General features: G+C 45.7%; 206 protein-coding genes, 3 tRNA genes, 1 other RNA gene, 4 pseudogenes and 2 other annotated features (2 of these 216 cut by a window edge). Of the genes and pseudogenes, 172 read left to right on the top strand and 42 right to left on the bottom strand.

The genetic code is table 11. The features are described from left to right. The 31 genes from addA to rnpB all read left to right on the top strand — a co-directional run. Window positions 1-1,461, top strand: the final stretch of a protein-coding gene (gene addA, locus NSS94_RS16265; protein ID WP_341039659.1) for a helicase-exonuclease AddAB subunit AddA. 2,559 nt of this gene lie to the left of the window's left edge; only the last 1,461 of its 4,020 coding nucleotides appear in the window; its start codon lies beyond the left edge, outside the window; its stop codon occupies window positions 1,459-1,461. A gap of 28 nt (window positions 1,462-1,489) precedes the next feature. Beyond that, window positions 1,490-2,674, top strand: coding sequence for an exonuclease SbcCD subunit D (locus NSS94_RS16260; RefSeq protein WP_341039658.1), 1,185 nt, complete (start codon window positions 1,490-1,492; stop codon window positions 2,672-2,674). After that, window positions 2,671-6,066, top strand: coding sequence for an SMC family ATPase (locus NSS94_RS16255; RefSeq protein WP_341039657.1), 3,396 nt, complete (start codon window positions 2,671-2,673; stop codon window positions 6,064-6,066). The genes NSS94_RS16260 and NSS94_RS16255 overlap by 4 nt, the downstream gene beginning before the upstream one ends. Window positions 6,067-6,326: 260 nt before the next feature. Then, the gene (locus NSS94_RS16250; protein ID WP_029517802.1) at window positions 6,327-6,731 is read left to right on the top strand and encodes a hypothetical protein; all 405 of its coding nucleotides are present in this window, start codon (window positions 6,327-6,329) and stop codon (window positions 6,729-6,731) included. Window positions 6,732-7,059: 328 nt separating this feature from the next. Then, window positions 7,060-8,403: an aminotransferase-like domain-containing protein gene (locus NSS94_RS16245; protein WP_069010259.1), complete on the top strand. Its 1,344-nt coding sequence runs from the start codon at window positions 7,060-7,062 to the stop codon at window positions 8,401-8,403. A 162-nt stretch (window positions 8,404-8,565) separates the two neighbouring features. Continuing rightward, the gene (locus tag NSS94_RS16240) at window positions 8,566-8,925 is read left to right on the top strand and encodes a histidine triad nucleotide-binding protein (protein WP_025722131.1); all 360 of its coding nucleotides are present in this window, start codon (window positions 8,566-8,568) and stop codon (window positions 8,923-8,925) included. Between the two features lie 171 nt (window positions 8,926-9,096). Then, window positions 9,097-9,270, top strand: a complete 174-nt coding sequence (gene rpsU, locus NSS94_RS16235; protein WP_005547957.1) for a 30S ribosomal protein S21 — start codon at window positions 9,097-9,099, stop codon at window positions 9,268-9,270. A gap of 16 nt (window positions 9,271-9,286) precedes the next feature. Next, the gene (locus NSS94_RS16230; RefSeq protein WP_013311146.1) at window positions 9,287-9,730 is read left to right on the top strand and encodes a GatB/YqeY domain-containing protein; all 444 of its coding nucleotides are present in this window, start codon (window positions 9,287-9,289) and stop codon (window positions 9,728-9,730) included. A 279-nt stretch (window positions 9,731-10,009) separates the two neighbouring features. Next, window positions 10,010-11,377, top strand: a complete 1,368-nt coding sequence (locus tag NSS94_RS16225; RefSeq protein WP_029517800.1) for an NfeD family protein — start codon at window positions 10,010-10,012, stop codon at window positions 11,375-11,377. 43 nt (window positions 11,378-11,420) lie between these two features. Then, window positions 11,421-12,422 (top strand): flotillin-like protein FloA, encoded by a 1,002-nt coding sequence (gene floA / locus NSS94_RS16220; RefSeq protein WP_029517799.1) that lies wholly within the window; start codon window positions 11,421-11,423, stop codon window positions 12,420-12,422. A 44-nt stretch (window positions 12,423-12,466) separates the two neighbouring features. Beyond that, a complete protein-coding gene (locus tag NSS94_RS16215) occupies window positions 12,467-13,045 on the top strand; it encodes a hypothetical protein (RefSeq protein WP_069010261.1) in 579 nt (192 codons plus the stop codon). A 421-nt stretch (window positions 13,046-13,466) separates the two neighbouring features. Then, window positions 13,467-14,876 (top strand): amino acid permease, encoded by a 1,410-nt coding sequence (locus NSS94_RS16210; RefSeq protein WP_165149027.1) that lies wholly within the window; start codon window positions 13,467-13,469, stop codon window positions 14,874-14,876. A 381-nt stretch (window positions 14,877-15,257) separates the two neighbouring features. Next, window positions 15,258-15,551: a sporulation protein YqfC gene (yqfC, locus tag NSS94_RS16205; protein ID WP_029517796.1), complete on the top strand. Its 294-nt coding sequence runs from the start codon at window positions 15,258-15,260 to the stop codon at window positions 15,549-15,551. Beyond that, window positions 15,548-16,741, top strand: coding sequence for a sporulation protein YqfD (gene yqfD / locus NSS94_RS16200; RefSeq protein WP_029517795.1), 1,194 nt, complete (start codon window positions 15,548-15,550; stop codon window positions 16,739-16,741). Before yqfC ends, yqfD begins: the two co-directional genes overlap by 4 nt. Window positions 16,742-16,747: 6 nt before the next feature. Then, a complete protein-coding gene (locus tag NSS94_RS16195; RefSeq protein WP_029517794.1) occupies window positions 16,748-17,719 on the top strand; it encodes a PhoH family protein in 972 nt (323 codons plus the stop codon). 95 nt (window positions 17,720-17,814) lie between these two features. After that, on the top strand, window positions 17,815-20,061 hold the full coding sequence (locus NSS94_RS16190) for an HD family phosphohydrolase (RefSeq protein WP_069010263.1): 2,247 nt from the start codon (window positions 17,815-17,817) through the stop codon (window positions 20,059-20,061). Between the two features lie 55 nt (window positions 20,062-20,116). Beyond that, the gene (gene ybeY, locus NSS94_RS16185) at window positions 20,117-20,614 is read left to right on the top strand and encodes an rRNA maturation RNase YbeY (protein ID WP_029517792.1); all 498 of its coding nucleotides are present in this window, start codon (window positions 20,117-20,119) and stop codon (window positions 20,612-20,614) included. Continuing rightward, window positions 20,614-20,988: a diacylglycerol kinase family protein gene (locus tag NSS94_RS16180; protein WP_025722122.1), complete on the top strand. Its 375-nt coding sequence runs from the start codon at window positions 20,614-20,616 to the stop codon at window positions 20,986-20,988. Before ybeY ends, NSS94_RS16180 begins: the two co-directional genes overlap by 1 nt. A 49-nt stretch (window positions 20,989-21,037) precedes the next feature. Next, a complete protein-coding gene (era, locus tag NSS94_RS16175) occupies window positions 21,038-21,940 on the top strand; it encodes a GTPase Era (protein WP_029517791.1) in 903 nt (300 codons plus the stop codon). A 509-nt stretch (window positions 21,941-22,449) separates the two neighbouring features. Next, on the top strand, window positions 22,450-22,587 hold the full coding sequence (locus tag NSS94_RS16170; protein ID WP_080658633.1) for a YqzL family protein: 138 nt from the start codon (window positions 22,450-22,452) through the stop codon (window positions 22,585-22,587). A 42-nt stretch (window positions 22,588-22,629) separates the two neighbouring features. Beyond that, window positions 22,630-23,382: a DNA repair protein RecO gene (gene recO / locus NSS94_RS16165; RefSeq protein WP_013311133.1), complete on the top strand. Its 753-nt coding sequence runs from the start codon at window positions 22,630-22,632 to the stop codon at window positions 23,380-23,382. Window positions 23,383-23,786: 404 nt separating this feature from the next. Further along, a complete protein-coding gene (gene glyQ / locus NSS94_RS16160; RefSeq protein ID WP_023989480.1) occupies window positions 23,787-24,674 on the top strand; it encodes a glycine--tRNA ligase subunit alpha in 888 nt (295 codons plus the stop codon). Further along, window positions 24,667-26,742: a glycine--tRNA ligase subunit beta gene (gene glyS / locus NSS94_RS16155; protein WP_341039655.1), complete on the top strand. Its 2,076-nt coding sequence runs from the start codon at window positions 24,667-24,669 to the stop codon at window positions 26,740-26,742. Before glyQ ends, glyS begins: the two co-directional genes overlap by 8 nt. A 115-nt stretch (window positions 26,743-26,857) precedes the next feature. Next, window positions 26,858-27,334, top strand: a complete 477-nt coding sequence (locus NSS94_RS16150; RefSeq protein ID WP_029517787.1) for a YaiI/YqxD family protein — start codon at window positions 26,858-26,860, stop codon at window positions 27,332-27,334. Further along, entirely contained in the window at window positions 27,327-29,201 is a 1,875-nt protein-coding gene (gene dnaG / locus NSS94_RS16145; RefSeq protein WP_341039653.1) for a DNA primase, read from the top strand. Before NSS94_RS16150 ends, dnaG begins: the two co-directional genes overlap by 8 nt. Before the next feature lie 43 nt (window positions 29,202-29,244). Beyond that, window positions 29,245-30,378, top strand: coding sequence for an RNA polymerase sigma factor RpoD (rpoD, locus tag NSS94_RS16140; protein WP_007431230.1), 1,134 nt, complete (start codon window positions 29,245-29,247; stop codon window positions 30,376-30,378). An 87-nt stretch (window positions 30,379-30,465) separates the two neighbouring features. Continuing rightward, a complete protein-coding gene (locus NSS94_RS16135) occupies window positions 30,466-31,305 on the top strand; it encodes a hypothetical protein (RefSeq protein WP_029517785.1) in 840 nt (279 codons plus the stop codon). Beyond that, a complete protein-coding gene (locus tag NSS94_RS16130; RefSeq protein WP_069010267.1) occupies window positions 31,302-32,063 on the top strand; it encodes a tRNA (adenine(22)-N(1))-methyltransferase in 762 nt (253 codons plus the stop codon). Before NSS94_RS16135 ends, NSS94_RS16130 begins: the two co-directional genes overlap by 4 nt. Next, the gene (locus tag NSS94_RS16125) at window positions 32,039-33,154 is read left to right on the top strand and encodes a Nif3-like dinuclear metal center hexameric protein (protein WP_341039651.1); all 1,116 of its coding nucleotides are present in this window, start codon (window positions 32,039-32,041) and stop codon (window positions 33,152-33,154) included. Before NSS94_RS16130 ends, NSS94_RS16125 begins: the two co-directional genes overlap by 25 nt. A gap of 61 nt (window positions 33,155-33,215) precedes the next feature. Continuing rightward, complete coding sequence (locus NSS94_RS16120) at window positions 33,216-33,782, top strand: flavin reductase family protein (RefSeq protein WP_029517782.1); 567 nt, start codon at window positions 33,216-33,218, stop codon at window positions 33,780-33,782. Between the two features lie 79 nt (window positions 33,783-33,861). Further along, window positions 33,862-34,260, top strand: an RNA gene (gene rnpB, locus NSS94_RS16115) — RNase P RNA component class A. A 415-nt stretch (window positions 34,261-34,675) separates the two neighbouring features. Here rnpB and NSS94_RS16110 read toward each other — a convergent pair. Continuing rightward, window positions 34,676-35,896, bottom strand: a complete 1,221-nt coding sequence (locus NSS94_RS16110) for an aminotransferase-like domain-containing protein (protein WP_318627855.1) — start codon at window positions 35,894-35,896, stop codon at window positions 34,676-34,678. Between the two features lie 116 nt (window positions 35,897-36,012). Here NSS94_RS16110 and pdxR point away from each other — a divergent pair, with 116 nt between their 5' ends. Together pdxR and NSS94_RS16100 are read left to right on the top strand one after the other, a co-directional pair. Next, window positions 36,013-37,488 carry a MocR-like pyridoxine biosynthesis transcription factor PdxR gene (pdxR, locus tag NSS94_RS16105; protein WP_341039649.1) on the top strand — a complete coding sequence of 492 codons (1,476 nt, stop codon included), beginning with the start codon at window positions 36,013-36,015 and terminating at the stop codon, window positions 37,486-37,488. Between the two features lie 88 nt (window positions 37,489-37,576). Continuing rightward, window positions 37,577-37,807: a hypothetical protein gene (locus NSS94_RS16100; RefSeq protein WP_080658632.1), complete on the top strand. Its 231-nt coding sequence runs from the start codon at window positions 37,577-37,579 to the stop codon at window positions 37,805-37,807. Between the two features lie 57 nt (window positions 37,808-37,864). Here NSS94_RS16100 and NSS94_RS16095 read toward each other — a convergent pair whose 3' ends face one another. Beyond that, window positions 37,865-39,745, bottom strand: coding sequence for a S8 family peptidase (locus tag NSS94_RS16095; protein WP_341039648.1), 1,881 nt, complete (start codon window positions 39,743-39,745; stop codon window positions 37,865-37,867). Between the two features lie 186 nt (window positions 39,746-39,931). On the opposite strand from NSS94_RS16095, the gene NSS94_RS16090 reads away from it, so the two are divergent. From NSS94_RS16090 to thiI, 6 genes are all read left to right on the top strand, one after another. Continuing rightward, window positions 39,932-40,438: a YpuI family protein gene (locus NSS94_RS16090; protein WP_029517778.1), complete on the top strand. Its 507-nt coding sequence runs from the start codon at window positions 39,932-39,934 to the stop codon at window positions 40,436-40,438. A gap of 187 nt (window positions 40,439-40,625) precedes the next feature. After that, the gene (locus tag NSS94_RS16085) at window positions 40,626-40,853 is read left to right on the top strand and encodes a DUF1540 domain-containing protein (RefSeq protein ID WP_029517777.1); all 228 of its coding nucleotides are present in this window, start codon (window positions 40,626-40,628) and stop codon (window positions 40,851-40,853) included. 44 nt (window positions 40,854-40,897) lie between these two features. After that, window positions 40,898-41,290: a hypothetical protein gene (locus NSS94_RS16080; protein ID WP_322251723.1), complete on the top strand. Its 393-nt coding sequence runs from the start codon at window positions 40,898-40,900 to the stop codon at window positions 41,288-41,290. 222 nt (window positions 41,291-41,512) lie between these two features. Next, window positions 41,513-42,205: a lytic transglycosylase domain-containing protein gene (locus NSS94_RS16075; protein WP_318627858.1), complete on the top strand. Its 693-nt coding sequence runs from the start codon at window positions 41,513-41,515 to the stop codon at window positions 42,203-42,205. A 158-nt stretch (window positions 42,206-42,363) separates the two neighbouring features. Beyond that, window positions 42,364-43,512 carry a cysteine desulfurase family protein gene (locus NSS94_RS16070; RefSeq protein WP_165149077.1) on the top strand — a complete coding sequence of 383 codons (1,149 nt, stop codon included), beginning with the start codon at window positions 42,364-42,366 and terminating at the stop codon, window positions 43,510-43,512. 1 nt (window position 43,513) lies between these two features. After that, on the top strand, window positions 43,514-44,740 hold the full coding sequence (gene thiI / locus NSS94_RS16065) for a tRNA uracil 4-sulfurtransferase ThiI (protein WP_209949506.1): 1,227 nt from the start codon (window positions 43,514-43,516) through the stop codon (window positions 44,738-44,740). A 73-nt stretch (window positions 44,741-44,813) separates the two neighbouring features. Here thiI and NSS94_RS16060 read toward each other — a convergent pair whose 3' ends face one another. Beyond that, entirely contained in the window at window positions 44,814-45,509 is a 696-nt protein-coding gene (locus NSS94_RS16060; protein ID WP_341039647.1) for a TerC family protein, read from the bottom strand. A gap of 216 nt (window positions 45,510-45,725) precedes the next feature. Here NSS94_RS16060 and NSS94_RS16055 point away from each other — a divergent pair, with 216 nt between their 5' ends. The 5 genes from NSS94_RS16055 to NSS94_RS16035 all read left to right on the top strand — a co-directional run bounded on the left by NSS94_RS16055 (window position 45,726) and on the right by NSS94_RS16035 (window position 51,925). Beyond that, the gene (locus NSS94_RS16055) at window positions 45,726-46,385 is read left to right on the top strand and encodes a TerC family protein (protein ID WP_029517771.1); all 660 of its coding nucleotides are present in this window, start codon (window positions 45,726-45,728) and stop codon (window positions 46,383-46,385) included. 94 nt (window positions 46,386-46,479) lie between these two features. Next, entirely contained in the window at window positions 46,480-46,971 is a 492-nt protein-coding gene (locus NSS94_RS16050; RefSeq protein ID WP_029517770.1) for a LiaF transmembrane domain-containing protein, read from the top strand. Window positions 46,972-47,262: 291 nt separating this feature from the next. Continuing rightward, entirely contained in the window at window positions 47,263-49,104 is a 1,842-nt protein-coding gene (typA, locus tag NSS94_RS16045) for a translational GTPase TypA (RefSeq protein WP_029517769.1), read from the top strand. Window positions 49,105-49,229: 125 nt separating this feature from the next. Then, entirely contained in the window at window positions 49,230-50,291 is a 1,062-nt protein-coding gene (locus NSS94_RS16040) for an LCP family protein (RefSeq protein ID WP_029517768.1), read from the top strand. 302 nt (window positions 50,292-50,593) lie between these two features. Continuing rightward, window positions 50,594-51,925: a PhoH family protein gene (locus NSS94_RS16035; protein WP_029517767.1), complete on the top strand. Its 1,332-nt coding sequence runs from the start codon at window positions 50,594-50,596 to the stop codon at window positions 51,923-51,925. Between the two features lie 101 nt (window positions 51,926-52,026). Here the strand turns inward: NSS94_RS16035 and NSS94_RS16030 are convergent, their stop codons facing one another. Next, window positions 52,027-53,112 carry a coiled-coil domain-containing protein gene (locus NSS94_RS16030; RefSeq protein ID WP_341039646.1) on the bottom strand — a complete coding sequence of 362 codons (1,086 nt, stop codon included), beginning with the start codon at window positions 53,110-53,112 and terminating at the stop codon, window positions 52,027-52,029. Window positions 53,113-53,409: 297 nt separating this feature from the next. Here NSS94_RS16030 and NSS94_RS16025 point away from each other — a divergent pair, with 297 nt between their 5' ends. From NSS94_RS16025 to NSS94_RS15845, 37 genes are all read left to right on the top strand, one after another. Continuing rightward, window positions 53,410-54,060, top strand: a complete 651-nt coding sequence (locus NSS94_RS16025; RefSeq protein WP_039272257.1) for an RsfA family transcriptional regulator — start codon at window positions 53,410-53,412, stop codon at window positions 54,058-54,060. Window positions 54,061-54,186: 126 nt separating this feature from the next. Beyond that, complete coding sequence (locus tag NSS94_RS16020) at window positions 54,187-55,146, top strand: ketopantoate reductase family protein (protein WP_341039645.1); 960 nt, start codon at window positions 54,187-54,189, stop codon at window positions 55,144-55,146. Window positions 55,147-55,150: 4 nt separating this feature from the next. After that, window positions 55,151-55,540, top strand: coding sequence for a DUF3397 domain-containing protein (locus NSS94_RS16015; protein ID WP_013311106.1), 390 nt, complete (start codon window positions 55,151-55,153; stop codon window positions 55,538-55,540). A 152-nt stretch (window positions 55,541-55,692) separates the two neighbouring features. Next, window positions 55,693-57,396 (top strand): peptide ABC transporter substrate-binding protein, encoded by a 1,704-nt coding sequence (locus tag NSS94_RS16010; RefSeq protein WP_341039643.1) that lies wholly within the window; start codon window positions 55,693-55,695, stop codon window positions 57,394-57,396. A gap of 202 nt (window positions 57,397-57,598) precedes the next feature. Then, window positions 57,599-58,531: an ABC transporter permease gene (locus tag NSS94_RS16005; protein ID WP_029517763.1), complete on the top strand. Its 933-nt coding sequence runs from the start codon at window positions 57,599-57,601 to the stop codon at window positions 58,529-58,531. 4 nt (window positions 58,532-58,535) lie between these two features. Then, window positions 58,536-59,486, top strand: coding sequence for an ABC transporter permease (locus NSS94_RS16000; RefSeq protein WP_029517762.1), 951 nt, complete (start codon window positions 58,536-58,538; stop codon window positions 59,484-59,486). A gap of 11 nt (window positions 59,487-59,497) precedes the next feature. Beyond that, window positions 59,498-60,436 (top strand): ABC transporter ATP-binding protein, encoded by a 939-nt coding sequence (locus tag NSS94_RS15995; protein WP_341039642.1) that lies wholly within the window; start codon window positions 59,498-59,500, stop codon window positions 60,434-60,436. Between the two features lie 122 nt (window positions 60,437-60,558). After that, window positions 60,559-62,190, top strand: coding sequence for a bacillithiol biosynthesis cysteine-adding enzyme BshC (gene bshC, locus NSS94_RS15990; protein ID WP_340932660.1), 1,632 nt, complete (start codon window positions 60,559-60,561; stop codon window positions 62,188-62,190). 65 nt (window positions 62,191-62,255) lie between these two features. Next, window positions 62,256-63,521, top strand: a complete 1,266-nt coding sequence (locus NSS94_RS15985) for an adenosylhomocysteinase (RefSeq protein WP_341039640.1) — start codon at window positions 62,256-62,258, stop codon at window positions 63,519-63,521. A gap of 332 nt (window positions 63,522-63,853) precedes the next feature. Beyond that, window positions 63,854-64,291, top strand: a complete 438-nt coding sequence (mraZ, locus tag NSS94_RS15980) for a division/cell wall cluster transcriptional repressor MraZ (protein ID WP_013311099.1) — start codon at window positions 63,854-63,856, stop codon at window positions 64,289-64,291. A 17-nt stretch (window positions 64,292-64,308) separates the two neighbouring features. Then, window positions 64,309-65,259 carry a 16S rRNA (cytosine(1402)-N(4))-methyltransferase RsmH gene (gene rsmH / locus NSS94_RS15975; protein WP_023989455.1) on the top strand — a complete coding sequence of 317 codons (951 nt, stop codon included), beginning with the start codon at window positions 64,309-64,311 and terminating at the stop codon, window positions 65,257-65,259. Between the two features lie 24 nt (window positions 65,260-65,283). Then, complete coding sequence (locus tag NSS94_RS15970; RefSeq protein ID WP_029517759.1) at window positions 65,284-65,664, top strand: hypothetical protein; 381 nt, start codon at window positions 65,284-65,286, stop codon at window positions 65,662-65,664. 60 nt (window positions 65,665-65,724) lie between these two features. After that, window positions 65,725-68,079: a penicillin-binding transpeptidase domain-containing protein gene (locus NSS94_RS15965; protein WP_341039639.1), complete on the top strand. Its 2,355-nt coding sequence runs from the start codon at window positions 65,725-65,727 to the stop codon at window positions 68,077-68,079. Between the two features lie 82 nt (window positions 68,080-68,161). Beyond that, on the top strand, window positions 68,162-70,078 hold the full coding sequence (locus tag NSS94_RS15960) for a stage V sporulation protein D (protein WP_025721601.1): 1,917 nt from the start codon (window positions 68,162-68,164) through the stop codon (window positions 70,076-70,078). 55 nt (window positions 70,079-70,133) lie between these two features. Then, on the top strand, window positions 70,134-71,621 hold the full coding sequence (locus NSS94_RS15955) for a UDP-N-acetylmuramoyl-L-alanyl-D-glutamate--2,6-diaminopimelate ligase (RefSeq protein WP_341039637.1): 1,488 nt from the start codon (window positions 70,134-70,136) through the stop codon (window positions 71,619-71,621). After that, window positions 71,621-73,024 (top strand): UDP-N-acetylmuramoyl-tripeptide--D-alanyl-D-alanine ligase, encoded by a 1,404-nt coding sequence (locus NSS94_RS15950; RefSeq protein WP_341040416.1) that lies wholly within the window; start codon window positions 71,621-71,623, stop codon window positions 73,022-73,024. Before NSS94_RS15955 ends, NSS94_RS15950 begins: the two co-directional genes overlap by 1 nt. Window positions 73,025-73,046: 22 nt before the next feature. Further along, window positions 73,047-74,015: a phospho-N-acetylmuramoyl-pentapeptide-transferase gene (mraY, locus tag NSS94_RS15945; protein WP_013311092.1), complete on the top strand. Its 969-nt coding sequence runs from the start codon at window positions 73,047-73,049 to the stop codon at window positions 74,013-74,015. A 4-nt stretch (window positions 74,016-74,019) separates the two neighbouring features. Next, a complete protein-coding gene (gene murD / locus NSS94_RS15940; RefSeq protein ID WP_341039636.1) occupies window positions 74,020-75,441 on the top strand; it encodes a UDP-N-acetylmuramoyl-L-alanine--D-glutamate ligase in 1,422 nt (473 codons plus the stop codon). Between the two features lie 49 nt (window positions 75,442-75,490). Beyond that, window positions 75,491-76,588, top strand: a complete 1,098-nt coding sequence (gene spoVE, locus NSS94_RS15935) for a stage V sporulation protein E (RefSeq protein WP_318627865.1) — start codon at window positions 75,491-75,493, stop codon at window positions 76,586-76,588. Between the two features lie 6 nt (window positions 76,589-76,594). After that, complete coding sequence (murG, locus tag NSS94_RS15930) at window positions 76,595-77,704, top strand: undecaprenyldiphospho-muramoylpentapeptide beta-N-acetylglucosaminyltransferase (protein WP_039272248.1); 1,110 nt, start codon at window positions 76,595-76,597, stop codon at window positions 77,702-77,704. A 146-nt stretch (window positions 77,705-77,850) separates the two neighbouring features. Then, window positions 77,851-78,756, top strand: coding sequence for a UDP-N-acetylmuramate dehydrogenase (gene murB / locus NSS94_RS15925; RefSeq protein ID WP_029517752.1), 906 nt, complete (start codon window positions 77,851-77,853; stop codon window positions 78,754-78,756). Continuing rightward, the gene (gene murA, locus NSS94_RS15920) at window positions 78,746-80,056 is read left to right on the top strand and encodes a UDP-N-acetylglucosamine 1-carboxyvinyltransferase (RefSeq protein ID WP_176715673.1); all 1,311 of its coding nucleotides are present in this window, start codon (window positions 78,746-78,748) and stop codon (window positions 80,054-80,056) included. The genes murB and murA overlap by 11 nt, the downstream gene beginning before the upstream one ends. 56 nt (window positions 80,057-80,112) lie before the next feature. Beyond that, entirely contained in the window at window positions 80,113-80,877 is a 765-nt protein-coding gene (locus tag NSS94_RS15915; protein WP_039272247.1) for a cell division protein FtsQ/DivIB, read from the top strand. Between the two features lie 199 nt (window positions 80,878-81,076). Then, entirely contained in the window at window positions 81,077-82,348 is a 1,272-nt protein-coding gene (ftsA, locus tag NSS94_RS15910; protein WP_039272246.1) for a cell division protein FtsA, read from the top strand. Between the two features lie 67 nt (window positions 82,349-82,415). Further along, window positions 82,416-83,540, top strand: a complete 1,125-nt coding sequence (gene ftsZ, locus NSS94_RS15905; protein WP_013311084.1) for a cell division protein FtsZ — start codon at window positions 82,416-82,418, stop codon at window positions 83,538-83,540. A 188-nt stretch (window positions 83,541-83,728) separates the two neighbouring features. Further along, the gene (gene spoIIGA, locus NSS94_RS15900; RefSeq protein ID WP_318627867.1) at window positions 83,729-84,715 is read left to right on the top strand and encodes a sigma-E processing peptidase SpoIIGA; all 987 of its coding nucleotides are present in this window, start codon (window positions 83,729-83,731) and stop codon (window positions 84,713-84,715) included. A gap of 105 nt (window positions 84,716-84,820) precedes the next feature. Continuing rightward, window positions 84,821-85,561 (top strand): RNA polymerase sporulation sigma factor SigE, encoded by a 741-nt coding sequence (gene sigE / locus NSS94_RS15895; protein ID WP_209949512.1) that lies wholly within the window; start codon window positions 84,821-84,823, stop codon window positions 85,559-85,561. Window positions 85,562-85,657: 96 nt separating this feature from the next. Next, the gene (sigG, locus tag NSS94_RS15890; protein WP_007431182.1) at window positions 85,658-86,440 is read left to right on the top strand and encodes an RNA polymerase sporulation sigma factor SigG; all 783 of its coding nucleotides are present in this window, start codon (window positions 85,658-85,660) and stop codon (window positions 86,438-86,440) included. Between the two features lie 112 nt (window positions 86,441-86,552). Beyond that, window positions 86,553-86,897: a YlmC/YmxH family sporulation protein gene (locus NSS94_RS15885; RefSeq protein WP_196245358.1), complete on the top strand. Its 345-nt coding sequence runs from the start codon at window positions 86,553-86,555 to the stop codon at window positions 86,895-86,897. An 82-nt stretch (window positions 86,898-86,979) separates the two neighbouring features. Then, on the top strand, window positions 86,980-87,864 hold the full coding sequence (gene pgeF, locus NSS94_RS15880; protein WP_340932649.1) for a peptidoglycan editing factor PgeF: 885 nt from the start codon (window positions 86,980-86,982) through the stop codon (window positions 87,862-87,864). Between the two features lie 8 nt (window positions 87,865-87,872). After that, window positions 87,873-88,574 (top strand): YggS family pyridoxal phosphate-dependent enzyme, encoded by a 702-nt coding sequence (locus NSS94_RS15875; protein ID WP_029517744.1) that lies wholly within the window; start codon window positions 87,873-87,875, stop codon window positions 88,572-88,574. Further along, window positions 88,565-89,017 carry a cell division protein SepF gene (locus NSS94_RS15870; RefSeq protein ID WP_069010286.1) on the top strand — a complete coding sequence of 151 codons (453 nt, stop codon included), beginning with the start codon at window positions 88,565-88,567 and terminating at the stop codon, window positions 89,015-89,017. The genes NSS94_RS15875 and NSS94_RS15870 overlap by 10 nt, the downstream gene beginning before the upstream one ends. Window positions 89,018-89,024: 7 nt before the next feature. After that, a complete protein-coding gene (locus tag NSS94_RS15865; protein ID WP_029517743.1) occupies window positions 89,025-89,282 on the top strand; it encodes a YggT family protein in 258 nt (85 codons plus the stop codon). 8 nt (window positions 89,283-89,290) lie between these two features. Then, a complete protein-coding gene (locus NSS94_RS15860) occupies window positions 89,291-90,073 on the top strand; it encodes a YlmH family RNA-binding protein (protein ID WP_039272241.1) in 783 nt (260 codons plus the stop codon). Between the two features lie 172 nt (window positions 90,074-90,245). Then, window positions 90,246-90,755, top strand: a complete 510-nt coding sequence (locus tag NSS94_RS15855) for a DivIVA domain-containing protein (RefSeq protein ID WP_023989434.1) — start codon at window positions 90,246-90,248, stop codon at window positions 90,753-90,755. A gap of 167 nt (window positions 90,756-90,922) precedes the next feature. After that, window positions 90,923-91,204, top strand: a binding site (T-box leader). Window positions 91,205-91,283: 79 nt separating this feature from the next. Further along, window positions 91,284-94,373, top strand: coding sequence for an isoleucine--tRNA ligase (gene ileS, locus NSS94_RS15850; RefSeq protein ID WP_341039634.1), 3,090 nt, complete (start codon window positions 91,284-91,286; stop codon window positions 94,371-94,373). Window positions 94,374-94,558: 185 nt separating this feature from the next. Next, the gene (locus NSS94_RS15845) at window positions 94,559-94,906 is read left to right on the top strand and encodes a DUF5665 domain-containing protein (protein ID WP_029517740.1); all 348 of its coding nucleotides are present in this window, start codon (window positions 94,559-94,561) and stop codon (window positions 94,904-94,906) included. A gap of 22 nt (window positions 94,907-94,928) precedes the next feature. Here the strand turns inward: NSS94_RS15845 and NSS94_RS15840 are convergent, their stop codons facing one another. Continuing rightward, the gene (locus tag NSS94_RS15840; protein WP_029517739.1) at window positions 94,929-95,663 is read right to left on the bottom strand and encodes a TraR/DksA C4-type zinc finger protein; all 735 of its coding nucleotides are present in this window, start codon (window positions 95,661-95,663) and stop codon (window positions 94,929-94,931) included. A 235-nt stretch (window positions 95,664-95,898) separates the two neighbouring features. Here NSS94_RS15840 and lspA point away from each other — a divergent pair, with 235 nt between their 5' ends. The 12 genes from lspA to NSS94_RS15780 all read left to right on the top strand — a co-directional run bounded on the left by lspA (window position 95,899) and on the right by NSS94_RS15780 (window position 107,915). Continuing rightward, complete coding sequence (lspA, locus tag NSS94_RS15835) at window positions 95,899-96,390, top strand: signal peptidase II (RefSeq protein WP_023989430.1); 492 nt, start codon at window positions 95,899-95,901, stop codon at window positions 96,388-96,390. A 1-nt stretch (window position 96,391) separates the two neighbouring features. After that, window positions 96,392-97,363, top strand: a complete 972-nt coding sequence (locus NSS94_RS15830; protein ID WP_039272237.1) for an RluA family pseudouridine synthase — start codon at window positions 96,392-96,394, stop codon at window positions 97,361-97,363. A 504-nt stretch (window positions 97,364-97,867) separates the two neighbouring features. Further along, window positions 97,868-98,434 carry a bifunctional pyr operon transcriptional regulator/uracil phosphoribosyltransferase PyrR gene (pyrR, locus tag NSS94_RS15825; RefSeq protein WP_029517736.1) on the top strand — a complete coding sequence of 189 codons (567 nt, stop codon included), beginning with the start codon at window positions 97,868-97,870 and terminating at the stop codon, window positions 98,432-98,434. Continuing rightward, entirely contained in the window at window positions 98,431-99,345 is a 915-nt protein-coding gene (locus NSS94_RS15820) for an aspartate carbamoyltransferase catalytic subunit (RefSeq protein WP_023989427.1), read from the top strand. The genes pyrR and NSS94_RS15820 overlap by 4 nt, the downstream gene beginning before the upstream one ends. A gap of 59 nt (window positions 99,346-99,404) precedes the next feature. Beyond that, window positions 99,405-100,727 (top strand): dihydroorotase, encoded by a 1,323-nt coding sequence (locus tag NSS94_RS15815; RefSeq protein WP_029517735.1) that lies wholly within the window; start codon window positions 99,405-99,407, stop codon window positions 100,725-100,727. 61 nt (window positions 100,728-100,788) lie between these two features. Next, the gene (gene carA / locus NSS94_RS15810; RefSeq protein WP_069010289.1) at window positions 100,789-101,925 is read left to right on the top strand and encodes a glutamine-hydrolyzing carbamoyl-phosphate synthase small subunit; all 1,137 of its coding nucleotides are present in this window, start codon (window positions 100,789-100,791) and stop codon (window positions 101,923-101,925) included. Window position 101,926: 1 nt separating this feature from the next. Continuing rightward, window positions 101,927-105,142: a carbamoyl-phosphate synthase large subunit gene (gene carB, locus NSS94_RS15805; protein WP_341039632.1), complete on the top strand. Its 3,216-nt coding sequence runs from the start codon at window positions 101,927-101,929 to the stop codon at window positions 105,140-105,142. Window positions 105,143-105,209: 67 nt separating this feature from the next. Next, complete coding sequence (gene pyrF, locus NSS94_RS15800) at window positions 105,210-106,004, top strand: orotidine-5'-phosphate decarboxylase (protein WP_080658631.1); 795 nt, start codon at window positions 105,210-105,212, stop codon at window positions 106,002-106,004. Then, complete coding sequence (gene pyrE, locus NSS94_RS15795; RefSeq protein ID WP_013311063.1) at window positions 106,001-106,642, top strand: orotate phosphoribosyltransferase; 642 nt, start codon at window positions 106,001-106,003, stop codon at window positions 106,640-106,642. The genes pyrF and pyrE overlap by 4 nt, the downstream gene beginning before the upstream one ends. 147 nt (window positions 106,643-106,789) lie before the next feature. Further along, entirely contained in the window at window positions 106,790-106,954 is a 165-nt protein-coding gene (locus NSS94_RS15790) for a hypothetical protein (protein ID WP_014282411.1), read from the top strand. 124 nt (window positions 106,955-107,078) lie between these two features. Further along, a tRNA-Ile gene (locus NSS94_RS15785) sits at window positions 107,079-107,152 on the top strand. A gap of 196 nt (window positions 107,153-107,348) precedes the next feature. Beyond that, on the top strand, window positions 107,349-107,915 hold the full coding sequence (locus tag NSS94_RS15780) for a GNAT family N-acetyltransferase (protein ID WP_341039631.1): 567 nt from the start codon (window positions 107,349-107,351) through the stop codon (window positions 107,913-107,915). Window positions 107,916-108,170: 255 nt separating this feature from the next. Here NSS94_RS15780 and NSS94_RS15775 read toward each other — a convergent pair whose 3' ends face one another. Next, window positions 108,171-108,503, bottom strand: a complete 333-nt coding sequence (locus NSS94_RS15775; RefSeq protein ID WP_069010293.1) for a hypothetical protein — start codon at window positions 108,501-108,503, stop codon at window positions 108,171-108,173. 291 nt (window positions 108,504-108,794) lie between these two features. Then, window positions 108,795-110,291 carry a GDSL-type esterase/lipase family protein gene (locus NSS94_RS15770; protein ID WP_341039630.1) on the bottom strand — a complete coding sequence of 499 codons (1,497 nt, stop codon included), beginning with the start codon at window positions 110,289-110,291 and terminating at the stop codon, window positions 108,795-108,797. A 168-nt stretch (window positions 110,292-110,459) separates the two neighbouring features. Here NSS94_RS15770 and NSS94_RS15765 point away from each other — a divergent pair, with 168 nt between their 5' ends. Beyond that, the gene (locus NSS94_RS15765; protein WP_341039629.1) at window positions 110,460-112,721 is read left to right on the top strand and encodes a helix-turn-helix domain-containing protein; all 2,262 of its coding nucleotides are present in this window, start codon (window positions 110,460-110,462) and stop codon (window positions 112,719-112,721) included. On the opposite strand, the gene NSS94_RS15760 is transcribed toward NSS94_RS15765, so the two are convergent. Continuing rightward, the gene (locus NSS94_RS15760) at window positions 112,718-113,617 is read right to left on the bottom strand and encodes a carbohydrate ABC transporter permease (protein ID WP_341039628.1); all 900 of its coding nucleotides are present in this window, start codon (window positions 113,615-113,617) and stop codon (window positions 112,718-112,720) included. The two genes, NSS94_RS15765 and NSS94_RS15760, sit on opposite strands and share 4 nt — an antisense overlap. 268 nt (window positions 113,618-113,885) lie before the next feature. Between NSS94_RS15760 and NSS94_RS15755 the strand changes: the two genes are divergently transcribed. The 7 genes from NSS94_RS15755 (at window position 113,886) to NSS94_RS15725 (ending at window position 122,056) form a co-directional block, all read left to right on the top strand. Further along, window positions 113,886-114,845, top strand: coding sequence for an ABC transporter permease (locus NSS94_RS15755; protein WP_023989418.1), 960 nt, complete (start codon window positions 113,886-113,888; stop codon window positions 114,843-114,845). 21 nt (window positions 114,846-114,866) lie between these two features. After that, window positions 114,867-115,490, top strand: a complete 624-nt coding sequence (locus NSS94_RS15750) for a YesL family protein (RefSeq protein ID WP_340885891.1) — start codon at window positions 114,867-114,869, stop codon at window positions 115,488-115,490. A 28-nt stretch (window positions 115,491-115,518) separates the two neighbouring features. Next, entirely contained in the window at window positions 115,519-117,039 is a 1,521-nt protein-coding gene (locus NSS94_RS15745) for an extracellular solute-binding protein (RefSeq protein WP_340885889.1), read from the top strand. Between the two features lie 171 nt (window positions 117,040-117,210). Further along, the gene (locus NSS94_RS15740) at window positions 117,211-118,572 is read left to right on the top strand and encodes a glycoside hydrolase family 28 protein (RefSeq protein ID WP_069010296.1); all 1,362 of its coding nucleotides are present in this window, start codon (window positions 117,211-117,213) and stop codon (window positions 118,570-118,572) included. Between the two features lie 23 nt (window positions 118,573-118,595). Continuing rightward, a complete protein-coding gene (locus NSS94_RS15735; protein WP_029517724.1) occupies window positions 118,596-119,480 on the top strand; it encodes a dienelactone hydrolase family protein in 885 nt (294 codons plus the stop codon). 25 nt (window positions 119,481-119,505) lie between these two features. Next, window positions 119,506-120,513 carry a pectinesterase family protein gene (locus NSS94_RS15730; RefSeq protein ID WP_318627875.1) on the top strand — a complete coding sequence of 336 codons (1,008 nt, stop codon included), beginning with the start codon at window positions 119,506-119,508 and terminating at the stop codon, window positions 120,511-120,513. Beyond that, window positions 120,479-122,056, top strand: coding sequence for a glycoside hydrolase family 43 protein (locus NSS94_RS15725; RefSeq protein WP_318627876.1), 1,578 nt, complete (start codon window positions 120,479-120,481; stop codon window positions 122,054-122,056). Before NSS94_RS15730 ends, NSS94_RS15725 begins: the two co-directional genes overlap by 35 nt. A gap of 60 nt (window positions 122,057-122,116) precedes the next feature. Here the strand turns inward: NSS94_RS15725 and NSS94_RS15720 are convergent, their stop codons facing one another. Beyond that, complete coding sequence (locus NSS94_RS15720; RefSeq protein ID WP_039272221.1) at window positions 122,117-123,004, bottom strand: LysR family transcriptional regulator; 888 nt, start codon at window positions 123,002-123,004, stop codon at window positions 122,117-122,119. A 118-nt stretch (window positions 123,005-123,122) separates the two neighbouring features. Here NSS94_RS15720 and NSS94_RS15715 point away from each other — a divergent pair, with 118 nt between their 5' ends. Together NSS94_RS15715 and NSS94_RS15710 are read left to right on the top strand one after the other, a co-directional pair. Continuing rightward, on the top strand, window positions 123,123-124,148 hold the full coding sequence (locus NSS94_RS15715) for a YeiH family protein (protein WP_069010298.1): 1,026 nt from the start codon (window positions 123,123-123,125) through the stop codon (window positions 124,146-124,148). Window positions 124,149-124,387: 239 nt separating this feature from the next. Next, window positions 124,388-125,932, top strand: coding sequence for a GH25 family lysozyme (locus tag NSS94_RS15710; RefSeq protein WP_341039627.1), 1,545 nt, complete (start codon window positions 124,388-124,390; stop codon window positions 125,930-125,932). Window positions 125,933-126,003: 71 nt separating this feature from the next. Here the strand turns inward: NSS94_RS15710 and NSS94_RS15705 are convergent, their stop codons facing one another. Next, window positions 126,004-126,270 (bottom strand): DUF2642 domain-containing protein, encoded by a 267-nt coding sequence (locus tag NSS94_RS15705; RefSeq protein WP_025719729.1) that lies wholly within the window; start codon window positions 126,268-126,270, stop codon window positions 126,004-126,006. Between the two features lie 168 nt (window positions 126,271-126,438). Between NSS94_RS15705 and NSS94_RS15700 the strand changes: the two genes are divergently transcribed. Then, window positions 126,439-126,567 (top strand): hypothetical protein, encoded by a 129-nt coding sequence (locus tag NSS94_RS15700; protein WP_013371969.1) that lies wholly within the window; start codon window positions 126,439-126,441, stop codon window positions 126,565-126,567. Window positions 126,568-126,756: 189 nt separating this feature from the next. Here NSS94_RS15700 and NSS94_RS15695 read toward each other — a convergent pair whose 3' ends face one another. Together NSS94_RS15695 and NSS94_RS15690 are read right to left on the bottom strand one after the other, a co-directional pair. After that, a complete protein-coding gene (locus tag NSS94_RS15695; protein ID WP_029517718.1) occupies window positions 126,757-126,987 on the bottom strand; it encodes a hypothetical protein in 231 nt (76 codons plus the stop codon). Window positions 126,988-127,132: 145 nt separating this feature from the next. Further along, on the bottom strand, window positions 127,133-127,765 hold the full coding sequence (locus tag NSS94_RS15690; RefSeq protein WP_341039626.1) for a cupin domain-containing protein: 633 nt from the start codon (window positions 127,763-127,765) through the stop codon (window positions 127,133-127,135). A gap of 457 nt (window positions 127,766-128,222) precedes the next feature. Between NSS94_RS15690 and NSS94_RS15685 the strand changes: the two genes are divergently transcribed. From NSS94_RS15685 to NSS94_RS15660, 6 genes are all read left to right on the top strand, one after another. Continuing rightward, window positions 128,223-128,876, top strand: coding sequence for a cell wall hydrolase (locus NSS94_RS15685; protein WP_318627877.1), 654 nt, complete (start codon window positions 128,223-128,225; stop codon window positions 128,874-128,876). Between the two features lie 183 nt (window positions 128,877-129,059). Beyond that, a complete protein-coding gene (locus NSS94_RS15680) occupies window positions 129,060-129,410 on the top strand; it encodes a hypothetical protein (protein WP_029517714.1) in 351 nt (116 codons plus the stop codon). A gap of 31 nt (window positions 129,411-129,441) precedes the next feature. Further along, a complete protein-coding gene (locus NSS94_RS15675) occupies window positions 129,442-130,428 on the top strand; it encodes a ketoacyl-ACP synthase III (protein ID WP_341039625.1) in 987 nt (328 codons plus the stop codon). Window positions 130,429-130,629: 201 nt separating this feature from the next. Beyond that, a complete protein-coding gene (locus tag NSS94_RS15670; RefSeq protein WP_029517712.1) occupies window positions 130,630-131,178 on the top strand; it encodes a GNAT family N-acetyltransferase in 549 nt (182 codons plus the stop codon). Window positions 131,179-131,311: 133 nt separating this feature from the next. Next, on the top strand, window positions 131,312-132,415 hold the full coding sequence (locus NSS94_RS15665; RefSeq protein ID WP_029517711.1) for a glycerol dehydrogenase: 1,104 nt from the start codon (window positions 131,312-131,314) through the stop codon (window positions 132,413-132,415). 186 nt (window positions 132,416-132,601) lie between these two features. After that, a complete protein-coding gene (locus NSS94_RS15660; RefSeq protein ID WP_013311038.1) occupies window positions 132,602-132,817 on the top strand; it encodes a hypothetical protein in 216 nt (71 codons plus the stop codon). Between the two features lie 72 nt (window positions 132,818-132,889). Here the strand turns inward: NSS94_RS15660 and NSS94_RS15655 are convergent, their stop codons facing one another. Both NSS94_RS15655 and NSS94_RS15650 read right to left on the bottom strand, forming a co-directional pair. Beyond that, window positions 132,890-133,921, bottom strand: a complete 1,032-nt coding sequence (locus tag NSS94_RS15655) for a glycosyl hydrolase (RefSeq protein ID WP_341039624.1) — start codon at window positions 133,919-133,921, stop codon at window positions 132,890-132,892. Between the two features lie 30 nt (window positions 133,922-133,951). Next, the gene (locus NSS94_RS15650; RefSeq protein ID WP_029517709.1) at window positions 133,952-134,230 is read right to left on the bottom strand and encodes a hypothetical protein; all 279 of its coding nucleotides are present in this window, start codon (window positions 134,228-134,230) and stop codon (window positions 133,952-133,954) included. A 353-nt stretch (window positions 134,231-134,583) separates the two neighbouring features. Between NSS94_RS15650 and NSS94_RS15645 the strand changes: the two genes are divergently transcribed. The 3 genes from NSS94_RS15645 to NSS94_RS15635 all read left to right on the top strand — a co-directional run bounded on the left by NSS94_RS15645 (window position 134,584) and on the right by NSS94_RS15635 (window position 135,393). Then, window positions 134,584-134,766 carry a hypothetical protein gene (locus NSS94_RS15645; protein ID WP_029517708.1) on the top strand — a complete coding sequence of 61 codons (183 nt, stop codon included), beginning with the start codon at window positions 134,584-134,586 and terminating at the stop codon, window positions 134,764-134,766. 52 nt (window positions 134,767-134,818) lie between these two features. After that, window positions 134,819-135,145: a YnfA family protein gene (locus NSS94_RS15640; protein ID WP_023989398.1), complete on the top strand. Its 327-nt coding sequence runs from the start codon at window positions 134,819-134,821 to the stop codon at window positions 135,143-135,145. A 95-nt stretch (window positions 135,146-135,240) separates the two neighbouring features. After that, entirely contained in the window at window positions 135,241-135,393 is a 153-nt protein-coding gene (locus NSS94_RS15635; RefSeq protein ID WP_322251737.1) for a hypothetical protein, read from the top strand. A 75-nt stretch (window positions 135,394-135,468) separates the two neighbouring features. Here the strand turns inward: NSS94_RS15635 and NSS94_RS15630 are convergent, their stop codons facing one another. After that, window positions 135,469-135,657, bottom strand: coding sequence for a hypothetical protein (locus NSS94_RS15630; RefSeq protein WP_023989396.1), 189 nt, complete (start codon window positions 135,655-135,657; stop codon window positions 135,469-135,471). A 129-nt stretch (window positions 135,658-135,786) separates the two neighbouring features. Next, window positions 135,787-135,945 carry a hypothetical protein gene (locus NSS94_RS15625; protein WP_013311032.1) on the bottom strand — a complete coding sequence of 53 codons (159 nt, stop codon included), beginning with the start codon at window positions 135,943-135,945 and terminating at the stop codon, window positions 135,787-135,789. 237 nt (window positions 135,946-136,182) lie between these two features. Between NSS94_RS15625 and NSS94_RS15620 the strand changes: the two genes are divergently transcribed. Then, window positions 136,183-136,268, top strand: a tRNA-Leu gene (locus NSS94_RS15620). Between the two features lie 84 nt (window positions 136,269-136,352). Here the strand turns inward: NSS94_RS15620 and NSS94_RS15615 are convergent. Continuing rightward, the gene (locus tag NSS94_RS15615; RefSeq protein WP_341039622.1) at window positions 136,353-136,739 is read right to left on the bottom strand and encodes a tyrosine-type recombinase/integrase; all 387 of its coding nucleotides are present in this window, start codon (window positions 136,737-136,739) and stop codon (window positions 136,353-136,355) included. 287 nt (window positions 136,740-137,026) lie between these two features. On the opposite strand from NSS94_RS15615, the pseudogene NSS94_RS15610 reads away from it, so the two are divergent. After that, window positions 137,027-137,292, top strand: a pseudogene (locus NSS94_RS15610) (cupin domain-containing protein). Window positions 137,293-137,484: 192 nt separating this feature from the next. Here the strand turns inward: NSS94_RS15610 and NSS94_RS15605 are convergent. Next, window positions 137,485-137,813: pseudogene (locus NSS94_RS15605) on the bottom strand (response regulator transcription factor); the annotation flags it as partial. Between the two features lie 918 nt (window positions 137,814-138,731). Between NSS94_RS15605 and NSS94_RS15600 the strand changes: the two are divergent. The 8 genes from NSS94_RS15600 (at window position 138,732) to NSS94_RS15565 (ending at window position 145,278) form a co-directional block, all read left to right on the top strand. Continuing rightward, complete coding sequence (locus NSS94_RS15600) at window positions 138,732-139,313, top strand: YkoP family protein (RefSeq protein ID WP_341040415.1); 582 nt, start codon at window positions 138,732-138,734, stop codon at window positions 139,311-139,313. 201 nt (window positions 139,314-139,514) lie between these two features. After that, complete coding sequence (locus tag NSS94_RS15595) at window positions 139,515-140,141, top strand: YqaA family protein (RefSeq protein ID WP_049816997.1); 627 nt, start codon at window positions 139,515-139,517, stop codon at window positions 140,139-140,141. Further along, window positions 140,119-140,640 carry a phosphatase PAP2 family protein gene (locus tag NSS94_RS15590; protein WP_039272208.1) on the top strand — a complete coding sequence of 174 codons (522 nt, stop codon included), beginning with the start codon at window positions 140,119-140,121 and terminating at the stop codon, window positions 140,638-140,640. Before NSS94_RS15595 ends, NSS94_RS15590 begins: the two co-directional genes overlap by 23 nt. A gap of 24 nt (window positions 140,641-140,664) precedes the next feature. Then, window positions 140,665-141,831, top strand: a complete 1,167-nt coding sequence (locus NSS94_RS15585; RefSeq protein ID WP_341039621.1) for an MGDG synthase family glycosyltransferase — start codon at window positions 140,665-140,667, stop codon at window positions 141,829-141,831. Between the two features lie 30 nt (window positions 141,832-141,861). Beyond that, entirely contained in the window at window positions 141,862-142,563 is a 702-nt protein-coding gene (locus tag NSS94_RS15580; RefSeq protein WP_029517702.1) for a polysaccharide deacetylase family protein, read from the top strand. 22 nt (window positions 142,564-142,585) lie between these two features. Next, complete coding sequence (locus NSS94_RS15575) at window positions 142,586-143,719, top strand: MGDG synthase family glycosyltransferase (protein WP_445671541.1); 1,134 nt, start codon at window positions 142,586-142,588, stop codon at window positions 143,717-143,719. Beyond that, on the top strand, window positions 143,719-144,942 hold the full coding sequence (locus NSS94_RS15570) for an MFS transporter (RefSeq protein WP_341039619.1): 1,224 nt from the start codon (window positions 143,719-143,721) through the stop codon (window positions 144,940-144,942). Before NSS94_RS15575 ends, NSS94_RS15570 begins: the two co-directional genes overlap by 1 nt. Window positions 144,943-144,963: 21 nt before the next feature. After that, window positions 144,964-145,278, top strand: a complete 315-nt coding sequence (locus NSS94_RS15565; protein ID WP_029517699.1) for a hypothetical protein — start codon at window positions 144,964-144,966, stop codon at window positions 145,276-145,278. Between the two features lie 219 nt (window positions 145,279-145,497). Here the strand turns inward: NSS94_RS15565 and NSS94_RS26260 are convergent. Continuing rightward, a pseudogene (locus NSS94_RS26260) lies at window positions 145,498-145,968 on the bottom strand (IS30 family transposase); the annotation flags it as partial. 216 nt (window positions 145,969-146,184) lie between these two features. Between NSS94_RS26260 and NSS94_RS15555 the strand changes: the two are divergent. Then, window positions 146,185-146,469 (top strand): annotated as a pseudogene (locus NSS94_RS15555) (IS110 family transposase); the annotation flags it as partial. A gap of 37 nt (window positions 146,470-146,506) precedes the next feature. Here NSS94_RS15555 and NSS94_RS15550 read toward each other — a convergent pair. Beyond that, window positions 146,507-148,300: a response regulator gene (locus tag NSS94_RS15550; RefSeq protein ID WP_241081055.1), complete on the bottom strand. Its 1,794-nt coding sequence runs from the start codon at window positions 148,298-148,300 to the stop codon at window positions 146,507-146,509. A gap of 299 nt (window positions 148,301-148,599) precedes the next feature. Here NSS94_RS15550 and NSS94_RS15545 point away from each other — a divergent pair, with 299 nt between their 5' ends. The 3 genes from NSS94_RS15545 to NSS94_RS15535 all read left to right on the top strand — a co-directional run bounded on the left by NSS94_RS15545 (window position 148,600) and on the right by NSS94_RS15535 (window position 151,369). Beyond that, window positions 148,600-149,826 carry a serine hydrolase domain-containing protein gene (locus tag NSS94_RS15545; protein WP_341039617.1) on the top strand — a complete coding sequence of 409 codons (1,227 nt, stop codon included), beginning with the start codon at window positions 148,600-148,602 and terminating at the stop codon, window positions 149,824-149,826. An 862-nt stretch (window positions 149,827-150,688) separates the two neighbouring features. Continuing rightward, window positions 150,689-151,036, top strand: coding sequence for a YolD-like family protein (locus tag NSS94_RS15540; protein ID WP_341039616.1), 348 nt, complete (start codon window positions 150,689-150,691; stop codon window positions 151,034-151,036). 153 nt (window positions 151,037-151,189) lie between these two features. Beyond that, window positions 151,190-151,369 (top strand): hypothetical protein, encoded by a 180-nt coding sequence (locus NSS94_RS15535; RefSeq protein WP_341039615.1) that lies wholly within the window; start codon window positions 151,190-151,192, stop codon window positions 151,367-151,369. Window positions 151,370-151,474: 105 nt separating this feature from the next. Here NSS94_RS15535 and cysK read toward each other — a convergent pair whose 3' ends face one another. Further along, window positions 151,475-152,413 (bottom strand): cysteine synthase A, encoded by a 939-nt coding sequence (gene cysK, locus NSS94_RS15530; protein WP_029517693.1) that lies wholly within the window; start codon window positions 152,411-152,413, stop codon window positions 151,475-151,477. Window positions 152,414-152,730: 317 nt separating this feature from the next. Between cysK and NSS94_RS15525 the strand changes: the two genes are divergently transcribed. Further along, window positions 152,731-152,997 carry a hypothetical protein gene (locus NSS94_RS15525; protein WP_340932611.1) on the top strand — a complete coding sequence of 89 codons (267 nt, stop codon included), beginning with the start codon at window positions 152,731-152,733 and terminating at the stop codon, window positions 152,995-152,997. Between the two features lie 177 nt (window positions 152,998-153,174). Here NSS94_RS15525 and NSS94_RS15520 read toward each other — a convergent pair whose 3' ends face one another. Continuing rightward, a complete protein-coding gene (locus tag NSS94_RS15520) occupies window positions 153,175-155,118 on the bottom strand; it encodes a serine hydrolase domain-containing protein (protein ID WP_341039614.1) in 1,944 nt (647 codons plus the stop codon). Window positions 155,119-155,375: 257 nt separating this feature from the next. On the opposite strand from NSS94_RS15520, the gene NSS94_RS15515 reads away from it, so the two are divergent. The 5 genes from NSS94_RS15515 to NSS94_RS15495 all read left to right on the top strand — a co-directional run bounded on the left by NSS94_RS15515 (window position 155,376) and on the right by NSS94_RS15495 (window position 161,599). Continuing rightward, entirely contained in the window at window positions 155,376-157,436 is a 2,061-nt protein-coding gene (locus NSS94_RS15515; protein ID WP_341039613.1) for a glycosyl hydrolase 115 family protein, read from the top strand. 117 nt (window positions 157,437-157,553) lie between these two features. Next, window positions 157,554-158,216 (top strand): S-layer homology domain-containing protein, encoded by a 663-nt coding sequence (locus NSS94_RS15510; RefSeq protein WP_341039612.1) that lies wholly within the window; start codon window positions 157,554-157,556, stop codon window positions 158,214-158,216. 259 nt (window positions 158,217-158,475) lie between these two features. Next, complete coding sequence (locus NSS94_RS15505) at window positions 158,476-159,144, top strand: uracil-DNA glycosylase (RefSeq protein ID WP_029517689.1); 669 nt, start codon at window positions 158,476-158,478, stop codon at window positions 159,142-159,144. Between the two features lie 16 nt (window positions 159,145-159,160). Continuing rightward, window positions 159,161-159,583, top strand: coding sequence for a hypothetical protein (locus NSS94_RS15500; RefSeq protein ID WP_340885868.1), 423 nt, complete (start codon window positions 159,161-159,163; stop codon window positions 159,581-159,583). Between the two features lie 129 nt (window positions 159,584-159,712). Then, entirely contained in the window at window positions 159,713-161,599 is a 1,887-nt protein-coding gene (locus tag NSS94_RS15495; RefSeq protein WP_341040414.1) for a tenascin, read from the top strand. 68 nt (window positions 161,600-161,667) lie between these two features. On the opposite strand, the gene NSS94_RS15490 is transcribed toward NSS94_RS15495, so the two are convergent. Both NSS94_RS15490 and NSS94_RS15485 read right to left on the bottom strand, forming a co-directional pair. Beyond that, window positions 161,668-161,970, bottom strand: coding sequence for a hypothetical protein (locus tag NSS94_RS15490; protein ID WP_013310964.1), 303 nt, complete (start codon window positions 161,968-161,970; stop codon window positions 161,668-161,670). A gap of 385 nt (window positions 161,971-162,355) precedes the next feature. Beyond that, a complete protein-coding gene (locus NSS94_RS15485) occupies window positions 162,356-162,550 on the bottom strand; it encodes a hypothetical protein (RefSeq protein WP_029517686.1) in 195 nt (64 codons plus the stop codon). Between the two features lie 140 nt (window positions 162,551-162,690). Here NSS94_RS15485 and NSS94_RS15480 point away from each other — a divergent pair, with 140 nt between their 5' ends. Continuing rightward, window positions 162,691-163,131: a NucA/NucB deoxyribonuclease domain-containing protein gene (locus NSS94_RS15480; RefSeq protein WP_341039611.1), complete on the top strand. Its 441-nt coding sequence runs from the start codon at window positions 162,691-162,693 to the stop codon at window positions 163,129-163,131. On the opposite strand, the gene NSS94_RS15475 is transcribed toward NSS94_RS15480, so the two are convergent. Next, window positions 163,124-163,300 (bottom strand): hypothetical protein, encoded by a 177-nt coding sequence (locus NSS94_RS15475; RefSeq protein ID WP_176715684.1) that lies wholly within the window; start codon window positions 163,298-163,300, stop codon window positions 163,124-163,126. The genes NSS94_RS15480 and NSS94_RS15475 overlap by 8 nt on opposite strands. A gap of 114 nt (window positions 163,301-163,414) precedes the next feature. Here NSS94_RS15475 and NSS94_RS15470 point away from each other — a divergent pair, with 114 nt between their 5' ends. From NSS94_RS15470 to NSS94_RS15440, 7 genes are all read left to right on the top strand, one after another. Next, a complete protein-coding gene (locus NSS94_RS15470) occupies window positions 163,415-165,235 on the top strand; it encodes a sensor histidine kinase (protein ID WP_029517684.1) in 1,821 nt (606 codons plus the stop codon). Beyond that, window positions 165,210-166,835, top strand: a complete 1,626-nt coding sequence (locus NSS94_RS15465; protein WP_341039610.1) for a response regulator transcription factor — start codon at window positions 165,210-165,212, stop codon at window positions 166,833-166,835. Before NSS94_RS15470 ends, NSS94_RS15465 begins: the two co-directional genes overlap by 26 nt. A 136-nt stretch (window positions 166,836-166,971) precedes the next feature. After that, entirely contained in the window at window positions 166,972-168,654 is a 1,683-nt protein-coding gene (locus NSS94_RS15460) for a sugar ABC transporter (RefSeq protein ID WP_341039609.1), read from the top strand. 246 nt (window positions 168,655-168,900) lie between these two features. Beyond that, window positions 168,901-169,791, top strand: a complete 891-nt coding sequence (locus NSS94_RS15455) for an ABC transporter permease (protein ID WP_274481936.1) — start codon at window positions 168,901-168,903, stop codon at window positions 169,789-169,791. Between the two features lie 27 nt (window positions 169,792-169,818). Beyond that, window positions 169,819-170,697: a carbohydrate ABC transporter permease gene (locus tag NSS94_RS15450; protein ID WP_341039608.1), complete on the top strand. Its 879-nt coding sequence runs from the start codon at window positions 169,819-169,821 to the stop codon at window positions 170,695-170,697. A gap of 28 nt (window positions 170,698-170,725) precedes the next feature. Continuing rightward, window positions 170,726-172,843: a beta-galactosidase gene (locus NSS94_RS15445; protein ID WP_341039607.1), complete on the top strand. Its 2,118-nt coding sequence runs from the start codon at window positions 170,726-170,728 to the stop codon at window positions 172,841-172,843. Then, window positions 172,840-173,892 (top strand): glycoside hydrolase family 53 protein, encoded by a 1,053-nt coding sequence (locus tag NSS94_RS15440; protein ID WP_341039606.1) that lies wholly within the window; start codon window positions 172,840-172,842, stop codon window positions 173,890-173,892. Before NSS94_RS15445 ends, NSS94_RS15440 begins: the two co-directional genes overlap by 4 nt. 94 nt (window positions 173,893-173,986) lie before the next feature. On the opposite strand, the gene NSS94_RS15435 is transcribed toward NSS94_RS15440, so the two are convergent. From NSS94_RS15435 to NSS94_RS15420, 4 genes are all read right to left on the bottom strand, one after another. Beyond that, a complete protein-coding gene (locus NSS94_RS15435; RefSeq protein ID WP_341039605.1) occupies window positions 173,987-175,750 on the bottom strand; it encodes a methyl-accepting chemotaxis protein in 1,764 nt (587 codons plus the stop codon). Window positions 175,751-176,076: 326 nt separating this feature from the next. Further along, a complete protein-coding gene (locus NSS94_RS15430; RefSeq protein ID WP_341039604.1) occupies window positions 176,077-177,036 on the bottom strand; it encodes an AEC family transporter in 960 nt (319 codons plus the stop codon). Window positions 177,037-177,135: 99 nt separating this feature from the next. Continuing rightward, the gene (locus tag NSS94_RS15425; protein ID WP_318627887.1) at window positions 177,136-178,854 is read right to left on the bottom strand and encodes an NAD-dependent malic enzyme; all 1,719 of its coding nucleotides are present in this window, start codon (window positions 178,852-178,854) and stop codon (window positions 177,136-177,138) included. Between the two features lie 379 nt (window positions 178,855-179,233). Then, window positions 179,234-180,475 (bottom strand): nitrate/nitrite transporter, encoded by a 1,242-nt coding sequence (locus tag NSS94_RS15420; protein ID WP_029517674.1) that lies wholly within the window; start codon window positions 180,473-180,475, stop codon window positions 179,234-179,236. A gap of 419 nt (window positions 180,476-180,894) precedes the next feature. On the opposite strand from NSS94_RS15420, the gene nirB (NSS94_RS15415) reads away from it, so the two are divergent. After that, window positions 180,895-183,069 (top strand): nitrite reductase large subunit NirB, encoded by a 2,175-nt coding sequence (nirB, locus tag NSS94_RS15415; protein ID WP_341039603.1) that lies wholly within the window; start codon window positions 180,895-180,897, stop codon window positions 183,067-183,069. A gap of 81 nt (window positions 183,070-183,150) precedes the next feature. Next, on the top strand, window positions 183,151-185,331 hold the full coding sequence (gene nasC, locus NSS94_RS15410) for an assimilatory nitrate reductase catalytic subunit NasC (protein WP_341039601.1): 2,181 nt from the start codon (window positions 183,151-183,153) through the stop codon (window positions 185,329-185,331). Window positions 185,332-185,457: 126 nt separating this feature from the next. Here the strand turns inward: nasC and NSS94_RS15405 are convergent, their stop codons facing one another. Next, the gene (locus tag NSS94_RS15405; RefSeq protein WP_341039599.1) at window positions 185,458-186,531 is read right to left on the bottom strand and encodes an anthranilate phosphoribosyltransferase; all 1,074 of its coding nucleotides are present in this window, start codon (window positions 186,529-186,531) and stop codon (window positions 185,458-185,460) included. A 19-nt stretch (window positions 186,532-186,550) separates the two neighbouring features. After that, window positions 186,551-187,153, bottom strand: coding sequence for an ANTAR domain-containing response regulator (locus NSS94_RS15400; protein ID WP_025718435.1), 603 nt, complete (start codon window positions 187,151-187,153; stop codon window positions 186,551-186,553). A 445-nt stretch (window positions 187,154-187,598) separates the two neighbouring features. On the opposite strand from NSS94_RS15400, the gene nirB (NSS94_RS15395) reads away from it, so the two are divergent. Then, window positions 187,599-190,031 (top strand): nitrite reductase large subunit NirB, encoded by a 2,433-nt coding sequence (gene nirB / locus NSS94_RS15395; protein WP_341039597.1) that lies wholly within the window; start codon window positions 187,599-187,601, stop codon window positions 190,029-190,031. A gap of 12 nt (window positions 190,032-190,043) precedes the next feature. After that, window positions 190,044-190,373 (top strand): nitrite reductase small subunit NirD, encoded by a 330-nt coding sequence (nirD, locus tag NSS94_RS15390; protein WP_029517667.1) that lies wholly within the window; start codon window positions 190,044-190,046, stop codon window positions 190,371-190,373. Window positions 190,374-190,622: 249 nt separating this feature from the next. On the opposite strand, the gene NSS94_RS15385 is transcribed toward nirD, so the two are convergent. Beyond that, window positions 190,623-190,694, bottom strand: a tRNA-Val gene (locus tag NSS94_RS15385). 142 nt (window positions 190,695-190,836) lie between these two features. Between NSS94_RS15385 and NSS94_RS15380 the strand changes: the two genes are divergently transcribed. Beyond that, a complete protein-coding gene (locus NSS94_RS15380) occupies window positions 190,837-191,280 on the top strand; it encodes a GNAT family N-acetyltransferase (protein WP_029517666.1) in 444 nt (147 codons plus the stop codon). Window positions 191,281-191,367: 87 nt separating this feature from the next. Beyond that, window positions 191,368-191,604: a DUF3892 domain-containing protein gene (locus tag NSS94_RS15375; RefSeq protein WP_069010570.1), complete on the top strand. Its 237-nt coding sequence runs from the start codon at window positions 191,368-191,370 to the stop codon at window positions 191,602-191,604. A gap of 108 nt (window positions 191,605-191,712) precedes the next feature. Here NSS94_RS15375 and NSS94_RS15370 read toward each other — a convergent pair whose 3' ends face one another. Beyond that, on the bottom strand, window positions 191,713-192,471 hold the full coding sequence (locus NSS94_RS15370; protein ID WP_069010571.1) for an MBL fold metallo-hydrolase: 759 nt from the start codon (window positions 192,469-192,471) through the stop codon (window positions 191,713-191,715). A 201-nt stretch (window positions 192,472-192,672) separates the two neighbouring features. On the opposite strand from NSS94_RS15370, the gene NSS94_RS15365 reads away from it, so the two are divergent. Together NSS94_RS15365 and NSS94_RS15360 are read left to right on the top strand one after the other, a co-directional pair. Beyond that, on the top strand, window positions 192,673-193,230 hold the full coding sequence (locus NSS94_RS15365) for a hypothetical protein (RefSeq protein WP_013310940.1): 558 nt from the start codon (window positions 192,673-192,675) through the stop codon (window positions 193,228-193,230). A gap of 79 nt (window positions 193,231-193,309) precedes the next feature. After that, on the top strand, window positions 193,310-193,615 hold the full coding sequence (locus NSS94_RS15360) for a DUF1292 domain-containing protein (RefSeq protein WP_007431055.1): 306 nt from the start codon (window positions 193,310-193,312) through the stop codon (window positions 193,613-193,615). Between the two features lie 108 nt (window positions 193,616-193,723). On the opposite strand, the gene NSS94_RS15355 is transcribed toward NSS94_RS15360, so the two are convergent. After that, window positions 193,724-195,199 (bottom strand): aminotransferase class I/II-fold pyridoxal phosphate-dependent enzyme, encoded by a 1,476-nt coding sequence (locus NSS94_RS15355; protein WP_029517663.1) that lies wholly within the window; start codon window positions 195,197-195,199, stop codon window positions 193,724-193,726. A gap of 187 nt (window positions 195,200-195,386) precedes the next feature. Between NSS94_RS15355 and NSS94_RS15350 the strand changes: the two genes are divergently transcribed. Next, on the top strand, window positions 195,387-196,670 hold the full coding sequence (locus NSS94_RS15350; RefSeq protein WP_340932581.1) for an MFS transporter: 1,284 nt from the start codon (window positions 195,387-195,389) through the stop codon (window positions 196,668-196,670). A gap of 25 nt (window positions 196,671-196,695) precedes the next feature. Here the strand turns inward: NSS94_RS15350 and NSS94_RS15345 are convergent, their stop codons facing one another. Next, window positions 196,696-197,328, bottom strand: coding sequence for a YktB family protein (locus tag NSS94_RS15345; RefSeq protein ID WP_029517661.1), 633 nt, complete (start codon window positions 197,326-197,328; stop codon window positions 196,696-196,698). 279 nt (window positions 197,329-197,607) lie between these two features. On the opposite strand from NSS94_RS15345, the gene NSS94_RS15340 reads away from it, so the two are divergent. Together NSS94_RS15340 and gndA are read left to right on the top strand one after the other, a co-directional pair. Then, window positions 197,608-198,207 carry a hypothetical protein gene (locus NSS94_RS15340; protein WP_029517659.1) on the top strand — a complete coding sequence of 200 codons (600 nt, stop codon included), beginning with the start codon at window positions 197,608-197,610 and terminating at the stop codon, window positions 198,205-198,207. Window positions 198,208-198,380: 173 nt separating this feature from the next. Continuing rightward, the gene (gene gndA, locus NSS94_RS15335; protein ID WP_013310934.1) at window positions 198,381-199,787 is read left to right on the top strand and encodes an NADP-dependent phosphogluconate dehydrogenase; all 1,407 of its coding nucleotides are present in this window, start codon (window positions 198,381-198,383) and stop codon (window positions 199,785-199,787) included. 248 nt (window positions 199,788-200,035) lie between these two features. On the opposite strand, the gene NSS94_RS15330 is transcribed toward gndA, so the two are convergent. Beyond that, complete coding sequence (locus NSS94_RS15330) at window positions 200,036-200,341, bottom strand: rhodanese-like domain-containing protein (protein ID WP_010345522.1); 306 nt, start codon at window positions 200,339-200,341, stop codon at window positions 200,036-200,038. 269 nt (window positions 200,342-200,610) lie between these two features. Between NSS94_RS15330 and aroA the strand changes: the two genes are divergently transcribed. The 4 genes from aroA (at window position 200,611) to ptsP (ending at window position 206,300) form a co-directional block, all read left to right on the top strand. Beyond that, entirely contained in the window at window positions 200,611-201,903 is a 1,293-nt protein-coding gene (aroA, locus tag NSS94_RS15325; RefSeq protein WP_340955879.1) for a 3-phosphoshikimate 1-carboxyvinyltransferase, read from the top strand. 33 nt (window positions 201,904-201,936) lie between these two features. Further along, complete coding sequence (locus NSS94_RS15320; protein ID WP_029517656.1) at window positions 201,937-202,371, top strand: CoA-binding protein; 435 nt, start codon at window positions 201,937-201,939, stop codon at window positions 202,369-202,371. A 303-nt stretch (window positions 202,372-202,674) separates the two neighbouring features. After that, window positions 202,675-204,558 carry a glucose PTS transporter subunit IIA gene (locus NSS94_RS15315; protein WP_340885841.1) on the top strand — a complete coding sequence of 628 codons (1,884 nt, stop codon included), beginning with the start codon at window positions 202,675-202,677 and terminating at the stop codon, window positions 204,556-204,558. Further along, a complete protein-coding gene (ptsP, locus tag NSS94_RS15310; protein ID WP_341039595.1) occupies window positions 204,555-206,300 on the top strand; it encodes a phosphoenolpyruvate--protein phosphotransferase in 1,746 nt (581 codons plus the stop codon). Before NSS94_RS15315 ends, ptsP begins: the two co-directional genes overlap by 4 nt. A 193-nt stretch (window positions 206,301-206,493) precedes the next feature. Here the strand turns inward: ptsP and NSS94_RS15305 are convergent, their stop codons facing one another. Next, window positions 206,494-207,024: a type 1 glutamine amidotransferase domain-containing protein gene (locus NSS94_RS15305; RefSeq protein ID WP_029517654.1), complete on the bottom strand. Its 531-nt coding sequence runs from the start codon at window positions 207,022-207,024 to the stop codon at window positions 206,494-206,496. Between the two features lie 338 nt (window positions 207,025-207,362). Between NSS94_RS15305 and NSS94_RS15300 the strand changes: the two genes are divergently transcribed. The 4 genes from NSS94_RS15300 (at window position 207,363) to NSS94_RS15285 (ending at window position 210,180) form a co-directional block, all read left to right on the top strand. After that, a complete protein-coding gene (locus tag NSS94_RS15300; RefSeq protein ID WP_039270826.1) occupies window positions 207,363-207,809 on the top strand; it encodes a hypothetical protein in 447 nt (148 codons plus the stop codon). A gap of 101 nt (window positions 207,810-207,910) precedes the next feature. Continuing rightward, on the top strand, window positions 207,911-208,252 hold the full coding sequence (gene ytxJ / locus NSS94_RS15295; protein ID WP_069010576.1) for a bacillithiol system redox-active protein YtxJ: 342 nt from the start codon (window positions 207,911-207,913) through the stop codon (window positions 208,250-208,252). Between the two features lie 107 nt (window positions 208,253-208,359). Then, entirely contained in the window at window positions 208,360-209,367 is a 1,008-nt protein-coding gene (ccpA, locus tag NSS94_RS15290; RefSeq protein ID WP_029517652.1) for a catabolite control protein A, read from the top strand. A 114-nt stretch (window positions 209,368-209,481) separates the two neighbouring features. Further along, a complete protein-coding gene (locus tag NSS94_RS15285; protein WP_341039594.1) occupies window positions 209,482-210,180 on the top strand; it encodes a 5'-methylthioadenosine/adenosylhomocysteine nucleosidase in 699 nt (232 codons plus the stop codon). A 13-nt stretch (window positions 210,181-210,193) separates the two neighbouring features. On the opposite strand, the gene NSS94_RS15280 is transcribed toward NSS94_RS15285, so the two are convergent. Beyond that, entirely contained in the window at window positions 210,194-210,826 is a 633-nt protein-coding gene (locus NSS94_RS15280; RefSeq protein WP_069010578.1) for a GNAT family N-acetyltransferase, read from the bottom strand. Window positions 210,827-211,066: 240 nt separating this feature from the next. Here NSS94_RS15280 and acsA point away from each other — a divergent pair, with 240 nt between their 5' ends. After that, entirely contained in the window at window positions 211,067-212,782 is a 1,716-nt protein-coding gene (acsA, locus tag NSS94_RS15275; RefSeq protein ID WP_165150275.1) for an acetate--CoA ligase, read from the top strand. A gap of 88 nt (window positions 212,783-212,870) precedes the next feature. On the opposite strand, the gene NSS94_RS15270 is transcribed toward acsA, so the two are convergent. Continuing rightward, window positions 212,871-215,894, bottom strand: a complete 3,024-nt coding sequence (locus tag NSS94_RS15270) for a transglycosylase domain-containing protein (protein WP_341039592.1) — start codon at window positions 215,892-215,894, stop codon at window positions 212,871-212,873. Between the two features lie 135 nt (window positions 215,895-216,029). Continuing rightward, window positions 216,030-216,295 (top strand) — a binding site (T-box leader). A gap of 66 nt (window positions 216,296-216,361) precedes the next feature. Here NSS94_RS15270 and tyrS point away from each other — a divergent pair. Continuing rightward, a complete protein-coding gene (gene tyrS / locus NSS94_RS15265; protein WP_341039590.1) occupies window positions 216,362-217,615 on the top strand; it encodes a tyrosine--tRNA ligase in 1,254 nt (417 codons plus the stop codon). A gap of 201 nt (window positions 217,616-217,816) precedes the next feature. Next, the gene (locus tag NSS94_RS15260) at window positions 217,817-218,686 is read left to right on the top strand and encodes an AraC family transcriptional regulator (RefSeq protein WP_029517647.1); all 870 of its coding nucleotides are present in this window, start codon (window positions 217,817-217,819) and stop codon (window positions 218,684-218,686) included. A gap of 78 nt (window positions 218,687-218,764) precedes the next feature. On the opposite strand, the gene rpsD is transcribed toward NSS94_RS15260, so the two are convergent. Continuing rightward, window positions 218,765-219,364, bottom strand: a complete 600-nt coding sequence (gene rpsD / locus NSS94_RS15255) for a 30S ribosomal protein S4 (RefSeq protein ID WP_013310919.1) — start codon at window positions 219,362-219,364, stop codon at window positions 218,765-218,767. A gap of 436 nt (window positions 219,365-219,800) precedes the next feature. Here rpsD and NSS94_RS15250 point away from each other — a divergent pair, with 436 nt between their 5' ends. From NSS94_RS15250 to NSS94_RS15230, 5 genes are all read left to right on the top strand, one after another. Continuing rightward, entirely contained in the window at window positions 219,801-221,786 is a 1,986-nt protein-coding gene (locus NSS94_RS15250) for a sensor domain-containing diguanylate cyclase (protein ID WP_029517646.1), read from the top strand. Between the two features lie 194 nt (window positions 221,787-221,980). Further along, window positions 221,981-222,832, top strand: a complete 852-nt coding sequence (locus tag NSS94_RS15245; protein ID WP_141695450.1) for a hypothetical protein — start codon at window positions 221,981-221,983, stop codon at window positions 222,830-222,832. Between the two features lie 76 nt (window positions 222,833-222,908). Further along, window positions 222,909-224,024, top strand: coding sequence for an aminopeptidase (locus NSS94_RS15240; RefSeq protein WP_029517644.1), 1,116 nt, complete (start codon window positions 222,909-222,911; stop codon window positions 224,022-224,024). Between the two features lie 89 nt (window positions 224,025-224,113). Then, a complete protein-coding gene (locus NSS94_RS15235; protein ID WP_013310915.1) occupies window positions 224,114-224,356 on the top strand; it encodes an HPr family phosphocarrier protein in 243 nt (80 codons plus the stop codon). A gap of 141 nt (window positions 224,357-224,497) precedes the next feature. Continuing rightward, entirely contained in the window at window positions 224,498-224,788 is a 291-nt protein-coding gene (locus NSS94_RS15230; protein WP_007431028.1) for a YlaN family protein, read from the top strand. A 141-nt stretch (window positions 224,789-224,929) separates the two neighbouring features. On the opposite strand, the gene cax is transcribed toward NSS94_RS15230, so the two are convergent. After that, complete coding sequence (gene cax, locus NSS94_RS15225; protein ID WP_029517643.1) at window positions 224,930-226,000, bottom strand: calcium/proton exchanger; 1,071 nt, start codon at window positions 225,998-226,000, stop codon at window positions 224,930-224,932. Between the two features lie 192 nt (window positions 226,001-226,192). Here cax and NSS94_RS15220 point away from each other — a divergent pair, with 192 nt between their 5' ends. Beyond that, complete coding sequence (locus tag NSS94_RS15220; RefSeq protein WP_013310912.1) at window positions 226,193-226,558, top strand: Asp23/Gls24 family envelope stress response protein; 366 nt, start codon at window positions 226,193-226,195, stop codon at window positions 226,556-226,558. A 226-nt stretch (window positions 226,559-226,784) separates the two neighbouring features. Here the strand turns inward: NSS94_RS15220 and ftsW are convergent, their stop codons facing one another. After that, window positions 226,785-228,044 (bottom strand): putative lipid II flippase FtsW, encoded by a 1,260-nt coding sequence (gene ftsW / locus NSS94_RS15215; protein ID WP_029517642.1) that lies wholly within the window; start codon window positions 228,042-228,044, stop codon window positions 226,785-226,787. Window positions 228,045-228,293: 249 nt separating this feature from the next. On the opposite strand from ftsW, the gene NSS94_RS15210 reads away from it, so the two are divergent. The 3 genes from NSS94_RS15210 to NSS94_RS15200 form a co-directional block, all read left to right on the top strand. Beyond that, entirely contained in the window at window positions 228,294-229,499 is a 1,206-nt protein-coding gene (locus NSS94_RS15210) for a M20 metallopeptidase family protein (protein WP_341039588.1), read from the top strand. Window positions 229,500-229,583: 84 nt separating this feature from the next. After that, window positions 229,584-230,012: a CBS domain-containing protein gene (locus tag NSS94_RS15205; RefSeq protein ID WP_023989320.1), complete on the top strand. Its 429-nt coding sequence runs from the start codon at window positions 229,584-229,586 to the stop codon at window positions 230,010-230,012. A 177-nt stretch (window positions 230,013-230,189) separates the two neighbouring features. After that, window positions 230,190-230,686, top strand: the beginning of a protein-coding gene (locus NSS94_RS15200; protein ID WP_341039585.1) for a DNA repair helicase XPB. It continues 1,327 nt past the right edge of the window; 497 of the gene's 1,824 nt are visible here — the first part of the coding sequence; the start codon lies at window positions 230,190-230,192; its stop codon lies beyond the right edge, outside the window.

Genomic DNA, 230,686 nt, shown 5'->3' with positions numbered 1-230,686 from the left:
GAACCCGATCAAGCTGTCCGCATTATGACCATTCATAAAAGTAAAGGACTTGAATTCCCTATCGTGTTTATAGCCGGGACGGCAAAAATGTTCAATCAACAGGATCTCAATGCGCCGTTTCTTATGCACAAGGAGTTGGGGTTTGGTCCTAAATATGTGGAGGAACAAAATCGTGTCAGCTACCCTACGCTGCCCAATTTAGCGATCCGCCGACGCTCACAGCTGGAGCTATTGGCTGAGGAAATGCGGGTGTTATATGTGGCGCTTACACGGCCGCGTGAAAAGCTGATTATGACCGGAACCGTGAAGGATCTAGCTTCACGCGCAGCGGGTTGGGCACGTGCCAAAGAGCATACGGAAACGGTCTTACCAGACTATATGCTGGCGGCAGGCCGCAGCTATCTGGACTGGGTAGGTCCCGCTTTGATTCGGCATCCTTCTGCTACTTTGTTGAGGGAAGCGGCAGGTGATCAAGATGGGTACTATCACAAATTGGAACATATGCCGGGAACAGACTGGTTATTTAAAATTGTGGCCTCGGAAACATTTTCCGGCTCTCGTGTGAACTCAGATCATGAGGAAGAGGTGTCGGGCGAAGAGCGCCAAAAGAAGACAGAAGCACTGAGAAATGCGGAGCTAATCGACTTGAACGAAAAGAGTGAAACAGACATTGAAGCTGCTCTTTCCTGGACCTATCCGTATGAGCGGGCCGGCAAGACGGCAGCCAATACATCGGTTACTGAGATGAAAAGATGGCTGGAAATGCAGGAGATGGGATCGGACGACTGGTTGAATCTATCTACCTCCGTACTAGCAGAGTTACCGGAGGATCGGGAGGATTCTCACACTGGGGGCAGTCAATTACACTTGCGCAGACCTAAGTTTATGGGGAATCAGCGACTGACTCCAACGGAACGAGGAACGGTCTATCATACGTTGATGCTGCATTTGCCACTAGATGGGGGGATGAGCGCCGAAGTTATTGAGGAAACAAAGGCTCGTTTGCTCAATCAGCGTATGTTACTGAATGTCCATGCAAAGGCGCTAGATACGAATAAAATATTACGCTTTTTCACTAGTGAGCTGGGTAGCAGAATGTTGGGGGCATCGCATGTTCAAAGAGAGCTTCCGTTTACTTATACCATGCGGGCAAACGATTACTGGAACCACAGCTTACCATCGATGTCACCAGGACAAGAAACAGATTCGGAAGGTGGACAGGACGGAGATAAAGTGCTGATGAACGGCATTATTGACTGTCTATTTGAAACTCCCGAAGGACTCGTGCTGGTGGATTATAAAACAGATCGGATATCTGAGTATCGTACACTGTCCCATTTAACAGACCAATATCGTTTTCAATTGGAGCTGTATGCCCGTGTGATCGAAGAAATTACAGGCAAAAAGGTTGCTGAGAAGTGGCTGTATTTTTTAGAAGCTGGAGAGAGTGTACAGCTGTAGTTATATAGCTAGGGAGAGGAGGAATAACATGCGGATTTTGCATACAGGTGATTGGCATTTGGGTCGCACGTTGGAAGGACGCAGCCGTTTGAAGGAGCAGGAGGCGTTTTTGGAAGAACTAGCGAAAATGGCTGACGATCAGCAGGCCGATTTGATTATGATGGCTGGAGACGTATACGACTCAGTCAATCCTTCAGCCGCAGCCGAGCAATTGTTTTATGAAACGTCTGCCCGTCTTACGGCTGGAGGAAGACCACTAGTCGTCATTGCGGGCAATCATGATCAGCCGGAAAGGGTATCCTCGGTCACACCACTGGTGAGCGGGCGCGGAATTACATTGCTGGGACTGCCCCATGGGGAAGCGGTACGCGTTCGTACACCGCGAACGGGTGAACTGGCATGCATTGCAGCCTTGCCATATCCCTCCGAGTCTCGTCTGAACGAGCTATTGTCTGAAGACGGAGATGAAACAGTCTTGCGCGAGGCATACAGTCGCCGTGTGGGCTTGCTGATGTCACAGCTGGGTACAGCATTTCGGCCTGACACCGTCAATTTGTCAATGAGCCATATTTATGTGCTCGGCGGGCTGGAGTCGGACTCGGAACGCCCGATTCAGGTCGGGGGGGCGTATACCGTAGATCCGTCTGCTTTGAGCATTGGGGCACAGTATACGGCTCTAGGACATTTGCATCGTCCCCAATATGTGAAAGGAGACGGGCTGATGCGTTACAGTGGCTCGCCGCTGGCTTATAGCTTTTCCGAAGCCGGACAAGCCAAATCGGTTACGTTAATTGACGTGGTTGCTGGCAAGCCTGCTCAGGTCGAGGAACTGTATATTACCAGTGGACGCCCATTAGTGAGGTGGCGCGCACGGGGAGGTCTGGAGGAAGTATATCGCTGGCTGGACGAAGGACTAGATGCCGATGCCTTTATTGATCTGGAAATTACGCTGGATGAAGCAATGTCGATGGGAGATATTCAGCGGCTGCGCAAAAGCCGTGAAGGTATCATTCATATTCGCCCCATGTATCCAGAAATGGCTGCCGCACAGCTGGAGCACCAACGATCAGAACTGCCAGTGCATGAGCTGTTCCGGGCATTCTATCAGCGGCAGACAGGCGGAGCACAGCCAGATGACGGATTAGTGCAGTTGTTTCTGGAGCTGGTGGAACAGGATGATGCAAGAGATCACGCTGAGGAGGAGGACGCATGAAACCAATCCTTCTAAAACTGGCGGGGTTGCAAAGCTACCGGGAGTCGCAGGAAATTCGCTTTGACGATTTGACCGAAACTGGGTTGTTCGGAATTTTTGGCCCAACGGGTAGTGGAAAATCAACGCTGCTGGATGCCATTACGTTGGCTATGTACGGTAAAGTGGAGCGGGCAGTGAATGGTACACAAGGCATTATGAATCATGCCGAGGATACGTTGTCTGTTGCATTTACGTTTGAATTAATGTCAGCTCAAGGACCTCGTCGTTACCGTGTAGAACGACGTTTCAAACGTGCTGGAGGCGTATCGGTTAATAATACGCTTAGCCGTTTTATTGCGTTAACAGAGGATGGCGAGGAAGTGCTTGCCGATAAGGTGCAGGATGTGACGCGCTGTGTGGAGGAGTATATCGGCCTGAAAATGGACGATTTTACACGAGCTGTCGTATTGCCGCAGGGAAAGTTTGCGGAATTCTTGTCCTTAAAGGGCAGTGAACGCAGACAGATGCTACAGCGTTTGTTCCATCTGGAGAAGTACGGAGATCAACTTGCACAGAAGCTAAGCCGTCGTGTGAAAGATAACGATATCGCACTGAAAGCATTAGAGGCGGAGCAGCAAGGGCTGGGGGATGCGAGTGCTGAAGCACTTGAACATGTAGAGTTGCGTCTCAAAGAGGCGATTGCCAATGCAGAAGCTTCGCGTCGCGAGCTAGAGCGTGTCTCACGTGAATCGGAGGCGCTAAACAAAACCCGTGAGCTGGTCATCGAGCTCAGCCAAAGATTGAACGAGCTGGAGCAGTTGGCAGCACAGGAGCCGGGCATTGCTTTACTGGAGCGTAAGCTTCGACAAGCAACTTCAGCCGAGGCATTGCTGCCTGCACTGACGGATTGGAAGGAAGCCATTGCTGAAGCGGAAAAACGGCATAAGACTGCCGAAGAAGTGGCAGTCCTGGCCGCTACCGCGCAGAAGGCTGCGCTTGTCTCTGCGCAAGCAGATGAGCAGGCCCGGCAAGCACTCAGTGCCGAAGAACCAAAGCTATTGCTTCGGATCGACCAACTAGAACAGGCGCTTCAACTGGAGCGTGATACGGAAGCGTTGCGGACCGAACGGGACCGTCTGGCGGCCGAGCTTGGGCATAGCGAACAAATCCTTGCTGAACATGCAGAAGGACTCGCAAAGGAACAAGAGCTACAGACGCGAGGCTTGAAGCGACAGCAAGAGCTTCAACAAGAGCTAAAGCAAAATGAAGTGCGAGCAGATGAGCGGCGTATGCTGCAAGAGGCTGTGCAACGGTTGCAACAGCTGGAAATCGCGAATGAGCAATTGCGTGAAGCTGAACTGGAGTACGTGACTCAGGAGAAACGGCTTGCGCAAGCTGACGAACGTCTAAAGCTGACGGACCAGGAGACACAGGAGACGGAGGCACGGCGTTCTGCCCTTGCTGCACAGGCAGCTGATGGCATTGAGGCATTGCTGACGTTGGAGGCAGAAATCACCGCCGATATGTCGTCACTGGCTGCCGAGGAAGAACAGCTGCGTCACGAGCTCCGTGCCGAGGAGCTGGGGCGTCTCGCTCAGCATCTCGCTGCCGAGTTGCGCGAAGGCGAGCCGTGCGCAGTGTGCGGCTCGCTGCATCACCCCGCGCCTGCCGTCGTCGCGGCGCATAGCGCGGATGCCGCTGCGCCAGATGAGATGCACCGCCTGCGGCTTGGTTTGCAGGAGCTGCGCCTCACACTGCGCCAGCAGTTGCACGAGCAACGCAGCTTGCTGGCGCAGCCCGCCACCGCAAACAGTGGCGCTGCCGCCACGGGCGAGCCTTTCACGCCTGCGGCAGCGCCAGCAGAGCCGCGTGGTGCCGCAGCATGGGCGGAGCGCTGCGCGGCGCTGGAACGTGCTGCAGCCGAGCTAGCCGCACGTGCGCATGCGCTGCCTGCCGAGGCACTGGCGCTGCGCGAAGCAGACGCCGCTGGACAGCAGCGGCGTATCCGTGCCGCCGCCGAGCAGGAGGCAGCAGCTGTAGCGCTGACGCAGGCACAGAGCAAGCGCGAGGCATGCACCACGCGCAGCGAGGGGCTGCGCGCCGAATGGGCGGCGCAGCTAACGGATGTCGCTCCGGACGAAGCCGCGGAGCGTTACCGCGCCATGCAGGAGCGCGATGGGCGCGCGGAAGAGCTGCGGTCCCGGCTGGAGACGAGTGTGACCTTCCTCGAAGAAAAGGCGGCGCGTGTTCAACAGATACAGCAGAGTATCATCGAGGAAGACAAAATCATTATTGCCCGTCGTACAGGGCTCCAAAGCAAAGATGATTCGCTTCGCGAAAAGCTGGCCCAGCTCCGAAAGTGGGTTGGAGATGGCCAAGCGGCTTCATTGCTGGAAGAAGCGACCTCGCGACTGTTGGGGCTGAAAAACGGAGCCGAAGTCGCGGCACGACAACGTACTGAAGCGGAAGAACGCAAGCAGCAAGCCGTTCATGCTTCACTGATTGCCCGGCAGGCCTCCGACTCGGCAGAAGAAAGACGTCAGATGGCAGAGTCCCGTTGGGGCAGTCGTCTGGAAGCCTCCTCTTTTGCTACGGAAGCAGAGGTTATGGAATGCTGCCTGGGACCGGAAGAAGCCGCACGCTATGAGCGTGAAGTGAGTTTACATCGAGAACGGGAAAAGGAGATGTCTTCCCGCTTAAAGCATGTCGAAGAGCAGCTGAATGGAGCAACGGTAACAGAGGAACAGTGGGAAGCGGCCACTGCACAGCTACGTGATTGCCGTGCACGCGATGAAGAGGCGCTTCAAAATCGCGCCAAGGCTGAGCGTGATTTAGAGGACTTGCAGCGTCGGCACGTCCGCTGGATGGAGCTGGAGTCCAATCGTGTACATTTGCGTAGTGAAGCGGAAAAAATGTCCAAGCTCCAGACTGTTTTTCGCGGCAATGCCTTTGTTGAATATATTGCTGAGGAGCAGCTCATGCAGGTCAGTCAATCGGCTTCACGCCGCCTGCGTTTTCTGACCAAGCAGCGATACGCGCTAGAGGTAGATTCCAGCGGTGGTTTTGTCATTAGTGACGATGCCAACGGTGGGGTCAAACGTCCGGTATCGACCTTGTCCGGTGGCGAAACGTTCCTGACCTCCTTGTCGCTTGCGCTTGCGCTGTCGGCTCAAATTCAATTGCGGGGCCAGTACCCTCTGCAATTTTTCTTTCTGGATGAAGGCTTTGGAACGTTGGACCCTGAGCTGCTTGACACGGTGATCACCTCACTGGAAAAGCTGCACCACGATCAATTGTCTGTTGGTGTGATTAGTCATGTGCCTGAACTACGGGCCCGTCTTCCGCGCAAGTTGGTTGTTCTTCCAGCAGAGCAGGCTGGAGGCGGATCACGTGTGGTTATGGAAACTTTTTGAAGTAATGTGATACAGGTCACAGATACAGTTTCAAACTATTGTTATAATACAGCCAAGCCGACAAGTTAATCATACAGCACCCCGGCGGACGTATGCTGCGGAAGAAATCTTCCCATCATACGTCCGTTCAGAGGGGCTCTGCCAAGAGCTCCCGGGGTGCTTCTTTTTTTTGCAAGCCGGAATTCGCCCAATTTGATGTAGCAAATGGCCCGTTTTTGAATAACATACGGTATACATGCAGAGCCTAGGAGGAAACAACCATGGAAAAAAGCATGACAACCGAAAAAGTTACAGCACCGGAACAGACGGATGCTAAAACACTATGTCAAAAGCATATGCATCGTTATGTATGCGTATGGGTGAAGGACGGGACAATGTATGATGGCATTGTAGAGCATGTGGATGATGAAAAGATATACTTAGCCGTTCCTATGGGTGGAGACGAGATGGAGAATGTCAATGTTAATCTCCCGTATCCGCCTAACAATTGTGGCTGCGGTTCCCGTGCTTATGGTGGCTATGCATCTTATCCTCCGTATCCGTATCCGTACCCGTATCCAGTACCTGCTTATGCATATGGGTTCCCCTACGGACGCCGTCGCTTTAATCGTTTGATTCTGCCACTTGCAGCGTTGACAGCGATCAGCTTGCTGCCTTATTACTAATCCTAATTTCTTAGTCGCCAGATATAGTGAATTCTCTGCTCTCTCCCGCCTACAGCTCTTGTACAGTACAAGTGACTTTAAGGCGCATCCATACATCATCACCATGCAAGGCTGTTTCTTCCTTTATGAAGAAACAGCCTCTTTTTCACGTAAACCATCCCAAATATGATCCAATAATTGAAACTGTATCAGTACAGTTCAATGAAATAAGGTATCCTGTTTATCCATAAACCATGGTAACATCTAGCGTGAAAGAAACATAAGACGGAATAAGCATGTAATGAAATGAGCATTTAATGAGTATGTAAAGAGCAGGTGGGTGGATATTGTGAAAAAATATGTATCAATTTTATTGGATATAGAGCTTAAAATTCGCGAGGGACAATATAAATCAGGTTACAAGCTACCGTCGGTCCGTGAGGCTTCAGAATTATATAGATGCAGCAAAAGCACGATTCTGCGGGCATATTCTGAACTTGAAAAGAAACACGCCATCTATTCCATACCGCAAAGTGGATACTATGTAGTGGAAAATTCGGGCGATTTACACCATAGTCATATGCAAGACTCCGTTGATTTTGCTTCGGCCTCCCCGGATTTAAATGTATTCCCTTATCTGGATTTCCAACATTGTTTGAATCAGGCTATTGATACCTACAAATATCATCTATTCACTTATGGCGATTCGCAAGGACTGGAAACACTGCGTCATACGTTGGTTTCCCATTTGGCTAATACTCAGGTGTTTGCAAAAATGGATCGGATTATCGTTACTTCGGGTGTTCAGCAGGCATTGGAGATACTCGCTAAAATGCCGTTTCCCAATGGCAAAGAAAAGGTTTTGGTCGAGCAGCCAAGTTACGATATTTATTTGCGATTTCTGGAGGAAGAGAACATACCCGTCAGTACCATCGTCCGGACAGCGAAAGGTATGGATTTTCACGAATTGGAGAATCAATTTAAGAACGAGAGCATCAAGTTTTTTTATACCATGTCAAGATATCATAATCCATTAGGGATCTCATATAACACAGAGGAGCGAAAAGCGATAGCTGCCTTAGCCGCCAAATATGATGTGTACATCGTAGAAGATGACTATATGGCAGATTTGGGGGCCGATCATCTTTTTGATCCCATTTATGCATACGACCATTCGGACCATGTTATTTATTTGAAAAGCTTCTCGAAAATCATTTTCCCAGGCTTGCGATTAGGAGTTGCGGTATTGCCAGAAGTCCTATTAAAGACGTTTAACGCTTATAAAAGATATGTCGACACATCTATGTTGTCTCAGGCGGCGCTTGATATTTATATTAAAAATGGAATGTATGAACGCCACAAGCACACGATATGTAAACTGTATTCGGAGCGCATTCGTACTCTGAACAAGGCCGTGGAACGATACAATCAGGCCGGATACGTTCAGACTTCAGCTGTAACCTCAGGAGTTTATATGCAGTTTAAACTGCCTCGGACAGTGAATTTGGAACGCTTGGTACAGTGTCTTTCTGCGAGGAACATCCAGGTTGTAGCTGGCAAAGGTTTTTATTTATCAGGCTATAGGGAACAAGAGAAGTTTTTGCGCATAAGTATTTCGCGCGCGCAGCTGGATCAAATTGATGGAGGGGTGAAAGCCATTGTAGAGGAAGTTAGTAAGGGAAACTGGTATTAAGACCCTTTTTCCGTTATGATACATATAGAAACATAAGTATAACCAAACATGGCTGTATATGTTTCTATTCAGTGTGGGAAATACATAACTTTGAATGCCGAGAGCAAGGGGGGGTTGTGTCTATTTGCTTAGGATCGGCTCACTGCCAAAGGAGGGTTTTGAATGGACGATCTGTTTTTGAAAATTGTGGATGGAACCATCCCCAGCAAGAAGGTGTTGGAAACCGACAATGTGCTCGCATTTCATGACATCCAGCCTGCGGCGCCAGTACACGTGCTCATTATTCCCAAAAAATATATTCCTTCAATGAACGCTGTGACGGAGGAGGATCTTCCTCTTATCGCGGAGATTCATCGTGTTGCGGTTGAGGTTGCAAAAAAGTTAGGAATCGCCGAGTCTGGTTATCGGTTGATTAACAACTGTGGCCCGGATAGTGGACAAGCGGTGGGGCATCTGCATTATCACTTACTGGGCGGCGCCAAATTGGGTGCCCTGACAGGTATTTCGGACTCACATTCTTAAAAAATGACAGAGCTTGTCTTTTCAGTAATACGGATGTGAATGGAGAAAAGTGGCCCTTTATGTATTCATTTTTTCTTATAGGTTGACACCTGGTTTCCGTTTCACCTATAATAAAATTTGATGAACCGTGTTATTGCTCTTGGACGGTCTGGTCGGAGGGAGGGAAAACTGGTGTCTGAAACTAAAGTTCGCAAAAACGAGACAATTGATGCTGCACTTCGTCGCTTTAAACGTTCCATTGCTAAGGATGGCGTATTGGCTGAGGTGAAGAAACGCAAGCATTATGAAAAGCCAAGCGTAAAGCGCAAGAAAAAGTCCGAGGCTGCTCGTAAGAGAAAGTTCTAGGAGGATCTAAGCAATCATGAATTTGAGCGAACGATTGAACGAAGATATGAAGCAAGCAATGAAGAGTAAGGACAAGTTCAAACTCTCCACCATTCGAATGGTTCGTTCTACGATTAAAAATCTTGAAATAGATTTGAAACGGGATTTGGACGACAACGAAGTGCTTGATATTCTGAGTCGTGAGATCAAACAGCGAAAAGATGCCCTCCATGAATTTGAAAAAGCCGGTCGTGATGAACTTGCGACAAGCACTAAAGCAGAAATAGAGATCATCGCTCAGTACCTTCCCGAACAACTTTCTGAGGAAGAAATTAAAGTTATTGTACAGCAGACCATCCAGGAAACCGGTGCTTCTTCGAAAGCCGAGATGGGGAAAGTAATGACGGCCTTGATGCCTAAGGTAAAAGGCCGCGCTGACGGTAAGCTCGTGAACCAAGCGGTTCAGCAATTTCTGCAATAAACCTGCGACAAACAGGAAAACACAACACCCTCTGTTTACAGAGGGTGTTATTTCTATATATGTGTTGCCTACCATAGAATGTAATGATGAGAAGATTCTTATATGTAAGCGCTATTGTTAATTATGTGAAACGTGATGTTCATTGGGTGCGTAAAGTATTTGGCAGCCGTCAGGATTAGCAATATACCCAATAATTTCACATTAAATCCTGAAAACTGTATAGTTTGTCTAACAAAGTTTGGTATGCTGTAACATAGAGAGATCGAAAGGGGGAGAGAAATGCATAGAGAACATCACCACTCCAGTCGCAAATGGATCCTTTTAACGTTGTGGATTATGGTATCCGTTTTGCTGTTGCCCTTAGTTCATTCCGAATCAGCGGCGGCCCAAACTAAAGGTGGAGCTGTGTTTGTTATACCAGTCGATCAGGAAATTGAGCATGGCCTGGGCAAATTTATGGAACGTGGATTTGCAGAAGCAGCAGATTCCAAAGCAGGTCTGATTTTACTGGATATTAACACTCCCGGTGGACGGGTAGATACAGCGGAGAAGCTGGGCAAACTGATTAAAGACAGTCCAATTCCGACCGTAGCCTATATAAGGGGCGAAGCGGCCTCAGCGGGTAGCTATATTGCGTTGAGCGCAAACAAGATTGTTATGAAACCGGGGAGTATTATCGGAGCAGCAGCGTTAGTAGACGGCGGGGGGCAGGCTATCACAGATCCAAAAACGATAGCCTGGTGGAAGAGTAGCATGGCATCTGCCGCAGAAGCTGGCGGACGTAATCCGGATATTGCCAGAGGTATGGTTGACTCTAAAACGACCATATCTATTCCTGAGATGAACTTTAACAAGGAAAATGGTCAGATCATTTCTTTAACCAGTGAGGAAGCGCTGAAGTTGGGTTATGCGGATCACATCGCGTCTTCCGAACAAGAGGTTATTCAGTGGATGGGTTACAGCACGGATGATGTCATTCATGTGGAGCGAACATGGGCTGAAAAAGCAGCCGAGATATTGACCAACCCAATTGTACAGACGTTGCTTTTATTTATCGGTATCGCAGGTATTGTTATTGAGTTGATCGTACCCGGTTTTGGTGTACCGGGAATTTTGGGCATACTCGGATTTGGTTTGTATTTTTTCGGCAATTATATCGCTGGTTTTGCAGGTTCGGAGACGTGGTTGTTGTTTATTATCGGTCTGGCTCTGCTTATACTTGAAATGTTCATCCCGAGTTTTGGTATTTTGGGCATTCTGGGTTCCGTCAGCCTTGTCGCCGGAGTTGTTCGTGCAGCATACAACATGCAGCATGCGTTTATATCTTTGGGCATTGCCTTTGCAGCTGCGGTTGCCGTGGTGGCGATCATCGCGGTTGTATTCAAGGACCGAGGGATATGGAACCGTTTTATACTTAAAGAAAGTTTAACGGCTGAACAAGGTTTTTCTTCAGTTGTGAACCGGGAAATGCTATTAGGTCAAAGAGGTGTCAGTCTGACTCCACTTCGTCCAGCCGGAACGGTGCTGATCGCTGATGAGCGAGTCGATGTTGTAACGAACGGCGAGTTTATTGCTACAGATATGCCGATTATAGTATCCAAAGTAGAAGGCGGGCGAATTGTGGTCAAGGCAGACACTAGCGTCTAAACAAGCAAATAACAAAGAATTAGATTAATGGAGGATGATGCGAGTGTTCGAATCGGGTATTGTCAGCGTTTTGCTGATTGCCGTTGTAGTGATTATTGTATTGAGCGTATTTTTTAGTTTCTTCCCGGTGATGCTGTGGATTTCAGCATTGGCTTCGGGTGTGCGCATTGGCATCATTACGCTGGTAGCTATGCGTTTACGGCGCGTCACGCCAAGCCGAATTGTCAATCCACTCATTAAGGCAACCAAGGCGGGTCTGGGCTTGAACATCAACCAGCTGGAAAGCCACTTTCTCGCAGGAGGGAATGTAGACCGAGTGATCAATGCGTTGATTGCTGCGCAGCGTGCTAACATTCCGCTTGAGTTTGAACGTGCGGCAGCGATTGACCTTGCTGGACGGGATGTTCTGCAAGCGGTCCAAATGAGCGTTAATCCGCGTGTTATTGAGACACCTATTGTTGCTGCGGTCGCCAAGGATGGTATTGAAGTGAAGGTTAAAGCTCGTGTTACGGTGCGTGCCAACATTGATCGACTTGTTGGGGGTGCTGGAGAAGAAACGATTATTGCACGGGTCGGTGAAGGTATTGTTACGACCGTAGGTTCCAGTAACTCGCATAAGGACGTGCTGGAGAACCCGGATTCAATTTCAAGAACCGTATTGTCCAAAGGTTTGGATGCCGGGACAGCATTTGAAATCCTGTCCATTGATATTGCGGACGTTGATGTAGGTAAAAATATCGGTGCTTTTCTGCAAACAGAGCAGGCGGAAGCCGACAAACGTATTGCGCAGGCAAAAGCGGAAGAGCGGCGTGCGATGGCTGTAGCGCAGGAGCAGGAAATGAAGGCGCGTGTTGTAGAAATGAGAGCACGCGTGGTGGAATCCGAATCCGAAGTACCGCTGGCAATGGCTGAAGCGCTACGCGGCGGGAAGCTTGGTGTCATGGACTATATGAATTTGAAAAATATTGAGGCGGATACGCAAATGCGTGGCTCCTTAGGCAAACCGAATGAGAACTCGGGGAATGACAACAAGAACCGGGATTAATAACGGGACATAGCCGATGAATTACGGCAGCTAGGTGGTGAGTAATGAACTTTATCAGCTGGATCTTTGAACATTTGTATATCCTGATCGTGATTGGCTTTGCTTTGGTGTCTTTTTTGGGGAAAAGCATCCAAGGTACAGGGCGGAAATCACCGCCGCGAAAAGGTATGCCTACCTTTGGTGGTGATCATGGTTCTCGTGGACCCTCGACGTCATCCAGACCCTTCACAATGGAACATGGGCAAGAGCAACGTCAGCAGGATATTGCTGGAGAGTTGCAACGTCAATTTCCTAATGAACGACGGACGGTTATGGAAGCTCGTCGCATAGAAGAAATGGGCGATCGGTCGGAAACCGAAGAACGGATGGACCGGGATTTATTAGATAATGGTTCGACTCTAGAGGATCGGATCCGTGCTATGGAAGAAGAACGAAAAATGGTTTTAGCCCGTCTCGATCGTATATCCAATGCGAGGGAGTCAGGGGAAATTACAGATGCGCCAGAGATAGCTTCGCAAGACCGTAATACGGTGGATACGGCTGATCTGCGCAGAGGTGTGATTTGGGCAGAAATATTAGGTCCTCCACGTTCCAAGCGCTACATGGGTGGAGGAAGACGTTAAAATGATAGTGGATCCGTCACGGCTTTGGCTGTGGCGGATCTTTTTTTGTGATGCTTTAGGAATACATAACCATGCTCGGAATAAAAAGTGAATTAACGACAAATGCTCTAATTACCTGACAACGAATGTGATAATCCCTTGTGTGCTCTAGCTTTCTCACATTTGTTGTCATCTAAAATGGTGGCATTTTGTCTAATTTAGCGCCTCATTTATGAAAATATATTCCTGAAAAATGATCAAATGTAACAATATGAATGGAGCTTTCCGAAAGCAGTTTTCATTTTTTCTTTTTTATATATAATGTTCTCAATGATAGATACTTATGAAATTAACTCCAATTTTACCTAAAATTTTATTTATATCGAGGTGATACAACAAGGTTATAAAAATGGAAAAATTAATTTTTAGGAGGATGGGATCGATGGGAAATAGCTTGTTTAGAAAGAAAAGCATTGATCAGTTGATTGCCGCTACGCGAGGGGAAAAAGCACTCAAAAGGGAGCTGGGTGCGTTTGATTTAACGATGCTTGGAATTGGAGCCATTATCGGAACGGGAATTTTTGTGTTGACAGGTACAGGAGCAGTTACGGCTGGTCCAGGCTTGGTTCTTTCTTTTGTGATTGCGGGACTCGCGTGTTTATTCGCAGCATTGGCTTATGCGGAGTTTGCATCCACCGTTCCAGTATCCGGTTCTGTTTACACCTTTACATATGCTACGATGGGGGAGCTATTGGCCTTTATTATTGGATGGGATTTAATTTTGGAATACATGCTGGCAGCCAGCGCCGTTTCCGCAGGTTGGTCGGGTTACTTTGTATCATTTTTGAACGGAATTGGCCTTCACATTCCGCTTGAATTCACTGCCGCACCGGGGGCTTTGAAAGACCAAACTACTTATTTTAATCTCCCAGCTTTTTTAATTTTGATGGGTATCACGTTCTTGCTTTATTTAGGGATAAAAGAATCAAAACGGATAAACAACATCATGGTAATCATAAAAATTGTTGTTATTTTATTATTTATCATTGTTGCTTTTAGATATGTGAAGCCAGATAATTGGACACCGTTTATGCCGTTTGGGTTCAGTGGGGTGTTTGGAGCCGCAGCTCTTGTGTTTTTTTCTTTTATTGGTTTTGATGCTGTTTCATCAGCGGCTGAAGAAACTAAAAATCCCACTACTAATTTACCGCGAGGCATTATTTTCTCTCTCATTATTTGTACGTTTTTGTATGTCATTGTTAGCGCGATTATGACTGGTATAGTACCGTTTATGCAATTTGAAGGTATCTCTCACCCCGTGTCATTGGTATTGCAGGTTGCAGGCCAGAACTGGGTTGCAGGTATTGTAGATATAGGAGCCATCTTAGGGATGACAACGGTCATGCTGGTAATGCTCTATGGTCAAACTCGTATTATGTTTGCTATGTCACGTGACGGCTTAGTCCCCAAAGTATTATCCAAGGTTCATTCCAAATACAAAACGCCCTACATTAACACGTTGTTTTTCGGCACTTTATCTGCATTAATGGGTGGACTGATTCCGCTGGATGAGTTAGCAAGTTTGGTGAACATTGGAACCTTGTCAGCATTTATTCTGATTTCGGTCGCCGTTATCGTTATGAGAAAAACACAACCTGACTTGCCAAGGGCCTTCCGATGTCCTGGAGTTCCGTATATCCCGATCCTGGCTATCGTTTCATGTGGGGTGCTCATTCTTAATTTGAATGGCCAGACATTTATTCGCTTTATTATTTGGCTTGTCATTGGTATGGCTGTTTACTTCTTATACTCTAGAAAAAACTCTCTTTTAAATCGAGATAGCGAAAAATAACCGTGTCATTTAATGAAATTCAAAAGAAGACAACCTTTGTTTTCAATATGAAAATGAGGTTGTCTTTTTTGTTGTGAATTTTGAAAGGACACATCTTTTTCCTCTGCAATATAGTAGCTACTACGAATTGTAAGTTTAGCCTCATAAATGCCGCGACTGGATCATAAAATGTACAGTACAGATATCTGTGGCGCTGGTGTAATGGTGTTCACTGATAATAAGAATATAAGATGGAAAGCCAGCAGCGTAGCTGCCTTGAAACATCTATGGGTACCGGATGGCAATAACAGAAGATGAAAAAATAGCAGCGTGCTGTCATCAAAACAACTCTAAGCCGTTGGATAACAAATATTTTGATGACAGGAAGGGAGATTTCGCCGTATGAGCAGGATGAGCCGCAAACTGCGAAAGTGGGCCAGCGAGACGCTGGAGCTTCCGCAGGACATTCTATTTGACCTGCCGCGGTTAACCCTCATCGGCAGCCGTCAGCTTTATGTGGAGAATCACCGGGGCGTGGTGGATTTCACGCCGGATCAGCTCGTACTTGCACTTGCGCAAGGCAGGCTGAGGGTGTCCGGCCATGATCTAGTCATTACGTCTATTCTGCCAGAGCAGGTAAGTGTGGAGGGACATATAACGGATATCCAAATGGAAGGAACGGAGGAAGGCTCGTGAAACATCCTGCTTTAGCAAAGCTGCGTGGTACGGTTACCCTTGCTATCAAGGGCGAAAGTGTGGAAGCTTTCATTAATTTACTCACCGATCACCATATACCTGTGTGGAACGTGCGGCCGATGGGTACTAGACATGCAGAAATGAACCTTCTGCTGCCGCACGTCTTCCTCCTACGCCCGCTTTTGAGAAGGACAGGCTGTAAAATGCATGTTCTGAAGCGGCAAGGGCTTCCCTTTACTGCTGTACGACTTGCCAAACGTAAATTTTTCCTGGCTGGATTGGCTTTGTTCTGGATAGGTCTTCTGCTGATGTCTTCGCTTATCTGGGACATTGAAGTAAAGGGGAATGATAAGCTATCGACGGAATCTGTTCTCAAAGCCGCTCGACAGGAGGGCCTGTATCCATTTCAATGGAGCTTTCGTCTATCCAGTCAAGACAAGCTTTCACGTGCGCTCATGCAGAAGCTTCCAGAGGCATCCTGGATCGGTGTGGAAAAGCAGGGTACTTTGGTGACGATTCAGGTTGTTGAAGCTTCACAGCCTACCCCTGCGCCGCTCTACAGCCCTCGTCATATCATTAGTAAGGCAGATGCGGTAGTTACTGAAATTTTTGCCGAGCAGGGTCGTCCTGTCGTGCATAAAAATACGCGTGTCAAAAAAGGAGCCATCCTCATCTCTGGAACGCTTGGAGATGAGGAGAACCAACAGCAGGTCGTAGCCAAAGGAGAGGTTAAGGGTCTTGTATGGCATGAATACGAAATTAGCAGTCCCACGGTGCAACGCAGCAGCACGTATACAGGTATCAGTCATGACCGCTTGTATCTGGTCCTAGGCAACCGTGCGATACAATTGTGGGGATATGGGAAAATACCTTATTCTACACATAAAACAACAGTTGAACATGATCCGCTAACATGGCGTTCCTACAAACTTCCGATGGGTTGGATGACCGAAAGTGTGAGGGAGACAAAGATACAGGAGCAGAAGCTTACGGAAGCAGAAGCGAAAATGTCAGGTTTAGAAGGCGCGCGAGCTGATATTTTAGCTAAATACGGCAAAGGAACGAAAATAATGAGCCAAAAAATTTTGCATGAGAAGAGAGAGAATGGTAAAGTTTATATGAAAGTGCTTTTTGAAGTGGAGCAGGATATTGCGGAAGAACTTCCGTTAGTTCATAACCAAGGAGAATGAGGCTATTTGGCAGAACAACAACGCAGCATACAAATTGCATTGAACAATGCGGGAGAAGGACAGGCGTTATTTGGCCCGCAGGATTCCTTTTTGAAATTAATCGAAGCAGCTATTCCCGCAAAAATAGCATCTCGTGAGGCAGAAGTTAATGTTTTTGGTAATGCTCACGAGGTGGAAGTGCTCGAACAATTGTTCGACGTATTACTCCAGTTAATTCGCAATGGGTATATACTGACCGAAAGGGATGTCCATTATGCGATTGAACTGGCAAAAGATTTGCGCGCTGATCAGCTGCTCGATTTGTTCAAGGGTGAAATTACGACGACGTTCCGGGGTAAACCGATTCGCGTCAAAACGATTGGACAAAAGCACTATGTAACCACGATTAAGAAACGCGATATTGTATTTGGAATTGGCCCGGCGGGTACTGGTAAAACCTATCTGGCTGTAGTGCTGGCCGTAGCTGCCCTGAAGGAAGGTTCAGTCAAGCGCATTGTACTGACTCGTCCTGCGGTGGAAGCAGGTGAAAATTTAGGTTTTTTACCAGGGGATTTACAGGAAAAAGTTGATCCGTATTTACGCCCATTGTATGATGCCCTATACGATGTGATGGGCCCAGAGCAGACTGCAAAGGCACTGGAGCGCGGATTAATAGAAATTGCACCTTTGGCTTATATGCGGGGACGTACGCTGGATGACTCTTTTATTATTTTGGACGAAGCGCAAAACACTACACCCGAGCAAATGAAAATGTTTTTGACTCGACTTGGCTTTGGCTCCAAAATGGTCATTACCGGCGATGTTACGCAAATTGATTTGCCTCGTGGCAAAAAATCCGGTCTGATTGAAGCGAATGCGATTTTACAAGGGATTGAGGAAATAGGCTTTGTCCAGTTTGCAGAAGAGGATGTTGTCCGTCATTCCCTGGTACAGAAAATTATTGTTGCTTATGACCGAGTTGCCGAAAATCAAGGATAGTCATTCAATCACGAGTATGCCGTGTACGACCAGAAAAAGTATAAAATGAGCAGTGTAGCTGCCTTGAAAAAGATGATGGAGAGGGATTGTTTTAGATGACCTCGAAGGAATTATCTAAAGGGAAAACGTTCCAGCATAGAATGAATGGATGGAAGTATAGCGTGGCGACACGCTATCTTCTGTTTTTATTTTTGGTGGTTCTTTTTTATGTAGGCTTTGCGTCCAAGCTGCTTCCCGAGCGTTATGATATTCGGGTAAATCAACCGAGTGAAAAGGAAATTGTCGCCCCGATGCAGCTTCCTAACAGTAAGGCGACTTTGAAGGCTCAAGAGGAATCAGCTGAACGTGTGCAGCCCATGTATACCATTGTGCCCGTTCGCAACGATAACCTGATTACTGGTATTTTGGATCGAATTGAACGGCTCAATCAGGATGACCAGGTCTCCAGAGCAGATAAGATTTCGATTTATAAGGATGAGATTCCGCAACGTGCACGGGAATTTGTACAAAATTTTGTGAATAACAGCCGTAATGCGGATGCCTACCCAGATAAGTTGCTGGATGAAGTGCTGGAAAAAACGAAAGAGCAAACGTACCGAATTCCAGAGGAGACATTCATTAAAATTCCGCGCCTTACATCTGAGGATATTGCTGAAATGCGGCCTGTTGCCCGTGAGATTGTGACAGGGTTGATGAATGATCAAATTACGGATGCTCAGACAGCCCGAGCGAAAGTAGCTGAGCGGGTTAGTACAAGCTCGCTTACTAAGCGTACTTCACGGGAGGTTGTTCAGGAACTTGCAAGGCTTGTGATTACCGCCAACAAGTTTTATGATGATACAGCTACGAAGGACGCAAAGGTACAGGCTCGGGAAGATACACCGACGGTTTACATTAAACAGGGTGAAGTACTCGTCAAGAAGGGTGAGATTATTACCCAGGAAATCTATACACTGCTTGATGAAAATGAATTGCTCAAGGATAAAATCAATTATTGGCCACAATTTGGACTGCTGATGCTGTCTATGATGCTGGCATTGGGCCTGTTTATGTATATTCGTCAATTTCAATCACGAACACGAAACTTCAAGTATAATAATGCGCAGTTGCTCATGCTAGTATTAATCTTTGTGATAACAGTTGGAGCAATGATGTTAATTTCCATACTGCAGAACAATGAACGTTCCTATCTCGGCTATCTGGCGCCTATCGCGCTTGGAGCTATGCTTGTAACGCTGTTGCTTGATATGTCGTTGGCTTTCGTATGTGCCGTTATATTCAGTATATTGGCAAGTGTTATTTTGAATGTCCGTCAGGGACAAATTTTCGACTTTAATTTTGGATTTTTTGCTATTGTGGTCTGTCTGGCAGCGATTTTCTCTACTCATCGAGCCAGCCAGCGTTCAACACTGTTCAAAGGGGCGATTATGGTATGCCTGTTCGGTGCCCTGTCTGTTTTTTCTCTGGCACTGATTGACCAAGGGAATTGGACTCAAACGACGACGCTCTATGGGGTAGCTTTTGCTTTTGCAGGTGGTCTGATAACAGCAATACTTGTTATTGGGCTAATGCCATTTTTTGAGTCTACCTTTGGTATCTTGTCGGCACTGAAGCTTGTTGAGCTGTCAAATCCCAATCATCCATTGCTCCGCAAGCTGCTTACGGAGACACCGGGAACGTATCATCATAGTGTAATGGTGGGTAATCTGTCAGAGGCCGCAGCGGAGGCTATAGGGGCAAACGGCTTGTTGTGCCGGGTTGGTTCGTATTATCATGATATTGGTAAAACCAAGAGGCCTTCGTACTTCATTGAAAATCAAAATGGGTTGGAAAATCCACATGATACAATAGAGCCCAAGCTGAGCAAATCCATCATTATCGCCCATGCTCGTGACGGCGTGGAAATGCAATTGGATTACAAGCTACCCAAGCCCATTCGCGACATTGCCGAGCAGCACCACGGAACGACATTCTTACACTATTTTTATCACAAGGCGTTGCGCGAAGCTGAAGAGCGGGGGGTGGAGCCTGACTTCACGGAGGATGATTTCCGTTATCCGGGACCGAAGGCTCAGTCTAAAGAGTCTGCTGTGGTGGGAATTGCTGATAGCGTGGAGGCAGCAGTTCGTTCCTTACGGAAGCCGACAGTGGAACAAGTGGAATCCATGATTGAGAAAATTATTAAGAGCCGTCTTGATGATCACCAATTCAACGACTGCGAGCTGACCATGCGGGAGCTTGATATCGTGGCTCAAACCCTCAAGGAAACAGTAATGGGGATTTTTCATTCCCGTATTGAGTATCCGGAGGAAAGGCCCAAGTCTGAAAACGGAAAAGCTTAATATAACTTGTGCATGAAGTACGGTTAGAGCACTAGAATTAAAAGGAGCGGTTGGCATGGGCCTTCAATTAGCTTGGAATAATGAACAAAACGATATGGTAATTAACGAATCCTTGATTACGCTGCTGAACACCTTATTAGAGGAGGCAGGCAAAGTGGAAGGAGTCACTGACGGTGAGGTAGCCCTTACCTTCGTTAATGATGAGCAAATTCATGAGTTGAACAGGGACTATCGGGGAATTGATCGTCCCACCGATGTGTTGTCTTTTGCTATGAAGGAAACACTGGATGAAGAGCTTGAAATTATTTACGAACCGAATGATGAAAATTCATTGAATGATGTACCTGATGTTTTGGGGGATATTATAATCTCTGTACAAACAGCGCAAGCTCAGAGTGAAGAATACGGACATTCGATTGAGCGTGAAATCGGTTTTTTGTTTGTTCACGGCTTTCTTCATCTGTTAGGCTATGATCATCAGGATGATGTGAGTGAAGCTGAAATGATGGGCAAACAGGAAGCTGTACTGGCTCAAGCGGGGTTGACAAGGTAATGAGACGTCAGCCTTGGAGAATGACTTTTCGCTATGCGGCAGAAGGCGTGATGTACGCTCTGCGTACGCAAGTAAATATGCGGATACATGTGGCCGTGGCGCTCCTTGTCATTGTAGCAGGCTTAACTCTGCACATCTCCCGGCTCGACTGGTTATTCGTCTGCGTGGCTATCGCTATAGTCATTGTAGCCGAACTGTTCAACACCGCTGTTGAAGCAGCGGTGGATCTCATCTCACCTGATATTCATCCGCTGGCCAAAGCGGCTAAAGACACCGCCGCCGGAGCCGTGCTCCTGGCAGCGGTTTTTGCTGTAATTATTGGTATATTTGTGTTTTATAGGCCTATGTTGACGTTAATTAGTTCGCTGTTTTAATGGAAAAACCCAAATAAAATAGGTGCTTAATCGCGCTGGAGGAAATGAAATGGCTAAGAAACACTTTAAATCAGGCTTTGTCGCAATTGTTGGCAGACCTAATGTCGGAAAATCAACACTGATGAACCACGTCATTGGGCAGAAGATCGCCATTATGTCAGACAAGCCACAAACTACACGCAACAAAATTCACGGCGTATTTACTACAGAGGACACGCAAATTGTATTTTTGGATACACCCGGGATTCATAAGCGTCAGTCAAAATTAGGCGATTACATGAATCAGACTGCTTTTAATACGTTGGGTGAAGTAGAAGCGGTACTTTTTCTTATTGACGCTGCTGAAGGTCTAGGCGGTGGCGACCGTTTTATTGCGGAACAGCTTAAACAAGTAAAAACGCCAGTTATTTTGGTGCTGAATAAAATTGATCGTATTGAGCCAGAAGCATTGTTACCCCTGATTGAGCAGTATCGCAAGTTGTACGACTTTGCAGAAATCGTACCCATCTCGGCCAAAATGGGCAACAATGTAAACACCCTGCTGGAGCAGGTGCAAAAATACTTACCAGAAGGTCCGCAATATTATCCGGATGATCAAATTACCGATCATCCAGAACAGTTTGTCATTGCCGAGCTGGTGCGTGAAAAAATTCTGCATATGACACGTGAGGAAGTACCCCATTCTATTGCGGTTATGATTGAAGATATGAAAGTGCAGGATAATGGTGTAGTGCATATTATGGCTGTTATTTTTGTAGAACGTGACTCCCAGAAGGGGATTATTATCGGCAAACAGGGAGCCATGCTCAAAGAAGTGGGCAAACAGGCACGCCAGGATATCCAAAACCTGTTAGGCTCCAAGATTTTCCTGGAACTTTGGGTTAAGGTCAAAAAAGACTGGCGCAACCAGGAACGCGTCCTTCGTGACCTTGGCTTTCATCGCGACGCTTAAAAACAGAACTCGATTCTACGTCACTTTAGTTCAAGGGTTTATTGAGGTTAAAAATTGATATTAAATAAATATGTATAGTTGTAGTAAGCATCATAAAAAAGCCGTCCCGATCTCTTGGCTGAGATAGTAATAGTCTCCTGATCATTTAAAGCGCCGCGTATGTGCGGCGCTTAACTTCTTGCTCTTTTTATCCTTTTCTTCCAGCGATGAAATAGGTGTGCTTTAAAAAAGGCCTTGTATGCACGATGTAGCGGAGCGAAGGATTTGAATCTGAAGAAGCGATAGCGTTCGCCTTTACCCCCCGAATTTAACCCTTTGTATGTTTTACATTCAAATAAATTCGGGGGTAACAGCGATCGTAAGATCAAATCATTTGCGAAGCGTATTCCATTCTACATACAGCAGCCTTTTTTAACGCAATCCATTTATTTCATCGCATACTTCCCTTCTCTTCGCATCATCCTAATTTTGAGATGCAAACGTCATTTCCGAAGAGAGGATGAATACGATTGCGAGATTTTTCGTGGAAGTATTTTGCGATGACTGGAGATGTCGGTGCGTATCTGTTATACCGGGAGAGCGCCATGACAAGGGAGCAAGATACGGATGAAGGAGAGTCGGACGAGCATGAAGAAGCCCGTGAATAGTACAAGCCACTGGCTTCTTCGCGAATGTTTGGGGGAAGAGGCATGCTTTACAGGGTGGAAGGAATCGTCATCCGCAGCATGGATTACGGTGAGGGGAACAAAATTATTACGCTTTGCACCGAAAGCGGAGGTAAAGCAGGCGTGCTGGTCAGAGGTGCAAAAAAGTCCAAAAGCCGTCACGCTGCTTTAACGCAGCCGTTTACGTACGGTGAATTCGTTTTTTTTCGAAACACAGGCTTAGGCACGTTGAATGCCGGTGAAATCATCCAATCCCACCATACATTACGCGAGGATATTACTAAGGCTGCTTACGCTTCTTATGCTTGTGAATTACTCGATCGGGTGTTACAGGATGAGGAAACAGGTGCGTTCTGGTTTAAGCAGCTAAAAGCATGTTTGGAGGCGCTGGAGAGTGGCAAAGATCCGCTGATCGTCATGAGTATTTATGAATTTAAAATATTGCAGGCGGCCGGATATGCTCCTCAGCTTGATGCATGTATTTCAAGTGGTCAACAATGTGCTGATGAGGATATGTTCGTCAGTCCGAGGCTGGGCGGAGTTTTGTGTCGGAGCTACAAGCATTTTGATCCAGCTGCATTGAGCGTGACTCCACGTACACTGAAGTTGCTGCGCTTGTTCGCCAGAATGGATTTGAATCGGCTCGGCAACATTGACGTGAAGGACTCCACTAAGCTGGAGATCAAACATGTCATGCGTCAGTTCATGGATATGCAGTTGGAGGTCAAGCTAAAATCCCGCAATTTTTTGGATCAGCTCGACAAGTACGATATGTGAAACGCCCTATTCTCTTGACTGTATTGCTGAAACCGTGTAATATCCTACTATATATCTCCTTCGGGAGCAGATGCATTGAACGAGAAAGTAGCGGGATGTATTCTCTGTTATTAGCGAGTTGGGGACGGTGTAAGCCCAGCGGGAATTCTTCGTGAACAAGGCACTCGGGAGCGTCTGATTGGACACGGAAAAGAGGATTACGATCTGATTGGTGATATAGGATCGCAATCAAGTAGGGTGGAACCGCGGGAGTCAGCTCTCGTCCCTACGTCTGTACAGGCGTAGAGGCGGGGGCTTTTTGCTGTCTCTAACAAGGCTCTTGAGATAAAATAGCCCTGTACATACGAGCTTAAATGAGAAGAAATCACCAACATTTGAGGGAATTGGAAAGGGAGCGTGTACCAATGAATTTTCAGCAGATGATTTTAACGCTGCAACAGTTTTGGGCTGAACACAACTGTATTATTGTACAGCCGTATGACACGGAAAAAGGGGCAGGCACGATGAACCCGATGACGTATTTACGTTCGATCGGACCTGAGCCGTGGAATGTAGCTTATGTTGAGCCTTCTCGTCGTCCGTCAGACGGACGTTATGGTGAGAACCCAAATCGCCTGTATCAGCATCATCAGTTCCAAGTAGTTTTGAAGCCTTCGCCGGATAACATTCAGGAATTGTATTTGGAGAGTTTGAGCCGTTTAGGCATTAACCCTCTGGAGCATGATATTCGTTTCGTTGAAGACAACTGGGAAGCACCGACGTTGGGAGCGTGGGGCTTAGGTTGGGAAGTATGGCTGGACGGTATGGAAATTACTCAGTTTACCTATTTCCAGCAAGTGGGCGGTATTGATGCCAGTCCGGTTGCCGTAGAAATCACGTACGGTATGGAGCGTCTTGCTTCCTACATCCAGGACAAGGAGAATGTGTTCGATTTGGAGTGGGTCAACGGAATCACGTACGGTGATGTCTTCCACCAGCCTGAATTTGAGCATTCCAAGTATACGTTCGAAGTATCTGACGTCAAAATGCTCTTTACTCTTTTCAATATGTACGAAGAAGAGGCAAATAAAGCGATGGCGCAGCATCTTGTATTTCCAGCCTATGATTATGTGCTGAAATGTTCTCATGCGTTCAACTTGCTGGACGCTCGCGGAGCGATCAGTGTGACGGAACGGACTGGGTTTATTATACGAGTACGTAATTTGGCGCGTCAGGTGGCTGCGACCTATCTGGAGGAGCGCGAGAAGCTGGGCTTCCCGCTGTTGAAGAAAGGAGGTGCGGCAAATGTCTAAAGATTTATTGTTTGAGATCGGGTTGGAAGAAGTCCCTGCACGTTTTATCCCGAATGCGATTCAGCAGTTGAAGCAGCGTATGACGGCATGGCTTGACAGCTCGCGTATTGCTTATGGTGCTGTAGAGGCTTATGCTACACCTCGCCGTTTGGCGGTACTTGTGAAGGAAGTAGCGGAGAAGCAAGAAGATATTAACGAAGAGGTTAAAGGTCCTTCCCGCAAAATCGCACTAGACGAAGCTGGTAACTGGAGCAAGGCTGCACTGGGCTTTGCTCGCAGCCAAGGTGTTGATCCTGAACAGTTTACGTTCAAGGAGCTTGGAGGCGTGGAATATATTTACGCAACTAAGAGCAGCATAGGTGTTCCAACGGCGGATGTACTGTCCGAAGGTTTATTGCACATTTTACATGCCATGACATTCCCTAAATTTATGCGCTGGGCGAGTTATGACTTTAAATTTGTTCGTCCGATCCGCTGGTTGATTGCCTTGTTTGGTAACGATATTGTTAATTTGGAGATTGCCGGCGTGCAGTCAGGAAACGTGACAAGAGGGCATCGTTTCCTTGGACAGGATGCCGTAGTAGAAAGTCCAGCTGACTATGTTGAAGTGCTTCGCAAGCAGCATGTCATTGTGGACATTGAGGAACGTCAATCGCTTATCGTGAAGCAGATTGAAGCGCTGGCTGCCGAAAAAGATTGGACGATTGCGGTAAAAGATGATTTGCTGGAAGAAGTGCTGTATTTGGTGGAAACCCCAACAGTACTGTTCGGAGGTTTTGATCCTGCGTTCCTGAACATTCCGAAGGATGTACTCATTACTTCCATGCGTGAACATCAACGCTATTTCCCAGTGCTGGATCGCACAGGAGAGCTACTGCCATATTTTGTTACGGTACGTAACGGAGGAAGTCAATCGCTGGAAGTCATTGCTAAAGGGAATGAAAAAGTATTGCGTGCGCGGCTGTCTGATGCCAAATTCTTTTATGAAGAAGATCAGAAGCTGGAAATTAAGGATGCACTCTCCAAACTGGAAAGTATCGTTTTCCACGAAGAGCTGGGAACGGTTGGAGACAAAGTACGCCGGATTCGCCGCATTGCTGATGCTCTGGCAGAGAAGCTTCGCGTTTCTCCAGATACACAGGAATCGGTTAGTCGAGCAGCGGATATTTGTAAATTTGACCTGGTAACACAAATGGTATATGAGTTCCCGGAACTGCAAGGTGTAATGGGTGAGGATTATGCTCGTAAGGCTGGAGAGAAGGAAGAAGTGGCCAGAGCGGTGTTTGAGCATTACCAGCCGCGTTATGCAGGAGAAACGGTTCCTTCAACGAACGCTGGAGCGATTGTAAGTATCGCAGACAAGATAGATACTATTACAGGCTGCTTCTCCATCGGTATTATTCCAACAGGTTCACAGGACCCTTACGCGCTTCGTCGCCAGGCAGCAGGTATTGTGCAGATTTTGTTGGATCGTAAGCTTTCAGCTACGTTGTCTGATGTGTTCAATATCGCGCTCGATGTGCACGGCAACCTTGGAAATATGAAACGTTCCGCGGATGAAATACGTAAAGAATTACATGAGTTTTTTGGATTACGCGTGAAGAAACTATTGTCTGAGACACTTCGTTATGACGTTGTGGATGCTGTGCTTGCAGCTGGATATGACGATGTTGCTTCCGTTGTTAACCGCGGAGCTGCGTTAATGACTGCCATACAAACAGGTGAGGTATTCAAAGCAACAGTTGAGTCCTTTAATCGTGTAGGTAATCTGGCTGCTAAAGCAGTGCATAAGTCAGTTAATACGGGTGAGTTTACGGAACAAGGCGAAAAAACGCTTTACGAAGCATGGTATAGCGCTTATGAATCTTACAGCGTAGCTTTACAGGAAGGTGATGCGACACGTGCGTTAGCGCTAGCTTCATCCATTACCCCTGCGGTAACGGCGTTCTTTGATTCCGTTATGGTTATGGCTGAGGATGACGCTGTTCGTAATAATCGTTTGGCATTGCTGGCTGTTATTGACTCAGAACTGAAGCGTTTTGCCGATTTTTCCAAGCTTGTAGTTTAAACGTCAGTTGTGGTAGTATGAATAACTTGAAAAAATGGGTATAAATATACGGAACGGTGTAAGAGTAATCTTGCAGCCGTTCCGTATTTTACTCGAATGCGGATGGGGGATGCTTATGGGGGGAACCGGAACTTTACTGGGTGTGAGGATCGTTGTTGACGGAGACGCTTGTCCTGTTAAAAGTGAAATTGCGGAGATAGCTTCCCGTTTTCATATTGAGGTTATTATGGTATCTTCATATGATCATCTCATTCAGGGCAGCAAAGGTGTAAGCGTCGTTAAAGTAGACCGAAGCGACCAAAGTGCCGATCTCTATATTGCCAATCATATCCGCCGCGGAGATATTGTAACCACCAATGATTATGGTCTTGCTGCACTTGCCTTGGCAAAAGGTTGTGAAGTGATGTCTTTTCGCGGAGCTATGTATCGAAACGATTCGATAGATTTCATGCTTGACCGACGTCATACTTCTGCCAAAGAACGGAAAAAAGGACGTTATGGAAAAGGTCCTAAACCGTTTTCATTAGAGGATCGTGAAGTTTTTCAACATAAACTGACAAAACTTTTACTTCGCTTGCAGGAGAATGAGTAACGGTATCGAATTATATTTACGTGCTAAAGAGATGAAGGTGGTTAATATGAGTGCCGGACAAGGTAACATACCGGACGATATCATTGAGTCAGTTTTACAACATCATGATATTGTAGATACGGTAAGCAAGTACGTGCATTTGACCAAGCAAGGGAAATATATGAAAGGCCTCTGTCCTTTTCATTCCGAAAAAACCCCTTCATTCACCGTGACACCGGATCGTCAGATTTTTTACTGCTACGGCTGCGGCGCGGGAGGCAATGCCATCAAGTTTATGATGGAAATCGAAGGACTATCCTTTCCCGAAGCTGTCAGGACAATGGCAGAAGAAAGTCATATCCCGCTCGGCGAATGGCAGGGACGTGATTCATCGCATCAGCATCCTGAGTTGGACAGGCTGTTGCAAGCGTATGAGTTAACTTCTAAGATGTACCATTTTTTGCTTAAAAATACGGAGCACGGCAAACCAGCTATGGAATACTTGCGCTCACGAGGATTCAGTGACAAGATCATTGATCAATTTCAAATTGGCTATGCACCCAACCGATGGGATACGATCGTTCAGTTTCTGGATAAGCGTTCTTTTGATCCCGTGGAGATGGAAAAGGGAGGGCTTATTTCTCCCCGGCATGAGGGTGATGGATATGTGGATCGATTCAGAGATCGTATCATGTTTCCCATTTGGAATCGCAACGGAAAAGTTATTGCCTTTGCAGGCCGTATACTTGGTGAGGGACAGCCGAAGTATTTGAATTCACCGGAGACCAAGCTATTCAATAAGAGCCGAACGCTGTACAATCTCCATCATGCTAAAACCTCAATTCGCAAGCTTCGCCAAAGTGTTCTTTTTGAAGGCTACGGTGATGTCATCTCGGCATGGGAAGCTGGCGTACAAAATGGGGTGGCCGCCATGGGCACTGCTCTAACAGAGCACCATGCTACGATGTTAAAAGGACTGTGCGACGAGGTCATTATTTGTTATGATGGTGACCGGGCAGGACAAGCTGCTGCGCTTAAAAATTTTCCGCTGTTGGAAAATGCGGGGCTTCACGTGAAAGTAGCGCTGGTCAGTGACGGTATGGACCCGGATGATTTTATCCGGCAATACGGCGGCGAACGATTCCAGCGCCAAATTATCGAAAGTGCTGTTTCAACGGTGAAATTTAAGCTTATATATCTGAAAAAAAACCATATACTGCAAGAGGAAGAAGGAAGAATCGCGTATTCCCGCGAAGCATTAAATGTCATTGCACCTCTGTCATCCCCGACCGAGCGGGAAGTGTATCTGCGCGAAGTGTCAGCCGAAGTCAAGGTGGATTTTGAAACCTTGAAGCAAGAATGCAATTTACTGCGTCAATCCCTGCAAAAAAAACAGAACTTTGGGGATAATAACGAAAATGGGTGGAATAATGGTAGTCATAAAAAAGGGCAGGTCTCCACACCTAATCTGTTGCCGGCTTACCATGTGGCTGAACGCAGACTGCTTCACTGGATGATGCAGGATTTAGAAGCTGCAGAGTATGTAGAAAAGCATCTGGGCGACGCCTTTAATATTGAGGATCATGCAGCAATTGCTGCTTATCTATATGCCTATTACGCGCAAGGGAAGTTACCGGATACAAGCCGTTTTATTTCATCTTTGCAAGACGACCGACTGGAGAAGAACGTAAGTTCGATCATGATGATGGATGCTCCAGGCGTATGGGCACCGCACATTTTGGATGATTATATTCATCAAGTGCGAAAATTTCCATTGCAGGAGCAACTGGATTTGAAGAGGGAAGAAATGAGAGCCGCTGAGCGCTTAGGTGACTTTCTGCGCGCAGCACAAATTGCAAGTGAGATTATAGCCCTAGAGAGACAATGAACACACAGAGGTCGGATGTTTCTAGGGAGGAGGGAGTCGAAAGATGGCGAATGATCAGCATACTGAACTGGAGACGGAACTAACACTGGATCAGGTTAAAGATCAACTGATTGAGTTGGGTAAAAAAAGTTCTTCTCTGAACTACAAAGATATCATGGAAAAACTATCGCCGTTTGATCAGGACCCCGAGCAAATGGATGAGTTTTATGAGCAGCTGGGTGACTTGGGGATTGAGGTTGTGAATGACAACGACGAAGAAGTTACCAGATTGCGTCAAAATGACGACCCGGAAAACAATGATGGGGATGATTTTAATTTCGATGACGATCTGAGCCTGCCTCCCGGTATTAAAATTAATGACCCAGTCCGGATGTACTTGAAAGAAATCGGTCGTGTACCGTTGCTTTCTGCTGATGATGAGGTGGAGCTTGCCAAACGGATCAATAACGGCGATGAAGAAGCTAAGCGCCGGTTGGCAGAAGCGAACTTGCGTCTGGTTGTAAGTATTGCCAAACGTTATGTTGGTCGCGGAATGCTTTTCCTGGATCTGATTCAGGAAGGTAATATGGGTTTGATTAAGGCAGTAGAAAAATTTGATTACGAAAAAGGCTTTAAATTCAGTACGTATGCAACCTGGTGGATTCGTCAGGCCATTACGCGCGCAATAGCCGATCAGGCGAGAACGATTCGTATTCCGGTGCATATGGTGGAAACGATCAACAAGCTGATTCGCGTATCGCGTCAACTGTTGCAAGAGCTGGGGCGCGAACCTACGCCGGAGGAAGTGGCTGCCGAGATGGAGCTGAGCGTGGAAAAAGTACGGGAAATTATGAAAATTGCCCAAGAACCGGTTTCATTGGAAACACCAATTGGTGAAGAGGATGACTCACATCTGGGGGATTTCATTGAGGATCAAGAAGCGTTGGCGCCTGCAGATGCGGCTGCCTATGAACTTCTGAAGGAACAGCTCGAGGATGTACTGGATACGTTAACCGAACGGGAAGAGAATGTTTTGCGTCTCCGCTTTGGTTTGGACGACGGAAGAACCAGAACCCTTGAAGAAGTGGGTAAAGTGTTCGGTGTTACACGTGAACGTATTCGTCAGATTGAGGCCAAAGCGCTACGTAAGTTGCGCCATCCAAGCCGCAGTAAGCGACTGAAGGATTTCCTCGAATAGAAGCGTTACATTGCGGACCTTCTGCGGCTTGAAGCGCGCAGGAGGTCTTTTTTTATCTCATGGCAGCCTTGGTGGAGGGGAAGAAGCTTGGACCAGGAGAAAAAGCGGGCAATACTGTTACATGAAATTGAGCATTGGCGGCGAAGTCGGCTGCTCCCTGAGCAATATTGCGATTTTTTGTCTAACCTGTATCGGGAGGACGAAGATCCGTCGCAGAGCCAGAACCGTAACAACACCGGGCTGCTTACATATCTTAGACACGGGCATGGGATCGCCTGGCTTCTTGGTTTTGTCATTATTTCCTGCATTTGTTTGATCGGTTTTTATTTTACCGCTTTTCCGTTGGCAATGCAAATATTCTCGGCGAGTGCAGTTACTACGATTTGCTATGGAGTGGCCGCATTTTGGCGGTCTTCTGAAAAGAGTATGAGCGCGATGTTGAGCACTTTAGGCAGTGCGATTATGTTGGGTTCGGGTGTATGGATCATTCAGCTCCATCAAGGTGAAGCTAAGGTTTGGTTTCTTTTGCTCGTAGGCCTATGCGGTGTGGTATGGTGTCTTGTGGGATTAACTTTGCGCAACAGCTTACTTCATTACTGTGGCATTGCTGGGCTACTTTTAGTGTACGCGATCCTTATAGGCCGCTTCTGGCCTACAGCAACTTTAGTGATGCTTGAGGCATTTTGGATTTTGCACGCAGTATTGTTGATCTGGTTAAGCTGGTGGGTACATCGCCGCTTTCCGCGTCTCGCTTTGGTTTATTTCGCTATAGGCATGACACTAGCATTCATGGCTGAAGCAGACACGATTATCCTGCGCCATCAAGCGGCGGGAGATGTGGTGTTTTACAGCCTACTGAAGTTGGCATTTGTTGTTGGAATTTTATTTTGGACTCGAAAAAAATGGATTACGTGGGTGACGTTATGAAACTTTCTCAACGATTACAATATATTATGGAACAAATTCCTGCCGGGAGCAGACTTGCGGATATTGGCTCGGATCATGGACTACTCCCCGTGGCCGCAGTGCGTAGTGGCAGAGTACCGCAAGCTGTGGCGGGTGAAGTCAATGATGGACCGTTGCGTGCGGCTCAAAAGCAGGTGGCCGAAGCAGGTCTCACGGATCGCATTGCGGTTAGAAAGGGAGATGGCTTGGCTGTAATTAAGGTCGATGAAGTTGATGTTATTACGATAGCCGGGATGGGTGGTGCCTTGATCGCTACCATTTTAGAGCAAGGGAAAGACAAGCTTGTTTCAGTGAAACAACTTGTTCTACAACCTAACGTAGGAGAGGATATCTTACGCCGTTGGCTCATCGAACATCAATGGATACTAACAAGTGAACATATTATGGAAGAAGACGGGAAAATATATGAGATTCTGACGGCAGTACCTGATTCGGTAAGCCCACTGAAACAGGATGCGCTGTATCAACCATGGAAAATTCCCGATAGTTCGCTGGTACTGACACCGGATTTGTTGATGCAACTCGGACCACTATTGGTCAAAGCACCGAATGAAATCTTTTTTTATAAATGGAAATTGGAGATTCGCAAGCTTGAGGATGTGCTGGCACAAGTGGCACGATCAGATCAGGAATCCGCACAGCATAAGCGGGAGCAATTGCGCAAGCAAATTGAACAGCTAGAGGAGGTACTTGCATGTTTGCCAAAGGACAGACAGTAATTAGCTATATGGAGCAGCTGGCTCCGAAATACTTGGCAGTTCCGGACGATAGAATTGGGCTTCAGCTGGGTAGTCTGCAAAAGGAAATCAAAAGCATATTAGTAGCTCTGGATGTTAGTGATGAGGTTGTCGAAGAGGCAATCCGCATAAAAGCTGACCTCATTATTGCGCATCATGCAATTATATTCCGCCCACTTAAAGCTTTGAACACAGATCAGCCTGCGGGTAGATTGTATGAAAAACTGATCAAGAATGATATTGCTGTCTACATCAGTCATACGAATCTGGATACAGCTGAGGACGGCATGAATGACTGGATGGCTGAAGCACTGGGTATTCAAAGTGAAGGTACGCTGGAGGATGTTCACACCGAGCAATTATTCAAGCTTGTTGTTTTCGTACCAAAAACACATCATCAACGGGTACTGGATGCCATACTGGGGGCGGGAGCTGGACATATAGGCAACTACAGCCATTGCAGCTTTAACATTGACGGCTATGGAACTTTTGTGCCGGGTGAAGGCACACAGCCGTTTTTGGGTGAGCAGGGTAAAATGGAACGTAGCGAAGAGGTTCGTATTGAAACCATTGTACCGCAGGCTGTACGCAACAAAGTCATTCAAGCGATGCTGAAGGCTCATCCTTATGAAGAGGTGGCTTATGACCTGTATCACATGGATTTGCAGGGCCGTTCCTTTGGTTTGGGACGGGTGGGCAAGCTTAAGGAAACTCGCACGCTACGGGAGTTTGTCGATGTTGTGAAAAATGGCCTCAAGGTCGAGCATGTACGTGTGGTGGGCGACTTGGACCGTATGATCAAAAAGGCAGCCGTGCTTGGGGGCTCAGGCAGCCGCTATGTGAATAAGTCGCTTTTCAAAGGTGCTGATGTATTGGTCACAGGGGATATTGACTACCATACGGCTCACGATGCCCTGATGGCGGGGATTGCTATTATTGACCCTGGACATAATGCTGAAAAGATTATGAAGCCTAAAACCGCAGAATGGATGCGCAAACGCTTGACAGAAGGTCGTTATTCAACGGAAGTACATGTATCTCAGGTAGAAACCGAGCCTTTTCAATTTTTGTAAAATATCAACATCTATGAGAAAATGAAGATGTTCTATTATTTTTTTCGTAGGGAGAGGTTCTATGCGGACGCTGATAGCTGATTCTGCAATTCATGCCTATCCAGGCATGGTCGCTGTTGTTACTTCCCGCTATGAGGGGGAAAATAATGTAATGGCCTCAGGCTGGCATACCTATATCGGATCATCACCGGGCATGTATGGCATTTCACTGAGGAAGGAAACATATTCTCACGGACTGATCGAGAAAAGCGGAGGCTTTGGTATTCAGTTTCTGCCTGCGCACAGATCGGAATGGATTCAGGCTGTAGGTACCTTTAGTGGTAAAGATGTAGATAAATTTCAGCAGTTTGGCATTGCATATGAGGATGGAATTTCAGTCAATGTGCCTATATTGCTGGAGGCTTATCTTGCTTATGAGTGTAAAGTCGTGGATATTCATACCTATGGAGATCATGATTGGATCGTCGGTGAAATACAGCAGACCTACCGAGATGATGAACTGTTCCTAGATGAGGACGTTCCTGATTTTAGTAAGCTTTCTATCCCGCTATACGTGGGAAGGTCTGCTTATTATGTGGCGGATGATTCATTGCAGAGAAAGGTACATCCGTTTTATTTGGGCAAGTAAACAGAGATCTATACGTTTTACAATATTTTCAGGGTTGTATCATGCGCGCGTTCCCTGTATACTATGTAATGTTGTTCGGAAAGTTTGACAGACAATCGCTGGTGGCGTAAGCCGCGAGAGGAAAGTCCGGGCTCCATAGGGCAGGATGCTGGATAACGTCCAGTCAGCGCGAGTTGAAGGATAGTGCCACAGAAATGGACCGCCGATGGCCGCTTGCGGCACAGGCAAGGATGGAACCGAGGTGTAAGAGACCCCGAGGAACGCTGGTGACTTCGTTCCTGGTAAACCCCATCTGGAGCAAGACCTAATGGGACACAGCTTCTTCGCGAAGCAGCCTTAGCCCGAGGCGTGTCTAGGTTGGTCGCTGGAGCTGGATAGCAATGTTCGGCCTAGATAGATGATTGTCGCTTGTAGTGGGAGGGTAGTTCCCGTCTGTACCACGAATAGCACAGAACCCGGCTTACGGAAAACTTTCCCCACTGCAACACCTTAAAAAGTATGAATTTAACTTTTGTAAATGACCTGTTTGCATGAAAGCCTTTAATCCAAATGTATTTATTGAATTAAAAAGGGTGTGTCATATTCCTGTGGGAATGATGGCACACCCTTTTTAACATACCGTACTTACGCAGATATAGTGCATTCTTAGAATGAAGCCCCCAGCATAATTACTGTGGGCTTTCATCCTAATTTTTACTTCTCTACCGTAAAACCGTTCGAGAATGAGGCACGTAGTCAGCGTAGCAAACGCATTTGAATCTACGGAGGCGAGGCGTACATCTTTGTCCCAGATTCCAACATGCTATTCAAATTCCAAACGAATCAGAGGGAACAGCGATCGTAAAATCAAATGATTCGTGAAGCGGCCTCACGTACGTGTCCTGCCAACTCCATCATCGCACGCTGTTTACAACACTTTCCTCTGTGTACATCTTCAGTGCCCGATCCAATCGGTCAACTGCTTTTGGAAGCAAGGAAGGATCCGTATGCGTGAAGTTGATTCGCATATGGTTGCTGCCACTTAGGTCAGCATAGAAGACTTGTCCAGGCACAAATGCCACTCCTTCCTGAATTGCGAGTTGCAGCAACCGATCAGAACGGAATCCCTCGGGTAAAGTAACCCACATAAACATACCGCCAAGTGCATCATTCCAGGTGATTCCTTCCCATTGGCGTTCTTTCATCAGCGACGTGAGACGTAGCATACGAGTATGGTACTCAGCAGACACAGTACGAATATGTCCGTCCAAGTCAAAAAAGTCCAATAACTCATTCAAAGCACGTTGATCAATACTGCTGGAGTGCAGATCGGCAGATTGTTTGGCATTGGCGACTTTAACGACAATCGCTTGATTAGCTACCAGCCAACCAGATCGAACACCAGGAGCGACGGTTTTGGAGAATGTAGAAGTGTACATCACATGACCGTCTCCACCTAGCTCTTGATCGATTGAGAAAAGGGATGGAAAGTTAAGGTTTTCGTCAAATTTAAGACGTCCGTAAGGATCATCTTCAAAAATCAAAGTGCCGTATTTACGGCATATTTCAACAACGCCTGTTCTTCGTTCCATACTCCAAACACTTCCTGCCGGGTTGGAGAAGGTTGGGATGACATACACGAATTTAGGCTGATGTTTTTTGATCTTGGCTTCAAGATCTTCTAATCGCATACCGTTAGAGTCTGTATCTACACTTACAATGTTGGCACCATAGGAATTAAATACCTGAAGAGCTGCCAAATAAGTAGGGGACTCCACCAATACAGTATCCTGCGGATCGAGCAATACACGCGAAACCAGATCAATGGTCTGCTGTGAGCCCGTCGTCATGATGATGTTATCTCTGGTGACGGAGATGCCTTGGGATGACATGATTGCTGCAAGACGTTCCCGTAGAGGAATGTAGCCCTCGGTTAGGCCGTATTGAAGAGCGGTAGTACCGCCGAGGCGAAATACCTGCTCATAGGCTTTAGCAACAGCTTCGATGGGGAAAAAGGCATCGGCAGGAAGGCCGCCTGCCAGAGATAACACATCTGTTCCCTGTGTCAGCTTTAAAATGTCCCTTACCATGGACGAGCCCTGAGTACGAGCCATACCCGAAAATTTGTGTTCCAATCCAATCATCTCCTGTGTTCTATACTGTACTATGAAATTTGTTGTATTATATCGATAATGAAGTATAACAGTAAACGTCTAAATGTAACAGTTGATTTTTGGAGGGGACGGTTCCGATGCATATTGATCTCAGCCGCAATAGCAGTGTTAAATTATATTCACAGATTGCCAAAACATTAGCAGATCGCATCCAGTCTGGACTGTTGCCTCAGGGCACAAAGCTTCCCTCTGTCCGTCATTTGTCCAGTTTGCTTGCGGTAAGTCCCGTAACTGTAAGCAAGGCGTATGCTGAGCTGGAGTCTATTAATCTGGTTACCTGTACACAGGGAAAAGGTTGCTATGTAGCAGAGCCTTCGGTAGCTGTTCAACGTGAGGGAGCGCAGGATTTGTCATGGCAAATGTCGCTGATCGATTATTTGCCACGCGCACAGTTATGGAGAAACTTTAACCATAGCAGACAGGTTCCCTATTCTTTTCATATAGCAGCAATTCAACCGGAGCTTCTTCCTACACGCGAAATCATCGCTGATACTCAACGTCTATCCTCTGGAAATCCTGATGCAATGGCAGCATACGGTACTTTTGAAGGTGATTTAGCGCTGAGGGAAGTGTTTGTAGATCACCTGAACGAACGTGGCCTATGCACTGTTGCAGAACAGCTGCTCGTGACCAGTGGTGCCCAACAGGGCATTGACCTGGTGGCACGTACTTTCGTTGGTTCTGGAGATGTTGTCTACATGGAGGCTCCTACATATACGGGGGCCATTGATGTATTTACCAGTCGTGGTGCCAAAGTAATTATGATTCCGATGGATGAGCAGGGCATGCGGATCGATATCCTCACGCGTCTTTGTGATACTCATCCCCCAAAACTGATATACACGATACCCACCTTTCATAATCCTACCGGAGTAACTTTAACGACGGCCAGACGCACACAATTATTGGATCTAGCTCAAAGTTATCATTGCCTCATTGTTGAGGATGATCCATTTTCTGACCTCTACTATAAAACAAAGCCGCCACTCTCTATCAAGGCACATGATCAATCCGGACATGTGATATATATCAAAAGCTTTAGCAAAACCGTTGCTCCCGGCTGCCGTATAGCTTGTGTAGCGGCCACTGGCAGTGTAATGGATCGTTTGGTGGCTGCCAAGTCTACTACGGATTTGGGGAGCCCTCTATTAACGCAAAAAGCGCTATTGCCCTTTATCAGGAACCGTCTTGATCGACATCTTGTCTGGTTGCGGGAACAAATGCGGGATCGGTTGACAGTCGCATTGTATACGCTCCAGCGCTATGCTCCGCCAGAGGTTAGCTGGTATGCTCCCGAAGGCGGCTTAAATGTGTGGATTAAGCTTCCTCCTAATGTTGATATTCCAGAATTGGAGCGGCTGGCTGATCGAGAAGGCGTTTCCTTTTTACCTGGTGCAGTGTGCTATGCAGGTGGTATGGACAGTAATCATATCCGTATTTCTTTTTCGTATGTGGACAAGGAAACACTTATAACAGGTCTTCACAAACTGTGCCGTTTGTTGGGCGAACTGCTTGATCATTCGGTCATTGTTGAACGGAAGCCTATTTTATAAGGGATATTTGTATTAGGGGGTAAACATCCAAGCACAGCACATGCCTTCTTAATATGCTGTACTAATTCACCGAAAGGAGTTGCACATTATGAGTCATTGCCCTTACGACCCGATCGTGTGCCCGCCGATCCAATTTGTAAATCATCAATTTTTCCCACAAGTCGTGCCTGTGGTTCATCCAATTGAGATTGTTAATCAGACGCACATTGTACCTGTACCACATCACGTATTTCCGGTGAGTATAAAGGATCCTGGAGAACCTTGCTGTCATACTCGCAGTCATAGCAAGCGTCCTGTTCGCAGCAGTTCCAAGCGTTAATAAAGCCCAAAAAAGCAGCCATGGAGCAACATGGCTGCTTTTTTCCAATAAGGAATCTTACGTTTCCAGTTTCTTTAAAATAGATTTTAACTTGTCACTTAAATGCTGTGGATAGAATTGCAAAGGAACATATGGACGTTGTGCTGCTTTCAACGCTTTATACACATCAATTTGACCATACCCGAAATATTTGTCATGCCCTGGTGTGCCCAAGTCAATTACGCTGCTTCTCATTAAATCCATAACCTCTTTGTTGGTCAGATCGGGGTTAACGGATCGAATCAGGGCAGCAAGTGCTGATACATGGGGACTGGCCATTGAAGTGCCCGACAGTGCAGCATATTGATTCCCTGGGTACGTACTGGCAATACTTGCACCTGGAGCCATGACGTCTACATAATCTCCATAGTTAGAAAAGGATGCACGGTGCATAGAAGAATCTGTAGCGGAAACGGCAAACACTTCAGGATACGCTGCTGGATACCCAGGCCGTTCCGTATTGTCATTGCCTGTGGCTGCAATTAATACGACATCTTTATCATAGGCGTATTTGATCGCATCATGCAAAAATTCAGCTTGTGCGTAATTGCCCAGACTTAAATTGATAACCTTGGCACCGTGATCAGCTGCCCAGATAATACCTTCTGCAACCGAGTAAGTCGTACCGGAGCCGGATTGGTCAAGTACCTTGATCGGCATGACTTTGTTGTACCATGTCATGCCAGCGACCCCCTCACCATTATTCACGAGGGCAGAAATGATGCCGGCGACGTGCGTTCCATGACCGACGTCATCATAAGGCTTTTCAGACGGGTTTACCACGTTATGACCTGAAAGGATTTGACCTTTTAGGTCGGGGTGATCCAAATCTACTCCCGTATCTACGACAGCGACAATTACGTCCTTGCTGCCTTTGCTTAATTTCCAACCTCGGTTGGTTTCAGTTGCCGGCAGATTCCATTGATAGCGGGAAAAGAGCAAATCATTGGGAATAGAGCTGTCCGCTTTGATAGGTGTGCTCTCATTGGTTAGATACATATAGTGAGGTTCCGTATAAAGCGGGTTCCACTTTCTTGAAAAATATTGCTTTAGCTCCTTAAAGTTCATCTTATCCGAATGAAATACATAGGTATAACCAAGCTTGCGGCCTGGCGCACAGTGTAAATCTGCTGCAATTTCCTGCAGTTGTCGTGAATCAGGATTATGATGGAAGCGAACGACAATTTCATTTTCAAAATAATGGCTTGCATTTTCGTTGTCGTGGCCCGTCTTGACAGTAATATCGTGCAATGTGTCGGGATGTACGGATTCGATTTTGTAGCTGCCTTCTTTTGGATAGGGAATCAAACGCAAATTTTTCCGCTGATGCTTCTCCACGTCACGCAATACTTGCTGACTGACCAGAGCAGCAACGCCGCATGTTCCGTCAGCCGATGGTTCTGCCATGACAAAATATTTACCGCCTTCAGCCTGAAATGCAGCAGATTCGTAGGATTTATTTTGCATGACGGAACGGCGAGCCGCAGCCAAGCTGCTTTTAATTTGAGGATGACTGAGCAGACGAGTTTGTGCTTTGCTGCCCGTGTAGGTGTTCGTATTCCCGTCGCTTGTGTGAATCCACTGTAACGTATGAAGATGACTGTGCGATTGCTGTAGCGTGCGGGTAAATTCCCTTTTCTGATCAGCAGTTTTACCATCAAGTTCCCGCATCACGTACTGAATATCCTGCCTTGCATCCATGCGTGTGAGGGTATCCGTAGCGGACAGGTCCAAAGCCAACATTCCTTTTTTGAGTTGCTTCTCTTGCTGTGGCACCATCTTGGCCGTATATTCGGGCTGCGGTGTATGGCGGTGATCACGGGAAGGCAGCATCAGTGTGATGAGAAGCACCCCGGCAGCTGCTCCTAGCAGGGGTTTTAACCATTTTCGCCGAGACATGGGACCGTCCTCCTTGAGAATTCATAAATTTATGGTTTAGCGTGAGGAGGTTGGCATGTTTTTATACCTTTCAATGCTTATTTGTGGTAGGATAAATACTGAAAATTACAGCTCTTTCGGTTAGAGGGGACTATTTTCGGGTAACCAAATTGATGAACAAGCAACAAATAAGGGGGAGCTGCCTTGATGTCAGCAGTCAACGTACAAAAATTATGTGAGTCGGCGCAGGAGAGACTGAAAACTGCCGTGAAACGGGTGGAAACATTCCTCAATGAGCATGCTCTGCCGCAACTGGCTGCAGATGGCAATGAGGAGTCCGTGCTCTTTTACAAAGGCTTTTTGTCGGATCTCCGTCATGTCCTTGTTTTTTCCGAAGTATCTTATGAAAAGTTGGGTGTGGCTTTACGCCGTGCCAATTTTGACGTCGATTTTGCGGAAAAGGCATTGTATAACGTTTACCATGACTGCGTGAACAGCTTTTTTTATCCCAAAAATGAATCTTACGCAGAGGATGGACGCTATGCGTATACGGGGCAAGATGCTATCCGCTTCCGTAAAACGCCAGTGCCAGCCGCTCGCGAAGTGATCATGGACATTACGAAAAATTTTGAAGAATTGCGTGATGATCTGACTTATTATGAAAGTGACTATTTGACTCAGCGCCGGATGCAGACTCGCCGTACTCATGCATAAAGCATTCAACGGGGAAGATCATTTCTAATCAAAAACTAAAACAAGACAAGCAAGCCGTTTTCTACTTGCTTCCTGCCATTTTGGAGGAGGTGAAGGAAGCGGCTTTTTTCGTATGTCACCAACTGCCATATACCATAAACGCATAGGTGCGGGATAGCGGGGGGACAATGAATCCGAGGTGATGATCATGAGCCAAGAGGCCAAGCCAATCGTTAAGTGTAGCGTAGCCAATTGTCATTATTGGGGAGAAAACAACTTGTGCAAGGCAGATTTGATCATGATTGAAGTTGATGGTCATGCCGGAAAGAAATTTAAAGAAGAATATGCGGGGGAAAGCTTCAGTTCAGAAGAACGTGATAAGGCCGACACGTCAGCCGCAACCTGTTGCCACACTTTTAAACCGAAGTCCGTGTAAATTTTATTACGCGATTCATTTTGCATTTGGAGGTGCAGTTTATTATGGAAGATCATGAAAACGACAAGCATCAGAATGAAGAGCATGTTAGCCGCAAACGTGTAGATTACCCCCGTCACATTCATGAACGATCTGCCAAGCGCCGTAATGATCGTGAGGAATATGCAGCAGAGGTTGCTCCCGGCTCAGTTGCGACTCGACATGAGGTCAAGGGTGAAGAGCAAGTTATAAACAATAGTGGTCGTATTTCTGGCTATGTTGGTCTGGCTGCGGGAATTGCCTCATTGTTTATGTGGTCCATTGTTCTGGGGCCTATTGCTGCAGTTTTAGGCTTTTTTGCTTATGTGAATGGCAGCAAAACGACCGGCATTTGGTCGATTGGTCTTGGGGCGCTGGCGACATTGAGTTATTTTGCTTTTATCCCGTTCGTTCGCTGACCTTGCTGGAGGAAAAAGTACAGTTTTCTTTTGTATATCCGAGAAAAATCATCTTAGTGATATAATTACATTTAAGCTGATCTATAAAGCTCCGCTGTCTTTTCGACAGAAACGGAGCTTTTTTTCATTAAAAGGTATGGAAGTACATAGTAAAAAGTTGTATCATAGCAGTAACGACAAGCTATTTGGGATATAACAACTATAGAAAGTTGGGAACACCACATGCAAATTGATCCGCGCGTGTCCAAGTCCATGTTAGACATGCAGCTGTTAAATAATATGAGTGCTACAACCCAGACGGGGACAACGGACGCTTTTTCCGGATTACTGGAACAAGTAGGTCAGTTGGAAACAGATGGTGCTGTGACTCGAGAAAATTCAAGTGATGTTACCAGAGACGAAAATGGTTTGCTTTGGCTTCAATTGGGACCTTCGAGGGGAACGGCTTCGTCATTGTATCCCGCTCCTTCCAGCACAGCAACAGACGGACCTACAACACCTACGGCATATGATGATTTGATTAACGAGGCTAGTCAGAAATACGGCGTTCCAGTAGCGTTGATTAAAGCAGTTATTGATACGGAATCTTCATTCAATCCGTCGGTCACTTCTTCGGCCGGGGCCAAAGGGCTTATGCAACTTATGGATGCTACGGCTCAAGGTCTGGGAGTCAGTGACCCGTATGATCCTGGACAAAATATTGATGCTGGAGTTCGTTATTTGTCTTATCAGATTAAACGTTTTAACGGACAAGAAAATATGGCGCTGGCTGCATATAATGCAGGTCCCGGACGGGTGCAGCGGCTTGGTGTAAGTAGTGATGAACAGTTAATGTCTGTACTGGATAAGCTTCCGCTGGAAACGCAAAGATATATTAACAAGATTCAAAATGCACGTGAAAAATATACGATCTAAGCCCTATAGCTTATAACGAAAAAAGTGCGTAATTTCAATTTAGATTAGGTCCGCAGAACAGGGTCAATATGGGGAAAGGGTGTCGCTATAATGTAGCGACCTTTCCCTGTTTTGGTCTTTTTTTGTTGCAGCAGTTGTAGGGTAGAAAGGGGAGTTTAATGAAATATTTTGATTATGCCGCGACAACTCCGCCTTTTGAAGAGGTGATTACAACCGTTGCCGAGATCATGAGACGCCACTATGGCAATCCATCTTCGATGCATCGGTATGGAGAGGATGCGGATAAGTTGCTTAAGCGTTCGCGCGAAGTATGTGCTGCGGCTTTGGGAGTGTATCCATCAGAGATTGTCTTCACATCTGGGGCAACGGAAAGCAACAATCTTGCTATTAAGGGAGTAGCTTTGCAGTATCAGACCAGAGGCAAGCATATTGTTACTGTATCGACAGAACACCCGTCTGTGTATGAAGCTTGCAGACAACTGACAAATCTGGGTTTTGAGGTTACATTTTTACCTGTCGATGCAGAAGGGCATGTGAGCGCCGAACAGGTTTGTGCCGCTGTCCGTAAAGATACGATTTTAGTCAGTATTATGCATGTCAATAATGAGACGGGAAGGGTGCAACCGGTGCATGATATCGGAGCTGCGCTGAAGAAACAGTTCCCCCGTATTCTATTTCATATTGACGGTGTACAAGGGTTTGGAAAGCTGCCGGTTGATATCCGGGGCTGGCAGGCTGATCTGTACAGCCTCTCTGCGCATAAGCTGCGTGGACCTAAAGGTGCTGGACTACTATTCGTTCGGGAAGGTGTAGAGGTTTTCCCACTGCATAGTGGCGGCTCTCAGGAGCAGGGTTTTCGTGCAGGTACGGAAAATGTGCCACTGCTTGTTGGTATGTCCAAAGCGGTACGACTAGCGGGCGAACGACAAGCAGAAACAGCACGACGTATGACCGAGTGGAGAGAACGGGTGGTCGCAGAAGTGCAGACAATCCCTCAACTGCGGCTAAACAGCGGGGAGGAAGCACCGCATATTGTCCACTTTTCATATCCGGGTATGAAGGCCGAGGTGCTGCTGCATACGCTGGAGCAACTAGGTGTGGCCGTATCCACCAAATCGGCTTGTTCTTCGAAGTTGGCCGAGCCCAGCCGGGTGCTGCAGGCGATGGGCCGCAATGAGGCAGAAGCATCTGGCGGCATTCGTATCAGCTTCGGTGACGAGCATACGGAACAGGATATCGATGAGCTTATACTTGCACTGCAACAGGCTGTAGCCAAGCTGGAATCCCTTGAAAGGTGGAAACGTTAAAATGCACTATGATATGCTGTTACTTCGCTTCGGTGAATTTACATTAAAAGGGAAGAATAGAACTCGTTTTGAAAAGGCAGTACTGAATCACGTGAAGCTGCTGCTCAAGCCGTTTCCCGGCGCTTCTTTGCGGAAGGAATTTGGACGGATTTATGTGGTACTCGGAGGAGAGCCTTATGAACAGATCATTCAAGTGTTACAAAAAGTGTTTGGCATCACGACAATAAGTCCTGTCAAAATGGCTCCTGTCGAGCTGGGTGCTATAATTGAGACCGCTGTAGCTTTGATGCGTGAGCTGAATGTGGCCGAGGGAACGACTTTCAAGGTAAATGCCCGCAGAGTGTGGAAGGAGTTTGCTCATTCCTCACAAGAGATGAACCATTTAATTGGTTCTCCTATTTTGCGAGAGTTTCAAGCGTTGAGGGTCGATGTGCATCAACCAGATATTGAGTTGCGTGTGGAGGTCAGAGAGCAGGCGGCCTATATATTCAGCGATGTTATTATGGCTGTAGGGGGCTTTCCGTTAGGAACGAACGGTAAAGCTATGCTGCTGCTGTCTGGTGGAATCGACAGCCCGGTAGCAGGATGGTCTTCCATGCGTAGAGGACTGGAAATTGAATGTGTACATTTTTATAGCTATCCGTTTACAAGTGAGCGTGCGAAAGAAAAGGTCATTGAATTGGCAAGGGTATTAGCAGGCTATGCAGGGCGGATCAAAATCCACCTTGTACCGTTTACAGAGGTGCAGACGGCCTTTACGCGCACTGGACAGGACAATCTGATTATAACGCTAATGAGACGGTCTATGCTGCGAATTGCAACGATGCTGGCTGAGCGTGAAGGAGCGCTGGCACTCGTGACGGGTGACAGTCTGGGTCAAGTTGCTAGTCAAACGTTATCCAGCATGAATGTGATTGGCCGTTCAACAGAATTACCATTGCTGCGACCTCTCGTCATGATGGATAAGCAGGAGATCACGGAAATCGCTAAGCAAATTGGCACCTACGATTTATCCATCCTTCCATATGAAGATTGCTGCACATTGTTTGTTCCTAAATCCCCAACGACCAATCCAAATTTGTGGGTTGTTCAAAAGATTGAAGCCTCTATTCGGGATTTAAATGCCTTGATTGAACAGGCTGTGGCTGCAACGGAAACGCTTGTCCTGGAGTCAGGCGGAGCTATAGAGGGGCGTAATGAGGAAGTTATACAGGAAGATTGGTTTTAAACAAAAAGGCAGACCCACTGTTATTATGGGGTCTGCCTTTTTTGATTTTAGTTAAAACAGTTTTTGAAGCATTTTAAACAGCTTTTTCTCGACTGGACATTGCTTTGCGACTTTGAAGATATCCCGTGAGCAAAATACCAGCCATAACTGTAGCAATAAACAAGATACGCAGCGCAGGGTGCTCGGTAAAGTAAGGTTCCAGCTTACGTTCTTCAGTAATCATATTAGAGGCCGTATAACCAAGTACAGCCGATCCCAAATAGATAATCCAGGGGAATTTATTGATCAGTTTGATAAAAAGAGTGCTTCCCCATACCACGATTGGCACGCTGATTAACAGGCCCAGCACTACAAGTAGCAAATGCTGCTGGGCAGCGCCAGCAACAGCAATCACATTGTCCAGACCCATAGCCGCATCGGCTACAACAATCGTGCGGATAGCACCCCATAATGTTGTTCCCGCTTTGACTTCGGTATGGTCCTCCTGGTCTACGAGCAACTTATACGCAATCCAGACTAACATAATCCCCCCGATGAGTAACAACCACGGTACTTGAAGCAGCCAGAGTACCACAATGGTGGCTGCTATGCGAATAAGCAGGGCACCACCGGTGCCGTACAGAATCGCTTTTTTTTGCGTTGCAAGAGGCAGCTTTCTGGCGGCAAGTCCAATTACAATCGCATTATCCCCTGCGAGCAGAAGATCAATAAATATCACATTAAGCAGTAGCCAAAAGAACTGAAGTCCGGACATATCAATCGTTCTCATCTCCCTGATTAAACATCCTAAAATCGTTGTATGTGTTTATTTTAATACCCGTTTTCCGGAAATACGATTCATTATATGGCTGTTTGTTATTGATTTCAAGGTCTTTACTCAACGAATTTGACATCATTTTTTAATAAATGATGACTTATTTGACAAAGCTTATAAGCATAGCCTCGTCCTATTTCGCATACAAGTAGGATGGGGGTGTTTGTACACATGGAGCATATCATTTTGCTGTTGAAAATATTAATGATTAATTTGGTGTTAAGCGGTGATAATGCGGTTGTTATAGCCATGGCGAGCAAAAATTTGCCTGCAAGGCAGCGGAGTCAAGCTATATGGTGGGGGGCAGTCGGTGCAGTCCTCCTGCGCTGTGTTTTGACTTTTGTAGCTGTCATTTTGCTGGGCATACCCTTTATTCAGGCGGCAGGCGGTCTACTTCTGTTATGGATTGCGTTTAAGCTGCTTTATGAGAGTGAGGATCATGTAGGAGTCAGAGCAGAAACAACCATATGGAAGGCTATACAGGTGATTCTGGTAGCGGACTTTGTGATGAGTCTAGATAACGTATTAGCTATTGCAGCACTAGCAGATGGGGATATCGCCATTATTGTCATTGGTATTGCAATTAGCATTCCGATAGTTGTCTGGGGCAGCAACGTAATTGCGATCTGGCTTCACCGGTTCCCTGTACTTGTTTTGCTCGGATCTGCAATCCTGGCTTTTACGGCAGGAGAAATGCTACTGCGTGATCCCCGATTGGGTGTATGGTTAGCAGGTACGGGAGAGCTTATACATGCATGGTTACCAGGACTCTTAGCCTCAGCAGTTGTGATTGCAGGAATATATCGTCAGCTACGTGCTCATCATATTTGAACGTAGTTTTTTTGGAAAACATCGGCTAAAATATACTTAAAAACAATCACATTAAGCGACCTAAAAACAAATTCAGCAAACAAAGGAGACCACGATGAATTCCGGAAAAGAGCGTATGATCGGAGTGGGCATTGTTGCCGTAGGACTGATTATTTTGTTGGGGAAACTGGGGACGTTCTCCTTCTTGGGACGAAACTTTTGGCCTTTGCTGTTTTTAATACCTGGAATCGTACTGCATGCAATGTACATGAAGCGTAAAGTTTCACCCTTTATGTTGCTGCCAGCAGGGATTTTATCGGTTTATGGCTTCTTATTTTTGCTCTGCAATATTTGGGGCTGGAATTTAATGGCCTATTTATGGCCTTTGTTACTTCTAGGTGTGGCGGTTGGATTATGGGAGTACGCCATTAATGATATTTCGCTTTCTCGTAATGTATATACGGGGGGCGTGATATTGGGCTTGGTATCGGTGTTTTTATTGGTCATTACCCTGTTAAGAACGGGTATCATATATGTTATTGCAGTTTTACTGATCGGCGCTGGAATCTGGTTGGTCGTAAACAACCGCGGCAAACGCAAATGGTAAACGACAAGCAATGAGATTTTATGGCGGTAAATTACGGAACAGGCAATAATGTCTTGCTTTATGACATATTTCAACTATAATATAATGGATATGATAAGAGCGTCGGAATGATTTCTGACGCTTATTTTAAGGTTTTCACGCGAATCGGAGAGAGAAGCTGTCTGTACAAAGCCTGAAACATATAGAAGGCTGGCAGGGAGTGGGCCTAAAGAACGATTGTTAGCCTTGAATCAGCACTGCTTCAGGATAGAGACACTATTTTGATATACGGAAAGGATATGGATACAAACCATGCATGCTAGAGAAAACATTCGCAATATTGCGATTATTGCCCACGTCGACCACGGAAAAACGACGCTTGTCGACAAGCTGCTTCAACAGTCCGGAACATTTAGAGAACACGAGGCTGTTCAGGAGCGCGCCATGGACTCCAACGATCTGGAGCGTGAACGCGGTATTACGATTTTGGCTAAAAATACAGCTATCACTTACAAAGATTATCTGATTAACATTGTAGATACACCAGGACACGCCGACTTTGGTGGCGAAGTGGAACGGATTATGAAAATGGTTGACGGTGTTTTGCTTGTCGTAGATGCTTACGAAGGTTGCATGCCGCAAACGAAATTCGTACTGCGTAAAGCGCTGGAACAAAATCTGACGCCTATCGTTGTAGTGAACAAAATTGACCGTCCGGCGGCTCGTCCGGCAGAAGTTATTGACGAAGTACTGGATCTGTTCATCGAGCTGGGTGCGAATGATGAGCAACTGGAATTCCCTGTTGTGTACGCTTCGGCGCTGAACGGAACATCCAGCATGGATGCTGAAAAGCAAGACGATAACATGCAAGCATTGTACGAAACAGTTGTAGAGCATATTCCGGCTCCAACTGAGAATGTAGATGAGCCTCTTCAATTCCTCGTAACACTGATGGATTATAACGAATACCTTGGCCGAATTGCAGTAGGTCGTGTAAACCGCGGTATCATCAAGCAGGGGCAAGCAGTCACAGTTATGCAACGTGATGGTAGTAGTAAATCGGCGCGTATTGAGAAGCTGTTCGGCTTCCAAGGCCTGAAACGTATTGAAACGGATCAAGCGGGCGCTGGTGACATTGTAGCGATTGCGGGAATTAAAGATATCAACATTGGTGAAACCATTGCTGATCCAAACCATCCTGAAGCGCTGCCTGTACTGAAGATTGATGAGCCGACACTGCAAATGACCTTCTTGGTTAACAACAGCCCATTCGCAGGTCGCGATGGTAAGTGGGTAACATCCCGTAAATTGCGTGAGCGTCTTCTGAAAGAACTCGAAACGGATGTCAGCTTACGTGTTGATGAAACGGATAGCCCGGACGCCTTTATTGTATCCGGACGTGGTGAGTTGCATCTGGGTATCTTGATTGAAAACATGCGTCGTGAAGGTTACGAACTGCAAGTGTCCAAACCGGAAGTTATCGTCAAGGAAATTGATGGTAAGAAAATGGAGCCAATCGAACGTCTCCTTATTGATATTCCGGAAGAAAGCATGGGCGCAGTTATGGAAAGTTTGGGCTCCCGTAAAGCCGAAATGGTTAACATGATTAATAACGGCACCGGACAAGTTCGCTTGGAATTCCTGATCCCTGCACGTGGTCTGATCGGCTACACTACAAACTTCCTGACTTTGACTCGTGGTTATGGCGTAATGAACCATGCGTTTGACAGCTATGGACCATTTGTTGGCGGTCAAGTAGGTGGACGTCATCAGGGTGTACTCGTGTCAACAGAAAACGGCAGCTCTACATTTTATGGTATGCTGGGCGTAGAAGATCGCGGTATTTTGTTCCTAGAGCCAGGTACTGAAATCTATGAGGGTATGATCGTTGGAGAGCACACACGTGATAACGACATCGTCGTTAACATTTGTAAAGAAAAACAACTGACAAACGTTCGTTCAGCAACAAAAGACGATACAGTTAAACTGAAAACACCTGTAATCTTCTCTTTGGAGCAGGCGCTCGAATACCTGAATGATGACGAGTATTGCGAAATTACACCTAATGCCATCCGTTTGCGTAAAAAGATTTTGAACAAAGGTGAACGCGAGCGTGCAGAGAAGCAACGTAAAACAGCACAAGCAAATATGTAATTGATTGGATTGGTCTTTGGCCACAGCGGCGACGCCCGGGAACGGGATGCGCCGCTGTGTGTGTTTTAGGATTGTAAACTTGGAGAAAGCTATATTTCTCAAAACGCAGGAAAAGGTGTTGAAGCATGAGTAATCTTTCGAACGGATTGCCTCCCCGGACACAAACTGGGAAAAAATCCGCCAAACCGAAAAAAACGAAAAAGAAAAAAAGCTTTTTCAGATCGTTTATGAAGTTTGTCTTGTTTCTGCTCATTATAGGTATTTTAGCAGCAGGTGGTTATACCTACTATCTTTACAATCAGGTAGAGGAAGTTTTGGATACGGGGATCAACAAGGAAGTACCCAAAACACAATTGGCAGAAACTAAGCCTTTGACTATCTTATTGCTAGGAACCGATTACCGCCCTGATCATCCGACTTATTTGTCCGACGTTATTATGGTAGCTACATTGAACCCCAATACTAAATCGTCTACCATCGTGTCCCTACCGCGCGATACGCGTCTAGAAATGGATGGATATAAACCTCGCAAGTTGAATGAGTATTATCCGGTGTTTAAGGCTAGAGAAAAAGAATCTGGTGAAGTTGCTGAAGAACAGATGAAGAAGATGATCGGCAAATATTTAAACATTGATATCGATTATGTGACGGTTATTAACTTCCAGGGCTTTAGAGATGTAGTAGATAATTTGGGTGGCGTAGATGTGACGGTTGATAAAAACATGTGTTATCGTGACCGTGCAGATGGTACCGATATTAATCTGACAGCTGGAGCCAAGCATTTGAACGGTGACCAGGCTCTTGATTTTGTTCGCTACCGCAAATCGAATTGTCGTCCGAGAACAGCTGAATCTGACGATTTTGATCGCAATCGTCGACAAAATCAGGTGCTTCATTCTCTAATTGACCAAATGCAATCCTTTAACGCTTTGACCAAGTTTAGTGCAATTATTAAATCGGTTGATAAGAATATGATGACAGATATTGAGTCACAGCAAATGAAGAATATCGTACAAACCTATTGGAATATTTCCAAGCAAAATGTGAAATACAATCCGGTAGCGGGAACATGGCGTAGCCCGTATGTGTACATTGATGAGCAACAGCTCGATTTGGCCAAACAAGCGCTACAAGAGGAGTTAGCTAAAAAAGTAAGCGACAATACCGCAGCTTCTTCCAATTCCTGAGTATGTATATTTCTTCCCGCTTATGTTATACTCGCAGCGAGTAAAGCTCTTATATAACATAAGGGGGTTGAGGTATGTCTAAAGTTATAGTGAACCAAGTCTAGGTCCAGTGAGCAATCACTGGGCCTTTTGTGTCTAAATTCAAAAATGGACAGGCTCAGAGGCTATCTTCACTTACAACTTTTCGTTGTTTTATGCTGCTTTGGGGTTCTTTTTTCAGGGAATCAGCAAGTATTAGGTACCCGGTGAATAGGTATAGGTATGAAACACGAGATTGTCCACGCCGCTTTGGAGGGGATTTAATGAAGAAAATTTTTGTGCTGGATACGAATGTGCTGCTGCATGATCCGAAAGCCATTTTTACCTTCAAAGAACATGAAGTTGTTATTCCAGCTGTAGTTCTGGAAGAAATCGACTCCAAAAAACGCAACGCGGATGAGATTGGACGGAATGCCCGCAATGTATCGCGATTGTTGGACGGGTTGAGAGAAGTGGGCCATCTGCATAGTGGCGTTCCACTTCCCCAAGGTGGAAGGCTTAAGGTTGAGTTGAACCACCGAAGTTTTTTGAAAGTTCAGGAGATGTTCGGGGAGGTTTCGAACGATAACCGGATTTTGGCGGTCGCCTTGAATTATCATCTGGAAGAGCAGGAGCAGCCTGAGCCGCGTTCGGTCGTTTTGGTCAGTAAAGACGTGCTGGTCAGGATCAAAGCAGATGTATTGGGACTGCTGACTGAAGACTACCTCTCCGATAGAACAGGCGATTTAAGTGAGCTATACCCCGGATACTCGGCAATACAGGTGCACCCGTCCATCATAGATGAATTTTACTCTAACCGTTTTTTACTAATCAAGTCACTGGAACTACCTTATACACTGTATCCACATGAATTTGTCATTCTGAAAGATGAAATGGGAACTGGAAAATCAGCATTACTGAAAGTTAACCAGGAGGCAGAGCGATTAGAGCCGCTGTACTTGAGTAACGAATCAGTATGGGGAATCAGCGCGCGCAATGCTCAACAGAGGATGGCATTGGAGCTTTTGCTTAATGATGATATCCCTCTCGTGACCATTACAGGAAAAGCGGGTACGGGCAAAACGTTGCTGGCGCTGGCGGCAGGTTTGCTTAAAGTAGAGGATGAACATCGCTTCAAGAAACTGCTGATTGCTCGACCTGTTGTTCCTATGGGCAAGGATATTGGTTATTTACCAGGAGAAAAGGATGAAAAGCTTCGTCCATGGATGCAACCAATCTACGACAATCTGGAATATCTGTTTGATGCCAAAAAATCAGGTGATATCGACAAAATTTTGATGGGCTTGGGCAGTATTCAGGTGGAGGCACTTACTTATATTCGCGGACGTTCGATACCTGGGCAATTTATTATAGTCGATGAGGCGCAGAATTTATCCCGACATGAGATTAAAACGATTGTGTCTCGGGTGGGTGAGGGAAGCAAGATCATTTTGATGGGAGACCCGGAGCAGATTGATCACCCTTATCTGGATGCAGCCAGCAACGGTTTAACCTATGTAGTGGAGCGGTTTAAGCAAGAAGGGATTAGCGGGCATATCATGTTGGAAAAAGGAGAACGCTCCAAGCTCGCACAGTTGGCAGCCGATCTGCTATAAAGTCCATATCGTTATTACAAATAACAAGACCTCGGGAATATCCCGGGGTCTTGTTTTATACGCGTGAAAATTCAGAACATTGAAGGCAAGCAAAAGCCAGTTTACTTAAAATTTAATTCGAGCTTAACTTCAAGCATTCCTGCTAAAGTGCGTACTTCTGTGGCTTTGACATAGGAAATAAGCTGCTGTGGGTAGAAACCCAGATCAAAATCCCTTTCCAGCTTGTTGCGGGTCGTATCAGGTAGTTCCAGACCATTAAATACTAATCGATCCACATGAAATAAAATTGAATTTTTTGGTTCATTCTCCACCGTGTAGTGACCTTCTACCCTTAATTTCATCGTTCCTTGTTGGCCTTCTACCATAATTTGATCCTGCGCAAATGTAAAGTTGAAGTGATTAAACAATTCATTTTCTGACTTTAAAAAACGGTTAAAGTCCTCTTCACGAATGCTTATCGTAATGACTTTTCCATTTGTAACCATGGCACCTTGTTGTTGTTGAATGAATTGCGGTAAATCCTGCATAGCTTGAGCTAATGCTTTAAAGTGTTTATTTACCTCGTAGACACCTACATTCTCCCAATAAGCTGTCATTTCGCCAATTAGCTTGCGTAGGGTATCCGGGTCATTACTGGCGTTAACGCCGTCATTTACACGCGACTGAAGCAGGACAATGCGTTTACGTTGAGCCAGTAAGCTTGTTTTGACTGTCTCCAATTCCATTGAGGCTTGGGTGACTTGTTGTTCTGTTTTTCGCATAGATTGATAATTGGATTCGTATTCTTGAAGCACATCCTGATCGTGACTAATCAATAACAAGTAGTAATCGTACAGAGAGAGAAGTTGCCTTATACTTTTTGCCCCTAGCACCACACTTAACAGCTTGTCCCTTTCCCCCATATAATAAGATCGCAGCACAGAGCCTGCACGCTTCCGTTGTATGGTCATTTGCTCTTGCTGAACGGTGAGGTTACTTCGCAGTTCCTGCTGGCGCTGCAAAAGAGTCTGTTGCTCCTGACTGATTCGCTCAATTTCATGGTCTATCTCTACAATCGACAGGCTATCTTGTAAAATCTGACTTTCTTCTTGGGAGGGAGCGGCTAGAGTAGGACGTACATATATGAAAGTTAGCAACATAATGGTGCTCAGCAGGGTGCTGATTGTGATTTTTATTCGTTTGTTCATTTGGTTTCCCCTTTTGTGTATTCCCGAAAAAAACTAATAGTAATGTATATGATCCTTTCTGTTTCTTTAACCATTCATTTTATTGTACAGCAGTCTGAGCATGCTTGAAACCCGAAACTGTTTACGTTCACGTATGAGTTCTTGCAGAAATGGAAATACAATTTAGTATCAAATAGATTCTATGAACTCTACGAGAGGCATAGGAATGAATAAACAGCTTTTATACCCTATTCAAATACCGGCAGGATCGGTTCATGAAGACGGTTATTTCAGGATGTTGTTAGGAGGGCTAGAGGCATGACTGCAATAAGACAAGATGCATGGAGTGTGGAAGATGACTTGATATTGGCGGAGGTGACATTGCGGCATATCCGTGAAGGTGGAACGCAGCTTGCTGCGTTTGAGGAGGTTGGACAAAAGATAGGAAGAACCTCTGCAGCATGCGGCTTTCGTTGGAACAGTTGCGTGCGCAAACGTTACGATGAAGCAATTAGCATTGCCAAAGCACAGCGCCAGAAGCGCAGTTATATCCGCAAGCAGAACCCGGTAGGTGTATCACAGGTTGCGGCTTTTGCCTCGCTTGATACAGTTGAAGGTGGGTACAGAACAGATGGTACGAGTGAGGATACATTATCTATTGATGCAGTAATTCGTTTCTTGCGTCAATGGAAGGGATCCGTCCAGGAAACGAATCGGCAGATTAAGATGCTGGAGAAAGATTTACGGGAAAAGGAAGAAGAATTGAATCAGCTTCGCTCCATTAATGACCGGCTGTCCAAAGAAGTGAATGAGGTGCAAACCGACTATCGTGTTGTGAATGATGATTATAAAGCTCTGATTCAGATTATGGACCGGGCTCGGCGCTTGGCTCTAATTACTGAAGATGAGGAAGAGCTTAAATCCAGATTCAAAATGGACGCCAATGGGAATCTGGAGCGCATTGAGTAACAAGATTACTTCTGCAATTCTGAAATAAAACGTCAACTAGCGCTTTGCCGTAGTTGGCGTTTTTTGTATTTCTTTAGAGTGCATATGATATAGTAGAAAAAAAGATGGAAGCGAGACGATACAAAGGTGATTGATATTATTGGAGCGGGTTCGCTGGGATTGTTGTTTGCCGGGAGGTTATCTGCCTCGGGTACAAAAGTAAGGCTGTGGACACGTACACTTGAGCAGGCACGCGTCATTACTCATGAAGGAATTACTGTGTTTGATAAGGAGGGACAGGTGGCAATACATGTGTCCGGAGATAAATTGAAGGTAGCGCCATTGGCAGATTGGCAACGGTTAAATTCACAGGATCCGGCACGATGGATAATGCTTATGACCAAACAGGGGGCGATTGAGGAAGTATTAGAACAGATCCAGCCTGCAGCTCAAATGGACAGAGCTATAGGAATCGTTTGCTTGCAAAATGGAATCGGTCATATAGAACGCATTAGAAAGGCTTGGCCTAAAGCTGTGGTATATCCTGCTGTGACGACTGAAGGAGCCAAGAGGCAGGGAGTCGCATCTATTGTACATGCAGGATCGGGTGTTACTGAAATAGGTTGTTCGGAGGAAGGGGAGGAGTCGAAGAACAATAATTTTAACCAATGTGTGCTAAATCGGCTGCTTGCAGCAGGATTTGACGCTTGCTTGTCGAAAGAAATCGAGAACGGTATGTATCGCAAGTTGTTGATCAATGCTGTAATCAATCCGCTGACGGCGGTATGGCGAGTTCGTAATGGCGAGCTGCTTTCGCACCCTATTCGAATACATATGATGCGCAGGTTGTACGATGAAGGCATTCAAGTGTATGAAGCTCATGGTATCCACTGGGAAAACGCATGGTGGGAGCAAATTATAAATGTATGCCGGTCAACGGCAGAAAATCACTCGTCCATGCTAGCTGATGTACTTGCACAGTCCATGACGGAAGTTGCTTCAATTAACGGACAACTGGTGCAGATGGCAGATCAGGCTGGGGTTACTGCACCAACTCATGAGGTATTGTGGCAATTAATTGAAGGTATGCGGCTAAAAGAGGGGTGATCAGTTGAGTCTTATACAAGGTACTATTATCACTTTCAGTATTCTTCCCTTTTTTCCGTTTTTGATCGTGTTTGCGGTTTGTCGCTACATTCTTAAAATGGAAAAAAAGAAATCGTTACTTACTTCTATGGATATTACCACGTTTTTTCTGATATTTTCCGTCGCAGCACTCTTTAACGTCATTTTTACATCTCGATTCGGTTTTTATTTGATTCTACTGCTCCTATTACTGGCCTTGGGTTTAATTGGAGGAGCTCAAAATCGAATAAAAGGGAAGGTTGATGGTAAAAGATTATGTAGAGCGGTCTGGAGATTAACTTTTATAGCAATGACATTGGCGTATATTTTGTTGACTGTTGTTGGCATATTTAAGAATATATTCAACATCATGTGATATAACATGACATGAAATGGTGAAAAAATATGAATTAATCATGTTTTTTTGAAAAAAAGCTCAATTTGAAGAAATGTAATGTAGATTTTTTTGACCGCTGGTTGTATAATCTATAAACATATACCACTTTAGAACTAGGGGGAAAACGCTAGATGAAAAGGAAAAGCTTTTTAGTCCTTTTGACACTCATTCTTGCAGTTGGCGCATTGCTCGCAGGTTGCGGCTCCAGCAAGAACGATACCAATGGTAAGGGCGCACAAGAAAACACCTCGACTACGCCGGCTCCGGCCGACAAACAAATTTTGCGCATTAACCTTTTGTCCGAGCCGCCAACTTTTGATCCGGCACAGGCTCAAGATACTCAAGCAAACACTGTTTTAAAAACAATGTATGAAGGTCTTGTTCGCATGGGCCCTGATGGTAAAGAAATTCCTGGCGTAGCTGAATCTTGGAAAATTTCCGATGACGGCAAAACCTATACGTTCAAGCTTCGTGATACTGCAAAATGGAGTAATGGCGACCCAGTCAAAGCAAGCGACTTCGTATTTGCTTGGCAACGGGTATTGGATCCTTCCACGGCTCCTGCACCTCCATATGCTTACCAATTGTACTATATCAAAAATGCTGAGGGTTACAACCTGAGCACTTCCAAATCTTTTAAAGGTACTAAAGTTACGGACTTCAAAGATGTAGGTGTCAAAGCAGTTGACGACCATACATTGCAGGTAGAACTGGAACATGCAACACCTTACTTCCTGGGATTGACTTCTTTCTACACCTATTATCCGGTGCATCCGTCTGTTGAAGGAAATGATAAATGGGCGACTAAAAAAGAAAGCATGATCACTAACGGGCCTTTCACATTGTCGACTTGGGAGACAGGTCAAAAGATCGAGGTTTCCAAAAGCGAGAATTATTGGGGTAAGGACGAAATTAAACTGAAGAAAATTACAATGTCCCTTGTAAACAGCGGTGCAACAGAACTCGCTTCTTACAGAAGTGGACAACTTGATTATGCAGGTAAACCTAATGGCGAAATTCCTGCAGACCAAATGATGGCTGTGAAAAATGAAATGCCTAACGAATTCCAGGCTAAAGGTATAGCAAGCACCTATTACTATTTGTTTAACGTCACCGAAAAACCGTTCAATAATCTTAAAATTCGTAAAGCATTTGCAATGTCGATTCAACGTCAGCCGATTGTTGATAGAGTAACGATGGGTGGAGAGATTCCTGCTTACGGCTTTGTACCTCCGGGTATTAAAGGTTTATCTCAGGAATACCGTAATGAACATAAAGATGATTATTTCAAAGAGGATGTAGCTGAAGCGAAGAAATTGCTTCAAGAAGGTATGAAGGAAGAAGGAGTAACTTCACTCCCTCCAATCACTCTACTCTACAATTCTACTGAAGGACACCAAAAAATTGCTTTGGCAGTTGCAGATATGTGGAAGAAAAGCCTGGGAATCGACGTGAAAACGCAAAACCAGGAGTGGGGCGTATTTATCCAAACACGTAACAAGTTGAATTTCCAAATTGCTCGTGGTGGATGGTCTGCAGACTTTAATGATCCGATGACATTCCTGGATATCTGGACAACTGGTAATGGCAACAATAATTCTGGATATTCTAATCCTGAATATGATGGTTTGATTAAAGCGGCTAAAACAGAAACTGATCCAGGAAAACGCATGGAAATATTTGCGAAAGCAGAGAAGCTTCTTGTTCAGGATGATATGGTTTTACTGCCGATTTATTACTACTCTAATACTTCTTTGACGAAACCAAATGTAAAAGGCGTTGCCTTGGATTTTAGTGGTGCAATTGATTTTACAAGAGCTTATATAACACAGTAAGTAGCTGATACTTGATTCTGAAGTTGAAGAGTTACTTCGGGATATATATGTGGGTACTGCCATATATATCCCGTTTTTTTTGTGTGTGAGGGTTCTTCTTAATATGATTAAATTAACCATGCATATAAGTAGATTGGACAACCCAACTCTATTTCTATAGAATCGAATGGTGTCGAAAAAATATGGGGGGTGTAAACGGGCGATGGCGCGTTATTTGATCAGTAAATTTATATTTATGCTTATTTCTTTGCTCATTCTGATCTCTGCGACGTTCTTTCTGATGAAGGCAATTCCAGGTAACCCTTTTATGAGCGAAAGAGCGACGTCTCCTGAGATTCAAGCCCGATTAATGGAACAGTATGGGTTGGATAAGCCTGTATATGTACAATATTTTAAATACTTAGGTGATATTGTTACGGGTGATTTTGGTATTTCTATGAAAAAATTGAATCAAGATGTGAGCGACATTATTGGACAGACCTTTATGGTATCATTAAAATTAGGTCTGGTAGCAATTATTGTCTCCATTATTGTCGGTATTTTACTAGGCATGCTGGCGGCTTTGTACCATCGTAGACTCATTGATACCGTAGCGATGATATTGGCAATTCTAGGTATTGCGGTTCCCAGCTTCGTTTTGGCATCATTAATCCAGTTCTTTTTTGCCCAAAAGTTGGAATTGTTTAATGTTATGGGTTTTGAGGGCCCAATGGACTACGTTCTGCCTGTTGCGGCTTTGTCCGCTCAACCAATTGCGTTTATTGCACGATTGACGCGTTCCAGTATGATAGAAGTACTGCATGCAGATTATATCAAAACGGCCAAAGCTAAAGGCTTGAAATCCATTACGATCATGTTCAAGCACGTTGTGCGGAATGCTATTTTGCCAGTTGTTACCTACGTAGGTCCAATGACAGCGAATATTATTACCGGATCTGTGGTTATTGAACGGATTTTCGGGATTGGCGGTATTGGTAAAGTGTTTGTGGAAAGTATCACAAGCCGTGATTACACTATGATTATGGGGATAACGATTTTTTACGGTGTTTTGCTTATGTTAGCGCGTTTTATTACAGATGTCGCGTATGGGTTTATTGATCCTCGGATTAAGCTGTCCGGCGGGAAGGAGGGGTAACTTTATGTCTGTGAAAGACAATGCTGTGAATTTGGATAAACTTCAGGTGAAACCGGAAGATTTCCAAAAAATAGGTGTCGATGAAAAGCAGTCTGAAGTTATTCAGCGAGAAAGCTTATCTGCTTGGCGCGATGCCTGGGAACGACTTCGTAAAAACAAGGTTGCAATGACTAGCTTGATTGTTTTAGTTCTGATTGTGCTTTTTTCTTTAATCGGCCCGATATTGTCACCCTATAATTATTACTCTAATGATTTACTCAGCACGAATCTGCCACCTTCCGCGGAGCATTGGTTCGGTACGGATGATCTTGGACGTGATATGTTTGTCCGTACATGGATGGGAGCACGGATTTCCTTGACGATAGGTCTGGCTGCAGCTTTGATTGATTTGCTGATTGGTGTTATTTATGGTGGAATTATGGGTTACTTTGGTGGCCGCGTTGATGAAATCATGAATAAATTTTCTGAAATCTTGTACTCCATTCCTTACTTGCTTGTTACGATCCTGTTGCTGGTTGTACTGGAGCCAAGTATCACTACAATCATTATTGCGCTTTGTGTGACCGGGTGGATTAACATGTCGTGGATTGTACGTGGTGAAATGATGCAACTCAAAAACAGAGAGTTTGTACTTGCTTCCCGTTCCATGGGTGCTGGAGCAGGTCGTTTGCTTTTCCGCCACCTCTTGCCTAATGCAGTAGGTCCGATCATCGTTACATTGACGTTGAGCGTTCCGACCGCTATTTTTTCCGAAGCTTTCCTGAGCTTCCTCGGGTTAGGGGTACCGAATCCGGAGGCATCGCTGGGTTCAATGATTGAATCAGCTCTGACCGGGTGGATGTATTACCCGTGGCGGATGCTTTTCCCGGCAGGTTTGATCAGTTTGATTATGCTTGCGTTCAACCTTTTTGGCGACGGCTTGCGTGATGCGCTTGATCCGAAGTTGAAGAAATAGGAGGTGAGATCATGGTGAGTAGCAACAATTTAATTGAGGTTGAAGGTCTTAAAAAGTATTTTAATGTTGGCAAAAACCGTGTGCTCAAAGCGGTGGACAACCTGAATTTCTATATTCGTGAGGGTGAAACGCTGGGTATGGTTGGCGAATCCGGCTGTGGTAAGTCTACAGCGGGTCGTACGATTTTGCGCTTGTATGAACCTACAGCAGGAAGCGTACGTTTTAACGGGACAGATATTTACAAATTATCACCGAGTAAAATGAAAGCCATGCGCCGTGATATGCAGATGATCTTTCAAGATCCATATGCATCATTGAACCCGCGTTTTACTGTTTCTGATATTATTGGTGAGGCGCTGGATATTCACAATATGGCGGGTAGCCGTGCAGAACGTAAGAAACGGATTGAAGAGTTACTTGATCTGGTTGGTTTGAACCCTGACCATGCAACACGCTATCCGCATGAGTTTTCTGGTGGTCAACGTCAGCGGATCGGTATTGCACGCGCACTAGCGGTTAATCCTAAATTCATCATTTGTGATGAGCCGATTTCAGCTCTTGACGTATCTATCCAGGCTCAGGTTGTCAACCTGCTAAAAGAGCTTCAAGAACGTTTGGGTCTGACATATCTGTTCATTGCGCATGATCTGTCGATGGTTAAGCACATCAGTGATCGGGTAGCTGTAATGTATATGGGGAGAATGGTCGAGCTTGCAGAAAGCGCTGAGTTGTATGCAAATCCGATCCATCCTTATACGAAAATGCTTTTGTCGGCGATCCCACTTCCTGATCCAGAAGTAGAAGCTAACAAAAAACGGATTATTATACCAGGCGACCAAGCAGGCCCGATTCATGATGCATCTGGCAATAAGACAGGGGCTTATAACCTGGAAAATGCCACGCTCATCGAAGTGTCTAAAGGACATTTTGTAGCTGAGCCTTACGCCTGATCTTGTTTTATGCAACAACCGCCGAGTTATTCGGCGGTTTTTTTTGTAGGAAGCTTTGACGTGGACATGGGCTTTCGGTACAATCAAGCAGTAAGGTTTTGGTGGAGACAGGAGGCAGACCCATGAAAATAATTCCGGAAACGCTTCGTGGAGGGTCGGCTTTGGCAGAAGATTATATACAGGGTACAGGACGCGCAAGCGACTTGTATGAATATAATGTGCTGCACGCCGATGCTTATGCCCAACGGGCGAAGTGGCTGGATAAGACGGGGCATCTGCGATTAAACCGTAAGGATGTCGTAGCATGTCTTCGTATATACAATGAGAAATACAATTCGTATGAGGCGGTTCGTGCTTCATTGGACCGTCTGGATAGTCCAGATGCCTTAGTAGTAGCTGGCGGACAGCAAAGCGGGCTGTTCACAGGTCCGATGCTGGTCATTTACAAAGCCGCTACAATTATTAAGGCAGCGAGAGAAGCTGAGGAACGGCTTGGACGTCCGGTTATCCCCGTCTTCTGGATTGCTGGCGAAGATCATGACTGGGATGAGGTCAATCATACATACGTAATGGCAAATGACCCACAAGCCGTCAAAATCAAGCTGAATAAGCAACTAGAACGCCGTTCTTCGGTTAGTGCGATTAAAGTTGATACTGTTGAGTGGAAGCAAGCGATAGCGGATATAGAGCAAAGCTTGCCAGATTCAGAACATAAGGCTGATATAATGCGCATGATTGAGAACGGATTAACGGACTCATATGGACTGAGTGAAGCCTTTGCCAAGTTGCTGGGCCTTTTGTTCGGCAGCTATGGATTAGTACTTTTAGATTCAGCAGATCCTTCGCTACGCAAGCTGGAAGCATCCGTTTTTAAGCGGCTGGTTCTGCACAATGATGAGTTGGAGCAGGCTTACCGGACGACTGCCACGCGGATCGTAGATTATGGCTATCATTTACAAGCGGATGTGCATGAAGGCGGCGCGAATCTCTTTTATATCCATGAAGATGAACGTTTGCTGCTTTTCAAAAAAGCTGGGCTATTCACAGATCGACACGGTCTGGTGGTGTTTACTGTGGATGAACTGCTTGAAGAGATAGATAGACATCCCGAACGTTTTAGTAATAATGTGCTAACTCGTCCTCTAATGCAGGATTCACTGTTTCCGGTGCTGGCATCTGTGCTGGGTCTAGGAGAGATTGCTTACTGGGCGATTACACGGGATGCTTTCGGGGTGTTGGAGATGCAGATGCCGATACTGCTGCCACGGATGTCTTTTACGTTGGTAGAGTCAGGTGTGGAGAAGCATATGCTTAAGTATGAATTAAGTTTTGGTCAAGTTCGAGACGGACTTGAGGAACGGAAAAAGCAATGGATTGCCACTCAAGATCGGCTTGGAATGCAGGATCAGTTTTCCGGGGCAAAGGAAGCTTTTGTCCGCATGTACGAACCGCTTGTGCAGCAGACAGGTTTGATTGAAAAAGGTTTGCTACGGCTTGGAGAAACCAACCGCGATAAGATTCTGTCACAGATCGCCTATCTGGAGGCAAAAGTTCAGGAAGCGTTGCTTCGACAAAATGAAACAGCACTTCGCCAGTGGGATCGTATTGAATGGTCGCTTTTCCCATTTGGACAGCCGCAGGAGCGGGCGTATACGATCTATCATTTTCTGAATCGTTATGGTCTCAGTCTGATGGATACGATTATGAATGTACCATTGGATTTGACGGGTACGCATCGTGTTATTTATGTATAATTTGTTGTTTTATATAGGATTTATCATGGAATAAAATTTAACCAATTTGAAGGAGGAAACAAAGTATGACTTCCCATTCTCTGCAAAATAGCATAGTTCACGATCTTAAATTGGCTCCTGAAGGTCATTTGAAAATTGATTGGGTAGAAGCACATATGCCGGTATTGAACCGTATACGTCAACAATTCGAGCAAGAGCAGCCTTTTGCTGGTTTGAAGGTAACCATCTGTCTACATCTGGAGGCCAAAACGGCTTATTTGGCTAAAGTGGTACAAGCAGGTGGAGCGCAGGTAACTATTACGGGTAGTAATCCATTGTCCACACAAGATGATGTTTGCGCCGCATTAGTTGAAGATGGCGTTACAGTATTAGCTAAATACAATCCGGACCCAGAAGAATTCAAAAATTTGCAAATCAAGGCACTGGAAACAAAGCCGGATCTCATTATAGATGATGGTGGTGACTTGGTTACTCTGTTGCAATCCGAACGGCCTGATCTGATTTCTACGATCCGTGGGGGAGCAGAGGAGACAACTACTGGCATTATTCGTTTGAAGGCATTGGAAAAAGAAGGGCAACTTCACTTTCCGATGGTGGCTGTTAATGATGCTTACTGCAAATATTTGTTTGACAACCGCTATGGTACAGGACAGTCAGCTTTCGACGGCATTATTCGTACGACTAATCTGGTTGTAGCCGGAAGTACAGTGGTTGTGGTAGGTTATGGCTGGTGTGGCAAAGGGGTTGCAATGCGTGCGAAAGGGTTGGGAGCCAACGTTGTTGTAACCGAAGTTGATCCAATCAAGGCTGTAGAAGCCCATATGGATGGTTTCCATGTGTTACCAATGGTAGAGGCTGCCAAACTGGGTGATTTCTTTATTACAGTAACTGGTAACAAGGCTGTAATTACAGGGGAACACTTTGATGTGATGAAGGATGGGGCTGTGCTGTGTAACGCAGGGCATTTTGATGTGGAGGTTAGTAAGCCTGAGCTTGCTAAACGTTCTGAATCCATTCGTACGGTGCGTCGTAATATTGAGGAATATCGCTTTAAAGATGGACGTAAAATGTATTTGCTGGCAGAAGGACGCCTCGTGAATCTAGCTGCCGCCGATGGTCATCCAGCAGAAATTATGGATACGACATTTGCGCTTCAGGCGCTTGGCTTGAAATACGTGAATGATCGTTACAATGAGCTTGGCAAAGCCGTTATTAATGTACCTTATGAAATCGATGAGCAGGTAGCTCGATTCAAGCTTGATAGTCTGGAAATCCAAATTGACACGTTAACTGAAGACCAAAAGGTCTATTTGGACAGCTGGAACGCGTAATCGGATTTTTTCGTCACGATTTTCGCTGCAAAAGTGTTGTGTTTTTAATGCAAGTGTTTGTTTAGGTTGACATAATGGACAGAGAGTAAGCCCTTTATTCCGTGTGGTTTCGAAACCTGATGCATATTGTCGGGTGCCGGCTTCATGGGATAAGGGGCTTTTTTGTATCTTATGACGCAGGGCTACAATAACAGACATAATGCTATGGATCCAGCTTCTATCACTTTTTGGTAATGAAAAAGAGGTCTTTGATTTTTTAAAGCGAATCTATTATGCTTAGGTGGTGGAAAGTGGGCCAAAGTGGGAGAATGGGGTAAGGGGTGACGAAACCAATGTTTATGGGGGAGTTCCAACATAGCATTGATGAGAAGGGGCGGCTTACTGTACCGGCCAAGTTTCGTGAACTTCTCGGTGCCTCGTTCGTGGTTACCCGCGGGCTGGACCAATGCCTCTTCGTGTATCCTATGGATGAGTGGGCTGTCATGGAGAAAAAACTTAAAGCACTGCCTCTGATGAAGGCCGATGCGCGGGCGTTTACCCGTTTTTTTTTCTCGGGGGCGACTGAATGCGAATTGGACAAACAGGGCAGGGTAAATTTACCGGGGAATTTGTGCGAATACGCCAAGCTTACTAAAGAGTGCGTCGTATTGGGAGTGTCCACCCGTGTAGAGATTTGGAGCAAGCACACTTGGGAGCAATATTTCAACCAATCAGAGGAAGCATTTAATGACATTGCTGAGAAATTGGTTGATTTCAACTTTGAATTGTAATTTAGGAGGTCAGCCGTTTGTTTCACCACATTACCGTACTCAAAGAAGAAGCAACACAGGCACTAAACATCAGGCAGGACGGGATTTATGTGGACTGCACGTTGGGAGGGGCAGGACACAGTTCCGTCATTGCATCACAGCTTGGCCCTGAGGGAAGGCTTATTGCCTTTGATCAGGACGACTGGGCATTGAACAATGCGCGAGAGAAGCTGTCAGCCTATGAAGGAAAAATTTCATTAGTGAAATCTAACTTCCGCCACTTGCAGGACAAGCTGACTGAATTGGGATTGCCCGAAAAAGACGGCGTCCCGCAGGTCCAGGGTATTTTGTTCGATCTGGGTGTGTCCTCGCCCCAGTTCGATGAGGGGGAACGGGGATTTAGTTACAATCATGATGCGCCGCTTGATATGCGGATGGATCAGAGTAGCTCGCTTACGGCTTACGAAATTGTCAATGAATGGTCGGAAGCAGAGATTGCGCGTATTTTGTTTCATTACGGAGAAGAGAAGTTTTCACGACGGATCGCAAAGATCATGATTGAACGTCGATTGAACAAGCCTATTCACACAACAGGGGAACTTGTCGATATTATCAAAGAAGGAATTCCGGCTGCGGCACGCAGAACCGGGGGACATCCGGCTAAACGCAGTTTCCAGGCTTTGCGGATTGCTGTAAATGATGAGTTGGGTGCACTGGAAGATACTTTGCATCAGGCAATAAGATGTCTGGCTCCAGGAGGCAGAATTTCGGTCATTACATTCCATTCTCTGGAGGATCGGATATGCAAGCATATTTTCAAGGAGTATTTGGCGAAAAGCATCTATCCATCTGATTTGCCTATTTTGGAGGACAAAATGATAGGCGATCTGAAGCTGGTGAACCGTAAGCCGATTGTAGCGTCAGAGCAGGAATTGGAGCTTAATCCACGGTCCCGGTCAGCGAAGCTGAGAGTTGCCGAAAAATTGTAAATTTAATGGAGAAGGAGAGGCGACATGGCTTATACACGCGGTAATTTGGCTGTAAAAGAAAGAGCCCGTCAGGAACAGGTTCAGCAACAACGGTATCGTGAGACCACCAAAGTCGTTACACGCCGCAGAGAGCTGCCGATTCGAGAAAAGCTGCTGTATCTATTGACACTTGTAGCGTGCATTGTCATTGCTGGTATGTTGATTGGCAGGTACGCTCACATTTATCAAATCAATTATTCGATTAATACGGCAAGCAAGGACATTTCCAAATTACAGACCAATATCGCCCAACTGAAGATTCAAAAGGAGCGTCTGGAAAATCAGATCGTGCCGACTGCAAAGGAACAGGGATATATCGAACCAACAAGAGAGCCCATTCGTGTGGAAAAGCAGGCTGCCAAATAGTTAAGGGCATAGCATCAAGCTATGCTCTGACGTACATTTTTTTGCAGAGAGGTTTGAGCTATGGTCAAAAGAATAAAGCTTCGTACACTGCTGATAGGGGGATGTATTACCCTCTTTTTTCTTGTTCTGCTACTTAAGGTATTTTGGATTCAAGTTGTGAGCGGGGAGTACTGGCATAACCTGGTAGTTACTCAAGTGGAAAAAGATCAGGTGATTCAGCCCAAGCGTGGAACCATTACGGACCGTAAAGGAAACGTATTGGCTACGGATGCACCGGCTTATACGGTAGTTGTCAATCCTACCATCATTCAGGAGTATGATTTGGAGAATGAGGTTGTAGCTAAGCTACACCAATTACTCAAAACACCTGAGGATGAGCTGAGAAGGCATCTTTCTGCAAAGGATAAAGCGGGGAACTACTTAAAAAACCGTGAGATCCGCAATGGAGGCTGGAAGGTAGATCCTGAGGTCAAGGCACAAGTGGATACGTTCAAAGAGTATTTGAAGGATAAGTATCAAGTAATTGGAGCTGTGGACACTGTTCAAGGATCCAAACGCTATTATCCAGAAAATAAGCTGGCTTCCCATGTTCTTGGCTATCAAAGAAAAGATGGCACAGCAGGTATGGGGTTGGAAGCTTATTATAATAAAGAGCTCTCGGGGACGGCTGGAAAGCTTCTGTATCAGCGGGATCGGAAGGGAGTTCCTCTTCAAGGATCGGGAAGTGTCTATGAGCCGGCACAAAATGGTAAAAATTTAAAGCTGACGATTGACGATACGATTCAGTATTATATAGAGGATGCCATGCAGGAAGCTATTGCAAAATACAATCCGAAAACGATGACTGTGGTAGCGGCTGATCCCAAAACGATGGATGTTCTCGGTATGGCGACCTACCCGAATTTTAATCCCAATACATATGGGAGTACACCTTTGGAATATTTCCGTAATAATGCTACTCAGTCCATCTACGAGCCGGGCTCCACGTTTAAGATTGTAACCTTGGCTGCCGCGGTTCAAGAAAAGGTATTCAATCCGAATGAATCCTACCAATCTGGTATGATTCGGGTCGGAGGCTGGGATATTCGTGACGTAAGCCGTAACTGGGGAACGTTAACTTATCTTCAGGGGGTCAAGCGTTCGAGTAACGTCGGCTTTGTCCATCTGGGGCTGGATAAGTTGGGTGGCGAAAGGCTGAAGAAATATATTAATAACTTTGGATTCGGAGTGAAAACGGGCATTGATCTTCCGAGTGAGTCTACCGGAGCTATCACATTCCATACCCAGTACAAATCCGAGGTCGCAACGGCGTCATATGGACACGGACGTGTCCAGGTGACGCCAATCCAGCAGGTAGCTGCTATCTCGGCAATTGCTAACGGGGGGAAGCTGATGCAGCCTCATCTGGTAAAGGAAATTATAAACCCAGATACAGGCGAAGTGCAGACGATTCAGCCAAAGGAAATCCGCCAAGTGATTACTCAGGAATCTGCAGCTCAGACAAGTAGCTATCTGGAGCAGGTTGTGTCTGACCAGGAAATTGGTACGGGACGCCTTGCTTATATCGACGGATATCGTGTAGCTGGTAAAACAGGTACAGCGACGAAGGTCGTTGGAAAAGTATATGACCATTCGAAGGATGTCGTGTCCTTTATAGGTTTTGCACCGGTAAATGATCCGAAAATGGCTGTTTTGGTTGTTATGGACGAACCTAACAAATCGGTAGGCGGCGGTACAGCAGCAGCGCCTGTATTTAAAAAAATTGTATCCCAATCGTTGCAATATATGGGTGTTCCAAAAACGGGAACTAAAACGAATAAATCAGGTGGCGCTGTTGTAAAAACAGTGAATTTGCCAACGGTACCACAATTAACGGGTCAGGTGAAGAAGGATGCGCAAAACGCATTGCTCAAACAGGGGATTGCCTATGAAACGGTAGGCAAAGGCTCCAAAATTGTTCGCCAGTATCCTGAAGCAGGCGTCAAAATGAAACCCGGACAACGCATTTACTTGCTGACTGAGGATAGTGCCAACATGACTATTCCTGATTTTACAGGTGTTTCGTTGCGTGACACACTTCAAGTTCTAACCCTTATGAGGGTTGGTGTGCAGGTAAGCGGCGAAGGTTATGTCGTCTCTCAAAAGGCGCAAATGGTAAATGGAAAGCGAATCGTCAGTGTGATGCTTCAGCCGGCCAAAGAAACGGTGACCGGAGTGAAACCGGAGGATACACAGGACTCGACCAATGGAGTTGCAGCTAACCAGATTGGGAGCGCAACAAAAACGGAGGCCGATAATAAAAACAAATCCGGTACTACTGCCGAAGCTGGAACAGATGCGGGAGCTCCTAAGAGAGGAATATCGGCTGTTGCAGATGAGAAAAGTGCTGCTGAGATTAAAGGCGAGGATAACTGATAGCTTGTTCTTAATGTTCGTTCTTTTGAATATTCATGAGGTAAGACATGTCATGAGTATTTGAGGAACGGAGGGAGCGCGTTTGAAAAAATCTAACGTGACCATGCGGCGAAGGCTGGTATGGGGGCTAATGGGATTATTTGTACTGTTTGCGGCCTTGTCGATCCGGCTCGCCTATGTTCAATTGGGTAAAGGAGGCGAGCTCTCGGCCAAGGCTGAGGATTCGTGGCGCCGCAATATTCCATTTGCCGCCAAGCGTGGCGAAATTTTGGATCGGCAGGGTACGGCGCTGACCTACAATGTCAGTTCGCCCACAGTCATGGCGATACCAGTACAGATTAAGAAGCCGGAAGAAACGGCACGCAGGCTGGCGCCCTTGCTGGATATGAGTGAGGATAAAGTGCTCAAGCTGATTACCAAACGAACAGCAAGCCAAAAACTTCAGCCCGGCGGACGAAAAATTACGATGGAGAAAGCGCAGCAAATTCGTGATTTGAAGCTGCCGGGTATCGTTGTTGCTGAAGACAACAAACGTTATTATCCTTATGGTGATCTAGCCGCTCATATTCTTGGGTTTACAGGAATTGATAATCAAGGGCTGACAGGCGTAGAGAAGCAGCAAAACAGTAAGCTTCGGGGAATTGACGGAAGTATTGCATATTTATCAGATGCAGGTGGTCGTCTGATGCCAGGTTCTTCCGAAAAATACATTGAACCGAAGGATGGACTGAATTTACAATTAACCATTGATAAGTCTGTGCAGTCCATTATGGAGCGGGAGCTTGACCAAGCCATGGTCAAATTTCAGGCGAAGTCCGCGTTGTCTATAGCTATGAACCCCAAGACGGGTGAAATATTAGGCATGGCTGGACGACCAAGCTATGAGCCAGCGCTATACAAGCAATATGCGCCTGAAATCTACAATCGAAATCTGCCTATCTGGATGACATATGAACCTGGGTCTACTTTTAAAATTATTACATTGGCGGCTGCCTTGGAAGAAAAGAAGGTCAATCTCAAAAATGACCGTTTTTTTGATCCGGGATATATTGAAGTCGGTGGAGCACGCCTGCGTTGCTGGAAGAAAGGCGGACATGGGAGCCAAACTTTCCTTCAAGTGGTGGAGAATTCTTGCAACCCTGGTTTTGTAACATTGGGGCAGCGGTTAGGCAAAGAAACACTGTTCAAGTACATTCGCAATTTCGGCTTCGGCAGCAAAACGGGGATCGACATGATTGGTGAGGGCAATGGCATTTTGTTCAAGCTACCTCAGGTCGGTCCTGTAGAACTGGCGACGACCGCTTTTGGTCAAGGGGTGTCTGTCACCCCGATCCAGCAGGTTACGGCTGTATCAGCGGCAATCAATGGCGGTAATCTTTACAAGCCTCACATTACAAAAGGTTGGGTTCAGCCGGGAACCGGAAAAGTGCTGGAAAAAGTAGAACCAGAACTGGTACGTAGGGTCATTTCAGAGGACACCTCCCGACAGGTAAGGGAAGCGCTGGAAAGTGTCGTTGCTAAAGGTACAGGTCGTCCTGCTTTTATTGAAGGCTACCGGGTGGGAGGTAAAACGGGGACAGCACAAAAGGTGATTAACGGGCGTTATTCTTCCTCGGAGCATATTGTATCCTTTATTGGTTTTGCACCGGCAGATGATCCGCAAATCGTCGTCTATACCGCTGTCGATAACCCGAAGGGCATTCAATTCGGCGGGGTTGTTGCTGCGCCAATCGTGCAAAATATTTTAAAGGACGCGCTGATTGCCTTAAAAATACCACCTCGCACCAATCAAATTGCCAAAGAGTACAAGTATGGAGAAAATCCGATCGAAACGGTACCTGATCTGGTAGGTGCTACTGCAGCTGATTTGTACGAAGATATGAATATGAACTTTATGCTCGTAAAATCCGGGTCAGGCAAGACGGTCGTGAGTCAGGCGCCGAAGCCGGGCTCCAGATTGGAGCGGGGATCAACGATCCGTATTTACATGGGGGATTGATAGGTTCATTTTATACCATACTATGAATAACGAGAGAGCAATGGAGGAATGAAAGATGCAGCTTCAACAATTGGCTTCACTGCTGGCCGTCTCCCGTGTCGTGGGTGACGGTACAGTGGATTGCCGAGGAATCGGGGCGGATTCACGTCGAGTGCAACCGGGAGATTTATTTCTGTGTCTGCCAGGTTTTACAGTGGACGGACATGACTATGCTGAGCAGGCAATTGCGTCCGGAGCGGCAGCTTTGGTCGTTGAACGGGAACTGGATGTACCTGTTCCGCAGCTTGTAGTTAAGGATGCACGACATGCCATGGCGGTTTTGGCGGATTATATGTTTGATTCACCGAGCCGACGCATGCGCATGATCGGCATAACCGGAACCAACGGTAAAACAACGATAACTTATCTGATTGAAAAGATCATGAAGGACGCCGGGGTGAACACCGGACTGATTGGTACGATTCAAATGCGTTACGGTGGTCAGTCTTATCCAATGTCTGGCACTACGCCCGAAGCGGTGGAACTTCAACGTTATCTGGGAAATATGGCAGAGCAGGGGGTTCAATGCTGTGTCATGGAAGTATCCTCACATGCGTTGGAGCAGGGTCGCGTCAAGGGAACTGATTTTCGCACAGCTATATTTACAAACCTGACGCAGGACCACCTGGACTACCACAACACAATGGAGGAGTACCGTGCTGCAAAAGGACTTTTGTTCTCTAGGTTGGGAAATGCTTTCTCGCGCGATGCATCAGATAGCAAATATGCTGTTCTGAATGCAGACGATCCGGCTTCTTCCTATTTGCAGGCTCAAACTGCGGCCCAAGTGATTACATACGGCGTGGAAAAGGAATCTGATGTGCAGGCATCTCGTATCACTATTGGTGCCAAGGGAACCTTCTTCCATGTGTCCACTTTTAAAGGAGATACCGATATTGAGCTTCGAATGGTGGGCAAGTTCAATGTGTACAACGCACTGGCGGCCATTACCGCAGCTCTGCTGGAGGGAATTTCGCTGGCGGATATCAAGAAGAGTCTAGAGTCTATCGCAGGCGTAGATGGGCGGGTAGAGCCTGTAGATGCGGGTCAGCCCTTTGCTGTTATTGTAGACTATGCCCATACACCGGACGGATTGGAAAATGTCCTTCGCACCGTAAAGGAATTTGCGGTCGGTAAAGTATGGTGTGTATTTGGATGCGGGGGTGACCGGGATCGTACCAAACGTCCGTTGATGGGGAAAATTGCTGCGCGTTACAGTGATCATTCGTTTATTACTTCCGACAATCCGCGGACAGAGGACCCGAAAGTGATTTTGAAAGACATCGAACAAGGGCTGATTGACGAAGGTATACCCGCAGAACGATACGAATTGATCGTGGATCGCAGAACTGCAATTCATAAAGCTGTTGAAATGGCAAGCCCTGACGATGTAGTATTGATTGCGGGAAAAGGTCATGAGACTTACCAGTTGATCGGAAAAACGGTGCATGAATTCGATGACCGCATCGTAGCCAAAGAAGCGATAAGGGGTTTATCCAAGTGATGAAAAGAACAATCGGTCAGATTGCATCTATGTGTGAAGGAACACTTCACGGAGAAGCGGACGCCGAACAGATAGTCGAAGGCGTTTTTACAGATTCTCGCAGGCCGCAGAGCCAAGGGTTGTTTGTTCCACTCGTGGGCGAACGATTTGATGGGCATAATTATGTGCAGCAGATCGTAAGTGAGGCAGGTGCAGCTGCATTTTTATGGCAAAAGGATCATGGCGTACCTCCGGCTGAGAACGCTATTGAGGTAGAGGATACGTTTGAAGCCCTTCAGCATCTAGCAGCTGCATACTTACGCGAAACTGGCGTTTCTGTCGTTGGGATCACGGGAAGCAACGGCAAGACGACAACGAAAGACATCGTAAACGCTCTGCTGGGCACGACTTTTAAAGTACACAAAACCGAAGGAAATTATAACAATCATATCGGTTTGCCTTTAACGGTACTGTCCATGCCGCAGGATACAGATATTCTCATTCTGGAGATGGGCATGAGTGGACGTGGAGAGATTCGTCTGCTGGCTAATATTGCCCAACCAGATGTAGCTATCATAACGAACATAGGCGAATCGCACTTGCTGCAGCTTGGTTCTCGTGCGGAAATCGCTCGTGCAAAGTTGGAAATCACAAGTGGCCTTAAGCCCGGTGGTTTGCTGATCTACAACGGGGATGAACCACTGCTTTCACAAGTGTTGGCGGAGTCTGAAACGGTCAAGCCTGAAGGTTTAAAATTATTTACGTTCGGGCTAGCTGCAGTCAACGATGACTATCCAACGGAAATCACTTCGGATGGAGAAGGTAGCTTATTCATAACAGCCCAATCTGGCAAAGAGGCTTTCCGACTTCCCTTGCTTGGTCAGCACAATGTTGTAAATGGTTTGGCAGCACTGGCGGTAGCGCGTCATTTCAATGTCGATGCAGACCATATACGTAAAGGGTTGTCGTCTTTAAAACTGACGGGCATGCGCATTGAGGTCGTGAACTGTCCTAATGGACTTACTGTGCTAAACGACGCTTATAACGCCAGTCCGGCTTCAATGAAGGCTGCAATTCAGACGTTGTCTGCGTATAAAACGGATGGACGTAAAGTCGCCGTACTTGGTGACATGCTGGAGCTGGGATCTGAGGAAAAGCAATTCCATGAGGAAATTGGAATTTTCGCGGCAAAGCACGACGTAGAGGTACTGTTTACCTACGGTGCGTTAGGCACTTCGATTGCACAGGGCGCGCAAGGGTTGATGCCAGCTGTTAACGTGCACGCTTATACAGATAAGCAAGAGTTGATCCAGCATTTGCGGGTTCATCTCCACGCCAATGATATTGTGCTGGTTAAGGCATCCAGAGGGATGCGACTAGAAGAAATTGTGGATGCGCTGAAAAACGGTCCGCTACAGAACTGATGTTGACGAGAGGGAGACTCCCATGGATATTCAATTATTACTGCTGACGATCGTCGTATCGTTTATACTGGCGGTCATTGCCGCTCCACTGCTCATTCCGCTGCTGCGGCGAATGAAATTTGGCCAGCAGGTCCGGGATGACGGGCCACAAAGCCATCTTAAAAAGATAGGTACGCCTACAATGGGCGGTATCGTGATTCTGGTGGCTTTTACGCTGACCTTTCTTAAGTTTTCAGCTATCAAAAATACGGACTTTTACGTTCTGCTGGTTGCTACGCTCGGCTTTGGGCTGATCGGCTTTTTGGACGACTATATCAAAATTGTATTCAAACGCTCGTTAGGCCTGACGGCACGTCAAAAGCTGTTTGGACAATTATTGTTTGGCGCGATCATGTGCTGGCTTCTGCTTAGCAATGATCATAGTACTGCGATCGGCATCCCTGGAACGTCATGGTCATTTGATTGGGGCGGCTGGTTCTATTATCCTTTCATCATTATCATGATGCTGGCAATTAGCAACGCTGTCAATTTCACGGATGGGCTGGACGGGCTGCTGTCCGGTACAAGTGCCATTGCCTTTGCTGCTTATGCCATTGTCGCGATTCAGGCAACCTCGCTTCCGGCAGCAGTATGCTCAGCAGCTATGATCGGCGCTGTACTAGGATTTCTAGTATATAATGCTCATCCTGCCAAGGTGTTTATGGGTGACACAGGCTCGCTGGGAATCGGCGGCGCCATAGGTGCCATTGCCATCGTTACGAAAAGCGAAATTTTGTTTCTCATTATCGGCGGTGTATTCGTAATTGAAATGCTGTCCGTGGTCTTGCAGGTAGCTTCCTTTAAAACACGTGGCAAGCGTATTTTCAAAATGAGCCCGATTCATCATCATTTCGAGCTGTCCGGCTGGTCCGAATGGCGCGTAGTTATTACATTCTGGGCTGTAGGACTGCTGTTGGCAGGACTCGGACTTTATCTCAACAAGGGGTTGTAGACCAATGAACCATCCAGACGCATACAGAGATCAGGAAGTCGTCATTATCGGTCTGGCCAAAAGCGGCGTGCAAGTTGCCAAGGTGCTGCACCAGGCCGGAGCGAAGCTGACAGTCAATGATAAAAAAGATAGGGAACAATGTCCCGAAGCTTCTGAATTAGAGGCTTTGGGAATTTCCGTTTTATGCGGGGGTCACCCAGAGGGGTTGATTCATCATGGAGTGAAGCTGGTTGTCAAAAATCCAGGCATTCCTTATACGGCCCCTCCCGTACAGAAAGCTGTCGAGCTCGGCATTGAGGTTGTGACCGAGGTTGAGGTCGCCTACCATCTATGTAAAGCTCCGATCATCGGAATTACTGGCTCCAACGGAAAGACGACCACGACCACTTGGGTAGGCAAGCTGTTGGAGGCATCCGGCATGAATCCAATCGTGGCTGGTAATATCGGTACGCCCTTATGTGAGGCGGCTGTGGACGCCAAGTCGGATGAGTGGATGGTTGTGGAGCTGAGCAGCTTTCAGTTAAAAGGAACAAAGGATTTCAAGCCCGCTGTGGCCTGCCTGCTCAATGTAGCAGAGACCCATTTGGACTATCACGGAGGCATGGAGGACTACGTTGCATCCAAGGCGCGTCTATTTGCCAATCAAACGGCGGCGGATACTGCGGTGGTGAACTGGGACGACCCCGTCTGCCGGGAGCTCGTACCCTATATAAAAGCGAAGCTGCTTCCGTTCTCTATGACAGAACTTTTGCAGGAAGGGTTGTTTGCTGATCCGCCATACATACCGGATGTGACGGACGATATTGAACGTAGCATCGTATACCGCGATGGAAATGGTGTGCTGCATCCCATTATAGGCATAGCTGAGATTGGACTTCCGGGTCGTTTTAACGTAGAAAATGCTCTTGCTGCTTGCGCAATCGCCATTGCTGCAGGCGCAGAACCAGCAAATTTGGCGGAACCATTAAGTACTTTTCGCGGCGTAGAACATCGGCTTGAATATGTTTTAGAACAGGCTGGTGTAGCTTATTACAATAATTCCAAAGCAACCAATTCGAAAGCAACGATGATGGCCTTATCTTCCTTTAAGCAGCCTATTGTACTCATTGCCGGAGGATTGGATCGTGGCTCTGATTATACAGAGCTCGTACCTTCTTTACAGGAAGGTGTGAAAGCCGTTGTGCTCCTGGGTGAGACACGGCATAAGCTGGCTGAGCGGGCCAAGCAGGCCGGAATAGAGCATGTCAAGGTCGTCGATAATGGGGAGGATGCCGCCGCTACGCTCGTGGAGGCTGTGAACAAGGCTGCTGAATTTGCTGAGACGGGAGATGTGGTATTACTCTCACCCGCCTGTGCAAGCTGGGATATGTTCCGATCCTATGAAGAGCGTGGACGTATTTTTAAAGAGGCGGCGCATAAATTGTAAGTAGGGGGGTTGGATAAGCCCCTACTTTTATGCAAGGGGTGGCCTCCTGATGAAGCAGTCTCGTCCAGCGCCGGATCTATGGCTTTTCGTTTGTATTGTAAGCTTATTAGCCATCGGCATGGTTATGGTATATAGTGCGGGCGCCGTCCTCGCTTTTCACGAGTACGGGGACTCCTACTATTTTGTTAAGCGACAATTGCTGTTTGCGGGGCTCGGCCTAGTAGCGATGTACTTTACTGCCAGAACGGACTACCGGGTCTGGCAGAAATATGCCAAGGTCGTATTGTTGATCTGTCTAGCGCTGCTGGTTGCCGTATTAATTCCCGGCATTGGTGTAGTAAGAGGCGGGGCACGAAGCTGGCTCGGTATTAGCTCTTTCGGCATTCAGCCTTCCGAGTTTATGAAGCTGGGTATGATTCTTTTTCTCGCTCGTTGGCTCAGTCGTCCTGATTATCATATTAGCTCTTTTACGCGCGGCCTGTTGCCGCCGCTTGGACTCATGGGACTGGCTTTTGGGCTTATTATGCTCCAGCCCGATTTGGGCACAGGTACGGTAATGATGGGAGCGTCCATGCTCATCGTATTTACGGCAGGCGCGCGTATGAAGCATCTCGGTCTGCTGGCTCTGTCGGGAGCAGCGGGGTTTGCTGCACTGATTGCAGCTGCGCCTTATCGACTCCAGCGCATCACAGCTTTTCTGGACCCTTGGTCCGATCCGCTTGGCGCAGGCTATCAAATTATTCAATCGCTATATGCGATTGGTCCTGGCGGGCTGGCGGGCTTGGGACTCGGAATGAGTCGACAAAAATATAGCTACGTTCCTGAGCCGCAGACTGATTTTATTTTTTCCATTTTGGCGGAGGAGCTTGGCTTTATCGGTGGAATGACGGTGCTGGGGCTCTTTTTGGTTCTCGTGTGGAGAGGAATGCGTGTCGCTATAACCATTCCGGATACCTATGGTAGTTTGCTTGCGGTGGGTATTGTCGCAATGGTCGCCGTACAGGTCGTCATTAATATTGGTGTCGTTATCGGTTTAATGCCGGTGACAGGAATAACACTGCCCTTAATCAGCTATGGAGGTTCTTCTCTGACCTTAATGCTAACTGCTCTGGGCATTTTACTAAATTTATCACGTTATGCGAGGTGAACGTTTATGCGCGTCGTGTTGAGCGGCGGCGGCACCGGAGGGCATATTTATCCGGCGTTGGCCGTAGCCAGACAGTGCGAAGAGATTGATCCAGACGCTGAATTTTTATACATTGGCGGTCAACGAGGACTCGAAAGTAAGTTGGTTCCTCAGGAAAAAATTCCATTTGAGGCTATTGATATCACAGGATTTCGTCGCAGCTTGTCTGTGGAAAATATAAAAACGATCATGCGTTTTTTCAAAGGGGTTCGCAGATCCAAAGCATTATTAAAGAAATTTAAGCCAGATGTCGTTATTGGAACTGGGGGATATGTATGTGGCCCCGTCGTTTATGCAGCTTCCAAGTTGGGAATTCCCAGCATTATTCATGAGCAAAATGCAATTCCAGGGCTGACTAATACATTTCTGAGTCGCTATGTGGATACAGTGGCTGTTAGCTTTGAAGGCTCAGAAGGAGCTTTTCCCAAAGCTAAAAATGTACTGTACACCGGAAACCCACGTGCTACAACAGTTCGTTTGGCTAACCGGGATCGGGGATTTGCTACGATTGGGGTTCCGATGGACAGCTCAGTTGTCCTTGTGGTCGGTGGCAGCAGGGGAGCGAAGGCCATTAATGACGCCATGATTGCAATGGCTCCGCAACTTTCGCAACTGAAAGACGTCCATTTTGTATATGTAACCGGTGAATCTTATTACGAGCAAACGCTGGATAGCATACGGAATCAGATCGGCTCATTGCCCAATCATCTACATGTGCTTCCCTATATTCACAATATGCCAGAGGTGCTGGCCTGTACTTCTTTAATTGTTAATCGCGCAGGTGCGTCCTTCTTGGCAGAGATTACATCGCTCGGCATTCCGTCCATTCTGATCCCATCACCTAATGTGACGAATAACCATCAGGAGGCTAATGCTCGTACCCTTGAAAAGGCAGGCGCATCCGTCATGATTGTAGAAAAGGAACTGAGTGGCCCGGCCCTGTTTCAATCTATAGCGGGAATTATGAAGGATAAGGCATGGCGGAGTCGCATGGCGGAGTCGGCGTCTGCGCTTGGCAAGCCTGACTCAGCGGATATTTTAGTAAAAGAAATGGAACGTCTTGCCCGTAAAAGGTAGTTTGCAGCGTAGAATTGGGCGGTTGTCACACACCGGATGGTATTTACATAGGATACCCTATAGATTGTGACCATCACTCAGGCTGCCGGTTGTCAGGTGAGAGCCTTATAACCATGCGGGGCAAGCAACAAGGAGGTTTCAGTACAATGCAGCAATGGATGCCATTATTAGCGGAGCATGATATCGGAAAAGTGCTGGAGCATGAGCCGCTGTCCAAATATACGACATGGAAGATTGGAGGCCCTGCGGATGCACTTGTCATCCCGGATACCAAAGAGCAGCTGGCAAGAGTTTTGAAGCTGGCTAGCGAGCACGGAATTCCCTGGATGCAGTTGGGGCGGGGCTCCAACATGCTCGTCTCTGACAAAGGGATACGGGGACTTGTGATCAAGCTGGGACCAGGATTTGATTATGTTCATTTTGAAGATGAACAGATCGTTGCTGGAGGAGGCGTTTCACTGGTCAAACTGTGCGTTATGGCCAGCAAACAGGGCCTATCCGGTCTTGAATTTGCTGGTGGTATCCCAGGATCGGTCGGTGGGGCTGTCTACATGAACGCCGGTGCCCATGGGTCTGATGTGTCACAAATATTCCAGTCCGCTGAGATTGTGCTGGATACAGGGGAATTGGCTGTGTACGATGCCGAGAATATGCATTTCAGCTATCGTCACTCCGTGTTGCATGAGCAACGTGGAATGGTGACAGAGGCAGTGTTTCGGATGAAGCGGGGCGACCGCGAGGAAATTTCAGCAGCGCTTGCGGCTTTTAAAGACCGCCGTCGGCTGACTCAGCCGCTACAGTTAGCTTGTGCAGGAAGCGTGTTCCGCAATCCTCCAGGAGACTATGCTGCCCGTCTTATTGAGAGCGCAGGTCTCAAGGGCTTGAAGGCGGGAGGCGCAGAGGTATCTGTACAGCATGCCAATTTCATTGTAAATACCGGTCAAGCGACAGCAGAGGACGTGCTTACCCTAATGAAGCATATTCAAAGTACAATATCATCTCAAACCGGCATCAAGCTAGTTCCGGAGGTTTTCGTAGTGGGTGAGCGGTAAACTCGGAGGTGATACATTGGACAAATTGGTGATTGAGGGAGGCCGTCCCCTGTCAGGCACCATACGTATCCATGGGGCAAAAAATGCGGCACTACCTATTCTTGCAGCGAGCTTACTTGCACAAGGTAAGGTAGAAATTCGGAATGTGCCCCATCTTTTAGACATTAAGGTCATGCTGCACATCCTTGAAAGACTCGGCTGTACATGCCGACATGAAGAGGAAACGGTATACGTGGATACGTCGTCCGTCCGAACGTTCCAAATTCCGGAAGATTTGATGAAGCAAATGCGCTCATCTATCTTTCTGATGGGACCGCTGCTCGCCAGATATGGAGAAGTTTCTATTTACCAGCCCGGAGGCTGTGCCATAGGCGAGCGCAAAATTGATCTTCACCTAGAGGGCTTAAAAGCTCTTGGCGCAGAGATAGAGGAAAAAGACGAGCAAATCACGTTTCGAGCCCACAAGCTGATCGGCTCGGACATCCACATGGATTTCCCGAGTGTAGGTGCAACGGAAAATATTATGATGGCCGCTGCGTTGGCTGAAGGACGAACAACGATCACCAATGCAGCGAGGGAACCGGAGATTCAGGATTTACAAAACTTCTTGAATGCCATGGGAGCCCGCATTATCGGTGCTGGAACCGACACGATTACAATTACGGGGGTCAGTTGCCTCAATCCGTGTACGTATGAGGTCATTCCTGACCGCATAGTTGCTGGAACGGTTATGATCGCAGCTGCAGCTACACGAGGAAGTGTGTCGTTGACACACTGCAATCCATCCCACTTGTCTGCTCTGATTCATGTCCTCAGGCGGGCTGGTGTTCAAGTCGGCATCTTGAATGATATAATGACCGTAAGTTGTATGAGTCGTCCCAAAGCAGTGGAGAGGATCGTTACCTCCCCTTACCCGTCTTTTCCGACGGATTTGCAATCTCAGGTCATGGTTCTGCTTTCTTTGGCGGACGGATTCAGTGTCATGAAAGAGACCGTCTTCGAAAGCCGATTCAAACATGTGGATGAACTAAATGTAATGGGTGCTGATATTACGGTTGATGCAAATGCTGCCTTTATAAGAGGAGTTTCACGTCTGTACGGGGCTACGGTAGAGGCTACCGATCTGCGGGCAGGGGCTGCGCTGGTCATAGCGGGTCTAGCGGCTCAAGGACGTACCGTTGTCGAGCAGGTTCATCATATTGACAGAGGGTATGACCGGATCGAGCGTCTTTTTCAGGGACTGGGTGCCCGAATGAGCCGTCAGTCTCCGGTTCCGGAGCAACTGGATTTCGTAAATTAATGCCTGTAATGTCCCTCCATTAACGGGGGGACAAAAGGCTTTTGTGGAGAGAAGCTATGCCAAATGCTCAAATACCTGTTCTTAAAAAGAACAGAACGAAAAAAAGAACAAGCCGGAAGATTGCTATTCTTCTCATTTTGTTGTTTATCGTATTGCTCGCTGTTCTCTTTTTCCGTTCTTCGTTGAGTCGGGTTTCTGAAATTCGTTTTGATGGTAATGTATTTTCGACCCGAGACCAGCTTCTTAACCGAAGCGGTCTGGCTGTTGGAGATCAGTATTTCGGAGTTAGTTCATCTGACATCTCTGAGAAGTTGCGGGAAATTCAATCGATACAGCAAGTCATAGTGGACAAGCAGTTTCCGGGTATTATTGCTATTCACATTAAAGAGTTTGCTACGGTCGCTTACGAGTTGCAGAGTGACGGGAGCCTTCGTGCTATTCTAGCGAATGGGACAAGCGTGGGCGTGGGGAGTAGCGGAATAGCCGTTGAGAAGCCTATTTTGACCAAATGGAAATCTGATGATCCGTACAAAGCGAAGCTGTGTGAAGCTTTATCACGCATTCCGGGGGAATGGACTGCCGATATTTCGGAAATCATTCCTGCGCCGATTCCTTCTTTTCCGGACCGCATCAAAATGTACACACGTTCCCAGTTTGAGGTTATAACAACCGTTTCTCTACTGAATTCTAAAATCAGCTATTTGAATCAGGTGCTAGAAACAGAAGATCCCGGTTTGATCACCATGTTGGAGGCGGATTCCTACGTTCCGTTCAAACCAGATACGAGTGAAGAGAGCCAAGAAAAAGATACTACTCAGTGATGTGAAAAAATGCTAGAATTGATTTTATGGGTAATAGACTTGCCTCCTTCTTTTTTCTTCAAATTTTTATGTGACTGCAACCATAAATTGGCTTCTAAAAAATTTGTAGAAAAAAGAGGGAAAGCATGGAGTTTGTTGAATATGTACAGAGTGTGTTTAAAGAACGAAATTCATTTTGGAGTCAGGAGGTGCCACAGACTTGAGCAACAATGACATCATTGTTAGTTTGGACATCGGTACATCCAAAGTTCGGGCTATTATTGGGGAAATGAATAATGGAACCTTTAATATTATTGGAGTTGGATCTGCCGACTCGGAAGGGATTCGCAAAGGTGCAATTGTAGACATTGATCAAACCGTGCAATCAATCCGTAACGCCGTGGATCACGCAGAACGCATGGTTGGTATTCAAATAACAGAAGTGTATGTGGGGATTTCAGGCAATCATATTGGCCTGCAAAATAGTCATGGCGTAGTAGCCGTGTCCAACGAGGACCGTGAAATCGGTGAGGAGGACATTGAGCGTGTACTGAAGGCAGCTGAAGTTATTGCCGTACCACCGGAGAGGGAAATTATTGACGTGGTAGCCAAGCAGTACGTCGTTGATGGCCTTGAAGGCATTCAGGACCCTCGCGGTATGATTGGAGTTCGTCTCGAAGTAGAGGCTACGATTGTTACTGGAGGCAAGACCCCGATACATAATCTGTTGCGCTGCGTTGAGAAAGCTGGCTTGAGGATTAAAGATCTGGTCTTGCTGCCTCTTGGAGCCGGACAATTGTCTCTTTCGAAGGATGAAAAGGTGATGGGTTCAGTTCTGGTGGATATTGGTGCAGGTTCTACGAATGTTGCCATTTTCCAGGAAGGAACGATTGTTGCCACATCAACACTTCCGATTGGTGGAGAGTTTGTAACCAATGATATTGCCTACGGACTGAGAACCCTTACCGATCAAGCCGAAAAAGTAAAGCTTAAATACGGCTGCGCATGGTATGATGATGCGGCAGTCGATGTCGTCTTTAAAGTGACACGTATCGGCAGTAATGTGGATAAGGAGTTTAACCAGCAGGATTTGGCTGCTATTATTGAGCCGAGAGTGCAGGAAATTTTTCAACTCATTCAGGCGGAAGTTAAGCGCTTGGGTTACACAGAGCTTCCGGGAGGTTATATACTTACCGGAGGCACCGTCTCCATGCCTGGTGTACTTCAGGTGGCACAAAGCGAACTGGCCGCTTCCGTAAGGATCGCCGTACCTGATTTTATCGGTGTAAGGGATCCGGGCTACACGAGCGGGGTTGGAATCTTGCATAATGCTATTCGTTACTATCGCGGAAGATCGACTAGCGTTAGCAACAGTGGCGGAAGTGCCAAGAAGCCGACTAACCGAACCAAAAGCAGTAGTCCCGTTGCGGAAGGTGAGCAAAAGCAGGGGTTGATTGAACGATTAAAAAATATGTTCAGTGAATTTATATAACGTTCATTGCTAATTATGCCAATCATGGACGGGCCATCCATGCACATTGAGGGGGAGATGGAATAGTATGTTGGAATTTGATTTTGAAATGGAGAGCTTGGCTCAAATTAAAGTGATCGGCGTCGGAGGCGGCGGCAGCAATGCGGTTAACCGAATGATCGAAAATGGTGTTCAGGGTGTGGAGTTCATTACAGTCAATACAGATGCCCAAGCACTTCATTTAGCGAAGTCTGAGCATAAGCTTCAAATTGGCGATAAGCTGACCCGCGGTCTGGGTGCCGGCGCTAACCCAGATGTGGGTAAAAAAGCGGCTGAAGAGTCGCGTGAGCTCATTATGAATACGCTCAAAGGTGCGGATATGGTATTCGTAACGGCGGGAATGGGTGGCGGTACAGGAACCGGAGCGGCTCCTGTCATTGCTGAAATTGCCAAGGAATGCGGCGCGCTGACTGTAGGCGTGGTAACCCGACCGTTCACGTTTGAAGGGCGTAAGCGCTCCAATCAAGCTGAACTTGGTATTGAGGGATTAAAAGAAAAAGTAGACACTTTGATTGTAATCCCGAATGACCGCTTGCTTGAAATTGTGGACAAGAAAACCCCGATGTTGGAAGCATTCCGTGAAGCGGACAATGTTCTGCGTCAGGCGGTACAAGGTATTTCAGATTTGATCGCTGTACCGGGTCTAATCAACCTTGACTTTGCTGACGTTAAGACGATCATGACGGAGCGTGGTTCCGCTTTGATGGGGATTGGCGAAGCAACTGGTGAAAATCGTGCGGCTGAAGCTGCACGCAAGGCGATTATGAGCCCGTTGTTGGAGACATCCATTGAAGGTGCTCGTGGTGTGATTATGAACATCACTGGCGGCAACAACCTGTCTCTGTATGAGGTTAATGAGGCAGCTGAAATTGTAACATCGGCTTCCGATCCGGAAGTAAACATGATTTTTGGTGCTATCATTGACGAAGAGTTGAAAGAAGAGATCAAGGTTACCGTCATTGCCACTGGCTTTGAAGGCAAGCCAAGTCAACCGGCACCGGGACGTAAACCGGCAGCTAACCCAGCTACTTCCGAATCGGCGGAAAAAGGCTCTCCTAACTTGCGTCCATTTGGTAACACTCAAAGCAGTGATCAATTAGACATTCCTACATTTTTACGTAACCGTTCGCGCAATAATAATAACGATAACTAGTTTCAATTCAGACTGCCCGCATTCTCCCTGGAGATGCGGGCTTCTTTCTGTTTTCCGTATCCTGCAGTTCAGGTGCTTCTCCTCTTTCCGACAAAATTAGTCGGTCACCGTCCCCACCGTTAGACAGACTTTGAACAGCATGACTACTATACTTAAGCCTATCCTGCAAACGCTGGGCGGGTGAAGCCTTGGTTGTTTATATCGACTTGATTTTTTTGGCCAATTTGTTCATTGATGCTGTGCTGCTGATGGTCACCGCTTGGATGAGAAAAATCCGTCCGGTGTGGTGGAGGTTGATGGCTTCAGCTGGAATCGGCGCAATGTACGTGGTCATGATGTTTGTGCCGGAACTGTCCTTTTTATTTACGTTCCTGATCAAACTGGCATTATCGGTCATAATGCTGCTGGTGGCTTTTGGATTTGGCAGCATGCAAAAGTATCTTCGTACAATGGGTGCCTTTTACATGATCAATTTTGTAGCTGCAGGTGGCATTTTGGGGATGCATTATTTTCTCCAAAATACAGGGGAACTGTTTAATGGCATCTGGTACACCGCTTCAGGAGGAATGTCTTTTGAACTGAAAATTGCATTCTGGTTTATTTTATGCGCATTTGGCGGAGTGATGCTTTTCTTTCGAATTGTGCAGTCCTCAAAGCAGCGCACAGAAAGGATGAGTGGGTTTCTGGGACAAGTGCAGGTGTGGATTGGACAGGATCATATTGAGTGTACAGGCTTGTTGGATACAGGTAACCAGCTCCATGATCCTTTGACCCGAACCCCGGTGATGGTCATGGAGGCAGCATTGTGGGAGTCGTATTTGCCTGCTTCCTGGCTCCAAAAATGTTCTGAGGGTAATGCTGACCAACTGGTGATGGAACTGGGAGACGAATCGTTTAGCTGGCAGGATCGTGTTCGTCTCGTCCCCTATCGTGGAATTAACCGCAGTCATTCCTTTATGCTTGCCCTTAAACCAGACCGGGTAGAGGTGGTGATGAATGGGGTTCATTTTGTACATCATCGAGTGTTGATTGGCTTGGACGGGGGAACATTGTCAGCAGAGGGTAAGTATCGCGCCATCATCCACCCGGATGTGACGGCACAAGAAGGGGGCAGTGCTGATACCAACCAGAAACGAGATGCACATTTGAGTGAACATTTAACAGAATCAGGATGATGGAGCATAAACACAAAATGATGTTTGAAGGCAATGAGAAACATCCATTGGTGAAATGGACGGAGCACAGATGGAATTGCACATTTTTAAAAGGGGGAGAATGATATGCGGGAACAGATGAAATTGAAGATGAAAATTAGGCTAGCGTTGCAACTGCAATATTATCGTATTTTATTTTTATTTGGGCTGAAAAGTGAAGAAATTTATTATATTGGCGGCAGCGAGGCGCTCCCCCCACCGCTGACGAGAGACGAAGAAGATTATTTGCTGGGAAAACTTTCTTCTGGAGATGCGGCAGTACGGTCGATGCTAATCGAAAGAAATTTGCGGTTAGTCGTATATATTGCCCGCAAATTTGAGAATACGGGCATCAACATTGAAGATCTCGTATCCATCGGTGCTATTGGACTAATCAAAGCGGTTAACACTTTTGATCCGGAGAAGAAAATCAAACTTGCCACCTATGCGTCCCGATGCATTGAGAATGAGATTTTGATGTATTTGCGTCGCAATAGTAAAACAAGAACGGAAGTTTCTTTTGATGAGCCTCTGAATATTGATTGGGACGGTAACGAGTTGTTGCTTTCCGATGTGATGGGGACGGAAAATGATACCATTTACCGTAATATTGAAGAGCAGGTAGACCGTAAATTATTGCATAAAGCACTGGATAAGTTGACGGATCGAGAGCGTTTGATTATGGAGCTGCGCTTCGGCTTACAAGACGGAGAAGAGAAGACACAGAAGGATGTTGCTGACCTGTTGGGTATCTCGCAATCGTATATTTCGCGTCTGGAAAAACGAATAATAAAGCGCTTACGAAAAGAATTTAATAAAATGGTATAATGCATGGGTATATCCGGAAGCGATGGAAACGGCGAATAAAAAAATGCCCTCAGGAGATAATGTACATTAATGTTGCTCCTTGGGAGGTAAGACACGATGACCCGAAACAAAGTGGAAATTTGCGGTGTGGATACCGCCAAACTGCCGGTATTAACCAATGCAGAAATGCGCGAGTTGTTCACATCACTTCAGCAAAATAATGAACGATCAGCCAGAGAAAAATTGGTCAACGGCAATCTCCGACTCGTCCTGAGTGTGATTCAACGATTTAACAATCGGGGAGAGTTTGTGGACGATTTGTTTCAGGTAGGATGTATCGGCCTAATGAAGGCGATTGATAATTTTGACCTTTCGCAAAACGTAAAGTTCTCCACTTACGCGGTGCCGATGATTATCGGAGAGATCCGCCGTTATTTGCGGGATAACAATCCGATCCGTGTATCCCGTTCGTTACGGGATATTGCATATAAGGCGCTTCAGGTGCGGGACAGTCTGACGAATCTGAACTCGCGGGAACCAACGATTTTTGAAATTTCAGAGGCACTGAATGTGCCTAAAGAAGATGTTGTGTTCGCGTTGGATGCAATTCAGGATCCGGTTTCGCTGTTCGAGCCGATATATCACGACGGGGGCGACCCAATCTATGTGATGGATCAGATCAGTGATGACAGAAATAAAGACGTCTCATGGATTGAGGAAATCGCTCTGCGAGAAGCGATGCATCGCCTGGGCCAGCGTGAAAAGATGATATTGTCTATGCGTTTTTATGAAGGAAAGACGCAAATGGAGGTTGCCGACGAAATCGGTATCTCTCAAGCCCAGGTTTCAAGATTAGAGAAGTCGGCTATACAGCAAATGCAAAAACATGTAAAGTCCTAATGAAATGAATGCTGGAATGATTCAGTGACAAAAACGATCCCGTGCGGATCGTTTTTGCGTTTGTAGGACATTTTTTTGGCTCTTCCACTCATATAGTGAAATAAAGGATGTGATGCGTGTGAATGCACCGGAAACGTCAGTAAGAGCCATGAAAATTTCCGAGTTTCAAACCAAGGATGTCATTAACATTGTAGATGGACGACGTCTGGGACAAATCAGTGATCTGGAGATTGACGTACGACAAGGGAAAATTGAAGCTATTGTGGTTCCGGGCAGCAGTCGATTCATGGGCTGGTTTGGAGGGGGAAGCGAATTGGTTATTCCGTGGCGCAACATTGTGAAAATTGGTTCGGATGTTGTGCTTGTTCGATTGGAGGGATTGCATGAGCCACCGGATGAAAGGGAGGAAAAGCCGTATATCGAACGTCAGGAGCGGAATGACCGACGGGTCTTTTGAACAAGAGGGACACGTAATTTAGTATGTTGTGAAGACACAGCGGCGGCTTTTTGGTACACTGGGCAGTAGAGGTGAGAACAAAATGGAACCGTTTATAGTGAATACCGAGGCTACGGGGGCTATGCCAATGCAAGATGGCGGACGTCCCGTACCGGAGTTGTTATATATTCAATCTTGGGAGCGGCAGGTTCAGGGATTAACAGCGGGTTTTACAGGTCGTCATGGAGGTGTCAGTGAGGTTCCCTACGCTAGTCTGAACTGTGCGTTTCATGTAGGAGATGACCCCGAGAAAGTCATTCGTAACCGGCGGCTCATTGCAAAGCAACTTGGTTTTGCTGCTGAAGCATGGACGTGCGGTGAGCAGGTTCATGGTCATCATGTTGCTGTGGTCAAGGCTACTGACCGCGGGCGGGGCTTTATAGATCGTGCATCCGCTTTTCAGGACACAGATGGACTATTGACGAATGTACCTGGCATTTTGCTGACGTCTTTTTATGCAGACTGTGTACCCTTATATTTTTGTGATCCAGTGCGCCGTGTGATTGGGCTGGCGCATGCAGGCTGGAAGGGAACCGTTGCGGAAATTGCATTGAAAATGGTACAGACCATGCAAAACGAATATGGATCTCAGCCGTCAGATATACTAGCAGCTATTGGTCCTTCCATTGGTTCTGAATCCTATGAGGTGGATGAGCACGTGATGAACCGAATTCGGGTTTTGGAGCATGATTGCCCGGGTAATGATAAATGGGAAGGTTGTGTTTACTTCCCCTTAGCCGACGGTAAAACACTACTTGACTTGAAACAATGCAATCGACACATTATGATGAAAGCAGGAATATTGCCGAGCCATATCGAATGTACTACCTTATGCACGAGTAGCCGTAGCGATTTGTTTTTTTCATATCGCAAAGAAGGCGGCGTCACAGGAAGAATGGCGAGTTGGATTGGTCTGGAAGAGAGGTGAGTCCTCCCGTGTCTTTGGAGGAACGAATTAAAGAAGTGAATGCCCGTGTAGAAGCGGCATGTGCCCGAAGCGGACGTTCGCGTGATGAAGTAAATGTGATCGCTGTCACGAAATATGTTTCGGCGGCGACAATGACATCGGTATTGGATAGCGACTTAGAGCATGTGGGCGAAAATCGCTGGCAGGATGCTGCGGATAAATGGAGTAAGCTGGGTGACCGGGGAACGTGGCATTTTATTGGTCATCTCCAAACGAATAAGGTTAAAGATGTAATTGGAAAATTTAAATTTATACATTCGCTTGACCGCTTATCACTCGCTCAGGAATTGGATAAGAAGGCAGCTGCTCTGGGACTGCGAGTTAAAGCTTTTGTGCAAGTCAATATTTCTGGGGAAATGTCCAAATATGGCTTGTCCTCTGAGGCGGTTGTCCCCTTTTTGGAACAAATTCGCGAGCTGGAACATGTGGACGTGATTGGCTTGATGACGATGGCTCCTCATGAGGAAGACCCGGAAAAAACTCGGCCTGTGTTTCGGGGATTGCGTGAATTACGGGATAGGTTAAATGGACAAGCCTTGACCAGGGAACCCATCGTTCACTTGTCTATGGGGATGTCCAATGATTTTGAAGTGGCGGTTGAAGAAGGAGCGACCTGGCTGCGGCTTGGTTCCGTACTGGTCGGACGAGAGGAGGATTTCCATTGGGCGTAATGAATAAGTTCATGAACTTTCTGGGGCTTCAGGAAGAAGAGGAAGTTATAGAGCGAGAGGTTATGAATACGCAGGAAGATCAAGAAATTGAAACCCCAAGCTTTGATAAACGTAAGAACCAGAAGGGCACTAATGTTGTCAGCATCCATTCACAGAAAAATGTGAAAGTTGTCCTGTATGAGCCGCGTTCTTATGATGAAGCACAGGAAATTGCCGACCATATCCGTTCCCATCGCACCGTCGTTGTCAATTTGCAACGAATTCGCAAGGATCAGGCGCTACGCATTATTGATTTTTTGAGTGGTACTGTGTATGCATTGGGTGGTGGTATTTCCAAGGTCGGGAATAATATTTTTCTGTGTACACCAGATACGGTTGAGATTCAAGGCTCTATTACGGAAATACTGGCTGACACTGAACAAGAACTTAACAGAATGAGGTGAACTTTTCTTGATCGAGGTAATTTACTGGCTATTTCAGATTTATTCGTACATGATCATTGCATATGTTCTGCTGTCATGGCTTCCTAATGCTAGAGAGAGTGTGATTGGTGATTTACTTGCCAAGTTTGTGGAGCCGTATTTGTCTCCTTTTCGCAGGTTTATACCGCCAATCTTCGGGATGATTGATATTTCTCCCATCGTTGCGCTGATTGCTCTGCGTTTTGCGTCGTACGGTTTGATTTCTTTAATTGGTAAGCTCGTCTAGGAGGAGTTATGCGAACTGAGATTTATGAGCATTTTCACCCGGATGAACGGGATTATGTGGATCGTGCTTCCGAATGGATCAGTCATGCGGGGGCTTATCATGAGCAGAAGCTGACTGATTTTTTGGACCCGCGCCAACAGTACATATTGGAGACACTTGCTTCGAAGGAAGACAAGGTCACGATTAGGGTAGATGGCGGATACATGGCTTCGGAACGAAAGCGGGCGCTGATTGCGCCCGATTATTCGTATTTGGACGGTGAGGAGATGGGGATTCAGGTCCTTTCCATCACGTCTGACGATCATAAAATAGGTACCCTTGAGCACGGTGATTATCTAGGTGCCCTACTGGGACTTGGAATCAAACGTGGGAAAATTGGAGATATTCATGTACTGGATGATGGGTGTCATGTATTGGTAGCTTCAGAGATCGGTGATTTTATGACGATGCATTTGCAGCAGGTACACCGTGTTCATGTATGGACAGAACTGTTGCCTGTAGCGAGTCTGCGAACGAAGGAAGTTGCATTAGAGACGCTAGACCTGACGGTCGCTTCTTTGCGTCTGGACGGTATTGCCAGCGATGTGTACAAGCTAAGCCGCAGTAAAATATTAACACCGATTCGGGCGGGACGATGCAGGGTAAATTGGAAGGTGGAGGAGAATCCATCCACTCCACTTAAAGCTGGAGACGTTATTTCCATGCAGGGTTTTGGGCGTTTCAAAGTGCTTGAAACAGACGGGATGACAAAAAAGGGAAGATTCCGTGTCAAAATTGGTAAGTTTGTATAGCTGTAGGCAGGAATCACGAGCTTTCTGTCGAAAGAATTAAGCTATAGCGAAGAACTGGAACGATTTTGCTCTGTACAGTATTCACAAAACGGGGTATGATGACCGATAGATGATAGTGAGCGTCGTGACGCGGAAAATGTATTTTTTGTCAATCTTATAGGAGGTGGACGGCATGCCATTAACGCCATTGGATATACATAACAAGGAATTTGCCCGCCGGCTTCGCGGTTATGATGAGGATCAGGTTAATGAATTTTTGGATCAGGTGATCAAAGATTACGAGGGCGTTATTCGTGAAAATAAAGAACTGAGCACCGAGTTGTTGAACGTACAGGAGAAGCTCGATCATTTCGCGACTATTGAGGATACGCTGAGTAAGACGATTATCGTAGCGCAGGAAGCCGCAGATGAAGTTCGTAACAACGCCAAGAAAGAATCCCAACTGATCGTGAAGGAAGCGGAAAAAAATGCGGACCGTATTGTGAACGAAGCATTGTCCAAATCCCGCAAGATCGCGTTGGAGGTTGAAGAGCTGAAGAAGCAGGCATCGATTTACCGAGCACGGTTTCGTACACTGGTGGAAGCACAGCTTGACTTGTTAAGCCAAGACGGCTGGGAAGCTCTTGAAAACCGGGAACGCGAAGTACTGGAGCGCGAGCGTGAGATGAAAGAAATTTACTAATTTCATTTCTGACAAGCTTTTATTAGACGTTGTTAGGGTTGACTTTTCACTTTAAACAGGCTATAACTGTAAATACTATACTGAATTCAACGATTGTCCGTCCGTCGGCTGATGGTTGTTATTCAAGGCAACGATGTTGCTGTTTAATATTCGATGAATTTAACATGTTTAATTCGTTGATGGGAACGAGTACGTCATGATTTGTCCCTCAGAGAGTTGGCCTTCCGGTGCAAGCCAACGTTCAGAACATGACCGAAGATCCTCCCGGAGAAGTGAGCTGAAGCGCTTAAGATGTATGGCGTGTGTAAGCAATCACCGTTTGCCATGCGTTATAATGGCGCCCTGCTGTAGTTGAGTGGGGCTCAGAGAGCCGTGATGAGACTGTATTTTTAGAATGGTCTATTTTTACGGAATCAGGGTGGTAACGCGAGCACAGTCTCGTCCCTTTACAGGGATGGGGCTTTTTTTGTTGCTTTTTTTAGGAAATGCTAGGGAAATCAATGATGAGCAGAGAGGGAGTATGACAGTATGAACAGAGTGGATGTTAAAGAAAAAGCACGGTCCCGTGACCTGCGCATCCTGAGCAAATGGAAGCAGGAGGACACATTCCGTAAATCCATTACAAATCGTGAAGGAAAGCCAAATTTTGTGTTCTATGAGGGCCCACCAACAGCTAACGGTAAACCGCATATCGGTCACGTGCTGGGCCGTGTAATTAAGGATTTTGTGGGCCGCTATCAGACAATGAAGGGATACCGCGTCGTACGTAAGGCAGGCTGGGACACGCATGGCTTGCCGGTAGAATTAGGTGTACAGAAGCAACTGGGGATCTCCCATAAACCTGAAATTGAAGAATACGGCGTTGAAAAGTTTATAAAAAAATGTAAGGCGAGCGTGTTTGAGTACGAGCAACAATGGCGTGATCTAACCGAAGCGATCGGATACTGGACAGACCTCGATAACCCGTACATTACATTGGATAATAACTATATCGAGAGCGTATGGAACATTTTGGCGACCATTCATGAAAAAGATCTGCTGTATCGTGGTCATCGTGTGAGTCCGTATTGTCCGGATTGTCAGACAACGCTAAGTTCTCATGAAGTAGCGCAGGGCTACAAAGATGTAAAGGATCTGAGTGCCACGGCCAAGTTCAAGTTGCATAGTAGTGGTGAATATGTACTGGCTTGGACGACAACACCTTGGACCTTGCCGAGTCACGTGGCGCTCGCCGTCAACCCTGAACTGGAATATGCACGTGTGAAGCAGGAAGACGGTGTATACATCGTTGCTAAAAATCTGGTTGAAGACGTCATTAAAGGCGAGCATGAAGTGATTGGCACGCTATCTGGTTCAGAACTGGTTGGCCAAACCTATACCCCGCCATTTACGTATTTTCAGGTTGAGAAGGGTAATCAGATTCTGGGTGCGAAGTTCGTAACAGATTCCAGCGGTACAGGTATCGTTCATATGGCTCCAGCGCATGGTGAAGATGATTACCGGGTATGTCGTGAAAATGGTGTTGAGTTCATCAACGTGGTGGATCTTCAAGGTAACTATGTAGAGGAAATCACTGATTTTGCAGGTCGTTTTGTGAAAGACTGTGATGTAGATATTGTAAAAATGCTGTCCGAAAAAGGCCTGCTGTACAGCAAGGAAAAATACGAGCATAGCTATCCGTTCTGCTGGCGTTGCGATACTCCATTATTGTACTATGCTATGGACAGTTGGTTTATCAAAACAACTGCGATCAAGGATCAACTGATTGCCAACAACAGCGAAGTCGAATGGTATCCGGGTCATGTACGTGAAGGACGTTTTGGCAAGTTTTTGGAGGAACTGGTGGATTGGAACATCAGTCGTGATCGCTATTGGGGTACACCGCTAAACATCTGGGTTTGTGAGGAAACTGGAGAACAGTTTGCTCCGCATAGTATTGCTGAATTGAGGGAACGTGCGATTGGCGACGTACCAGCGGACATCGAGCTGCACAAACCATATGTAGATGATATTAAGGTTCGTAGCCAATGCGGTAAATACGAAATGACTCGTACACCGGAAGTGATCGACGTATGGTTTGATAGCGGCTCCATGCCGTTTGCACAGCATCATTATCCTTTTGAAAATAATGAAACGTTCGAGCAACAATTTCCGGCAGATATGATCTGTGAAGGGATTGACCAGACTCGTGGCTGGTTCTATAGCTTGCTTGCGGTTTCGACTATGCTGACTGGCAAAGCTCCTTATAAAGCTGTCATGGCGACAGGCCATGTACTGGATGAGCAAGGGCAGAAAATGTCCAAATCAAAGGGTAATGTTATTGATCCGTGGGAAGTGATTGACGAGTATGGTACAGATGCTTTCCGCTGGGCATTGTTGTCCGATAGTGCACCATGGAATAGCAAACGTTTTTCCAAAGGAATCGTAGGTGAGGCTAAATCGAAGCTGGTAGATACGCTTGTGAATACACATGCTTTTCTGACCTTATATGCGGATATCGACGGATTTGATCCGGCACAGCACCCGTTCAAACCATCGGCTCATAAGTTGGATCGCTGGATTTTGTCCCGTCTGAACAGCCTGATTTTGGTAGTGGACAAAGCGCTGGCTGTAAATGACTTCCTGAACTCATCCAAAGCAATTGAGTCGTTTGTGGATGAGCTGAGCAACTGGTATATCCGTCGTTCACGCGACCGATTCTGGGGCAATGGTCTTACAGAAGATAAGCTGGATGCATACCGTACACTGACTGAAGTGCTGTTAACGACTGCCAAACTGCTTGCGCCGTTTACACCACTGCTTGCAGAGGATATTTACCTCAACCTGAGTAACGGGGAAAGTGTTCATCTGGATGATTATCCGACTGCCAATGAATCCTTGATCGATCTGGAATTGGAACGAGATATGGAAACGGCACGTCGTGTCGTTGAATTGGCGCGTAACGTCCGCAACGAAACGGGTTTGAAAACGCGTCAACCGTTGTCCGAGTTGATTCTATCCATGGATCAAGATTTTGAACTGAGTGGCTATGAGGAGATCATCAAAGATGAGATTAACGTGAAGCATATTCATGTTGAGACGGACGATAGCGGCTTTGTAGATTTTACACTGAAACTGAATTTGAAAGTAGCAGGCAAGAAATACGGCAAAAATGTCGTTTTCCTACAAAACTTTTTCAAAGGAATGTCTGCTGAGGATACCCGTACTGTTGTAGAACAGGGAATGTTAAATGTCGCTTCTCCAGAAGGTGAAGAGCTACAAGTTACAGCTGAAGAATTGCTGGTAGAGAAAAAAGCGAAAGAAGGCTTCGCTTCTGCTTCCGGTTATGGCTTAACGGTAGCGTTGAACACGGACATTACACCGGAGCTGGAGCAAGAGGGCTGGGTACGTGAAGTGGTTCGTGCGGTACAGGATTACCGTAAAAAACTGGATCTGCCGATTGAAAAGTATGTGGCATTGACGTTGGATGTAGATAACGAGCTGCGCCAGGCCATCGCAAGCTTCGACACTGTGTTGCGTGAGAACGTATTGGTTACGACTGTGACATTTGGTCAAGCCGAACCGGCAGAACATGTGGAAGTGAACGGTAAAACCATCGGCGTTCATATTGGGGAATAATTACAAGCCCCCTGTCCCATAATACAATAACAGGCAGCATATAAAAACGAGCCTAAGCATCGGAAACGGGTTTTCTCCGTTACGTGCTTCGGCTCGTTTGCTGCGTTCAGGGCAGCCATGGGAAAAGGGGGATTGTGCACATGACGGCACGATCAAGGCGTAGACAGAAGAGGAGTCTCCGAGGGATGAACGGAGAAGGAGCTGCCATAGCCACAGATAAAAGCAAAATAGGTAATCAGACAGAGCGATTAAGTCGTGTTGAAAAGCTGATACGTGCTGTCTCAGAGCAGATGGAACGGACACGTATTGCAGATTACGCTTTGCTGTTGAATAAGCCTTGGCGATTGCTCTGGCTAAATCTAATATCAGGCGTTTCCCGGGGAATCGGCATTGCGCTAGGTTTTACTTTTTTTGCCGCTACCATTATTTATGTGCTGCAAGTGCTCGGAGCGTTGAATTTGCCGATTATCGGTGATTATATCGCTGATATTGTACGGATCGTACAACGACAATTGGAGCTTACTACCTATTAGGAAGCGATTTCCACCTTGAAGTTCACGATTCGTCTTCGTGCGTATCCGGCTCCAGTAGACCTTCGCCCTCGCCATCTTCGATATAACGCTGATAAATGGAGCTGCGAATAACAGATACATTTTGTCCATAAATGTCAGTAGCAACAAAGCTTTCGTATGGTTCTACGAAGCCCATATTATCGTCGCCTGCTTCAATTCCCATATCATCATAACTGTGGATTTCTCCGCTTTCGGCCATGGCTGGGGTGTTAGATGTACCCCAATTTTCGACGATCTGCCAGGCATCTTCACCGTCGAAGCCATTTTGATCATCACGCTCATCCAGACTCGTTCTGCCGAACGAGGGAGCGAGAAATTCTTCCTCCACTGGGCGGCGGTTAGACACTTCTGTTTCGGGACTGTACTCTTTGCAGTAAATGGTATAGGGAACAGCCAGTAGCCGTTCATAGGGAATAGGTTTACCGCTGGCGGCGCAAATGCCATAGGTCCCCTTGTCCATTGCCATCAAGGCTGATTTGATACGTTCCAATTGAAACTCATCATGCTCCAATAAGGAAATATCTTTGGCTCGCTCGTAGGTTTCGGTAGCCAGATCGCCTGGATGGTTATCAATGGGAGAAAGCTCACCGGTTTGATCGCGCTGTGAATCACCGAGTCCGTAATGGTCGTTGTTTTGCAAGCGGTGCTCAATTTCCTTTTTGCGTTCCAGCAGTTCGTTACGCAGGCCCTGCAATTGTTGCTCCGTCAATGGGGACATGGAATCCTCTCCTTGTTCTAGGTTTCATGCGTATGCGTTGTGTCGAGTATGCTCCTTGTAGTTTGCACCGGGAAGACCTCTTTTACATAGGAAATTCTAATCAAATGCGAAGGAGTTCATTTTATGGATGGTCTGTGCTTGATAGCTTGCGGGTTTCGTGGACGATCTGAGAACGCTTATGCTACAATAAATGGGTTCAACAACGGATATAAGCGGATCGGAGTGACGAAGGACTGTGATTTATTTTGGTATTGCGCTAATAATTTTTTTGATTGATCAGGGAGTCAAATATTTGGTGGCTACACGAATGGAATTGTACGAACAAATACCAGTCATCGGCAATTTCTTTTTAATCACCTCCCATCGTAATCGTGGAGCCGCTTTTGGGATTTTGGAAGGTCAACGTTGGCTTTTTATCGTGATTACAATTGTAGTGGTGATTGGTATCGTCTGGTATCTGCGAAAAACAGTTAAGGCTGGACAAAAGCTACTTCCTGTTGCGCTAAGTTTAGTGCTGGGGGGAGCAGTCGGTAACTTTCTGGATCGAGCTATTTCAGGGGAAGTGGTTGATTTTGCGCAATTTAATTTTGGAAGCTATACGTTCCCCATTTTTAATGTGGCAGATTCGGCAATTGTCATCGGTGTAGCACTGATTATTTTGGATACATTGCTGGAATCGCGTCGGGAAAAGGGAAATGGCAATGATAGCATTGAAGGGAAGTCATAGCATGAGCGAAGTGAATGAAAACGGCGAAGCCGCAGGTCTGTCTTATGAGGACGAACTGGAGGGTGAATCTCTGGAATGGACGGCCGATTCCAGCGATGCCAAAACGCGTATAGACAAATATATCGCCGAAGAAATGAAGGAAGTGTCTCGTTCTCAGATACAGATGTGGATCGGAAATGGTCGCGTGCTGGTGAACGGTACGACGATTAAGGCGAACTACAAGCTGGCTGAAGGAGACCGGATTGTATTATCAGTACCGGAAGCAGAAAGTGTAGATATTGTTCCAGAGAATATTCCGTTGGATGTCGTTTACGAGGACTCGGACGTTATTGTTATTAACAAGCAACGTGGTCTGGTCGTGCATCCTGCACCGGGACACTCTTCAGGAACATTAGTTAACGCACTGATGTACCACTGTCACGATCTTTCGGGCATTAACGGGGAATTACGTCCTGGTATTGTTCACCGTATTGATAAGGATACATCAGGACTGCTGATGGCGGCTAAAAATGATCAGGCTCACGCATCACTTGCAGCACAGCTTAAGGATCATAGTGTGACTCGGAAATATATAGCCTTAGTTCACGGTCATTTGAGCCACGATCAGGGAACGGTAGATGCTCCGATTGGCCGTGATTCGGGTGATCGCAAATTGTTTACAGTGACGGAACGTAACAGCAAGCATGCCGTCACCCATTTTCTCGTCATTGAACGATTGGGGGATTATACCCTCCTTGAACTTCAATTGGAAACAGGACGAACACATCAAATTCGTGTTCACATGAAATTTATTGGACACCCATTGGTTGGTGACCCTATGTATGGGCGCAGCAAAGGGGTTCGTATGGATGGTCAGGCGCTGCATGCGGCGGTACTGGGCTTTAAGCACCCATCCACTGGAGAATACATGGAATTCAGCAGACCGATTCCTCCTGATATGGAGGATGTGTTAGCATCCTTGCGTAGTCGTTAAAACAATGGTGATTTGCATTCCTATTCACAAACCTGAATAAATTATTAAGTTAAACCGCCTAAATGGCGGTTTTTTTATTGTGAGACAAGGTATGGGTAAAAACAACTATGGATAATTATACAATGACATTGTATAATTATTAAAGTGCTTCCGGTGGTTCCGGTTGAACGGGTGTTGACACACGATTTTCAATCTGTCATACTTCTTGTAGTTGCGATGAACTTTGTCCAAGAGATGGCTAACCATCTCACACTATGAGAAGCAGGACAAAGGAAATCCTGAATAGCACCTTTAAATCAGTCCCGTGAGGCTGGCAAGGTAACGTGAATGGATCACTGATCAGTGCATCCGCTGCGGCGGTATGTCTTCAGTGTGTCCGAGAGATCGGAGAACAGTAGAAGACTGTTCACACGAGACTCCTTGCCAAACTTGGGCAAGGAGTCTTTTTTGTATCCGAACACGGGACCAGGTCTGAAGGGAACATCACCTGAGGAGGCTGGAAGCATGAGTAATGAAACACATGTACTGATGGATGAAATTGCGATTCGTCGGGCATTGACACGGATTGCACATGAAATTTTGGAGAAAAACAAAGGTATTGACGATTGTGTGCTAGTAGGTATTCGAACACGCGGAGTTCATCTGGCGCAACGCCTGGCTGAAAAAATTGCTGAGATTGAAGGCGCACCAATTCCATGGGGAGAGCTGGACGTCACAGCCTACCGGGATGACCGGAACAGCGTAGCCGAAGCTAAAGGAAATGGAAAAGAGCTTTTGATGAATCCTGCTGACGTATCGGTTCATGATAAGAAAGTCATTCTCTTTGACGATGTGCTGTACACAGGCCGCACCATCCGCGCGGCGATGGATGCATTGATGCACTGCGGACGACCGCAAATGATTCAGCTGGCAGTACTAGCGGATCGCGGACACCGTGAGCTTCCGATTCGTCCGGATTACATCGGCAAGAACATCCCGACCTCCAAATCTGAGGAAATCGTAGTAGCCCTTCAAGAGACGGACGGTAAGGACGAAGTGACAATCATTCAGAACCGGGGGGAACAGCTATGATCACCACAGCCAGTCAACTTAAAGAACGTAGCCTACTCGGGTTAAAGGAACTCAGCCGAAATGAAATCGAGTCCATTCTGGATCGCGCTCATTATTGGGAATCTCAACCAGAAAAACTGGTTCCAGTACTGCAATCACGCTTTGCGGCCAACATGTTTTTTGAAAACAGCACTCGTACCCGCTTTTCTTTTGAAATGGCAGAGAAGCGGCTGGGCGCTCAGGTTTTGAACTTTTCCGCTGCGGCTTCCAGTGTGGAAAAAGGGGAGTCCATTTACGATACAGTACGTACGCTCGAATCCATGGGCATTGATGCAGGAGTCATCCGGTTAAAGCCAGCCGGAGTGCTGCAAGAGCTCGCTGAGAAGGTCAGTGTCCCACTGGTTAATGCGGGGGACGGCAACAATGAGCATCCAACGCAGGCTCTGCTGGACCTGTACACCATGCGCAAAACTTTCGGTGAGCTTAAAGGCTTGAGAGTGTCCATCATAGGAGATATTCTGCACAGCCGTGTCGCTCGCTCGAATCTGTGGGCCTTGCAAAAATTCGGAGCCAAGGTAAGCTTCTGCGCTCCTGATAATATGCAAGCACCTGATCTTGCGGCCTACGCGCCTTATGTTCCGATGCAAGAGGCACTACAAGCGGACGTGGTCATGATGCTTCGGGTACAGCTGGAACGGCATGCCGAAGGGATGTTGCGCTCAGCGGATGAATACCGAGAGCAGTACGGTTTGACAGAGAAAAGAGCAGCGAACCTGAAGCCCGGAACGATTATCATGCATCCAGCTCCAGTGAATCGGAATGTGGAAATTGATAGTGCAGTTGTGGAAAGCGAACAATCGCGAATTTTTCCGCAAATGGCAAACGGGGTTCCGATCCGCATGGCGGTTATGGAACGGGCAATGAAGCTGTAGAAGCTGTCAGTAGGATCGTAGGGAAAAGTTGCAAAAAACTGAGCGGAGGAATATTTCAGATGAAACAATTAATTATGAATGCAAGCGTATTGAACGAGCAGGGCGAGGCTGAATTGAAATCCATCCTAATCGCCGACGGAAAGATTTTGGCTATCGCAAGTGCGGATGCTGGAATCAGCCTACTTATGGAAGAAGGCGCATCTGGGCAGGAGCGCGAAGTCGAGAAAGTTGACGCCCAGGGGAAGCTGGTCATCCCCGGTTTAATCGACATGCATGTGCATCTGAGAGAACCCGGCTTTGAATATAAAGAAACGATTGAAACGGGTAGCCGCGCGGCGGTGAAAGGCGGATTTACGACGATTGCCTGCATGCCAAATACACGTCCAGTGACGGACAATGTGGACACAGTTCAGCTGGTATTGAAAAAGGGACAGGAAGCGGGGCTAGCCAAGGTTCTTCCTTACGCAGCCATCACGAAAAACGAACTGGGTCGTGAGCTGACAGATTTTGAAGCGCTCAAAGCAGCAGGTGCCATCGGCTTTACTGACGATGGTGTCGGGGTGCAAAGCGCGCAAATGATGAAGGACGCCATGACGCGGGCCAAAGCACTGGATATGCCGGTTATTGCACACTGTGAGGATAACACACTTGTTGAAGGAGCGGCAGTGACGGACGGCGAATTTGCCAAGCGCCACGGGCTTAAAGGCATTCCGAACGAATCTGAAGCGATTCACGTCGGACGGGACATTTTACTATCCGAGGCAACCGGGGCACACTATCATGTATGCCATGTCAGCACGGAGCAGTCAGTGCGGTTAATCCGCCATGCGAAATCTTTTGGCATCAAGGTAACGGCTGAGGTATGCCCGCACCACTTGGTATTGTCAGATGAGGATATCCCTGGGCTGGATGCGAACTGGAAAATGAATCCTCCGCTACGCTCCCCGCGTGATGTGCAGGCATGCATCGAGGGACTGGAAGACGGTACGATTGACATCGTCGTAACCGACCATGCAGCGCACAGTGAGGAAGAGAAGGCAAGGGGGATGGAGCTGGCGCCATTCGGGATCGTTGGATTTGAGACGGCCTTCCCGCTGTTGTACACGAAATTCGTAGCTACCGGACAGTGGACGCTGGACTTTCTGGTGCGTCGTATGACTGCTGATCCAGCGCGTGTCTTCCGCCTTGATACGGGACGCCTGGAAGAAGGGGCTCCAGCTGACCTGACCATGATTGATCTGGAGCAGGAGCAGGCAGTTGATCCGCAAACGTTTGCCAGCAAAGGACGCAACACTCCTTTTACAGGCTGGAAGCTCAAAGGCTGGCCTGTGAAAACTTGGGTAGATGGCAAACTGGTATGGTCTGCTGACGAAGCAAAATAAATAGAAACCACTAAAAAAATAGAACCTTATAGCAGGAAACAATATAGAGGAGTGAGACGGGATGCAGGCAAGATTGTTACTTCAGGACGGCACGCTGTTTACAGGCACATCATTTGGTGCGGAAGGTGATAAAACAGGCGAGGTCGTTTTCAACACAGGGATTACAGGCTATCAAGAGGTGCTTACTGATCCCTCTTACTGCGGACAAATCGTAACGATGACTTACCCGCTGATTGGCAACTATGGAATTACTCGTGATGACTTTGAATCGGTACGGCCTTATGTCCATGGCTTTGCTGTTAGACATTACGAGCCAGCGCCAAGTAACTGGCGTGCTCAATACAGCGTGGGCGATTTGCTGAAGGAATATGGCATCATTGGCATTAGCGACATCGACACCCGCATGCTTACCCGGATTATTCGCCATCACGGTACGATGAAGGGCATTTTGACGACTGGTTCCCAGCCGCTGGAAGAACTGAAAGAAATGATGTCTGACTTGACCATTGAAGAACTGCGCAATCAGGTTCCTATGACTTCCACACCTCATCCGTACAGCAGTCCTGGCAACGGAGAGCGGATCGTATTGATTGACTACGGTGCAAAAAGCGGCATATTGCGCGAACTGAATAAACGGGACTGCGATGTAGTTGTCGTTCCACATGATACGACGGCTGAGGAAATTCGTCGCTTGGACCCAGACGGTATCCAGCTGTCTAACGGCCCTGGAGATCCAAAAGACGTACCCTATGCCGTTCGTACGGTAGCTGAATTGTTAGGGGAATATCCGATTTTCGGAATTTGCTTGGGACACCAGTTGTTCGCTTTAGCTTCGGGAGCGGATACGGAAAAGCTGAAATTCGGACATCGCGGTGGTAACCATCCGGTGAAAGAACTGGAGAGCGGACGCTGCTTTATCACATCACAAAATCACGGCTACACGGTGAATGAGGATTCGATCCAAGGGACTGAGCTTGAAGTGACACATATTAATAACAACGATAAAACGATTGAAGGTCTAAAACATACCAAGTATCCCGCGTTTTCGGTGCAATATCATCCAGAGGCTGCACCAGGACCTTACGATAATGGCTATCTGTTTGATCGCTTTCTGGACATGATCCGTGAGCACAAAAGAAATCATCCAAAGCAACCGCGTCAGGCTGCTATCGCCGCCGCAGTGAGAGGAGAGCGCTAATATGCCGAAAAATACAGAACTTAAAAAAATACTCGTGATCGGTTCCGGTCCTATCGTCATTGGTCAGGCAGCAGAATTTGATTACGCTGGTACACAAGCTTGCCAAGCGCTCAAAGAAGAAGGCGTCGAGGTAGTACTGATCAACAGTAATCCGGCAACCATCATGACAGACACCAACATGGCAGACAAAGTATACATCGAGCCGATTACACTTGATTTTGTAACACAGATTATCCGTCAAGAGCGTCCAGATGGTCTGCTTCCTACGCTGGGAGGACAGACAGGTCTGAATATGGCAGTGGAACTGGCTCGCGCCGGAGTGCTGGAGCGTGAAAACGTTAAGCTACTGGGAACTCAACTGAATTCGATAGAAAAAGCCGAAGATCGTGATCTGTTCCGTGATTTGATGCGCGAGTTGGAACAACCTGTACCAGAGAGTGTCATTGTAACAACCTTGGAAGAATCTTTAGAATTTGCTAACGAAATCGGTTATCCAATTATCGTTCGCCCGGCTTATACGCTAGGGGGAACAGGTGGCGGTATCTGCTCCACAGAAGAAGAACTGCGTGAAACCGTCAGCTCTGGCTTGAGATACAGTCCAATCGGACAATGTTTGGTGGAAAAAAGTATTGCAGGCATGAAGGAAGTCGAGTATGAGGTCATGCGTGACGGCAATGATAACTGCATCGTTGTCTGTAATATGGAGAACTTTGATCCAGTCGGCGTGCATACTGGCGACAGTATCGTCGTAGCTCCGAGTCAGACGCTGTCAGATCGCGAATACCAGATGCTGCGCTCTGCTTCTCTGAAAATTATCCGCGCCCTCAATATCGAAGGCGGTTGTAATGTACAGTTTGCGCTTGATCCGCACAGTTATCAATACTATGTCATTGAAGTAAACCCACGCGTAAGCCGCTCCTCGGCACTGGCCTCCAAGGCAACCGGATATCCGATTGCTAAAATGGCTGCTAAAATTGCACTCGGCTACACGTTGGATGAAATTGTGAATCCGGTAACGGGACAAACGTATGCTTGCTTTGAGCCAACACTGGATTACATCGTGAGCAAAATACCACGCTGGCCATTTGACAAATTCATTTCTGCCAACCGCAAGCTGGGCACGCAAATGAAAGCAACGGGTGAAGTCATGGCCATCGGACGCACATTCGAAGAGTCCATCCAGAAAGCGGTACGGTCTTTGGAAATCGGTGTACACCGTCTGCATCTTAAGGGAGCCGATCAGCTGTCTGATGACGTGCTCAAGGATCGCTTGATTAAAGCAGATGATGAGCGTTTGTTCTTGGTAGCCGAGGCGTTCCGTCGCGGCTGGCAGCAGCAGGAGATTCAAGATTTGACAAAAATTGACTGGTGGTTCCTCGATAAGGTAGAGGGAATCGTCAAGTTCGAAACCATCATCGCTGGAGAGTCCAAGCTGACCTACGAAACACTCTACCAGGCTAAACGTAAAGGTTTTACCGACCGCTCTATCGCTGAGATTCGCAGTATGGGCCAAAACGACAGTATGACAACCGAGCGTGAGGTACGTGAATTCCGTCTAGCTCAAAACCTGCGTCCGGTCTACAAAATGGTAGATACGTGCGCAGCCGAGTTTGAAGCCACAACTCCGTACTACTACTCCTCTTACGAGGTGGAAAATGAAGTGATTCCATCTAGCAAAGAGAAAGTTATCGTACTCGGTTCCGGACCGATTCGGATCGGGCAAGGGATTGAATTTGATTACTCCACCGTACATGCGGTATGGGCTATTCAAAAAGCGGGCTACGAAGCAGTGATTATCAATAACAACCCGGAGACGGTATCTACGGACTTTAACACATCCGACCGCCTCTACTTTGAACCGCTCTTCTTCGAAGATGTAATGAATGTTATCGAGCAGGAAAAACCGATTGGGGTTATCGTCCAGTTCGGGGGTCAAACGGCCATTAATCTCGCATCTCCACTGAGTGCGGCAGGCGTGAATATTTTGGGTACGAGTCTGGAAAGTATCGATGAAGCGGAAGACCGGAAGAAGTTTGAGCAACTTTTGTCTCGTCTGGCTATCGCACAGCCTAAAGGCAACACGGTCACATCAGTTGATGAAGCAGTAGGAACCGCACAGGCGCTGGGCTATCCGGTTCTGGTACGTCCATCCTACGTTCTGGGCGGACGCGCTATGGAAATCGTGTACTCAGATACGGAATTGCTGCGGTACATGGAAGAAGCGGTTAAAATCAATCCAGAGCACCCGGTGCTCATCGACCGTTATATGTTGGGTAAAGAAGTTGAGGTTGACGCCATCTGCGACGGCGAGACAGTATTGGTACCAGGCATTATGGAGCATGTAGAACGGGCCGGGGTTCACTCAGGTGACTCTATCGCGGTGTATCCACCACAGCACTTGTCTGCCGAGTTGAAACAAAAAATTGTGGAAATTACAATCAGCATCGCTAAGGAATTGAAAACGATCGGTCTGGTAAATATCCAGTTTGTTATTCATCAAGACGAGGTGTACGTGATCGAGGTTAATCCTCGCTCCTCGCGGACAGTTCCTTTCTTGAGTAAAGTAACAAATATCCCAATGGCGAATCTGGCTACACAGGCTATTTTGGGCGGTAAGCTTAAAGATGCAGGTTATTCAGAAGGCCTATGGCCTGAAAGTAATTATGTCTCGGTTAAGGTTCCGGTATTCTCCTTTGCCAAACTGCGTCGTGTAGAGCCGACGCTGGGCCCGGAAATGAAATCGACAGGTGAAGTTATGGGACGTGATATTCAGTATGCCAAAGCACTGTACAAAGGACTTGTGGGAGCTGGTATGAAAATTCCATCCACTGGGGCGATCATCATTACAGTGGCAGATAAGGACAAAGAAGAAGCTGTCGAGTTGATGCAGGGCTTTTACAGACTGGGTTATAAAATTATTGCAACAGGTGGAACGGCGGCTGCTATGAAGCAGGCCAATATTCCAGTGAACACGATCAACAAACTGAGCGAAGGTAATCCGAACATCCTGGATATGATTCGCACGGGTGAAGCCAACTTTGTCTTCAATACGTTGACCAAAGGCAAAACGCCAGAGCGTGATGGATTCCGTATCCGCCGCGAAGCAGTTGAGAATGGCATTGTCTGCATGACCTCACTGGATACAGTACGCGCTTTGCTAAGAATGCTGGAAACGATCAATTTCACATCCGAATCCATGCCGGTCCTGAGCAAATAATGCGTTACGAATAGATGTGAGGAAATAAGTAGCACAGGGAAGGACATTCATCAGCTTCGGCTGACGGATGTCCTTTATCACGGGCAAATGCACCCGAATTGACGTAAAAAGGGGATGGAGAACGGTGAATGGAGCATTTCAGCAGATGGCAGGACGGCTGATGGTTGCGTTAGATTATCCCAATGCACAACAGGCTGAGCAGTTAATTCGGCAGCTAGAAGGGATTCCTTGTTATATAAAAGTAGGTATGCAACTGTTTTATAGTGCAGGGCCAGCTTTTGTAGAACAACTAAAGTCCAGAGGATACTCCGTATTTCTGGATTTGAAAATGCATGATATCCCTAACACGGTGCGGGGAGGGGCAGAGAGCATTACCCGCTTAGGTGTAGATATGTTCAACGTACATGCTGCTGGGGGCGTTAATATGATGTCAGCCGCTAAAGCTGGTGCAGAAGCAGCTATTTCCGCAGACAGCTCGCTTTCCATGCCGCTCATTATTGCAGTCACACAGCTGACCAGCACGGATCAGACGACCATGAATAAGGAATTAGGTATTCCTGGTACGGTACAGGATGCAGTGGTTCGTTACGCACAACTGACCCGTGAGGCGGGACTGGATGGTGTGGTAGCTTCACCTTTGGAAGTACCTGCCATTCGTGCTGTATGTGGATCAGACTTTAAGACGATAACTCCTGGCATACGCCCGGCAGGTAGTGCTACAGGCGATCAGTCGCGTGTGCTTACACCTGGCCAAGCCATTGCACAAGGCAGCAGCTACATTGTCGTTGGACGTCCTATCACCGCAGCAGCAGACCCACGCGCCGCAGCGGAACACATTATTGAGGAGATGATACAAGTATGACCACATTCAATAGTATACCTGAGCAAATTGCATCCCATCTGTTACGTATTCAGGCGGTGGCATTGCGCCCACAACAGCCTTTTACATGGACATCCGGCATTAAATCGCCAATTTACTGTGACAATCGCCTGACCATGTCCTACCCGGAGGTGCGCGAGCTGATCGCAGACTCATTTGCTGCCCTTATTCGTGAGCAATACCCCGAAACTGAAGTCATTGCAGGGACAGCTACAGCAGGGATTCCTCATGCAGCCTGGGTGGCGCAAAAGCTAAATCTGCCAATGGCCTATGTAAGGGACAAAGCCAAAGGACATGGGAAAGAAAACCAAATCGAAGGCCGTATTAGTGCAGGTCAGAAGGTTATGGTTATCGAGGATCTTATTTCTACAGGAGGCAGCTCCATTAAAGCAGCACAGGCCGTAGCACAAGCAGGCGCTCAGCCATTAGCGGTACTGGCCATTTTCAGCTACCAGCTAGACAAAGCGACTCAAGCCTTTGAAGAAGCGGGTGTGGAGCTGCAAAGCTTGTCCAATTATACAGCCCTGATGAACGTTGCCTTGCGTGAAGGAACCATTCAGGAAGAAGAGATGGAACTGCTGCGTTCCTGGCGCCAGGACCCCGCTTCCTTTGGTAAATAAGATGAGCTATAGAGGCCAATAGGTCTAATGATTAGAGCGATTCGTACTCTTTGCTAACCATTGTAGATTGTTATGGCCCAGGCCGTGTAAATCGAATTCGATCCGGTTACACTAACTCCTACCATCATGTGAAAAGAGGGAGCTCGGATGTATTGGATTTACTATGGCAGACTGTACACGACTAAATTTCAGGCAGGATGTCTGGCAAAAAGGTTGGAGCACGACGGCTGGATGTATGGCTACAATGATCCCCGCGCAGTGGAGGTGTACCGCTCGCGCAAAGGTCGTTATGGTGTCCGATTTATTCCGTAAGTCCACAAAAATAATTTTTAAAAAGAAAATTTTCGAAAGACTATTGACGAAACACAAGAAAATGTTGTATATTAATTAACGTTGCTGTTATGAATATGTGACGTGAATATACATGTTTTTTTGAGGGCCCTTAGCTCAGTTGGTTAGAGCGGTCGGCTCATAACCGATTGGTCGGGGGTTCGAGTCCCTCAGGGCCCATTTCCTCAAAAACCCTTGCGTAGCAAGGGTTTTTTTGTTTTTCCTAGAGGGAAAAGGAAATTTTGAACTGCCCACGGTATTCATTGAGACAGACCTTGTTTCGGATAAGGCTCGTACTCCACCGCTGGTTCATCGAGGATGCTTTTTTATGATGTTAAATTGAATTTGCCAAAGCCTCTTTATTAAGCTAGTGCTAATGCGGGTTCAAGGATGGAGTGGTATTTTGAAAATAGATCAAGTTTTTGAACATGACATAAGTGAAGAGTTAGCAGCCAGTATACAAACATTATTAATCGACAGTTTTTCAGAAATCTACCCTAAGGATAGAATTTATTTCAAGCAACTTCCTCATTTTAGATTTCTAGCTTTTAACCATGAATATCAACTTATAGGTCATGTTGGATTAGATTATAGGATAATGAATCTAAACGGAGAATCCATAAGAGTACTGGGTTTAATTGATTTGTGTGTTTCAAAAAATGTTCGATCACAGGGAATAGCTTCAGCGCTGCTTTTAGAAATTGAAAAATTATCCGTTACAGGAAATATTGATTTTATACTTTTATGTGCAGATAATATGAACTTGTATTTAAGAAATGGATATAAGCCTGTAAAGAACAAAATTAAATGGTTAAAAATTGATAATGAAAAAATGATTACAAATGGAATAGGCTTTGAGGAAATTGATGGAATAATGATTAAAAAAGTAGGAAAGATCGATTGGAGCGAGGGGGACTTGGATTTTTTTGGGTATCTTTATTGATCTCACGAAAGTTTAGAAAAGAGGACGTTCGAGCAGTTTTGAGGATCATTTAAATAAAACTTCTCAAGAGGTCGTTAAATAGAGTTCAATGAAAATTAATATAGAGTTCTACTGATAAAATAGCAGTATGAGTTCTACTCGCCCCATAAAGAAGCACTGTCCCAATAAACGGACAGTGCTTAAAAAACTCGCTATCAAATCACCATTTTGATAATGATCGTTGACTCCGTACTCCCAGGAACGCTTATTCCAACCTTAGTTTACCTTGACGGTATACACCATTCTCAATTTACCGTTACCGCCGTAAATTTCTACTCTTGCGCTCGTTGCAGTGGTGGTTGTTACCACGCCGGAAGAGGAGACTGTGACATTTCCGCTCGCCACTTTATAAGTATCGCCCGGGTAATTTGACAGCGCATAGGAATAATTTCGTGGCAATGTAGCCGTTCTGTAATATACTCCGTTAACTTCTACAACAGGCGTAATTACTGGCGAAGGACCTACTGCTGCGGACGCACTAGGGACGATGATACTACCAATTAGCCCCAAAGACATTGCTGTTGTTAATAAGATTTTCTTAGTATTCATAAAAAATTCCTCCTGATGTATGATATGAGCTCCTAAAATATACCATGTAAAATTATTGATTTCGCTTTATTCGACAAATGTTGTCAAAATAATACAAAAAACGATTCTAAAGTCCTATAAGATACAAAATAATTAAAATATAACAATTAAAGAAATTCATTTTATTGTACTGTATTTTTGAACTATTCTCCTGGCTGTATAGTCTTTGATCCACACGGAATAAAAAACGGACGTCAGAGTGATTAGCTCCAAGCCCGTTTTTCGTATTTGTATTCTTTCTAGTTCTTGATATCAGTTGACAAGTTGATGTGCAAGTCTCTCATCGCTGTCTAGATTCCTTTCTACCATACGCTGTTTTAATGCAGACAGTTCCGCACACTGACGAATGGCTTCCGCTATAAGCTGGGCGACCTGTTTGGCTCCTTTGTCAGAAAAATGGGTATTATCCGTTATACCAGCGGGGTAATTAGGGTGCGCTTTTTCAGGCAAATACATAAATAGCTGCTGGGACTCTTTTTCACCCATGGAACGATAAAGCTGCTGAGAAGCTTCAAAAATATCGAGCAGGGGTGTTTTGGTTTCCGCGGCTACTTGTCTCATGGCAGCGGGATAGGCTCCTACAGCCAGCGGATCAGGTTCACCGTTTGCGGTGAATCGGCGGCGGCTTACAGAGGTCAATAGCACTGGAATTCCACCACGCTCTCTAGCGGACTGAATGTAATGAATTAAGTTTTGACGATAATCTCCATCAGGATCGGTATAGCGAGTGGGGTCTTCTTTTTTCTCATCGTTGTGTCCAAATTGAATAAACAGATAGTCTCCAGCTAGAATATCTTTTTCAATATCAGCTAATCGGCCTTCTGCTATAAAAGATTTGGTGCTTCGCCCATTGACAGCACGATTGTCCACATGAACAGACGGTGCCAAATAGCTTTGCAAGTATTCACCCCAGCCTGTCATCGGTTTTTCGGTAGCCCCTTTTTGAGCTGCAGTGGAGTCCCCGGCGATAAACAGTCGAGTTGTCATCTGTTGTCTCGCCCGAGCATATCCATGTTTTTGAAGCCAAGTTTCCGCCAGATTGAGCCATTGATGGCATTCATGGTTGTCTTCTGACAGTCCCAAGCCGTGTCGTCCTTCCTCAAATACATGCAGTTCAAACGGAATACGTTCCCTGGATAATGAAAAAGCGAACAACAGACTATTTTCTACCGGTACAGCGCCATCATTGGCTGTAGTCCACATCAAAGTTGGAGGTGTCTTTGAAGTCACTTGCCGATCGGATGAAAAGGCTTGAAGCTGTTCCAGCGTCGGCTGTTCCCCTAAAAAATGCGTACGGCTTCCGATATGTGTATAAGGCTCATAAAATGAAATTACAGGGTATCCCAACAACAGAAGATCTGGCTTTACCGTCCCTATAGTGGAGACAATGGAGGCCAAGTGACCGCCTGCTGAAAAACCGATGAGCCCCACTTGGTCAGGGATGACCAGCCAGTCATGCGATGTTTGGCGAATCCATTGCAGAGCATGTTCTACATCCTCCAACAAGGAAGTAATCTCGAAATCACCGACTTGATACTCCAGCACACCCGCATGAATACCTAGATCGTTTAACCACCGAGCTATAGGCTCTCCTTCATGTGAGGCCAAATGCTCGTAACCACCGCCAGGTAATACCAATATAAAAGGACGAGCTTCACCAACTGCTAGGGGATAGAGGGAGAGAAAGGAAGTTTCTGACGGAAATTCTTCTTTTACAATCGGTTCTTTAGGACTAACAACATGTAACATAAGTAATTCCTCCAAATTTCTTTTTAACTGCCGCCAACCAAACAAAATCGACTTAAATTGGAATGATACGGATGTAAAAAATAATGCACACGTGAAAAAAATGATTTAAACCTTGTTATGAAAGCGCTATAATTTTGATGTGATGCAAAGAGCCAGAGGGGGAGCGCAATGAAAAAAGGAAGAATGTTCTACACCATTTTTATTACGATTCTGGTTTTAGGAATAGGATTTGTGGCCAGTTTTGGAAGCTACATCTATTTTACAACAATTAGCTCCGTTGTGGAGAGGGTTTCCAATACCAAGCAAAGCTATATGGCACAGATCAGAAATAGCCTGGAGCAGAAAATTCAAACGATTGAATATGCTTTTAATACGTATAGCACGACCAGTTCCTTTAATGATGTTGTGAAAAATCCCATTACAGAAAAAGATTTTATAGCGTATCGGAATGTGAATACTCAGCTCAATTATATTGCTACAATGGGATTAGAGGGAACGGAATATTCACTCATCAGTCTGGATCAGAATTGGAGAATCTCCAATGGAAGCCTGTCTTATTTGACGAAAGAAGAAAGGGAGAAGCTGGTTAATACCTATATCGACCATCAGAATCAGGGACTATTCTGGGTTAAAACAGATAAAGGGATTCGTTTTGTTAATACCTTGCCTGTATTCTCTAAGAAGAAGCAAGCCATTGCTCTGTCGGATATTTCGCTGCAAACATTAAATCATACGATTCAAACCGAGGATCATATGGCTGTTTTTATCTTGAATAATCAAGGCGATTTAATGTATGAAACCCAGCCTGCCGAACAATTATTGTCCACCCAGCAGCTCCAGCATATTTCAGAAGCCACAGTGAAGCCGAGCAACACAGGTATGCTAACTTTGGAGAAAACGGATCAGCAGCCTGCACGACAAGTCATTTACGCCAAATCTGCCTATAACAATTGGACTTACTTAACAGTATTAGATAAAAAAGAAATTGCGGATGCCTTTCAAACGACCAAATTTGGGATCATCATGATGGGACTTGTATTAACGCTCTTAATGGTGGTAGTGGCGTACTTCATTGCCATTTACTTTACAAAGCCATTTCAGCAAATAAAACGAAGCTTGCCTAAAAATCCTAATTTCGCTTTCAAAAATGAACCTTCTAAAAATGAAATTGAATGGATTATTAATTCCATCGATAACATTGTAACCGAGAAGGAAAGCTTGGAAAGTCTCATTCAGTCCGAAATGCCACAGTTGGAAACCCAATTGATTCTCAACCTGTTCCGCAAACGTATTTCTGCAGAGGAATTGGCACGAAAAATGCCACGCTTGGGTTATCCGCAGATCGAGAATCAAATGTATATTACCTTGTTAGTCCAACTGGATAATCTGGGAGATCGAGATCCCTCGGATAAAGATGTTTTGCTGCTGGCTATTAACAAAATCGTAGAAGAAACGATTCCAGAGCAGCAGCGAATGCTTCCCATCATTTTGAACGATAACACTCAGGCCACCATATTAATTTTGACAGGGTTGAGCGAACAGGAAATGAGAAAGCAAGTCTTGGATGATGCGACCCTTTTGGTTCGAAACGTAAAAGAGTATTTAAATGTTTCCATCAGCATCGGCATTAGTACGGCGTATGATAACTTATTAGAAAGTAAAGAAGCCTGTGAGATGAGCAAGCAAGCTTTGCATCACCGTTTAAATTTAGGCAAAGAGTCGATTATTTTTTATGAAGATATTTCCATGGTCATTTCAGGTCCGGTGCTGCTCCATTATCCTACGGAATTGGAATCAAAACTATTTGATGCCATCCGAATAGGGGACGAAGAGCAGGTATATCATACCGTGCACTCATTATTAGAGGAAATGATGATAAAAAACAATCATTCCATGAACTTTGAGGTGCTGTTGGTACGGTTTGTGAATAACCTCATCCAATTGGAGCAGCTATTAGGGATTGAAGTGCTGCTGACGCAAGACAATCATGCCTTGTATCATCGTTTGCTGGACATCCGTAATCCGGAAGAGATAGAACGTATGCTGATAGAGCAAGTTATTTTCCCCATGGTAAAAAGCATGAAGGAGAAGACCAACCAGCAATTCCGCTGTCTCTCGGAGAAAATTGCTGCTATTATCCGTGCTGAATATGACCAGGAATTATCATTAGAACTCATTGGAGACCGACTTCATTACAATCCGAATTATTTAAGCAGTATTTTCAAAAAAGAATACGGAACGACGTTTAGTGAATATCTGATGGGCTACCGGCTGCAAATGGGTAAGAAGTGGCTCGTTGAGACAGATATGACGATTAAAGAAATCGCCGAGCGACTGCAATATCATAATTCGCAAAACTTTATCCGCTCTTTTCGGAAAAAGGAACAAGTTACACCGGGAGCTTACCGAAAGATGAAGCAAGCCAATTAACCTTTAACCGCTCCTAACAAAGCTCCTTTGACAAAGTGCTTTTGCACAAATGGATACACGATTAACATCGGAACGGTCGCAATGACAATGACCGCCATCTTAATCGTCTGCGCAGGCGGAATGACATCTACAGCAGTTCCTTCTGCCTGCATACCACTGGAAACGATTACAATTTGACGTAGCAAGACTTGAATCGGCCATTTGGCAGAATCATTGATATAGAGAATGGCGTGCATATACGTATTCCAGTAGGCAACAGCGTAGAATAGAGAGATGGTTGCAATAGAAGGCAGGGCTAATGGCAACATAATTTTAAAGAAGATACCAAAATCGTTGCACCCGTCCATCTTGGCTGATTCCTCCAGATCATCTGGCAGCGCCTGAAAGAAGTTACGCATGATAATCAGGTTAAACGCATTAATGGCCACAGGAAGAATCAAGGACCAATACGAATTGATAAGCCCCATGCTTTTTACAACCAGGAATGTTGGAATCATCCCCCCACTAAACAACATAGAAAACACGACAATGAAGTTAATCGTATTGCGGCCGAGTAGATATCTTCGGGATAATCCATAAGCCATAAAAGCAGTAAATATCATACTTACAACTGTACCGACGATCGTTACGCCGACCGAAACCCCGAGACCTCTAAAAATGGTGGGAGTCGACAGAATATAGCGGTAGGCATCCAAGGAAAAAGTAACTGGGAATAAAATGAACTTCTTGGCTATCACTTCTTTGGTTGAGGCAAAAGAGCTGGCGATGATATTCAAAAAAGGTAAGAGACAAGTGAGGGCAATGAGAATCAATAGTGTACTGTTTACAATGTTGAAGATACGGCTGCCCAGCGATTCTTTTTTTCGTAATTTTTGTTTTCGTAATGGCTGTGTCAATGTGGTTGACCTCCTCGTAATCGTTTACATGGCAACCTTATCAAGAGGAAAGAATTCCGTATATAATCAAATCTTGAGGTGTTCCCTAAGCCTGGAAAAAGGCGAATGATCATTAGGTTGTGTAGTAATCATTAGCTAAGGTGAAAGGTTGAAAAGTAGGCTGCACACCCAATTTTGTAAACGCTATCATTTGGTGATTATATGCGGAATGCTGAAAATCGCATACTCTTGAAAACGTATACAGGAACGTTTGAAGGAGGTCGAACTAATGAAAGTTTCAAGTGTCCCCGCACCAAACATGAAAATGAAAAAGAACAAAAGAACGACGGAAAGCCTTTTACGAATGCAGAAACACAAGCTGCTCTATCTAATGGTTTTACCCGGACTGGTATACTTCATTATTTTTAAGTACTTTCCTATGGGGGGATTGGTGATTGCATTTCAGGATTATCAAGCTTTTCAGGGAATCACAGGCAGTCCATGGGTAGGCATGAAGCATTTTATTCGTTTGTTTACCGAGCCTACGTTTTTTATGCTGCTTCGCAATACGCTGGTTTTGTTTGCATTGAACATTGTAATCTTTTTTCCATTGCCCATCATTTTGGCGCTTATGCTGAACGAAGTCAGGAAGATGTTCTTTAAGAACATTATCCAAACCATTATCTACATCCCGCACTTTATGTCATGGGTTATCATTGTTTCGATTTCTTATGTATTCCTAACCGTAGACGGTGGGGTGCTGAATGAAATGATTGCCGCGCTAGGTGGTGAGAAGATCAGTTTCTTAACTTCTCCGCAATGGCTGCGAACAGTCTACATCGGGCAAGTGATTTGGAAGGAACTGGGCTGGTCTACCATCATTTATCTATCTGCGATTACAGTGGTAGATACGCAATTGTATGAGGCAGCAGAGATGGACGGAGCTGGACGCCTGAGAAAGACATGGCACGTTACCTTGCCTGCGATCCGCCCAGTCATTATTACATTGTTAATTTTGAAGATCGGTAGCACGTTGGATTTGGGCTTTGAGCATATGTATCTGCTATTGAACTCCTTAAACCGCGAAGTTGCCGAAATCTTTGACACTTACATTTATACTGCGGGCTTAAAGAATGGACAATTAAGTTTTAGTACAACGGTAGGGCTTTTTAAAGGTGTGGTAGGTTTAATCCTGATTATGGGCTCCAATCGACTGGCCAAGAAATTTGGTGAAGACGGCGTTTACTAATGACGACGGGAAGGATGCAAAATGGTGCGGTTTGTAGAAAACATGAACAAATGGTGCATGCGCCTGCTACGCCTGGTCTACCTTAATTTGCTTTGGACGGTTGCGACGATTCTGGGCTTGGGTTTTATAGGCGTTGGACCTGCAACCGTTGCTATGCTTAGTATTTTAAGACAGTGGATTCGGGGCAATGAGGAAGTCGCTATTTTCGCGACGTTTGTACGTTACTTTAGAGAAAGCTTTAAAGAAGCAGCAATCATTGGCGGGCTTTACAGCCTTGTGGGTTACGTGCTCTACGTGGATATCGTCAACGTCTCGTCCTGGTATGTTCGTGTGGTGACGCTTATTGGAGCCTTTTTGTATCTTATCTCTTTGGCCTATATTTTCCCGCTGCTGGCTCACTATGATTGGAGAGGCATCAGACTGAAGGTCAAGATGTCGATCGTGATTGGATTTTCGTATTTACAATACACGCTTGTTCTTTTTGTAGCCATTGTCGTGCTATTTGTATTGATTCTAGGCTTGTACCCAGGAATTCTAACTTTTGCCGGAGCAAGTATTATGGGCTATCTTGTGATGTGGATGACGCATCAGGTATTCAGCAAAATAGAGCGAGAGGTTCTGGTGAAAGAGGAAGATATGGCATGAATATACAAACAGAAAAGGAGCAAACACGATGAAAAAGGGAATCACGACGAAAAGGGGAGTATCAGGCCTTCTTGCTGTACTAATGGTCATGAGTATTTTTTTAGCAGCTTGTGGTGATAAGGGGGGAGAGGATCAAAGCGGCCAAACCTATGATCCGAAATCCAAACTGGAATTTACCTGGTTAAACGTATTGCATACAGCTTCTCCGCCTACAGAAACGATCAAAAGCAAAATTGAAGAATACACCAATTCTAAAATCACGTTCAACTGGGTGCCGGATGCTTCCAAAGAAGAGAGAATTACCACCGCACTGGCTTCTGGTGAACTGGCTGATATGGTGACGCTGACGATGATGACTAACTCTTCAGTGCGTAGTTCATTGAAATCAGGACTATTCTGGGATGTAGGGAAGTATTTGGATGATTATGAAAATTTGAAGAAGATCCCGCCTGAAGTGCGAGAAGCCGCATCCATTGAAGGGGTACTGTATGGCGTTCCGTTCCAGAAGAATCTGGCGCGGGCGGGTCTGGTCATTCGTCAGGATTGGCTGGATCGCTTAGGATTGAAGGTGCCGACGACATTGGATGAGTTGTATGAAGTTGCGAGAGCGTTTACAGAAGATGATCCGGATGGGAATGGAAAAAAGGATACGACTGGATTTGTAGACAGATCGGATCTACGCTACAGCAGCTTCAAAACTTTAAGTTCCTACTTTGGCACACCTAATGGCTGGAAAGTAGATGAAAGCGGAAAGTTTACGCCGGAATTTGATACTCCCCAATATTTGGAGACCTTAAAGTATTCGAATAAGTTATACAAAAACGGATATCTCTCTAAAGACTTTGCTGTAACCGCTAAAACGGACCAGCAGCAACAATTTGCACAAGGTAAAGCAGGTATTTATACAGGCATGATCGATATCTCTAACCTCAGAACCTTGTCCCAAGGCCTGCAAAAGGGGCTGAAGCTGGTACCAGTTAACAAGATTTCGAATGGAGATGGCAAATACCACGTATGGTCTGAGGGAAGCGGGGTAGGAGGTTTGCTGGCATTTCCGAAATCCGAAGTAAAAACAGAAGCTGAGTTGAAGAGACTGCTGCAATTTGTAGATGATTTAATTGACAAAGATGTATATATGTATATGACCGGTGGTATTGAAGGCACTCATTATAAAATCGAAAAAGATGGAGCCTTCAAAATTACGAATACAGATTTGTGGCAAGCAGATGTTCAGCCATTTTCAAGCTCCAGACCAAGTGAAGTGACTTATAACTTAAAAGATGCCAATCCAGAAAAGGAACTGGCTAATGAATTAGTCCGAGAAAATAATGAATTTGCTGTTCTGGACCCGACCGTGCCACTGGATTCAGTCACCGCTAATGAGCAAGGAACAGAGCTGGAGAAAATCATTACCGACGCCTCCTTCAAATTTATTATGGGTGAGCTTGACGAAGCCGGATTTAAAGCAGCCGTAGAAAACTGGAAAAACTCCGGTGGATCACGGATTACTGCTGAGTATGAGGAAGCGTATAAGAAAACGAAAAAATAAAGATATAGGTTGAGCATGAGTGTACATGAATTGCCACTACGCAGGCGGAAGGTGCTTACCATCGCTGACACTTGTCCAGCACCATTCCGCCTATTCCGTTTTCCAGTGTATTTTCAAGCCCAGTCTATAAATCATTTTCGTATTCACAAAAAAAAGACAGGAGAGAACGAAATGCAATTGTATAACATTGTAGAATATGGAGCAGTTCAGGATGGCACGACGTTGGCTACGGGAGCGATTGCGGCTGCCATTGAAGCGGCCAGCAATGCTGGAGGAGGAACCGTTGTTGTTCCGTCTGGGACGTATCTGACAGGTGCTATCTTTCTGAAAAATAACATTGAACTACATGTAAGTCCTGGCGCAATTCTGTCCTTCAGTACGGATCTGGCTGATTACCCTGTAGTGGAATCCAGATGGGAAGGCGTTCAGCGGGAAGTGCATGCGTCATGCATTTATGGACAGAATCTTGAGAATATTTCAGTTACAGGTAGCGGAACGCTGGATGGAAATGGTCAGCCGTGGTGGGAAAAGCACCGAAATCATCCAGAGGAGTTACAGTATCCGAGACCCAAATTAATCAGCTTTGACCGTTGTCAGCGGGTTACCATTAAAGATGTTATGTTAAAAAATTCCCCCAGTTGGACTGTGAACCCCATCGCTTGCTATAACGTTACGATTGATAATTTGTCCATTCTTAACCCGGCGGACTCCCCCAATACGGATGGCATTAATCCTGAATCCTGTTCCAATGTTCGTATTAGCAACTGCAATATAGATGTGGGCGATGATTGTATTGCGATCAAAGCGGGGACCGAAGATACACAAGAGCGAATTCCATGTGAAAATATTACAATTACCAACTGTACGATGGTGCATGGACATGGCGCAGTTGTACTGGGGAGCGAAATGAGTGGTGATATTCGTAATGTTACGATCAGCAATTGTGTGTTCAAGCAAACAGATCGGGGTATACGTCTGAAATCCAGACGGGGACGTGGCGGAATCATCGAGGATATCCGCGTCAGCAACATTGTGATGGAGGAGGTCATTTGTCCATTTATTCTGAACCTGTATTATTTCTGCGGCCCTCGGGGCAAAGACAAATATGTGTGGGACAAAAATCCCTATCCGATTACCGATGAAACCCCGTGCTTTAGACGAATTCATTTTTCCGATATTACGGCACGACAGGTTCATGCGGCTGCTGGATTCTTATACGGACTAGCAGAACAATATATTGCTGAAATTACATTCTCCAATATTGATATTTCTATGGCTAAAAATGCAATTCCCGGTCGTCCGGCCATGATGACAGGGATCGAAGATATGAATAACCGTGGTTTTTATCTAGGTAACGTGAGGGATATTCGTTTTCAACAGGTGACGATTGAGAATCATCAAGGTCCTGCCTTTTATATTGAGAATGGGGAAGACGTTGAAATCAATCGTTGCCATTCGAAGAATACAGCTGAGCCCGAAAAGCTGATAGAACAAGTAACGATACAACCTTCTGAACAAAATAGGATGAATTAGGAGGACATGAAAGGAGGTACAACGTGGATAAATTACAAGCATTGTTGGGAGACCTTCCGGCAGATCGCCCTATAACGGCAACTCTGTTGAATGAAGAAGAGCGTGAGGGGTACCGACTGGAGTGTCTCCTGCTGGACTTGAACGGGATCGAATCTGTACCCGCTTATGTAGCTACACCCTTGCAAGGGAACGGTCCGTTTCCAATGGTCGTTTTTAACCATTCGCATGGGGGCAACTATACGAATGGACGTAAGGAACTGCTCCATAGCAGCTCTTACTTGCAGCAGCCCTCGTTTGCTACAACCCTGACAGACATGGGGTACTGCGTATGCTGCATTGACATGTGGGGCTTCAATGAACGTGGGGGCAAAACCGAAAGCGAGCTGGTAAAGGAAATGCTCTGGCAGGGCCAAGTGCTGTGGGGCATGATGCTGTATGATAACCGTCGCTTGGTGGATTATATGTGCCAGCGTGAAGACATTGATGCTTCCCGTATCGCAACAATCGGTATGTCGATGGGCGGACTCATGGCATGGTGGATGGCTGCGTTAGATGAACGGATACAGGTTACGGTTGATATTTGTGGACAGGTAGATGCCCATACGCTAATCGCTAAACGGGGATTGGACCATCATGGCTTTTATTCCTATGTCCCCGGCTTGCTGAAGCATTTTACCACCCTTGATATTCAAAAGCGGATCGTACCTCGTCCACGGATGAGTATAACAGGTCAAAATGACCGGATGTGTCCTATTGAAGGAGTCGAGCATTTGGCAAAAGGGTTGCTGGAAGCTTACCAGCAGGCAGGTCACCCAGAGCATTGGCAGCCTGTGATTGCAGGCGGTGGACATATGGAGACGCTGCAAATGCGCACGGCGTGGCAGACATTTTTAGCCAAGCACCTGTAAATCAAATGAAAGGATCGGGGTAATCATGCTAGTTGGAAAAGAATCCTTTTGTGATTTCCATACGATTCAGGAGGCAATTGCTGTATTGGAGCAGTCGGCTTCCAATGAAATGGAAACGTTAACTATTTTATCAGGTATTTATGAGGAAGAGGTGCGAATTTACCGTTCGTATCTTCATATTATAGGCATCGGGCAGGTAGAGATTCGAATGAATCGGTATGCCAAGGAGCGGAATGAAGCGGGTGAGGAAATAGGGACCTTTGCGACACCCACTTTATTTTTAGGCGGTAGCCATCTGATCTTGGAAAATCTCACGATTTCCAACACGGCAGGACAGGGAGAAGCCATTGGGCAGGCCGTTGCGGTATACGCTCATTGCGATGAAACGGTCTTTAGAAACTGTACCTTTAAAGGGCACCAGGATACTTTATTTACAGGCCCTCTACCTCCTGCACCGAAAGAACGGCTCCAGTTTGGTGGAATCCATTTGAAGGAGCACCATAGACACTATCGGCAGCTCTATCAGCATTGTTATATAGAGGGTACGGTGGACTTTATTTTTGGTGGGGCTACCGCTTATTTTGAAGATTGCGAAATTCGCAGTTTACGCCATCATGAGAACCAAACGAGCTACGTCACAGCCGCCTCTACGCCGCAAGGACAAGCGTATGGCTATGTATTCAACCAATGCTACCTAACTGCAGAGCCTGATATTACCCCGGTTTTTTTGGGGCGTCCGTGGCGGGAATATGCCAAGACTGTATTTGTCGATTGTAAAATGGGCGATCATATTGACCCACGTGGCTGGGACAATTGGAACAATGTTGCGAACGAGAAAACCGTCTGTTATCAGGAATACGGTGAATTCGACAAAGTGGCTACGTTACGTAAGCAGCGTGTTCCGTGGGCAGATTGTTTTGAATTGGGAACAAAAATATGGAGCAAGGAGCAGATTTTTGCAGAAGTCACATTTTGGAAGCAAGGAGAAGTGAGGTTTCATGATGATCCAAAATCCCATATTAAAAGGCTTTAATCCCGATCCGTGTATTACACGAGCCCTGGATACTTACTATATTGTGGTGTCATCGTTTGAGTGGCTGCCTGGAGTACGGGTGTACCAGTCCAAAGATTTGGCCCATTGGGAGCACTGCACAGATATTTTGACCGATCAGGTTGACTTAAGAGGTAATCCTAAAAATTGCAGTATTTGGGCACCACAGCTTAGTTATGCGGATAACCTTTTTTATCTGCTCTATACGGATGTGAAAAGCACCAAACGTCCGTTCAAGGATGTTCATAATTTTGTGATGACGGCGCCTACGATCCAAGGACCGTGGTCGGAACCCGTTTATCTTAATAGTAGCGGATTTGATCCGTCTTTATTTCATGATGATGACGGACGCAAATGGCTGTTGAACGCATTGTGGGATTATCGCATGTTGGAAAGCAATAAATCTTCCGGTATCGTCATGCAGGAGTATGATAGCAAGCAACAACAGCTCATTGGGGAGCCTGTTAAAATCTTTGATTGTACTCCTTTGAAGAAAACAGAAGCGCCTCATATCTACAAGCAAAACGGATATTATTATCTTGTTACAGCGGAAGGCGGAACGGGTACGGGGCATGCCGTTACCGTAGCACGCTCGAAGCAAATAACCGGACCATATGAAGTAGACCCGCACAACCCGATGCTTACATCACGTGATCGACAGGATTTCCCGTTACAATGTGCAGGACATGGCAGTCTTGTACAAACACCGGACGGCGAATGGTACATGGCTCATTTATGCACACGTCCGGTAGAGGGGAAATATGCCATTTTAGGACGGGAAACAGCCTTGCAGCAAGTGTACTGGAATGATGAAGGCTGGCTGCGATTAACCGCGGGGGGCCATACGCCTCAATTGGAGGTGCCTGCACCTCAAGGGACAATTTCGGTTAAGCAAGAGCAAAAGAGTAATATTTTCGAGGATTTTTTCGAGGGAGCCCTATTAGATAAAACGTGGAACACATTGCGTATCCTAGCGAACGAGAGCTGGTGTTCATTAAGTCAGCGCCCGGGCTATCTTCGAATCCATGCTGGGGAATCCATACAAAGTCTGTTCCAGCATCACGTGCTTGCCATTCGGCAAACGGATCATCATTTCCGGGTAGAAACAGCACTGGAGTACCAGCCAACAAGCTATTTGCAGATGGCGGGGCTACTACTGTACCTTAATGAAGAAAATTATTTGTACGCCTATATTAGCTATGAGGAAGGACAAGGGAAGGTACTGCGCTTGATGCGATGTGAAGCCAATACATTTACTTTAGTTCCCCAAGCGATTACGCTTCAGGACGATCTTCCTATACATTTAGCAGTGGAAGTCCATGCATCCCACGGGCAATTTTATTATGGACTCGGAGATAAACCTGCTTGGAAGCGACTTTTTGAAATGCAGGATATCAGCTTTTTATCCGGTGGTTTTACAGGGAATTTTGTAGGTATTGCTGCTCATGATATGCAACAATTCCAAGGAAGCTACGCTGATTTTTCTCATTTCTTATATCATGGTATGGATGATCTTTCCTCATAAAAAATATTATAATGATGAATGTTGAAAGCACCTTTATGGGTGCTTTTTTGTTTATGCACGTTATCTTTTCACATTATAACTTCGCAAAATCTCCAAAAAAGCGGTGCATGCTTTCGTCTCAAATACCGCAGAAGGGGTCAGAAAAGAAAATTTCCGAATGAACGGGAGATTGAGAATATCCAATACTTCTAATGTTCCCAAAGCAAGTTCCTTCTGAATGACCCATTGGGACAGCAAAGAAATCCCCAAGCCTGCTTCTACAGACTCTTTGATGATCTGTGTACTGCCAAAATTCATCATATGAGAAGGATAAAATCGAAGCTGTGCAAACATCTTTTCAGCCGCCTCCCGGGTTCCAGAGCCTTCTTCCCGCAGAATCCAGATGTCCTCATGCAGCTCATTTATATCCACTTGAGATTTACCAGCCAAACGATGATTTTGCGGAACGACGATATACATTCGATCATCAGCAAATGATTCAATGTGTAGATGGTCATGCTGAAATTCTCCTTCGATAATCCCCACATCCAGTTGATTATGGATCACGAGCTTTTCAATTTCCAATGTATTGCCGATGGTAATGGAGGGCTGAATGAGTGGATACTGGATTCTCATTTGCGCAATCACATGCGGCAGCACATATTCGCCATACGTGTAGCTTGCACCAATAGACAGGTTACCCTTTGCCGTATGCATTAGCTCATCCACCAAGTACTGCATACGTGTATGGAGTCGGATAATCTCCTGGGCATGATGATACACAATTTCACCTGCTTTGGTTAAGCGCACATATTTATTACTACGCTCCAGGAGACGGGTTCCTACGCTACGTTCCAGCATTTGAATATACTGACTTACCGCAGGTTGGGTCATGTGTAATACCTCGGCAGCTCGTGTGAAGTTTTGTTTCTCTGCGACCCTAACAAATACGATTAAAGATTGGTCCAAAGCCCATTCCTCCAAATTTATTATATCTATTTACTTATTATCATAATTATAATGATTTATTTTTCTTATGACAAAAAACATATTAAGCTGGATGTATGTAGAATTGGAGGGGTTCACCATGAATAGTCATACACAACATACCAAATTATTTTCGAACAGAGGGCGATTATTCCAGCGTATATTTGGCATTATCCTCACGATGTTATTTGCTTTGGCAGGCTACGGTCTGAACGAATTGCCAGGCTTTCATTATGTAGGTCCATTGGCTTGTGCCATGTTTCTCGCTATTCTGTACCGACAGTTGTGGGGATACCCTGAAGCTGTGCGCTCAGGGGTTGAGTTTTCAGCAAAGAAAATACTACGCGGAGCGATTGTGTTATTTGGGCTGAAGCTGAATATGGATGTTGTCATTCATCATGGACTGGGTTTACTTTTGCGTGATGTGGGCACCGTTGTATTTTCCATCTTTTTTACGGTTTGGCTGGCAAAACGTTTCAAGGCAGATGCTTCGCTTTCGCTTCTTCTTGGTATTGGAACAGGAGTTTGCGGTGCAGCAGCGATTGCAGCGGTTTCTCCCTTGTTAAAATCCAAAGATGAGGATACAGCCATAGGAGTAGGACTCATTGCCTTGGTTGGTACGATATTTGCCATTTTGTTTACCGTGCTTCGACCCTGGCTTCCTTTGACGGATATGCAATATGGGATCTGGTCGGGCGTCAGTTTACATGAAATTGCACATGTGGCCTTAGCTGCAGCGCCTGCCGGACAGGATGCTCTTGCAATGGGCTTATTAGCCAAACTGGGGCGTGTTTTCTTGCTCATACCGCTCAGCTTTGTTTTAATGGTTTGGATGAAACGAACCGGAAAAATTCGTACAGATGCTAAAGTGGAGTTTCCCTGGTTCCTCATCGGCTTTATGGCTACAAGTGTTGTGGGCAGCTATGTTTTTGGAAAATATATTGTAGTTCCATCTAGTCTGACAAACGGAATTTCTCAAGTTACCACCTTTATGTTAACGATGGCTATGGTAGGTATGGGGCTGAATGTGAGCTTTAAGGCTTTGCGAGAGAAAGCAATGCTTCCCTTACTGGTACTGTCTGTTACCTCGATCATTCTTATAGGTTTAACATTTTTAACAGTGTGAACATGAAGTATTCGTTTGTGATAAGATTGCTAGTAAACCAGATTAATAAAACTGGAAAAAGCTCTGCTTGCTATATAGCTGGTAGAGTTTTTTAGTACTTTTGTATGATAAAACTGAAATATGTACTGAATCAATCGTAACTTTTTACATATGATTCGCGTCTATCAAAATGGAGGTCCTGAGAATCATAGAGTGCAAGAATTTCATAAGCGAAAATATAGAGAATGGTAGGGTACATAATGAAGAAAATTTGTTTATTTGCTTTTTTGTTTCTGTTTCTACTAGCATTTCCAAGAGAGAGTCACGCTGCCTCTTCGAGTTCACATCTTCAGTTAGACGGTAAAGATATAAGTGTTGGCAAAGGTGTTCAGATTCAAGAAGTAAAGGGGAATATACTGGTTCCACTCCGTCTCATTGTAGAGGAATTGGGTTATAGCGTGAATTGGGAGTCCAAGACAGGGACCATAACTATACATAAGCAAAATCTTAACCTCAGTCTTCAGGTCAACAATCCCATGGCCTCTGTTAATGATCATCAAATGGGATTGGCTGTAGCGCCTTTGCTTAGAGAGGGGACGACTTATGTTCCGCTTCGCTTTGTATCCGAACAGACAGGGGTTGATGTGGTCTGGAACAACGAGCTTAAAACCGTGTTCCTGACGACTCCACCTGCTTCAAGCGGGAATAGCGAGTCCACTCATGATCATTCTGCTACTCCAGCTGTAAGTAATCCTAAAGAGAGTGCGCGCACGGCTATAAACCAAATTAGCTTCGCTAATCACCAATTGACTATAGCTGTTAATGGAAAAGTAACCCCCAAAGTAACTACGTTGACTCATGCAGACCGTATTGTTGTAGACATACCGGATACAAAGTTTGCTGAGGAATTTCTAGCATCGCAATCATTTGACAATAGTGGACAAGGAAGTTTTCCAGTCACAGAAGATCCAGATGTTTCCCAAGTAAGATATTCCATGTTTAGTACAACTCCCGCATCGGTACGTATTGTGGTTGATCTTAATAACAGCACACCTTTTCATATACTCAATGCAGATGATGGTAAGGTTGTTATAGCATTGGATCAGGAAACGGAGGAGCCATCAACTACCGAGAACGTTTTACCTACCATACCTGTTACACCTGTGATTTCTTCCGATGGACACGCGCAAGGGATTGACGTCTCACACTATAATGGCAATATTGATTGGCAGCAAGTGGCAGCGGCAGGTAAAACATTTGCTTTTATTAAAGCTACAGAGGGCACAAAATATCAAGATAATCAATTTTTGATAAATGTACAGGGTGCCAGAGAGGCTAACATCTTGGTTGGCGCTTACCACTTTTTGAACGCAACTACCGCGGATGGAGCTCGTCAGGAAGCTGCTAACTTTGCTAGGGCTCTAGATTCAGCAGGAGGCAGGCTGGATCTGCCCCCTGTGATGGACTATGAAAATAACCCCAAAGGTCTTACTCCTGCACAAATTAATGAAGTGGCTCATGCCTTTTTGGATGAAATGGAGAGGCTTACCGGACGTCAGCCGATCGTATACACGGGTAATGTCTTTGCTTCCAAGTTTGATCCTACATTTTCTATGTATAAACTGTGGGTAGCCCGATACAGCACTACGCAAAAGCCGACCGCGGTTCCAGCTTGGAATAACTGGTGGGCTTGGCAGTACAGTAGCACAGGCAGTGTTCCGGGTATTCGAGGCCAAGTGGATTTGGATGAATACAACGGAACGATAGATGAACTCCGGGCTTCACTTGGAGGAGAGCTCGATTAGCATAATCATATCATGATCAATCCTCGCGAATCCGGAATAGGATCTGCGAGGATTTTTAATGTCTGTTTTGTTTAGTTGGGCATGATCCATACGATTTCGCTGATTCGAACAAAGAATTTTTTCCCATATACATCTAAAATGACATGGTCGGGCTTACAATCAACTACGCATCCATCAATTCTGCCACGAGTGGTCTCAAGTACAACGTACTTGCCGATCACCGATTTTAATGTTTCTACGACGTATGGATCTACAGGGTGCACCACGACGTGATGAGAGGTAGGATGGTGAGGAAAAGGTTGATTAACGTTGTAATTGAGCATTTGATTTGAATTCAATTGCTTCACTCCTTCAAGATTAGTTGTGTTATCCTATGCTCCTGCCTAGGAAAGGTGTAGGCTAATGCCCATCAGCGAAAACATTCATAACATTGCCAAAAAGCCCGGTCCATAGGAAAGCTCAATACATAAGCTATGTTGTACCTTGAATTGAAGGAGGCAATGACCATGAGTGAATGTGAAAGAGGTTGTGGCGGCGGTTCAGTAGGAGGCTACCCAGGAGTTTGGACATCGACAGGAGCTATTCTGGTACTGTTCATTCTGCTCGTTATCATTACGAAGTCTTTATGGGTTTAATTTAAAATGAGTAGCTTAACCCCCCATCGGTATATAACTGATGGGGGGTTAAGTGTTTTAGAGGATGGAATAAATGATAAAACACCTCAAATAACAGCGTACAAGCCCTACACAAATGGTGCCGGGCGAGACAGCTGTCATTTGAGGTACATTGGCATCTATAGACAGGAACGGACAATGGGTCAGGGATTAAATTAACGCAATCGCCAGCAGGGTGAACAGGCTCAATGTTAAGATTTGATTCCCATACCCGTAGCCAGGGTAAAAGGCAGACGTTTGTACACGTCCGTTCCGTTCTGTTTTTAAGTACACATTATTACGATCCACATCCATAATGGTTCCTTCGTACTGTTTTCCGTCCATGGTGAGAATACGCACCTTTTTATTCATGCAGTTCAAACAGTTGTAGTAAGCGTCCATTCCATCACCCCCTCTTATACATTGGCATTTTATGAGAGGGACGGTCTTATGGTAACGGCGAACATACAGGGAAAAGGTATTCCCTCGAACTTAGGACCTGACTAGAGTTAGCCTATTCTTGATAGGGATTAAAAGAGAAGCCAGGTTATCCGTTAGTATAGGCGTAATCTCTTTGGGGGACGGCTTGATAGTGTGGTGAAGTATCAGCAAGCCTCACATGTATCCCAGGTTTTCGGGGGGGCTGCTGCTTGCAGTCATTGGGAGGACCGATGATGACAGGCTTTTTAATAGGGACGAGCGCTTCCTGAACCTTATTCTCATCCAGGCAGTAAGTATGAGCCATAATGTTATTTGGCGTTAGGCGCAAAATGTCAGATCCCAGTATAAATTCAGGGGTCGGGGCATCAAAAATCGTCAACAAATGAGTGTTATCCATCGTGGCGACCAGATAATGCCACCATCCTTGAGGGACGTTAGCCACTTGGCCAGGTGTGATCGGAAAATGCCGTAACTCGCGGGTAAAGGGGTTAATCAGTGACACGGTTACGGCTCCAGAGATGCAGTAGACCAGTTCTGTGGCATTTTGATGATAGTGAGGCTCCACAACATTAGCAGTGCTGAGGCGAATATCCAGCAGCGATACATTTGCCAATGTATTCAGCTGCTGGATCGACAGCTCGTTGATCGAATTTTGAGCATCCTTCTGAAACAAAACATTGTCTCTTAAATCATAGGTGAATTGTACAGTAGGAGAGGTGTAATCCATATATGAATTCACGCGTCGTTTCCAGCCTTTCTGTTATTCGAAATTTGAGGATCGTACGCTACCCTATGCATACGCCTATATATGTGTGCGCGGAAATGTGATTTGAATTCATAGAAATCAGGCTTCGGTCCCGGGTAAGTTAAAGCGAAAAATAGCGAAAAAAGTCACGTATTCAAGTGTGTCCAGAACATGCTCCATTGCTTTTAATACACGTCATTCCTTTAGGGATGGCGTTTTATTTGCTTGGGTAGTCTTAGGACCAGAGCCGGATGATACGTAAATGCGGCTTGTGGTATACTGCAACGGACGTGTGAAAGCATGATTGTCCCATTCCGTATGTAGCCACGCGTCATTTCTGCAGCTAGGCATAAGTTATGTCATAAGAAACATCATCGGATAAACGTCCCTGAGTTGTACAGGCCGGAATGGTTGCACCGGACAGAACATGAAAGAGGAGGTTGTCTGGAATATGAAAAAATTATCTATTTTAATCCTGTCCTGCGCATGTATGTTAGGTACTGTATTGTCAGTCGCACCAGGACAAGCACAAGCACAATCGTCAGCTTTGAAGAAAGGGGTTCAAAGCGAACGGGTGCTGGAGCTTCAACAGCGGCTTCATTCGCTCGGTTATTTCAAAGCCGGGTTTACTGGGTACTATGGTTCTCTGACCAGTAAAGCGGTGACTCGTTTTCAACGGGATAACGGTCTGACACCTGATGGAGTAGCCGGAGCGGCTACACAAGCCAAGCTGAAATCCTTCGGTAAGGTGCGCGTAACCGCGCTGGATCAACTGGCTCGTATCATTTATTCTGAGGCGCGCGGAGAATCGTTTGAAGGTCAAGTGGCTGTCGGCGCTGTCGTATTAAACCGTGTTCAGTCCGGCGAGTTTCCAAGCTCGATCCCGGACGTTATTTTGCAGCCTGGCCAATTCACCGCTGTACAGGATGGACAATACCGCCTGAAACCCAACAAGACTGCGTACCGTGCAGCCAGACAGGCACTTAATGGTGCTGATCCGACCAATGGGTCCTTGTTTTATTACAACCCGGCCATTGCCACAGCCAAATGGAGTAAAAGTCGCCCGGCTGTCATCTCACTCGGTCGCCATACGTTTACGAATTAATTTCACATGAGAATACGCAAATTTCTAGCCGTCAGTTGCTTCTTTAGGAGCAGTGACGGTTTTTTATATTCGCAAATTTGTAATATTTTAGTGGTGATTTATCTGATTTAATATTAAAAATTCTACCTATTATTCCGATACTCTTAATAGACAAAAAAATGAAATTAAAGGAGTCTTTCTAAAATGAGTCAACATCCTTACACTATCGAAGTAGATCAAGCCATGAAAACGGTACATATGGCGGTGAATGGAGTGTTTAGCCAGGAGGAGTATGATAGCTTTGTAAAAGATTATGTAGCCAAAACCTCATCCATTCAGGCGTCCAGCTTTACACTCAAGGTAGATTGTACCCAGATGGCACTTTTGGGTCCGGGAGAAGTGGAAAAATTGAAGGGCTCATTTGTACGTTATAAAGAAACCGGATTTGCCAAAGTAATCTTTGGTATCAGCCTTCAACAAACCATTATTAAAATGCAGCTTGGTCGAGTAGCACGCGAAGCAGGATTAAACAACGTAGATATTGTTGTACAATAATGCGCTGACGTATGTGTAAGGGGGAAGCCTGATGAGCCATATCAAAATAAAAGCACTGGGTGTGTACCATCCGTCCCATTCGTTGGATAACGAATACTATGTTCGCCATTTTGACGAGCGGGGCAAGGATATTCGACGTTTCATGGAGCATATGGGCAGAAGACAGCGTTATATCATTGATGACCCGAACGAAAACGGTTTAACCATGGGAATTGCGGCTGCGCAAAAAGCTTTGGAACAGGCTGGTATGACAGGCTGTGACGTGGATATGATCGTGTTCTCCACTCAAGTTCCTGAGTCACTGTTTCCGATGAATGCCTTGTTTGTTCACCATGCGATTGGAGCCAGACATGATGTGGCCGTGATGGATTCCAACGCGAATTGTGCAGGGATGACAGTCGCTGTCGATCAAGCCAGTCGGTCGATGTTATCTAATCCTGACGTGCGGACAGCGCTTATTATCGGTTCGGATTATAATTCACTCATTTCCGGTCCGGAGGATGAGATTACTTATGCGAACTATGGAGATGCTGCATGTGCGGTTATTTTGGAGCGTACAGAAGAAGACACCGGATTTATAGATTCTATGTATTTTACGGACCCAGTCAATATAGATAAAATTTTGTACCCGGCTCAGGGGTTAGCGGCAACACTCCAAAGGAATGCCCCCGGAAAATATATTCAGTGGCTTCCGTTCGATGCTAATATGGCCTTGCCTCCTACATTTGATCTGCTTGAACGCATTTTAAAAAAGAATGGGCTATCGCCTCAGGATGTACGGGCTTATTGTCTGTCTCAGTTCTCGTTAGCAAATGTATTAAAGATTCAGGATCACTTGGAGCTAGAGGATGCCCAAATGATTTATGTGGGTGATCGATATGGTTACACAGGAACCAGTAGCCCGTTCATTGCTCTACATGAAGGTATTGAATCGGGTCGTATCCGGCGCGGTGATTATGTGCTGTTCTGGACGATTGGAGCTGGGTATCAGCTGGTTGCTATGTTGTTTAAATATTAGTTATGCGAAGACCTTGCAGCTGCAAGGTCTTTTTGTGTATCACACAATGACAATTGTAATGATTTGGTTGTGTTATGTTTGATTATTTTGTAAAATTTAAACATTGAATTCATAAGGGAGAGCTTATATTGCGGACATCGGATAGCATGATAATTATGACAGAAAACATAGCACACATTTCATAATAGGAGCTGAAGGGTCATTAAGATCGAAAATTTATTTTATGGAGAACGAATAAAGCTGGCCGCAGTCAGGGAAGAAGATGCCGAAGTGATGTTCAAATGGGGTGAGGATGCGAAGTATCTGCGAAATGTAGATACGGATTTAGCGCTTCCTTACACGTTGAAACAGATGGAGTCAGAAGGATCTCCCAGATCTAACGAGGTCTATTTTCGATTAAGAACATTGGCAGATGATGTCTTGATCGGATTTGTTGCTATCCACGGGATTGAGTGGAATAATCGCAGCGGACAACTGGCAATAGGTATAGGTAATACGGAGTACCGTGGCAAGGGCTTTGGGGCAGAAGCTGTAGGTCTCATTCTTCGTTATGCGTTTTATGAGCTCAATTTAAATCGGGTCGGCTTGGATGTGATTGAGTACAATACACAAGCGATCCGAACTTATGAGAAGGCGGGGTTCCAGCTTGAGGGTAGAGTTCGTTCCGCTGTTCTTCGTGATGGCAACAGTTATGATCGTATCATGATGGGTATCCTGTATTCTGAATGGAGCTCGACTGTTCAAGTATAATAGATACACAATTTGTTCATAAAATATTCCATAATAAGCCTTTTAATAATGTAAAAAGAGGTTTATAGTTAAGGGGTCACATGCCCAAATGGTTATTAATTTGAGTATGAGTCAAAGCTGAGGAGGAATTTACATGGCAAACGTTGTAAGATCCATCACTTCACCCAAGAAATTTATTTCTGGACAAAATCTGCTCTCGTCGTTAAATGACTATATTAAGGATTATGGCGATAAAGCCTTTGTTATCTGCGATGAGTTCATACTTGAAAGGGCCCAAAAGGAGGCAGGCGCTTCAATTGAAGCAGCTGGTAACCAAGTGGTCTTCGAGAAATTCCAATATGAATGTACAAAAGAAGAGATTGATCGTAACCGCGAATTGGTGCGTAAACATGGTTCGAACATTATCATAGGCATTGGCGGGGGAAAAACATTGGATACCGCTAAGGCAACGGCTTATTATGAAAAGCTGCCTGTTGTTATTTTCCCAACGATTGCTTCTACAGATGCTCCTTGTACCGCGCTTGCGGTTATATACAAAAAAGATGGCTCTTTCGATGAATATCTGTTCCTGCCTACTAATCCAGACGTTGTACTGGCGGATACAGGCATTCTGGCAGCAGCGCCTGCACGTTTCTTTGCAGCTGGAATCGGTGATGCACTGGCCACTTATTTTGAAGCTCGTGCTTGCTATCAGGCCAACGGGGATAACCTGGTTCTGAACAAGCCTTCCACTACAGGGCTGGGACTTGCTCGTCTTTGTTATGATACGTTGCTGGAAAATGCTGTGAAGGCCAAACGTGCTGTGGATCGTAAAGTATATACTCGTGCGGTGGAGGATACGATTGAAGCTACCATTTATCTGAGCGGTGTTGGTGCAGAATCAGGTGGATTGGCAGCAGCACACGCCATTCATAATGGTATGACGGCTGTTCCTTCGCTTCATAAAGCACAGCATGGTGAGAAAGTCACATTCGGTTTGTTAACCCAGCTAGTGCTGGAAAATGCACCGAAAGAAGAACTGGAAACCGTGATTAAACTGGTTAAGGATGTAGGCCTTCCATTGACACTTCGTGACTTGGGTGTAGAGGAATTTGTTGAGGCTGAATGGCGCCAAGTGGCTGAAGCTGCTTGTGCATCGAATGATACAATGGTCAACATGCCGTTCCCGGTTAGTCCTGCTGACGTGTACAATGCAATCATTGCAGCGAATGCAATAGCAGAATCCTATCAAGAATAGTTTCTTCCTAAATCACGAAAATGGGTTTGCAAAAACGGGTCTGTCACATCACTGGCAGACCCGTTTCGTGTACGTGCACTACATGTGAAACGAAAGAAGGATACCAGGGACTTATATCCTATCTTGTTCTGACCGATATACATGTAACAGGGAAATTAGGTTGGTTACACAGCAGGAGGAGATTTGATGTTGGTGCATGGTAAAACACGTAGGGGCAACTTGTACATCCATATGTCCAGCGGTTTTCACAAAATTGGAGATTATCGGGAAGAATACTCTGTAGCACCGGGTGATCGGCTGATGTCTAGACTGTCCAAGCGGATCTACACCATTGTATCCGTACATCTTGGAGAAGAGGCATATGCCGATATTGATCTAGAAGAGGTTATCAGGAATAGTTAGAGAACTTTATTTGGATTTTGGTATAAAAAAGCTTTCACTTTGCTTCTAGAGCGAAGTGAAAGCTTTTTTCTTTCAGTCCAGAGATTCATGAAGAAGGTCTCGTGTAATGATATTATTTTGGCTCATAAAATGTCTGATTGCTGCTTGTGAATTGGTTGCCGACAGTTCCTTACCCCATGTCATGGCATAGGCCCAGGCTGGCTGGTTCTGCAGCACCTTCGCACTCGGCAGAATATTACTTTCTCCGATTCCCATAGGCTTGCCCTGCGCAAGCTTTAGTAATTCGGTGTAGTAAGAGGATTTGTAATCATTGTTATAGATATCAGCTGCAAGAATATCTACCCGGTTAATACCTGGGAAGGAAAGATCATAAGGAGTGCTATATGCGTTTGGGGCATTGGGACTCCACACCCACAACAGGTTATCCAGATGATGGACATGAGTAAATCGATCATACATTAAATTCCACAACTTGGCGTAATTTTGCTTTTCTCCCCACCAAAACCAGTTGCCGTTCATTTCATGATAGGGCCTCCATAAAACAGGTACATCCGCGTCTCGTAAGGTCTTAAGGGACAGAGCCACCTCATCCAGATCGGCGATCAGTTGTTTATATTGCGGGGTACCTGGCGTGATGTAACGATTAAATTCAGCTTGAGTAATTTTTGCTTGTACGTTTTTCCACGTTTTGGGTTTGCCCGGTAGCGCCTGATGGAAGGTAACAGCTACAATTCCGCCGCCCCGACTCCATTGGATAGCACTATTCACAACATGCTGACGTTGCTCTCGTAGGGCCGTAAGAGACTGATTGGCTAATCCTCCAAACTCATAGCCGTGAAGCCCTGCGTATTGTCCGCTGATTTGTTGTAGCTTGTTATTTTGTTCATCCGGTGCCTCTAAGTAATCATGCTGCCCGGAAATTAGCATACCATCCGGTACATTAGATAGGTAGGCAAGTAATTGCTTGGCTTTGGCAGAGGCCTGAACATTAATTGGCGGGGCGGCATCGGCAACAATGAACGATTGCTGAGAGCCGCTGAAGAGTAAAACAAGCATTAGCAGTAGCACCCTCTGTAACCAAAAGCGTGTTGAGTGAGATTTCATGGCGCTCCTCCTTTGATGCATGGTAATGGATTAGTATTTTTCTTTTTGCTTTCTAAGCTGTATATAGGCACTAATAATAATCACCAGCAGACTAATCATGGCCCATCCATTGAATTCCTGTGAGTGTATCCAGTTGTCCCATACAAGGAAGCCTAAAATTACAACGAGCAAACTCATAGTGAGATACATTTTGGTTTGTGCTGGACGTTGAGTGCGTTTCGAAATCCAATGTATGATGCCGAAAACGATGGCTGCCTGAAATAAAAATATACCCATTATCATTAAACTTGCTAAAAAGATTGGGGACATCGGTATCCTCCTCCTGGGTTTACAAACAGAATATGCAGGTTGTAAACGGAATGTGGATTCTTGGATGTGAATTTAATTGCAAGTTGAGTAAACAATTGAGCACTGGTTACGATCTTGAACAAGTTGACTAAATTATACCATAACTACCGTCCTGCAATGAAAGACGTCTAAATACCCACTCTACCTTGATTCGACATCAGACTTTATATTCAGCGAAATATTGACATAAGGGGGTACACTTCACATATATGAAGATGCAATCAGAAATATGTGGTAAGTATATACATAAAAGCAACGCGAAATCGACGGAAAAGTTTGGTATGATTAAAGTGGATTGAAAAGGAGGTACTCTTATGAATGAAGAAAACAGACCATTCTCTAGATCGGCAGATGCTGAAGGAGCAAAAGCGAACTTTGATGCCAATCAGCGGAAGCTCCACTCCGAGGGAGTGCCTAGCTTATGGCGTCAGGTCAGCAACCTGCTGATTCTGGTTGGTGTGATTGCATTAATTATCATTTTAGGTCGAGTGCTCTAATGAGATATCCAAAAAAAACAAAAAGAATTTTAAGAATTAGGGATGTGAAATGGTGCTAAAGGCAGCTTTACTTTTTATATTGGCTGGCATCGCTGAAATTGGAGGAGGATATTTGATTTGGCAGTGGCTGCGGGAAGGGAAGACATGGTATGTCGGACTTTGCGGCGGAGTAATTTTAGCTGTGTATGGAATTATTGCTACCTTTCAGGTATTTTCCTCCTTTGGGCGTGTATATGCAGCATACGGTGGTGTCTTTATTGTTCTTTCCATTGCATGGGGCTGGTGGATTGATAAAAAGACACCCGACTTGTACGATTTCATTGGTGGATTGATTTGTTTGGTCGGTATAGCTGTAATCCTGTTTCCGCGATCAGGGTGATAGGACGAAAAACCCTTTTTTATTTTTAAAAACATGACTATAGGTCTACAAAAACAAGCTTCATATTCCGAAATAGAACTTAAGGAGGGGGTTCTATGAACTGGAATCAAATGAAGCTTAAATTGAAATTTGGCAGTACCATGCCAAAGAATGAAGGTAATTTCTCTTTTGGTATCATGTGTGGACTCTTAATCAGCATCGTGCTGTGGATCTCGATCATTGGCTGGATCATGCTGATCTTTAAGTGATTTTACGAAATCGCTGTACATATCAAAACAAATGCATTAAGGGCTACTTTAAACCTATGTCCTATTACCCATGCTTTATTTTGTGAAATCGTTACGTAACTTGTCTATCCCGCGACCTATGGCTTCATCAATCATATCGGTAGCAGCAGGTGTATCTGCATCAGTGTCAGGAATGCGATTAAATCCTGGCTCGCGCTTGTCCAGGGATTGTTTATGTTCAATTTGATCGTCAGTACGATTCTTTTCAGAGTTATTATCTCTCATAGCACATCACAGCTCCTTTTATTAGGTACATTCAGCTTCTATACTTTACATAAACGTTTGTACTCCAGACTAAACGTTGATAAAAATAAAACCGGGGGGAGTAAATCCCGCCCGGCACTTCCCAAACAACTAGCGATGCTCAATCAGATCAATCGCTCCCAGAACAACATGAGCCAGTCCGAAACCGAGAATGCCTGTAGCTGCAAGTTTATACTTACTGCTCAGCAACACAGCGCCTGAAGCCGATACTACCGTTCCAAGAACAGCTGGAATCATACCTTCACGCATTCGTAACACCCCTTCTGGTAGTTTGGAAAGACGTTTATTAGTGTAATTCAAATGTGCATAAGTTATACAAAAAGAAAATTTTATTATTTTTTTAAAAAAAACACTTTACAATCCGATAAAATTATCGTATTATATGTTGGTGCCCAATTGAACGACATTTACATAACGAGAACACTTCTGTGTTTCTCAGATACTTGTAAGACAAGTAAGTGTAAAGAGTAGCGTTCCTAAGATTATGCCGGGGTGGCGGAATTGGCAGACGCACAGGACTTAAAATCCTGCGGTAGGTGACTACCGTACCGGTTCGATCCCGGTCCTCGGCACTATTGTTTTTCTTTTGAATCCCTTGATTATCAAGGGGTTTTTTATTTTTTAGTGATTGAAATCTTGGCTTCCATATCACAGGATCACAAGGGGCGAGCGCCTTTTTCGCTCCTGGGGACGAGTTGGGGACGAACTTTTGGATCGAAGACATCGAGGTGTGCTGTTGCTTTACGACTAAGCTTCTTGGTGACGTGAGCATAGGTATCTGAAGACACCTGAGATGTGGAATGTCGCAATGGATGTTGAATCTCCTTGATAGATGCTCCCTGGCCAAGCAAATACGTTGCATTTGTATGGTGGAGATCATGAAGTGATACATTACGGAAGCCGTGCCGCTCACACCAGTTTTTCCACTGCTGGGACGGCGTTGTATGGTAATAGGGTTTCCCTGTACCTGAATGAAAAACAAAGTTACGATCCCCGCTTTTCCATGTCCCATTTGCCTTTGCCTCAAACCTTAGTTTACTCATGCCTTTAGCATGAGCGACCAGTTCCTCCATATACCATTGCGGCATATCTACATAATCGTTAGATGCTTCATTCTTGGTATCTGTAATGTCCGCCTGGCCATTTTTGGTGCTGTCAACCGAATACTGGATTTTGTCACCAACGACTATGGACGGGGACGAAACGAAACAAGAAAAGTGAAATTGGACTCAGGATGCCAGAAGTAAATTAGACCGTAAGGGCTTAAGCCTTTGCGGTCTTTATTGTAGGTGTCTAAAGTTCTAGACTGAAAAATAAAGTAATAGTCTGAATGAGAAATTATCTAAGATCAATACATTGGTCTCCTCATCAAGATACCGACGAGGTGTTTATCGTGCTCGAAGGGGAGATGTTCATTGATTTCCGCGATGGCCAAGTAAAGATTTCCCAAGAAGAGATGTTTATTGTACCAAGGGTGTCGAACACAAAACTTTCGCTAACCAGGAGTATCATATCATGTTAGTAGAGCCCAGGGGCGTAGTAAACACTGGCGAGACTGAGTCAGAATTAACAGCAGTCAATGATATTTGGATCTAATGCATTTAGCTTCAGTTCGATTACATCGTTAAAGTAACGGGACACGATAGTTCAACTTCACTTGCTGCTATGACGAGAACCGGATTCCCCTGTAAGGGTCCGGTTTTTTCTGCAACGCATTGCTTAGCATACGATTTTTTCCGTTTCGTGAGGTGCCCCCTATATCGTGAGTACCATCGGGAAATTCTCCAGCTACACGATATTCTTCATTCGCGCCATTTCTATTGCTTCTTCGCGGTTGTTGACGCCGAGTTTTGAGTAGAGAATCGAGCAGTAATTGCGGATCGTTCCCTCCGATAAAAATAGCTTGGCGGCGATCGATTTGTAGCGCAGTCCGCTCAACAGATGCTCCAGAACTCCATCACGCGTTTCGTAAGCCCGTACGGGTAGTTTCCCTGACTTGAACCGATTTTCTCCAACTGCTCACGTTGACGCTTCATCTCTTCGAAAACTCGCGTAGCGACCGATTGGTCGATCCAGATTCCTCCATTATAAATAAGTTTCAAGGCTTCCTTCATCTCAATTTCCGAATGATTCAGACTATCATGCAATATAACTTCCCGATCCGTCAAGCGACAGAGGGTGGGGTAACTGCGGTTAGAACGTAGTTTAGCAAGCACGTCATATAAGACAGTTGACAGTTTGTCATGCGGTATATGTGACAGGTCCAAGTCAATGTCATCAAAAGCTTGGCGGTTTTATCACTGTTCGATTTAACAGTATCGGAGGTAAGATGAGGGGGTAAAGCAGAACAAGATTCTAAAATAATAGGAGCGATTGCGTTATGAAATCATTCACCATTCGAAAAGGAGTTGCACTTACTATAATAGCTATATTGGAGACGGATTCCTAACGCTGCTCTTTAACGATTCGCTACTTCAGGGATTTGAACTCACGTTCTTATTCAGCTGTACATTTCTTACAGGTGGTACGCAGAACTGAATGAATTGTTTAGCTTCGGCCGTAAGAGGGCGACGAATCCTTAGGTTGCAGGGTTTGTTGAAGAAGATGTCTATGAGGGGACTTTCCGTCATTTTCCCGGCACGCGCTGCACACTGCTTTAATTGAAGGTTTCCGATCAGCATCGTACCGATGTGATTCGGGTCATCCGGACTTTTCAGAAGGAGAAGCCATCTTATCAGTATTACCTGATTGGATTGTTAGGAGTGCAAATGAATCTCAACTAGCATGTAACGAAATTATTTTTGGTCGCACTTATATATCAGATTAAACTTGAGCGATCAGCGATGTGCATCAAATTGAGTGAAGGCCCCCCTCAAGACGGGCCACCATCCAGTACCTCAGCCCGGATGCTTTTTTGGTTAAATCCTCTATCATAAAAGTAACAAAAATAAGGAATTCACATAGGAATATTATTTCAGTTGGACAATTTCAATAAAATTTGTCGATTAAAATAAGAATGAGGGATGATTGGATCAATGTTGCTTCGTTTACGCAAATCTTCAATGCAGGCGGCCTGGATGGTGTGGGAAAGAGGGTTCGATTGGATTTCACGCTTTCGCGGCTCGCATACATCGCACTTTGGAATTTGCAAAGTCATGATTAAGAAACACCGAGGGGAGAGTATCGTCTGTGCGGACTCCACGATCATCAATAAAGGCGATCTGGTCGGGGAACTCCATCTCAATAATGAAACGATTCTGACGCTGATCAAATCCGAAGACTCAGACCGCGCAGCGCTCATGACGGCCCGGCTTACACGGAAATCCATGCAGCAGATCAGCGAGGCATTCGCAAGTCAGCCGGAGTTCAGAGAGGTGAAGGCGTTAGTCGGCGTTACGCTGCTTCATCGTGGTTTGATACATGGTCTTGGTTTCGAACAACAACCGATGAAATCCGATCTGTTCCAACGCATTACAACGGCTTATCTCCGATTATTGTTATCCGTCATGCACCCTGAAGGCAAGAAGCGGATTGGCCGCAAGACCGGAAAATTGATACCGATGATGCTGATTCACTCCCGCAGCTCGCTGAGGAACCGATTTATGACGGTGAAGTGACGGTCCGTTTCAAAGGAGTTATGTCTACCCAAATCAAGCTCCAATTAATTAAAAAAAAGAAACTAAGAGCGTGGTGAGTAAGTTCCTGGAGGGCGGTATGGAGTTGGAAACACAGCGATTGGAAACCCATACCGCCCGGAGGCAACCTATTTTTCATCATGCTCTGTAACAAAGGCGGGATAGGCATTCATGGATAAAATTATGGAATTTTTACAGAACTTTGGAGCGACGGGACTTTTCATTCACGCTATGCTCGATGCGATTATTTTCCCCATCCCGGCGTTCTTCCTGCAGCTTTCTTTAAGCGCGGTGCAACCGGAGTCGGCTTTATGGCTCGCTACGGTTGGCTTTGCAGGAAGTCTGCTTGGGACACCGATCGGTTATGGGATCGGCAAGGTGTCGGGAAAGCATGTTATGGGTGGTGTAATGAAGAAAAAATGGCTGGATTCGGCAAGCGACTTATTTGCCCGCCGCGGCGAGGCTGCAATCCTGATCGGATCGTTCACTCCGATCCCATTTAAAATATTTACGATTTTATCTGGATGCATGAATTATCCATTGTGGAAGCTGCTCAGCTATGCGGCCATTGGCCGGGCGGTGAAGTTTTATGTAGTCGGTTTTCTCTTCTATATATATGGCCGTGCGGCAGAGAATATGGTGAACCAAGTTCTCACGATTACGCTGGTGGGCATTGGTGTTGCGATTGCGGCAATATGGTTCTTGATACGGAAGCTGTGCGAGCGGAGGAAGATAAGGGATGAACATCAACCGATCGAAAAAACAGGGAATGGAGGCGGAAAACAGGATGCAGTGGATAAGGCGAATTGATCAAACGATGTTCTTCTGGTGCAACCAGCGGCTGAGCAGTAGGGCAATGGACCGATTGTTCGGATGGATTACCCATTTGGGCGGAGCTTTGTTTACCATCATTTGCGCCGTGTCCTTGGCATGGTTCGCCGAGGGGGAGTTCAGCAGAATCGGGCTGCAAAGCTTGATCGCACTGGCCGTTAGCCATATCATTGCTGTCCTGATCAAGAGAAAGGTGCGCAGAGACCGGCCTTTCCGCAAGCTGGAGCAGGTGAAGGTAGGCAAATTCCCGTTGAAGGATTATTCCTTCCCATCCGGCCATACTACCGCTATTTTCGCCCTGGTTACACCTTTTATGTTGGCCTCATCACCGGCAATTATGCTTGTCTTGATTGGTCTGGCCTTGTTGGTGGCCATATCCCGGGTTTATTGGGGCTATCACTATCCGATCGATTGTGTGGCTGGTGGGATGGTCGGATTCCTAACGGCGGTGCTGGTTGTTTTGTTCATGCATAGTTAAATTTCACGAGGGAGGCGATTGTTGATGAATAGCATGAAACGGGAAAAGCTGCTGATTCTGTCCGGCGCGCTCGGGGATGGACATATGCAGGCGGCCAAGGCGATTTTAGAGGCATCGGTGCTGTACAAACAGGGAGTAGAGGTGATCGACTTCATGCAATGGATCCATCCCCGCATGCATGTGGTTGAACGGTATTGCTTCCTGCAATGGGTGAAGCATTTTCCTTCCTCATACGGATATATGTATCAGAAGACCCGGACGGACAGTACACTTACTTTCTTCCTGAAGCATTTTCTCACGACCAGCCTGCAGCGGCTGCTCAAACTTCTGAATGAGGAACAGCCGACGTTGATTGTCAGCACGTTCCCGTTGGCATCAGCCGCCATTTCCTTGCTTAAGGAAAAAGGGATGACGGATCTGCCTGCGGCAACGGTCATTACCGACCATTCCGATCACAGCTATTGGATACATCCGTCTACGGATCTGTATCTGGTTGGCTCCGAAGGCGTGCGTGCAGCTCTGCAGAGAAAAGGCGTTGCTGACCACAAAATCGCTGTAACGGGCATCCCTGTTCGCCCATCCTACAGTCAGCATGACAATAAAGACCGGCTGCGCGAGAAGCTGGCCTTGGCTCTTGACACCTTTGTCGTGCTGGTGATGGGTGGCGGCTGCGGGATTATCGATAAATCCTTCATCGAGCAAATGCAATCTGACTCTTTTCCCCCTAACGTGCAATTTGTCATCGTATGCGGACGCAATGTGAAGCTGCTGTACCGCCTGCGTGAAGCGTTGGGAGACAGGGATAACGTCATACTGACAGGCTTCCTGGAGGGAATCCATGAATGGATGGCGTCCGCAGACGTATTGATTACCAAGCCGGGCGGACTGACGACCTCCGAAGCGCTGGCGCTCCAGCTTCCCATGCTGCTGCTGGAGCCACGGCTGGGGCAGGAAAAGGATAATGCCGGTTATTTGATTCAAGCGGGAGTAGCGTATCTATGTCAGATTGACAATTTGCAGGATCAGCTTCAGCGGCTGGTTCAACAGCCTTCCCTATTGGAAGAAATGAGGGAGAAGGCAGGGCTGTGCAGACAGCAGGATTCCGCCAGACATGCGGTCATGCAAATTCTGAGCATGCAGAGCGATACACAGGAAGAAAAATGGGTTTGCTCCTTGCAGCAGTATGCTTAAGCTTAATTTTCACTAAGGAGGATAAAGACGTTGCTTGTTAAATATTTGTTGATTGGGCTCATAGGCTTCATCAGTCTGTATATGATAATTCCTAGTTTTCTGCCAAGAATGATCAAATTTGGAGCCTTTCGTAAGGGAACGACCAAGAACCAGGTAGCGTTCACGTTCGACGATGGGCCGCATCCGAGGTATACACCGGAATTATTGGATTTATTGCAGGATTATCAAGTGAAGGCCACATTCTTCGTGCTTGGCTCGCAGGCGGAGCTGCACCCGGATCTGATCAGAAGAATGGATCGTGAAGGTCATCAGATTGGAATCCACAATTACAATCACATCTCCAATTGGCTGATGCTTCCCTGGACGGTGCGGCGTGATCATATGAAACGGACCGCAGATATTATTGAATCCATAATTGGAAAAAGGCCGGATCACTATCGTCCGCCGTGGGGGCTCATGAACGCTTTCGATTTCTTTCATCCCAAATCGTACCGCATTGTACTCTGGTCCTTGAAGGCGGGGGACTGGCGCAGCAGAAGCTGCCGCAAGAAACTGAAGGCAACGCTGCTGAACGGAATTACGGACGGATCTGTTATTTTGCTGCATGACAGCGGAGATTCGCCGGGAGCGGACCGTCACGCGCCATATTTTATGCTTCGGGCTCTGGAGGAAGTACTGCATCAATTACAGGGACGCAACTTGCAATTCGTTCGTCTGGATGAAATGGCTTGACAAAGGAAATGAGGTGACAATAGTGGGACAGGAACCGCAAATTTTAATTTTAACGGCCGATTACGGAGAAGGTCATCATCAGGTGTCCAAGGTGTTGCAGCAAAGCTTGATCCGCAATGGTTATTGCCAGGTGGCGGTTGTCGACTTGTTCCGGGAAGCCTATCCTGTGCTGAACAAAATAATCCGCTATCTGTACCGGCAAAGCCTGTATGCAGCCAGCCTGGGCATTCCCTATTACGGATGGACCTACCATCTGACCAACCAGCTTCCCATGAAGGGAAAGATCGCAGCCTGGATGAACAGTCTTGGCGGCGACAGGCTCAAGAAAATCATCCTCCAGTACCAGCCGGAAGTCATCATTTATACATTCCCGTTCGGCAGCTTGCCAAGCAGCGTGGCATTATCTGCGATCCGTCCCCGGACTGCTGTTGTCATAACGGACTTTGACGTTCACCGAAGATGGCTGTTCGCCAAGCCGGATCATTATTTTGTCCCTGCCAGCGACGTGAAAGAGGCCATGGTCAGGCAGGGCGTCCCCGAGAGTCGTATTACCGTGACCGGAATTCCGGTCAGAGAGTCATTTCATGATGCGGCAATGAGTGGTCCCGGCTCCGTTAAAGAAGCAGATGAGCATGTGATTCTGCTTATGGCTAACGTCTGCGGCACATTGCATTCGCTATCGAGGCTCATCGGGAAGCTGCTGCTCTTGTCAGGCGTCCGCATTCGAGTGATTTGCGGCCGGCAGGAAGGATGGAGACGGAGGCTTGCGGAGAGCTGGGCGGATGATGCAAGAGTGGATGTATTCGGCTTCACCGATCAATTGCATGTTCTGATGAGCAGCGCCTGCTGCGTAGTCACGAAAGCGGGAGGCGTTACACTATCCGAGACGATTCAGGCCGGGGTTCCAATTTTCATCCTAAATCCGTTTCTGGGGCAGGAGAAGGAAAATGCCCTGTATTTGCAGCGCAAAGGAGCGGCAGTCGTGGCCTTTACGATTCATGATCTGGTGTTGCAGATACAAGCGATGATCTCCTCTGAGCAGATCAAGCAGTCGATGATGAACGGGCTGCTCGCAGCAAGGCAGAAAGCGGCTGCGGACCATATTGTCCGGCATTTGTTTCCTGAGGCAAGTCCCTTAAGAAGGAGTGGAATATGATGAGCGGGAGGAGCGCGTTCAAGCTTTCTACTCTGACGCTGTTCACGGTGCTTTTTTGCACAGAGTTTGTCCGAAGCGCTTTCTTGTTCTCGTTCCTGCCGAACTTTGCCGTCAACGAGTCGGGGCAAACCGTTGCTTTGGTCGGTCTTGCCGTCTCGCTTCATTATACAGCCGATACGCTGATTAAATGTGTGGCTGGATATTTGCTGGACAGGTTTTCGCTGCGCTGGCTGCTGCCCGCCACTTTCGTCCTGATGCTGTCCGGACTAGCCGCCGTGTTCTTTAGTCCGTATGCCTGGGGGCTTGTTGCCGGTTCCGTGATGCTTGGGATGGGGGCGTCGCCTATATGGCTCATTTGTCTGGAGAAAGTCCGACTTACGGAGCGGGCGGCCCAGATGGGAGCGATATACACCGTGTGGCTGGCCTGCATCGGTCTGGGGCCGGTCACAATCAATCTCACCTTCGATTATGGCTTCGAACCTGCCTTCCGGCTGATGGTTGCGCTGCTCGCCGTCGGCTGCATCGCATCGTTCGGGATTAACAGAACAACCCCCTTGCATCTCCAGAATGTCAGCTTTGCCGAACAAGCGGCAGGACTGCGAAGAAGGCTCGTTCAGCTGAAATGGCTGCTGCCAGGCATGGTCCTGCAGATGACCGCCGCGGGACTGCTGCTGCCGATACTGCCCGGTTTTGCCGCTGACCATCTCGGTCTGAGCCAGCCGCAATATTCGCTAATGCTCATATTAGGCGAGGCCGGCGCGATGCTGTTTCTTGTCCCGATGGGAAAGCTGGCCGATCGATGGGGGCACAAGCAAATGCTGTTCGCCGGTTTCGTATCGCTTACGGTCGTATTGGCTCTGTTAGTCGTATCCATGCCGCCGCCTGCATTAACGATGCTGTTTGCCTTTATGCTGGGATTGTCTTACTCAGCCGTGCTTCCGGCCTGGAATGCGGTGCTGTCGTACCTTGTTCCGGAGGATCAGAAGGGGACTGGGTGGGGAGTACTCTCCGGGATTGAAGGGCTCGGTATTATGATTGGCCCGGTCATCGGGGGAGGGATAGCCAGCCAGTATACGAATGCCGCTGCCATTAGCATCAGCGCTGCTTTACTGGCGGTTCTTGCACTTTTTTATTTGATTTTGCCGCAAAACAAGCTTGTCTCGGCTGGCGGGACTTTGCAGCACAAGAGGGAGAACGCTCATGGACCTGATCGGGTTAGTTGAACCGAGTATGGATACCTGGTCTTGCTCATCGGCTTGCCGCTGGACTTCATCGCGCTCCCCATTCCGCCGAGTACACCTGAAATCCAAGCCATCGAAAATCATCACGATACAAGCCTCAGTTCATCTACCTCAGTACAAGAAGCTGGTGAAGGTGCCGATTTTAATTACGATTCTTTAAAGGATTACATTGCCTATGGTCTAACTTATGATAAGAAAGAGGACAGATTTCTCTTCAATGACAAGCAAGTCAGATTGTTTGTTGATAAGGATATAAAAAATGAAGGTAGATCAAATAACTTTTACTATGATGCTAAAGGAAATCCGATTTCAAAGTGATTAGAGATGATAACAATAAGATAATCAAAATAACGGAAGTTCATGGGAGTGAGTTACAAGCCTTAAATAAAACATTTGGATTTATAATAACTGATGGAAATTTACAGTTTGAATAAGTAGAGTCATTATATAAGCTACTGAAAAAGCCTTAAACCGTAAAAGGTGAAAGAATACCAGTGAAATGATGGTTTTCTTTCACCTTTTTTAATAGACGGATTGTCAAGACAAGTACAACAGTTCCTCCTGTAACGATTCGTGAGAGGACTTCCATCTTAAGTTTTTCGGGGCCGGTTGTTAATCAGGGCGAGAGCCTGCTCCAGATCAGCATCTGTCACCAGAGCGAAGTTATGCCCCTTTGAGATAAATTCACGCTCAAGACTTGGCATTCTCGTTGGAGTCTCGTTGCCAGGATGAGTACGGGTCGGCGAAATAGACACCCACGCCGTACAGTCGTTCCAACTCTCTGTGACAGGCGAATTCTTTCCCTCGCCCACGGTCGCGCTTTCATCGATAATGCCGTGCGATCGTCATATAATCACTTGGTAAAAACGTGTTTTTGCCTCCACGATGTGTCGACTCAAGCTTACTCTTTCCTCGGCTGGAAATGACCGTATCCGGCTCCCAGTGACTGAAGGTTTTCCGGCTACGGATCGTATTGGGACGCTGCAAATCAGACCTTTCTAATACATAAATAATCAGTCAATTTAAAATGCCGTTGCAACGGAGAAAGTAATCACTATTTATCAAGTTTGTCCCCTATATTGATAATGAAGTAGGTTTAGTTTTTATATAAGCGTAAGTTGAAATAAGAGGTTTCAGAATGAAAAAGACTCCTTGGTATGATGTAAATGGGTCCACGATGCTGGCCAGCGACTGGATCCAAAAACAAACCAAGGAGACTACAAGATGAATTCTACTCAAAATGAACGTATTAATCAAATCACTTCTTCTACCTTAATTATCGGTGTAGACATCGCTAAATTCAAACATGTCGCCCGGGCACAAGACTACCGCGGAGTCGAGTTCGGGAAGGCTATTACGTTTGAGAACGACCGTGAAGGCTTTGAATTGTTCGTTAGCTGGTTCAGAAAGATTGCTACGGAGCAAGGGTTCCAGGACGTCATCGTTGGCATGGAAACAACCGACCACTACTGGTTGAACCTGGCCCATTTTGTGAAAGAACAGCACGTGACCCCTATATCGTGAGTACCATCGGGAAGTTCTCCAGCTACACGATATTCTTCATTCGCGCCATTTCTAATGCTTCTTCACGGTTGTTGACGCCGAGTTTCGAGTAGAGAATCGAGCAGTAATTGCGGATCGTTCCCTCCGATAAAAATAGCTTGGCGGCAATCGATTTGTAGCGCAGACCGCTCGACAGTTGCTCCAGAATCTCCATCTCGCGTTTCGTAAGCCCGTACGGGTAGTTTCCCTGACTTGAACCGATTTTCTCCAACTGCTCACGTTGACGCTTCATCTCTTCGAAGACTCGCGTAGCGACCGATTGGTCAATCCAGGTTCCTCCATTATAAATAAGTTTCAAGGCTTCCTTCATCTCCCGCGGATGAATCGACTTCAGCATGTAGCCTTCTGCCCCGCGCTCCAATGCAGTTGCTGCCTGCGAGGAATCCTTAAACGTTGTCATGAATACAACCTTCATATCAGGCCATCGTTGTTTCATCTCAACTAAAGCTTCAATCCCGCCCATTCCTTGCATACGAATATCCATTAGCACGATATCTGGTTGGGAGCGATCACAATGTTCTAATGCTTCGCGCCCGTCCCTGGCTGTACCAACGACGTTAAAATCAGCATGCTGATCCAAAATTTGCTTCAAGCTGTCGGTAATGATCACCTGGTCATCAACGATCAGCAGGCGGATTGCATCATGTACAGGCTCTGTCTGCAACGGAATATCACATATGACGAAAGTTCCTTGTCCTGACTCGGAATGCACGGACACCGTGCCGTGAAATAGTTCAAGTCGTTCCTTCATTCCATTGAGCCCAGATCCAAATTGGATTTCTTCCATTCCGATGCCGTTATCTTCGATCTGTAATCGAAGCTGCTGACTATTGAAATGTAACTGAACGGATATCATGCTCGCCTTGCCGTGCCGAACTACGTTGGTTAGAGACTCTTGAAGGCAACGATATAAACAATTGTTTATTTTTTGCATAACAAGAGTCTCACTGCCGATCACACGGAATTTGACCGTTATACCTGTTGACTTCATAAAATCTTCAGTTAATTGCCGCAGCGATTCACTTAACGAATGGTTCAACGGAGTATGAGAGAGCTGATGCAGATGCTTTCGGATATCAACCAGACTGTGTTGGGCGATTCCGACAAGCGAATTGATCCTCTCTATTTGCGCATCTGGTACGGACGATCGCAGTGATTCGACGCCGACGATGAGCGAGGTAAGCGTATGGCCAATCGTGTCATTCAGCTCATGTGACAGCCGGCTGCGCTCCTCCATCAGCGTAAGTTCCTCAATCCGCTTAATATGCTGCTCCAGCAACAGCTTTTGCTCTTGAATAATTCGGGCTTGCTTATGGGACTGAATTAAAATATTAAACGCGAAGCCGATGGCAAAACCAAGGCTGCAGCTAACGATAAACTCATACGGGAGACGATCAGCAATCCAACCGTTCAATACCGGGAATACGATTCCGCTAAGGATACCTGTCCACACATAGTTTCTTCGACTGCTCGTCAAGCCGATAGTAATCACGAGTAAAACAAAAGACCAAAGCAATCCCGGGGCTGCGTAAGCTAAATAAAGATAAAAAAAGCCCGTTACCGTGACTTCGATTGTGAGATACCAGTCTTCTTTCCTATAGAGGATGATTAATGGAACGAGATAAACGACGAAAGCGAGAGAAAGTACAACCCAAAGCGACACAACGGTTAATGACGGATCGACAAAACCAGCGCTTGCGATAATGACCAGCCAAAGCGTTCGTATGGCCACAAGTATCCAATCATACCAGACCCTTTTTTTCATTATCGAGAACACGAATTACGCACACCTTCTTATATTTTTTTGCAAATCAAATTCCGAATGATTCAGACCTATCATGCAATATAACTTCCCGATCCGTCAAGCGAAAGAGGGTGGGGTAACGGCGGTTAGAACGTAGCTTAGCAAGCACGTCATATAAGACAGTTGATAGTTTGTCATGCGGTATATGTGACAAGTCCAAGTACGATGTCATCAAAAGCTAGACGGTTTTATCACTGTTCGATTTAACAATATCAGAGGTAAGGTGAGGGGGTAAAGCAGAACAACATTCAAAATAATAGGAGCGATGCGTTATGAAATCATTCACCATTCGAAAAGGAGTTGCACTTACTTTAATAGCTATATTGGCGGGTACAGTGGCCTATGGAACTGTCCACGCAGAGGGTCAGACGGCAACTTATCAAGCTATCAATAAAGCTGCCAATACCGACAATATTTTATCGTCGGAATTCGCAAAAAAACCCAAAAAAGAACTCAACGAGAAAGAAAAGAAAAGAAAGCATCGGGAAGAAGTCAAACGCGTCATGGATCAAGTAGTTACCAACAAAAGAGTTCCAAGTGTCGTGGCAGGCGGGCTACAGGATGGGGAACGCTGGTCCTACGCTACGGGTACAGCCAGTTTCGAAGTACCACGCCCGGTGGAACCGGATTTTTCATTCCGTATTGGAAGCATCACGAAGACATTCACTGCTACCGTTGTATTGCAGTTGGCTCAGGAGAAAAAATTGAACCTGGATGATTCGGTCGAAAAATGGCTGCCGGGGGTCATAAAGGGTAATGGGTATGACGGCAACAAAATTACGATTCGTCAGTTATTGAACCATACAAGCGGGCTTGCGAGCTATACTGATCTTGATTTTCGAGATATTACCTTGCCTCAAAATCCATTCCGTTACTATTCGTCCGACGAGCTTATCAGCATGGGACTAGCAAAGCCGCCTGTATATGCGCCAGGGAAGGGCTGGAACTATTCGAACATGAATACTATACTAGCCGGTCAAATTATTCAGAAGGTAACAGGAGAGACGTATGCGGAGCAGATCAGGAAACGGTTGATCGAACCGCTCGGGATGACAGGGACATTTGTAATGGAAAATAGTCACGATATTCCAGGTAAGCATGCCACAGGATATAATATGGACAGATCGGGTCATTTGTATGATTTAACAGAGATGAATCAATCATGGGCAAATGCAGCCGGAGACATAGTCTCAACAACCAAAGATTTGACCACCTTCTTCAGTGCGCTGTTGGGCGGAAAGCTTCTAAATCAAGAGATAATGGACCAGATGCTCACGACAGTAGATTCACCTATAGGTAAAGTTGGACTAGGGATTTATGAAATAAAAACAGCTGACGGGCAATCATACTGGGGGCATGCTGGCGGTACTTTCGGATTTGAATCGAGAGCCTTCGGATCTCTAGGCGGGCAGCATATTTTGGTAACGTGCATCAATTCGGTAGCTCCGGAAGTGGAGCCTGCTCACAATAAAATAATCAATAAGGAGTTTGGCCGTTAAGTTTAAAGCCGACATCGCGTCCTTTATTTGAGGGCGGATGTCGGTTTCTGCTGTGATTAACCGTCGTTTCATGCAATCAAGACACATATGTCCGCATTCAGAATAAAACGACCTCAAAATAGATAAGATGCACGAGGGGCATAACGACGGCGTATTTTATATTCGGTCGGTCAAGCTCTACTATCGACTTCTTTACCACTCCCGCCAACAGATGGTTTACCGCCAAAATCGTAAAATAGGTTAGACGCAAATTCGATATAGAGAATAAGAAGAGATATATGGATTTTTAGAAATACATAGTAGGTATAGACAACGTAATATTACTAACCTACACATTGCACCAGACTACAATTTCTATTTAAAAAAGACTTCAAGGAAAATCAAACATTAAGACTATTGTACAAAAATATCAGAATTTCGTATATGTTATTCCGCTAACGGGATACGTTAGTTCAATGGAACAGCGACAGTCTAGGACATTATCTTCTCGTACTGGTTGTCACTGTTCCAATTTCAAAGTCCGTCTAAAACTTACTTTATGGAGACTAGCGGTATGACAATTCGAAAGATGCATGGAATAATGTCGATACAATCGTATGGGACAATATAGGAGATGAATTTGAGGGAAAGAAACTTAATCATTATTCAAAAGTTGATCTAACCAGGTGAATATGCGGTGGTTAGCCAATTTTAATGCTCCAAAATTTTCATTTTATCCCTCTGATTTTGTATTTTCGTCTAGTCTATCAGACCTAGGAATATTTTTCTAGGACAAAAGTTTTGGATTCGGTATACAAAAAGCCTTGTCTAGAACGTATGTTCGGAATATAATTTCTACATAATACATCAGGAGGCTACATACATGTCGAAAAAATTAGAAGGTAACAGCTTATGGGAAAGCAGCAGGATTATCATACCAGAACACAAGGAAGCATACTTAAAACTCATGAAAGACCGTCAGCGGAGAGGCAAGCCGGAACTCGACGATCAGGAAGTCCAGTTGATCGAGCAAGCGCTTATAGAGTCCTACAACACACGTCAACCTATAACACTAGTGGTTTTTAGCCCGTTCGATGACGAAGAACTCACAGGTGTAATCACGTCTATAAATACTGCTCGCAGGGAAGTGAAACTGTTTCGTGGCGAGGATGATTTTAGTTGGATCAATTTGGAGGATATCATTTTCAGCAAGTATTTAGCAAAAATCTAAGGGTAGTAAATATTCTACTGATGTTATTCAACAAACAAGAAATGTCTCAGCTGCCTTATCTACGACAATTCAGCCGAAGTCTTTCTAGGAGCATTTGATGCTAGTGTTTTAGCTGAGCAGATCAATCCTCATATCGCAATCGAAGACTTCCTGATGACGATGCGCTACACCCGCATCAAGTTAAAGAAAGAGGCTTACAGAGTGGTACAAAACTACTACGGAGAAGCTCACTTTTACAGAAAAAGCCTGATGAGCTACAACAACATCGGGCTGGGCCAAGGTAACTTTTTCTTCGCTAACGGTCCATTTGTTGTGCAAAAAATGGACCGCTAGCGAAGAAAGAAATCAATTCAGGTTAATGAAACAATTCTATGCGCTCTTGCTTGTGTACTTGGAAAATTAACAAAAGAGGCAGCGGGATTCCTGTCTCTTTTGTTATTATTCTACGTCTGAGAAAAGCGGAGTGGACAAATAACGCTCACCTGTATCAGGTAATATGACCACGATCGTCTTGCCTTTGTTTTCTGGAAGCTTCGCAATTTGTGTTGCTGCATAAACCGCAGCCCCAGAAGAAATACCAACAAGCAGCCCTTCTGTTTTGGCAAGCAGGCGTGCAGTTTCAAATGCATCTTCGTTTTTAACTTTGAAAACCTCATCCACATATTCTTCATTAAAGTTATTTGGAATGAAACCAGCACCGAGTCCTTGTAGTTGATGTGAACCTGGAGTACCCCCAGACAGCACTGGTGAATCGAACGGTTCGACGGCTATCACTTTTACAGAAGGTTTTCGTTCCTTCAATCCCTGGCCAACGCCCGAAATAGTCCCACCTGTACCTACGCCCGCAATAAAAATATCTACACCGCCATCCGTATCATGCCAGATTTCTACAGCTGTAGTTTTGCGGTGGATTTCTGGATTGGCAGGATTGCTAAACTGCTGTGGTATGAAAGAGTTTGGTGTTTCGGCAGCCAATAGTTCAGCACGCTTGATAGCGCCTTTCATCCCCTCGGATCCCGGTGTTAACACAAGCTCAGCACCGAACGCAGTCAAAAGCTTGCGACGTTCGATACTAAACGTTTCAGGAAGTGTAATTATAAGTTTATATCCAAGAGCCGCAGCTGCAAATGCAAGTCCGATTCCAGTATTTCCACTTGTTGGTTCGATAATAACGGAGTCTTTATTGATTAAGCCTTTCTCCTCAGCGTCTTTAATCATAGCATATCCAATGCGGTCCTTAACGCTACCAGCCGGATTGAAATATTCCAACTTAGCTACCACGTTTGCCTCAATATTTTGGATTTGGCTGTAGTTCAACAGTGCTAGCAAAGGAGTATTTCCAATTAATTCAGTCAACTTTTGGTGAATTTTAGTCAAAATTATCCCTCCAAACAATTAATTCATATCTACTTACTATGACATAGATATTATCACGAATTTTTCTTCATAACCATGTTCTGTTAATTCATAGTGAGGAGCGGGAACGGATGGAACAGTTTAAACCTAAGGTACTACTCATAAAAAAGTAGTCCAAGCTTATTCAGAACCTGAGAGTCATTAAGAATGTATACAGTGTATCCTTTTACCCGCTAACCTAGTGGTCGGCGGATAACGAATTTGTATTTAGTAGAAGGCAAAAAGAGCAGTAAGGAATTAATCCTTCTGCCTCACCGTTAACATACGGGGAGGCGTTTTTGTTTTGGCAAGCTTACGGTGTATCAATTCGCGCCATCAAGTTGCTCTTGCGAGAGCTTACGACTAAATGCCTACAATACGAAGTAATTTATGTTCTTAATAAGGATATCGATACATCATCTAAAAGAATTGTGGCAAAGGTATCCTCTGCTGTAACACGGAACACTAAATCTCTGGAAACAGTTCTTGAATTTCCCGAGATTGAGAAAGTGCGGGAGGATATGACAGGGGCTACGCCTTTTCCACTTTTCTTTGGTTTCATTTGAATTAACCCTCTTTCTGTAGACATATTTGCTACACTAGTAGTTTATGAAATTTGAATAAGAGTGTTCATAGAGAAGAGAATACAAAAAAGACCGTCTATTGACGGCCTTTTCTATGTTTCGACTCGAAATATATCGTGGAGGCTATCTATGCTATAAAAAGGATAAAATTAAGTAGATCTATGCAAAAAAATAGAAATTATAGGAATACAAGAAAAACGAAATAGCTAAAAACGAAAGAATCAGCGTCGCGGTGTATACCTTTCTTAACAATGTAGCCTCCGAAACGTTACATTTTCTTACAGCAAGATAGGCAGCCGGTACAAAGGCAAGCCCAAGTACCCAGAAAAGGATAATATTGAAATTGAAATTGGACATAGGCTGATAGGGGTCGCCTATCAATTGTATGCTTGAAGCAATGAGATTGACGATCACAAGCAGACCCAGCAAGGGTATTACGGTTACACTGTCAGGCAAGGGAAGCCGTGAAGCACTCTTCTGCTTTCTTGCGTCCTTGAGCTTCCGCAGCCATCCAATAATACCGAAAATAGACCCAAGCGCAAACCAAATACTGCATCCCCCGACCAGAATATAACTGAAGATGGATGTTTGCAGGAAGGATATCGGCAATTGGTCATCGATCACTCCATATGACAACTGCGTCACTTTACCATCGGCATTGGTTAAGAAAAAAAGACGGCTGATGTTTAGGCCCGCGTGATCATAAGGAGTGCTCCCGGGAGTCACGCGTTCAAAAAAATAGGGTTTGGTTTCTACATAATCAACATTAATATTCATGGATGGAATACTCAGAGTGATTCCACCATTTCCGTTGGCTGTGACCACTTCTTCCGCATTGGATAATACGGGTATAAGCTTCAATATACCAGATGATACTGCGCGAGCAGAACGGTATTTTCCCTCCACATCCGCGCTATGCTTCAACGTGCTGTCCGCTTGCGGAGTAGCGTGGGAACCCCCGACAAACAGGTCAATGAGTTCGCTTCTCGCCCCGGACATTTCATTTTCCGCATTAGTCAGAATACTGATCCCAAAGTTTTGATCTGGCACGATAGAGACCAGAGAGGAGAATGAATCTGTATTTCCACCGTGCTCGATAACACGATAATCTCCCGCAAACCGTTCCCAAAAGCCGTGGGCATTCCCCGGAAGCTCGGGATAGTGGGTATACGAAGCCTCGTGCATTTCTCGCAAGGTTTCCTTCATGTTGAACAGCGAATATTTTAAGGAATGGTCCATGTTCATATGAGCAAGCATAAAATGAGCCATGTCCTCCGAAGTAATGTTTAACGCACCAGCCGGCACATCATTAAAGAAAACATTCGGCTTTGCCACCCAGTTTCCATCCTTCTTGGAGTAGCCTGTTGCTTTATGTTCGATAACCTCTGGAATAAGATCATACCGTTGTGTAAAGTAAGAATGTTTCATGTCTAGAGGCTCAAATATATGTTTCTGAATATAGGTTTCAAAAGGCATTCCGGATACACGTTCTATAATATAACCGGCCAGGTTGGTCCCATAGTTGGAATAAGCAATCACTGTTCCAGGCTCATAAATCTGTTGAGGCTGGTTTCCGGGTGCGACATGCTCCTTGAGAGGCCTAAGATCAGCAGGATCATGAACCAAAAGTTTTTCCAGGCGCTCCTCAAAACCTGCCGTGTGGCTCATCAGTGATTTCAGGGTAATAGGCTTATCAAAAGAAGGCTTGAGAAAGCCGTCAGGCAAGTATGTGCGGATGTCCGTATTCAAATCCAGCTTTCCTTGCTCAACCAGTTGCATTACTGCCGTCCAGGTGAACAATTTCGATACGGAACCGGCCTCCATATAGGTTGTTTCCGTACTCATGGGTGTTTGTTTCTCGATGTTTGCGTATCCGTAACCTTTTGAAAAAACAATTTTTCCGTCCTTTACTATGGAAACCGCAGCACCAGGAATCGCTGTTCCTATATATTTTTTCATAATTTGATCTGTTCTGTTTTCGATTTCGGAAATCGGGATTCCAGAGGGAGTGGTTGGAACGGACCCAGAAGCATATGCCTGGACCGGGATAAATGCCATCAATGCCAACAGGAACAAAGAGGCAAATCGTTTTTTCAATTTCATATCAAGTCTCCTTTTTGCTGCGCTTGAATCTTTAAGAGCAGTCTGTTTTTTGGAACATTTTTAGTGTAGCAGTCAAGTCTTTCTTATTTCTCTCCTGTTCCTTACTTTTTTCTTTCTCAAATGAAGCTTCAACTCTCAAATGATTTACCGAAAAAAAGCTATATTTACGTTGGTACAGCTTTATATGTATGTTGACAACCTATAAAATAAAGACAAGAAGAATCCTCATAGTTGAAAAAAATAGGAGATGACAATAAATGAAAGCCTGTGAACCTCTGACTATTTCATCTGAAAGCGGATACAATCTTCAAACTGATGAAAGTGTGCCCATTGCCTCCGCTTGGAACATGATTGCTCGAGATCATAAGCAAGTGTTTGGCCGCGAGCCATTGCAAACAGAAGTAGAGCCCTCGATCATTATCCGTTATGCGCAGGAAGGAGATAGCTGTCCGCATTGGCCAGAGGGCTATTGTCTGCGTTTTGTTGCTGGTAGCAAGGGAACGGTACTCCATATTATTGGCCGTGATGAATTGGGAATTATTTATGGACTGCTTCATTACAGCCGTTTCGCTCTGGGTGTGGAGCCGTTCTGGTTCTGGGCGGAGATTCTACCGCCTAAGCGGGATATCATAGTAATACCGAGTCAGAATGTTGACAGTATACCGTCCAAGGTCCGGTATCGGGGATGGTTTGTCAATGATGAGGTATGCTTGATTGGCTGGAAGGATGATTACCCACCGACGGAGGAGGTGTGGAAGCCCGTTTTTGAAGCGTTACTGCGCTGTGGTGGAAATATGGTGATTCCCGGAACCGATTTACCACGCACAGGTATCCATCATAAGCTTGCAGCAGACATGGGTTTATGGATCACACATCATCATGCTGAACCGTTGGGGGCGGAGATGTTTTTGCGCGCCTTTCCGGGTAAACAAGCTAGCTACAGAGAGCATCCCGAGTTGTTTGAACAGCTGTGGCAGGAAGCGATTGAACGGCAAAAGGAAGAAAAGATTGTATGGGTATTATCTTTTCGCGGGCAGGGTGACAAGCCTTTTTGGGAAGATGATCCTTCCTTTAATACGCCGGACAAACGCGGACAATTAATCTCGTATGTGGTTCGCAAGCAGTACAATATGATCTGTGAATTTGTGGAGCATCCTGTGTGCTGTATGGCGATGTATGGTGAGATTGCCGAGTTATACAAGCAGGGGCATATGGAAGTACCCGAAGGGGTGATTAAAGTATGGGCGGACAATGGTTACGGTAAAATGGTATCTCGGCGCCATGGGAATCTTAATTATCGTGTACCAGCATTGCCTGAGACGCAGGATGGGGACAAGAATGGAGTATATTACCATGTGACCTTCCACGATTTGCAAGCGTCGAACCATCTTACCCAACTTCCCTCCTCAGCCAGCTTAATTGTAGAGGAATTAACAACAGCGTTTACTTCAGGGGCGGACGAGTACCTGCTGGTCAATTCAGGTAATATTTTGCCGCATGTATATACGCTGGATTTAGTAGCAAATTTATGGATGAAGGGTGAAGTGGATGCTGAAGAGCAGCTTACTGATTTTATCGGACGGCTGTACAGTAGTCAGCTTCAAGAGATTTCCCAATTATACCGGGATTATTCCCGTTGCACTATCGTTTATGGCCCGCATAAGGATGATCGAGCAGGGGAGGAATTCTATCACCATCCAGCTCGGCAAATTATGGGGTATTGGCTACAAGGCAAAGAAGGCAGTGATGAACGGCTGTACTGGGCTACTGGAGAAAGGCCTTTTCCTGAACAGGTTCGCTGGTTCAAGGAAAAAGCCGAGTCGGTAATCCCGGACTGGGTTGAACTGCGAGAGCGGTGTCTACGAATCATGAAGCAGTTGTCAGAAGATGAATGTCGAAGGCTGTATAATCAACTGCTTGTGCAGATTGAACTGCATCTGAGTGGCTCACGTGGACTGGCAAGCTTATGTAGCGCTTATGGGCTGTTCCTTGAAAAAGATTATCCACGAGCATTTATACAAGCTTCTCATGCCGTTTGGAGCTACCGGATGGGTAAAGAAGCTTTATCGCTCGCAGGAACTGGAAGATGGGAGCATTTCTACCGGGCAGATTGGTTAACCAATCTGGATAATACTATTTCACATGCGGACACTGTACGGAGATTTCTTCGTCTTCAGGGAGACAGTCCGGATATGTTCCTGTGGTCCAAACAATATTTAATGCCAGAAACAGAGAAATATATCTACCTAGAGAATACGCATCGCAAGCCCCTTCCCGATGATGAGTTGGCACGCAGTCTGGAGAAGGTATTATATTAAGGAAGGCATGTAGCATAAGAAGCAACAGCGTCTGCCTGCAACCTTTCCAGCTTGTACTACGTCAATGAAGTTGTTAATGGCCAAGCGGCCTAATTCAACTACAAGGTGGAACTTAACATGAGTATGAGAAAAGGTGCATTTGCAGCCATTACAACTGTAGCCATTTTGTCCTTTTCCGTTGGAGGTCAAATGTCTGCGGCAGACCGCCAATTTAAGGATTTGAATAACGTAAGCGGTAAAGAAAAAATTATATCCCTTAAAGATCAGGGTCTACTCAAAGGTGCCTCTGACACGCAGTTTCTCCCGTCATCTAAAGTGACCGCTGCCCAAGGCATTCAGTTGATCTCCGGCGGACTCCAGCTCAGTTTGGCCGCCATTGATTTGAACAAGGAGCCACAGGTCAGTAGACTGTTTACCCATGTTAAGGATACTGCATGGTACGCTGAAGCTTTTATCAACGCTCATTATAATGGTGTGGTTATTCCAAAAGATATTGATCCTGCCAAAGCTCTGACTAAGGAACAGTTCACCCATATGCTGATTCAGGGCATGGAAAAAGCAGGCGCTCTTCCGATGATTAAAATCGCACCTGCGAATATTGCGGATGACAGCGAACTGGAGCCTTCTTACCAAGGTAGCATTCAACGCTCGCTAGTCTACAAGGTCAATACCTTGGATGCAAATGAAAAGTTTTATCCAAAAAGCGAGATTACACGTGCCGAAGCTGCTGTTATGTTATATAATGCATTGGAATACTTGAATACTCATACAAACTCGTAATAAATACAGCAATAAAGAGCTTTTCTTCTGAGGGAATTAAGCTTTCAGTTACTTGACATCATTATCGTTAATGTTATAATAAGGAAATCGAATTTAGACCTGCGGTAGCTGATTACCGTAAGGATATTTTCCTGGTCCTTCGGCATATAACACAGGTAACGAATAAATAAGCTGGCTCCGGATGAGGAGTTCAGCTTATTTTTTTGGATCAAAAAGCTTACCGTTTTCACTGATTTACATATTGAGAGGAGACAGGAGTATGTTTGGGAATGACTGGGATGATGTACTACGAGAAGAGGTCGAAAAGCCATACTTTAATGATTTAAGGTATACGTTAGCCCGAGAGTACAAGTTACATAAGGTATATCCTCCAAAAGAAGACTTGTTTTCCGCACTCAAATTAACGCCATTTCATCTGACCAAAGCGGTTATATTGGGACAGGATCCATATCATGGAGAGGGACAAGCTCACGGTTTAAGCTTTTCTGTTAGACCTGGTGTGCGAACGCCACCGTCTCTATTAAATATATACAAGGAGCTTCGCGATGATATCGGTACTCCCATTCCGAATCAGGGATACCTCGTTCCTTGGGCTGAGCAAGGTGTGCTGCTGCTGAACAACGTGTTAACCGTTCGTGAAGGACAACCGCAATCTCACCAGGGAATAGGTTGGGAACGTTTCACGGATGCTGTCATTGAAGCGATTAATGAGCGCGAGCAGCCAGCAGTGTTTATTTTGTGGGGGAGCCATGCTCAGAAAAAAGCAAGCTTCGTGAATACCAGCAAGCATTTGGTGCTGAAATCCGTTCATCCGAGTCCATTGGCGGCTCACAGAGGTTTTTTTGGCAGCAAACCTTTTTCGCGTACCAATGCATTTTTGCAGGAGCATGGAATGGAACCGATTCGGTGGGAGATTCATAGCCGCTAGCACTGGAGGTGAGGACATGCGTCAATGGAAGGGACGTCAGGTCATTTTATATCACGGCAACAATGGTCATACCCAGAAGGTGCGCGGCACGCTTGAAAAATGGGATGAGATACGAAAGTGTGTTATTTTAGGCCCGAAAATGCTGGCTATTCCTTTTGAAAATATTACGCATATTACCATGTTTCCTCCGGGGCGTGAGCGTAGAAGCCGCCATCCGGCGAAGCTGAACGCTACTGGTTATGTAATGAGCGTTCCGTTACAGTTTGATAATGCCATTCATTTTCAGTCGGCGGTGACGATTTGGAGAGAGGATCAGCTGATTGCTTATAATGTAAAGCTGGTTAGTCACTCGGCACACGATGTAATTCTTGAAAATGGACAAACCTTATCTAAGGAAGAGCATTTGTTTGTGGTAAGGTCACTGCGTGGAGAACTTTAACTGTAATAATTCACCTTTTTTTGATGAAGGGTTCAATTTAGTTAACTGCTTACCGATAAAAGATAATGGGATTGTTAATAATACCCTGTTTTATAGAATGAGACAAAGGGAGCGAAACGAATGGAACGTATGAAACGTATGAAACGTATGAGCAAACGGAGTACCTTCTTACTTGCGTTGCTGATGTTTGTATTTGCAGCATGGCCAGCAGGTTTGATCCGGGCTGAGGAGAGCAAGACCTCCACGGTAGAGTGGGATAGTCAAAATCCGACTACATTGAATCTGGGTGGAAGCCCCGCTCAATTAAAAGTGTGGTCATTGACAGAAAAGGGCAAGGAAGATGTTACACAAAAGGCAGAATGGATCTCTGGGGATTCAAGTATTTTAAAGGTAGATAAGGGACTCATTACTCCTGTGTCAAAAGGGCAGATTAAGATTGTTGCTACATATGAGCAGCAAACGGTAAGTACAACGATTACAGTAAAATCGCCTTACAGCAAGCTGCAATTAAATCCGACGGGTCCACTGAATCTGACGATTGGCGGAGAATCGAAGCAATTGACTGCTCAAGGTGTTCTTACTGGAGGTGGGACGGAAAATGTATCCGGTGTCGAATGGACTTCTTCGAATGCGGCTGTTGCTACCGTTGAAGATGGTCTTATTCGTCCACTTGCCAAAGGCGTGACTTACATTAAAGCAAGCAAAGATGAACTCAAAGCACAAACGATTGTGTATGTGCGCTCTTCTTCCCAGGCATTGGTATTGAGTGCAACTGGGTCCAAATCGGTCTTTTTAGGTAGCTCCCCCATTCAGGTTAGTGCAACTGATGTCAACCTGACTGGCAGCAAAACAGATGTGACCAACACGGCAGAATGGACTTCCTCCAATCCGCTGGTTGCCACAGTCGAGCAAGGTAAAATCACACCGATGGATGCAGGCAATTCGACGATTACAGCGTCCTATCACGGTTTGAGCAAGACTCTAAAGATTAATGTACTTCCGACGGTTGAAAAACTGGTTTCAAGCAAAGCCAGTCTGACTCTCGAAACAGGAGGCAAAACTTCTCTTCCGAGTATATCTGCTTATTTGGTCAATGGAGCAAAAAAAGCAGTTCAATCCGATGTAAAATGGAGCTTAAGCAGTGAAAGTGCAGTTAAAATAGCAAATGGTAAGCTGGTTGCAGTGAACCCAGGCAGTGCAACATTGACAGCAACGGTAGGTGCGCTCAAACTGGATATTCCAGTGACTGTGCAATATAAAGTGCTCAAGCTGACGGCTTCTGAGAAAAAATATGTACTGGTTGCAGGCCAAGAAGCAAGTATTCCGACAGTAAAAGCCCACATGGCTGGTGGTGGAATACTGGATATTACCAATCAGGTAAGCTGGGTAGGTACAACAGCCGCAGTTACAGTAGCAAATGGTAAAGTAAAAGCGGTGAATGGCGGTAACTCTGGAATCAAGGCTATGTATATGAATAAATATGTGAAAGTACCTGTCATTGTGGAAGGAGCCATTTCTACATTGACACCAAGCTTTTCGAATGCCGAAATGAATTTGAAAGGAAGTAAGTCCATCAAAGTCATCGGCATATATACGGATGGTAAAAAAGTTACCCTGAGCAGTAAAGTGAAATGGACAACATCGAATGCTTCCGTAGCGATCGTAAAAGGCTCTTCCATTAAAGCCGTTGGAATTGGAAACGCAACGATTACGGGCACATATCAGGATAAGTCGTTTAACATCGAGATCAAGGTCACACCTAAGCTGCTCAAACTGGTATTGAGCAATAAAAACCTGAAGCTGCCTAAAGGCTCCTCTCAAGTGCTTAGTGTGAATGCAGTTTATGATTCAGGTGCTACTACCAATGTGACAAGCTCAGCGGTATGGACATCCTCCAAACCGTCGATCGTACAGGTTACAGCTGGTCAGGTGAAGGCCTTGGAAAGCGGAAGCTCCAGTATTAAAGTAGTCTATGGCGGTAAGAAGGTAACGACATCTGCCAAAGTGTTAAAATAGCTACGTACATTGCCACATCCACTTATACAAAAGAACCCCCGGTCCAAAGACCGGGGGTTCTTTTCAGCTTATTCTACGCCGTCCTGATAATGATTTTTCCAATGTTTATCGCCTTTGTGTGCGAAGTCTTCAACTGTCTTTTCCAAAGTAGCTACCAGTTGGGCTTTAATCTCAGAAATTGTGTCTCGGAACAGTCTTTCTTCCGTACCATTGATCTTTTCACCATATAGAGCCTGAGCGGCTATAAATTGACGATGTTGCTCCACAAAACTGTCAATCGAATGCAATGCATGCTCCACGTATTGGGAAATGCTATGATGCTCGTTAGGCAGTTGCAATTTTAATTCATGAACTCTGTTTAATAATGCCATGATGATCACCTCGTGCGTTTTGTTATGTCAATAATTATACATCATTTTCGGAAAACTTTCATTAAATTTTGATTAAAATGTGACTTTTATTATGTCATGATTGCATTTTCAATGGTGATCAGGCATAATTTTCGGAAATTTCATTATTTTCCTTTGTATTGTGATTTTAAAATTTAAAATATATGATACGAAGATGATGCAAGAGCAAGCTGCGACAGCTGTCTTTCTGACATGTTATAATGGGGAAAAGCCCAGTCGGAAAGGTTGTCAGTATGGTATGAAGCTTTTTAAAGGTTTATTTTGGGGGATTCTGATTAGTCTTCTTCTGTGGTGTGCCTTGTTTGGGCTTGTCCGCTGGATGTCTTATTAAGTCGCTTCCTGTATCTTATACAATAACTCTTGCGACTGTATCCACGTCATTAACAGAAATCGTATATACGTGTTCGTCATCATAGAGCTTGAATTGCTGAGTTTCTTGGTCAGATAGGAGCTTAGGCCAGCCAATTACGGTACTTCCATTCAGTAACCGGACTACAACGGCTTGCATTTGGCTCACGGCCAGTTTGATCTCATCGTTCATTCGTGCAACCTCCTCTCTATACTATTTGTCGTCCAATATTCAACCTTTTTTTATAGTTAGTAAGGGGTTACAAAAAATAAAATCCGGGGATCACCTTAGTTGAAGGCATCTATTGGAATAGCTTGAAGGGAAGAGAGAAATTGAAGAAAAAGTTGCTAAGTTTTATAGCTTTAGTTCTGCTAGCTGCGGGCGCGTACTGGTTTGAAGGAAGCAATCTTCTTACGAAAATAACAGGAGAGAACCCGCCTTCCTCGGCGGCTCAGGTAACGCTGCAATTCCCGTCAGGTCGTTACCCTGAAACGGCGCAGCATATTAAGGAAGCCATTCAGGCGGGAAAATCACCAGTATGCACAATTGACCGTGAAGGAGCCGAGCTAAATCGCAAGCATTCGCTTACAGGTGTTCCCACTCGTAAGGGATACGATCGTGATGAATGGCCGATGGCTATGTGTTCAGAAGGAGGCAAAGGTGCAAATGTCAAATACATAGCCCCTAAGGATAATCGTGGGGCAGGATCATGGGTTAGTCATCAATTGGATGAGTATGAGGATGGAACTCGTGTAAAATTCGTTATTAAATAGTTTTTGATTTCGTGTTTTTACCTTTTAGCTCCTTAGATGTTTCCTGTTTGGCCTTAACCAACGCCAGAAAATCAAAAAAATCACCTAGTGTATTGAAGCCGGCACCTAAAATGGCCAAGTCTTCAGCGGATAGTTGGTTAAACCATTCCATTTGCTTAGCATCAAACATATTATCACCGCCAACCATTGATAATGTAGTGTATGTACTGACGGCAACAAAGGTCAGGGCTCAGGCATACCAATTAAGTATGCCTGTTTCTTGTGCAGAGGATGTGTAGAACTCATGTTTAAATTTAATTTTTATACTAAAATCGTCTCCATCGTTATCGTATTGCTTATACCTCTGCTGATCCTGTATGTCTATTCTAATCAGACAACGACAGGTGTACTACGTGAGGAGCTGAATCAATCTAATTATAATCAGCTGACTTTTTTTCAAAACCAGGTGAATACGAATATTGAAATGATTTCCTCCTGGCCGCATCTGCTGATTCATGATCCTGATGTAGCCAGTTTTCAAGCGATTTTTTTGAAGGACAAAGTTCTCAATCTGGATGGAATTAACCTTGTCAAACGGATTCAAACCAAGCTTGGGCTTCAGGAAAGCTCTTCTAATTGGAGAACCGGACTGAGTATCTATTCTCCTTCGCTTGGACGGGTTGTATCGGAAAATGGAGCAGGTTTATATGACCAGAAAAAACTAAATCAGCTGATAAAAGACGGCTGGCAGGTATCCAAAAAAAGATCATACGGGAAAGACCAATTTATATTTTCATTGTATACATTATCCCCGTTTTCTTCACTTGGTAATCCAGAAACTGCTAACACGATTATTAAGGTTGAATTTGACAGCAGTAATATTCAGGATATGCTTGACCGCTTCAAAGGTGATGGACGCAAGGAGCCTTTTTATTATAAAAAAGGCGTAGGAGCGATCTATAATCGTACTGCCAATGAAGAGCTGTCTGGACAGCTGATTTCAAAATTAGAAAAAATGGGACTCCATGAAGTTGACAATCTGACTGTGAAAATTGGAGAAGAAAGCTACCTGGTTCATGCCGTTCTTTCGCAAACGACGGGTTGGTATTTGATTGATTACATGCCTTTGTCCGATATGATGTCTCCGATTTACTCATCGAATCGACTGTTTTATATAACGGTTGTTGGCTCGCTGCTGGTAGGCCTGATTGGCGCTTACTTGCTTCATTCACAGGTACAAGTGCCAATTCTTCAGCTTGTGCGGGCATTTAGGAGACTAAAGGACGGAGACTATGCTGTTCGATTAAGTCTAAGGGGGAGTCACGAGTTTGCTTTCCTGTCTAGTCAATTCAATCAGATGGTCGAACAGATTCAGGAGCTGTTTGAGAAGGTGTATGTTGAGCAGCTACATGTCAAGGAAGCGCGACTAAAGCAGCTCCAGTCACAAATCAATCCACATTTTTTTTATAATTGTTTTTCGTTTATCACAAGTATGGCGAAGCTGCGCAATCATGAGGCGGTCGTGGCTATGGCTCATAATTTATCCAGGTATTATCGGTATACGACAAGACAGGAGCGGGATTTGGTTCCATTGTCAGAAGAAGTCGAGTTTGTTCAATATTATCTGAGGATACAGCAGATGCGTATGCCAAGGCTAACGTTCTTAGTTCATGTTTCTTCGCAGGCCAGCAGTCTGCCGATTCCGCCGCTTATAGTGCAGCCACTGGTGGAAAATGCGGTGCTGCACGGAATAGAGCCTCAAGCGGAGGAGGGTCTAATTCATATTTTGACTGAGCGTGTTGGCTCGTATATGTACCTGATTGTGGATGATAACGGACTCGGTTTGAGTAGAGAGGCTATAGCTGCCCTGACATCAACGCTTGACAAGCCTGTGGAAGAGGATCATGGATACGGTTTGTGGAATGTGCATCACCGCATGCGATTACATTTTGGGGAAGATGCCGGACTGGAGTTCTCTTTGTCTCCATTGGGAGGATTGCGTGCAGTATTAAAATGGTCGATCTCAACAGAAGGAGAGCATGCGAATGGTTTAATTGAGCCTTCGCCAGATTCGAATATAGTTAAAACGGAGGGACCAGATGGTTCAGATATTACTAGTAGATGATGAGAGTTATGTAACAGAAAGTCTGGCAGCTACCATTCCGTGGGAGACGCTAGGCATCGAGAGGGTTCATCAAGCGGTTTCCGCATTAGCAGCAGTGGATGTGCTGGAAGCGTACGATATTGATATTCTGGTAACAGATATTCGTATGCCTGGTATGACGGGACTGGAGTTGATTGTTGAAGTAAACGAGCGATGGCCGCATATCCGAAGTTTGTTACTGACAGGCTATGCCGATTTTGAATATGCTAAAAAAGCGCTTCAGCTTAAGGCTTTTGATTACATTTTAAAGCCGGTGGATGATGAAGAGTTTATCAAATGTGTGTCAGCCGCCATGGATTCGCTAAAGGAAGAATGGGAAGCATTTGACAAGGTTCATCAATTACAATATAGCCGCAGAAACGATTTTGGTGTACTGCGGACCCATTTGATGCATGATTTGCTACTCGGGCGTGATTTACCAGTACCAAAAATAGAGAGCAAAATGTCCGAGTACGAAATCAAGCTACGTACGGGACATCCTGCCAGTATGCTGCTTATTCAGCTAGGAAAGCATTTTTCTGATATGGACTATCATTCAGTCTCCTTAATTGAGTATGCGATTGGAAATATTGCCGAAGAAGTGTTCGCACCTGATTTTCACGTTTGGCATTGCAAAGCGCCGCATGACTGCTTAATTGTATTAATAGAAGGGAATTGGAATTCATTTCCTGAGCGGAGTGTGGATGAGCAGAATCGTTTTTTGAGTGCGGCGATTGAGGCCTTTCGAAAAAATGTAAGCAATTACTTGAAAGGGGAAATTTACGTTGCATTAACCGGATGGTTTAAGTTTCCAGAGGAACTGCCTAAGCTATATCAGACAGCGATTAGATCTTTATACTGGAATCATCAGGAGGAAACGGATGCACTGCTATTCATAGAAGAACAGACAGAACAGCCACACAGTTCAGTTAAGTCACTAGAGGGGCTTTATATGCACCCTACGCTTACTCATCTGCTCGAATCCAGGCAATGGGACGAGGCTGAAGCGAAAGTGAGCCGTGTATTTGGAAAAATGGAAGAGGTGGGATATACACGCGAGCATTTATATGAGCTGTTTATTTCGGTGACGAGCGCCTTTATGTATACAGCGCACAAACAAGGACGTTTCATTACACAGATGGATCAAGTAGGCTTCGATCCGTTACATGCGCAGAAAATGGTTCATTCGTTCCCCCACCTCAAAGAGTGGATATTTTCCATGATGAACAAACTTAAATCTGAATGGTCCGCAAGCGAACAAAGCGCTAAAAGTTATGTGGTCAAGCAGGTTCAGGAGCTCATCTCCCAGGATAAAGGCCAGGAGCTGTCTGTTAAGACGATTGCTGATCAGGTTTATCTTCATCCAGTCTATCTGTCTAAAATTTATAAAGCTGAAACCGGAGAAGGTCTGGGTGACTATATTATCCGAATGAGAATGGAGCGGGCTCTTTATTTGCTCAAATATTCCAACAAAAAAATATACGAAATTACGACGGAACTAGGCTACCAGAATCCCCAATATTTCAGTAAAATGTTCAAAAAGCATTACGGAATGACTCCGCACGAATTTCGAGATCAGTAGAGATGGGACCAGTAAAGACGAAATCAGTAAAGATCAGTTGGGAAAGGTGCAGAAATATTTATTTTGTGACATAGGCTGTGAAGAAAAGCCCTTCTATAATAAAAGAGTAGAAAATGATTTCTAGAGGGGGAACAATATGCGAGTTCATTCGAAGAAAAAGCTGTTGTCGTTGCTCGCCGCAACTATGGTATTAGGAGTTGGCCTTGTGGGCTGCTCAGGTGCGGAAAATGATGGGAATGCGGACGGCACAGCTAAAACTGAAAACGTATACAAAGAAAAATACAATCCAGAAGTCACAATTTCCACGGTATGGGGTGTAGATCCCGCCTTAAAATTTAAAAATGGTGAATCTATCGAAAATAACATTGCGACCAAATGGGCTAAAGAGAAATTCGGTATTAATATCAAATCACTCTGGTCCGTCACGGATACGAATGGCGCATTTGCTACGAAGCTGCGTTTGGCTATGTCCTCAGGTCAGGAGATGCCGGACGTCGTTGTACTGGGGACGGAAAATGAGCAACTGGCACAGGACATGATCGATTCCGGTATGTTTGCAGAGGCGGGTCCGTTGTTTGACAAGTACGCTGCGGATTCCTGGAAGCAGGCGATGAATCAGGATACGAATGTATGGAATCAGTATAGCCGAGATGGTAAGAAAATGGGTATTCCTGTGCTTGATTTCGCCTATAACCATGATTATGTATTGTGGGTACGACAAGATTGGTTGGATAAGCTGGGCATGAAGGCTCCTGAGACGATGGATGATCTGGAAAAAGTGATGGATGCCTTTAAAAATAAAAATCCGGACGGACTGGCTCCGAACAAAGTGGTTCCGCTCAGTATCGGTTTTAAAACATCCATGAACACTTGGATGGGTGACCCGTCCTGGATTTTCGGGGCATATGGCACACTACCTCAGCAGTGGAACAAAGGCACGAATGGCAGTTTGGAATATGGCTCCGTGCAGCCTGGCATGAAGCCGGGTTTGCAAAAGCTGAGCGAGTGGCTCAAAAAGGGATATATCCCTCAGGAAGCAGCATTGTGGGATGAAAATAAAACGGCAGAACCTACAGTCGCAGGAACAGCCGGCATGATCCCTGGGCCATATTGGATGAGCGGCTGGCCGCTTCAGGATACAGTCAAAAATGCGCCGGGTGCCATATGGAAGCCGATTAAGATTCCAGCAGGTCCTGACAACAAAGCCATGCGTCACGGTACGCAATACACCAATGGTGTTGTACTAATCAACAAACAAATGCAGCATCCTGAAGCTTTTTTCACTTATCAAAACTATTTGTTTGACCATTATGCTAATGCCAAACCGGACGGCGATTTGTCGAATGGGCTGTTTAAGGGCTACGATTATGATTTGGATGCGGACGGAAAGCTAATGTCTATCGATAAAATACCAGGTGGTTATGTAAACTCTATTCGTTATTTGCTGGTTCGTGATGGTGCGCGTATACCTGATGCCCAAATGAAGGCTTTGCTAAGTTTGGCTAACGGCGCAGAACCGAAGACCCGTCTGGAGAAAGATGTAATGGTGAACTACGGGAAAGGTACTCCCGCAGCTGCCAAAGTGCTTATGGAACAGAAGGATATCTCCATGAAAGATCAGTTCACGGGTCCTACTACGCCAACCATGAAGGCTAAAAAGGACTATCTGGATAAGATTGAAAGTCAGACCTTCAATGAAATTATTTATGGCAAGCAGCCGATCTCTGCTTTTGATACCTTTGTGCAGACGTGGAAAACAGCTGGTGGCGAACAAATTACAAATGAAGTAAACGAATGGTATAAAAGCGTTGAAAAGTAAAAACCAATGATGTTGTAACAGAGTAGGAAGGCTGTCCCGAGATGGGCAGCCTTTTTACTACAGCTTCACCCGTATCGAGTGGAAATGAATACGCTCTCATGGTGTATTTGAAAAAAAGTTTTATTCGTTTGGCGAGCTTAAAAAATGATTGCTTTTGTGCCATGTATGTTGGTTTTTTGAACTGTTGGGACAGCGAAAACGCTTTTATAATTGAAGTATACCATGAGAGTTACAGGAGGAACTGCAATGAGGAGTCTACAACGTACGTGGCCATTTCATATCATGCTGCTGCCAGCCATCATTTTCTTAATTGTATTCAGCTACATTCCGATGGGCGGCATCGTGATGGCCTTTCAAAATTACAAGCCTTGGCTAGGCATAACGGGTTCCGAGTGGGTTGGACTGGATAACTTCCGCTTTTTGTTTCAACGGGAGGACAGTCTTCAAGTTGTCTGGAATACACTAATTATTGCTGTGTTAAAGATGTTTTTCAATCTGGTGGTTCCGTTTATCTTTGCTATACTGCTGAATGAAATTCGCAAGGTCGGACTTCAACGATCCATTCAGACACTGGTTTATCTGCCACACTTTCTGTCGTGGGTCATCTTGGGCGGAATTCTGATTGACCTGTTGGCTACAGATGGATTTATGAACCGTATTCTCGGTAGTTTCGGGATTCAGCCTATCTTTTTTCTAGGAGATAATAACTGGTTTCGGTTTACTGTCATTGTATCGGATATATGGAAGGAGTTCGGATACAACACCATCGTATTTCTTGCTGCACTGGCGGGTATTAATCCTTCGTTGTATGAGGCTTCTGAAATGGATGGAGCAAGCCGCTGGAGACAGACGCTACACATCACTGTACCTTCGTTAATTCCGATGGTAGTCGTTGTTGGAACGCTTGCACTTGGCAATGTACTGAACGCCGGTTTTGACCAGATTTTCAACCTTTATAATCCGCTGGTTTACCAAAAAGGCGATATTATTGATACATTCGTCTACCGGACAGCGTTAATCAATGGAGAAATGGGCTTTGCCACTGCTATCGGCTTGTTCAAATCCGTTATCAGTATGATTCTCATTCTGATATCTTATCGACTTGCTTACAAATGGGCAGGTTACCGCATATTTTGATTCCACGAGGCTGAAAGAGGGAGAGTCATGTATCATAAAACAACGCCATACCGCATCTTCAATGTGTTTAATATTTGCTTGCTTGTGATTTTATCCATCATGTGTATCGTTCCGCTGATTCATGTGTTAGCGGTATCATTTAGTGCTAAATCAGCTGCAGATGCCAATCTGGTTGGACTGTGGCCGGTACAATTTTCATTAGAAGCCTATAAGAAGACGATGAATAACCCGATTTTTCTGCACTCCATCTGGATTTCTGTCTGTCGGACTGTATTGGGAACCGGCTTAACGCTGCTTATTACCTTTTTAGCTGCTTATCCACTTTCAAAAGAAACATCTATGTTCCGTAGCCGAAACGTATATTCATGGTTGTTCGTATTCAGCATGATTTTTAACGGTGGTCTGGTTCCCTTCTATATGGTTATTCAAAAGATCCACCTCATGGACAGCTTCTGGGTACTTGTTTTGCCAGGAGCGGTCAACACATTTCTGGTCATCCTTATGTTGAACTTTTTTAGAGGAATTCCCAAAGAGATGGAAGAGGCCGCATTGATCGACGGAGCAGGACATTTTCGGACATTGTTTAGTATCTTTTTACCGATATCCATGCCTTCCATTGCGACGATTGCGCTGTTTAGTATGGTGTTTCATTGGAACTCCTGGTTTGACGGTCTGCTCTATTTGAGCAATGCAAAGGATTATCCGCTGGCGACGTTCCTGCAAACTGTAATTATTCAGAAGGACATGAGTTCCATGAGCATGAGTCCCAAAGAGATGGAATTACTTTCTCAAACGACGGTTAATGCAGCGCAAATTTTCATTGGTGCAGCGCCTATTCTCATAGTATATCCATTTTTACAAAAGTATTTTGTTAAAGGTATGACGCTAGGTTCCGTCAAAGAGTAATAGAATGAATAGAAGGAGATGATTTGTAGTGACGAATCAAAACATAATCAAGTACCCTCCCATTAGTGAGCGAGTTCCACGTATGCTGCATGGAGCGGACTATAACCCGGAGCAATGGCAGCATTACCCTGAGGTGTTAGCGGAGGATATCCGTCTAATGAAACTAGCCAAATGTAACGTGATGTCTGTCGGTATTTTCTCATGGGTTTCATTGGAGCCTGAGGAAGGCGTATTTACGTTTGAGTGGCTGGATCGTATTCTGGATTCGTTTGCTGAGAACGGAATCTATGCATTTTTGGCCACTCCTAGTGGAGCAAGACCAGCCTGGATGTCACAAAAATATCCTGAGGTGCTGCGTGTGGAGGCTAACCGTGTCCGTAATCTGCACGGGTTTCGCCATAATCACTGTGCTACATCGCCTGTTTACCGGGAAAAAGTACGTATCATGAATACGAAGCTAGCCGAGCGTTATGCTAACCATCCGGCTGTTATTGGCTGGCATATTTCCAATGAATTTGGTGGAGATTGCCACTGTGATTATTGTCAGGAGGCATTTCGCGCTTGGGTCCAGGATAAATATGGTACGCTGGACAAGCTAAATCACGCATGGTGGACGACCTTTTGGAGTCATACGATTACGGACTGGAGCCAAGTTGAGTCCCCGGCACCTCACGGTGAAACACAGGTTCATGCCATGAATTTGGACTGGAGACGGTTTGTGACCGATCAGACCGCAGATTTTATCAAGCATGAGATTGTGCCGCTCAAGGCTGCAAATCCAGCAATTCCGGTCACAACCAATTTGATGGAGTTTTTTGAAGGATTGAACTACTGGAAGTTTGCTGATCTGCTCGATGTTATATCCTGGGATAGTTACCCAACGTGGCATGACCGTGAGGGGGATGATAGCCTTCAGGCTGCTAAAGTGGCCATGATGCACGATATTATTCGTTCAATCAAGGGAGGTAAGCCTTGGATGCTCATGGAGAGTACACCAAGTTTGACGAACTGGCAAGACGTTAGCAAGCTGAAGCGGCCGGGAATGCATCTGCTCTCGTCTTTACAGGCTGTGGCACACGGGTCAGACACCGTTCAATATTTTCAGTGGCGGAAAAGCCGCGGTTCGAGTGAAAAGCTGCATGGTGCGGTTGTCGATCATGTCGGACATGAGCACACTCGGGTATTCGGGGATGTGACCCATGTCGGTAATGCGCTGGAAAAATTGGAGGAGGTTATCGGTACATCTGTACCGGCGGAGGCCGCAGTCATTTTTGACTGGGAGAACCGTTGGGGAATCAATGATTCACAGGGACCGCGGAACAAAGGTGTGAAATATGAGGAGACAGCTGAAGCGCATTATTTGGCGCTGTGGGAGCAGGGTGTGCCTGTAGATGTCATTCATATGGATGCAGATTTCTCCAAATACAAACTTTTGGTAGCTCCGATGTTATATATGGTCCGCAGCGGTGTGGGGGAGCGTATACAGAAGTTTGTTGAAAACGGTGGTATTTTCGTAGCAACCTATTGGTCTGGTATCGTAGATGAACATGATTTGTGCTTCCTTGGAGGCTTTCCGGGCCCGCTTCGTAAGACGCTGGGGATCTGGTCGGAAGAGATTGACGGATTGCATGATCATGACCGTAATCACATTTTGCCGGTTGAAGGCAATGAGCTGGATCTGCAAGGGGAGTATGAAGCTGTAGAATTGTGTGATCTCATTCATACAGAGGGTGCAGAGGTACTGGCTGTGTACGGTTCAGACTTTTATGCAGGACGCCCAGCTTTGACGGTGAACCGTTTGGGACAAGGAAAGGCTTATTACATCGCATCACGCAACATCGGACTATTCCACAGTCATTTTTACAGAAGTTTAATTGATGATGCAGGAATCAGTAAAGCGCTCAATGTGAAGTTGCCTCATGGAGTGAATACGGCGATTCGTACCGATGGAGTTCATGATTATATTTTCATATTGAATTTCACGCATGAGCCACAAAAGATTATGTTGGATGGACGAACTTATGCGGATATGCTTGAAAATCATGTGATAGAAGATGGTAGCATTCAATTGGATGCCTACGCTGTTAAGGTTTTAAAGACAGAGCGCAATGAGAAGTATACAATTCGGATGGGAGATGACTTATGAAAACAGGTAACCGCACGATGGTATTTGCGATGTTGATCTTGTTATCCAGCTTATTGTATCCGTTCGGTTCTGTAGGGTTGGGTGCGGCTTCGGCCGCCCCTGCTTTCGCCAAAGGAGCAGATATAAGCTGGGTAGCAGGAATGGAAGCGCAAGGTATGAGTTGGAAGGATAAGAAGGGTGTTCGTCGAGATATACTGCAAATTTTGCGAGATGACTATCAGATCAACTCGGTGCGTATCCGTGTGTGGGTAAACCCTGACATGAAAGATTATGCAAGCGGATACATGAATGCCGAAAAGGCAGCAGAACTGGCGCAACGAGCTAAAAAGTTAGGTATGAGCGTTATGCTGACTCTACATTATAGTGATTCTTGGGCAGATCCAGGGCAACAGAACAAACCTTATGCGTGGCGCAATTTCACATTTACACAACTTATGGATGCAGTCTGGTCCCATACGGTCTATGTTATGGACACGATGAAAAGCAAGGGGGTAACACCGGACTGGGTGCAGATCGGTAATGAGACGAACAATGGAATGCTCTGGGAAGATGGCAAAGCTTCGGTGAACATGAAAAACTATGCCTGGCTCGTCAATACAGGTAATAATGCTGTAAAATCGGTAAGCAGTAGTACTAAAACGATCGTACATTTAGCCAACGGGGATAACAGTTCTGTGTTGAACTGGAATATCGGCGGGCTGATTGATAATGGAGCTCAGTTTGATCTCATCGGACTGTCTCTGTATCCCTCTCCTGCGGACTGGCAGGGCAAGGTGGATCAGACGATTACCAATGCCAATAACCTCATTGCCAAATACGGAAAAGGCATTGTCATCAGTGAAATCGGGATGGAATATAACGAACCTGCAGCTTCCAAGGCATTTATTTCTGCAATCAAAACAAAGGTTCGGAACATCGGAGGTGGCAAAGGTACAGGGGTATTTTATTGGGAGCCGGCTGCAACTCCAGGTTACAATCAAGGTTATAACAAAGGTGCTTGGCAGGCTGACGGTAAACCAACCTCAGCTTTGGAAGGATTTATAAATTAAGAAGTATGTAAGAGTAGATCAAAGAACCTCTAGTTCGCATTTATCAGACTAGAGGTTCTTTATTGTTATCTAGGGCTACTTGGAAGTTATAGGATTAGGCTTCTCGGTTCACCTTGAAGAACGAAATGAGCTCTTCCAGCTCGCCGGACATCAATGTAAGCTTGTCAGAAGCTTGGACAATAGAAGCCATAGACTCAGCCTGTTCTCCAATAGTATGCTGAATTTGTTTGCTGCTGTCGACTGTTTTGCTAACTGTGGAAGACAGCTCGTCAGAGGTAGCTGACATTTCCTGCGTGCTGGCTGAAATCTGCTCCGTTGCGCTGGATACCTCTTGAATTTGTGACGACACTTTATTAGACGCATCTAAAATTTCAGAGAACATTTCGCCTGTTTGCTTCGTAACTTCTAGCCCAATCTGAACTTCTTTTGTACCAAGGCTGATGCCTTTTACAGTCTGTTCAATTTCTTTTTGGATTTCTTCAATAAGCTCTGCAATTTGTTTGGCAGACTCTTGAGACTGTTCAGCCAAATTACGCACTTCTCCTGCTACGACTGCAAAACCTTTGCCTTCTTCACCGACTCTGGCAGCTTCAATAGAAGCGTTCAGTGCAAGCAGATTCGTTTGACTGGCAATGCCTGTAATGATGCTGACGATATTGCTGATTTCGTTAGAACGGTTCTGCAGCGCATTAACGGAATCAGCTGTACTTTCCATTGTAGTGGAGATGGAGTCCATTTGAGAGGAAAGCTTTTGGGCTACCTGATTGCCTTCAACGGAGCGTTTTTCCATAGAATAAGCTTGATCGGCTACGGAAGAGGAGCTTTCGGCAATCGTTTGGATAACTGTCGACATTTCATTCATAGCTCTGGAGCTTTCATGTGCTGCGTGATCCTGAGCTTCAAGCCCCTGGGTTATTTCCTGAATATTGCTGTTAATGACGTTCGTATTCGTACTGTTTTTCTCGCTAATACTTAACAATTCCTGGGCAGATCCCGTAACTTCTTGTGTCGTATCCTGTACTTTCACCATTGTATCGTTAAGGCGTTTGATCATAGAATTAAATTTTTGATTGATAATGCCAAGGTCGTCCTCACCTGTCTTGATTTTTACATTCAGATTACCCTCGCTGACTTCTTCAATGCCCTTCATCAGGCTACGAATCGGGGAGAGGGTGCGCTTTACCAGTAAATATTGAATCGTTAAGAAGATGGCAAGAAACAGAATGAGCAGTGAAACACCGTATACAAGCAATTTATGAAGGCCGGTAGGTACAGAGCTCGCATCTACGTCAAAGTAAATCGCACTTGTGACTTTCCCGCTTGCATCTGTAATCGGGTAAACAATGGTAGTCCATGTGCCATATTCGTCCGTGTAAAAGCTGCTTAATGCTGATTCATTAGATTGAAGCATTTTATTTACGGCTTGTGCATTTTCGTCAGGAAGAGTGTACATGTCCCCAATGTTCATCTTTAAGTCTTGGAAAGCTTGGACTAAATTTGTGGGAACGCCAATAATGGAAGTTTGATTTCCTTCTTTTAGTTCTGTGCCAAATATGTAAGCTTGGGCAACGTTAGGATAAAGTGTGTGAATAGAATCGAGAAATTTGCGTAAATCTTGTTGCACAGAGCCGTTATAATCTTTTTCATTCAATGCTTGTTGTACTTTTGTTTTATCAACATCTTCTGCCCATTTTTTAGTCAATACCTTAACTTGGTCTTGCAGCTGCGTGGTGAGAATGTTCTTTTGAAGTATATAGCTGGATGTGATGAGAATAGCTCCTATTAATACGATGTTAAGAAAAGAGATTAATAGATTTTTACCAAAAAAGGACATAGTTCTCCACTTCAAGTTTTTCACGTTTTCTTCTCCTTTGAATTAGCGATTTAGTTTCATATACAACCTATCCCATATATATTTCGACAATTTGCTTTCTAATTGTTAGGTATTTATTAAAAGGGAGAGTAGAAGGTTATACAAAAAGAACGGCGGCCCCCGAGTGAATGAAACGATGGGGCCGCCGCTTGTCGGCAAACTGGATTTATGTTGTTTTTCCAACTCAATTCTTACTAAATCACTTTATTGTTCAGACAATATTTAAAAAATAAGATAAATGAGGACAAACGGGTTTGCTTTACACCTATAAATACCTGGATTGCATTGAGGGTTCTTAACTTTTCTGTCCCTTATAAAAGAAGTGAAATGAGCAAGGGTAGTGAAATGAGCGATAAGACTGAGCTAATAACAAATGCAGATGCAGCTTCCGTTTCCAGTGTTTCATAACGGGTAGCAATCATAGCGGCCACAGCCGAGCCGGGAAAAGCGACAAGCAGTACGGCTTTGCTTACATCTTCATGGGATAGTCCTATCAGAACAGCAATACCGAGCATAACAATAGGCATCACGATCGCTTTCAGCACAGCGATGCTAAGTGCTTTTGGACTGAACGTAATCTTTTTGATACCAATAGTTACCCCGATGGCAAATAGGGCTGTACCAGCAGTAATATTGCCGATTTGATCAAACATGGATTGCAAAAGTTTCGGAGCGTGGAATCCACATAGAGTCAATACGACACCAAACAAAGGTACGCAGGCAAGCGGCTCGCTGAGTCCATGAAGGACTGATTTCATAGTGACTTTAAATAAGTTGCCTTTAGTGCCGTCGGATTCTGTTGTTTTGCGCTGGCCGACCGTTCCCAAAATACTTGCAAGCGGATCAAGAATGGCATTAACGACGATCCCGGTAATTGCAATCGGGATGGCGACTGCCGCACTTCCGAACAAGCTGCCCAGAACCGGAATTCCCATGAATGCAAAAGAAGGCTGTGTTGAATTCAATGCGAACATAGAGGATTCAGTCAGGCCTTTTTTGGCAATTAAGCGATAAACAATGAGCAATACAATATAAAAGCCGATTACACCAAGTAGCAAAGCCACAAGAAAGGGCCACTTTTGAATCAACGTCTCTCTTGGTGTCGTCGTAATCCCAATAAACAAATGTGCGGGTAGAGCAAACTTCGTCACGAGTGTATTTAATCCCTTAGAAGAAGCGGGGTTAAAAGCTTTAAACAATCCTGCGAAATAACCAATTAAAATGACAAAGAAAATAGGAATTAAGATAATAAAAATATGACCTGTAGCCATGATGTCGCCTCCAATGAAGATGTCCGCCAAAAATGGCGGACATCAGTTAAATAATCACTTTGCGTATGCAAGTATAAATTTGATGTTGTTCGCTATTTTTTAAACCAGGACCGCTTCCTGACCATATTGTTTGATGGGTTTATATTTACAGTCCCACATCGCATCTCGAACTGCTTGTGCGATATCGTCCGGTTGATGACGCGCTACTCCATCCTGAACTGCTGCCTTGGCCACAGCCACGGCTACCGCTTCAGATACTTCGCGTAATTCATTGATTTTTGGCAGCAGGGAAGCACCAGGCTGCGACAAATCCACCATTTGAGCTACTGCATGGGCAGCTGCAGCAAACATGCTATCTGTTATGATTTTGGATTTTACCACGATTGCGCCAAGACCAAGACCCGGGAACACGAAAGCATTGTTGGATTGCCCAATTTCAAACTTAATATTGTTATAGATCACCGGCTCAAAAGGACTTCCTGTGGCAATCAGGGCTTTTCCTTCGGTCCAGTGGATCAAATCTTGCGGAGTTGCTTCTGCAAGTGGAGTCGGGTTGGACATAGGCATAATTATAGGACGTTCTGTATGTTTGGCCATTTCTTTAACGATTTCCTCACTAAATGCCCCACTAACACCGGAAGTACCAATCATAATCGTCGGTTTCACGCGGCGAATGACTTCAAGCAGAGGGATTTTTCCATCTTCAGCATGTTCCCAGTCACGGCATTCTGCAGCATCACGCGCATAAGGAACCTGAAATGGAAAAAGTCCTTCTGTTTCGTTGGTAAGCAGGCCACGGTAATCATAAGCCCAGAAGTTACGTCTTGCTTCTGCTTCTGACAGTCCTTCCAGCATCATGGCGGCGCTAATTTGGTCTGCATTGCCGATTCCGGCAGCTCCTGGACCAAAGACTAGAACCCGATGCTTGCTCAGTGGGATTCCGGACAATTGAACACCGGACATCACACCTGCGAGTGTAACCGCTCCAGTACCTTGAATGTCGTCATTAAAAGTCAAAATACTATTTCCGTATTTATTGATAATGTTCCGTGCATTGACATTGCCCAAATCTTCCCAGTGCAGCAGAGCATTCGGGAAAAAGGAAAGTGCAGCCTGAACATAAGTGTCAATAAATTGATCATATTGTTCTCCACGTACACGTTTGTGACGATTCCCCATATATAAAGGATCTTCCAATAGCTTCTCGTTGTTTGTACCTGCATCAAGAACAACTGCCAGCACCCGGCTAGGATCTATACCAGCAGCAGCTGTATACACAGCAAGCTTACCAATAGAGATATTAATACCTCCGACTCCCCAGTCCCCGATTCCCAAAATACTCTCGGAATCTGTGGCTACGATCAGGTCGATATCATCAGGGTCCAGGTTCAAATTCTTAAAAGCCTCTTCGATACCCGCCAGATTATCAATAGATAAATACATACCACCGGGCTTGTGATATTCATGACTGTATTCCTGTATAGCCTGGCCTACTGTTGGTGTATAAACAATCGGGAGCATTTCGCTTAGGTGCTCAGAGAGCAAACGATAATAAAGGACCGTATTGCGATTAAAAAGATCATTTAACGCAACATTTTTACGCAAATTATCCGGTTGGCTCTGAAATTGCTCGTAAACCCGTTGAACCTGTTCCTCAATAGTTAATATCGTAGGAGGAAGGAGACCGTCAAGTCCAAGTTGTTTCCGTTCTTCCAAGGTAAAAGCCACTCCTTTATTCAGCAGTGGGTTGGCAAGTAGATCTTTTCCGGTTAATTTGGTTTCGATAGATCCGTCTTCCGTAAAATGAAAAGCACGCATTTTTAATTCCTTCTTTCTAGAAAATTACATTTAGTTCATCCTTGAACAATTCGTGAACAAGTATACGCCTTATTTTAAACCAAGTGAACAAGTATGTTGTGTGAAAAATGGTTATATAAGTGTTTACATAAGAGAAATTATGAAAATAAAAGCGATTTTCAATGTTTTTTAAATGAAAATTTCATTTAATTTTCATAATATTTTCGGGAAACATTGATCAAATGTGATAATTATCATAGTTTTTATAGGTGTGATTCGATTGAGTGTGCATGAAAAATAGCTTAACTTCATTTTATATAAACGAAGTTAAGCCATTTTTTGGGCTATAGGGATGATTGAGGGACAATTCAATGCTTCGCAGCTTTATATTTAATGAATATCAGGCATTTAATTCTCCAATGCGATTGACGGCTTCATCAGTAACTGTAGCAGAGCGTCGCATCCAGCTGTTACGCCATTTCAATTGCATTATGATGACGAGGGTAAAGGCACAGAACGTAAGTAGGCTCAGACAGATGAAGCCCGGCATATAGGAACCCGTTGATTTGTACAGATGACCCAGTATAAGAGGGAGAAAGTACCCGCCTATGCCACCAGCAGCGCCGACGATGCCGGTCATGAGCCCGATTTCGTTGCCGAAGCGCTGCGGCACGAGCTGGAATACAGAGCCGTTGCCAGCGCCAAGGCACATCATGCCTACGAACAGCAGCACAACTACCACGGTAAGTGGCGGTAAAAACGCAATGCCGGCGAGCATAATCCCGGCCCCCGCATACAAGTACATTAGCATGCGTGAACCACCAATCCGATCGGATAAAAAACCACCTACAGGACGAAAAAAGCTTCCGGCAATCACACAAACGGTTGCAAAATCGGCGGCATGTACCGCGGAGAGGCCATACTGGGTATTGAAGAAAATAGTCAAATAATTAGAAAGGCCAACGAATCCGCCAAACGTCACGCAATAAAAGGCACAGAATACCCAGGCATCCCTCTGTTTGAGCACCGAAGCATATTGCGACAGATTTTTTGGTGCCGGGCGGTGAGGGCTGTTGCGGGCAAAAATACTGAACAGAATGAAGACGATTAAGATGGGGAGGATGGCCAATCCGAAAACGGCTTCCCAACTGCCAAAATGTTGAGCAATGCGGTTGGCGAACAAAGTCGCAAGGACGGTACCACTATTACCGGCTCCGGCAATTCCCATAGCCAAGCCTTGATGCTCTTTGGGGTACCATTGACCGGCTAACGGCAGCGCAGCTGCAAATGAAGCTCCAGCTACGCCCAGGAGTAGGGCAACAACGTATAATTGCTCCAGCGAATCAACCCACAGCCAGCCGAGCAAAAGCGGGATGATCGTGACAAGCATACCAATCTGTCCTGTGAGCTTGGGACCGATATAATCCGACATGAATCCGAGCACGAGCCGCAGCAGGGAACCACCGAGTATGGGTAGAGCGACAAGATTGGCTTTTTGTACAGGGTCCATTGGATAATCATTGGCAATTACAACGGCCAACGGTCCGATCATCCCCCATATCATAAAACTGATATCAAAATACAGAAAGGAACCAAATAAGGTGGGCTTGTGTCCGCTTTTCCAGAAACTTTTTTTGTTCATTCTCCATCTCTCCTGTTCTAATTGTTGTTCTTTGTCTGCAAAATGTAATTTGAACATGAAAAGCCGCAAATCGCCCCTACATGGTATCTAGGAAACGGTTTGCGGCTTCATTGCCGTGGTTGACACACTTCATTGTGAGTCGACTTGGTATGATCACGTTGGAGTGATTTTAATTCAAATTATAAAAAAGGATCTAATGTATGTCAATATACATAACACAAATTCGAGAAAAAAATTAAATAAAAGGTGAAAATATAGTTTTCATGTATTGAATGTTGACATGACATTCACAATTCAGTAATCTTAGATACATATCGGCACAACGATGTGCCGACTTTTACGGCAACGGTGCCCTTTTCCATTGAATGGAGAAGGGCTTTTTCTGTCTTATTTTATTCGGAGAATGGGGCTGGTTTAACATGATGAAAAAACTGGTCGTCGTCGGCAATGGTATGGCAGGCATCAAATGTGTGGAGGAAATACTCAATTTGGAGCCAGAGCGGTTCCAAATCACGATATTTGGTGCAGAGCCCCGTCCCGGGTACAACCGAGTGCTCCTGTCCAAAATGCTTCAGGAGGAGAGCTCATTTAAACATATCGTTACCCATGACTGGGACTGGTATGAAGAGAACGGGGTAAAGCTGTACGCGGGTGAACGCGTCTGTCGTATTGATGTTGCAGCCGGGATGGTGGAAACGGAATCCGGCATGAAAGAACCTTATGACATGCTCATATTGGCAACGGGCTCATTGCCTTTCATGCCGCCCATTCCTGGAGTGCGAAAACAGGGAGTAATTGCTTTTCGTGATGTGAATGATTGTGAAACCATGGCTAGATATGCCAAAACATACCGCAGGGCCACGGTTATCGGAGGGGGGCTGTTAGGACTTGAAGCTGCTCAAGGCCTGCTGAATCTAGGGATGGAAACTGAGGTTGTTCATAATGCGCAGTATCTTATGAACCGTCAGCTTGACCGGACGGCAGCTGTGCTTCTGCAGCGAAAGTTGGAGGAACAGGGCATGAGGTTTCATTTGGCGAAGGAAACGGTCAACATCATAGGCCGAAACAGGGCACAAGGCTTGATGTTTGCGGACGGGAACAGGCTGGACACGGATTTGGTTGTGCTGGCGGTTGGTATCCGACCGAATATCGAATTAGCTCAGGATAGCGGTCTGACTGTAAACCGCGCCATTGTCGTGGATGATTATATGCGCACGAGTATTCCTGGTATTTATGCCGTCGGCGAATGTGCTGAGCACCGGGGGATTTCATACGGACTGGTGGCGCCGCTATATGAGCAGGGCAAAGTGCTGGCAAAAGTTATTTGTGGTCGTGAAACGGCTCCCTATGAAGGGACGATTCCGTATGCGCAGCTCAAGGTAGCGGGGATCCATGTGTTTTCCGCAGGAGACATTCGCGATGAGGGAAACGAGACAGCAGTTATGGAATATAACGGGATGCTGGAGGTTTATAAAAAAGTGATGATGCACGGCGGTGCTGTCACTGGCGCCATTTTGTACGGAGATACGGCGGAAAGTACCTCGTTGCTCGGAATGGTACGGCGCGGGGCGTCCGCTACAGAGCTTACATCCCGGGATAACAGCCGGAGCAAAGCAGAGGATGCGGCAGCCGCACTGCCGGAAGAAGAAACGGTATGTGCGTGCAACGGCGTGAGTAAGGGGGCTATTTTGCGAGCGATTGCCACGGATAAGCTGAAGACGGTGGAAGAGGTGAAGAGCCGGACCAAAGCGTCCGGTTCCTGTGGGGGATGTCGGCCGCTGGTGGCTGCACTGGTCAAAAATAGTTTGTCCCGATCCACAGATTCCGGACCTGTAGTTACTCCAACCGCCCAAGAAATTGTCCCTGTGTGTGGATGTACGCATTACGATCATGATTCGCTTAAAACAGCTATGGTGGACGCAATCTGTCAGACTCCAGGTGAAGTAGTATCCCGTCTCGGTTGGACTAGACAGCAGGGGTGTGAATTGTGTCGTCCGGCTGTACTTTATTACTTGGAATCTCTCGGGTTGCGCGACAGATCTGCGACAACTCCATTAGGGGCTGGCGTTGCGGTTCAGGTCACACCGCAGTACGGAGGAGAGGCGCCCTCTGCGGGTCTGCGCTTTACGAACCTAAATGCCGAGGATCGGTCTTTTGTTGAGTCGGATCTGATGGATCAGGCATTTGTAGAAGTAGCCTGGCTAAGAGAGCGGTTGGCAACTTTATGGGCAAGTCTCGCATTGCCAGCGTTAGTTACAGTTGCTATTTGTCCTGGATCGGCATATCCCGGAGGTGTACTTGTCCACGATATTGGAATATCTCGTTCTCCAGCAGGCTGGGAGGTCTATGCGGGTGGCCATGCAGAGCATCCGGTTCGCCAGGGGCAGCTGCTTGGATTGGAGGAAGACCCGACAGAAGCGGTTCTGCTGACTGCAACTTGCTTGCAAATATACCGACATAGTGCCCGGTATGGGGAAAAAATGTGGGAGTGGATGGAAAGGACTGGTGTTCTGGCATTACGGGAAAGTGTGCTTGACGCTGCTCTTCGAAGTGGTCTAGCGGGTAGTCTGCGGACCACAATGCTGACAGGATGACGGGTTGAGTTGGAGTTATGGCGAATTATCTATCGTGCAGACGATAAAATTCCGAAAAATGGCGAAAGGGAGGTGGCTTTGATGTGTCAGTCAGGAGAAGGCAAACCGGAAGCTGGGCTACATGTACCGTCAGTAATGGATACGCAGTGCCCGTTTTGCAGCGTGCAATGTAAGATGACCGTTAGCACGGGTACAGAGACACTTGCGGGTATCATTCGTACAGTGTATAAGGCGGAAGGGAAGCATAATGCAGCCTCGCAGGGTAGGTTGTGCATCAAGGGAATGAATGCGCATCAGCATGCGACTCATGCGGAAAGGCTGGTACAGCCCCTCATTCGCAAAGAGGGCCAACTGGTTCCCGTCAAGTGGGAGGAGGCGTTGGATACTATAGCTAGCAGTTTCTCTACGCTACTGTCCACACAAGGTCCTGATGCAATCGGAATTTACGGTGGAGGTTCACTCTCCAATGAAACGGCTTATTTACTCGGCAAATTTGCAAGAGTGGCTGTAGGTACGCGATATATCGACTATAACGGGCGCTTCTGCATGTCGGCAGCGGCATCCGCTGGCAGTAAAGTGTTTGGCATTGATCGCGGACTGACCTGCAGGCTGGCTGATATTCCGTTGGCTCGTTGTATTGTGCTCGCAGGTACGAATATCGCTGAATGCCAGCCGACCTTAATGCCTTACTTTCACCAGGCGAAGGAAAACGGCGCCTTTGTCATCGTAATTGACCCGCGCGCGACACCAACGGCGGCCGTCGCCGATTTGCACCTGCAAATCAAGCCGGGTATGGATGCTGTGTTGGCCAATGCCATGCTAAAGGTCATCGTGGACGAAGGATTTGCGAATGAAGAGTTTATCCGCAAGCGGACCAATGACTATGACCAGCTGTTGACTCATTTGAAGGGTGTGGATCTGAGAGAATCGGCTGCGTTGTGCGGAATTGAGGTAGAAATGATCCAGCAGGCAGCACGTGCCTTTGGCAGTGTGGAGACGGGCATCGTTTTTACGGCCAGGGGTGTTGAACAGCAGACAGATGGACATATGGCGGTGCGTGCATTTCTTAATCTGGTGCTGGCCACTGGCAAGATTGGAAGGGAAGGATGCGGTTATGGAGCTATCACGGGTCAGGGAAACGGGCAAGGGGGGCGAGAGCACGGTCAAAAGGCTGACCAGCTTCCTGGTTACAGATCAATTGAGGATGAAGAAGATCGAGCCTATGTGGCATCCGTGTGGGGAGTGGAACCAAGCAGCTTGCCGGGTAAGGGAGTGTCTGCTTATGAAATGATGGAGCTTGTCCATCAGAAACAAATCCAAGCCTTGTTCGTAATGGGCTCTAATCCTGTAGTATCTAACCCGAATGTCCGGCTGGTGGAGAAAGCCCTCAAAAAGCTGAATCTGCTGGTTGTGGCGGATATGTTTCTCACGGAAACCGCGCGAATGGCTGACGTCGTTTTGCCTGTGACATCTTATTTGGAGAATACGGGGACGATGACCAATCTGGAGGGCCGCGTTCTGCTACGGGAAGCGGCGAGGCCCGCACCAGGCGAGGCTAGAGATGACTGGAACATTTTGTGTCAGGTGGCTGCAAAGCTAGACAAGGGCAGCTATTTCTCGTACAGGGATGCCGAGCATATCTTTGAAGAACTGCGGCTCGCCAGCCGGGGCGGTCCTGCCGATTACTACGGGATCACATACGACAGGCTGCGTCGTGAAGAAGGAGTATATTGGCCATGCCCGTCTACGGACAGAGCCGGTATGGATACAATGTTTCGGGAAACCTTTGCCCATTCTGATCAAAAGGCTGTTTTTACGGTGGTTGAAAGCTGTGGAGCAGGAGAGGAGATATCAGAGGAGTACCCGCTTATTTTGACGAACGGCCGTGTACTGGCTCACTATTTGACCGGTGCACAAACGCGCAGAAGTCCGTCGCTGGCCGCGCGAGAGATTGAGAATTATGTGGAAATTCATCCGCGGACAGCGCGACGCTGGCACATCAGGGACGGGGAGTGGGTAGAAATAGCATCACAGCGCGGCTGCTTCACTGTCCGCAGCCGGATCAAACCACATATCCGCGAAGATACGCTCTTCGTGCCCATGCATTGGGGTGGGATACAAAATGTTAATCGGGCGACCCGCCCTGATCTTGATCCGTTCTGTCGGATGCCTGGCTTCAAAACGGCAGCTGTACGCATCCGTCCCCTTCATCTGGCTGCAGCCGCAACCAGTGCAGATAACGAGGAATGGTCGGAGTTCTAGAGCAGGACGGAGTAAGTGACTTTTTCTTTGCATAAAAGGCCAGCCCCCTTGTATGAGTGAGGGAGCTAGCCTTTTTGAGTTGGACAGTTTAGGGCTCGTAATCACTAGACTGCGTGACGCCAGTAATTATAAATGCAATCGGGTTTCAGATCTGTCTGCTCCCGTTTTTATTTCTGTTCTGAGCATGGCTTCCCGCCAGTGACAATACAAACCCCAGGCGTGCCCATTTTCTAGCAGCGGTTTGCAGGTATACAAACCTTCCTCTATGGAGTCAACTCGCCCTGCAACGAACAGCCGGACCGCACTGTTGAGTAACACTTGATTCGAAAAGGCTATAGAAGCTGTGCCTTGTAGCACTTCCTCCGTAATGCGCAGTTGTTCAGCGGGGGTCCAGTTATGCTCTGGTACCACCGAATCCAGTCCGTACATTTCCGGATCAATAACCTGTAATGATACTTCGCCGTTAGCAAGCAGGTAAGTCCGGGTCGGCCGATCGATGAACAGATCCTCCGATCCTTCGCTCCCTTGGACGATCAGAGCTCTGTGGTAATTCAGATTTTGTATGAGTTTCGCCGTCTTTTCGAACACAGTATTGTGGAAAACGCCGAATACAATATATGGGGAAGAACCGTAATCAACCAGTTTCTCGGCAGTATTCAGCACTGTGCGAAGCCCCAGTTCTTCGCGAATGGGCCGCATATCTCGCAGAGGCACGCACCACTGTTCGGAGGCTACGAACAGTACACCAGTCAGCTTCGCGGCATGAACGGCGATTTCACGCGTCATGTTCCGGGGCGTTACCCCCATTTCCTGCAATAAAAGCGGGAGCGTAACACCCCATTTGGGAGGGAGAGGTGCACTGCCGTGCATCGTTACAGGAATTCCGCATGAGGCGAGTAGAAAGGCCGTTGCGAAGGTGGCAATAAATGAAGACTTCCTGCCATCATACGGACCGGCGAAATCAATACCTTCCTGCATCGGGAAGCGATGGGTATATTTACGACAGACGTTTACGAATGCTTCCAGCTCGCCAACACTCTCCATTTTAATGCGCTCCGCGGCAAAGAAAGCTCCGATTTGAGCAGGGGTTGCTGATTGGGTCATAATAAGTTCGGCAGCAGCTTCGGCTTCGGCGTAATTCAGATCCCGGGCGCCCCTTTTGCCACGACCAACTTCTTTTAATAATTCAATGATATTCATGTTCAGGCCCCTTTCAGATTTATGCTTTTAACATTTGCTGCGCTTTGACGATAGAAATGGCCACATCAACGATACGTTTGCGTTCGTTCATTGCTTTTTTCCGTAGCACATCATATGCTTCCGCTTCCGGGATACCGTTTACTTCTCCAAGTATTCCTTTCGCCATATCAATCCATTTGCGTTCTTCCAGCCGAGCGGTCAGTTGCTTGCGTTCACTTTGCCAGTGCTGGCGTTCAAAAAAGCGTTTGGCACTAAAATGAAGAGCCCAATTCAGCTCATGGGCTGCCATAGAAGGGGTTAGAATGCCATCAACAGTGACATCAGCTTCACAAGCCTCTGTCGATGATAGCGCTGATTCTGCGCTGCACCACCAGAGCAACGGGACCGCTTTGGCTTGCTCCAGCCTACCACCCCACATGCTAATCGTGCCTACAGGGATGTTTAGTACCGCCGCATCTGCATTAAGGATTAGCTGTTTGATTTCAGATTCATTGCGGCAGGGCAGAGTTAGGTATCCGTTGGATTCTAAAAGGTGTTCAGGTCCTGCCTGCCATGAGGAAACGGCGTGTGTCTGCTCAGATACATGGTCAGAATGTAAGTGAATTACCAACAAGGAACGCAAGCGGGCTCCTCCTCTCTGTAATATGAAGGGTAGTTAGCGATGGGGATGATATTCATTGATAACAAATATGACATGTGATTTTATCCGTTTGCTTTATTTTTCCACCATCATCAAGTTAAAACGGACTTTTAAACCATTTTGGCGTGTTTTGGTCTGAAAATCAATCCTAATTTTGTAGGGAAGTGATATTTTATACGTCATAGACATGTTACATGGTGATAAAATATAATTTTTTATAAGTTTATGCGTAAGGAATGTTGACATATCATTTGAACCATTATATATTAGCTACAATACTTTTTAATTCCATACTCTGATGGATACAACGGCGTATTCGATGAAACGGCAATGGAGCCTGTTTTCTCATGTGGGGGATATTTTGAATCCCCATATGTGAAGCGGGCTTTTTATGTTTTGAGGATACAAATGGAAAGGGAGTGACCTGATGAACAATATCCAAAAGTTAGTGTTGATCGGCAACGGAATGGCGGGGATACGCACTCTCGAACATTTGCTGAAGCTTGCACCAGGTAGCTATGAGATTACGGTATTCGGGGCCGAGCCCCATCCAAACTATAACCGGATCATGCTGTCTTCCGTTCTGGCGGGAGGGGCTGGTTTGCAGGATATTGTCATCAACGACTGGAGTTGGTATGAAGACAACAATATTCGATTGTATACCAATGATCCTGTCACAGCTATCGACACGGAAAAGCAGCAGGTGACATCACGCTCCGGCGTATGCATCTCTTATGATTTGTTGTTGTTGGCAACGGGGTCTAAAGCCTTTATTCTGCCGCTTCCAGGGGCCGACAAGGATGGTGTTATCGGTTTCCGGGATATTCGTGACTGTGAAACGATGATGGAGACGGCGAAGACGCACAAAAAAGCAGCCGTCATCGGTGGCGGATTGCTTGGACTAGAGGCAGCCAGGGGGCTGCTTAACTTGGGGATGGACGTCACAGTTATCCATATTAACGGATATATTATGGATCGGCAGCTGGATGAGGCTGCTTCCCTTATGCTACGGCGCGAGCTGGAAGAGCAGGGAATGACATTTCTGGTCAATAAGCGGACGGTGGCTATAACAGGACGTCGCCGCGTGGAAGGGTTGAAATTTGCCGATGGCAGCGAGTTGGAAGCGGATCTGATCGTTATGGCGGTAGGCATCAAACCAGACATTGAACTGGCGGTGTCGGCGGGAATCCCTGTAAACCGCGGGATCATCGTAAATGATCACATGGAAACGAATATCCCCGGCATCTACGCCGTTGGAGAATGTGCAGAACACCGGGGAATCACTTACGGGCTGGTTGCTCCATTATATGAGCAAGGTGGTGTACTGGCTCAGCGACTCGCGGGAATGGAGACTCCCGGCTACAGTGGTTCAGTTACCTCGACAAGGTTGAAGGTATCGGGTGTCGACGTGTTTTCAGCAGGGGATTACAAGGATGAACCGGGAACACGTTCCCTGCGGTATCAGGATGATATTGGTAGCGTCTACAAAAAAATCGTAATCAAGGAAGAAAAACTGATCGGAGCCGTTCTGTTTGGGGATACGTCTGACGGAGCCATGCTGTTTTCGTTGATCAAAAGTGGCGAGTCGGTGGTTGGCCGAGAGAAAGAGTTATTACTTGGCTTCAATCCTGGTCAACCAGAAGCTAGTGGCTCCATGATGCTGGAGCAGATGCCTGATGACGAAATTGTATGTGGATGTAATGGTGTATCCAAGGGTGACATTGGAGAGGCGGTTGCGGCTGGCTGCCGGAGTGTCGGGGAGATTAAGGCATGCACAAAAGCATCGGCCTCATGTGGCGGCTGCAAGCCATTAGTGGAGGGACTCTTACAGCTATACGCAGGCGCAGAAGCCGGAGAAACGATGAAAGAGGGTATTTGTAGTTGTACGACGCTTGACCGGGAAGCGATCATTGATGGCATTCGGGAGATGGGATTAAAGAGTGTCAAAGAAGTGATGAATGTGCTGGGATGGAACGAACCGGAAGGTTGCACTAAATGTCGGCCGGCCCTCAATTATTATCTAGGTATGCTATGGCCACTGGATTATGAAGATGAGAAGGAATCCAGATTTACGAATGAACGGTACCATGCCAATATACAAAAAGATGGCACCTATTCTGTCGTGCCCCGCATTTATGGAGGAGTTACTTCACCTGCCGACCTGAAGAAAATTGCTGCTGTCGCGGAGAAATACAATGTGCCTCTGGTTAAATTTACGGGTGGTCAACGTCTTGACCTGCTTGGTGTGAAAAAAGAGGATTTGCCAGGGATCTGGGCCGAGTTGGATATGCCGTCTGGATATGCCTATGGAAAGACGCTGCGAACGGTTAAGACGTGTGTAGGTAATACCTTTTGCCGCTTTGGCACGCAGGATGCTATGGGGATGGGCATCCGGTTGGAAAAGGCATTTGAACGTCTGAATGCTCCATCCAAAGTCAAACTGGCTGTGTCCGGTTGCCCGCGTAACTGCGCTGAAGCGACGATCAAGGATTTGGGCGTCGTTGCTATTGACGGTGGCTGGGGGATCTACGTTGGAGGTAACGGGGGTATCAAGGTTCGGGCAGCTGAACTACTTTGTACCGTTAGAACCGAGGATGAAGTGATGGAATGGACCGGTGCCTATCTGCAGTATTATCGTGAGCAGGCCAATTGGAACGAACGCACAGCCCATTGGTTGGAACGGGTCGGAGTGGAATCCATCAAACAGGCACTTTCGGATGCAGAGACGAGGAAGCAACTGGTGACCAGAATTGAAGAGACATTAAGCACGACGACTGATCCGTGGCACGAAATTATTCACAACGAAGAGCTGCGCAAAAATTTTGTGCAGCTGCCGGAACTTAAGCCAGTAATGGAATAGGGGGCTGACAAAATGGAGACCAATACGACAACCAACAGAATCAGAATAGCTAATTTGAACGAAATTGACCGACGTGGAGCAAGGACAGTTCGCATTCATGATACAGAAATAGCTGTATTCCGTCTGAGCGATGGCAGCGTGCATGCACTTGAGAATCGTTGTCCGCACAAAGGGGGACGGTTATCCGAAGGAATGATATGTGGCTCAGCAATCCATTGTCCGCTCCATGACTGGAAAGTTGACCTTTCCACTGGCCGGGTGCAAGAGCCAGATACTGGATGTGTGACTGCTTACCCGACGGAGATTGACGGTGAGAGCGGGGCGGTTTATATCGTAATCTAAGAGTTCTATGCGTATTGTGCTGAGGTCCTGTTTTTTTTCTTCTATATAAATAGAAGGATTAAGGTGAAAAGCTTTGCTGAAGAAAAAATGACATTGTTAAATTACAACGATCTGAGTATACAGAAAAGTCGACCCTATCTTTCCGGGCGGCTTTTTTATCTTATAAGTATCATTTTGATTAAAAAACAGGATAACTGGATTTATCTCTAGACAAACAAAAAAGCCTTGAATATCAAGGCTTTTGACGAATAGGACGGATGGGGATCGAACCCATGACCCTTACCCTGTCAAGATAATGCTCTCCCGCTGAGCTACCGTCCTTCGGTTATTAGATAATATCATGTATTAACCATATATGTAAAGTGAAAAAATAGAAGTCAGCCTGTACTTCATGACCAGTTATATATATAATTCGAATTTAGTGAGTTTACAAATTTGGAGTTAATGATAGGGGGAACAGGTGATGGCCGCAGAAATTATAAGTGTAACAACAGAGGAGCAGCTACAGGAGGCAATATCGATCCGTACCAAAGTGTTTGTCGATGAGCAAAAGGTTCCTCTCGATTTAGAAATTGACCATTATGACAAGCTGGGAGATACGGCCCATCATTTGCTAATTTGTGAACATGGTGAAATGGTGGCCACTGGTCGGTTGACATACTATGAGGAAGATACAGCTAAAATGCAACGTATTGCCGTTCTCAAGGAGCATCGTGCCGCAGGCTATGGACGTGTATTACTGCTAGCACTGGAGGAACGTGCACGTGAATTGGGGTTAAGATACTCGTTGCTAGATGCCCAATGTCAAGCCGAGAAGTTTTACGAAAAGCTTGGCTACGAGACGATCTCCGATGAACCTTTTGACGATGCGGGAATACCGCATGTTCGTATGCGCAAAAAGTTGTAGTCGGCAGCGCAAGGTGCATACAAATCTGTACAATGCGCATGCTAGTAAAAGTTCCTCCACTATACTATGGATAAGGAGCGATACAGCATGGCTAATACAGAACGGGAGCAAATTACAGCAGTACGTAAAAACGGGGATGGCGACCTTATGTCTTTTCAGACATCTACCGGTCGGATTTTAGATTATAGCCAGGCTTTGAATGAGATTGAGACAGGCTCAATTGCAGGCGTTAACGTTTTCAAGGCCAAGGATGGCAGCAAACGAATTCGGGGAGATGCCGACGGAGATCCTTCTAATAACCTGGATCAACTGCCATTGTTCTGACCTTAACTCGCAACACTAGCATTATATTTAAGAACAGCAAGCCGCCTGGCTTTCCTACAAAGGATAGCCAGGCGGCTTTTTGTTAATTGTTAAGCTGTATTTAGCATGCTACTCTGCACGTTCCAACTCTGCAAGTTGATATAATCGTTGCTGTTCCAGAAAGGACATGACGCCAGCTTTATCCCTGAATTGTTCCATATCATCACTATAGTGCATCAGACGAATCAACTCTTGAAGAGATGGCGCCAAGCTTAGCAGCTCGTCCAACGTCGTATGGACTTCTCCGGCACCTTGTAATTGAACCTCATGCAGAATACTCCGACATCCTCGTTCATGCACCAGATGATGAAGCAAATCAGGGTCAAAAACCATATCTGCACTATAAAAAAGGCGGTCATTTATGAATAAGGAATAACTGTTTTTACCAGGAATATGCCGTGTAGGGATCAGCTCCACCTGGATACCGGATACTAATGTAGTGGGCACGCCAGGCGTTATTACGTTTACCTCGAATACATCTTCAAGCTTGTCAATCATACCCTGCTGTGACATCCCGCCCTTGAGTGTATGCTCCCATAAAGGGTGGATTAGGGGTTCGGCGATATAAAGTAGAGGCTTGCGACGATGGAGAATGTTCATTTGAAAACCGAATTCCTCCAAACCTCCGACATGATCTGCGTGAATATGTGTGATTAAAATGGCGTCAATATCAGGCAAAGGGACGCGCATTTGGTGTAATGCTAACGAAGCGGTTGTACCACAATCGATTAGCAGTTTGCCTTCTCCGCTGTCCAGCAGCGCGTTGTTGTTGTAATAATGCTTGGCAAAGGCACTGCCTGTGCCAAGCATTTGTATCGTTAGGCTCATTATGGATTTATCCTCCAGACTTTGTGTACTAGAACATTCTACAGTCGTATTTTACCACCTATGCTGCTGGAACTAAAGATTTGGCTCCTTCTGTAAAAACTTTGGACAATTTGTGAAACACAGCGCAACTTGTGCGGCTGAGCTAGGTATAAATGTACGACAGAAGGTTTTTAACAGATGACGATGGAGGGATTAGTAGTGATGAAATGGAGAAGAGTGATGGCCCTAATGATGGCCTTTTCAATAATGGGAGGAACCGCCATTTCGGCGGAATCCGCCAAGGACCAAGTGCAGTTGATTATTAATGGAGAGGTGTCAAAAGATGGTGCAGTTGTCATTGATGGGAAGACCTATGTGCCCATCCGTGATTTTAACGGACTTGTAAATTTTGATCCATCCGGTGGAAAAGTTGTTTTCGACCAGCCTAACGTGCATATGTTCCTGTTCAAGGGAGATACTGTGTTTGGTAACGTGAATAAAGGCAATAAAGTGAAATTTAATGTATTTAGTCAAATTGATACCTTGAAAACAGATATCTCCGGAGTGAAGGTAGCGATCACCGACCCTTCGGGCAACGTGAAGGATATTCAGTCCCAAGATATCAAAGGAGCACAAAAGGATAACTTCTGGTTCCGTACGAACGACTTTACGTATGATTTCAAAACAGCAGGGAATTACCGGGTTGGTTTCTACATTAAAGAGAGCAAAGATGGCAGCTATACCTTGGTGTCCGAAAAAGTCATTACAGCGATAAATTAGGCATACCACAAATTGACCTGCACCCTTGATCATGTTACGATACGGGGGAAAATAAAACAATTTGAAGGTAGGTATTTCCATGAGTGATCACAAACATGAACACGGTGAAGCCTGCAACCACGATCATGACCACGAACATGAAGAAATGGTTCTTACGCTAACTGATGAAAATGGTAAAGATGTAGAAATGGTGCTGGTAGAGACCTTTGATGTAGAAGATCACGTTTATGCTCTTCTGCTTGAGCGAGGCAATCCCGAAGCGGATGGCATTATTCTTCGTATGGAAGAAGAAAACGAAGAAATGGTGCTTTACAATATTGAGGACGAAGATGAGTGGAAACGTGTAGAAGCTGCATATAGTGAGCTTGTTGCCCAATACGAATAGAATTGGATGTAGTAGCTGTTATAGCTCTTTAAGAAAAAAAGCCCCCAAATGGAGGCTTTTTTTCTTGACTATCAACATATTTTGTAAGCATGTGTTGTCCGATCAATATTATGAAATAGCGTCAGTCTCGACGATAACCTTCACCTGATGTACTGTTCGGTCCTCGGGTCCTTTAACAGGCAGGCCTACTTCTACATGATCAACAATATAATCAATATTGTCCTGCGAAATAACTTCTCCTGGCAGTAAGATCGGAATACCCGGTGGATACACATAAATGAATTCTGCAATAATGCGACCAGCAGATTCCTTGAAGGGCACGATTTCCGTATCTCCATAAAAAGCGTCTCTTGGAATGAGGGAGAGCTGAGGGATATCTGGTATCTTTACAACCAGCTCATGCTCCTGACCTGTGGAATAGTGCAGAGAAGCCAGCTCACGCAGAGCTTTCAACAAAATTTCAATTTCCTCTTTGGTATCCCCAGGGGTCACCAAACAAAGAATATTGTACATATCGCTAAGTTCAACCTCGATATTATAGTGATCTCTCAGCCAATTTTCCACATCGTATCCGGTAAGGCCCAAATGGCGGATATGAACCGTAATTTTGGTTGGATCATAATCGTAGGTAGCTTCCGTGCCGAGAATTTCACTACCAAAGCAATATAGCCCTTCAATCTTGTTAACCTCTGAGCGGCAATATTCAGCCAAATCAAGGGCGCGTTGTGCTATTTCATGACCGTTAAGGGCCAGATTACGTCGGGATGTGTCTAACGAAGCCAACAGAATATACGAAGTCGACGTTGTTGTCAGCATACTGAAAATCGTTTGTACACGCTGCGGATTAACGAATCCGTTTTTCGTATTTACATTCAGGATTGAGCTTTGAGTCAAGGAACCACCCAGCTTGTGAACGCTTGTAGCTGACATGTCTGCTCCCGCCTCCATGGCGGACATCGGTAGATCAGAGTGAAAATGAATCAGTACTCCATGAGCCTCATCGACCAGGACCGGCACATTATAGCTGTGAGCGAGATCTACAATTTCCTTCAAATCGGCGCACACACCGTAATATGTCGGGTTGATAACAAGGACGCCCTTGGCGTCAGGGTGGCGTTCCAATGCCCGGCGTACGGACTTGGTTGTAACCCCGTGGTGAATACCGAGATTCTCATCACTGACTGGAGAAATGAATACCGGCTTCGCACCAGCGAAGATAATGGCAGACATTATAGATTTGTGTATGTTTCGGGGTACAATAATTTTATCACCAGGCATGCAAATCGACATAATCATGGTGATGATGGCTCCGCTTGTCCCCTGTACACTGTAATACGTATAATCAGCTCCGAAGGCCTCTGCTGCAAGCTTTTGAGCTTCTTCGATGACGCCTGAAGGCTGATGCAGATCGTCCAATGGAGCGATGTTGATCATATCTATGGAAAAGGCATTATCCCCCATAAATTCGCGAAATTCCGAATCTGCTCCCACTCCCTTTTTATGACCTGGGATGTGAAATTGAACCGGGTTGCTCTGAGCATGCTTTTTCAAAGCAGTAAAAAGCGGGGTGTTGCTTTGATTCATTAGTGTTGTCACAACCTTTCGTGCAGGATTTCGACAATCCTGTGCAAGTGATAATAGAACAAAATTGAGTATAGCAGTTTAAAGTAGGAATGCAAGCGATTGAGGGCGCATTTATTTGCGAAAGAGTGGAGTAGGCGGAGAACCCGGTCTTTATAGCCAAAAAATGAAGGTGGAGGATGTGGATTAGATGAGACAAATAGGACGAAAAAAAGCTCCGCAGCGGTTGTGGACTCCTTTTTTTACTAAATTATGGGTTTTGGTATTTCTGGTCGAATTTATGAAAGGATCTCTTCTGGTATCCATCCTGCCGGTATATATGGGAGAAACGCTTGGTTTGTCGGCTGGGGTTATTGGTTTGGCCTTTTCACTTCAGTATTTTGGAGACAACGCGTTTCGGGCACCGGCGGGCTGGATGGCTGAACGACTCGGCTACCGTGGAACGATGTCGACCGCGCTGTTGTTTACGCTTGTAGCGATTATTATGCTGAGCGTACTGACAGAGCCCGTGTGGCTCGTCGTCGCGTGTCTGCTGCTCGGTCTAGGTACTTCTCCGCTCTGGCCTTGTGTTATGACCGGAACGACTGAAATGTCCGGGCCTAATAACAGCAATGGCGCGGCGATGGGTACACTGGAAATTGCGTCTATGGGCGGAACAGGATTGGGCCCGCTCATTATGAACTTCGCCATATCCCACTATGGACATTCTTACGGCATGGTGTTCATGATGTTGATAGGATGCAGTATTGTGTTGTTGTTGGTTGCTCTCATGCTGCCAGGACCGAAAAGGTCTGCTGACAAAGTTGACCTCGAACAGAGCGCTCTAGTGTCGTCTGATGGGTACATAAAGCAGAAGCGGGGGACTCTAAGGGGAATCCAAGAGACGATCGGCGTACTCAAAACAAAGCTTAACGTCAATCCGTTAATTTACCCGGCGCTGTTTTTGCAGTCTTTTGTTATCGGTTTGATCAGCCCAGTACTTACGCTATACGCTCGGACGGACCTTGGGATTTCACCGAACCTGTACAGCGTGCTCCTGATTGCAGGCGGTGGGGTGACTGTGCTGGCACTGATCCCTTGCGGCAAATTGGTCGACCGACTTGGAACGGAGTATTTTCTACATGTTGGCTTTTTGTTAGCCGGAATTACGCTGTTTTTCTTCTCAATCGTTCGATCTATTCCGCTGGTGTTTGTATCCGTAGCGCTTATTGGTTTGGGATATGCGCTCATTTTGCCTGCATGGAACACGTTTCTTGCCCGACTGATTCCGGAAAACGAGCGAGCAACGGTATGGGGCTTTTTTTTAACACTTCAAGGCTCCGGCATGGTTATAGGCCCGCTCGTTTCAGGAGTGCTATGGGACCGTGCTGGACACACAGCTCCATTTATCATCAGTGGGGTCGTGATGCTGCTCATGTTTGGCTGCCACTTGGCTCTGGCGCGGAATCCACGCAGGAAGACTGTGGAGGCCTGAACAGCGCCTTGAAAAGCAGCGAGGGCTACTCTTTCGAGAAAGACATTCGGTACAGTGGCAGCAAATGCTCAAAGGTGGAACGCACCGTCTGCAGCAATGCTGCTCCGTCACTGGCGAGAGGGTCATTACGATCAATACGGAGCCCACACATGACCTCGGCTTTTTTTACCTGTTGCAGCTTGTGGATGATCGTTTGAAACTCTTCAGTGTCCATGTGCTGCTGTTCTGTACCTTCTGGAGCCATATGATCCATGGACCAGTAAAAATGGCCCGGTATGTTAGAGCGCACATCGCTCAGGTTGGCTTCAAGCGCCTGGGCAAACGTTATTTTATTGGGACTTTCATAAATGACTGCGAATATGACGAAAATATGGGAAGCAAACATACCTACCTCGAAATGGGGCAACGCCTTATACCCGCGTTTATTTGCCGCCCAGGCTACCCATGTATCTATCGGGGGATTGACTTTGCGTCGTGCATGCTTGGCAACGTGAACATGCATAGGCTCCCCACATAAATCTGTTAGAAATGGAGCTAATTCCTCGCCAATCGCTTCCAGCTTGGGCCGAACCTGCTGAATCAGCACTTCCATACGAGGCTCCAACCCCGGTATTTCAAAAACATCGAAGTCCTTTGCAGTAAATCCACTAAATGTCATTCCTTTTCCTCCTGTAAATGGGTTAAGCCATGTCGTGTGGCGTAATATGTCCGATTATAGCATAATGTCAGCGGGCTTGACCGACTTTAGGCCAGGCTCGGTACAAGCATATAAGGCAAAAGTAGGATTGTGCGCTGTTACTCATAAAAATAGGTCAAATAACCAAGTACCCTTACATAAAATGAAGTATAAAATAGAGCAAGGGAAGATCAAGCGGGAAAGCCGCAGGCTTGCTGTAGCCGGACTTCTTGAATCGGACTTGAAAAAGGAGGGAATGCCGTGAACAAGGGCTGTGAGGTAGAATATTGCAATCTAGAGCTCCGGTTTAGCCGTCGGCATATCCATAATCTGATCAAGGATTTGATATCGGAAGGGTATTCGCTGTACTGGAGCGAGGATGAGTCGTATCTGGTTTTGTCGGTGAGAACCGGGCGCAAGCTGGTGAAGCTCCGTTTTCAACAATTGCGCACAGGACACTACAAGCTGGCTGGAGATTATGTGATCCGCGATGCCAAGCTGGCTGAGTGGCTGGAGAAGCTGATTGGAAGCACCCGGGGCCATGCCATTGTCAAAAGAGTCAAGGACCATCATATTTTAGTAGAAAATATTTTGTTTGGTGAGGTCATTCGTCTGGTCGAGGTTACAGGCTTTAAGCAGCGTGTTATTTATCAGAAGGGACCGGTGCTGTCAGCACAGGAAATGGAGGATATGTACGCTTCCAATGAAGGAGAAACCCGACTGCTGCTGCTTAAAATGGAAGTGGACGATGCATTGGAGAAGCTGTTCACAGCGATGACAGACGGAGATAAGACTGAAATCGGGAATTGCCATGAACGCCTGCAAACGCTATCCCACCAACTGCTGATGATGGAAGCGTAGTACATCTGAACACCTCATGTAAATGGGGTGTTTTGATCTGTGAATAGACAGGGGTTCACTTCTTACACCAAAAACGTTAAAATAGAAGTGCACGTATTCCGATTCACATAAAGTGTAATGCGGTAAAGCGGCGATATAGAAGACAAAATATGTTGCAAAGGATGAGGAACCAGATGGCAAAACAGCAAATTGGTGTGATCGGCCTGGCGGTAATGGGTAAGAATTTAGCCCTTAATATTGAGAGCAGAGGCTTCACTGTCTCGGTTTTTAATCGTTCTCCAGAAAAAACGCACGATCTTATCAAAGAAGCAGAAGGTAAAAAACTGACGGGTACTTTCTCCATTGAAGAATTTGTGAACTCATTGGAATCGCCCCGTAAAATCCTGATCATGGTTCAAGCCGGTAAAGCTACAGATGCCACGATTGAACAGCTTGTGCCTCATCTGGACAAGGGCGACATTATTATAGACGGAGGCAATGCCTACTTCCCTGATACACAGCGCCGCAGCAAGGAGCTGGAGGAAAAAGGACTTCGCTTTATTGGTACAGGCGTGTCCGGTGGTGAAGAAGGTGCCTTGAATGGTCCTGCGATCATGCCGGGTGGACAAGAAAGTGCCTATAAACTGGTAGAGCCGATTCTAACGGCAATCTCTGCTAAAGTGGAAGGCGACCCATGCTGTACATATATTGGTCCCGACGGTGCTGGTCACTATGTAAAAATGGTGCATAACGGTATCGAATACGGTGACATGCAATTGATCGGTGAAGCGTATCACCTGTTAAAATCAGTCCTAAACGTGAATGCAGAAGAGCTGCATGAAATCTTCACGGAATGGAATAAAGGGGAACTGGACAGCTACCTGATCGAAATTACAGCTGACATCTTCTCCCAGTACGATGCTGAAACAGGTAAGCCAATGGTAGATGTTATCTTGGATGCTGCAGGTCAAAAAGGTACAGGTAAATGGACAAGCCAAAGCGCTTTGGATCTGGGTGTGCCATTGTCCATGATTACTGAATCTGTATTTTCCCGCTTCTTGTCTGCTATGAAAGACGAGCGCATTGCGGCAAGCAAAGTGCTGAGCGGTCCTAATGCTGAGTCCTTCAGCGGCGACAAGAAAGAATTTATCGAAAGCGTACGTAAAGCACTGTTTGCAAGTAAAATTGTGTCCTATGCTCAAGGTTTTGCTCAAATGCGTGCAGCTTCCGATGAATATGATTGGGATTTGAAATACGGAAAAATCGCTATGATCTTCCGCGGCGGTTGCATTATCCGCTCGCAATTCCTGCAAAATATCAAGGATGCATATGACCGCGATCCTGCCTTGAAAAACCTGTTGCTGGATTCTTACTTCAAAAATGTAGTTGAAACGTATCAAGATGCATGGCGTCAAGTGATTTCCGTGGCTGTATCCCAAGGTATTCCAGTGCCTGGTTTCTCCAGCGCGCTTGCATACTATGACAGCTACCGCACTGAGCGTTTGCCAGCAAATCTGTTGCAAGCACAACGTGACTACTTTGGTGCCCATACGTTCAAACGTGTGGACAAAGAAGGCGTATTTCATCATCAATGGTTCTAATGAACGGATGGATATGTATGAATAGCATTATGTAATACAACGGAAGCTTTTTTGCCCTATGGGTAGAAGAAGCTTCCGTTTTTTAATTTATAATTATGGATACGATTATGATGGCAGTAGAGGATTGTGTAATCTTTTGACGCTATGGTATGATAGGGACAAAATATTTTAATGCATTACCGCGTCTAAGCTTTGAGTTAAAACAAAAAAGACGGGAAGGTTCCCGTCTCTTTTGTGAAGTAGGTATTCTATTGCTCCTGTGACCATTGCAGCATGCCGCCAGTCATGTTAGTACAGCCTTCATAACCTAGCTGCTGTAGATATTCGCAGGCTCGTTCACTGCGATAACCGCTCCGGCAAATAAAGATAATTTCACCGGTGCGTTCAATTTCTTCAAGACGACCCGGAAGCTGTCCGAGCGGAATGTGCTTGGCACCTTCAATCATGCCTTCCGCTACTTCTTCCGCTTCGCGGACGTCAATTAGTTGCAATTGCTCTCCTGCTTGCAGACGTGCGCGCAACTCAGAAGGTTCAATCAGGGCGATTTGCGTCATGGCCGGACCTCTTTTCTGATATATAATGGGTGCTACGTATGTTTTTGGCGTGTGCAAAATGTCACACACACTCTATGTATGATAGCTAAGCTATCTCTTGGATGTCAATCGGCTTAATCTTGAAGGCGGGTATAGATTAATTAACCGACGGGATTCACTCGGGCGACCTAGATTAATATTTCTTATTTTTTTGGGTGGAGAAATGAATGCTACAACTTGTATAATTAACGTATAATAGGATGGTTGAACCGAAAAGGAGCATGTACATTATGGATGTTATCGTTAGACCTACCCCTTCCTTACAAGGAGAGATTGGGGCCCTGTCCTCCAAAAACTACACTACTCGTTATCTGCTCACTGCGGCACTTGCTGAGGGACAAAGTACCATTTTTTATCCTGCCCATAGTGAAGACAGTGATGCTATGCGTCGTTGTATCGCCGATCTGGGTGCAGTACTGGAAGAGGATGATGAAAAAATAGTTATTACGGGTTTTGGTAGCCATCCTCAAGCTGTGAAGGAATTGAATGTGGGAAATGCAGGAGCGGTGCTCCGTTTTTTGATGGGTATTGCATCTCTATGTCCGGATGTTACATTTGTTAATACATATCCCGACTCATTGGGCAAAAGACCACATGATGATCTAATCGATGCACTGGGGCAATTGGGTGTGAAAGTAGACCATCGTGAAGGTAAGTTGCCAATTCGTATTCAGGGTGGTCAGGCGAAAGGCGGTAAAATTCAGGTGTCCGGCTCGGTTAGCTCACAATATTTGAGCGCCCTGCTATTCCTTACGCCTATACTGGAGGAAGACAGTGAAATCGAAGTGCTGCATGATTTGAAATCCAAGGTGGTCATTGGGCAGACTCTGGAGGTATTGCAAGAGGCTGGTATTATCATTCATGCAAGCGATGATTACATGTTTTTCCGTGTCCCGGGACGGCAATCCTATCAGCCACGTACGTATACGGTACAGGGAGACTATCCAGGGAGTGCAGCGGTGCTGGCGGCTGCTGCAGTAACGAATTCCGATGTTACCATCCATCGTCTTAAGGAGCAGAGCAAACAGGGAGAACGCGCTATCGTAGATGTGCTGCGCATGATGGAAGTACCACTGACACATGAGAACGATACCGTCGTTGTGAAGGGCAATGGTCGATTGAAAGCTGTCGAATTTGACGGTGATGCTGCAACAGACGCTGTGCTCGCAATGGTGGCTGCGGCTGTATTTGCTGAAGGCACGTCCCGTTTTTATAACGTGGAGAATTTACGGTATAAGGAGTGTGACCGCATTACCGATTATTTGAATGAGCTGACAAAGGCTGGAGCTCGGGTAGAAGAACGTCAAGCGGAAATTATCGTACATGGCAGACCGGAGGGTGTCGAAGGTGGCGTGGAAATTAACGCGCATTTTGATCACCGTGTTATTATGGCCTTGACGATTGTAGGTTTACGCGCACAGAAGTCGTTAGTGATCAAGGATGCACATCATGTTGCCAAATCGTATCCGCAGTATTTTGACCATCTAACGGCGCTTGGTGCTTCTGTAGAATGGGTAAAGTAAAAGCAAACGAAGATACGAATAGGAGGGAACAGAATGGCTTTTGAAAATCCGTCGAGAGAAGAGATTAAAACTATTTTGGAACAAGTAGGCAATATTGCGGTTGTTGGTTTGTCTGATAAATCGGACCGTACCTCATACATGGTTTCTTATGCCATGCAGAAACGGGGATATCGGATTATTCCGGTTAATCCTGCGGCGGCAGGGCAAACGATTCTTGGGGAGACTTGCTATGCCAGTCTTGCTGAAGTACCTGAGCCTGTGGAGCTGGTCAATGTATTCCGCCGCAGTGAATACTGTGCAGAGGTTGCGCGTGAAGCAGCTGCTATTGGAGCTAAGGTTTTGTGGCTTCAACAGGGAATTATAAGCCAGGAAGCCGCTGACATTGCGCAGGAGCATGGAATGACGGTTATTATGGATCGTTGCATTAAGGTGGAGGACTCAGTGACCCAGGCTGTGCGTAAAGGATAAACATGGATCAGTAATCTGTGCTATACGCAGATGAATAAAAACCTTCTTCCCTTGCTTCACAGGGTTGAAGGTTTTTGGTGCGAAATGAGGAATATGGTACAGTATATTATCCTCTCGGGAATCCATATAATGTATGTATGCCTTGTTAATGAAATGGATCTAAACGGATTCATAGTGTTATCTTGTGATGATAAAGCTTTGGACCTGTAGTAGCGTAGATAAATATTTTTGCAGGATGGAATCATTGCTTTGACAAAAGTATTTATTCGGCTTACCATCAGGGATAGAAAGGAGAGGAATGCCATGAATTGGCTCGGATCCTTACAACAGCTCGGTCGTGCTGTCATGCTCCCGACGATGGTGCTACCAGCCGCTGCAATATTGCTAAGTCTCGGCAGCCTACCTTGGTCGACATGGGGATTCCCCATGGTGTCTGATATGGCAAATGCGGCAGGACACGGGATTTTTTATTTTTTGCCATATTTGTTTGCGGTTGGTGTTGCCCTGGGTATGTCGAATCAGGCAGGTCAGGCGGGACTGGCAGCATTGGCTGGTATGGCTATATACGATCAGGTCACATTGAGATTTGGAAACGGACTCATTCAACCAGCGACGCTCATTGGTATCATTTTGGGGGTCATTTCAGGGGTGGCCTATAATCGTTTCAAAAGCATCAAATTGCCCGAGGTGCTTCAGTTTTTTGGGGGTACCCGATTTGTTCTGCTGCTTATTGGCCTCTTCTCGGCTGTGTTTGCAGGACTCATGCTAATTATTGCCCCACTCATACAGAGAGGGCTGCAATTTATAGTAGGTTTGGAATCGAGCTTGGGCGGCTTTGGACTGTTTATCTACGGTATTCTCTACCGACTACTGGCGGCCTTTGGTCTTCACCATCTGCTTAATAATATTTTTTGGTTTCAACTGGGTACATATAAAACACCGTCTGCTAACGTTGTGCAGGGAGATTTACCCCGGTTTTTTGCTGGCGATCCGACAGCGGGCTATTTCATGTCCGGGCTGTTCCCCATTATGATGTTTGCGATCCCTGCCATTGCGCTGGCGATCATTCAGGAAGCGCGTGAAGATTTGAAGCCAAAGGTGCAAAAAACATTTTTGACAGCTGCGCTTGTTTGCTTTTTTACTGGAGTGTCGGAACAGATTGAGTTTGCCTTTTTGTTTGCTGCTCCTTATTTGTTCCTCGTTCATGCAGTTATGTCTGGGCTGGCCATGTGGCTTACCTTTGAGCTGGATATTCATCACGGATTTTCCTATTCGGCGGGTTTTATAGATTATGTCCTTAATTTTCATCTCTCACATAACGCCTGGTTGTTAATTCCAGTGGGAGTCGCGTACGGGCTTGTGTATTATGTACTGTTTCGATGGGCTATCCGGCGGTTCCGTATTCCAACTCCTGGACGCGAGGAAGGTTCAGTTCTGGAGGATTGGGCCGGCAATATTCCTTATAGTGCTCCGCTTATTTTGGAAGCACTTGGCGGGAAGGAAAATATTGTGCAAGTAGAGGCCTGCATCACACGTTTGCGGCTGACCGTCCACAATGACAGGCTGATTGATACCGGAGCGATGAAGGCTTTGGGATCGGCTGGGCTTATCAATCTGGGTGGGGGTAATTTGCAGGTTGTATTCGGAACGTATTCAGAACTGATTCGTGAGGAAATCGCGAAGCTGATGGAGCGTGATCTCCCTCAAATTTTGTTCAACGCTCCTGTACATGGAAAAATGCTACCGATTCATGAAGTGCCTGACAAAATTTTTGCGACGAAGCTGGTTGGGGACGGTGTTGCTTTTGTTCCTGAACGCGGTGAACTTGTTTCTCCGGTGTATGGTACTGTGATGCATTTGTATCCGACCATGCACGCTTTAGGCATCTCCACACGAGAAGGACTTGAAGTTCTACTTCACATCGGGATTGATACTTCACAGCTAAAAGGGAATTTTACTGCTATGGTAGAAGCAGGCGATACGGTGGAACCGGGGCAATTGCTGATCAAATTTGATTTGCAGGCGCTACGAGAGCAAGCTCCATCGCTGGTGACTCCTATGGTCATCACGAATCCGGATCGCGTCAAGTCGTGGAGCTTTGCTCCGTTTAAAACAGTGAAAAAAGGTCAGGCCTCGGTAATGTCCGTTGTGCTGCATGACAGGAATGTTGGAGGGGTAGAAACATGATAGAAGGCATCGGCGCCGCAGCAGGTGTGGCAATCGGGAAGGCATTTGTCCTGCCGAGCTGGGAGTGGGATTTACCTGATCAAAAAATGGATGCGGTAGATCTTGCAAAGGAATTTGAACGTTTGTATGAAGGGATACGCACATCCAAAAGTGAAATCCAGTTTATTAAGGATGAGTTTCGAGAGATGGTGGGGCCAGAAGAATCCAGCATCTTTGATGCTCATCTTGCGATATTGGAAGATCCGGAATTCATGAATGAAATTCGTGGAATTATTGAGCGTCAGTACAAGGCGGCCGAGGTGGCCGTGAAGGAAGCCATTGATCATTTTGTGACAATGTTTGATTTACTGGACGATGAATATATGAAGGAGCGGGCAATCGATATCAAAGATGTGGGGAACCGGCTGCTCAAGCATTTGCTGGGTGCACCGGAGGTGACTCTTCCCAAGGACACACAGCCCTATATTCTGGTAGCCAAGGAGCTCTCACCCTCCCAGTCGGCACACTTGAATCCTAGCTATGTTTTAGGGATTGTAACTATGAATGGTGGTAAAACTTCGCATTCTGCGATCATGGCCCGTGCACTTGGGATTCCACTCGTTTCAGGACTGGAGAGCAATCTGAATTTGCCCGTTCAAACGGGAGACATAATGGTTGTGGACGGAGACCTGGGCAAAGTTTATGTGAATCCGGAAAAAACGGTAACTGATCATTATAAAATTTTGCGCGACGAGCAGCGACGCAGAAAAGAGCAGCTTCAGGTACTTGCTTCTGTAGATGCCGTGACTAAGGATGGAACCACCCTGAGGCTGGCGGCCAATATTAGTTCGATTAAAGAGCTGGAGGCAGCTTTGAAGCATGGCGCTCAAGGTGTAGGACTGTTCCGCACGGAATTTTTATACATGGATCGCAAATCTGCTCCAGATGAAGAGGAACAGTATGAAGTATATCGGCTGATAGCAGAAAAGGCAGGAAACCACTCTGTGGTCATCCGTACCTTGGATATCGGTGGAGATAAGCCGTTGGACTATCTTCAACTACCAGAGGAAGAAAATCCTTTTCTGGGTTACCGTGCTATACGGATCAGTCTGGATTGGAAAGAATTGTTTAAAACCCAGTTGACTGCAATTTTGCGAGCCAGTGCAACGGGAAATATCAAGGTAATGTATCCGATGATCTCATCTGTAGAGGAGGTCCGCCAGGCAGATGCTCTTTTGAAGGAGGCTATGGCGGATTTGGATGCAAGAGGGCTTGCCTATAATCCGAACATTCAGCGAGGAATTATGATTGAGGTACCGGCTGCAGTGATGATCGCTGATTTATTGGCAGCTGAAACCAATTTTTTTAGTATCGGAACGAATGATCTGGTTCAATATGTGCTGGCTGTAGACCGTATGAATGAGCAGATTGCACATATGTACCATCCATACCATCCAGCTGTACTTCGAATGCTGCGCATGACTGCACAAGCGGCACATCAAGCAGGAATTGATGTGAGTGTATGTGGTGAGATGGCTGGAGATGAACGGTCCGTTCCGCTTTGGCTGGAACTGGGGATACATCAACTCAGCATGTCTCCCCAATCTTTATTGCGGGTCAAGCATCGTGTGCTGAATACGACTGCATCTGAGGCAACGACGGTCGCTCAGGTTTGCTTTGGCATGTCCACTGGTGCAGCGATTGAAGACAAGCTGACTGCAGCTAATGTCAGCTGCACTCCGACCGGGCCTGGACGGCAGTAATATGTAATGTCCGCAAAGCTTCGCAATTAGCATACACTTTTGGGGGGAGCCAAAAACTCCATACTGTTAGACTTGTCGTGACAAACCTTAATGGCGTAGCATGGTTTGGACGAAAAAGAACCTTCAAAACCACCTCATTCATGGTTTTGAAGGTTCTTTTTTCATCTTGTTGACAGTCTGTTGTGATTACGGTTTAGGTGTTATCTGCTAACAAATCGCAGAACGCTTTTCCGTAAGGTGGAAGATCGGGCGGCCGACGAGCAGAAACAATATGCCCATCCGTCACAACAGCTTCATCCTTCCAGGTAGCTCCTGCATTTTCCATATCATCACGAATACCTGGTGTGGAAGTTACCGTAACACCATCCAAAATTTTAGCAGAAATCAGTACCCAGCCTGCATGACAGATTTGTCCAATCGGCTTATGAGCAGCATGAAACTCCTGTACGAGTTGAATTACTTTGGGATAGCGGCGCAGTTTATCAGGTGCCCAACCGCCAGGGACGAGAATCCCGTCATAATCACTGCTATTCAGTTCCTCAAAGGCATATTCCGCTTCGGCAGGTACGCCATATTTTCCAATATATTTTTTACCCTTTTCCGCACCGGCTAAATGCACTTCTGCGCCTTCTTCACGAACACGGTAAATCGGATACCACAGCTCCAGATCCTCGAATTCCTCATCCACTAGGGCGATAACCTTTTTTCCGGCAAGTCTTGACATCCAACCATCCTTTCGTGCGTCACATGATGACACCTCTGTTTTGTAATCTGTACTTTTACATCTTAAGAAAAAGAACGCCCGAAGTCCATTCCTTCGCAGATTCTTATGTTAGTAGTCTGCTCTTTGACGGCAATTGTCGTCATTTTCTGACCCGCCAAAGCTTTGGTAATTTGTTCATAGCTGCAACGTGTGGAAGGATTTGAAGTCCCAAAGTCGAAATAAAACAAGGTATGATAGATTTAATGGAGTTAACAAATATTTATTAGACTAGTAGATAGATATATTTGGATTCTGATGAGATCCTCGTATAGTTTGATCCTACGTAATGAGGTGGTTAAATGCAAAAGCAATGTCAATGTGGCAAACCGATGGGACTGGAACTGCGAAAGGTAATCTATGCGGACAAGGTTGAAATTTTGCACGTCCCTGTATTCTCATGCTCGTCATGCTTTTCCAGTGAGGTTTTGCAGCATGTGACGAAGGACATTAAGGCACTATTACAAAGTCTAGGGAGCAAACCTACGGCGCGGAGAATTTCTTTTGCTCGCAACAATGAACTGGCAGAAATCATTCGCAAGCTTGTACTGGAGGAAGCGGACAATCCCAATGTAGATTGGCAATCTGCTTTGGAGGAGCGGATGGAGCTTCGAATTAATCTCTTACTGGATCTTTATCGCTATGCGAGAAGTCTGGGAGACGAAGATTGGATGAATGATGTAGAGAAAAAATTGGTCCAATTATCCGGTTTTACCAGTGAATCGGTATTTACGAATACAAAAAACTAAAAAATATGAAAATTTTCATGGTCACCATTGGATTTTACATGTTCTTTTTGTTACGATGGGAATAGGCCATACGACAAGACACAGAAAGGAATGTATATCCAATGGCGACGATGACAAAAATGACTACTGTTCAACAATTAGATACGGCTCTGGAAGCGTCATCAGACAAGCCGTTGCTTCTCTTTAAACATAGCACACGTTGTCCGATAAGTGCAGGCGCATATCAGGAAGTGGAGTCCTATTTGCATGACGCTCCCAACGAAAATATTGAATACGGTATCATTTATGTAGTAGAAGATCGGCCGGTGTCCAATGAAACCGCGGACAGGCTTCAGGTGAAGCATGAATCCCCGCAGGCCATTTTAATCAAGGGCGGAGAAGCTGTTTGGCATACATCCCATTCGAATATTACAGCCCGTGCACTCCACGATCATCTCACATAGATAGAATGTGTGCTGTCGTTGCATAAAGTAGTATTTTGTCGTATCATGGTTCTAATTAGTTGATCTAGGATTCGGTTGAAAATTTATTGGCAATGGAGAGAAGGAATGTGACGGTAACGATCTATGATGTAGCTCGCGAAGCTGGTGTCTCAATGGCCACAGTGTCCCGCGTAGTTAACAATAATCCTAATGTGAAACCTCAGACCCGCAAGAAAGTGTACGAAGCGATTGAACAATTGGGATATCGCCCAAATGCGGTCGCTAGAGGTCTGGCCAGCAAGAAGACAACGACCGTCGGCGTGGTTATACCGGATATATCGAACTCAATTTTTGCAGAAATTGCACGCGGTATTGAGGATATAGCGAATATGTATCACTATAATATTATTTTGTGTAATGCCGACAAGCGAAAAGAAAAAGAGATTCGTGTTATCAACACATTGCTTGAAAAGCAAGTGGATGGTCTTCTGTTCATGGGTGGTACAGTAACGGACGAGCATATTCAGGCGTTCCATACAGCTGCGGTCCCTATCGTTCTATGTGCAACGAGCGATGAAAAAGGAAGCTATCCTTCGGTCGATATTGACCATGAAGCGGCTGCTTTTGATGCAGTAAACACGTTGATCCGCCATGGACACCGTCAAATCGCAATGATCAGTGGTACGCTTCAAGACCCTGCAAACGGTTATGCACGTTTCCAAGGTTACAAGAGAGCATTGGAAGCAGCCGGAATTGATTATCAGGAGGATCTGGTGAGAATCGGGAACTACCGTTATGAATCTGGTGTTGAAGCCATGAAATATTTTCTCGGCCTGAAGAAGAAGCCAAGTGCGATTTTTGCTGCAACGGATGAAATGGCAATTGGTGCGATCCATAGTATTCAGGATGAGGGATTGAAAGTTCCTGATGATTTTTCGGTAATCAGTGTTGATAATATTCGTATGGCCTCTATGGTTCGTCCTCAGCTGACAACCGTCGCGCAACCGATGTACGATTTGGGTGCGGTAGCGATGCGTTTGCTGACCAAGCTGATGAAAAAGGAAAACGTGGAGAACCCTCGCGTTATTTTGCCGCATGAAACTATTTTGCGGTTGTCAGTTAATTATTTAGACTAGACGCAGTGCTGAATAGGATATACCTTCGATGAAAGCTCCTTTGATGGAGCTTTTTTCGTGGATATAAAGCTTCTTCTGGACATCATCATCAAACTAAGAATAGAGGGATGCGTAATGAGCCGACTTTATGGATTAATGGGTGCTATGGATGAAGAGATTGAATTGCTGCTGGCAGCGATGACGGAAGCGAGTAAGACGGTCAAGGCTGGAATCACTTACACTACAGGAATCATTCATGGGCAAAGAGTCGTCGTCTGTAAATCCGGTGTAGGCAAGGTTAATGCTGCGGTAACAACACAAATCCTGATTGATCATTTTGGTGTAGAACAGATTATATTCACGGGAGTGGCAGGGGCGGTTCATCCTGATTTAAACATTGGGGATATTGTCATCTCATCAACATGTATGCAGCATGATATGGATGTAACGCCTTTGGGTTATGCCAGAGGGGTCATTCCTTATCAGGACACCTCAGAGTTTGTGGCTGATCCCGAGCTTGTAAGTCTAGCTGAGAAAGCCTGCAAATCGTTTGGCGATCGGTATATTGTCGGCAAGGTACTTTCTGGCGATCAATTTGTTGCACATCGTGAGTTAGTGACTGCATTGCATCAGGAAATGGACGGCGCTTGTACCGAAATGGAGGGTGCGGCTGTGGCTCAGACAGCTCATATGAACGCTGTGCCTTATGTTGTACTACGATCTATGTCAGATAAGGCTGATGGATCGGCCCACGTTAATTATGCTGAATTTACGGTAGAAGCTTCACATCGTTCGCATCGTATTGTGGAGTTCATGCTCAAGCATTTGGGCTAATGGTATAATTTTTTTAATACATGAATCTTCGGACAAATCGGATATGGTCAAACTGCTCTTGTGATGCGAGGGGCACATCCTTTCCCATTCGTACCATCAGACAGTTAGCAGGATGTGAGCATATTTCAGGATCATCCGTGGCGTACCAGACCATATCTACAGTTTTCATTAGACGCTCCATCATGCGGCGGTATTCCCATACGGAGAGACCGCTGCCTTTTAAATCCCAATGCCAATAGTATTCGGTCGTAAAAATAATATAGGATTCAAGCTGTCCATCCTCAAAGGCAATCCGAATCATTCGGCTACCCAGGCCTAGACCACGATAGTCATCGGCTACTTCAACAGCTCCGAGTTCCAGTAAATCCTTCATGCCAGCTTCCGACCAGCGCTCCATCTCATCTGGGTAATGAAAAGTAACATATCCCAAAAGGGTTTCCCCGTTGTGGGCAATGATAATTCTGCCTTCTGGCAGTTCCGAAATATCCACCAACGCGTCGAATTGCTCCCTTGGTTTGCGAAAGGCATCTAATTGCTTGTGCATTTGAAATGAACGCAGTTGATCCGCGGATACGGGGCCTTCTACATAGATTGTTTGTCCGTTATGATCCAGCGTATCCGAGTGGTACAGTTTTAAATGCTGCATACGTACGCCCTCCTTGTTCGCCATGAGCTCGTTCCTCATATCCCATACTTATAGCAAAAAAACAATTAAATGAAAAGGATGGTCGTCACATCGTGACCTATGATATACTGTTTTAGACATAAAATGTTCACAATTTAAATCAACCAGTAAACCAAAGGAATCTATCTGATTTATTGATTTTTGTAAGCGTTATCTTGTCCTGCGTGTTTCTCATTAATCCATTGTGAGGAGGCTGAACGCATGAAGATTGAAGAACTCCAGACTGTAGTTCCCACATCCAACATGGGTCCGTATGAACAAGCTTACAACAACTTTCAGTGGGAGGATGCAGAGCGTCATTTTACGTGGTATGAAACAGGCAAGGTAAATATGGCACATGAAGCCATTGATCGACATGTACAGGAAGGACGGGGTGAGAAAGCGGCATTATTGTATTGTGACGCAAACCGTCATGAAACCTACACCTTCTCTCAGCTTCGTGCTAGCTCTAACAGGTTCGGAAATGTGCTGCGCAAATACGGTATTGGTAAAGGGGAGCGGGTGTTTATTTTCATGCCACGTTCACCTGAGCTGGTTATTAGTTTACTTGGTGTTCTAAAGGTAGGGGCTGTTGTCGGTCCATTGTTTGAGGCGTTTATGGAAACTGCGGTTAAGGATCGATTGGAGGATAGTGGGGCAGTGGCATTAGTGACCACACCTGCGCTTCTGTCACGGGTAAAACGTGAGGAGCTTCCTGAGCTACGGCATATTTTTGTGGTTGGTGATATGGATGAACGCGAGCAGGGAATTATCGATTTTGAGACAGAAATGCTTACGTCCTCAGAGGAACTTGAGCCTGAATGGTTGGGTCGTGAAGATGGATTAATTATTCACTATACATCAGGCTCAACAGGCAAGCCCAAAGGCGTGTATCATGTGCAAAATGCAATGATTCAGCATTACTATACTGGCAAAATGGTGCTGGATTTGCGGGAAGATGATGTGTATTGGTGTACTGCTGATCCTGGCTGGGTCACGGGAACGTCATACGGTATTTTTGCTCCATGGCTAAATGGAGCGACGAATGTCATTCGTGGGGGGCGTTTCAGCCCGGAAGACTGGTACCGTACGATTGAGCGTCACGAAGTGACCATATGGTATAGTGCTCCTACAGCGTTTCGGATGCTGATGAGCGCAGGGGAGCAGGTTGTTTCCAAATATGATCTCAGCAGTCTGCGGCATGTATTATCCGTTGGGGAACCGCTGAATCCCGAAGTGGTGCGATGGGGATGGCAAGTATATACACAGCGCATTCATGATACTTGGTGGATGACGGAAACAGGAGCACAGCTGATCTGTAATTACCCTGAGCTGCCGATTAAGCCGGGTTCGATGGGAAAGCCACTCCCAGGTATTCAAGCTGCTATTTTGGACGACAGAGGGCAGGTGTTGCCTCCTAACCGGATGGGTCACTTGGCGATCCGTACACCATGGCCATCCATGATGAATCGTATATGGAACAATCCGAACAAGTTTCAGGAATATTTCCGCTTTCCCGGTTGGTATGTATCGGGTGATTCGGCTTACATGGATGAGGACGGATATTTCTGGTTTCAGGGTAGGATTGATGATGTCATTAACTCCTCTGGAGAGCGAATCGGCCCTTTTGAGGTGGAAAGCAAGCTTCTGGAGCATCCTGCTGTAGCGGAAGCCGGAGTCATTGGAAAACCAGATACCGTGCGGGGAGAGATTATCAAAGCTTTTGTTGCACTGCGTGAAGGCTATGCACCGTCTGAAGCTTTACAGCAGGACATCTATCGCTTCGTTAAGGAAGGGTTGTCTGCCCATGCTGCTCCACGCGAAATTGAATTTAAGGAAAAGTTACCCAAAACCCGCTCTGGTAAAATTATGAGACGCGTGTTGAAAGCCTGGGAGCTTAACCTTCCTACAGGTGACTTATCTACCATAGAGGATTGAAGTACTGTGTATATTAGAATTAAAAAAAGGAGTCTCCAAAGCCTTAATGGCTAAGGGGACTCCTATCACTTTCTGCTCTTGTCTTCAGTTATGGACGGACGGCTCCGGAAGGAGCCGATTCCCCCATGGCATTCATGGAAGTGACACGAAACCAGCCTTTTAGCTTTTTCTTCGACTTATATTCAAAGCTGGTAGATGCGGTAGAGCCTATATTTGTAAAAGGCTCCGCACCGCTTTCGCTGTAATACACGTTATAGCCTGTAATAGCGTCCGCCGACTTACCTGCGCTCCATTGGAGCGCTACGGATGAGCCTGCGGCTTTAGCTTGAGGCTGTCCAGGGGCAGTAGGGACTTCTGTAGGCTGCGCACCTGTTCCATCTCCCTCGCCCGGAACGTCTAGAGACTCAGAATCTGCAGGTGGCACTACAGGTGTTGCGCTTGCTTTCGTGCTTGGACCGGACTCATGGCCGCCCACATCAACGGCGGTCACGTAGTAGCTAGAGCTGCTGCCCCCAGGGCTGTCAGAGAACACCTTGGAGCCGTCAGCCATAACGACCTTGCCAAGCCGTTGGAAGCTCCCCCCATCTGTAGAACGATACAGACGGTATCCTACGACGTCGCTGTTTCCGCTTGGGCTAAAGCTGATTATGGCTTTACCGTCACTATAGCTTACGTTGACGCTAGATGGAGCGTTAGGAGCTGCTCCATCGTCCTTGCGTGGATCAATCTGAGTAGGAGCTTCCTTATCTGCATCCTGAGGCAGATAGTAGGACAACGAATTATGTCGTCTCATCACCTTAAAGGCTTGCTGAAGCTCTTTAATCAATTCTGAGATTGACTTTTCCCGTTTCCTAACGGTCCGTTCATATAACATATCATCCGGTGTACCATCGCGTGGAATATAATTCACACCTTGGTAGGTAATATATTTCGCACGACTCACACCATTTTCACTGTTTTTAGGTGGATACTTACTGTTATAAATGTCCGAACCATATGCGGATGCTGTACGGCTTACAATGCCGTCAGGTCTCTTGAAGCTGTCCGTTTGGAACAGCTGAGCATCTTTAGCTGTTACTTCATTCATGATTAGAGCCCATAAGCGGCGAGCCCGCTCTTTTTGGACTTTCGTTTCAAGCTTATTGACAGGTTGCTTGTAACCAACCCATACACCCAGTGTGACGTCAGGCGTAAAGCCCTCGAACCAAACATCAGTGTAGGATTGCGTAGTGCCTGTCTTGCCGGCAATCGGAATCTTACCGGATTGATCAAAGTTCCGCTTCACCAGTCTGCCTGTGCCCTCCGACACGGCTGTACGCAACATATCTGTCATCAGGTAGGCGGTTTGCGGTGAGAAGGCCTGCACAGGATTAGGCTGATGCTTGTATATAATATTGCCTTGCGAATCCACAATCTTTTCGATCATATAGGCGTCATTAAACACACCGCCATTTGGAATGGCTCCATATGCATTCGTAAGCTCCTCGACGGTCACCCCATGGGCCAAGCCGCCAAGTACACCCGTTTGGGCGTTGTTATCACTGGATTCCAAGGTGGTGATGCCCAGCTTCTTGGCAAAAGCCCAAGCTTTGCTGATCCCTACTTTTTCGTTAAACAGCTTGAGTGCTATCGTATTGAGCGATTGATTCAGTGCATAACGCGCCGTGACCAATCCTTGATAGCGGTTGTTAGAATTTTTCGGAATGTGATACCCATTACTGCCATCTTTCAAAATAATAGGGGCATCATCCACGATACTACCAGGCTGCACAAGACCGCTGTCCAATGCAGGGAGATAGGCAGCAATCGGTTTCATTGCCGAACCCGGCTGACGAACCATCTGGGTGGCATAATTCATCTGCTCCTTTTGGAAGTCCCGACCTTCCATCATTCCAAGAATGGCGCCTGTTTTATGCTGAATCAGAATAGCCGCTGCTTGTTCGTCACCCTTGGTTTTACTAGTGGCAGAGAAGTTATTCTTATTTTCTGCAATTTGACGCATAGATTTGTATACGCTCTTATCAATGGTGGTGTACACCATATAACCGCCTGTGCGAAGCTGCTGTTCAGCTTCTTTGAGCAAATCATTATCGTCCTTGGTTTTGGCATCTGCACTGGCATTAGCTGCTTGACCCGGATTGGTGACAGACATGAGTGCCTGCGCAGCTTGTCGTTCTGTTTCTATCATAAGATATGGATAGGTGTTATAAGCCTTAACAGTACGTGGTGCGAGAGATTTTTTGATATCAAAAGCCATCGCTTCATCATACTGTGCTTTATTGATTTTGTTCTCCTCCAGCATTCGACTGAGCACCAGGTGCTGGCGGTTGATGGCTCTTTTAAAGCCAGCTTCATTAAACTCACCCTTACCGTTGTAAGCAGAATAGGAAGAAGGAAGCTGTGGCAAACCTGCCAGATAGGCAGCCTGGGCTATATTAAGCTCGTTCAGATCATTCTCATTAAAGATACCTTTGGCCGCTGCTTTAATGCCAAAGACGTTGTAACCGCTTGAACCGTTACCAAAAGGTACTTTATTAAGATAGGCCGTAATAATTTGTTGCTTGCTTAGGAAGCGCTCAAGGCGCAGAGACAGCAAAATTTCTTTGACCTTGCGATCATCCGTGCGATCGAGATTTAGAAAGACACGACGCGCAAGCTGCTGGGTGAGGGTACTACCCCCGGTTTGTACGGATTCATGCAGTGCCTTTTGCTTCACAGCACGCAGTGTTCCCGATAGATCGACACCTTTATGCTCGTAAAAATGATTATCTTCAATGGCAATGACTGCGTCAATGACGAGTTGTGGAATCTCCTTAAACGTGACAGGTCTTCGATCTTCTTCTGTCCGGAGTTGTCCGATGGGAGAGCCATCATTGAAATAAGCGAAGCCTGTAATTGCATTCTTATCTACTTCCTGTAGGATCATGGATCTGGAACGCACGGGTTCGCTTTTTACAATAGAAGCAACATAGCCGGCGGCCGCCCCTCCTGCAAATAGTGCCCCCATAAAACCGATGATGACGACCCACTTTATGACACGGCCGAGCCTTCGCATGGTTGTCCGCAAGCGGGAAGGCTTTGGCTCTGATACATTGTTTTTTTCTTCAACCATTAAGTCTTCCTCCTTTATAACAGCCATTATTATAGCATAAAATTACAAAATGAACCCATATGCTAAAAAGCCTGTCTTTTGGTGTCGTTGACTACATAAAAGCAGTGTGTTATAAATAGGTCAAAGTAAATATCGTGAAAAGCAGAGAAAGACTTCAGTAGAAGGCGGATTCACGTTGTACAGAGAGCCGATGGGTGGTGTGAATCGGTAGCGTCCCTCCTTTGAATTACCGTCTGGAGCTGTCTGGATGAATGGAAAGCTTTTGCAGGTTTGCGAAGCACCATAGTAATCCAGTACCGGGTGTAGGCCCGTTATAGGAATGAAGTGAAAGAAATGTCTGTCTTTGACATGCGTTTCTTTAATTAGGGTGGTAACGCGAGTAGCTCCTTCTCGTCCCTTGGGATGAAAGGGGCTTTTTGGTTTGTCTAATATGTAATATTTTGGATGAAAAATAGGAGGTATACAGGATGAAGTGGGAAGAATTGAAGCCGGAGCAGCAGGTAGAGGTAGAACGACAGCTAGAGGTGATACAGCGGGGTGTAGCGGAAATTGTACCGGAGGATGAGCTGAAGCGTAAGGTGATCAAATCGGTCGTTAGCGGCAAGCCACTCAAAATTAAGCTGGGCCTTGATCCATCTGCTCCCGACATTCACATCGGACATACGGTTGTTATGCACAAACTGCGCCAGTTCCAGGAATTAGGCCATCAAGTACAACTGATTATCGGAGATTTTACAGGCAGAATTGGTGACCCGACAGGTAAATCGGAGACTCGTAAGCAACTGACTGAGGAAGATGTACAGCGCAATGCCCAAACATACAAGGAACAAATTTTTAAAATTCTCGATCCTGAAAAAACAAAGGTATTTTACAATTCCGAATGGTTAGGGCCAATGTCTTTTGCTGATGTAGTAACCCTGTCGGCCAAAGTAACGGTTGCCCGTATGTTGGAACGGGATGATTTTACAAAAAGGTACCAAAACGGATTGCCGATCAGCATCCATGAGTTCTTTTACCCGCTGATGCAGGGCATGGATTCCGTGGCTCTCCAAAGCGATATTGAATTAGGGGGAACGGATCAGAAGTTTAATCTTCTGATGGGTAGAACCCTGCAAAAAGAATACGGAGTTGAGCCACAGGCTACTATTACTTTACCATTGCTTGAAGGGCTGGATGGAGTTCAGAAGATGAGTAAAAGCTTGGGGAACTACATTGGTGTTGATGAGGAGCCGAACGAAATATACGGAAAATCCATGTCCGTTCCTGATGAGCTGATGCTGAAATATTTTGAGCTTGCAACGGATATCAACAACGAGGAGTTGGCAGAGCTGGCGAAAGGTGTTAAGGACGGCTCAGTGCATCCACGTGATGCCAAAATGAAGCTGGCTGGAACGTTAGTGCGCATGTACCATGGTGAAGAAGCAGAGGAAGCAGCGAAGCAGCATTTTGTGACCGTATTCCAGCAGCGCGCGCTGCCTGACGATATTGAAGAGTTCACCTTGACGGCTGATCAGTTAGAAGAAGGTGTCATTCGTGTGATCCAGTTGCTGACTCATCTGGGCTTTGCAGCATCTAACGGTGAAGCCAAGCGCAGTATTCAGCAGGGTTCGGTCAAAATTAACGAAGAGAAATGGACCGATGTGAACGAAGCATACACGCCGAAGGAAGGCGACATTGTGCAGGTAGGTAAACGGAAATTTGCTAAAATCAAGCTTGGATAATGAAAATATATTCAAAAGCAGCGCTGAGATTGTCTCGATCTCAGCGTTGCTTTTTTATTTCTGCCAAGTGAAAAGTCATGGTAAACTTAGCACAAATAATCAAACATGTAGGTGAAGAGTTATACATAATGAAAACGTGGGTTGCACAATTTGGGTGTAGGATCGATAATCAGAACAATTACGAGTGTGGGGAAGGATTATATGGACTATTTTAAACGAATTCAGTGTGCGATTGAGTTTATTGAATTGAATCTCCGGGAGGATCTAAAAATTGCCGATATTGCTTCACAGGCATGCTTTTCAGCTTTTCATTTCCAGCGGGTTTTTCAGGCCATTTCGGGTTTTACGGTTCAACAGTATATAAGAAGGAGAAGATTGTCCGAGGCGGCTGAACAGCTAAAACAATCCAATCAAAAAGTGTTGGACATTGCTATTGAGTTTCAGTACAACTCGCAAGAAGCCTTTACCCGCGCTTTTGAAAAGAATTTTGGGATCACCCCTGGGAAATATCGTAACAGTGATATTGAGCTTCCTGGACAAAGCAAAATTAATTTTCTGGATTATCAAAAAAATACGAAGGGGGATTTGGATGTGAACAAGCCAGTGATATTGCAGCTCGAAACGACCAAAATTATAGGGTATGAATATAAAACAAATCTGAATAATGAGCAGCACTATAAAGAAATTCCAGGATTTTATGGGCACTTTGGAGCCAATGAATATTTTATGTGTATCCCGAACAAGATCGCACCGGGAATGTCATATGGGGTTGCCTGTCGATTTGAAGACAATGGTGCATTTTCATTTGTGGTGGGCGAGGCAGTTGAAAAAGAGTCAAATGAACTGGCAGAGGGTTTCATATATATGGAGATTCCAGCAGGGAAGTATGCTGAGTTTGACGCTTCGGGTTCAGATGGACGGGTTCAGAATATACGAGACTTTATCTATGGCACATGGCTTCCTAATTCTAATTTTGAACGGAGGGAGGGACCAGATTTTGAAATTACGGACGTGATGAATTCCTCCTATCCAGATCATTTGAGCATGAAAGTATACATCCCCATTGAATAAAACTCTCAGGCTCGATCATAAGGAATATAAAAAAAGCACCCGAATAAATTCGGGTGCTTTTTGGTGCTAATGCAGGGATTAGCGGTTGTAGAATTCGACGATTTGTTTTTCATCGATATCTTGGGACAATTCGCCACGCTCAGGCAAACGAATGAATTTACCTTCCAGAGCTGCGTCATTGTACTCCAGGTAAGCTACCAAGTGGTTGCGGTTTTCCAAAGCTTCTTTGATGGAAGACAGGGAACGACTTCTTTCACGAAGACCGATCACGTCGCCAGGGCTTACTTGGTAAGAAGCGATGTCAACTTTTTTACCGTTCACAGTAACGTGACCGTGAGCTACCAATTGACGTGCGCCTGCACGGGAATTAGCAAAGCCAAGACGGAATACAAGGTTGTCCAGGCGGCTTTCCAGCAAGAACATAAAGTTTTCACCAGCGATACCGTGCATGTGTTGAGCTTTGTTGAACAGGGTACGGAATTGTTTTTCACCCAAGCCGTACATGTGACGCAACTTTTGTTTCTCTTGAAGCTGCATACCGTAGTTGCTGATTTTTCTCCGTTGGTTTGCACCATGTTGTCCCGGAGGGAAAGGGCGTTTCAATTCTTTACCTGTGCCGCTCAGGGAAATACCGAGACGACGGCTCAATTTAAATTTAGGACCAGTGTAACGTGCCATTATAGAGTTAACTCCTTCATAATTAAAATTTGAGTTGGGGCTCTCTTTGCGCTCCAATTTGTTCGGCGCTACCTATTAAGGTGAGACGCACTACTGACAGAAAAGTTCAGCCGCTGTCCTGTCAGCAACAAAAAAGATGAGGGTGACACAAACTGTTACGCCCAAAATTTAAGATCCGCACAGTAGATAGTTCTGCCGTACAGTCTTTTTCAATAATATATACTACATGTAAGAGTAGGACAATGTCAAGAAGAGAAAAAGAATGAAAACGTCAAATTTTGTCGATAGGGCTTTAGAACTAAAAAAGTGGGACGAATTTCTGGAAAATGGATGCAAATTTCTAGAGTTGGGAGTAAAATAGATCATATTATGAGCTATAGTGGTGTATAGCCGCTGTCTTGGTACAGCTAATTTTGCTGTGAAGGAGCGCCTTAATATGTCGGAATTTTCAACAACGGATCAGCAAATGCTTGACAGTAAAACGGTCCAGGCTAGCGGTGCTCCGCTGTTTGATGATAAAGGATATACTTCTTTTGCCTGGCTCCAGAACATGGATATGACACCCTATGATTTCCCCTATATTAACCAGCTGCTTGTTCAAGGATATCGGAGTTGGTTACAACAGGGCAATGGTATATCCTGGATTAACGAAGAATATACTGCTGTTTTTAATTTTATAGGTGTTCGTGTTGCTGGTAAAAAAGAAGATGATGACGAGGATTTGGATTTGGTCGAACGTTGTTGCATATCTAGAGAGATGGAAGTGAGCCAGCGCAAACTTCGTGATGGAAGCCTTTCGTTTGTGTATATGGTTCCCATACTATGCCGTAATTACAAGAGCGAGCCCTTTGCCGCTCTTCGTTTTACACGGCCTGCTCAACATTCTGTCCCAAATCTGGACACATTGTTATCAGCTGCTTTACATTTTAAATCCTGCTTTTACACGAAGTTTGAGTACATATTTATGGAAGATGTCCTTGGGATGCGGAATCGAAGCGATCGTGAAGGTAGACGCCGTTCTATTTTATTTCAGATTGTAAAACGGATGCATGACAAAATTGACGTAGAAGGCGTGCTGGATGAGGTATTCGGGAGCATCGCCTATTTGTTTCCCCATGTAGATATCACCTTGTATATGAGTCAGGATCGACATAGTCGCAATCCGCAGGTCAAACCTTTACTGCTGCATGAACGGGACGAAGATGTATGCGTCCGTGCATTTATGAAAGGGCAAATGGCTGTGAATGAGCCTGTCGGTACACAAGATGAAATAACTGAAATCGGCATCCCATTACGTGGTAAGCAGGGCGTATACGGTGTTTTCCATATGATTCTTCCATCGGGCGCGGATAGTATGAAAAAAGTGGATGTAGAGCTGATTGCCATGATGGCGGATACGGCTGGCACCGCATTTGAAAATGCAAAGCTGCTTGAGCAATCGAATGTACTTATCCATGAATTGCGTCTCATTAATGAACTGGTTCAGCGCTTGAATCAGAGCCTGAAGTTAAATGAAATATTTGAATTTGCCGTGCAGGAGTTATTAAAAATGTTCATGGCGGACTTTTGTTGTATTGTACAGCTTGACCAGGATGGAAACTGTTTTAAGGTCATGTCGAGTAATGTGGAAAGCTTAAGACTGGAAAGTTACCCTCTTGAAGATGGATTTGCTGGACTAATACGCTTAACAGGGGAACCAGTGATTGTGTCGGACTATAGAAAGGATGGGAAGATATCCTCTCATTTTATGGATGCGACGCACTCCCAGTCTTTGATGGCTGTACCTATGAAGACCAGCGGTACTCCTAAAGGGGTTATACTATTGTCCAGCAAGCTTCCGCACTTTTTCTCTTACGATAATTACAAAATGTTGCAAATGCTAGCCCCTCATATCGGGTTGGCGGTAACCAATGCTATGCTGCACGCTGAGGTGCGGCGGTTGGCTAATATGGATATGTTAACAGGTCTGTATGTACGTCATTATGTGGACCAAATCATTCAGCAACATCAGGAAAAGGATTTCTGTGGATCTCTTATTTTGGTAGATATTGATCAATTCAAACAGGTGAATGATACGCATGGGCATCAGACGGGTGACGAAATTTTGAAAAGCGTCAGCAATATCGTTCGTTCGGCGACTCGCGATGAGGATGTATGTGCGAGATGGGGCGGCGAGGAGCTTGCCATTTATTTACCGCAGCTGGGGGTACAGCAAGCGCTCGGATATGCAGAAAAAATACGTTACCGCGTACAGCATGAAACTGAGCCTCAGGTGACTGTTTCTTGCGGGATTGCTGAATGGAACTGGCTGGACGAGCAGATCAGTATTGAATCTTTATTTTATAGGGCTGATATGGCCTTGTACGAAGCAAAAAATGAAGGACGCAATCGAATAGTTGTTGATCATGTAGCCAATGTGTAGAGAATATTCCTAGGGAATGTTCTCTTTTTGTCTTGTATAACCCATTGCGGACAGGTAATCCTAAACGTAGCTATATCGTGTGTATGATTGAACTATAGGGATAACACGATGAAGTGAACCAGGTAGCATAACTGGCTTGAAGCAGGATTATTGCTCATGAGTACAGTTATGTTCAGGATAGGACGGATGATGGGATGCATTGGAAAAAGCAATGGATGATGCAGGTTTGTGGTGTGTTGCTTGTAATAGGTGTGTTAAGTGGTTGTGCACTGGATCGACAATATACGCCTGAGCAGATTTTTAAGAGAGCAGTTGCAGGAATGGCTGGCAAAGAGATGGTAACGTTTACTGGACGGACTGCAATTAGAGCAGACAGTGGTCTGCCAACGAATAAGCAGTTTGAATATCGCGGTAGGCTAAGAAATCACGATGAATTGACCATGCACTGGGGTTCTGCAGAGGCTTTCCGTAAGCAAGGTGGCTACACAGCTCTGAAACAAGGTAAGTCCGAGCATGATGTTACACAGGAACGTTTTATTCGTCAGAGTGGGAAATGGGTTTCGCTGACATCCGGTTATCCTCCTGTGGTTGGAAATGGTATGTTAAATCGCTTCAATCCGATTCAGGAGCTTGAGGAATTAAATACACTGAATAAGAGCATTCGTATGGAAACGGGAGCTGCCCGGGGAACTTGGGTGTTGAGGATTGAACCGGAATCTGCTTCGGCAAAGCGCTGGTTGAAAGATCGTTTAATAAAAGAAATGAATACGTTAAACCCTCAAATCGTGATATTAAAAACGCAGCAGACAGGAACGAATCGAGAGCTGCGAAAGAAGCTGAGCCAAATATGGGCGCAAAGTTGTGAGGATATGAATAACCAGCTGGAGCAATCCATTGTGCATACGGTGTATCATTTGACCATAGATCGCCAAACAGGTTTACCCTTAAAGCTTTCATCCGAATGCCAGATTACCCGACAGGGAGAAAATGAAGATCTGCATCAAGAGGCTTTGATAACCAGAGTTACTTTTGAGGACTACAAGTAACGTGGCGGGCGTGATACAATGAATTTTGAATTAACCATCGTTCAAAAAGAATGAAATAGAGAAGGAGAGACACTACATGAAAGATCCTAGAATACTTAAGCTGGCGGAAAATTTAGTAGGTTACTCTGTTGAAGTGCAGCCTGGAGAAAATGTATTAATCGAAATGATTGGTACAGAGCGCGACTTACTTAACGCCATCATTCATGAAGTTGGTAAAAAAGGTGGAAATGTTTTTGTACAACTTACAGACCGTAAGGTACAGAGCACCATGCTTCGTCACGCGACAAAGGAGATGCTGGAGACCTGGGCTGAGATTGACCTTAACCGGATGAAGCAAATGCACTGCTATATCGGAATTCGTGCAGGTGAAAATGTAAATGATTTGTCAGATGTGCCGGAAGATAAAATGAAATTGTATAATTCCATTTATCAGCATGCGGTACATAGCGAACAACGGGTGAAACACACCAAATGGGTAGTGCTGCGTTATCCGAATGACAGCATGGCTCAATTGGCGAATATCAGCACAGAAGCGTTCGAAGATTTTTATTTCGATGTGTGTAATCTGGATTATGCAAAAATGGACAAAGCTCAAGATGCATTGGCAGACCTGATGAATCGGACGGACAAGGTACGGATTAGTGGACCGGGTACGGATTTGAATTTCTCTATTAAGCAAATTGGAGCTATCAAGTGTTCAGGTCAATGTAATATCCCGGATGGCGAAGTATACAGCGCGCCTGTACGTGATTCCGTTAACGGAACGATCAGCTACAATGCACAAACCCTGTATAATGGCATTACTTTTGAAAATGTTAAATTCCGTTTTGAAAATGGTAAGATCGTGGAAGCAACGAGTAACGATACGAAGCGGCTGAATGATATTCTCGATTCTGACGAGGGAGCACGTTATATTGGCGAGTTTGCCATCGGGTTTAATCCGCACATCTTACATCCAATGAAGGATATTTTGTTTGACGAGAAAATCGCCGGCAGCTTACATTTTACACCGGGTCAAGCTTATGAAACAGCGGATAACGGTAATCGTTCATCGATCCACTGGGATTTGGTGTTGATTCAGCGTCCAGAATATGGCGGTGGTGAAATTTATTTTGACGATGTTTTGATTCGTAAAGATGGCATCTTTGTACTGCCTGAGCTGGAGCCATTAAACCCTGAAAATTTAAAATAACGATATCCGTTCTTGCTGAGAAAGCGATTTCAATGTATCATTATGGATGAGTAACGATACATGACAATTCAGTAAAGCGAGGGATTTCTATGTCCAATAATAACGCGGCGGTTGTTGAAATTGCACAGACGGCGAGCAAGTTCACCTCTTCCATCGTCCTTCATTCCGAAAATAAGTATATTGATGTGAAAAGTATACTGGGCTTGTTTACGACCCTAGTCAGCAGCCATAGCTATGAACTACACGTTCATGGACCAGATGCGGAGGAAGCCAAGAAAGCGATCATCGAGGTGTTCGAGAAGCACGGACTTCATATTTCAGTAGCCAGCTAACTTTATTCTTGAAGCAAAAGCATCCCTACCTGTAACTGTAGGGATGCTTTTTTTGTCAGGTTCTTGTATTAGCCTGCAATTTGGTCTAATATTAAGGATAGGACGTCTTGTGCGACATTGAGACATAGGGGGGAAGAATCCATGACTTCATCTGATTTGCAGGAACAATTGAATATCAAGGCTATTAATCTGCTTCAGGAAGATGCAGATAAAATAAAGAAGCTTATTGAAGTACAGATGGAGAATCTGGCAACCCGTTATTGCCCTCTCTATGAGGAAGTGCTGGATACTCAGATGTACGGATTTTCCAAGGAAGTGGATTTTGCGGTTCGCGCTGGACTTCTTCCGGAAATGGTAGGTAAACAGCTGGTCAGTGAGCTGGAACGCAATCTGGCTATTCTATATGAGGCCATGAATAATAAGGCCAATTAGGAAGACGGTTGAATTGATGAGAGCATGCGGAGCTTGAGAGCATGCTTTTTTTGATGCCTTTTTTTAAAAAAATGTTCTTTTAGGATGGTAAAAGCGCATCCCCTTCCACCATCCTAATGAACATTTTAAAACCTTAAAAAGCTACACAAGAAAGAAGGATACACCTAACAATACATACACTACCAATAGCATGAGCCCCTCATACCAGTTGGTTGAGCCGTCTTGGGTGATGGATTTGGCGATAAATACAGCGACAGCAATGGCGACCAGCTCAATAGTAGTGAAAACAATATTCATCGTGTTTCCCATAAAGTAACTGACAAATATCAGCACAGGGGCAACAAATAGCGCAATTTGCAAACTGCTGCCGACAGCTATTTCAACCGATGCACCGATTTTATTCTTCATCGCCAGTAAAATAGCAGCGCTGTGTTCGGCTGCATTACCAATAATAGCGACGAGGAAGGCACCTACGAACAATTCGCTGAGCCCAAATTGGGTCGTAAACACCTCCAGCGTACCTACCAGCCATTCGCTGACAAAAGCGACCATGACGGTAGCAAGTATCAAATAGGCAATGGATTTGTTTCTGGACCATACAGGGGCATGCTCATGTGGTAATTCTTCATCTTTTTGTTCGGTCACATCAGATAAATAGTCCTTATGCGTAATCATAGAAAAAATAAGCCACGCAATATACGCGACAATGAGCGTGCCTGCGACAATGAGGCTGAGCGTATCTGATTCGCTATCCGTGATAACGTGTGTGTTCAAAAAGACAGCTGGAACGAACAAGGCAATAACAGCCACAATCATCAGAGAACCACTTAATCCAGCCAGCGATATATTGAAATTTTGTACTTTGTACTTTAAACCGCCAGCGAACAGACTTGCTCCTAGCACCAACAGCAGATTGCCGATGATAGAACCGGTAAGACTGGCCTTTACCATATCGTAAAGACCTTCTTTAACAAGAAAGATGGCGATGATCAGTTCGGCTGCGTTACCAAAGGTGGCATTTAAGAATCCACCTAAACGTTGGCCAGCATAATGCGCGACGCTTTCGGTCGCCCTGCCGAGGAAACCGGCTACGAATACAACAGAAATTGCACAAATGACAAATTGGGCTATAGCGTTCCAATGCGTGTAATGAGCGACTGCGCTAAGAGCAAATGTCGCTATAAGCAAAGCGGGAGATAACCATTTTTTCAATGAAGAGCACCTCGATATCAATAAATGTGTACAAGTTTGGTGAAAGCTGTCACTTGTATGGATTTTCTAAATTAATATACCCAAAATGATATAGGTTGTAAACGAAAGTTGTTTTTCATACGTAGGGTTTGCATTTGGAGTGGCTGAGGCTTTACAATACAAATAAAGGATGGATGAAGGGGGACATAGGTCATGGCAGAGCAAATTCAACAACTGGAAGCAGGAAACATCAAGATTTCCAACGATGTCGTGGGTAAAATTGCCGGGATGGCCGCATTAGAGACACCGGGCATTGCTGCAATGTCAGGCGGTTTATCGGAAGGCTGGGCCAAAAGGCTGAGCGGTAAAAATGTGCAAAAAGGCGTATCAGTGGAGGTTGGACAGCTGGAAGCTGCCATTGATCTACGTATTATCGTACTCTACGAAACACCTATTCATGAGGTGTCCCGAATTCTTCAGCAAAATGTACGAGAAGCCGTCGAAAGTATGACAGGTTTGCGGGTCGTGGAAGTGAACGTAAAAGTGGAAGGTGTCGCGTTCAAGGACGACGCAGTGTAATAGAATCAAGGACCGATAATTCTACATTTTTAACCAATTGTATACATGCCGGGAATTCCGTAGGATAACCCGAATAAAAACACGAAAACTGGTGGTTATAGAATCGCCAGTTTTCGTTTTATGAATCAACAGCATAGCCATTTTTGCAGAGGGTTTCCGTATTTTTATACATAACCAAAAGAACTTCCAAAGCCACCGTTGTAAGTGGTCCTTGGAAGTTCTTTTTTTAGCGAAAACGGTTGGTTCTACGAGTTTGAAAGCGATTGGGTACTTCATTACGGACAGCTACCCCTGTGGTGCGTTCCTGCACCGCTTGTTTGGTGTTCTCACGAGAAATACTGAGCATAATGCCCATCGAAAACATCATGACAAGCAAGGAGGAGCCACCAAAGCTGATAAATGGAAGCGTTACGCCAGTGATTGGAATTGTTTGGGTTACACCGCCGATGTTAATGAAGGCCTGAATGGCGATCAAACCCATGATACCGGTGCCTACCAACGTTCCGAACGGATCATGGCAACGCAGAGCAATGATCATGCCTCGCCAAATGAAATACAAATATAGCATCAGGAATATGGCTGTTCCGATAAATCCGAATTCTTCACCAATTACAGAAAAGATAAAATCATTAAATGAATTAGGAAGATAGTGAAGCTTGATAATACCTTTACCAAATCCTGACCCGTTTAAGCCGCCTTCACCTATAGCTTGCAAGGACTGTACCAGATTGTATCCCGTTCCTTGTCTATATTTCTCGGGATTAAGAAAGGCCTGAAAGCGTCCGATTTTGTAATCTTGCTTGGCAGCAGCTTGTCCATCTGTGGTTCCAGAATCTCCTCCAAACAACGACCCAATACCAAATACAATGGAGGCGCCTAGCACGAGCAGAACAATTGATGCTGTAATATGCTTGACACTGGCTCCCCCGGCATAAATAATCAGACCACTCGTAGCAACCAAAATGAAGCAGGAGCCTAAATCAGGTTGAAGCATGATGAGTCCTGCAACACAGCCTACAATGACGGTTACAGGTATGTAGCCAGTCCGCAGATCTCTAAAGCGATCTCCTTTTTTGACAATCAGTGCAGATAAGTAAAGAATGATGGAAATTTTCGCAAGCTCCGTTGGCTGGAAGCCAACACTACCAAACCTGAGCCAGCTTTTTGCGCCGTTAAGTGAGCCTGTAAAAAGAACGATGATTAGCAGTAATATAGTTATGAAAAATAAAGGTACAAAAAGCTTTTTATATTTTTCCATCTTAATATTCATAGCTACCAACATAATAAAAAGTCCAAGTACAGCAAATGCAGATTGGCGCTTCACAAAATATAAAGAGTCAAAATTGTATTCTTTATTCAGCAAAGCTACGCTGGAGCTGGAGCTAAATACCATAATTACACCGAATCCAACCAGTAACAAAGTGAGGATCAGCAATTGGAAATCCGGTGTGCCTCTTCTTCGAGTCTCCGGCTTCGTATTTCTCATATCAGCTTCCCCCGGTATTCGCCACAAGGTATATTCCTCGCAGACGGTTATCATTTTATCGTTTACCCATTTTATCATATTATGTTTGATGGGCTTCTGCAACCTCCCTGGAGCAACAGATATCACAACAATTCCATATCTGCTACAATAGGATAAAAATGAAGACTTGAGAGCAGCGGTGCATACGTGGTGACGCTGCATGATGAATCGGGAACTTGCCCGGTGCTTTAAAAGGAGAGGTGGAGCATTATGACACAACATGCGATAGACAAGACCTGGTTTGACCAGTTGCAAGAAAATATGGTGGAGTGGCGTAGACATTTACATAAGAATCCCGAAATTTCCTTTCAGGAAAGCAAAACCGCAGCTTTTGTAGCGGATAAGTTGGAGAGTTGGGGAATCGAGATTCGCCGTCAGGTAGGGGGACACGGTGTTGTAGGCACCATTCGTGGTGCTAAACCCGGGCCTGTCGTCCTGCTGCGTGCCGATATGGATGCTCTTCCTATTCAGGATGAAAAGGAATGTGAATATCGCTCCAACGTAGACGGAGCCATGCATGCTTGCGGCCATGATGGACATACATCCGCGCTACTTGGAACGGCTTACTATTTCAGTCTGAATCGGGACGAGCTGCAAGGAGAAATTCGGTTGTTGTTCCAACCTGCGGAGGAATTGCTGCCTGGCGGAGCGGTCAGTGTAATAAAGGATGGTATATTGGAAGGTGTGGACGTCATTTATGGTATCCATTTATGGACACCTTTTCCTGTCGGAACGGCTGGGAGTTGTGCAGGGCCGCTGATGGCGGCGGCAGATGATTTTTATATTGAAATCACAGGTAAGGGTGGGCATGGTGGGATGCCTCAGTCCACTAATGATAGTGTCGTGGCGGGCTCAGCTCTTGTCATGCAATTGCAAAGTGTCGTAAGTCGTTCAGTCGACCCATTACGACCTGCCGTGCTGACGGTGGGAACCATCCAAGGGGGCTCTGCGCAAAATGTGATCGCAGAAACGTGTCGCTTGAGTGGAACGATTCGTACGTTTGATGAGGAGACACGAACGGTGATGAAGGAGCGACTGCATGAGGTAACAGAGCTCACAGCCGCAACATACGGTACAACAGCACAGGTTCGCTATATTATGGGATACCCACCAGTTGTCAATGACGCACATGAAGCATCTCGTTTCTTTAATGAAGCAAAATCTGTTTTCGGCAAGGAGAATGTACAGGAAGCGTCGAAGCTGATGCCTGCTGAAGATTTTGCGTATTATTTGGAACGTTTGCCAGGTTGCTTCATGTTCGTAGGAGCGGGTAACCCAGTTAAAGATGCAGTTTATCCACACCATCATCCGAAATTTGATTTTGATGAGGATGCTATGATTAACGCGGTTCGTTTGTTTATTGCAATGTCTACGGGATACGCTGCGGAACGAAAAGCAGGGGCAATTAAGGGCTAAAATGAGTTGAATTGGGAACGGTTCAATCTGGAGTATGAGCTGAATGAAATGGGGTACCCTACTCTTGAAAAGGAGGGAGTACCCATGAAAAAAGTTCAGGAAGTTATGACTAAAAAATGCGTAACGGTTACCCCGCAGGACAATATTTATGAAATTGCGGTCAAAATGAAGGACAATGATACTGGTTTTATTCCGGTTGTGGAAAGCGAAGGCAGTGATAAGTTGATCGGTGTAGTAACGGACCGTGATCTTGTCGTTCGCGGTTATGCTGCTAAAAATTCGGGTTCGGGTTCGGTCGATACAGTTATGACGACAGGTATTCGTACAGCTAGTGCGGACATGTCGGTGGACCAAGCAGCTGAGCTGATGGCAGAGCAGCAAATCCGTCGTTTGCCCGTGACGGAAGGAGACCGTCTGATCGGGATTGTCTCGATCGGGGATTTGGCTGTTCGTAATATTTTTGCAGATAACGCTGGAGAGGCGCTTAGTCATATTTCCGAGCAGGTCCACTAGAATAATAATTAAGGTAGGCATTGGTTTGGGGAGGTCTTTACCCCGAGCTTCTAATCAGGAGTTCAACCCGAATATGGGTTGAACTCCTTGCTATTCTGGTTGATATGCGAATAAACGGATAAGCTATTTATTATATAACTTTAAAATGATGTATGGTTAGATTATCAGGAGGTAGTTATGAATCCAGATCATCCTTGTATTGTACAACGTGATTTTACCGTTCTGCTGGAAATGGGCTTGCCTGGTTCAGAATGGGCTCGTTCACAGTTGCAGATTTATGCGGAGCTGGTTAAAAGCCCGTCCGCTTTTCATACATACCACATCACTCCACTGTCTTTGTGGAACGCCGCTGCCCTCGGATGGAGTGCTGAGGACATTCAAAATAGTTTGCACTCCATGTCCCGTTGGGATATTCCACGTGATTTGTTGAAGGATATTGAACAGCTCGTTTCTCGTTATGGGACGTTGACGCTTTCACGAGAGGGTACGGAAGAAGAGCGAACTTATAGCACAGATACGATTGACGCATACCGTGCTGAGCATGAGCCAGACGGAGGTATAAAGACAGGGAAAGCCAACAGCTATACAATAGGTGATCGCTTGATCTTGGCAGCAGAGACCCCCGCTTTACTGGATGAGCTACTGACCAAGCAAGAGCTAAAACAGCTTGGTTT

The organism is Paenibacillus sp. FSL L8-0644, assembly GCF_038008165.1.
In the GTDB taxonomy this organism is placed as follows: Bacteria; Bacillota; Bacilli; order Paenibacillales; family Paenibacillaceae; genus Paenibacillus; species Paenibacillus polymyxa_D.
Note: the sequence above shows the minus strand (reverse complement) of the source record. Positions and strands in the feature narration are given on the sequence as shown.

Bases quoted from the DNA above. Each gene is read 5' to 3' on its own strand.
- NSS94_RS15745 (WP_340885889.1), top strand. From the start codon at position 115,519: ATGAAAAAGGGAATCACGACGAAAAGGGGAGTATCAGGCCTTCTTGCT.
- NSS94_RS15460 (WP_341039609.1), top strand. From the start codon at position 166,972: ATGCGAGTTCATTCGAAGAAAAAGCTGTTGTCGTTGCTCGCCGCAACT.
- NSS94_RS15355 (WP_029517663.1), bottom strand. From the start codon at position 195,199: ATGAATCAAAGCAACACCCCGCTTTTTACTGCTTTGAAAAAGCATGCT.
- NSS94_RS15330 (WP_010345522.1), bottom strand. From the start codon at position 200,341: ATGACGCAAATCGCCCTGATTGAACCTTCTGAGTTGCGCGCACGTCTG.
- NSS94_RS15755 (WP_023989418.1), top strand. From the start codon at position 113,886: ATGAAAGTTTCAAGTGTCCCCGCACCAAACATGAAAATGAAAAAGAAC.
- NSS94_RS15535 (WP_341039615.1), top strand. From the start codon at position 151,190: ATGACGATGCGCTACACCCGCATCAAGTTAAAGAAAGAGGCTTACAGA.
- gndA (WP_013310934.1), top strand. From the start codon at position 198,381: ATGGCAAAACAGCAAATTGGTGTGATCGGCCTGGCGGTAATGGGTAAG.
- NSS94_RS15775 (WP_069010293.1), bottom strand. From the start codon at position 108,503: ATGAATACTAAGAAAATCTTATTAACAACAGCAATGTCTTTGGGGCTA.
- nirB (WP_341039597.1), top strand. From the start codon at position 187,599: ATGAACAATATCCAAAAGTTAGTGTTGATCGGCAACGGAATGGCGGGG.
- NSS94_RS15600 (WP_341040415.1), top strand. From the start codon at position 138,732: ATGTTGCTTCGTTTACGCAAATCTTCAATGCAGGCGGCCTGGATGGTG.
- pyrE (WP_013311063.1), top strand. From the start codon at position 106,001: ATGACCACATTCAATAGTATACCTGAGCAAATTGCATCCCATCTGTTA.
- NSS94_RS15230 (WP_007431028.1), top strand. From the start codon at position 224,498: ATGACTTCATCTGATTTGCAGGAACAATTGAATATCAAGGCTATTAAT.
- NSS94_RS16040 (WP_029517768.1), top strand. From the start codon at position 49,230: ATGAGTAATCTTTCGAACGGATTGCCTCCCCGGACACAAACTGGGAAA.
- recO (WP_013311133.1), top strand. From the start codon at position 22,630: ATGCTTTACAGGGTGGAAGGAATCGTCATCCGCAGCATGGATTACGGT.
- NSS94_RS16120 (WP_029517782.1), top strand. From the start codon at position 33,216: ATGCGGACGCTGATAGCTGATTCTGCAATTCATGCCTATCCAGGCATG.
- rpsD (WP_013310919.1), bottom strand. From the start codon at position 219,364: ATGGCACGTTACACTGGTCCTAAATTTAAATTGAGCCGTCGTCTCGGT.
- mraY (WP_013311092.1), top strand. From the start codon at position 73,047: ATGGATATTCAATTATTACTGCTGACGATCGTCGTATCGTTTATACTG.
- NSS94_RS15475 (WP_176715684.1), bottom strand. From the start codon at position 163,300: ATGTTTGATGCTAAGCAAATGGAATGGTTTAACCAACTATCCGCTGAA.
- NSS94_RS15360 (WP_007431055.1), top strand. From the start codon at position 193,310: ATGAGTGATCACAAACATGAACACGGTGAAGCCTGCAACCACGATCAT.
- NSS94_RS16010 (WP_341039643.1), top strand. From the start codon at position 55,693: ATGAAAAGGAAAAGCTTTTTAGTCCTTTTGACACTCATTCTTGCAGTT.
- NSS94_RS16075 (WP_318627858.1), top strand. From the start codon at position 41,513: ATGCAAATTGATCCGCGCGTGTCCAAGTCCATGTTAGACATGCAGCTG.
- NSS94_RS15405 (WP_341039599.1), bottom strand. From the start codon at position 186,531: ATGAATATCATTGAATTATTAAAAGAAGTTGGTCGTGGCAAAAGGGGC.
- NSS94_RS15685 (WP_318627877.1), top strand. From the start codon at position 128,223: ATGAAAAAATTATCTATTTTAATCCTGTCCTGCGCATGTATGTTAGGT.
- carA (WP_069010289.1), top strand. From the start codon at position 100,789: ATGCAGGCAAGATTGTTACTTCAGGACGGCACGCTGTTTACAGGCACA.
- NSS94_RS15455 (WP_274481936.1), top strand. From the start codon at position 168,901: ATGAGGAGTCTACAACGTACGTGGCCATTTCATATCATGCTGCTGCCA.
- NSS94_RS16090 (WP_029517778.1), top strand. From the start codon at position 39,932: ATGTCAGCAGTCAACGTACAAAAATTATGTGAGTCGGCGCAGGAGAGA.
- NSS94_RS15370 (WP_069010571.1), bottom strand. From the start codon at position 192,471: ATGAGCCTAACGATACAAATGCTTGGCACAGGCAGTGCCTTTGCCAAG.
- NSS94_RS16095 (WP_341039648.1), bottom strand. From the start codon at position 39,745: ATGTCTCGGCGAAAATGGTTAAAACCCCTGCTAGGAGCAGCTGCCGGG.
- NSS94_RS15955 (WP_341039637.1), top strand. From the start codon at position 70,134: ATGCAGCTTCAACAATTGGCTTCACTGCTGGCCGTCTCCCGTGTCGTG.
- NSS94_RS16255 (WP_341039657.1), top strand. From the start codon at position 2,671: ATGAAACCAATCCTTCTAAAACTGGCGGGGTTGCAAAGCTACCGGGAG.
- NSS94_RS15510 (WP_341039612.1), top strand. From the start codon at position 157,554: ATGAGTATGAGAAAAGGTGCATTTGCAGCCATTACAACTGTAGCCATT.
- NSS94_RS16060 (WP_341039647.1), bottom strand. From the start codon at position 45,509: ATGAGAACGATTGATATGTCCGGACTTCAGTTCTTTTGGCTACTGCTT.
- NSS94_RS15730 (WP_318627875.1), top strand. From the start codon at position 119,506: ATGCTAGTTGGAAAAGAATCCTTTTGTGATTTCCATACGATTCAGGAG.
- mraZ (WP_013311099.1), top strand. From the start codon at position 63,854: ATGTTTATGGGGGAGTTCCAACATAGCATTGATGAGAAGGGGCGGCTT.
- NSS94_RS15680 (WP_029517714.1), top strand. From the start codon at position 129,060: ATGAGTCAACATCCTTACACTATCGAAGTAGATCAAGCCATGAAAACG.
- NSS94_RS15855 (WP_023989434.1), top strand. From the start codon at position 90,246: ATGCCATTAACGCCATTGGATATACATAACAAGGAATTTGCCCGCCGG.
- NSS94_RS15280 (WP_069010578.1), bottom strand. From the start codon at position 210,826: ATGCAGCATTTAAAACTGTACCACTCGGATACGCTGGATCATAACGGA.
- NSS94_RS15315 (WP_340885841.1), top strand. From the start codon at position 202,675: ATGAATTGGCTCGGATCCTTACAACAGCTCGGTCGTGCTGTCATGCTC.
- sigG (WP_007431182.1), top strand. From the start codon at position 85,658: ATGACCCGAAACAAAGTGGAAATTTGCGGTGTGGATACCGCCAAACTG.
- pgeF (WP_340932649.1), top strand. From the start codon at position 86,980: ATGGAACCGTTTATAGTGAATACCGAGGCTACGGGGGCTATGCCAATG.
- NSS94_RS15590 (WP_039272208.1), top strand. From the start codon at position 140,119: ATGCAGTGGATAAGGCGAATTGATCAAACGATGTTCTTCTGGTGCAAC.
- NSS94_RS15650 (WP_029517709.1), bottom strand. From the start codon at position 134,230: ATGTCCCCAATCTTTTTAGCAAGTTTAATGATAATGGGTATATTTTTA.
- NSS94_RS15300 (WP_039270826.1), top strand. From the start codon at position 207,363: ATGCAAAAGCAATGTCAATGTGGCAAACCGATGGGACTGGAACTGCGA.
- ileS (WP_341039634.1), top strand. From the start codon at position 91,284: ATGAACAGAGTGGATGTTAAAGAAAAAGCACGGTCCCGTGACCTGCGC.
- NSS94_RS16085 (WP_029517777.1), top strand. From the start codon at position 40,626: ATGAGCCAAGAGGCCAAGCCAATCGTTAAGTGTAGCGTAGCCAATTGT.
- acsA (WP_165150275.1), top strand. From the start codon at position 211,067: ATGAAGATTGAAGAACTCCAGACTGTAGTTCCCACATCCAACATGGGT.
- NSS94_RS15660 (WP_013311038.1), top strand. From the start codon at position 132,602: ATGTTGGTGCATGGTAAAACACGTAGGGGCAACTTGTACATCCATATG.
- murD (WP_341039636.1), top strand. From the start codon at position 74,020: ATGAACCATCCAGACGCATACAGAGATCAGGAAGTCGTCATTATCGGT.
- NSS94_RS15815 (WP_029517735.1), top strand. From the start codon at position 99,405: ATGAAACAATTAATTATGAATGCAAGCGTATTGAACGAGCAGGGCGAG.
- NSS94_RS15635 (WP_322251737.1), top strand. From the start codon at position 135,241: ATGAACTGGAATCAAATGAAGCTTAAATTGAAATTTGGCAGTACCATG.
- murB (WP_029517752.1), top strand. From the start codon at position 77,851: ATGCAGCAATGGATGCCATTATTAGCGGAGCATGATATCGGAAAAGTG.
- NSS94_RS15950 (WP_341040416.1), top strand. From the start codon at position 71,621: ATGAAAAGAACAATCGGTCAGATTGCATCTATGTGTGAAGGAACACTT.
- NSS94_RS16025 (WP_039272257.1), top strand. From the start codon at position 53,410: ATGACTGCAATAAGACAAGATGCATGGAGTGTGGAAGATGACTTGATA.
- NSS94_RS15490 (WP_013310964.1), bottom strand. From the start codon at position 161,970: ATGGCATTATTAAACAGAGTTCATGAATTAAAATTGCAACTGCCTAAC.
- NSS94_RS16070 (WP_165149077.1), top strand. From the start codon at position 42,364: ATGAAATATTTTGATTATGCCGCGACAACTCCGCCTTTTGAAGAGGTG.
- glyS (WP_341039655.1), top strand. From the start codon at position 24,667: ATGTCTAAAGATTTATTGTTTGAGATCGGGTTGGAAGAAGTCCCTGCA.
- NSS94_RS15840 (WP_029517739.1), bottom strand. From the start codon at position 95,663: ATGTCCCCATTGACGGAGCAACAATTGCAGGGCCTGCGTAACGAACTG.
- NSS94_RS15365 (WP_013310940.1), top strand. From the start codon at position 192,673: ATGAAATGGAGAAGAGTGATGGCCCTAATGATGGCCTTTTCAATAATG.
- NSS94_RS16240 (WP_025722131.1), top strand. From the start codon at position 8,566: ATGGACGATCTGTTTTTGAAAATTGTGGATGGAACCATCCCCAGCAAG.
- NSS94_RS15655 (WP_341039624.1), bottom strand. From the start codon at position 133,921: ATGAAATCTCACTCAACACGCTTTTGGTTACAGAGGGTGCTACTGCTA.
- NSS94_RS15645 (WP_029517708.1), top strand. From the start codon at position 134,584: ATGAATGAAGAAAACAGACCATTCTCTAGATCGGCAGATGCTGAAGGA.
- pdxR (WP_341039649.1), top strand. From the start codon at position 36,013: ATGCATATTGATCTCAGCCGCAATAGCAGTGTTAAATTATATTCACAG.
- carB (WP_341039632.1), top strand. From the start codon at position 101,927: ATGCCGAAAAATACAGAACTTAAAAAAATACTCGTGATCGGTTCCGGT.
- NSS94_RS16215 (WP_069010261.1), top strand. From the start codon at position 12,467: ATGAACTTTATCAGCTGGATCTTTGAACATTTGTATATCCTGATCGTG.
- NSS94_RS15260 (WP_029517647.1), top strand. From the start codon at position 217,817: ATGGACTATTTTAAACGAATTCAGTGTGCGATTGAGTTTATTGAATTG.
- NSS94_RS15430 (WP_341039604.1), bottom strand. From the start codon at position 177,036: ATGGCTACAGGTCATATTTTTATTATCTTAATTCCTATTTTCTTTGTC.
- ptsP (WP_341039595.1), top strand. From the start codon at position 204,555: ATGATAGAAGGCATCGGCGCCGCAGCAGGTGTGGCAATCGGGAAGGCA.
- NSS94_RS15995 (WP_341039642.1), top strand. From the start codon at position 59,498: ATGGTGAGTAGCAACAATTTAATTGAGGTTGAAGGTCTTAAAAAGTAT.
- NSS94_RS16225 (WP_029517800.1), top strand. From the start codon at position 10,010: ATGCATAGAGAACATCACCACTCCAGTCGCAAATGGATCCTTTTAACG.
- NSS94_RS15470 (WP_029517684.1), top strand. From the start codon at position 163,415: ATGTTTAAATTTAATTTTTATACTAAAATCGTCTCCATCGTTATCGTA.
- NSS94_RS15625 (WP_013311032.1), bottom strand. From the start codon at position 135,945: ATGCGTGAAGGTATGATTCCAGCTGTTCTTGGAACGGTAGTATCGGCT.
- NSS94_RS15820 (WP_023989427.1), top strand. From the start codon at position 98,431: ATGATCACCACAGCCAGTCAACTTAAAGAACGTAGCCTACTCGGGTTA.
- NSS94_RS15615 (WP_341039622.1), bottom strand. From the start codon at position 136,739: ATGAGTAAACTAAGGTTTGAGGCAAAGGCAAATGGGACATGGAAAAGC.
- tyrS (WP_341039590.1), top strand. From the start codon at position 216,362: ATGAAGTGGGAAGAATTGAAGCCGGAGCAGCAGGTAGAGGTAGAACGA.
- thiI (WP_209949506.1), top strand. From the start codon at position 43,514: ATGCACTATGATATGCTGTTACTTCGCTTCGGTGAATTTACATTAAAA.
- NSS94_RS16180 (WP_025722122.1), top strand. From the start codon at position 20,614: ATGAGACGTCAGCCTTGGAGAATGACTTTTCGCTATGCGGCAGAAGGC.
- NSS94_RS15500 (WP_340885868.1), top strand. From the start codon at position 159,161: ATGCGTCAATGGAAGGGACGTCAGGTCATTTTATATCACGGCAACAAT.
- NSS94_RS15320 (WP_029517656.1), top strand. From the start codon at position 201,937: ATGGCTTTTGAAAATCCGTCGAGAGAAGAGATTAAAACTATTTTGGAA.
- NSS94_RS16230 (WP_013311146.1), top strand. From the start codon at position 9,287: ATGAATTTGAGCGAACGATTGAACGAAGATATGAAGCAAGCAATGAAG.
- NSS94_RS15845 (WP_029517740.1), top strand. From the start codon at position 94,559: ATGAACGGAGAAGGAGCTGCCATAGCCACAGATAAAAGCAAAATAGGT.
- NSS94_RS15710 (WP_341039627.1), top strand. From the start codon at position 124,388: ATGAAGAAAATTTGTTTATTTGCTTTTTTGTTTCTGTTTCTACTAGCA.
- NSS94_RS15595 (WP_049816997.1), top strand. From the start codon at position 139,515: ATGGAATTTTTACAGAACTTTGGAGCGACGGGACTTTTCATTCACGCT.
- NSS94_RS15700 (WP_013371969.1), top strand. From the start codon at position 126,439: ATGAGTGAATGTGAAAGAGGTTGTGGCGGCGGTTCAGTAGGAGGCTAC.
- yqfC (WP_029517796.1), top strand. From the start codon at position 15,258: ATGAGCAGGATGAGCCGCAAACTGCGAAAGTGGGCCAGCGAGACGCTG.
- NSS94_RS15985 (WP_341039640.1), top strand. From the start codon at position 62,256: ATGACTTCCCATTCTCTGCAAAATAGCATAGTTCACGATCTTAAATTG.
- NSS94_RS15345 (WP_029517661.1), bottom strand. From the start codon at position 197,328: ATGACATTTAGTGGATTTACTGCAAAGGACTTCGATGTTTTTGAAATA.
- NSS94_RS15440 (WP_341039606.1), top strand. From the start codon at position 172,840: ATGAAAACAGGTAACCGCACGATGGTATTTGCGATGTTGATCTTGTTA.
- NSS94_RS15375 (WP_069010570.1), top strand. From the start codon at position 191,368: ATGGCTAATACAGAACGGGAGCAAATTACAGCAGTACGTAAAAACGGG.
- NSS94_RS15750 (WP_340885891.1), top strand. From the start codon at position 114,867: ATGGTGCGGTTTGTAGAAAACATGAACAAATGGTGCATGCGCCTGCTA.
- NSS94_RS15485 (WP_029517686.1), bottom strand. From the start codon at position 162,550: ATGAACGATGAGATCAAACTGGCCGTGAGCCAAATGCAAGCCGTTGTA.
- nasC (WP_341039601.1), top strand. From the start codon at position 183,151: ATGTGTCAGTCAGGAGAAGGCAAACCGGAAGCTGGGCTACATGTACCG.
- NSS94_RS15965 (WP_341039639.1), top strand. From the start codon at position 65,725: ATGGTCAAAAGAATAAAGCTTCGTACACTGCTGATAGGGGGATGTATT.
- NSS94_RS15675 (WP_341039625.1), top strand. From the start codon at position 129,442: ATGAGCCATATCAAAATAAAAGCACTGGGTGTGTACCATCCGTCCCAT.
- NSS94_RS16250 (WP_029517802.1), top strand. From the start codon at position 6,327: ATGGAAAAAAGCATGACAACCGAAAAAGTTACAGCACCGGAACAGACG.
- spoVE (WP_318627865.1), top strand. From the start codon at position 75,491: ATGAAGCAGTCTCGTCCAGCGCCGGATCTATGGCTTTTCGTTTGTATT.
- NSS94_RS15285 (WP_341039594.1), top strand. From the start codon at position 209,482: ATGAGCCGACTTTATGGATTAATGGGTGCTATGGATGAAGAGATTGAA.
- NSS94_RS16125 (WP_341039651.1), top strand. From the start codon at position 32,039: ATGTTTGCCAAAGGACAGACAGTAATTAGCTATATGGAGCAGCTGGCT.
- NSS94_RS16000 (WP_029517762.1), top strand. From the start codon at position 58,536: ATGTCTGTGAAAGACAATGCTGTGAATTTGGATAAACTTCAGGTGAAA.
- glyQ (WP_023989480.1), top strand. From the start codon at position 23,787: ATGAATTTTCAGCAGATGATTTTAACGCTGCAACAGTTTTGGGCTGAA.
- NSS94_RS16190 (WP_069010263.1), top strand. From the start codon at position 17,815: ATGACCTCGAAGGAATTATCTAAAGGGAAAACGTTCCAGCATAGAATG.
- nirB (WP_341039603.1), top strand. From the start codon at position 180,895: ATGATGAAAAAACTGGTCGTCGTCGGCAATGGTATGGCAGGCATCAAA.
- NSS94_RS15860 (WP_039272241.1), top strand. From the start codon at position 89,291: ATGCGAACTGAGATTTATGAGCATTTTCACCCGGATGAACGGGATTAT.
- NSS94_RS15220 (WP_013310912.1), top strand. From the start codon at position 226,193: ATGGCAGAGCAAATTCAACAACTGGAAGCAGGAAACATCAAGATTTCC.
- NSS94_RS15380 (WP_029517666.1), top strand. From the start codon at position 190,837: ATGGCCGCAGAAATTATAAGTGTAACAACAGAGGAGCAGCTACAGGAG.
- NSS94_RS15350 (WP_340932581.1), top strand. From the start codon at position 195,387: ATGAGACAAATAGGACGAAAAAAAGCTCCGCAGCGGTTGTGGACTCCT.
- NSS94_RS15695 (WP_029517718.1), bottom strand. From the start codon at position 126,987: ATGGACGCTTACTACAACTGTTTGAACTGCATGAATAAAAAGGTGCGT.
- NSS94_RS15765 (WP_341039629.1), top strand. From the start codon at position 110,460: ATGAAAAAAGGAAGAATGTTCTACACCATTTTTATTACGATTCTGGTT.
- NSS94_RS15740 (WP_069010296.1), top strand. From the start codon at position 117,211: ATGCAATTGTATAACATTGTAGAATATGGAGCAGTTCAGGATGGCACG.
- sigE (WP_209949512.1), top strand. From the start codon at position 84,821: ATGCGGGAACAGATGAAATTGAAGATGAAAATTAGGCTAGCGTTGCAA.
- NSS94_RS15570 (WP_341039619.1), top strand. From the start codon at position 143,719: ATGAGCGGGAGGAGCGCGTTCAAGCTTTCTACTCTGACGCTGTTCACG.
- NSS94_RS15885 (WP_196245358.1), top strand. From the start codon at position 86,553: ATGCGTGTGAATGCACCGGAAACGTCAGTAAGAGCCATGAAAATTTCC.
- NSS94_RS15270 (WP_341039592.1), bottom strand. From the start codon at position 215,894: ATGGTTGAAGAAAAAAACAATGTATCAGAGCCAAAGCCTTCCCGCTTG.
- NSS94_RS15770 (WP_341039630.1), bottom strand. From the start codon at position 110,291: ATGTTACATGTTGTTAGTCCTAAAGAACCGATTGTAAAAGAAGAATTT.
- NSS94_RS15630 (WP_023989396.1), bottom strand. From the start codon at position 135,657: ATGAGAGATAATAACTCTGAAAAGAATCGTACTGACGATCAAATTGAA.
- murG (WP_039272248.1), top strand. From the start codon at position 76,595: ATGCGCGTCGTGTTGAGCGGCGGCGGCACCGGAGGGCATATTTATCCG.
- NSS94_RS16030 (WP_341039646.1), bottom strand. From the start codon at position 53,112: ATGAACAAACGAATAAAAATCACAATCAGCACCCTGCTGAGCACCATT.
- NSS94_RS16035 (WP_029517767.1), top strand. From the start codon at position 50,594: ATGAAGAAAATTTTTGTGCTGGATACGAATGTGCTGCTGCATGATCCG.
- NSS94_RS16005 (WP_029517763.1), top strand. From the start codon at position 57,599: ATGGCGCGTTATTTGATCAGTAAATTTATATTTATGCTTATTTCTTTG.
- NSS94_RS15780 (WP_341039631.1), top strand. From the start codon at position 107,349: ATGCGGGTTCAAGGATGGAGTGGTATTTTGAAAATAGATCAAGTTTTT.
- NSS94_RS15240 (WP_029517644.1), top strand. From the start codon at position 222,909: ATGAAAGATCCTAGAATACTTAAGCTGGCGGAAAATTTAGTAGGTTAC.
- NSS94_RS15205 (WP_023989320.1), top strand. From the start codon at position 229,584: ATGAAAAAAGTTCAGGAAGTTATGACTAAAAAATGCGTAACGGTTACC.
- NSS94_RS16130 (WP_069010267.1), top strand. From the start codon at position 31,302: ATGAAACTTTCTCAACGATTACAATATATTATGGAACAAATTCCTGCC.
- dnaG (WP_341039653.1), top strand. From the start codon at position 27,327: ATGAGTAACGGTATCGAATTATATTTACGTGCTAAAGAGATGAAGGTG.
- NSS94_RS15465 (WP_341039610.1), top strand. From the start codon at position 165,210: ATGGTTCAGATATTACTAGTAGATGATGAGAGTTATGTAACAGAAAGT.
- pyrF (WP_080658631.1), top strand. From the start codon at position 105,210: ATGTCCTTTATCACGGGCAAATGCACCCGAATTGACGTAAAAAGGGGA.
- NSS94_RS15830 (WP_039272237.1), top strand. From the start codon at position 96,392: ATGAGCGAAGTGAATGAAAACGGCGAAGCCGCAGGTCTGTCTTATGAG.
- NSS94_RS15545 (WP_341039617.1), top strand. From the start codon at position 148,600: ATGAAATCATTCACCATTCGAAAAGGAGTTGCACTTACTTTAATAGCT.
- ytxJ (WP_069010576.1), top strand. From the start codon at position 207,911: ATGGCGACGATGACAAAAATGACTACTGTTCAACAATTAGATACGGCT.
- typA (WP_029517769.1), top strand. From the start codon at position 47,263: ATGCATGCTAGAGAAAACATTCGCAATATTGCGATTATTGCCCACGTC.
- NSS94_RS16100 (WP_080658632.1), top strand. From the start codon at position 37,577: ATGAGTCATTGCCCTTACGACCCGATCGTGTGCCCGCCGATCCAATTT.
- NSS94_RS15210 (WP_341039588.1), top strand. From the start codon at position 228,294: ATGACACAACATGCGATAGACAAGACCTGGTTTGACCAGTTGCAAGAA.
- NSS94_RS15515 (WP_341039613.1), top strand. From the start codon at position 155,376: ATGAAAGCCTGTGAACCTCTGACTATTTCATCTGAAAGCGGATACAAT.
- NSS94_RS15520 (WP_341039614.1), bottom strand. From the start codon at position 155,118: ATGAAATTGAAAAAACGATTTGCCTCTTTGTTCCTGTTGGCATTGATG.
- aroA (WP_340955879.1), top strand. From the start codon at position 200,611: ATGGATGTTATCGTTAGACCTACCCCTTCCTTACAAGGAGAGATTGGG.
- NSS94_RS16260 (WP_341039658.1), top strand. From the start codon at position 1,490: ATGCGGATTTTGCATACAGGTGATTGGCATTTGGGTCGCACGTTGGAA.
- era (WP_029517791.1), top strand. From the start codon at position 21,038: ATGGCTAAGAAACACTTTAAATCAGGCTTTGTCGCAATTGTTGGCAGA.
- NSS94_RS15715 (WP_069010298.1), top strand. From the start codon at position 123,123: ATGAATAGTCATACACAACATACCAAATTATTTTCGAACAGAGGGCGA.
- NSS94_RS15505 (WP_029517689.1), top strand. From the start codon at position 158,476: ATGTTTGGGAATGACTGGGATGATGTACTACGAGAAGAGGTCGAAAAG.
- NSS94_RS15250 (WP_029517646.1), top strand. From the start codon at position 219,801: ATGTCGGAATTTTCAACAACGGATCAGCAAATGCTTGACAGTAAAACG.
- pyrR (WP_029517736.1), top strand. From the start codon at position 97,868: ATGAGTAATGAAACACATGTACTGATGGATGAAATTGCGATTCGTCGG.
- NSS94_RS15305 (WP_029517654.1), bottom strand. From the start codon at position 207,024: ATGTCAAGACTTGCCGGAAAAAAGGTTATCGCCCTAGTGGATGAGGAA.
- nirD (WP_029517667.1), top strand. From the start codon at position 190,044: ATGGAGACCAATACGACAACCAACAGAATCAGAATAGCTAATTTGAAC.
- ybeY (WP_029517792.1), top strand. From the start codon at position 20,117: ATGGGCCTTCAATTAGCTTGGAATAATGAACAAAACGATATGGTAATT.
- NSS94_RS16210 (WP_165149027.1), top strand. From the start codon at position 13,467: ATGGGAAATAGCTTGTTTAGAAAGAAAAGCATTGATCAGTTGATTGCC.
- ftsZ (WP_013311084.1), top strand. From the start codon at position 82,416: ATGTTGGAATTTGATTTTGAAATGGAGAGCTTGGCTCAAATTAAAGTG.
- NSS94_RS15725 (WP_318627876.1), top strand. From the start codon at position 120,479: ATGATGATCCAAAATCCCATATTAAAAGGCTTTAATCCCGATCCGTGT.
- NSS94_RS15665 (WP_029517711.1), top strand. From the start codon at position 131,312: ATGGCAAACGTTGTAAGATCCATCACTTCACCCAAGAAATTTATTTCT.
- NSS94_RS15425 (WP_318627887.1), bottom strand. From the start codon at position 178,854: ATGCGTGCTTTTCATTTTACGGAAGACGGATCTATCGAAACCAAATTA.
- NSS94_RS16150 (WP_029517787.1), top strand. From the start codon at position 26,858: ATGGGGGGAACCGGAACTTTACTGGGTGTGAGGATCGTTGTTGACGGA.
- NSS94_RS15420 (WP_029517674.1), bottom strand. From the start codon at position 180,475: ATGAACAAAAAAAGTTTCTGGAAAAGCGGACACAAGCCCACCTTATTT.
- NSS94_RS15790 (WP_014282411.1), top strand. From the start codon at position 106,790: ATGTATTGGATTTACTATGGCAGACTGTACACGACTAAATTTCAGGCA.
- NSS94_RS15915 (WP_039272247.1), top strand. From the start codon at position 80,113: ATGCCAAATGCTCAAATACCTGTTCTTAAAAAGAACAGAACGAAAAAA.
- NSS94_RS15235 (WP_013310915.1), top strand. From the start codon at position 224,114: ATGTCCAATAATAACGCGGCGGTTGTTGAAATTGCACAGACGGCGAGC.
- NSS94_RS16080 (WP_322251723.1), top strand. From the start codon at position 40,898: ATGGAAGATCATGAAAACGACAAGCATCAGAATGAAGAGCATGTTAGC.
- NSS94_RS15970 (WP_029517759.1), top strand. From the start codon at position 65,284: ATGGCTTATACACGCGGTAATTTGGCTGTAAAAGAAAGAGCCCGTCAG.
- NSS94_RS15450 (WP_341039608.1), top strand. From the start codon at position 169,819: ATGTATCATAAAACAACGCCATACCGCATCTTCAATGTGTTTAATATT.
- NSS94_RS15585 (WP_341039621.1), top strand. From the start codon at position 140,665: ATGAATAGCATGAAACGGGAAAAGCTGCTGATTCTGTCCGGCGCGCTC.
- ftsW (WP_029517642.1), bottom strand. From the start codon at position 228,044: ATGAGAAATACGAAGCCGGAGACTCGAAGAAGAGGCACACCGGATTTC.
- NSS94_RS15245 (WP_141695450.1), top strand. From the start codon at position 221,981: ATGCATTGGAAAAAGCAATGGATGATGCAGGTTTGTGGTGTGTTGCTT.
- NSS94_RS15540 (WP_341039616.1), top strand. From the start codon at position 150,689: ATGTCGAAAAAATTAGAAGGTAACAGCTTATGGGAAAGCAGCAGGATT.
- bshC (WP_340932660.1), top strand. From the start codon at position 60,559: ATGAAAATAATTCCGGAAACGCTTCGTGGAGGGTCGGCTTTGGCAGAA.
- NSS94_RS16050 (WP_029517770.1), top strand. From the start codon at position 46,480: ATGAATTCCGGAAAAGAGCGTATGATCGGAGTGGGCATTGTTGCCGTA.
- NSS94_RS16055 (WP_029517771.1), top strand. From the start codon at position 45,726: ATGGAGCATATCATTTTGCTGTTGAAAATATTAATGATTAATTTGGTG.
- NSS94_RS15495 (WP_341040414.1), top strand. From the start codon at position 159,713: ATGAAACGTATGAAACGTATGAGCAAACGGAGTACCTTCTTACTTGCG.
- rpoD (WP_007431230.1), top strand. From the start codon at position 29,245: ATGGCGAATGATCAGCATACTGAACTGGAGACGGAACTAACACTGGAT.